General features: G+C 58.8%; 218 protein-coding genes, 4 tRNA genes and 1 pseudogene (2 of these 223 cut by a window edge). 107 read left to right on the forward strand and 116 right to left on the reverse strand.

From position 1 onward, the window contains the following. Window positions 1-548 carry the 5' portion of a bifunctional DNA-formamidopyrimidine glycosylase/DNA-(apurinic or apyrimidinic site) lyase gene (gene mutM, locus B145_RS0114760; RefSeq protein WP_018608357.1) on the reverse strand. The gene continues 268 nt to the left of window position 1, outside the view, so the window shows 548 of its 816 coding nt (coding positions 1-548); the start codon lies at window positions 546-548; its stop codon lies off the left edge, out of view. A gap of 95 nt (window positions 549-643) precedes the next feature. Here mutM and B145_RS0114765 point away from each other — a divergent pair, with 95 nt between their 5' ends. From B145_RS0114765 to B145_RS0114815, 10 genes are all read left to right on the forward strand, one after another. After that, window positions 644-2,371: a tetratricopeptide repeat protein gene (locus B145_RS0114765; RefSeq protein ID WP_018608358.1), complete on the forward strand. Its 1,728-nt coding sequence runs from the start codon at window positions 644-646 to the stop codon at window positions 2,369-2,371. Continuing rightward, window positions 2,371-2,958, forward strand: a complete 588-nt coding sequence (locus B145_RS0114770) for an outer membrane lipoprotein LolB (protein WP_018608359.1) — start codon at window positions 2,371-2,373, stop codon at window positions 2,956-2,958. Before B145_RS0114765 ends, B145_RS0114770 begins: the two co-directional genes overlap by 1 nt. Continuing rightward, the gene (gene ispE / locus B145_RS0114775; protein ID WP_018608360.1) at window positions 2,955-3,824 is read left to right on the forward strand and encodes a 4-(cytidine 5'-diphospho)-2-C-methyl-D-erythritol kinase; all 870 of its coding nucleotides are present in this window, start codon (window positions 2,955-2,957) and stop codon (window positions 3,822-3,824) included. The genes B145_RS0114770 and ispE overlap by 4 nt, the downstream gene beginning before the upstream one ends. Before the next feature lie 56 nt (window positions 3,825-3,880). After that, window positions 3,881-3,954 (forward strand) — tRNA-Gln (locus B145_RS0114780). Window positions 3,955-4,035: 81 nt separating this feature from the next. After that, a complete protein-coding gene (locus B145_RS0114785) occupies window positions 4,036-4,992 on the forward strand; it encodes a ribose-phosphate pyrophosphokinase (RefSeq protein ID WP_026259163.1) in 957 nt (318 codons plus the stop codon). 103 nt (window positions 4,993-5,095) lie between these two features. Then, a complete protein-coding gene (locus tag B145_RS0114790; protein WP_018608361.1) occupies window positions 5,096-5,719 on the forward strand; it encodes a 50S ribosomal protein L25/general stress protein Ctc in 624 nt (207 codons plus the stop codon). Continuing rightward, the gene (pth, locus tag B145_RS0114795; protein ID WP_018608362.1) at window positions 5,719-6,318 is read left to right on the forward strand and encodes an aminoacyl-tRNA hydrolase; all 600 of its coding nucleotides are present in this window, start codon (window positions 5,719-5,721) and stop codon (window positions 6,316-6,318) included. Before B145_RS0114790 ends, pth begins: the two co-directional genes overlap by 1 nt. Further along, window positions 6,315-7,406, forward strand: a complete 1,092-nt coding sequence (gene ychF / locus B145_RS0114800; RefSeq protein WP_018608363.1) for a redox-regulated ATPase YchF — start codon at window positions 6,315-6,317, stop codon at window positions 7,404-7,406. The genes pth and ychF overlap by 4 nt, the downstream gene beginning before the upstream one ends. Window positions 7,407-8,125: 719 nt before the next feature. Further along, window positions 8,126-8,272 (forward strand): hypothetical protein, encoded by a 147-nt coding sequence (locus tag B145_RS28730; RefSeq protein WP_018608365.1) that lies wholly within the window; start codon window positions 8,126-8,128, stop codon window positions 8,270-8,272. Between the two features lie 349 nt (window positions 8,273-8,621). Beyond that, on the forward strand, window positions 8,622-9,764 hold the full coding sequence (locus tag B145_RS0114815) for an acyltransferase family protein (RefSeq protein WP_018608366.1): 1,143 nt from the start codon (window positions 8,622-8,624) through the stop codon (window positions 9,762-9,764). A 1,075-nt stretch (window positions 9,765-10,839) separates the two neighbouring features. Here B145_RS0114815 and B145_RS0114825 read toward each other — a convergent pair. After that, window positions 10,840-11,310: a carboxymuconolactone decarboxylase family protein gene (locus B145_RS0114825; RefSeq protein ID WP_018608367.1), complete on the reverse strand. Its 471-nt coding sequence runs from the start codon at window positions 11,308-11,310 to the stop codon at window positions 10,840-10,842. Window positions 11,311-11,378: 68 nt separating this feature from the next. On the opposite strand from B145_RS0114825, the gene B145_RS0114830 reads away from it, so the two are divergent. Then, window positions 11,379-11,852 carry a MarR family winged helix-turn-helix transcriptional regulator gene (locus B145_RS0114830; RefSeq protein WP_018608368.1) on the forward strand — a complete coding sequence of 158 codons (474 nt, stop codon included), beginning with the start codon at window positions 11,379-11,381 and terminating at the stop codon, window positions 11,850-11,852. A gap of 239 nt (window positions 11,853-12,091) precedes the next feature. On the opposite strand, the gene B145_RS0114840 is transcribed toward B145_RS0114830, so the two are convergent. From B145_RS0114840 to tehA, 3 genes and pseudogenes are all read right to left on the reverse strand, one after another. Beyond that, window positions 12,092-12,847, reverse strand: coding sequence for a YceI family protein (locus B145_RS0114840; protein ID WP_083917763.1), 756 nt, complete (start codon window positions 12,845-12,847; stop codon window positions 12,092-12,094). Between the two features lie 682 nt (window positions 12,848-13,529). Continuing rightward, a pseudogene (locus B145_RS28170) lies at window positions 13,530-13,715 on the reverse strand (winged helix-turn-helix transcriptional regulator); the annotation flags it as partial. Between the two features lie 217 nt (window positions 13,716-13,932). Continuing rightward, window positions 13,933-14,865: a dicarboxylate transporter/tellurite-resistance protein TehA gene (gene tehA, locus B145_RS0114850; protein ID WP_018608372.1), complete on the reverse strand. Its 933-nt coding sequence runs from the start codon at window positions 14,863-14,865 to the stop codon at window positions 13,933-13,935. A 1,196-nt stretch (window positions 14,866-16,061) separates the two neighbouring features. Here tehA and B145_RS0114855 point away from each other — a divergent pair. Continuing rightward, window positions 16,062-18,299: a nitric-oxide reductase large subunit gene (locus B145_RS0114855; protein ID WP_245541877.1), complete on the forward strand. Its 2,238-nt coding sequence runs from the start codon at window positions 16,062-16,064 to the stop codon at window positions 18,297-18,299. A gap of 266 nt (window positions 18,300-18,565) precedes the next feature. Here the strand turns inward: B145_RS0114855 and B145_RS0114860 are convergent, their stop codons facing one another. After that, window positions 18,566-19,516, reverse strand: a complete 951-nt coding sequence (locus B145_RS0114860) for a LysR family transcriptional regulator (protein WP_018608374.1) — start codon at window positions 19,514-19,516, stop codon at window positions 18,566-18,568. A 101-nt stretch (window positions 19,517-19,617) separates the two neighbouring features. Here B145_RS0114860 and B145_RS0114865 point away from each other — a divergent pair, with 101 nt between their 5' ends. Continuing rightward, complete coding sequence (locus B145_RS0114865) at window positions 19,618-20,847, forward strand: MFS transporter (protein WP_026259164.1); 1,230 nt, start codon at window positions 19,618-19,620, stop codon at window positions 20,845-20,847. Here the strand turns inward: B145_RS0114865 and B145_RS0114870 are convergent. Then, a complete protein-coding gene (locus B145_RS0114870; RefSeq protein ID WP_018608376.1) occupies window positions 20,840-21,052 on the reverse strand; it encodes a hypothetical protein in 213 nt (70 codons plus the stop codon). The two genes, B145_RS0114865 and B145_RS0114870, sit on opposite strands and share 8 nt — an antisense overlap. A gap of 96 nt (window positions 21,053-21,148) precedes the next feature. Further along, entirely contained in the window at window positions 21,149-22,162 is a 1,014-nt protein-coding gene (locus tag B145_RS0114875; protein WP_018608377.1) for a GlxA family transcriptional regulator, read from the reverse strand. Window positions 22,163-22,279: 117 nt separating this feature from the next. On the opposite strand from B145_RS0114875, the gene B145_RS25795 reads away from it, so the two are divergent. From B145_RS25795 to B145_RS27010, 4 genes are all read left to right on the forward strand, one after another. After that, window positions 22,280-23,092: an alpha/beta fold hydrolase gene (locus B145_RS25795; protein ID WP_018608378.1), complete on the forward strand. Its 813-nt coding sequence runs from the start codon at window positions 22,280-22,282 to the stop codon at window positions 23,090-23,092. A gap of 44 nt (window positions 23,093-23,136) precedes the next feature. Then, a complete protein-coding gene (locus B145_RS0114885) occupies window positions 23,137-23,763 on the forward strand; it encodes an FMN-dependent NADH-azoreductase (protein WP_018608379.1) in 627 nt (208 codons plus the stop codon). A 32-nt stretch (window positions 23,764-23,795) separates the two neighbouring features. After that, window positions 23,796-24,113 (forward strand): YciI family protein, encoded by a 318-nt coding sequence (locus tag B145_RS0114890; RefSeq protein WP_018608380.1) that lies wholly within the window; start codon window positions 23,796-23,798, stop codon window positions 24,111-24,113. 201 nt (window positions 24,114-24,314) lie between these two features. Then, the gene (locus tag B145_RS27010) at window positions 24,315-24,788 is read left to right on the forward strand and encodes an MBL fold metallo-hydrolase (protein WP_018608381.1); all 474 of its coding nucleotides are present in this window, start codon (window positions 24,315-24,317) and stop codon (window positions 24,786-24,788) included. 57 nt (window positions 24,789-24,845) lie between these two features. Here the strand turns inward: B145_RS27010 and B145_RS29515 are convergent, their stop codons facing one another. Continuing rightward, complete coding sequence (locus tag B145_RS29515) at window positions 24,846-25,043, reverse strand: MFS transporter (RefSeq protein ID WP_342662019.1); 198 nt, start codon at window positions 25,041-25,043, stop codon at window positions 24,846-24,848. 124 nt (window positions 25,044-25,167) lie between these two features. Between B145_RS29515 and B145_RS0114900 the strand changes: the two genes are divergently transcribed. Then, entirely contained in the window at window positions 25,168-25,485 is a 318-nt protein-coding gene (locus tag B145_RS0114900) for a hypothetical protein (protein WP_157288445.1), read from the forward strand. Between the two features lie 181 nt (window positions 25,486-25,666). Here the strand turns inward: B145_RS0114900 and B145_RS0114905 are convergent. The 3 genes from B145_RS0114905 to mpl all read right to left on the reverse strand — a co-directional run bounded on the left by B145_RS0114905 (window position 25,667) and on the right by mpl (window position 27,880). Then, window positions 25,667-25,742: transfer RNA gene (locus tag B145_RS0114905), tRNA-Ala, on the reverse strand. Window positions 25,743-25,797: 55 nt separating this feature from the next. Next, on the reverse strand, window positions 25,798-26,382 hold the full coding sequence (locus tag B145_RS0114910; RefSeq protein ID WP_018608383.1) for an SCO family protein: 585 nt from the start codon (window positions 26,380-26,382) through the stop codon (window positions 25,798-25,800). A gap of 136 nt (window positions 26,383-26,518) precedes the next feature. Further along, a complete protein-coding gene (gene mpl, locus B145_RS0114915) occupies window positions 26,519-27,880 on the reverse strand; it encodes a UDP-N-acetylmuramate:L-alanyl-gamma-D-glutamyl-meso-diaminopimelate ligase (RefSeq protein ID WP_018608384.1) in 1,362 nt (453 codons plus the stop codon). 65 nt (window positions 27,881-27,945) lie between these two features. Here mpl and B145_RS0114920 point away from each other — a divergent pair, with 65 nt between their 5' ends. The 7 genes from B145_RS0114920 to B145_RS28735 all read left to right on the forward strand — a co-directional run bounded on the left by B145_RS0114920 (window position 27,946) and on the right by B145_RS28735 (window position 34,130). Further along, window positions 27,946-28,569 carry a hypothetical protein gene (locus B145_RS0114920; protein WP_018608385.1) on the forward strand — a complete coding sequence of 208 codons (624 nt, stop codon included), beginning with the start codon at window positions 27,946-27,948 and terminating at the stop codon, window positions 28,567-28,569. Further along, the gene (locus B145_RS25805; RefSeq protein WP_018608386.1) at window positions 28,553-29,095 is read left to right on the forward strand and encodes a TlpA disulfide reductase family protein; all 543 of its coding nucleotides are present in this window, start codon (window positions 28,553-28,555) and stop codon (window positions 29,093-29,095) included. Before B145_RS0114920 ends, B145_RS25805 begins: the two co-directional genes overlap by 17 nt. A gap of 46 nt (window positions 29,096-29,141) precedes the next feature. Beyond that, window positions 29,142-29,654: a type II 3-dehydroquinate dehydratase gene (gene aroQ / locus B145_RS0114930; protein ID WP_018608387.1), complete on the forward strand. Its 513-nt coding sequence runs from the start codon at window positions 29,142-29,144 to the stop codon at window positions 29,652-29,654. A 54-nt stretch (window positions 29,655-29,708) separates the two neighbouring features. After that, window positions 29,709-30,158 (forward strand): acetyl-CoA carboxylase biotin carboxyl carrier protein, encoded by a 450-nt coding sequence (gene accB / locus B145_RS0114935; protein ID WP_018608388.1) that lies wholly within the window; start codon window positions 29,709-29,711, stop codon window positions 30,156-30,158. An 86-nt stretch (window positions 30,159-30,244) separates the two neighbouring features. After that, the gene (accC, locus tag B145_RS0114940) at window positions 30,245-31,591 is read left to right on the forward strand and encodes an acetyl-CoA carboxylase biotin carboxylase subunit (RefSeq protein ID WP_018608389.1); all 1,347 of its coding nucleotides are present in this window, start codon (window positions 30,245-30,247) and stop codon (window positions 31,589-31,591) included. Window positions 31,592-31,593: 2 nt separating this feature from the next. Then, window positions 31,594-32,487 (forward strand): 50S ribosomal protein L11 methyltransferase, encoded by an 894-nt coding sequence (gene prmA, locus B145_RS0114945; protein WP_018608390.1) that lies wholly within the window; start codon window positions 31,594-31,596, stop codon window positions 32,485-32,487. Continuing rightward, window positions 32,481-34,130, forward strand: coding sequence for a DUF3426 domain-containing protein (locus tag B145_RS28735; RefSeq protein ID WP_018608391.1), 1,650 nt, complete (start codon window positions 32,481-32,483; stop codon window positions 34,128-34,130). The genes prmA and B145_RS28735 overlap by 7 nt, the downstream gene beginning before the upstream one ends. 49 nt (window positions 34,131-34,179) lie before the next feature. Here B145_RS28735 and B145_RS0114955 read toward each other — a convergent pair whose 3' ends face one another. The 10 genes from B145_RS0114955 to glnA all read right to left on the reverse strand — a co-directional run bounded on the left by B145_RS0114955 (window position 34,180) and on the right by glnA (window position 44,211). Further along, the gene (locus B145_RS0114955) at window positions 34,180-35,373 is read right to left on the reverse strand and encodes a class I SAM-dependent rRNA methyltransferase (RefSeq protein WP_018608392.1); all 1,194 of its coding nucleotides are present in this window, start codon (window positions 35,371-35,373) and stop codon (window positions 34,180-34,182) included. Between the two features lie 126 nt (window positions 35,374-35,499). Beyond that, window positions 35,500-36,255 (reverse strand): cell division protein ZapD, encoded by a 756-nt coding sequence (zapD, locus tag B145_RS0114960; RefSeq protein ID WP_018608393.1) that lies wholly within the window; start codon window positions 36,253-36,255, stop codon window positions 35,500-35,502. A 52-nt stretch (window positions 36,256-36,307) separates the two neighbouring features. Continuing rightward, on the reverse strand, window positions 36,308-36,946 hold the full coding sequence (gene coaE, locus B145_RS0114965) for a dephospho-CoA kinase (RefSeq protein WP_018608394.1): 639 nt from the start codon (window positions 36,944-36,946) through the stop codon (window positions 36,308-36,310). Then, the gene (locus B145_RS27600; protein WP_018608395.1) at window positions 36,943-37,716 is read right to left on the reverse strand and encodes an SPOR domain-containing protein; all 774 of its coding nucleotides are present in this window, start codon (window positions 37,714-37,716) and stop codon (window positions 36,943-36,945) included. The genes coaE and B145_RS27600 overlap by 4 nt, the downstream gene beginning before the upstream one ends. Before the next feature lie 73 nt (window positions 37,717-37,789). Continuing rightward, complete coding sequence (locus tag B145_RS0114975; RefSeq protein WP_018608396.1) at window positions 37,790-38,488, reverse strand: type III pantothenate kinase; 699 nt, start codon at window positions 38,486-38,488, stop codon at window positions 37,790-37,792. Between the two features lie 9 nt (window positions 38,489-38,497). Further along, window positions 38,498-39,310 carry a biotin--[acetyl-CoA-carboxylase] ligase gene (locus B145_RS0114980; protein ID WP_018608397.1) on the reverse strand — a complete coding sequence of 271 codons (813 nt, stop codon included), beginning with the start codon at window positions 39,308-39,310 and terminating at the stop codon, window positions 38,498-38,500. Between the two features lie 128 nt (window positions 39,311-39,438). Further along, window positions 39,439-40,872 carry a nitrogen regulation protein NR(I) gene (ntrC, locus tag B145_RS0114985; RefSeq protein WP_018608398.1) on the reverse strand — a complete coding sequence of 478 codons (1,434 nt, stop codon included), beginning with the start codon at window positions 40,870-40,872 and terminating at the stop codon, window positions 39,439-39,441. Window positions 40,873-40,922: 50 nt separating this feature from the next. Beyond that, on the reverse strand, window positions 40,923-42,002 hold the full coding sequence (glnL, locus tag B145_RS0114990; protein ID WP_033407347.1) for a nitrogen regulation protein NR(II): 1,080 nt from the start codon (window positions 42,000-42,002) through the stop codon (window positions 40,923-40,925). Between the two features lie 166 nt (window positions 42,003-42,168). Continuing rightward, window positions 42,169-42,666 (reverse strand): DUF4124 domain-containing protein, encoded by a 498-nt coding sequence (locus B145_RS0114995; protein ID WP_026259167.1) that lies wholly within the window; start codon window positions 42,664-42,666, stop codon window positions 42,169-42,171. 135 nt (window positions 42,667-42,801) lie between these two features. Continuing rightward, complete coding sequence (gene glnA, locus B145_RS0115000) at window positions 42,802-44,211, reverse strand: type I glutamate--ammonia ligase (protein WP_018608402.1); 1,410 nt, start codon at window positions 44,209-44,211, stop codon at window positions 42,802-42,804. Window positions 44,212-44,595: 384 nt separating this feature from the next. Here glnA and B145_RS0115005 point away from each other — a divergent pair, with 384 nt between their 5' ends. The 5 genes from B145_RS0115005 (at window position 44,596) to B145_RS0115025 (ending at window position 49,018) form a co-directional block, all read left to right on the forward strand. Next, on the forward strand, window positions 44,596-45,045 hold the full coding sequence (locus tag B145_RS0115005; RefSeq protein WP_018608403.1) for a rhodanese-like domain-containing protein: 450 nt from the start codon (window positions 44,596-44,598) through the stop codon (window positions 45,043-45,045). A 56-nt stretch (window positions 45,046-45,101) separates the two neighbouring features. Beyond that, window positions 45,102-46,202, forward strand: coding sequence for a quinolinate synthase NadA (gene nadA, locus B145_RS0115010; RefSeq protein WP_018608404.1), 1,101 nt, complete (start codon window positions 45,102-45,104; stop codon window positions 46,200-46,202). A gap of 65 nt (window positions 46,203-46,267) precedes the next feature. Beyond that, window positions 46,268-47,017 (forward strand): endonuclease/exonuclease/phosphatase family protein, encoded by a 750-nt coding sequence (locus B145_RS0115015; RefSeq protein WP_018608405.1) that lies wholly within the window; start codon window positions 46,268-46,270, stop codon window positions 47,015-47,017. Continuing rightward, window positions 47,014-48,174 carry a cardiolipin synthase ClsB gene (gene clsB / locus B145_RS0115020; protein ID WP_018608406.1) on the forward strand — a complete coding sequence of 387 codons (1,161 nt, stop codon included), beginning with the start codon at window positions 47,014-47,016 and terminating at the stop codon, window positions 48,172-48,174. The genes B145_RS0115015 and clsB overlap by 4 nt, the downstream gene beginning before the upstream one ends. Before the next feature lie 85 nt (window positions 48,175-48,259). After that, the gene (locus B145_RS0115025) at window positions 48,260-49,018 is read left to right on the forward strand and encodes a DUF3828 domain-containing protein (protein ID WP_018608407.1); all 759 of its coding nucleotides are present in this window, start codon (window positions 48,260-48,262) and stop codon (window positions 49,016-49,018) included. Window positions 49,019-49,079: 61 nt separating this feature from the next. Here B145_RS0115025 and B145_RS0115030 read toward each other — a convergent pair whose 3' ends face one another. Beyond that, complete coding sequence (locus B145_RS0115030) at window positions 49,080-50,093, reverse strand: glycosyltransferase family 9 protein (RefSeq protein WP_018608408.1); 1,014 nt, start codon at window positions 50,091-50,093, stop codon at window positions 49,080-49,082. Then, window positions 50,071-51,336, reverse strand: coding sequence for an O-antigen ligase family protein (locus tag B145_RS0115035; protein WP_018608409.1), 1,266 nt, complete (start codon window positions 51,334-51,336; stop codon window positions 50,071-50,073). The genes B145_RS0115030 and B145_RS0115035 overlap by 23 nt, the downstream gene beginning before the upstream one ends. Before the next feature lie 358 nt (window positions 51,337-51,694). Between B145_RS0115035 and rfaQ the strand changes: the two genes are divergently transcribed. From rfaQ to B145_RS0115055, 4 genes are all read left to right on the forward strand, one after another. Further along, window positions 51,695-52,786 (forward strand): putative lipopolysaccharide heptosyltransferase III, encoded by a 1,092-nt coding sequence (gene rfaQ, locus B145_RS0115040; protein ID WP_018608410.1) that lies wholly within the window; start codon window positions 51,695-51,697, stop codon window positions 52,784-52,786. Further along, window positions 52,764-53,936 carry a glycosyltransferase family 4 protein gene (locus tag B145_RS0115045; protein WP_018608411.1) on the forward strand — a complete coding sequence of 391 codons (1,173 nt, stop codon included), beginning with the start codon at window positions 52,764-52,766 and terminating at the stop codon, window positions 53,934-53,936. Before rfaQ ends, B145_RS0115045 begins: the two co-directional genes overlap by 23 nt. Window positions 53,937-54,053: 117 nt before the next feature. Beyond that, a complete protein-coding gene (locus B145_RS0115050; RefSeq protein ID WP_018608412.1) occupies window positions 54,054-55,184 on the forward strand; it encodes a glycosyltransferase family 4 protein in 1,131 nt (376 codons plus the stop codon). Between the two features lie 4 nt (window positions 55,185-55,188). Then, a complete protein-coding gene (locus B145_RS0115055; RefSeq protein ID WP_018608413.1) occupies window positions 55,189-56,295 on the forward strand; it encodes a glycosyltransferase family 9 protein in 1,107 nt (368 codons plus the stop codon). Here the strand turns inward: B145_RS0115055 and B145_RS0115060 are convergent. The 4 genes from B145_RS0115060 to B145_RS0115075 form a co-directional block, all read right to left on the reverse strand. After that, complete coding sequence (locus B145_RS0115060; RefSeq protein WP_211209843.1) at window positions 56,292-56,675, reverse strand: hypothetical protein; 384 nt, start codon at window positions 56,673-56,675, stop codon at window positions 56,292-56,294. The genes B145_RS0115055 and B145_RS0115060 overlap by 4 nt on opposite strands. A 224-nt stretch (window positions 56,676-56,899) precedes the next feature. Next, a complete protein-coding gene (locus tag B145_RS0115065; RefSeq protein ID WP_157288446.1) occupies window positions 56,900-57,388 on the reverse strand; it encodes a hypothetical protein in 489 nt (162 codons plus the stop codon). 69 nt (window positions 57,389-57,457) lie between these two features. Beyond that, a complete protein-coding gene (locus B145_RS25815) occupies window positions 57,458-57,922 on the reverse strand; it encodes a hypothetical protein (protein WP_018608416.1) in 465 nt (154 codons plus the stop codon). Between the two features lie 260 nt (window positions 57,923-58,182). Then, window positions 58,183-58,611: a hypothetical protein gene (locus B145_RS0115075; RefSeq protein ID WP_018608417.1), complete on the reverse strand. Its 429-nt coding sequence runs from the start codon at window positions 58,609-58,611 to the stop codon at window positions 58,183-58,185. A gap of 336 nt (window positions 58,612-58,947) precedes the next feature. Here B145_RS0115075 and B145_RS0115080 point away from each other — a divergent pair, with 336 nt between their 5' ends. The 7 genes from B145_RS0115080 (at window position 58,948) to B145_RS27605 (ending at window position 69,065) form a co-directional block, all read left to right on the forward strand. Next, on the forward strand, window positions 58,948-61,425 hold the full coding sequence (locus B145_RS0115080; protein ID WP_018608418.1) for an FAD-dependent oxidoreductase: 2,478 nt from the start codon (window positions 58,948-58,950) through the stop codon (window positions 61,423-61,425). Between the two features lie 88 nt (window positions 61,426-61,513). After that, on the forward strand, window positions 61,514-62,896 hold the full coding sequence (rsmB, locus tag B145_RS0115085; RefSeq protein ID WP_018608419.1) for a 16S rRNA (cytosine(967)-C(5))-methyltransferase RsmB: 1,383 nt from the start codon (window positions 61,514-61,516) through the stop codon (window positions 62,894-62,896). Then, a complete protein-coding gene (locus B145_RS0115090; RefSeq protein WP_245541874.1) occupies window positions 62,853-63,470 on the forward strand; it encodes a DUF4390 domain-containing protein in 618 nt (205 codons plus the stop codon). The genes rsmB and B145_RS0115090 overlap by 44 nt, the downstream gene beginning before the upstream one ends. After that, entirely contained in the window at window positions 63,467-65,581 is a 2,115-nt protein-coding gene (locus B145_RS0115095) for a sensor histidine kinase (RefSeq protein ID WP_018608421.1), read from the forward strand. Before B145_RS0115090 ends, B145_RS0115095 begins: the two co-directional genes overlap by 4 nt. Window positions 65,582-65,728: 147 nt before the next feature. Beyond that, window positions 65,729-66,964: a sigma-54-dependent transcriptional regulator gene (locus B145_RS0115100; RefSeq protein ID WP_018608422.1), complete on the forward strand. Its 1,236-nt coding sequence runs from the start codon at window positions 65,729-65,731 to the stop codon at window positions 66,962-66,964. A 167-nt stretch (window positions 66,965-67,131) separates the two neighbouring features. After that, window positions 67,132-68,067, forward strand: a complete 936-nt coding sequence (ttcA, locus tag B145_RS0115105) for a tRNA 2-thiocytidine(32) synthetase TtcA (protein WP_018608423.1) — start codon at window positions 67,132-67,134, stop codon at window positions 68,065-68,067. 50 nt (window positions 68,068-68,117) lie between these two features. After that, entirely contained in the window at window positions 68,118-69,065 is a 948-nt protein-coding gene (locus B145_RS27605) for an FHA domain-containing protein (RefSeq protein ID WP_018608424.1), read from the forward strand. A 73-nt stretch (window positions 69,066-69,138) separates the two neighbouring features. Here B145_RS27605 and hprK read toward each other — a convergent pair whose 3' ends face one another. The 7 genes from hprK to recA all read right to left on the reverse strand — a co-directional run bounded on the left by hprK (window position 69,139) and on the right by recA (window position 74,802). After that, window positions 69,139-70,089: an HPr(Ser) kinase/phosphatase gene (hprK, locus tag B145_RS0115115; RefSeq protein WP_018608425.1), complete on the reverse strand. Its 951-nt coding sequence runs from the start codon at window positions 70,087-70,089 to the stop codon at window positions 69,139-69,141. Further along, a complete protein-coding gene (locus B145_RS0115120; protein ID WP_018608426.1) occupies window positions 70,058-70,543 on the reverse strand; it encodes a PTS sugar transporter subunit IIA in 486 nt (161 codons plus the stop codon). The genes hprK and B145_RS0115120 overlap by 32 nt, the downstream gene beginning before the upstream one ends. Before the next feature lie 138 nt (window positions 70,544-70,681). After that, window positions 70,682-71,011, reverse strand: coding sequence for a ribosome hibernation-promoting factor, HPF/YfiA family (hpf, locus tag B145_RS0115125; protein WP_018608427.1), 330 nt, complete (start codon window positions 71,009-71,011; stop codon window positions 70,682-70,684). A gap of 17 nt (window positions 71,012-71,028) precedes the next feature. Continuing rightward, window positions 71,029-72,519, reverse strand: a complete 1,491-nt coding sequence (locus B145_RS0115130) for an RNA polymerase factor sigma-54 (protein WP_018608428.1) — start codon at window positions 72,517-72,519, stop codon at window positions 71,029-71,031. 27 nt (window positions 72,520-72,546) lie between these two features. Further along, window positions 72,547-73,269: an LPS export ABC transporter ATP-binding protein gene (lptB, locus tag B145_RS0115135; RefSeq protein ID WP_018608429.1), complete on the reverse strand. Its 723-nt coding sequence runs from the start codon at window positions 73,267-73,269 to the stop codon at window positions 72,547-72,549. After that, a complete protein-coding gene (gene recX, locus B145_RS0115140) occupies window positions 73,247-73,735 on the reverse strand; it encodes a recombination regulator RecX (RefSeq protein WP_018608430.1) in 489 nt (162 codons plus the stop codon). Before recX ends, lptB begins: the two co-directional genes overlap by 23 nt. A 29-nt stretch (window positions 73,736-73,764) precedes the next feature. Continuing rightward, entirely contained in the window at window positions 73,765-74,802 is a 1,038-nt protein-coding gene (recA, locus tag B145_RS0115145) for a recombinase RecA (protein WP_018608431.1), read from the reverse strand. Window positions 74,803-75,060: 258 nt separating this feature from the next. On the opposite strand from recA, the gene B145_RS25825 reads away from it, so the two are divergent. The 5 genes from B145_RS25825 (at window position 75,061) to B145_RS0115170 (ending at window position 80,946) form a co-directional block, all read left to right on the forward strand. After that, window positions 75,061-76,302, forward strand: coding sequence for an efflux RND transporter periplasmic adaptor subunit (locus tag B145_RS25825; protein WP_051082605.1), 1,242 nt, complete (start codon window positions 75,061-75,063; stop codon window positions 76,300-76,302). Beyond that, window positions 76,299-79,373 (forward strand): efflux RND transporter permease subunit, encoded by a 3,075-nt coding sequence (locus B145_RS0115155; RefSeq protein ID WP_018608432.1) that lies wholly within the window; start codon window positions 76,299-76,301, stop codon window positions 79,371-79,373. The genes B145_RS25825 and B145_RS0115155 overlap by 4 nt, the downstream gene beginning before the upstream one ends. Window positions 79,374-79,436: 63 nt before the next feature. Continuing rightward, the gene (gene ylqF, locus B145_RS0115160) at window positions 79,437-80,354 is read left to right on the forward strand and encodes a ribosome biogenesis GTPase YlqF (RefSeq protein ID WP_018608433.1); all 918 of its coding nucleotides are present in this window, start codon (window positions 79,437-79,439) and stop codon (window positions 80,352-80,354) included. Next, the gene (locus B145_RS0115165; RefSeq protein WP_018608434.1) at window positions 80,338-80,706 is read left to right on the forward strand and encodes a hypothetical protein; all 369 of its coding nucleotides are present in this window, start codon (window positions 80,338-80,340) and stop codon (window positions 80,704-80,706) included. The genes ylqF and B145_RS0115165 overlap by 17 nt, the downstream gene beginning before the upstream one ends. 33 nt (window positions 80,707-80,739) lie before the next feature. Then, on the forward strand, window positions 80,740-80,946 hold the full coding sequence (locus tag B145_RS0115170; protein WP_018608435.1) for a hypothetical protein: 207 nt from the start codon (window positions 80,740-80,742) through the stop codon (window positions 80,944-80,946). A 9-nt stretch (window positions 80,947-80,955) separates the two neighbouring features. Here B145_RS0115170 and B145_RS0115175 read toward each other — a convergent pair whose 3' ends face one another. Next, on the reverse strand, window positions 80,956-81,450 hold the full coding sequence (locus B145_RS0115175) for a CinA family protein (protein ID WP_018608436.1): 495 nt from the start codon (window positions 81,448-81,450) through the stop codon (window positions 80,956-80,958). Beyond that, entirely contained in the window at window positions 81,443-82,018 is a 576-nt protein-coding gene (locus B145_RS0115180) for an HD domain-containing protein (protein WP_026259174.1), read from the reverse strand. The genes B145_RS0115175 and B145_RS0115180 overlap by 8 nt, the downstream gene beginning before the upstream one ends. Before the next feature lie 420 nt (window positions 82,019-82,438). Here B145_RS0115180 and B145_RS0115185 point away from each other — a divergent pair, with 420 nt between their 5' ends. Continuing rightward, entirely contained in the window at window positions 82,439-83,638 is a 1,200-nt protein-coding gene (locus B145_RS0115185) for a hypothetical protein (RefSeq protein ID WP_157288447.1), read from the forward strand. Between the two features lie 44 nt (window positions 83,639-83,682). Here B145_RS0115185 and thiL read toward each other — a convergent pair whose 3' ends face one another. From thiL to ribBA, 4 genes are read right to left on the reverse strand one after another with little or no spacing between them, the layout of a single operon-like run. Then, window positions 83,683-84,639, reverse strand: a complete 957-nt coding sequence (thiL, locus tag B145_RS0115190; RefSeq protein WP_018608439.1) for a thiamine-phosphate kinase — start codon at window positions 84,637-84,639, stop codon at window positions 83,683-83,685. 24 nt (window positions 84,640-84,663) lie between these two features. Then, window positions 84,664-85,131, reverse strand: a complete 468-nt coding sequence (gene nusB / locus B145_RS0115195) for a transcription antitermination factor NusB (protein ID WP_018608440.1) — start codon at window positions 85,129-85,131, stop codon at window positions 84,664-84,666. Continuing rightward, window positions 85,128-85,601 carry a 6,7-dimethyl-8-ribityllumazine synthase gene (gene ribH, locus B145_RS0115200; protein ID WP_018608441.1) on the reverse strand — a complete coding sequence of 158 codons (474 nt, stop codon included), beginning with the start codon at window positions 85,599-85,601 and terminating at the stop codon, window positions 85,128-85,130. Before ribH ends, nusB begins: the two co-directional genes overlap by 4 nt. Before the next feature lie 28 nt (window positions 85,602-85,629). Continuing rightward, a complete protein-coding gene (ribBA, locus tag B145_RS0115205) occupies window positions 85,630-86,736 on the reverse strand; it encodes a bifunctional 3,4-dihydroxy-2-butanone-4-phosphate synthase/GTP cyclohydrolase II (protein WP_018608442.1) in 1,107 nt (368 codons plus the stop codon). Between the two features lie 342 nt (window positions 86,737-87,078). Between ribBA and gshB the strand changes: the two genes are divergently transcribed. From gshB to ptsP, 6 genes are all read left to right on the forward strand, one after another. Beyond that, the gene (gene gshB / locus B145_RS0115210) at window positions 87,079-88,017 is read left to right on the forward strand and encodes a glutathione synthase (protein WP_018608443.1); all 939 of its coding nucleotides are present in this window, start codon (window positions 87,079-87,081) and stop codon (window positions 88,015-88,017) included. 179 nt (window positions 88,018-88,196) lie between these two features. After that, window positions 88,197-89,030, forward strand: a complete 834-nt coding sequence (locus tag B145_RS0115215; protein WP_018608444.1) for a M48 family metalloprotease — start codon at window positions 88,197-88,199, stop codon at window positions 89,028-89,030. Between the two features lie 193 nt (window positions 89,031-89,223). Then, window positions 89,224-90,276 carry an FAD:protein FMN transferase gene (locus B145_RS0115220; RefSeq protein ID WP_018608445.1) on the forward strand — a complete coding sequence of 351 codons (1,053 nt, stop codon included), beginning with the start codon at window positions 89,224-89,226 and terminating at the stop codon, window positions 90,274-90,276. A 31-nt stretch (window positions 90,277-90,307) separates the two neighbouring features. Next, the gene (locus B145_RS0115225) at window positions 90,308-90,703 is read left to right on the forward strand and encodes a PTS sugar transporter subunit IIA (protein ID WP_018608446.1); all 396 of its coding nucleotides are present in this window, start codon (window positions 90,308-90,310) and stop codon (window positions 90,701-90,703) included. Window position 90,704: 1 nt separating this feature from the next. Beyond that, window positions 90,705-90,974 (forward strand): HPr family phosphocarrier protein, encoded by a 270-nt coding sequence (locus B145_RS0115230; protein ID WP_018608447.1) that lies wholly within the window; start codon window positions 90,705-90,707, stop codon window positions 90,972-90,974. Between the two features lie 15 nt (window positions 90,975-90,989). Further along, on the forward strand, window positions 90,990-92,723 hold the full coding sequence (gene ptsP, locus B145_RS0115235) for a phosphoenolpyruvate--protein phosphotransferase (RefSeq protein WP_018608448.1): 1,734 nt from the start codon (window positions 90,990-90,992) through the stop codon (window positions 92,721-92,723). A gap of 66 nt (window positions 92,724-92,789) precedes the next feature. Here the strand turns inward: ptsP and B145_RS0115240 are convergent, their stop codons facing one another. The 10 genes from B145_RS0115240 to ccmA all read right to left on the reverse strand — a co-directional run bounded on the left by B145_RS0115240 (window position 92,790) and on the right by ccmA (window position 100,224). Then, window positions 92,790-93,344, reverse strand: coding sequence for a DJ-1 family glyoxalase III (locus B145_RS0115240; RefSeq protein WP_018608449.1), 555 nt, complete (start codon window positions 93,342-93,344; stop codon window positions 92,790-92,792). 28 nt (window positions 93,345-93,372) lie between these two features. Then, window positions 93,373-94,572: a c-type cytochrome biogenesis protein CcmI gene (gene ccmI / locus B145_RS0115245; protein WP_018608450.1), complete on the reverse strand. Its 1,200-nt coding sequence runs from the start codon at window positions 94,570-94,572 to the stop codon at window positions 93,373-93,375. Beyond that, the gene (locus B145_RS0115250) at window positions 94,569-95,015 is read right to left on the reverse strand and encodes a cytochrome c-type biogenesis protein (RefSeq protein WP_018608451.1); all 447 of its coding nucleotides are present in this window, start codon (window positions 95,013-95,015) and stop codon (window positions 94,569-94,571) included. The genes ccmI and B145_RS0115250 overlap by 4 nt, the downstream gene beginning before the upstream one ends. Then, window positions 95,008-95,538: a DsbE family thiol:disulfide interchange protein gene (locus B145_RS0115255; RefSeq protein WP_018608452.1), complete on the reverse strand. Its 531-nt coding sequence runs from the start codon at window positions 95,536-95,538 to the stop codon at window positions 95,008-95,010. Before B145_RS0115255 ends, B145_RS0115250 begins: the two co-directional genes overlap by 8 nt. Then, window positions 95,535-97,478 (reverse strand): heme lyase CcmF/NrfE family subunit, encoded by a 1,944-nt coding sequence (locus tag B145_RS0115260; RefSeq protein WP_018608453.1) that lies wholly within the window; start codon window positions 97,476-97,478, stop codon window positions 95,535-95,537. The genes B145_RS0115255 and B145_RS0115260 overlap by 4 nt, the downstream gene beginning before the upstream one ends. Before the next feature lie 11 nt (window positions 97,479-97,489). Next, the gene (gene ccmE / locus B145_RS0115265) at window positions 97,490-97,933 is read right to left on the reverse strand and encodes a cytochrome c maturation protein CcmE (protein WP_018608454.1); all 444 of its coding nucleotides are present in this window, start codon (window positions 97,931-97,933) and stop codon (window positions 97,490-97,492) included. 1 nt (window position 97,934) lies between these two features. Further along, a complete protein-coding gene (ccmD, locus tag B145_RS0115270) occupies window positions 97,935-98,108 on the reverse strand; it encodes a heme exporter protein CcmD (RefSeq protein WP_018608455.1) in 174 nt (57 codons plus the stop codon). Continuing rightward, window positions 98,105-98,848, reverse strand: coding sequence for a heme ABC transporter permease CcmC (gene ccmC, locus B145_RS0115275; protein WP_026259175.1), 744 nt, complete (start codon window positions 98,846-98,848; stop codon window positions 98,105-98,107). Before ccmC ends, ccmD begins: the two co-directional genes overlap by 4 nt. An 87-nt stretch (window positions 98,849-98,935) precedes the next feature. Then, window positions 98,936-99,601: a heme exporter protein CcmB gene (ccmB, locus tag B145_RS0115280; protein WP_018608457.1), complete on the reverse strand. Its 666-nt coding sequence runs from the start codon at window positions 99,599-99,601 to the stop codon at window positions 98,936-98,938. Continuing rightward, a complete protein-coding gene (gene ccmA / locus B145_RS0115285; RefSeq protein WP_018608458.1) occupies window positions 99,598-100,224 on the reverse strand; it encodes a cytochrome c biogenesis heme-transporting ATPase CcmA in 627 nt (208 codons plus the stop codon). The genes ccmB and ccmA overlap by 4 nt, the downstream gene beginning before the upstream one ends. A 267-nt stretch (window positions 100,225-100,491) precedes the next feature. Between ccmA and B145_RS0115290 the strand changes: the two genes are divergently transcribed. From B145_RS0115290 to tpx, 6 genes are all read left to right on the forward strand, one after another. Continuing rightward, window positions 100,492-101,685: a beta-ketoacyl-[acyl-carrier-protein] synthase family protein gene (locus B145_RS0115290; RefSeq protein WP_026259176.1), complete on the forward strand. Its 1,194-nt coding sequence runs from the start codon at window positions 100,492-100,494 to the stop codon at window positions 101,683-101,685. Beyond that, window positions 101,682-102,476 carry a beta-ketoacyl synthase chain length factor gene (locus B145_RS0115295; RefSeq protein ID WP_018608460.1) on the forward strand — a complete coding sequence of 265 codons (795 nt, stop codon included), beginning with the start codon at window positions 101,682-101,684 and terminating at the stop codon, window positions 102,474-102,476. Before B145_RS0115290 ends, B145_RS0115295 begins: the two co-directional genes overlap by 4 nt. After that, window positions 102,473-102,910: a hotdog family protein gene (locus B145_RS0115300; RefSeq protein ID WP_018608461.1), complete on the forward strand. Its 438-nt coding sequence runs from the start codon at window positions 102,473-102,475 to the stop codon at window positions 102,908-102,910. The genes B145_RS0115295 and B145_RS0115300 overlap by 4 nt, the downstream gene beginning before the upstream one ends. A 4-nt stretch (window positions 102,911-102,914) precedes the next feature. Further along, a complete protein-coding gene (gene fabG / locus B145_RS0115305; RefSeq protein ID WP_018608462.1) occupies window positions 102,915-103,634 on the forward strand; it encodes a 3-oxoacyl-ACP reductase FabG in 720 nt (239 codons plus the stop codon). A 344-nt stretch (window positions 103,635-103,978) separates the two neighbouring features. Beyond that, window positions 103,979-104,560 (forward strand): outer membrane beta-barrel protein, encoded by a 582-nt coding sequence (locus tag B145_RS0115310; RefSeq protein ID WP_018608463.1) that lies wholly within the window; start codon window positions 103,979-103,981, stop codon window positions 104,558-104,560. Between the two features lie 183 nt (window positions 104,561-104,743). Continuing rightward, entirely contained in the window at window positions 104,744-105,244 is a 501-nt protein-coding gene (tpx, locus tag B145_RS0115315; protein ID WP_018608464.1) for a thiol peroxidase, read from the forward strand. A gap of 185 nt (window positions 105,245-105,429) precedes the next feature. On the opposite strand, the gene B145_RS0115320 is transcribed toward tpx, so the two are convergent. From B145_RS0115320 to B145_RS0115355, 8 genes are all read right to left on the reverse strand, one after another. Further along, window positions 105,430-106,206: a class I SAM-dependent methyltransferase gene (locus B145_RS0115320; RefSeq protein ID WP_018608465.1), complete on the reverse strand. Its 777-nt coding sequence runs from the start codon at window positions 106,204-106,206 to the stop codon at window positions 105,430-105,432. Between the two features lie 14 nt (window positions 106,207-106,220). After that, window positions 106,221-106,988: a glycosyltransferase family 2 protein gene (locus tag B145_RS0115325; protein WP_018608466.1), complete on the reverse strand. Its 768-nt coding sequence runs from the start codon at window positions 106,986-106,988 to the stop codon at window positions 106,221-106,223. Next, on the reverse strand, window positions 106,985-107,779 hold the full coding sequence (locus B145_RS0115330; RefSeq protein WP_211209844.1) for a lysophospholipid acyltransferase family protein: 795 nt from the start codon (window positions 107,777-107,779) through the stop codon (window positions 106,985-106,987). Before B145_RS0115330 ends, B145_RS0115325 begins: the two co-directional genes overlap by 4 nt. 13 nt (window positions 107,780-107,792) lie before the next feature. After that, window positions 107,793-108,635: a MipA/OmpV family protein gene (locus B145_RS0115335; RefSeq protein WP_018608468.1), complete on the reverse strand. Its 843-nt coding sequence runs from the start codon at window positions 108,633-108,635 to the stop codon at window positions 107,793-107,795. Continuing rightward, a complete protein-coding gene (locus B145_RS25830) occupies window positions 108,635-109,621 on the reverse strand; it encodes a chorismate transformation FkbO/Hyg5 family protein (RefSeq protein WP_018608469.1) in 987 nt (328 codons plus the stop codon). The genes B145_RS0115335 and B145_RS25830 overlap by 1 nt, the downstream gene beginning before the upstream one ends. Window positions 109,622-109,640: 19 nt before the next feature. Then, the gene (locus tag B145_RS0115345) at window positions 109,641-110,894 is read right to left on the reverse strand and encodes a beta-ketoacyl-[acyl-carrier-protein] synthase family protein (protein ID WP_026259179.1); all 1,254 of its coding nucleotides are present in this window, start codon (window positions 110,892-110,894) and stop codon (window positions 109,641-109,643) included. After that, entirely contained in the window at window positions 110,887-111,126 is a 240-nt protein-coding gene (locus tag B145_RS25835) for a phosphopantetheine-binding protein (protein ID WP_157288448.1), read from the reverse strand. The genes B145_RS0115345 and B145_RS25835 overlap by 8 nt, the downstream gene beginning before the upstream one ends. Window positions 111,127-111,266: 140 nt before the next feature. Further along, window positions 111,267-112,061, reverse strand: coding sequence for an exodeoxyribonuclease III (locus tag B145_RS0115355; protein ID WP_018608472.1), 795 nt, complete (start codon window positions 112,059-112,061; stop codon window positions 111,267-111,269). A gap of 32 nt (window positions 112,062-112,093) precedes the next feature. Between B145_RS0115355 and pyrE the strand changes: the two genes are divergently transcribed. From pyrE to B145_RS0115370, 3 genes are read left to right on the forward strand one after another with little or no spacing between them, the layout of a single operon-like run. Beyond that, window positions 112,094-112,738, forward strand: coding sequence for an orotate phosphoribosyltransferase (gene pyrE / locus B145_RS0115360; RefSeq protein WP_018608473.1), 645 nt, complete (start codon window positions 112,094-112,096; stop codon window positions 112,736-112,738). Next, window positions 112,735-113,373, forward strand: coding sequence for a hypothetical protein (locus B145_RS27610; protein WP_018608474.1), 639 nt, complete (start codon window positions 112,735-112,737; stop codon window positions 113,371-113,373). Before pyrE ends, B145_RS27610 begins: the two co-directional genes overlap by 4 nt. 15 nt (window positions 113,374-113,388) lie before the next feature. After that, on the forward strand, window positions 113,389-115,488 hold the full coding sequence (locus tag B145_RS0115370) for a molybdopterin-containing oxidoreductase family protein (protein ID WP_026259180.1): 2,100 nt from the start codon (window positions 113,389-113,391) through the stop codon (window positions 115,486-115,488). Between the two features lie 268 nt (window positions 115,489-115,756). On the opposite strand, the gene B145_RS0115375 is transcribed toward B145_RS0115370, so the two are convergent. Together B145_RS0115375 and B145_RS0115380 are read right to left on the reverse strand one after the other, a co-directional pair. Further along, window positions 115,757-116,518, reverse strand: a complete 762-nt coding sequence (locus tag B145_RS0115375; protein WP_018608476.1) for a LytR/AlgR family response regulator transcription factor — start codon at window positions 116,516-116,518, stop codon at window positions 115,757-115,759. Further along, the gene (locus tag B145_RS0115380; protein WP_086010499.1) at window positions 116,518-117,561 is read right to left on the reverse strand and encodes a sensor histidine kinase; all 1,044 of its coding nucleotides are present in this window, start codon (window positions 117,559-117,561) and stop codon (window positions 116,518-116,520) included. Before B145_RS0115380 ends, B145_RS0115375 begins: the two co-directional genes overlap by 1 nt. 79 nt (window positions 117,562-117,640) lie before the next feature. Between B145_RS0115380 and argH the strand changes: the two genes are divergently transcribed. Beyond that, on the forward strand, window positions 117,641-119,068 hold the full coding sequence (argH, locus tag B145_RS0115385) for an argininosuccinate lyase (protein ID WP_018608478.1): 1,428 nt from the start codon (window positions 117,641-117,643) through the stop codon (window positions 119,066-119,068). Between the two features lie 62 nt (window positions 119,069-119,130). Beyond that, window positions 119,131-120,030 carry a fructosamine kinase family protein gene (locus B145_RS0115390; RefSeq protein ID WP_018608479.1) on the forward strand — a complete coding sequence of 300 codons (900 nt, stop codon included), beginning with the start codon at window positions 119,131-119,133 and terminating at the stop codon, window positions 120,028-120,030. Between the two features lie 8 nt (window positions 120,031-120,038). Here the strand turns inward: B145_RS0115390 and B145_RS25845 are convergent, their stop codons facing one another. Next, window positions 120,039-121,316, reverse strand: a complete 1,278-nt coding sequence (locus B145_RS25845) for a glycoside hydrolase family 28 protein (RefSeq protein WP_018608480.1) — start codon at window positions 121,314-121,316, stop codon at window positions 120,039-120,041. 303 nt (window positions 121,317-121,619) lie between these two features. On the opposite strand from B145_RS25845, the gene B145_RS0115400 reads away from it, so the two are divergent. The 3 genes from B145_RS0115400 (at window position 121,620) to B145_RS0115415 (ending at window position 125,615) form a co-directional block, all read left to right on the forward strand. After that, window positions 121,620-122,570 (forward strand): HEAT repeat domain-containing protein, encoded by a 951-nt coding sequence (locus B145_RS0115400; RefSeq protein WP_083917778.1) that lies wholly within the window; start codon window positions 121,620-121,622, stop codon window positions 122,568-122,570. A 577-nt stretch (window positions 122,571-123,147) separates the two neighbouring features. Continuing rightward, complete coding sequence (locus B145_RS0115410; RefSeq protein WP_157288449.1) at window positions 123,148-124,521, forward strand: DUF4034 domain-containing protein; 1,374 nt, start codon at window positions 123,148-123,150, stop codon at window positions 124,519-124,521. A 2-nt stretch (window positions 124,522-124,523) separates the two neighbouring features. Further along, the gene (locus tag B145_RS0115415; protein ID WP_018608484.1) at window positions 124,524-125,615 is read left to right on the forward strand and encodes a hypothetical protein; all 1,092 of its coding nucleotides are present in this window, start codon (window positions 124,524-124,526) and stop codon (window positions 125,613-125,615) included. Between the two features lie 131 nt (window positions 125,616-125,746). Here B145_RS0115415 and B145_RS0115420 read toward each other — a convergent pair whose 3' ends face one another. The 7 genes from B145_RS0115420 to B145_RS0115450 form a co-directional block, all read right to left on the reverse strand. Continuing rightward, window positions 125,747-127,366, reverse strand: a complete 1,620-nt coding sequence (locus tag B145_RS0115420; RefSeq protein WP_018608485.1) for an ABC-F family ATPase — start codon at window positions 127,364-127,366, stop codon at window positions 125,747-125,749. 126 nt (window positions 127,367-127,492) lie between these two features. Beyond that, window positions 127,493-128,095, reverse strand: coding sequence for a flavin prenyltransferase UbiX (locus tag B145_RS0115425; protein ID WP_018608486.1), 603 nt, complete (start codon window positions 128,093-128,095; stop codon window positions 127,493-127,495). Next, window positions 128,092-128,619 carry a Gx transporter family protein gene (locus tag B145_RS0115430; protein WP_018608487.1) on the reverse strand — a complete coding sequence of 176 codons (528 nt, stop codon included), beginning with the start codon at window positions 128,617-128,619 and terminating at the stop codon, window positions 128,092-128,094. Before B145_RS0115430 ends, B145_RS0115425 begins: the two co-directional genes overlap by 4 nt. Then, a complete protein-coding gene (locus tag B145_RS0115435) occupies window positions 128,619-128,975 on the reverse strand; it encodes a NusG domain II-containing protein (RefSeq protein WP_051082613.1) in 357 nt (118 codons plus the stop codon). Before B145_RS0115435 ends, B145_RS0115430 begins: the two co-directional genes overlap by 1 nt. A gap of 38 nt (window positions 128,976-129,013) precedes the next feature. Continuing rightward, window positions 129,014-129,877, reverse strand: coding sequence for an RNase adapter RapZ (rapZ, locus tag B145_RS27015; RefSeq protein ID WP_018608489.1), 864 nt, complete (start codon window positions 129,875-129,877; stop codon window positions 129,014-129,016). Between the two features lie 67 nt (window positions 129,878-129,944). Further along, the gene (locus B145_RS0115445) at window positions 129,945-130,142 is read right to left on the reverse strand and encodes a DUF1289 domain-containing protein (RefSeq protein ID WP_018608490.1); all 198 of its coding nucleotides are present in this window, start codon (window positions 130,140-130,142) and stop codon (window positions 129,945-129,947) included. Between the two features lie 27 nt (window positions 130,143-130,169). Next, entirely contained in the window at window positions 130,170-130,847 is a 678-nt protein-coding gene (locus B145_RS0115450) for an SDR family oxidoreductase (protein ID WP_018608491.1), read from the reverse strand. A gap of 188 nt (window positions 130,848-131,035) precedes the next feature. Between B145_RS0115450 and B145_RS0115455 the strand changes: the two genes are divergently transcribed. The 5 genes from B145_RS0115455 to B145_RS0115480 all read left to right on the forward strand — a co-directional run bounded on the left by B145_RS0115455 (window position 131,036) and on the right by B145_RS0115480 (window position 135,966). Next, window positions 131,036-132,088, forward strand: coding sequence for an MBL fold metallo-hydrolase (locus tag B145_RS0115455; protein WP_018608492.1), 1,053 nt, complete (start codon window positions 131,036-131,038; stop codon window positions 132,086-132,088). Window positions 132,089-132,102: 14 nt separating this feature from the next. Continuing rightward, window positions 132,103-133,923, forward strand: a complete 1,821-nt coding sequence (gene phaC / locus B145_RS0115460) for a class I poly(R)-hydroxyalkanoic acid synthase (RefSeq protein ID WP_018608493.1) — start codon at window positions 132,103-132,105, stop codon at window positions 133,921-133,923. Window positions 133,924-134,088: 165 nt separating this feature from the next. After that, window positions 134,089-134,415, forward strand: coding sequence for a ribonuclease E inhibitor RraB (locus B145_RS0115465; protein ID WP_018608494.1), 327 nt, complete (start codon window positions 134,089-134,091; stop codon window positions 134,413-134,415). A 92-nt stretch (window positions 134,416-134,507) separates the two neighbouring features. Next, a complete protein-coding gene (locus B145_RS0115470; protein ID WP_157288450.1) occupies window positions 134,508-134,996 on the forward strand; it encodes a hypothetical protein in 489 nt (162 codons plus the stop codon). Window positions 134,997-135,492: 496 nt separating this feature from the next. Beyond that, window positions 135,493-135,966 (forward strand): bacteriohemerythrin, encoded by a 474-nt coding sequence (locus tag B145_RS0115480; RefSeq protein ID WP_018608497.1) that lies wholly within the window; start codon window positions 135,493-135,495, stop codon window positions 135,964-135,966. Window positions 135,967-136,307: 341 nt separating this feature from the next. Here B145_RS0115480 and B145_RS0115485 read toward each other — a convergent pair whose 3' ends face one another. Further along, window positions 136,308-137,798: a DegQ family serine endoprotease gene (locus B145_RS0115485; RefSeq protein WP_018608498.1), complete on the reverse strand. Its 1,491-nt coding sequence runs from the start codon at window positions 137,796-137,798 to the stop codon at window positions 136,308-136,310. 241 nt (window positions 137,799-138,039) lie between these two features. On the opposite strand from B145_RS0115485, the gene B145_RS0115490 reads away from it, so the two are divergent. Continuing rightward, the gene (locus tag B145_RS0115490) at window positions 138,040-138,957 is read left to right on the forward strand and encodes a hydrogen peroxide-inducible genes activator (RefSeq protein WP_026259184.1); all 918 of its coding nucleotides are present in this window, start codon (window positions 138,040-138,042) and stop codon (window positions 138,955-138,957) included. A 6-nt stretch (window positions 138,958-138,963) separates the two neighbouring features. Here B145_RS0115490 and B145_RS25855 read toward each other — a convergent pair whose 3' ends face one another. The 6 genes from B145_RS25855 to B145_RS0115520 all read right to left on the reverse strand — a co-directional run bounded on the left by B145_RS25855 (window position 138,964) and on the right by B145_RS0115520 (window position 145,925). Next, on the reverse strand, window positions 138,964-139,530 hold the full coding sequence (locus tag B145_RS25855; RefSeq protein WP_051082606.1) for a metal-dependent hydrolase: 567 nt from the start codon (window positions 139,528-139,530) through the stop codon (window positions 138,964-138,966). A 27-nt stretch (window positions 139,531-139,557) separates the two neighbouring features. Continuing rightward, entirely contained in the window at window positions 139,558-140,943 is a 1,386-nt protein-coding gene (locus tag B145_RS0115500) for a serine/threonine protein kinase (protein WP_018608501.1), read from the reverse strand. Further along, complete coding sequence (locus tag B145_RS0115505; protein WP_018608502.1) at window positions 140,940-141,686, reverse strand: metallophosphoesterase family protein; 747 nt, start codon at window positions 141,684-141,686, stop codon at window positions 140,940-140,942. The genes B145_RS0115500 and B145_RS0115505 overlap by 4 nt, the downstream gene beginning before the upstream one ends. A 152-nt stretch (window positions 141,687-141,838) precedes the next feature. Further along, window positions 141,839-143,518: an MFS transporter gene (locus B145_RS0115510; protein WP_026259186.1), complete on the reverse strand. Its 1,680-nt coding sequence runs from the start codon at window positions 143,516-143,518 to the stop codon at window positions 141,839-141,841. A 270-nt stretch (window positions 143,519-143,788) separates the two neighbouring features. After that, a complete protein-coding gene (locus B145_RS0115515) occupies window positions 143,789-145,276 on the reverse strand; it encodes a HAMP domain-containing histidine kinase (protein WP_018608504.1) in 1,488 nt (495 codons plus the stop codon). Then, window positions 145,239-145,925 carry a response regulator gene (locus B145_RS0115520; RefSeq protein WP_018608505.1) on the reverse strand — a complete coding sequence of 229 codons (687 nt, stop codon included), beginning with the start codon at window positions 145,923-145,925 and terminating at the stop codon, window positions 145,239-145,241. The genes B145_RS0115515 and B145_RS0115520 overlap by 38 nt, the downstream gene beginning before the upstream one ends. Window positions 145,926-146,164: 239 nt before the next feature. Between B145_RS0115520 and B145_RS25860 the strand changes: the two genes are divergently transcribed. The 5 genes from B145_RS25860 (at window position 146,165) to B145_RS0115545 (ending at window position 149,161) form a co-directional block, all read left to right on the forward strand. Next, window positions 146,165-146,869 (forward strand): alpha/beta hydrolase, encoded by a 705-nt coding sequence (locus tag B145_RS25860; RefSeq protein ID WP_018608506.1) that lies wholly within the window; start codon window positions 146,165-146,167, stop codon window positions 146,867-146,869. Continuing rightward, entirely contained in the window at window positions 146,866-147,351 is a 486-nt protein-coding gene (locus B145_RS25865) for a hypothetical protein (protein WP_018608507.1), read from the forward strand. Before B145_RS25860 ends, B145_RS25865 begins: the two co-directional genes overlap by 4 nt. 190 nt (window positions 147,352-147,541) lie before the next feature. Continuing rightward, on the forward strand, window positions 147,542-147,853 hold the full coding sequence (locus tag B145_RS0115535; protein ID WP_018608508.1) for a (2Fe-2S) ferredoxin domain-containing protein: 312 nt from the start codon (window positions 147,542-147,544) through the stop codon (window positions 147,851-147,853). Beyond that, entirely contained in the window at window positions 147,850-148,503 is a 654-nt protein-coding gene (locus B145_RS0115540) for an alpha/beta hydrolase (protein ID WP_018608509.1), read from the forward strand. Before B145_RS0115535 ends, B145_RS0115540 begins: the two co-directional genes overlap by 4 nt. A gap of 49 nt (window positions 148,504-148,552) precedes the next feature. Continuing rightward, window positions 148,553-149,161, forward strand: a complete 609-nt coding sequence (locus tag B145_RS0115545; RefSeq protein ID WP_018608510.1) for a glutathione S-transferase — start codon at window positions 148,553-148,555, stop codon at window positions 149,159-149,161. On the opposite strand, the gene B145_RS0115550 is transcribed toward B145_RS0115545, so the two are convergent. The 3 genes from B145_RS0115550 to B145_RS25875 all read right to left on the reverse strand — a co-directional run bounded on the left by B145_RS0115550 (window position 149,158) and on the right by B145_RS25875 (window position 152,062). Continuing rightward, window positions 149,158-150,162 carry a hypothetical protein gene (locus B145_RS0115550; protein ID WP_018608511.1) on the reverse strand — a complete coding sequence of 335 codons (1,005 nt, stop codon included), beginning with the start codon at window positions 150,160-150,162 and terminating at the stop codon, window positions 149,158-149,160. The two genes, B145_RS0115545 and B145_RS0115550, sit on opposite strands and share 4 nt — an antisense overlap. 6 nt (window positions 150,163-150,168) lie before the next feature. After that, window positions 150,169-151,656, reverse strand: coding sequence for a glutamate--cysteine ligase (locus tag B145_RS25870; protein WP_051082607.1), 1,488 nt, complete (start codon window positions 151,654-151,656; stop codon window positions 150,169-150,171). A gap of 67 nt (window positions 151,657-151,723) precedes the next feature. Further along, window positions 151,724-152,062 carry an ArsR/SmtB family transcription factor gene (locus tag B145_RS25875; protein ID WP_018608515.1) on the reverse strand — a complete coding sequence of 113 codons (339 nt, stop codon included), beginning with the start codon at window positions 152,060-152,062 and terminating at the stop codon, window positions 151,724-151,726. Window positions 152,063-152,211: 149 nt separating this feature from the next. Between B145_RS25875 and B145_RS0115565 the strand changes: the two genes are divergently transcribed. Next, window positions 152,212-153,513 carry a cyclic di-GMP phosphodiesterase gene (locus B145_RS0115565; protein ID WP_026259188.1) on the forward strand — a complete coding sequence of 434 codons (1,302 nt, stop codon included), beginning with the start codon at window positions 152,212-152,214 and terminating at the stop codon, window positions 153,511-153,513. Then, window positions 153,510-155,432 carry a PAS domain-containing hybrid sensor histidine kinase/response regulator gene (locus B145_RS27615; protein ID WP_018608519.1) on the forward strand — a complete coding sequence of 641 codons (1,923 nt, stop codon included), beginning with the start codon at window positions 153,510-153,512 and terminating at the stop codon, window positions 155,430-155,432. The genes B145_RS0115565 and B145_RS27615 overlap by 4 nt, the downstream gene beginning before the upstream one ends. On the opposite strand, the gene B145_RS27620 is transcribed toward B145_RS27615, so the two are convergent. The 12 genes from B145_RS27620 to B145_RS28185 form a co-directional block, all read right to left on the reverse strand. Further along, window positions 155,416-155,961, reverse strand: a complete 546-nt coding sequence (locus B145_RS27620; RefSeq protein WP_157288451.1) for an RDD family protein — start codon at window positions 155,959-155,961, stop codon at window positions 155,416-155,418. The genes B145_RS27615 and B145_RS27620 overlap by 17 nt on opposite strands. A gap of 73 nt (window positions 155,962-156,034) precedes the next feature. Further along, on the reverse strand, window positions 156,035-156,547 hold the full coding sequence (locus B145_RS25890) for an RDD family protein (protein WP_083917769.1): 513 nt from the start codon (window positions 156,545-156,547) through the stop codon (window positions 156,035-156,037). Between the two features lie 188 nt (window positions 156,548-156,735). Further along, on the reverse strand, window positions 156,736-158,007 hold the full coding sequence (gene purD / locus B145_RS0115585; protein ID WP_018608525.1) for a phosphoribosylamine--glycine ligase: 1,272 nt from the start codon (window positions 158,005-158,007) through the stop codon (window positions 156,736-156,738). A 21-nt stretch (window positions 158,008-158,028) separates the two neighbouring features. Continuing rightward, window positions 158,029-159,624 (reverse strand): bifunctional phosphoribosylaminoimidazolecarboxamide formyltransferase/IMP cyclohydrolase, encoded by a 1,596-nt coding sequence (gene purH, locus B145_RS0115590; RefSeq protein WP_018608527.1) that lies wholly within the window; start codon window positions 159,622-159,624, stop codon window positions 158,029-158,031. Window positions 159,625-159,660: 36 nt separating this feature from the next. After that, window positions 159,661-159,906, reverse strand: coding sequence for a helix-turn-helix domain-containing protein (locus tag B145_RS0115595; protein WP_018608529.1), 246 nt, complete (start codon window positions 159,904-159,906; stop codon window positions 159,661-159,663). Further along, window positions 159,903-160,934: a tRNA dihydrouridine synthase DusB gene (gene dusB / locus B145_RS0115600; RefSeq protein ID WP_018608530.1), complete on the reverse strand. Its 1,032-nt coding sequence runs from the start codon at window positions 160,932-160,934 to the stop codon at window positions 159,903-159,905. The genes B145_RS0115595 and dusB overlap by 4 nt, the downstream gene beginning before the upstream one ends. Before the next feature lie 161 nt (window positions 160,935-161,095). After that, entirely contained in the window at window positions 161,096-167,377 is a 6,282-nt protein-coding gene (locus B145_RS0115605; RefSeq protein WP_018608532.1) for a FimL-related protein, read from the reverse strand. A gap of 105 nt (window positions 167,378-167,482) precedes the next feature. Then, the gene (locus B145_RS0115610) at window positions 167,483-169,678 is read right to left on the reverse strand and encodes a methyl-accepting chemotaxis protein (protein ID WP_018608533.1); all 2,196 of its coding nucleotides are present in this window, start codon (window positions 169,676-169,678) and stop codon (window positions 167,483-167,485) included. A gap of 82 nt (window positions 169,679-169,760) precedes the next feature. Then, window positions 169,761-170,282 (reverse strand): chemotaxis protein CheW, encoded by a 522-nt coding sequence (locus B145_RS0115615; RefSeq protein WP_018608535.1) that lies wholly within the window; start codon window positions 170,280-170,282, stop codon window positions 169,761-169,763. Window positions 170,283-170,339: 57 nt separating this feature from the next. After that, window positions 170,340-170,705: a response regulator transcription factor gene (locus tag B145_RS0115620; protein ID WP_018608537.1), complete on the reverse strand. Its 366-nt coding sequence runs from the start codon at window positions 170,703-170,705 to the stop codon at window positions 170,340-170,342. A gap of 24 nt (window positions 170,706-170,729) precedes the next feature. Further along, window positions 170,730-171,095: a response regulator gene (locus tag B145_RS0115625; protein ID WP_051082615.1), complete on the reverse strand. Its 366-nt coding sequence runs from the start codon at window positions 171,093-171,095 to the stop codon at window positions 170,730-170,732. Window positions 171,096-171,317: 222 nt separating this feature from the next. Further along, the gene (locus tag B145_RS28185) at window positions 171,318-171,470 is read right to left on the reverse strand and encodes a rubredoxin (RefSeq protein WP_211209851.1); all 153 of its coding nucleotides are present in this window, start codon (window positions 171,468-171,470) and stop codon (window positions 171,318-171,320) included. A gap of 107 nt (window positions 171,471-171,577) precedes the next feature. Between B145_RS28185 and thiD the strand changes: the two genes are divergently transcribed. The 5 genes from thiD (at window position 171,578) to B145_RS0115650 (ending at window position 176,091) form a co-directional block, all read left to right on the forward strand. Then, a complete protein-coding gene (gene thiD / locus B145_RS0115630; RefSeq protein WP_211209845.1) occupies window positions 171,578-172,414 on the forward strand; it encodes a bifunctional hydroxymethylpyrimidine kinase/phosphomethylpyrimidine kinase in 837 nt (278 codons plus the stop codon). Next, entirely contained in the window at window positions 172,411-173,025 is a 615-nt protein-coding gene (gene thiE / locus B145_RS0115635; RefSeq protein ID WP_018608540.1) for a thiamine phosphate synthase, read from the forward strand. The genes thiD and thiE overlap by 4 nt, the downstream gene beginning before the upstream one ends. Window positions 173,026-173,054: 29 nt before the next feature. After that, a complete protein-coding gene (gene hemL, locus B145_RS0115640) occupies window positions 173,055-174,335 on the forward strand; it encodes a glutamate-1-semialdehyde 2,1-aminomutase (RefSeq protein ID WP_018608541.1) in 1,281 nt (426 codons plus the stop codon). 147 nt (window positions 174,336-174,482) lie between these two features. Next, window positions 174,483-175,655: a phosphoglycerate dehydrogenase gene (locus B145_RS0115645; protein ID WP_018608542.1), complete on the forward strand. Its 1,173-nt coding sequence runs from the start codon at window positions 174,483-174,485 to the stop codon at window positions 175,653-175,655. Window positions 175,656-175,716: 61 nt separating this feature from the next. Further along, window positions 175,717-176,091 carry a VOC family protein gene (locus tag B145_RS0115650; RefSeq protein WP_018608543.1) on the forward strand — a complete coding sequence of 125 codons (375 nt, stop codon included), beginning with the start codon at window positions 175,717-175,719 and terminating at the stop codon, window positions 176,089-176,091. Between the two features lie 62 nt (window positions 176,092-176,153). On the opposite strand, the gene B145_RS0115655 is transcribed toward B145_RS0115650, so the two are convergent. Genes B145_RS0115655 through B145_RS0115670 form a run of 4 tightly spaced genes read right to left on the reverse strand, consistent with a single transcriptional unit; the run spans window position 176,154 to window position 180,114 of the window. Then, window positions 176,154-176,585, reverse strand: a complete 432-nt coding sequence (locus B145_RS0115655) for a hypothetical protein (RefSeq protein WP_018608544.1) — start codon at window positions 176,583-176,585, stop codon at window positions 176,154-176,156. 25 nt (window positions 176,586-176,610) lie between these two features. Further along, the gene (locus B145_RS0115660) at window positions 176,611-177,945 is read right to left on the reverse strand and encodes a phenylacetate--CoA ligase family protein (protein WP_018608545.1); all 1,335 of its coding nucleotides are present in this window, start codon (window positions 177,943-177,945) and stop codon (window positions 176,611-176,613) included. 41 nt (window positions 177,946-177,986) lie between these two features. Further along, window positions 177,987-178,469: a 2-oxoacid:acceptor oxidoreductase family protein gene (locus tag B145_RS0115665; protein ID WP_018608546.1), complete on the reverse strand. Its 483-nt coding sequence runs from the start codon at window positions 178,467-178,469 to the stop codon at window positions 177,987-177,989. A 10-nt stretch (window positions 178,470-178,479) separates the two neighbouring features. Then, window positions 178,480-180,114, reverse strand: coding sequence for a thiamine pyrophosphate-dependent enzyme (locus B145_RS0115670; RefSeq protein WP_018608547.1), 1,635 nt, complete (start codon window positions 180,112-180,114; stop codon window positions 178,480-178,482). 312 nt (window positions 180,115-180,426) lie between these two features. Here B145_RS0115670 and B145_RS0115675 point away from each other — a divergent pair, with 312 nt between their 5' ends. Continuing rightward, window positions 180,427-181,887 (forward strand): hypothetical protein, encoded by a 1,461-nt coding sequence (locus tag B145_RS0115675; RefSeq protein WP_018608548.1) that lies wholly within the window; start codon window positions 180,427-180,429, stop codon window positions 181,885-181,887. Window positions 181,888-181,894: 7 nt separating this feature from the next. Here the strand turns inward: B145_RS0115675 and B145_RS0115680 are convergent, their stop codons facing one another. Continuing rightward, entirely contained in the window at window positions 181,895-183,331 is a 1,437-nt protein-coding gene (locus B145_RS0115680; RefSeq protein WP_018608549.1) for a rhomboid family intramembrane serine protease, read from the reverse strand. A gap of 136 nt (window positions 183,332-183,467) precedes the next feature. Between B145_RS0115680 and B145_RS0115685 the strand changes: the two genes are divergently transcribed. After that, window positions 183,468-184,640: an NAD(P)H-dependent flavin oxidoreductase gene (locus B145_RS0115685; protein ID WP_018608550.1), complete on the forward strand. Its 1,173-nt coding sequence runs from the start codon at window positions 183,468-183,470 to the stop codon at window positions 184,638-184,640. Window positions 184,641-184,712: 72 nt separating this feature from the next. Here the strand turns inward: B145_RS0115685 and B145_RS25895 are convergent, their stop codons facing one another. Together B145_RS25895 and B145_RS0115695 are read right to left on the reverse strand one after the other, a co-directional pair. Then, entirely contained in the window at window positions 184,713-185,417 is a 705-nt protein-coding gene (locus B145_RS25895) for a ceramidase domain-containing protein (protein ID WP_018608551.1), read from the reverse strand. Continuing rightward, a complete protein-coding gene (locus B145_RS0115695) occupies window positions 185,414-186,010 on the reverse strand; it encodes a 5-formyltetrahydrofolate cyclo-ligase (protein WP_018608552.1) in 597 nt (198 codons plus the stop codon). The genes B145_RS25895 and B145_RS0115695 overlap by 4 nt, the downstream gene beginning before the upstream one ends. 29 nt (window positions 186,011-186,039) lie before the next feature. Between B145_RS0115695 and B145_RS25900 the strand changes: the two genes are divergently transcribed. The 5 genes from B145_RS25900 to B145_RS0115720 all read left to right on the forward strand — a co-directional run bounded on the left by B145_RS25900 (window position 186,040) and on the right by B145_RS0115720 (window position 190,857). Further along, window positions 186,040-187,986, forward strand: coding sequence for a lytic transglycosylase domain-containing protein (locus B145_RS25900; RefSeq protein ID WP_018608553.1), 1,947 nt, complete (start codon window positions 186,040-186,042; stop codon window positions 187,984-187,986). A gap of 134 nt (window positions 187,987-188,120) precedes the next feature. Continuing rightward, window positions 188,121-188,768, forward strand: coding sequence for a glutathione S-transferase family protein (locus B145_RS0115705; protein ID WP_018608554.1), 648 nt, complete (start codon window positions 188,121-188,123; stop codon window positions 188,766-188,768). 1 nt (window position 188,769) lies between these two features. Next, the gene (locus B145_RS0115710) at window positions 188,770-189,168 is read left to right on the forward strand and encodes a VOC family protein (protein WP_018608555.1); all 399 of its coding nucleotides are present in this window, start codon (window positions 188,770-188,772) and stop codon (window positions 189,166-189,168) included. Continuing rightward, window positions 189,165-189,563, forward strand: coding sequence for an RNA-binding S4 domain-containing protein (locus B145_RS0115715; protein WP_018608556.1), 399 nt, complete (start codon window positions 189,165-189,167; stop codon window positions 189,561-189,563). Before B145_RS0115710 ends, B145_RS0115715 begins: the two co-directional genes overlap by 4 nt. Window positions 189,564-189,573: 10 nt before the next feature. After that, entirely contained in the window at window positions 189,574-190,857 is a 1,284-nt protein-coding gene (locus B145_RS0115720) for a BaiN/RdsA family NAD(P)/FAD-dependent oxidoreductase (protein WP_018608557.1), read from the forward strand. Here B145_RS0115720 and B145_RS0115725 read toward each other — a convergent pair. Next, window positions 190,827-193,034 (reverse strand): substrate-binding domain-containing protein, encoded by a 2,208-nt coding sequence (locus B145_RS0115725; protein ID WP_018608558.1) that lies wholly within the window; start codon window positions 193,032-193,034, stop codon window positions 190,827-190,829. The genes B145_RS0115720 and B145_RS0115725 overlap by 31 nt on opposite strands. Before the next feature lie 246 nt (window positions 193,035-193,280). On the opposite strand from B145_RS0115725, the gene B145_RS0115730 reads away from it, so the two are divergent. The 3 genes from B145_RS0115730 (at window position 193,281) to B145_RS0115740 (ending at window position 195,503) form a co-directional block, all read left to right on the forward strand. Then, window positions 193,281-195,272 carry a UvrD-helicase domain-containing protein gene (locus B145_RS0115730; protein WP_018608560.1) on the forward strand — a complete coding sequence of 664 codons (1,992 nt, stop codon included), beginning with the start codon at window positions 193,281-193,283 and terminating at the stop codon, window positions 195,270-195,272. A 55-nt stretch (window positions 195,273-195,327) separates the two neighbouring features. Then, window positions 195,328-195,403, forward strand: a tRNA-Lys gene (locus B145_RS0115735). A gap of 24 nt (window positions 195,404-195,427) precedes the next feature. Further along, window positions 195,428-195,503 (forward strand) — tRNA-Lys (locus B145_RS0115740). 84 nt (window positions 195,504-195,587) lie between these two features. On the opposite strand, the gene B145_RS0115745 is transcribed toward B145_RS0115740, so the two are convergent. Continuing rightward, on the reverse strand, window positions 195,588-196,619 hold the full coding sequence (locus tag B145_RS0115745) for a LacI family DNA-binding transcriptional regulator (protein ID WP_018608561.1): 1,032 nt from the start codon (window positions 196,617-196,619) through the stop codon (window positions 195,588-195,590). Between the two features lie 404 nt (window positions 196,620-197,023). On the opposite strand from B145_RS0115745, the gene B145_RS0115750 reads away from it, so the two are divergent. The 6 genes from B145_RS0115750 (at window position 197,024) to B145_RS0115775 (ending at window position 205,685) form a co-directional block, all read left to right on the forward strand. Continuing rightward, window positions 197,024-198,298, forward strand: coding sequence for an ABC transporter substrate-binding protein (locus B145_RS0115750; protein ID WP_018608563.1), 1,275 nt, complete (start codon window positions 197,024-197,026; stop codon window positions 198,296-198,298). A 110-nt stretch (window positions 198,299-198,408) separates the two neighbouring features. After that, window positions 198,409-199,299, forward strand: a complete 891-nt coding sequence (locus B145_RS0115755; protein WP_026259191.1) for a carbohydrate ABC transporter permease — start codon at window positions 198,409-198,411, stop codon at window positions 199,297-199,299. Continuing rightward, window positions 199,296-200,117 carry a carbohydrate ABC transporter permease gene (locus B145_RS0115760; RefSeq protein WP_018608567.1) on the forward strand — a complete coding sequence of 274 codons (822 nt, stop codon included), beginning with the start codon at window positions 199,296-199,298 and terminating at the stop codon, window positions 200,115-200,117. The genes B145_RS0115755 and B145_RS0115760 overlap by 4 nt, the downstream gene beginning before the upstream one ends. A 10-nt stretch (window positions 200,118-200,127) precedes the next feature. Further along, on the forward strand, window positions 200,128-202,374 hold the full coding sequence (locus B145_RS0115765; protein ID WP_018608569.1) for a glycoside hydrolase family 2 protein: 2,247 nt from the start codon (window positions 200,128-200,130) through the stop codon (window positions 202,372-202,374). Window positions 202,375-202,425: 51 nt separating this feature from the next. Next, window positions 202,426-203,508, forward strand: a complete 1,083-nt coding sequence (locus B145_RS0115770; protein ID WP_018608571.1) for an ABC transporter ATP-binding protein — start codon at window positions 202,426-202,428, stop codon at window positions 203,506-203,508. Window positions 203,509-203,510: 2 nt separating this feature from the next. Beyond that, window positions 203,511-205,685, forward strand: a complete 2,175-nt coding sequence (locus B145_RS0115775; RefSeq protein ID WP_018608572.1) for an alpha-galactosidase — start codon at window positions 203,511-203,513, stop codon at window positions 205,683-205,685. Here the strand turns inward: B145_RS0115775 and B145_RS0115780 are convergent. The 13 genes from B145_RS0115780 to B145_RS25905 all read right to left on the reverse strand — a co-directional run bounded on the left by B145_RS0115780 (window position 205,682) and on the right by B145_RS25905 (window position 216,824). Next, window positions 205,682-206,293, reverse strand: a complete 612-nt coding sequence (locus B145_RS0115780) for a DUF4125 family protein (RefSeq protein WP_018608574.1) — start codon at window positions 206,291-206,293, stop codon at window positions 205,682-205,684. The genes B145_RS0115775 and B145_RS0115780 overlap by 4 nt on opposite strands. Next, the gene (locus B145_RS0115785) at window positions 206,290-207,183 is read right to left on the reverse strand and encodes a DUF4037 domain-containing protein (RefSeq protein WP_018608576.1); all 894 of its coding nucleotides are present in this window, start codon (window positions 207,181-207,183) and stop codon (window positions 206,290-206,292) included. Before B145_RS0115785 ends, B145_RS0115780 begins: the two co-directional genes overlap by 4 nt. Before the next feature lie 6 nt (window positions 207,184-207,189). Next, the gene (locus tag B145_RS0115790; protein WP_018608578.1) at window positions 207,190-208,041 is read right to left on the reverse strand and encodes a tetratricopeptide repeat protein; all 852 of its coding nucleotides are present in this window, start codon (window positions 208,039-208,041) and stop codon (window positions 207,190-207,192) included. A gap of 111 nt (window positions 208,042-208,152) precedes the next feature. Then, window positions 208,153-208,572, reverse strand: coding sequence for a F0F1 ATP synthase subunit epsilon (locus tag B145_RS0115795; protein WP_018608580.1), 420 nt, complete (start codon window positions 208,570-208,572; stop codon window positions 208,153-208,155). Window positions 208,573-208,656: 84 nt separating this feature from the next. Next, window positions 208,657-210,081 (reverse strand): F0F1 ATP synthase subunit beta, encoded by a 1,425-nt coding sequence (gene atpD, locus B145_RS0115800; RefSeq protein ID WP_018608582.1) that lies wholly within the window; start codon window positions 210,079-210,081, stop codon window positions 208,657-208,659. Between the two features lie 24 nt (window positions 210,082-210,105). Further along, a complete protein-coding gene (gene atpG, locus B145_RS0115805) occupies window positions 210,106-210,975 on the reverse strand; it encodes a F0F1 ATP synthase subunit gamma (protein ID WP_018608584.1) in 870 nt (289 codons plus the stop codon). Between the two features lie 18 nt (window positions 210,976-210,993). Beyond that, on the reverse strand, window positions 210,994-212,532 hold the full coding sequence (gene atpA / locus B145_RS0115810) for a F0F1 ATP synthase subunit alpha (RefSeq protein WP_018608586.1): 1,539 nt from the start codon (window positions 212,530-212,532) through the stop codon (window positions 210,994-210,996). 11 nt (window positions 212,533-212,543) lie between these two features. Beyond that, complete coding sequence (locus tag B145_RS0115815; RefSeq protein ID WP_018608588.1) at window positions 212,544-213,077, reverse strand: F0F1 ATP synthase subunit delta; 534 nt, start codon at window positions 213,075-213,077, stop codon at window positions 212,544-212,546. Between the two features lie 3 nt (window positions 213,078-213,080). Further along, window positions 213,081-213,554, reverse strand: a complete 474-nt coding sequence (locus B145_RS0115820) for a F0F1 ATP synthase subunit B (protein ID WP_018608589.1) — start codon at window positions 213,552-213,554, stop codon at window positions 213,081-213,083. A 48-nt stretch (window positions 213,555-213,602) separates the two neighbouring features. After that, the gene (gene atpE / locus B145_RS0115825) at window positions 213,603-213,845 is read right to left on the reverse strand and encodes a F0F1 ATP synthase subunit C (RefSeq protein WP_018608590.1); all 243 of its coding nucleotides are present in this window, start codon (window positions 213,843-213,845) and stop codon (window positions 213,603-213,605) included. A 96-nt stretch (window positions 213,846-213,941) separates the two neighbouring features. Continuing rightward, window positions 213,942-214,841: a F0F1 ATP synthase subunit A gene (atpB, locus tag B145_RS0115830; RefSeq protein ID WP_018608591.1), complete on the reverse strand. Its 900-nt coding sequence runs from the start codon at window positions 214,839-214,841 to the stop codon at window positions 213,942-213,944. A 1-nt stretch (window position 214,842) separates the two neighbouring features. Then, complete coding sequence (locus B145_RS0115835; protein WP_157288454.1) at window positions 214,843-215,205, reverse strand: ATP synthase subunit I; 363 nt, start codon at window positions 215,203-215,205, stop codon at window positions 214,843-214,845. A 362-nt stretch (window positions 215,206-215,567) separates the two neighbouring features. Further along, window positions 215,568-216,824 carry a pectinesterase family protein gene (locus B145_RS25905; protein WP_018608593.1) on the reverse strand — a complete coding sequence of 419 codons (1,257 nt, stop codon included), beginning with the start codon at window positions 216,822-216,824 and terminating at the stop codon, window positions 215,568-215,570. 128 nt (window positions 216,825-216,952) lie between these two features. Here B145_RS25905 and B145_RS0115845 point away from each other — a divergent pair, with 128 nt between their 5' ends. The 4 genes from B145_RS0115845 (at window position 216,953) to B145_RS0115860 (ending at window position 222,199) form a co-directional block, all read left to right on the forward strand. After that, on the forward strand, window positions 216,953-217,264 hold the full coding sequence (locus tag B145_RS0115845; RefSeq protein WP_018608594.1) for an ArsR/SmtB family transcription factor: 312 nt from the start codon (window positions 216,953-216,955) through the stop codon (window positions 217,262-217,264). Between the two features lie 75 nt (window positions 217,265-217,339). Further along, window positions 217,340-218,077 (forward strand): YiiX/YebB-like N1pC/P60 family cysteine hydrolase, encoded by a 738-nt coding sequence (locus tag B145_RS0115850; RefSeq protein WP_018608595.1) that lies wholly within the window; start codon window positions 217,340-217,342, stop codon window positions 218,075-218,077. Window positions 218,078-218,177: 100 nt separating this feature from the next. Continuing rightward, a complete protein-coding gene (gene aas, locus B145_RS0115855) occupies window positions 218,178-220,322 on the forward strand; it encodes a bifunctional acyl-ACP--phospholipid O-acyltransferase/long-chain-fatty-acid--ACP ligase (protein WP_018608596.1) in 2,145 nt (714 codons plus the stop codon). Then, complete coding sequence (locus B145_RS0115860) at window positions 220,319-222,199, forward strand: MFS transporter (protein ID WP_018608597.1); 1,881 nt, start codon at window positions 220,319-220,321, stop codon at window positions 222,197-222,199. Before aas ends, B145_RS0115860 begins: the two co-directional genes overlap by 4 nt. A gap of 1 nt (window position 222,200) precedes the next feature. Here the strand turns inward: B145_RS0115860 and lgt are convergent, their stop codons facing one another. The 3 genes from lgt to B145_RS0115875 form a co-directional block, all read right to left on the reverse strand. Further along, window positions 222,201-222,998, reverse strand: a complete 798-nt coding sequence (gene lgt, locus B145_RS0115865; protein ID WP_018608598.1) for a prolipoprotein diacylglyceryl transferase — start codon at window positions 222,996-222,998, stop codon at window positions 222,201-222,203. Between the two features lie 161 nt (window positions 222,999-223,159). Next, window positions 223,160-224,149, reverse strand: coding sequence for a TRAP transporter substrate-binding protein DctP (gene dctP, locus B145_RS25910; RefSeq protein WP_018608599.1), 990 nt, complete (start codon window positions 224,147-224,149; stop codon window positions 223,160-223,162). 153 nt (window positions 224,150-224,302) lie between these two features. After that, window positions 224,303-226,321, reverse strand: coding sequence for a methyl-accepting chemotaxis protein (locus B145_RS0115875; RefSeq protein WP_018608600.1), 2,019 nt, complete (start codon window positions 226,319-226,321; stop codon window positions 224,303-224,305). Between the two features lie 272 nt (window positions 226,322-226,593). Between B145_RS0115875 and B145_RS25915 the strand changes: the two genes are divergently transcribed. Together B145_RS25915 and B145_RS0115885 are read left to right on the forward strand one after the other, a co-directional pair. Next, window positions 226,594-228,546, forward strand: a complete 1,953-nt coding sequence (locus B145_RS25915) for a site-specific recombinase (RefSeq protein ID WP_018608601.1) — start codon at window positions 226,594-226,596, stop codon at window positions 228,544-228,546. A gap of 290 nt (window positions 228,547-228,836) precedes the next feature. Then, window positions 228,837-229,594, forward strand: partial view of a HEAT repeat domain-containing protein gene (locus tag B145_RS0115885; protein ID WP_157288455.1) — the start only. The gene runs 2,371 nt beyond the window's last position; only the first 758 of its 3,129 coding nucleotides appear in the window; the start codon lies at window positions 228,837-228,839; the stop codon falls past the right edge of the window.

Below are 229,594 nucleotides of genomic sequence, written 5' to 3' on the forward strand. Positions count from 1 at the left end.
TGGATGCGGGCGCGAAACAGGCTCTCTGAAGCATAGATATTGCCCACCCCCACCACTTGGTGGGCATCCATGATGAAGAGTTTCACTGGCGTCTTGCGTTCCCGGCTCATCGCCCACAGCGCCTGGGCATCAAAGGAGGCGTCCAGCGGCTCCGGCCCAAGCCCGGCCAACAAGGGGTGGTCCTCCGCTGGGGGCGCCAGCAACAGGACGGCACCAAACCGCCGGGGATCACGCAGACGCAGAACTTCTGTGCCCAATACCAAGTCAAAATGGTCATGCTTGGCAGGTGCAGTGCCACGTGGCAAAACGCGCAGACTCCCGGACATGCCCAAATGCAGGAGCAACACCCATGCCCCCACATCAATCAGGATGTACTTGGCCCGCCGACGGACGGCACGAATCTCCTGCCCCTGCAGGCGCTGTGCCAAATCAGGGGGGAAGGGGTAACGCAAGCCATCGTGGCGTACCACCACGGCTTCTACCCTCTGCCCGAGCAGATGTGGTGCAATACCCCGACGGGTGATTTCAACTTCAGGTAGTTCTGGCATGGCTCATGCACAGTGGCTATTACTGATAACATGGTGCCTGATGTATGACTTCAATACCAGATAACGCTCTCCCCCAGCCTGGATTTCTACTCAGAATGCGTCCATCCCGATTACTGAAACACGCTTTGCTGCTCGCCGGTATTGGCCTGATTGCCAGCCATTCCCCCGCATTTGCCCAGTCCACGCGCAGTGAGGGTGACAAGGGCAAGCCCGCGACCAAGGCGCCTACCATTTCCAGTGCGGAGTACCTGCTCCAGTCCTTCCTGAGTGAAGTGGCCGCCCGCCGTGGTGACCCCGGCGTGGCTGTGGGCACCTACCTAGGGCTGGCACGCAAGACCAATGACCCGCGCATGGCCCGCCGCGCCACCGAGATCGCCTTGCAGGCGCAAGACCTCCCCATGGCAGCCGAAGCGGCACGGGTCTGGTTGAGCATCGAACCAGATTCACAGCTTGCCTTGCAGATGACCACCGCCATCACAGCGGAGACGAGCAAGAAGCTGGAGGACCTGGAAGCCTCGCTCAAGGTTCAAATGGAGAAGCAACCCGGTCGGCGTGCCGCCATCCTGATGCAATTGCCCCAGTTGATGGCGCGCTACCAGGACACCCAGGCCAACCGGCAGGCAATCTTCCGCCTCAGTGAGCCCTACCTGAAGCTGCCGGAAAGCCATTATGTCCGCGCCGTAGGGGCGGCCATGGCACAAGACACCCAGACAGCCACGACCGAAGTCGCCACGGCGCTCGCGCTCCGCCCGGACTGGGAAGAAGCCGCCATGCTGCGCTGGCGCATCACCCCGGCCACGGAACGCAAGGCTGGAATCGAAACCCTGCACCAGTTTGGCGAAGCCAACCCGCAGGCGGCAGATGCCCGTCTGACCTATGTGCGCTGGCTGACCGGCGAGAAACGCGATAGCGACGCCCAGGCAGCCGCAACCAAACTGCTGGCCGACATCCCGGATAACGATGAGCTGCGCTACGCGGTGGCTGGTGTGCGGGTTGAAACGGGGGACTGGGCAGGTGCCGAGGCGTTGGTGCGCGAGTTGCTCCAACGCGACTTCCGCGATGCAGACCTGCTGCGCCTGCAACTGGCGCAAATCGTGGAAGAGCAGAACCGCCCCCAGGAAGCGCTGCAACTCTATGGCGACGTGCCGCAAGGCAGCCAATACCCGGCTGCCATCGAACGTCAGGCCCGGCTCTACTTCAAGCTGGGGCAGGCAGGCGAAGCACACAACGCGCTGCAACAAGCCATTCTGGAACAGGCAGAAAACGCCAACGTCTTCCAACTTGTGGATGCCGACTTGCTCCGCCAGGAGGGCAAGAATGCAGAATCCTTCAAAGAGCTGGATCAGATCCTTGCCCGGGAACCAGACAATCTGGAAGCACTGTACATGTCTGCCTTGATTGCAGACCCACTCAAGCATTACGACGTGATGGAGCAGCGGCTACAGCGCCTGATCACGCTCAAGCCCGATTACGCACAGGCCTACAACGCCTTGGGCTACTCCTACGTGGAACGCAACACCAAGCTGGATGAAGCTGCCACCCTGCTCGAAAAAGCCGTCAAGCTTGCGCCAGAGGATGGCGCAATCCTGGACAGCATGGCTTGGCTGCGTTTCCGCCAAGGCGACTACGCCAGCGCCAAGGACTTCGCCTTGCGCTCCATGGCCTTGCTCAACGACCCGGAAGTGCAGGCCCACTACGTTGAAATCCTTTGGGTCAGCGGGCAAAAGGATGAGGCGCGCAAAGCTTTCAACGACGCACGCAAGGCCTTCCCCAACAATGCGACGTTGGAGAGCTTGAAGAAAAAATTGGGGATCAAGCCGTGATGAAAAACCTCACCCGCCCCCTGCGCTACCTGCTCCTGTTGTTGGGATTGGCCCTGCTGGCGGGCTGCGCGGAGACCCCCAAGACGCCCACAGACATTCCACCGCGCCCCGCCCGGGATTCCATCTCGAGCTTCTCGCTCAGTGGCCGCGCCATCATCAGCCGCAGCGGGCAGGCCAATACCGTCCGCATATTATGGGAACACTCGCCCGCAGCCGATAACATCGGTTTTGCCACCCAGCTCCAGGGCATGATTGCCGAGTTGCGCCGCGACGCGGGTGGGGCACGCTGGACCACTGCGGCAGGCGATTACTACGACGCCCGTAACGCGGACGTGCTGATCGCCCGTCTGACCAAGGAACCGGTGCCGATTGCCGCCTTGGCACTGTGGGTGACCGGACGCGTCACCCCGGAGGCAACCGACGCCCAGCGCGACGACAAAGGACGATTGATCAGCGCAGCTGACCACGGCTGGGTGATCAAGGTAATCAGCTACGAAACCGATCTGCCCAACGCCATGCCCAGCGTGATTGAAGTGCAAAGCCCGACGGTCCAGATCCGCATCGCCTTTGAGGAATACATCGTTTGAACGCAGCGCTGCTGAATTGCCCGGCTCCGGCCAAGCTCAATCTGTTCCTGCACGTCACCGGGCGGCGCGCCGATGGCTACCACACACTGCAAACAGCGTTCCGCATGCTGGATTACGGCGATTTGCTGGATTTCCACCTGCGCAAAGATGGCAGACTGCAGCGCACCAATGAGGTAGCGGGCGTGCCTGCCGAGCAGGATCTGGTGATCCGTGCCGCCCGCCTGCTCCAAGAAAAGACTGGTACCCGCCTGGGGGCGGATATCACCGTGACCAAACGCATCCCAATGGGCGGTGGTCTGGGTGGCGGCAGTTCGGATGCGGCCACCACGCTGATTGCACTGAACCGGCTCTGGCAAACCGGGGTCAAACGGGCCACCTTGCAGGCGTGGGCACTCAGCCTCGGCGCAGACGTGCCCTTCTTCATCTTTGGTCGCTCTGCTATGGCCGAAGGCGTAGGTGAGGCACTCACCCCTTTGAGCTTGCCAGCCGCTTGCTACGTGGTTATCGAGCCACCTGTATCGGTCCCCACCGTCGAAATTTTTCGCGCAAAAGACTTGACGAGGGACACACCTGCACTCATAATTGATGGCTCTGCGGTTGACGATCTTTTGCAGACATTTCAGCGCCGGGCGCGAAATGATTTGCAACCGATTGCCTGCAGGTTGTACCCGGAAGTCCAGCATGCGCTGGATGCTTTATCGAGATTCGGGGCGGCACGGATGAGTGGTTCCGGCTGTTGTGTGTTCTTGGAATGCGCAAGTCGGCAGCAAGCAGAAAACGTTGTAACTGCATTGCAAAGTAACCACAAAATCTGGCATGCTATAGGTCTTGATGATCATCCACTTAGAACATGGTTGGATGACTAAGAAATTGCATGTCGGGTAGGTTGTTTGCGTTGGACTTACCAGGCAGAAAAGATTGTTGGGGAGTCGCCAAGTTGGTCAAGGCACCGGATTTTGATTCCGGTATTCGAAGGTTCGAATCCTTCTTCCCCAGCCCCCTAAGTTCGGGCAGGTCACAGTCGAGACTGTCGGCCTGCCCGATTTGTTTCTACCAACGCAATCTCACGAGGTAGTCATGGCTTACCGCAGCCTGATGGTCTTCACTGGCAACGCCAATCCCAAACTCGCAGCAGACGTTGTCAAGCGTCTCGGCATCTCTATCGGTTCCGCCACAGTAGGTCGATTCTCCGACGGGGAAGTGAACGTTGAGCTTCTGGAAAACGTTCGTGGCAAGGACATCTTTGTCCTCCAGCCAACTTCCGCGCCCACGAACGACAACCTGATGGAACTGCTCATCATGGTCGACGCGCTCAAGCGCGCTTCTGCCGGGCGTATTACCGCAGCCGTGCCCTACTTCGGCTACGCCCGTCAGGATCGCCGCCCCCGCTCCGCACGCGTGCCCATCACCGCCAAGGTGGTGGCCAACATGCTGCAGGCAGTGGGTGTGCAACGCGTGCTCACCGTTGATCTGCACGCCGATCAGATCCAAGGCTTCTTCGACATCCCCGTCGACAACATCTACGCCACCCCCCTGCTGCTCTCGCACCTACGCAAGAGCGAACAGTCGGGTGACCTGATGGTCGTCTCCCCCGACGTGGGTGGCGTGGTGCGTGCGCGTGCTGTGGCCAAACAGCTTGAAACCGAGCTGGCCATTATCGACAAGCGTCGCCCCAAGGCCAACGTATCTGAAGTCATGAACATCATCGGGGACGTGCGTGACCGTACCTGTGTGATTGTGGATGACATCGTCGACACCGCCGGCACGCTGTGCAAGGCCGCCCAAGCGCTCAAGGAACACGGCGCCAAGCGCGTAGTGGCCTACATCACCCACGCAGTGCTCTCCGGCGCTGCGATTGCGCGGATCAATGACTCCGAGCTGGACCAGCTCGTCGTCACCGACACCATCGCGCTGCGCGACGAAGCCAAGGCCTGCCCCAAGATCAAGCAGGTTTCCATCGGCGCGCTGCTGGCAGACACCATGCTGCGCATCAGCAACGAGGAATCCGTTTCCTCCTTGTTCATGGACGAATAAGTTGTTGTATCATTGATGGTTTCTGGCGGTGCCACAAGGCACCGCTTTTTGTGTAGGCAAGTCCTGGTCGCGGGTTCTTGCCATTTACTTTGGAGTAATACTCATGCAATTTACCGTTAAAGCCGCCAAGCGTGATGCAAAGGGAACGGGTGCGAGCCGCCGCCTGCGTCACACTGGCACCACCCCCGGCATCATCTACGGTGCCGACAAGCCCGCCGTGCAGATCTCCCTGGATCACAACGACCTGTTCCACGCCCTGCGCAACGAAGCTTTCCACTCCTCAGTGCTGAGCATCGATGTGGATGGCGCCAAGGAAGTGGCCGTACTGCGCGACGTGCAATGGCACCCGTTCCGCCAACAAGTGCTGCACATCGATTTCCAACGCGTCGATAGCACCCACGCCATCCACCTGAAGGTGCCGGTCCACTTCATCAACACCGACATCTGCCCGGGCGTCAAGCTGCGCAAGGGTACCTTCTCGCACACCATCAATGAGCTGGATGTGAAGGGGCTGGCCAGCGACATGCCCGGATTCATCGAGATCGATGTCAAGGATCTGGACACCGCCGCCCTGCACCTGCGCGACGTGAAGCTGCCCAAGGGAATCGAACTGGCCCACAGCACCGATGGCAGCAAGGTTGTTGCCTCTATCGTCATCAGCCGCGCTGCTGAAGCCGAAGCTGCTGCTGAAGCTACAAGCGCTGGCGAAGGTGAAGCCAAGGCCTGATGGCACAGCCAGCTCCCAAGCTGATTGTCGGCCTCGGTAACCCCGGGGCCGAATATACCGAAACCCGGCACAATGCCGGGTTTTGGTTTTGTGAGCGCTTGGCACAAGACCTCGGCGTCACGCTCTCGCACGAACCCCGGTTCCATGGTTATGTTGGCCGCTCACGCGAAGCAGACGTATGGCTGCTCATGCCCCAAACCTACATGAACCGCTCCGGGCAATCCGTTCTCGCTCTGGCCCACTTCTACCGCATCCTGCCCAATGAGATCCTCGTTGTGCACGATGAACTGGATATCCCCCCTGGCCACCTGCGCCTCAAGTACGGCGGCGGTCTGGGCGGACACAACGGCCTGAAAGACATCACCGCCCGCCTGTCCTCGCAAGACTACTGGCGCTTGCGGATTGGCATCGGACACCCCGGCGACAAGAACGAAGTGGCAAACTACGTGCTGAACCGCCCCCGGCGCGAAGAGCAAGGCGAAATCGATCAGGCCATCGACCGAGCACTGACCGCCTGGCCCAAGATCGCCAAGGCGGACTGGAATTCCGCCACCCAACATATCAATGCGCGCCCTGCGGCGCCGAAGGAAAAGACATGAGCCTCAAGTGCGGCATCGTCGGCCTGCCCAACGTGGGCAAGTCCACCCTGTTCAACGCCCTGACCAAGGCAGGCATTGAAGCGGCCAACTACCCCTTCTGCACCATCGAGCCCAACGTGGGCATCGTCGAAGTGCCCGATGCGCGCATGCAGGCTCTCGCAGAGATCGTCAAGCCGCAGCGCATGCAGCCTGCCATTGTCGAATTCGTCGACATCGCCGGGCTGGTCGCAGGCGCCTCCAAGGGCGAAGGCCTGGGCAACCAGTTCCTCGCCAACATCCGCGAGACCGACGCCATCGTCAACGTGGTGCGCTGCTTCGATGACGAAAACGTGGTGCACGTCTCCGGCCGCGTCGACCCGCTCGCCGACATCGAAACCATCCTCACCGAACTGGCGCTTGCCGACATGAGCGCGGTGGAAAAGGCCATCCAGCGCGAAAACAAAAAAGCCCGTGCCGGGGACAAGGATGCCCAAAAGCTCGTCGCCCTGCTCGAGAGCATGCTGCCCCACCTCAACGAAGGCCAACCAGCACGCACCTTCAAGCTCTCCGATGACGACAAGGCCCTGCTGCGCCCGCTGTGCCTGATGACCCTCAAGCCCGCCATGTACGTCGGCAACGTGCTGGAAGACGGCTTCGAGAACAACCCCCACCTGGACCGCCTGCGTGAGCACGCCGCCAAGGAAGGCGCCCCCGTCGTCGCCCTCTGCGCCAAGATCGAAGCAGAACTCGCTGACCTGGAAGACGAAGACAAAATGGCCTTCCTCGCCGACCTCGGCCTCGAAGAACCGGGTCTGAACCGCCTGATCCGCGCCGGCTACGAACTGCTGGGGCTGCAAACCTACTTCACCGCAGGTGTCAAGGAAGTCCGCGCCTGGACCATCCACAAAGGCGACACCGCCCCCCAAGCCGCTGGCGTGATCCACACCGACTTCGAAAAAGGCTTCATCCGCGCCCAAACCATCGCCTACGAGGATTTCATCCAGTACAAGGGCGAGCAAGGCGCCAAGGAAGCAGGCAAGATGCGCTCGGAAGGCAAGGAATATGTGGTACGCGACGGCGACGTGCTGAACTTCCTGTTTAACGTCTAAACACGTTCTCTCTTCTCACGGCATGACAAGCCGGCGTAGAATCCCCGACATGGCCCCGCAGATGCGGGGTTTTTCATTTCTCCCCACTTTATCGAATACCGTCCCATCTCACACATATACGCCATTCCTTTGCCGACCCAAGCTGTGGAATTGCTGCGAGCGCTGCACGGTATCACCGGCCGCCATGTCTACGTATTCCCCAGTCGCGACAACAAGGGTAAGCCAACGGCCGTGGCATCGTTCCGGCAAATGCTCAATATCCTTGACTGGGGCAGCAAGTACAGCCCTCACACAACCCGCGCGACGGGCAGCACACGGCTGAACGAAATGGGATACACCCCACAAACTGGATAGAGCGCCAGCTAACCTACGCGCAGCCCCAACGCCGTGCGCGCCGCACCTACAACCACGCCGAACACTTGGCCGGCCGGACAAAGATGATACAGCGATGGGCGGACATGCTGGATACATGGAAGAAGGGCGACGGCGCCAAAGTTGTCCCGTTGCACGTGATCGCAGCATGAAAATCAAAGGAGTCAAATCTTGAGCCGCTGATCGAAGCGGGCGTAGCCGATAGCGATTGTGTGGACGCCGAAATTGTTGCGACCAACTTTGAACGGCTGGTTGTGAGCGCCAACAAGGGCAACCGCGCGACAGTTAAAGAATTTTTAGCGCTGGCTTCCGCCTAGGCAGGCAGCGAAACGCTCCAAGATGCGAGCATGTGGCTCGAAGAACATATTCCGGCGGGCCTCAAAGAGTACAAGGACTTCTGCGGCTTCGAGGAATCTCCCGACTGGAAGACTCTTGAGGGCGTCTACACCGAAATGCTGCCGAAACTTACCAAGCTATATTGCGTATTCGGATGAAATTCAGGAGTTATTCCAATTCCAACCCCAGCAGCCTCTCGATATTCTTCTTCAAAGCTACCGTTCATTTTAAAACTCGCTCCGAGCCAGCCTGCCACAGAATAGTTGCTCTGCATTTCCGTTCGACAGGAAACTGCAACTGTACAGTGTGAACGATCTTCATGTTTGGCAAGCTATACTGCGGCTCCTAGCCAGTGGCGGGCTAATCAAAGATGCTTATATTTCAGCCAGCTAGGCAAAATTTCATGCATACACGTATCATTTTGCGAAAGATTTTGCTAGAAGCTTCGAAAAGTATCCAAAGCATGACAAATTACCCACGTAAAGCAGCTATCTTCAGAAAAATAGAATGCTCAAACAACGTAATAAAATAAACGCATTGACCTCCTTGAGGTTCTTCGCTGCGGCGCTTGTTGCGTTTCAACACGCAGGCTCGACCGGCGCTTTTAAGTTTGGAATTCACCTTTTTGACACACGTACAGCCGTGTCCTTCTTTTTTGTTCTCTCTGGGTTCATTCTTAGCCACGTATATGATCGCCTCGATTGGCGTTCCGGTTTTGGCGACTTCATTGCTGCACGAGTAGCACGACTAGTTCCGGCTCATTTGGCTACGGCTCTGCTCGCTATGTACATGCTTGGCATTCCACGAACACTAGAAGAAATGGGGATAGCCCTGCTAAATTTGACAATGCTTCAATCATGGGTACCATTAACAAAATGGTATTACTCATTAAATGCGGTTAGCTGGAGCATTTCAACAGAAATGTTCTTTTATTTTGTTTTTCCATTTGCAATTGCTCTTGCCAACAACAAGCCCCGCAGACTAGCCGTTATAACCATTGGAATTGTTCTTGGATCAATCGCCGTTGCGACTAGTCTGCGACTATCGCCGCTTGAGGCCACTCCCGGAGTTACCGCGTGGGGATTGCTTTATATTTCGCCGCTAACTCGAGTGGCAGAGTTCTTGATCGGATTGCTGGCCTATCGTTTTGCATTTAAATTCCACAGCCGCTCGGTAGCCTGGTCCATGCGAAGGGCCTCATCCTATGAGATAGCTGCAGTAATCTTCGCTTTTTTCACAATGGTTGCTTGTACGCGTTTGGCGGAGACACTCGACGGGGTTGCTCCTCAAGCCAGCGTATGGATTCGGGTAGCAGGGCCTAGCGCTGTATTTGGGCTTTTGATTGCCATAATTTACGGCGAGAGAGGGGCTTTCTCGAAGATACTTGGTTGGCGTCCACTAGTCTACCTTGGCGAAATGAGCTTTGCGCTCTACCTTGTGCACCAGCTTATCCTTCGTTGGATTTTTTCAAATTTTAGACCTCAAGCGGAAGCACATTGGGCATTCTTCTACACGTTTTTCTGGGTGGTTTCCTTAGCTGGATCTGCGTGTATATTCCATTTTATTGAAAGGCCAATTCGTTTGCCCTTACGTGCTCTTCTGGAAACTACATGCGGCAATAGGAAACCGACGACGTCCCCCCGGAATTGAGTAGCGCCTGACTTTAGAACCCAATCCCACCCCATCAAGGAGATTGGGCATGAAGAAACGTTTTACAGAAGAGCAGATCATTGGTTTTCTCCGCTCAGGCGCCGGTTATGTTCAACGTTCCTAAGTACCAGCTTCCCGTCATAGCGAACATCTCTTTAGGGGCATTTGCAACTGATGGCCAATCCCTAATATATCAATATGGCGGAACGTCTCCGGAAACGCAGGCTGGTTTTGAACGGAATACGCACTATGTCGACCTTAGAAACCTCTTGAGGTTTCTAAGGTGTAGCGTTTCGCGCATGTCATTACGCTGCGGCCTGTACCTTTTCATAACAGGACAACACACCACACAGCACCAAGCGCAATCCCCTACGCGCTCAAAAATTTTGATGTTCTTCCAGACTCCGCCCACGTCCGCCAGCCTGTAGCATTGAACGTGGGACAACTTAGGCAAGCCTGTGCGGCACGAGGGGCGGCTGTAAGTGCGAAGCAAAGATCAATGGTTTACAAGACAGTTTCGCTCCCTTCGCGCAGCAGGGAAACAAAGCAGGCTGTCATCCGAAGGATAACGAAGGCAGCAAAGCGCGGTAATGACCCAGGGCGCCCTTTGAATTCTTCTGTGATCATGGATACCCGCCGTCGTTAATTCTGCCCCCTGAGCCGGAGTTTCCCCCGGAGTGCGTCGACATGGTTTGTGGAGGCAAGGGGCGGTGCTCCAGGGAGCCGTGCCAGAACAAGGCGCTTTATCCTAATAGGCGCTGAAAGTGGCACGGGGGCGCAAGCACCGGCCCAAGACTGCTGAGGGGAAAGCCAAGAGCGTTTATAATTTGCCGCGCCCCAAAGTTATAGGGGCCTGAGAAAAGCAGAAATTCAACCCCGCGACGACTTCGGGTACAAAACAGGAGGAAAGATTATGAAATCAAGCAACCACGGGGCTTTCAATGCCCGACTTCTTGCTTAACGTCTGCCCAACTGATGCAACACTGCGCAATGCTCTGAAACATTGCGAAACCTGCAAAACGCCCGCCAGCCTTCGGATTGACGGGCGTTTTCTCTTTTTGGGAGTCTCTCGGGCTTATCCCTTGGGGATCGGTGGCGTAAACAACAGGCCTCCGGCAATCCGGTTCCAGGCATTGATCGCCCCGATCGCGCTGGTCAGGAACAGGATTTCGCTTTGGCTGAACTGTACCTGTAGATCACGATAAACCTCATCGCCAACCGCCTGTTGATTCATCCGGGTAAGTGCTTCGGTCCACGCCAGTGCAGCCCGTTCCCGTGGCGAATATAAGCTTGTTTCCTCCCAGACGGCTACGAGATCAAGTTTGGCTGCGGCAATGTCCAGTTTGCGTGCCAAATTCAGGTGGTACTGCAAGCAAAACGCGCAACCATTGATCTGGGACGCGCGCACCTTGAGTAGCTCGGTCAGTTCCTTCTCCAGGCCCGATTGATCAACCGCCTGCCCTAATGCCCGAAGAGCGTTCAAAACTTCCGGAGCGGCTTGTTCAAGGATTGTGTAATCGCTGCGTGCGGTGGGTCCGTGCGACATCTGCTTTTCCTCTGCTGTTGGGATAATATAAGAACTCGAACAACTTCATAATATTCGAATTCTTACATATGAGCAAACCCCACCCAACCAAGATTCCTGCCATTGGTGAAGGTAAGCGTGGCGAGCAAGGGCATATCGGCTATCTGCTACGCCAAGCCCACGCAGCCCATCGCATCCGAATGGAGCAGGCCTTGGCTCCGCTTGGCCTCACACTGCCACAATTTTCGGTCCTGACCATGCTGGGGGCGTATCCCGGAATTTCCGGCGCAGATCTGGCCCGGCTTTCTTTGCTGACGCCGCAAACCATGAGCGTCATCGTAAGCAATCTGGAACGTGCAGAACTCCTCAGCCGCAAACCCCACGCACAACACGGGCGCATCCAGGTCATTGAACTCACCGAAGCAGGCAGGCAACAACTTGCGCATAGCAAGCAGGCGGTACATCAAGCAGAAGAAGCCTTGCTCAGCAAGGTATCAGTTGAAGAAGAAAGCATCATCCGGCGCTGGCTGGTTTCAGTGGCCAAAGAAAGCATACTGACCTGATAACTTGTCTATGAGTCTTCTTGGCCTGTAACCACGTAAACAGCATGGAAGCTACCCTTCTTTACTCGCTGCTCAGCATCGCAGGATGTTTAAGCATGCTTTGTCTTGTGACCTGGCTTTTCATAAAAAGGCTAAAGGCCAAGGAAAGTCGGATACGCAGCTTTCTTAAATGGATTGCAGATCTGTTTGATTGCCTGATGGGTTTGTAACCATCTCAAAATCGTGCATCAATTATCTCGTCAGGAATCCCGACTTTGCTTGCTGGCAACAATACGCATTCGGATCTTGACTGTATCTTCAACCTGCAAGGCACCACCCAGAACACTCATCGGGGTGATACCGAAATCAGACTGCTTGATTGAAAAACTCGCTGTGACAATCAACTTGTCATGATCGTATTCAACCGCTGTCGGCACAACAATTTCGCATTCAACACCATGCATTTTGATTTTCACAACCACATCCATCCCCCAACCCGGGCCAGTCAAAGCACCTGAGCGGATTTCGATGATTGGGTAATGAGCGGCATCAAGCACCTTCTCACCGAGCATATTCCTCGTTGTACCCGCGATGGCCTCTTCATCGGGTTGCGGAAGAAACTCACCGCCCTCATCCAAGCGCGCATCTGCGGTATCAACCTGAAAATCCTTTACCGGAATTTCAATCGTAAACCGGGATTGATGAACATCTGGGGTCAGAAGAATTTCTCCCCGTAGGCTTTTCGCCTGGACAACATGATTATGCCCAAGCTTCGCCAGCGGCCCCCCGCGAAAAACAAGAAACCGAACATCGGAGAGTTCGGGAAGAATGGTATAGCGATCTGCATTTTCTAGCGCCTTTTCGTCGCGCGAAGTGCGAGCCGCCTGATGCTCAATAGCAACAGGCTCAGGCAACGTCTGGCAACCCGTCTGACATAGCAAACCCAAACTCAATCCAACAAATAACCAAGGCTTCAAAGCCCGAGGCTTTGCTTCACATCGAGAATTCCCGAACATCACTGCACCTCGCCATTATCTATGGATACGTTTAAATTGACTGACGAGACTCGAAAGCTCGACGAAGAATTTCATTGCACATTTCACGCAAATTCTTCAACAGAACATAGAGTACAACACTCAAACCCAATACGGGTAGCAACCCAAATTCGGCATCAAACACCCAGAATAGAACAAACGCACCTCGCTTCCAAGCGGAAACAGTTTATAGCGCTCGGCCAGAACGTGAAAGCCACTGTTGATGGCTCTTGAGATCGAGGGCTCGCAAACCCAGCCTCATACTTTGGCTTACACATGGTCACCCCCTTACGCCCGGAATACAGCCCCCCCTCGGAGGCATCGCCCCCAAACAGAAACGGGCCCAAGCCAATTAGTTTCTACTTCTGGGCGCGCCCACAAATAGGGGGATTACCCCAAAGTCAGCCACCGGTTGCGGCGGGAAACCGCTAGAATTTTTTCTTCGCCATTTCTCGTCGGATTCGGCCAGCAAACAGTCAAGAGCGGGTGCTGACACCTTCTAAAAAGCAGCTATCTGAATGGCCCCGCGACATGCTGAAACCCGCCGGGAAGCCAATTCACACAATTCGGCCAAAACTATCATCCATTCCTTATCCATCTTGCGACAGCTTTGTGAAACCAAAGGGACGCTCGAAATCATCAATGGCAGTTCGCAAAAAGCTGCCTAGCTGCCTCGGGCTTTCCGGCCACGCGTAGCCCGTTTGACTGGTACGCTTTGTCCGTACTCTTTCCACCAAACCGTGAGCGCCTCCATCGTCGGGCCGAGCCCACGAGCCTTTTGCGTGATCTCGTATTCGACTCGCGGCGGTACTTCTGCGAACACCGTGCGCAACACCAAACCGTCCGCCTCTAACTCACAAAGTTACGCTTGAGGAAGTGGAGCCTTGTGTCCAACGCGAATTGATTTCGTCCATCAAGATCGAAAAAGCAGTTGAACTAATCAAACAGCACGAAGAGACGGCCTCGTTGTTCATGCTGTCTGCTACATCATATGCAGACACATATCGCAGAATTCATAATCGGCTTTTTGTTATGGGGTCACAGATGGTGGCTACTGGTTTGCACACTCAAGTGTCGTCCTTTAGGCGCCACAGCCATACGGTACGCAGGGTTAGATAGCCAATGAACAAATTCGCGCCGATAAAAATTGGCCAAGCCATCACTTGTGCGGCAACCACCCCAGCCAGGGCCAGTTTGAGGCAGCTCACAGTAGTGGCAGCGACCCCAAAGGTGTATGCCCAGTAACTCGGGGCAAATGGCTGCTGGCTTAACCAGCGTCCAAGGCGAAGGCCCAATAGGAGCTGGAACAGGCCATATCCCCACAGCATCAGCAACCATGGCTCGTGTCCGCCAGGCACGAGCATCAAAGCAGCCATGGCACACACCACAGGAGGGGCAAACTGAATGCCCAGCAACGGTCGCTGAGGTGCAGGCATGGAGGGGAGATGCCATAACCGCTGAATGACCAACGGCTCCAGCGCTAACCAAGAAAAAGCGCCAGCGCCCAAGAACAACCACCCCCAGTCGGCGTGGCCTAAACCGCCCAAGGCTGCAGCACAGGTAAAATTGCCTGCCACTGTAGGCAGGTACAGTGCCGGAGTGCTATCGCGCACATCGCGCCCGCCTTGCCACAAGGAGCCTGTATGCCATAAAGCAAAAGCAAGATGCCAAATGAGCGCAGCCCCTGTTAGCAGCCATGCCGCCAAACGAGAATACGGTAGCACGGCCAGAGCAATCAAGAAGGTTGCTACCGCCAGCAGCGCGGTTGCGCTGCCTTGCACGGGGTGGAGCACTTCATCGAGAAACACCAAAGGACGTCGTATCGATTGCTGCACGTAAAGCATCAACAATACAGCCCAGACCACAGCTGCCAAGAGCAATAGCAGTTCACCGTACAGGCTCGGCAGCCCCCATAACTTATTGGCCACCCGCCACGCTTGGCCAAGACCGGACAGACCCAGCACCATACCAAAGAACGAAGCAGAAAGTGGACGGCGCATGATGGAAAATTTGATTGAGAAAACGCCATTTTAATCGTTACTGCAATTCCAGCCTATCTTCGCCACCTGTTCTCATTAATACTGTACCGGTAGTTCCTGTGCAAACCCGGTCACCGATTCTGGTTCAAGGCCGGTCGGTGAAGCAAAAACAAACCCACCTGCGTGGCGGGCTCAGAGAAATTGCCCCTTATCGGCTAATAGCTGTTTGCTAGGTTTGGATTTATCTTTCTCACGTTCTATGATTTCAGGCTCAAGTGACTTGCAAGCTCAATGTGGGCAATACTGATAGACTGATTTTCGGTGCGGATTCCACCGGTACCTGTTGAAACCGCAGCATCAAGGAGTATTGATGCGGTCATAGAGAAACTAAGTTCGACAAAAAGTGGAATTGTTGTTCTTCAATAAACGACGAAGCACTAGGTGTGACCTTGCAAACGGATGAGGTTAACCACCGCCAAAGCTTGTGTTGCGATTCCATATCCAATGCTCTCCTGAGGGGTATAAGATGCAAAATAATTGGCATCTTTACGGGATTTTGGCGCTCTTTCGTTCCATGCACGAAGGAGCGGACCCAAGAAAATCTGATTTAACAGAAATGCTCGCCTGCTCCACGCAAACTCAAAATTTGTGTGAACAACTTGCACAACAGTGGAGCAATCAGTTGGAGTGAGCGTAGCAGCTTGACTCGGTAGCGCGACAGACTAGAACCCTCTTTACCTTCTATATGCCCCTGAATGGGGTGTAGGTAATCTGTCTCAAATCAGAAGTCATCAACCAGTCCTTGCAGATAGTGCGTCAACTACAAACAAGTCAGAGATCACAAGCGTTCAGCTCTGCAAACGACCGTTACGATACATTTGCAAAGTCCTGAAGCAATTAATTGCCCTTGTCATTAACATGGTCTTGAATTGAAAATATATTAAAGCCGACAATTTCCCGGTTTGCATAGTTTAAATAGTCTATGCTTGCGACAAGGGATATCTACCTAGGCTAGGTAAAGCCACGCTACCCGATATTACCCTGACGGGCCCATTGTCGCGGACCCTATTCGCGTTCGCAGATCAAGCAGAAGCACTGCACCACTATTGACCCTTACATGAACAAAGGAACTCATCATGAGTGACGCAGCGCAACCGCTGACCGATCAAGACGAAGGCCCGCTGTCTCCATGGTGGATACGCGCGATATTGATCGTGATGGTGCTTGGCTTTAGCGGGCTGATCATAATAACGACGCTTGCATACCACAATGCGCCGCCGATTCCCGCCCTGGTGGTGGACGACAAGGGGGTTACCCTCTTCAGCGGTAATGATATAGGTGAAGGCCAAGCAGTATTTCTCAAATATGGCCTGATGGACAATGGCAGCATCTGGGGCCACGGTGCCTATCTGGGGCCGGATTATTCTGCAGAAGCCTTGCATCGCATCGGCGAAGACACGGCTGAAACTATCGCACAGCAGCAATTTAATCAGCCTCTGGCTGCACTGACACGCTCGCAGCAAGCGGCAGTCCATGCCGAAACAGCTGTTGTGCTTAAAACCAACCGTTATGACGCAGCCAAGGACATCCTGCAGTTGACGGCGCCAGAAGCTATGGCTTATCGCCAACAGTTCAAATACTGGGCTGACTATTTCCGAGATCCTTCGCGCAATGGTGGCTTGAAGGATAACCTCATTAGCGATCCTGTCGAGTTGCACCAATTCACGGCCTTCGTTTCATGGGCTGCCTGGGCCTCGGTGGCGAACCGCCCCGGTGAGGAATATTCCTACACCAACAACTTTCCGTACGACCCCAGCGTTGGCAATCAATCCACGCCGGGTGCCTTGCTGTGGAGCGCTTTGAGTCTGATGGTGTTGCTGGCTGGCACCGCTGCCGTATTACTGGCGTTCGGTAAGTTCGATTATTTGGGTTGGATTTCCCGTGGCCATCACATTCACCCACAGTTGCTGCCGGGACAATCCAGCCGGGGCCAGAATGCGTTGGTAAAGTTCTTCGTGGTCGTGGCGCTTTTGTTCCTGATGCAAACCCTGGTCGGCGGCGCCGTCGCGCATTACCGCGCCGATCCGGGAAATTTCTACGGCATCAAGTTGGAAAACATCTTTCCTAGCAATCTGATGCGCATATGGCATTTGCAAACATCAATTTTCTGGATCGCAACCTCTTATGTTGCAGCTGCGCTGTTCCTTGCCCGCTCGCTTCGTACTGACGAGCCACGCTGGCTCACCGGCTGGACGCATGTGCTGTTTTCCGCGTTCGCAGTTGTGATCGCAGGCAGTCTGATCGGCGAGTGGTTGGGGATTTCGCAACTGCTCGGTCAATGGTGGTTCTGGTTCGGCAATCAGGGCTGGGAATACCTGGAACTTGGCCGCGTTTGGCAATTCTTGCTGGTAGTTGGTTTATCGGTGTGGTTCGTATTGCTATGGATATTGCTGCGCTCGCGTACACTATCGCAGAAGGCAGTGAGGCCCATTGTCAGAATGTTTCTGGTCGCTGCGCTGGCGATTCCGGTTTTCTATATTCCGGCCCTGTTTTTCGGTGCCAAGACCAATTACACCGTCGTCGATACATGGCGATTCTGGATCATTCACTTGTGGGTGGAGGGTTTCTTTGAATTCTTTGCAACGACAGTCGTAGCACTGACGTTCTATCAACTAGGCCTGACACGGCGCAATGTCGCGTTGCGCGTGATCTATCTTGATGCCATTCTCTACTTTCTGGGTGGCCTGATGGGCACTGGTCACCATTGGTACTTTACGGGCCAAACCAACGTCAACATGGCTTTCTCGGCCTTGTTTTCCGTGCTGGAAGTGGTCCCGCTGACCTTGCTTACACTCGACGCCTGGGATTTCGTGCGCACGACGCGTGGCGAGTGTGAAGTATGCGGCAAAGCAGTGGCCGTACCCCACAAGTGGACGTTTTACTTTCTGATGGCAGTAGGTTTTTGGAACTTTGTCGGAGCCGGCATTTTCGGTTTCCTGATCAACTTGCCGATTATCAGCTACTACGAGATAGGCACTCAATTGACACCGAATCACGGCCATGCCGCGTTAATGGGCGTCTTCGGTATGCTGGCGATTGCTTTGATGGTGTTTGTGTTACGTCAGACCAGCAATGACATTCGCTGGGCCGGAATCGAAAAGTACATCCAAGTTGCATTCTGGGGAACCAATGTTGGACTAGCGATGATGGTGGCATTGAGCCTGTTCCCAAGTGGGGTACTACAGGTGTGGGATGTGGTGCAACATGGCTACTGGCACGCGCGTAGCCTTGACTATACCGGCGGTGATCAGGCTCGCCTGCTCGAGTGGATGCGCATGCCAGGAGATGTGGTATTCATCTTGGGCGGCGCCGTACCACTGGTCATCGCATCAATCAAAGGCTATCTGGGCATGCGCACAGCAGCAAAGGAATCCGATCAACGCATTGCCATGTAATTAATATGGTCGATTGATTATTGATGATGGTTCGACACGGCCTAATGTTTACAGCATGTTCGGTTCAGTTGGACTGTGGTCCAACGGTTAAAATAAATGGCCGATCAATTATTAATCGATCACCCTCTGTCGTATATGTAAATATCCCCACTCTGGCGTGGGTCGGTGTGCGTGATTCCTGGGGCGGCAAGCGGGCGTCCAATGGTAATCTTGCCCTGCGTCCGGTATACACCGTCTAGCTGCCGATTTGATTCTGTCCGACCACATCAATTGAGATCGTGATGAGAACTAGGCAATCGAACTCCGGGTACTTGGGGAAGGTAATCTCGCATCACTTGGATGAACGCCATTAGGCGAGCTGGGCGAAAGCGCGCGGGGGGATATACCAGCGAGATCGGCAAGGGCGGCGCAGACCAATCAGGGGCCAGTTGAATCAATCGCCCGTCGCTCAACGCGTCGGCAACTGCCCACGCTGAAGCAATCCCCACTCCCATGCCGGCCAGTACAGCATTACAGAGTGCATGAAGATGATCTGTCGATAATCGGGGATGGATCGCTAATCGCTTTGCTTCTCCGAACTGAGTGTGGTGCAGCACCACCTCATCGCGGTAAAACGTATTCAGCGCAATCCATGGCAGTTGTGCCAACGCTACCGGATCATTGGGTAATGGTGCGTCACCCAAGATGCTAGGGGCCGCCACAACAATCCTAGGTAATTCAGCCAGGCGGATGGCAATCAATCCCGGAGCATCAACAGCGCCGATTCGGATAGCACAATCGATGCCCTCCGCGATGAAATCGGGCATACGGTCGTGTAATAGCCACTCCACAGACACATTGGGATGTCCGTTTAGAAATTCGATTAACGGGGGTATCAATTGTTGCTGTCCGAACACCGATGGCACCAAGACCCGGAGGTTGCCTCGTGGTAAATCCTGGACTCCCCGCAAATCCGATTCAATGGCATGCCAGCGCTCAAGCAACTCCTTGGCATGTTCATAGCAACGCTCGCCATCCTCAGTAAGGTTCATGGCATGCGTGGAACGCAGCAACAATCGGAGGCCCATAAGGCGTTCGAGTTGTTGCAACCGACGGCTGACAGTCGGTTGGGTCGTCCCTTGTTGCTGCGCGGCAGCAGATAGGCTGCCTGCCTCAACGATTCGGACAAATGTTTCCAGTAGATCCAGCCGATCAGCGCCAATTGACAGTTTGTTCATACTCTTAACGTATAACAGTTCTTTGTCTTAGGCTACTACAACACAATTCATGTATCAGGAGAATAAGGGTGTCCCCACGCTTACCTCTTTGGAGTTCTGTCATGTCATCTTCTTCCTTGAGCTACCCGGCATCAACAATCGCCGATAAGCCAGTGCCAGCATTCTTAGTCACCTTGTTAGCCACTGGGGCCGGATTGTCCGTAGCCTCTCTCTATTACAGTCAGCCCATGCTTGGCATTCTGGCGGTGGATATTGGTGTCAGCGCTCTGGATATCGGCTTTGTACCAACCCTGACCCAGCTGGGCTACGCTGCGGGTATTCTGCTGCTCGCCCCATTGGGTGACCGTCATGATCGCCGCTCCATCATTCTTATAAAAGCCGCCCTGCTGGTGATATCGCTTCTCGCGGCTGCTGCGGCTCCATCCCTTGGTATGTTGCTGGCTGCAAGTTTGGCGATAGGAATTACCGCCACCGTTGCTCAAGACATCGTGCCCGCAGCAGCAACCTTGGCACATGCATCCCGGCGCGGGAAAGTCGTTGGCAGTGTCATGACCGGCGTGCTCCTTGGTATCTTGCTTTCCCGGGTTATCAGCGGCTTTGTTGCAGAGCATTTCGGCTGGCGTTCAATGTTTGTCCTTGCCGCCATTGGCGTAGCTCTCAGTGGCGTTGCGCTCTGGCGAGCCTTGCCCCGCTTTTCGCCGACCACCACCATGACTTACCCGGCATTGCTGGGATCGCTGCTCAAGCTCCTGCGTCGCCATGCCACTCTGCGCCGCGCGGCCTTGTCCCAGGGATTGTTGTCCCTAGGTTTCAGTGCATTCTGGTCCACCCTGGCTGTTATGCTACATGCTGGGCCATTCCACATGGGCAGTGCAGCGGCTGGCGCTTTTGGGCTTGCCGGTGCTGTCGGTGCCTTGGCCGCACCCGTGGCAGGCCACCTGACCGATCGTCGCGGACCGGAACTTGTGACTCGCGTAGGGGCTGGGTTAACTGCGCTTTTCTTCGCGATAATGTGCCTTTCCCCGCTCCTGTCTGCGACTGCCCAACTTTGGCTACTCGGAATCGGCACCGTCGGTTTCGACCTCGGGGTACAAACGACGCTGATTGCACATCAATCCATCATCTATGGTATCGATCCGGGGGCCCGCAGCCGTCTGAATGCCGTTCTTTTCGTCAGCATGTTTATCGGCATGGCGGCAGGCGCCGCGTTAGGCAGTACCCTACTGGCTCAATGGGGATGGATTGCTGTGACCAGTATGGCTACGATCTCTGCCCTGGCCGCACTTGCCGTGCGTTTCTGGTCTGAGCCTGAAGACAAGAATCTTAGGTGAGAACGTTGCGCACGCTTCGGAAACGATATTTTTTTATCGCTAGTTCGATCGCCGCACCTTGCCGGCAGCAATCCGCAGTATTGCTGCCTTTCCCTCTCAGACTGATCAACCTCTGTTTTGCCGAGGTTCGAACGGATATCGCCCAGAAGAAAATTCGCCGGCAGACCACGGTTTTTTTGGACAGAACCTCGGCCAAAGCAGCCATTCGACACTTCCAACCTGGGCAACCGGTTTTGAAGAAATGCAGACGTCACGGTGACTACAAAATGCAGGACGATTCACCCCCGCGTACCGCGCCTTATCAAGATGGGCGGGCATTGCGGCTGTTTGACCAGCGTTTGTAGTCGACAGGAGACATCCCGATGAGTTGGAAAAAAGCGCGCCGGAATGAAGTGTCATCGTTGTAGCCACATTGGGTGGCAACCTGCTTGATACTGGCGCCGGGGTTGTCCAGCAGCATGCAGGCGGTTTCGATTCTGACGCGGGTAATGAACGCTTTGGGTGATTCATTGACCAGTTCCTTCAGCCGACGATGCAGGGTCCGCTCGCTCAGGTTGAGCGCCTTGGCCAGCCGTTCTGCAGTCATGCCGGGCTGTTCATGACGAATGATTTGCTCTGCCTGCAGCAATAAAGGGTCGGCGGTATTGACGAAACCTCGTGGTGCATAGACCAATTGCGGCAGCGACTGACTGTCGGCCACCGAAATGTCGGCAGCCAGTTTGGCCACATCGGCTCCAGCCAGCCGGCGGATCATGTGCAAGGCCAGATCGACCCAAGAGAGTGGTCCACCTGTCGTCACGACACGGTCCTGTTCTTCAATCGCCGCCCCCCACGCGACATGCGCCTTGGGAAAGCGCCGTTTGAAGGCGTGATGCAGCCACCACGTGGTGGTGCAACGTCGTCCATCAAGCAGGCCTGCTTCCCCCAACACAAAGGTACCCGCGCAGGCCGCGCCTACCCATGCACCTTGCTGATGGCTCTGCTGGAACCAGCGCGCCGCCTGCTGAATGGACGCAGACATTGGTGGCAGTCTGTCCGCCCCCAGCGCCATGCCGGTAACCAGAACGGCATCGTATGCCTCCCCGCCAGCAAAGCCCTCGTCAACCGGGATCAGGCGGCCCTGAGGATCACGTAAAGGCTGTCCATCAGCACTGACGATACGGGTTTCAAACGCCAACCCAGGCGGGATCGCCAGCCCCTGCGCCGCACCTTCGGGCGGCGCACGCAGCGCCTGATTGGTAATCCAGAACAGATCGGACAAGCCCGCTATGGCAGATAGCAGGCTGCCCTCCACTGCAACAATCGCAATCCGCATGCGGAGCTCCGAAAAATGGTTGGCGAACTTTGCATGAAGTATGGCTGATTTGCCATCTAACGCAAAACGGGCACCTTCTCTAGACTAGGAGGCATTGATTTCACAGACCTTGCTGACATGAAAACCTCCACCAGAACACCACGCCCCCGCCCATGGCTCGGCAAGCTCGCGGCTGCCCTGAGCTTCGCGCTCATGCTGGGTCATGCGCCAGCAGCCTCTGCTGCTGATGAGGCGAGAATCAAGCACATCGTGCTGGTCCACGGCGCGTTTGTGGATGGATCAAGCTGGACACCTGTCATCGCCCGGCTGCAAGCCATGGGCTATCACGTTACGGCAGTCCAGAACCACCTGAACTCGCTGGCCGATGATGTTACCAGTACTGAACAGGTCTTACGTCGCCAGCCCGGCAAGGTGCTGCTGGTTGGCCATTCCTGGGGAGGGGCTGTGATTAGCCAGGCGGGCAACGCGCCGAACGTAGCGGGCTTGGTCTATCTCTCTGCCCTGACGCCCGATAGTGGCGAATCTGTGGCCGGGCTATTACAGCGCCTGGATGTGCATATGACGGGGCTTGCGCCGGACGAAGCGGGTCTGATCTGGCTCGATCAACCCGAGCAGTTTCAGAAGATCATGGCGGGCGATCTACCGCTCGCGCGGGTACGCCAGCTCGCTGCTGTACAGCAACCCATCGCAGCCAACAGCTTTGCAGAACCTGTCACGCAGGCAGCGTGGCGCACCAAGCCCAGCTGGTATCTGGAGACCAGTCTCGATCAGGCGCTACCGCTCACCGCGCAAAAAGCCATGGCGCAACAGATAGGCGCCCGCGTGCGGAGTATTCCCGCCAGCCACCTTTCCATGATTTCACGCCCGCTTGCCGTCACAGCGTGGATTGACCGTGCCGCACGAGAGGCGGCACGTTCTGCAACACATTGAAACCTCCCCACTCCCAACCCTGCCCCCCTGACAGAGAGATAGATATGAACATCCTGCACATTGATTCGAGCATCCTGGACGGCAACTCCGTTACCCGTGAGTTGTCGGCTGCCATCGTCACACAACTGAAGGCCAGCCATCCCGATGCCAGCGTGACCTACCGCGACCTGGTCAAGCATGAGATCCGCCACCTCACCGGCGCAATTGCGGCAGGTTTCCGGCCGACCGGCTTGGACGATTTTGATGAAGCCACACGCCAGGAGCATCAGCTTTCCGCTGCGCTAGTCAGTGAATTTCTCGCTCACGATGTAATCGTCATCGGGGTGCCGATGTACAACTTTTCCGTGCCGAGCCAGTTGAAGGCTTGGCTGGACCGGCTTGCCCAGGCTGGGCGTACCTTCAAATACACCGAAACCGGGCCGGTCGGGCTGGTCAGCGGCACGCAGGTATTCATCGCTTCAGCACGTGGCGGCTTCTATGCCGAAGGCCCATTCACTCATATGGACTATCAGGAAAGCTACCTCAAGACCTTCTTCGGTTTTCTGGGAATTCGCGATGTTCACTTCATTCGCGCAGAAGGCGTATCGAAAGGCCCACAGATCAAGGAAGCAGGCATCCAGCACGCCCATTCTGCCATCGCCGCAACACTTGCGATCTTCCAGAGCAAATAACCCGCAGGCCACGCAACGAAAAGGAGCGCCATATGCTGTTCGCCATCACCCTGAATTACCTGCGTCCGCCCGAAGACATCCAGGCGCAACTGGAAGCTCACAAAGCCTGGTTGGTTCGATACATTCAGACCGGCAACATCCTGTTTGCTGGCCCGCTACACGCCAAGGCTGGCGGTTTCGTGCTCGCACATGCATCCGAGCAGGCGGAGATCCAGAACATGATCGCCGAAGACCCATTCCATATTCATAAGCTGGTCAGCTTCGATGTCCAAGCCACCGAGCCCGTAATTCGTGCTGAAAATTTTTCGGGCCACTGGGCTGCAGACGCAAAGGCAATTCCAAAGACATAGCATGTCTTGGGTATATGCCTTCAAAGAATCCAACTCAGACCATTACAAACTCTAGGTAAACGGCATGAAGCGGAGCAATTTCCTTACATCCATCACGACCATCTCGGCACTGTCTATCGTACCCTCGGCAACCTCATTTGCTCAGACCCCTTCGAATTTTGGGCTGCCGGATCTCCCTAAGAGCGATTCCATCGAGTCAAGATGGGAGAGGTTGAAATCATCGCACTACATGATGGTGCCACCCGCTTACCTCTTAATGAAAAGTATGTAACCAATGCCCCGTTCGCGGAGGTCAAAAAGCTGGCTTCTGACCTGGGGCTCAGTACCGATTATGTGGAACTTCCGTTCACCGCGTACCTCATCGTTGCCAGCTCCCGCCGCATCCTTCTTGATACTGGCTTGGGCAAGTTTGGCTCACCAACGGAAACGACTGGAAAACTCGTGAACAGTCTGGGTCTTGCTGGGTACAAGCCGGAAGACATCGATACCGTCCTCATCTCACATTTCCATGCCGACCACATCAGCGGGCTGAGAAATCGTGCTGGAGTGTTTACTTACCCAAACGCCAAGGCCTGGGTTTCTTACATGGAATATGACTATTGGACTAGCCACAAAAACACGCAGGGAGCCCCCGAACGAAAAGCAGCTTTCGATTTAGAACTTATCCGTAAATAAGTGATAACCTATCTCACACGTGTAAACATCGCGCTTGGGAGATGCTGATGGCAAAGGTCAAGTCCTGGGAAGTACGCCTACGAGAAACACCTTCTTGCGTCCATGTCGGTCTGTCAGCCCTCCAGATGGGATCAGCATCGTGGCATAAGCCACAGTATAGGCATTGAGCACCCACGAAAGATCAGCCGCAGTGGCTTGCGGAAAACCTGCGCACAAAGCACTGAAAGCTGCGAACAGTTGTTGGCGCGCGACCAATATGATCCAGTTTGCGTAAGTAGTGCGCGTTGAAAATTACCCAGGTGACTAACCTTCCTGCTCGGTTCTGGAGCGGGGCTAAAAGGAGATGATCACCATAAAAGATCTGGGAATTATTCGACGTATGTTTTTCCGTGATGGGCTGTCCTTGTCGGAGATTGAACGACGCACAGGCCTGACCCGCAAGACGATTCGACGCTGGCTCAATGAGGGTGAGAGGCGAGAGCCCAAATACAAGCGGCGAGCCGCCGAGGACACCAAGATTGGGCCCTTTGCTGCGTATCTGATCAAGGCGCTGGAAGTCGATACTCACCGCCCCAAGCGTGATCGGCGCACTGCTCTGAAGTTGTTTGCCGAAATCAAAGCCGCCGGGTTGCCGTCCGGGCTGGGTTTGGCGTTCTTGATGGTGATGTCAGTAAGGGGCATAAGGGATTCTGCCTGAGCCTTATCTGGCTTGGCTTTCCGGAGATTTGACGGTACACGGTTGGCGGTACACCGCGTGTACCGTCACGGAAGGCGCGATGTCAAGCTACGCTATGACACGCTATGAGAAACAAAAAACCCGCAAAGCGTTGTGCTGTGCGGGTTTTGTGTATGTCTTGCGACGTCTTGAAACATTCGGGTGGTGGAGAGGAGGAGGATCGAACTCCCGACCTTCGCATTGCGAACGCGACGCTCTCCCAGCTGAGCTACCCCCCCACGCGAGTGTTTTATTTTACTCATGTTTATAGATGGAGACAAGCCTTGGGGGTCGTCAGGAGGTTTCCTTGAGCAGTTGGCGCAGGTCGGCTTCGAGGCGTTCCGGGGTTTCGCCGTAGCGTTCGAGCAGGCGGGTTTTGCCTTGGGCGTCGAAGAGGTAGGTGCTGGCGGTGTGGTCCAGAGTGTAGCGCCCGCCTGCCACGTCGCCTTGTTTGGCGTAGATGACGTTGAAGGCTTTGGCGACGCGGGCGGTTTCTTCGAGGCTGCCACGCAGGGCGAGGAAGCGTGGGTCGAAGGCGCCCATGTAGGTTCTGAGCAGAATAGGGTTGTCGCGCTCGGGGTCGAGGGTGACGAAGAGGACGGCCACCCGATCGGCATCGGGGCCGAGTTTGTGGAGCAGGTCGCGGAAGGCGGCAAGATTGGTGGGGCAGACATCGGGGCATTGGGTGTAGCCGAAAAAGACGGCGACAACCTTGCCTTTGAAGTCTGCCATGCTCCGTGGCTGGCCGTTGAAGTCGGATAACCTGAGGGCGGCACCGTAGTCTTTGTTGCTGATGTCGACGCCGTTATAGCGGTAGCTGCATGCGGCAAACAGGCACAGGCTGAATGCAATCAACAAGCTGAGCAGCTGCTTGCGCATGGGAACCCTCCCGAAATAGTGGTTCAGAATCACTTGCAAGAGGACGAATCCAGTTGATGCCAGTGCACAGCGCAGTGCGCACTGGCCGCCCTCTCAATTGGCAATATGCATATCCGTTTGGATTATGCCTAGTTTTCTATTGGCCATGGCCGCTGTGGGCCAGCGCAGTGAGCAGTTTTTCATGCACACCGCCAAATCCGCCATTGCTCATGACCAGAATCTGGTCGCCGTGGTGGGCGTCTTTGGCTACGGCTGCGACCAGGACATCGAGGTTGTCAAAGGTTTGGGCCTTGCTTCCAAGCGGAATCAAGGCTTCTGCCGCATCCCAGCCGAGTTGGTGGGCATAGCAATAAACGTGGTCGGCATTTTGCAGGCTGTTGGGCAATTGCGCTTTCATCACGCCGAGCTTCATGGTGTTGGAGCGGGGTTCGAGCACGGCCAAGATGCGCCTGTCGCCCACGCGGCGGCGCAAACCGGCAACAGTGGTGGCAATGGCGGTAGGGTGATGGGCGAAGTCATCATAGACGGTGACTCCGCGCACGGTACCCCGTGGCTCCAGGCGGCGCTTGACGCCACGGAAGTGGGACAAGGCTTCGGCCGCGTGGGTGGGATTCACCCCCACATGGCGGGCGGCGGCCAGCGCGGCCAGCGCGTTCATGCGATTGTGCTGGCCGGTCAGGGGGAGTTCGCACTGGGCCAGGGCGGCTCCATTGTGGAAGAAGCCCACCCTGTCGTGTTCGTCCAGGTCACGAATCTGCCAGGAGCCTGCGCCGCCGAACCATTCCGTCTCGCTCCAGCAGCCTTGCTCGATCACACGGGCCAGACTGGCTTCGGTGCCATTGGCGATAATGCAACCGTGGCGCGGCACGGTGCGCACCAGATGATGGAATTGCGTTTCGATCGCGGCCAGATCAGGGAAGATGTCCGCGTGATCGTACTCCAGGTTGTTGAGAATCGCGGTACGCGGCCGGTAGTGGACGAACTTGGAGCGCTTGTCGCAGAAGGCAGTGTCGTATTCGTCCGCTTCCACCACAAAGAAGGGGGAGTCTGTCAGGCGTGCCGAATAACCGAAATTGCCGGGCACTCCGCCGATCAGGAAGCCCGGGTTCAACCCTGCGTGTTCAAGAATCCAGGCCAGCAACGACGAGGTGGTCGTCTTACCATGCGTTCCGGCCACAGCCAGCACCCATTTGTCGCGCAGCACGTTATCCGCCAGCCATTGGGGACCAGAGGTGTAGGGCAGCCCCTTGTCGAGAATGGCTTCGAGCAGCGGGTTGCCGCGCGAGATGGCGTTGCCGACGATAAAGACGTCTGGCGAGAGCGAGAGTTGGTCCGGCGAGTAGCCTTCGACCAGGGCGATGCCCTGCTCGGCAAGCTGAGTGCTCATCGGCGGGTAGACATTGGCGTCGCAGCCTGTCACCGTGTGACCAGCGGCGCGTGCAATCAGGGCGATGCCGCCCATGAAGGTGCCACAGATGCCCAGTATGTGAATATGCATGGTCAAATGCCTGAAGGCAGATATGTACAATAGACATGGATTCTACCCTTGTGAGCGAGCCATTGATGCCTGATCATCCGTCTTCTCCTCCCCGTCCCGATAATTTGCGCCGCAATATCGCCGCACTGGCAGCCCGATTGATTGCTGAAGAAGGTATCCATGATTATGGTTTTGCCAAGCGCAAGGCGGCCCGCCAGCTAGGTGCCCCGGAGCGGGAACTGCCCACCAACACAGAGGTGGAAGAGGCACTACGGGCTTGGCGTGATTTGTATAGCGATGACGAGGACAAAGAGCGTTTGCAGGAAATGCGCGGCGCGGCGGTTGAGGCCATGCGCTTTTTCGCACCGTTCCGCCCTTACGTCACCGGTGGCGTCCTGGAGGGCACGGCAGGCGCGTTCTCAGACGTGGAACTGGAGATCTACGCCGACAGCGCCAAGGATGTGGAAATATTTTTGCTCGGCAAGGGTCTGCCTTATGAACACAAGGAGGTCCGCCGCCGCGATCACGACGCCCCTGAGGCGGTACTGCTCTTTGACTGGGGAGAAGTACCGATGCGCCTGACCATCTTCGACCAAAAGGCCGAGCGTGCCCCGCGCCGCAGCCCGACTGGGGCGGCACGCGAAAAGATGCGCCTGGAGGCTTTCGAGCAATTGCTCACCAGAACCAGCCACGATGAACCCCAGGTTTGAGCACCGCTGGCGCCGGGGCCTTGCCCTGGTGTTGTTGCTCATGATTGCTACAGGCGGCGCCTGGCAGTGGTATCGCCGCAGCTCCTCAGCGGCTGTCGAGGCTTTGTTTGCGCAATCATTGCTTGATTTGCAGGGGCAGCCCCATACACTGGAGCAATGGCGAGGGCAGCCCATATTGGTCAATTTCTGGGCGAGTTGGTGTGCGCCTTGCCGAACGGAGATGCCGGAGCTAGACCAGCTGGCGCAGCAGACCCAGGGCAGGCTCCAGATTGTGGGCGTTGCCTGGGACGATCTGCCCGCCGTGCGCAGCTACCTGCAGCAAGCGCCCGTACACTACCCGCTACGGGTTTTGCCTCCGGGCGCCCAAACATCCGCTCTGCTGCGTAAATTGGGGAATCTGCCGGCCGGGCTACCCTTTTCGGTGCTGATTGATGCAAACTTGCAAATCCGCCTGCTTGTAGTGGGCAAGCTCAGCCCAGCACAAGTGCTGGCCAGCCTGCCGCCTCACACGGAAGGATTCAGATGATGCGAAAGATGGACAACTTGCAGCGATTTGCGGCAAACTCGCGGCCATGAAGAAACCTTCAACCAGCAACAAACGGAACTCCGAGGATGCCGCCAAGGCAGCTTCGACCACACCCAGAGCGCGAATTCTGGTGCTGCAAGGCCCGAATTTGAACATGCTGGGGGTGCGCGAGCCGGGCATCTATGGGCAGACCTCGCTTGAGGGCATCCATCTTGCGCTGGAAGCACGCGCAAGGGCTGCGGCCGTTCAGCTTGAAACCTTCCAGAGCAATCATGAAGGCGAGTTGATCGACCGTATCCAGGCCGCCTATTCGGAAGGGGTTGATTTCATCATCATCAACCCCGCCGCCTATGGGCACACCAGCATCGCCTTACGCGATGCCTTGGCTGCCGTGGCAATTCCGTTTGTAGAAGTGCACATCTCCAACGTGCACGCCCGTGAGCCTTTCCGCCATCACACCTATCTTTCTTCTCTGGCGGTAGGGGTGATCTGCGGTCTGGGCCCTGAAGGGTATCAATACGCGCTCGAATTTGCGCTGACCCGCCTGTTGGCGCGCTGACAATTGCGTGGCGCGTGCAACCGCACGCACCACGCCTCGTTTGTGGAGTAAGACATGGATCTGAGAAAACTCAAAAAACTCATCGACCTCGTGCAAGAGTCCGGCATCGCCGAACTCGAAGTGACCGAGGGCGAAGAAAAGGTGCGCATTGCCAAGCATTCCACAGCAGCACCTGCCAATTATGTGGCGCAACCCCAGGTGATGGTTGCCCCCGCCGCAGCGCCTGCGGCCCCGGCAGCCCCTGCTGAAGCGGCTAGCAGCCTACCCGCAGGTCACGTCGTCAAATCCCCGATGGTCGGCTCCTTCTACCGCGCCTCGGCCCCAGGCTCGCCTGTGTTTGCCGAAATCGGCCAGACCGTTGCTGTGGGCGACACCCTGTGCCTGATCGAAGCCATGAAGCTGATGAACGAGATTGAGGCTGACGCAGCAGGCGTGATCAAGGCCATCCTGGTCGAAAACGGCCAACCGGTCGAATACGGCCAACCCTTGTTTGTAATCGGGTAAGCGTGAAAGCCATCCGGTAGGTACGGGCCACCGGCCCACCTGCCCCCACGTTTCGCATTTCACGTTTCACTTTTCACGAGAACAACATGTTCGACAAGATCCTCATAGCCAACCGTGGTGAGATCGCCCTGCGTGTGCTGCGCGCCTGCCGCGAGCTGGGCATCCGTACGGTTGCGGTACACTCGGAGGCCGACAACGAGGCCAAGTACGTCAAGCTGGCCGATGAATCGGTCTGCATTGGCCCGGCAGCCTCCTCCCAGTCTTACCTGAACATTCCACGCATCATCGCCGCAGCGGAAGTCACCGATGCCGAGGCCATCCACCCCGGTTACGGCTTCCTGTCGGAAAACGCAGACTTTGCCGAACGCGTGGAATCCTCTGGCTTCGCCTTCATCGGCCCACGCCCTGAAACCATCGCCCTGATGGGCGACAAGGTCAGCGCCAAGGAAGCCATGAAGGCTGCTGGCGTGCCGGTGGTGCCGGGTTCGGATGGCGCATTGCCAGACGACCCCAAGGAAATCGTCAAGATGGCCCGCCAAGTCGGCTACCCGGTCATCATCAAGGCAGCAGGTGGTGGTGGCGGACGTGGCATGCGCGTGGTGCACACCGAGGCGGCGCTGATTTCTGCGGTGACCACTACCCGTACCGAAGCCGGGGCCGCCTTTGGCAACCCGACGGTGTACATGGAAAAGTACCTGGAAAATCCGCGTCACATCGAAATCCAAATGCTGGCCGACCAGTATGGTCACGCCATCTACCTGGGTGAGCGGGACTGCTCGATGCAGCGCCGCCACCAGAAGGTGCTGGAAGAGGCGCCTGCTACAGGCATCGACCGCAAGCTTATCGCCAAGGTGGGCGATTCCTGCGTGGAGGCCTGCAAGCGCATCAATTACCGTGGCGCGGGCACCTTTGAGTTCCTGTACGAAAACGGCCAGTTCTTCTTCATTGAAATGAACACCCGTGTGCAGGTTGAACACCCCGTCACCGAGTTGATCACCGGCGTCGATATCGTGCAGGAGCAGATCCGTATCGCTGCGGGCGAAAAGCTGCGCTACACGCAAAAAGACATCGTACTGCGTGGTCACGCACTGGAATGCCGGATCAACGCTGAAGATCCCTTCAAGTTCACCCCCTCTCCTGGCAAAATCCTGTCGTGGCATACACCGGGTGGCCCCGGTATCCGTGTCGATTCGCACGTCTATGCCGGTTACACCGTGCCCTCGTATTACGACTCGATGATCGGCAAGCTCATCGCCTATGGCGACACGCGTGATCAGGCCATCCGCCGGATGCGTGTGGCGTTGTCGGAAATGGTGGTAGATGGGATCAAGACCAATATCCCGCTGCATCAGGAATTGCTGATTGACACCCACTTTGTGCAGGGTGGCACCAGCATCCACTATCTGGAAAAGAAACTCGCGGGGCAAGGTTGAGCATGTGGTATTCGGTATTCCTCAAGGCAGCAGCGGATCAGGCCGACGCATTGTCAGAGGCATTGATGGAAACTGGCGCATTGTCGGTCAGCCTGGAGGATGCCGATGCCGGCACCCCTGAAGAGAAACCCCAGTTCGGTGAGCCCGGCAGTGTCAACGAACACCTGTGGGATCGAAGTGTCGTGGTGGCACTGTTCGATGCCGATGCCGATCTGGCCACCTCGCTGGCCCAGGCCGCCGCACTGGCCGGGCTGGATGCCGTACCAGACTTTCGGGTCGAAGAAGTAGCCGAGCAGAACTGGGTGCAATTGACCCAGTCGCAGTTCGAACCCATCAAGATCAACGAGCGGATGTGGATCGTCCCATCCTGGCATACCGCACCTCACCCTGAAGCCATCAATATCGAGATGGACCCAGGGATGGCCTTCGGTACCGGCTCGCATCCCACCACCTGGCTGTGTCTACAATGGCTGTGCGACGCCGTAAGCTCTGGATGTACGGTACTGGACTATGGCTGTGGTTCTGGCATCCTCGGGATTGCAGCCACCAAACTGGGGGCTTCTTCGGTACTCGGTTGCGATATTGATGCCGCAGCCGTGGAAACAAGCAAGGCCAACGCCTTGCGTAATGACGTGCACACGGCACAATGGCAGAGTAGCGCGGTGACTGTGAGTGGTGAATACGATATCGTGGTGGCAAACATCCTGACCAATCCGCTTTGCATGCTGGCCCCTACGCTGGCGGCACATGTGCGCCCAGGCGGACGCCTCACGCTGTCGGGGGTGCTCGCCCAACAGGCCGAGCAGGTGATTGCCGCCTATGCGCCCTGGATTGATCTGCACGTGGGTGCAGAACACGAAGGCTGGATTCGCCTGGAGGGCAGCAAGGCATGCTGACCACGCGTTGCCCCAACTGCGGACGGGTTTTCCGTATCCGTCCCGAGCAGCTCGGGGTCCGTGGTGGGCGCGTGCGTTGTGGAACCTGCCAAACTGCCTTTTCAGCCCTGCAAACCCTGGAAGAAATACCGGACGATGTGCCGCTATCTTCCATGCAACCCCAGGCGGGGGCTGACACCAATACGCCTCGCCCTACGGCGGCTCCGGTGCCTGCGCCCACATCGGCAGCCCCTGTCCCTACAGGCGCGGCAAGTTCTGCCCGAGTAGCACCACCCGCCAGTGCGGCCGCATCACGCCCTGTTACCCCTCCAGTGCAAGCACCGGTAGCGGCAACGCGGCCCACTGCACCGATCACACCAAGCCCCGCCACCCAAGCCCCTGCAACCGCCAAACCAGTCACCGCTGCACCTGCGCAACCCAACGTTGCCAAGCCGGTGGTGCCACCCACGCGCCCTGCGCCCGAAGCGGTACCGGCTGCACCAACAAGGCCACAAGCTGCAGCCCCGGTGGCTCCGCCTCAGGCTGCACAAACCCCATCCTCTCCGGCACCGATCAACCCGGCTGTACCCAAGGTGGAATCAGCGCCAGTCGCCGACCCCACGCCAACGGAACCTCCGATTGAGCCCGATGGCCGCAAGGAACCCTCGCTGGACGCGACGTGGTGGGAAATTGATCCGAATCTCCCCCTGGGGGGCTTCCAGGAGGTTGCCGAAACCTCGCAGCTGCGCTCTCATCCGCTGTCGGAAGAGCTTGATTTGCCCGCTATTCATGACGCGCCACCGCTGATTGATCCAGCCAAACTGAATTCTCCTACGTCAGCCTCCAAGGAAGCTGAGTCTTTCCGCATGGAGTTCGATCTGTCTGGCGTTGAAGGCGCGGCGGCGGCAGCTCCGGCCACCCCGGTTGAACCAGCGGAACCCGCTCACGCGGTCAAGACGGAACCCTACAAATCCAAGATTGCCGCCGAGTTGGGTGTCGCCCCTTTCGACCCGTCGCAGGATGATCATGGCGGCATGACCTACATGCTGGATGATTCGCTGGTCGAGCCCCCTCGCCCAGCAGCCAAAACAACGCACCCTGTGGTGGATGAGACTTCCCTGCTCTACCTGCATGAGCAGCAGCAGAAGTCCAAGAAGCGTCGCCCTGTGGAAGATCGCCGACGCACAAAACGCGCATGGCCCTGGGTGCTTGGCATCGGGCTGTTCATTTTGCTGGCGACGGTGCAGCTGGTGTATCTGTTCCGGGTGGAAATCGCCCGCGCCATGCCAGAGACCCGCACCTATCTGGAACAGGCCTGCCGCGAGGTAGGCTGCACGGTGCCCTATCCACGTGATTCGGCACAGATCATCATTGACGGCAGCAATCTGGTGGCAGACCAGACGCCGGAAGGCCGTTCGCGCCTGATCGTGACGATCCGCAACAAGGCCAACTACAGCGTGGCGTGGCCTGACCTGGAATTGACGCTGACGGACAAGTTCGACATCGCCATCAGCCGCCGGGTGCTCAAACCCAAGGAATGGTTGCCGGAAAACTACGCCCAGATGCCCGCGTTCGACGGGCATTCAGAAGTCACCACCAACGTTTTGTTGGAAACCGGTAAGCAGGAACCGGCAGGCTACCGCATTTATTCCTTCTACCCCTGAACGCAACGGGTGGCACCCGCTCACACGCAGCGCCACCCTACTCCAAAACTCATCCGCTGATCTGGCAGGCCAAACCCTTGAGGTATTCGCCTTCTGGCACGGCCAAGCCGATGGGGTGATCGGGCGCGGCGGAGAGACGATGGATGATGCGCGCATCCACTCCGGCATCAATCGAAGCGCCTGCCACAATGCTCTGGAACAGCTCCTGCCCGATCCCGCCGGAACAGGAATAGGTCATCAGCAGACCGCCCGGATTGAGCAGGCGGAACCCCAGCAGATTGATATCCTTGTAGGCGCGTGCAGCACGCTGCGCGTGGGCGGCAGAGGGTGCGAACTTGGGCGGGTCCAGAATAATGAGATCAAACTTGCGCTCCTCTGCCCGCAACTGACGCAAGGCCTCAAACACATCAGCCTCCCACCAACTGGCACGGCTGGCATCCAGTTGCGGATTGAGTTCCAGATTGCGTTGGGCGGTCGCCAAGGCCGGCCCTGAAGAATCAATGGACAGCACCGAACTGGCTCCACCGGCCAAGGCTTGCAATGAAAACCCTGCGGTGTAGCAAAAACAGTTGAGCACACTACGTCCGGCAGCCAGTTCCCCTGTTAGGCGACGGTTGTCCCGCTGGTCGAGGTAAAAGCCGGTCTTGTGGCCAAACTCGACGTCCACCTCCATGCGCACGCCATTTTCATTGATCACGATGCGCTCGGCAGGCATGCTGCCATAGGCCACCCCCACGCGGGGCTCTAAGCCTTCCAGGCCACGCACATCGGAATCCGAACGCTCGAACACACACTTGCAGTCAGTGGCTTGCGCCAAGCCTGCCACGATGGCATCGCGCCACTTCTCCGCCCCCGCACTGGTCAATTGCAGCACAACGACATCACCATAGCGGTCAGCAATCACACCGGGCAGCCCATCAGATTCACCGTGGATCAGGCGCACGCCTTCCTGGTTGCGCAGATGAGGATGCGCTTGGCGACGGGCCACGCTTTGGGCCACACGCCGCTTGAAGAAGGCGTGGTCGATGCTCTCCTGCGGGTCGAAGCTCCACATCCGCGCCCGGATCTGGGATTTGGGCGAAAAAGCGCCACGCCCAAGCATCTTGCCGTGTTCGCTCATCACCTCCACGGTATCTCCCGCATGGGCACGACCATGCAAGGTTTCCACCGAACCGGCAAAGATCCAGGGGTGGTGACGCATCACAGAGCGTTCCTTGCCCGGCTTGAGAATGAGTTCTGTCATGAAGAGGTTTCCGCTGAAACAAATTGGGGAGAAATAATGGTCCAGCCCCGGCCGCAGGGAACATGGTACAAGCCACGTCCGGCGCCCAAGGCACACAGGGGGTTGGGCGCCATCTGACAGCAGGAATCAGAGGCTGCAGAAGGTCAGATCGAACTGCACATCGGATTCATCCTGGCGTGGCCGGGAGAGTACATCCGGCAAAACGAAGCGGATGTTGAATGCGTATTTGTTGGCACTGATCTCGGGCACGGTTTGCAGGTCGCGGGGCACAAAGACCCGGATCAACTGCGCGCTGCGCCCGGTCATCATGAGCTGGAAGCTGCCGCGTCGGGCAAGCTGGTGCTCAGAACGGCCGCTTTCGCGCAGCAGGCGCAACACAATGCTCAACCCATCGCGGATCGGCAGCATGGGCGCGAGCCAGGCCTGCAGATCGCGGCGGCGGCGTTCGCAGTCCCGATGCAGCCAGAAATGGTAAGAAGGCAGGTCAAACTCACACACACCGCCGGGGATGGAGGAACGCGAGCGGATCGCCATCAGCCATTCGCTGTCACGCAGATACTGCCCGATGCGCCCGGCCATGGCCAGCAAGGCACTGCTGGCCTGCTCGATTTCATACAAGGCGCCCGAAAGGGCCTCTTCGGAAATCTGCGGGTTGTCGCGGAAGGAGATCAGGATCTGGCGTTGCCGCTCCAGCTCCTGGACCAGATCGACCTTCAGGTCGGCGCGCCCGGCTACATCCAGAATTTCGAACAGCGACAACAATGCTGTGTGATGCTCATAAGCACTGTCCGCAAGGGAAAAGTGGAGCACGCGGTCGAACAGATCCTCCAGGCGCAAAAGCGTCCGGATTCGTTCGTTCAGAGGGTATTCGTATGTAATCACCGCAAACCGCTGAAATGGAGGTCGCGCATCGAGGAAAAAACGTCTGCGCGGATCATAGCACGCTCTGCTGTGATCGTTGTGCCTGAGCACGCATGGACAGCCGTTTGTGCAGTTCATCCACCTGTATTTGGAGCGCGGCCAGCCCCCCATCATTGTCGATCAGCTCGTCAGCAATCGCCCGTCGGGCTGCCGGGCTGGCCTGGGCCTGGATAATCCGGCGGATTTCGTCCTCACCCAAACCGTTGCGCGCCTTTACGCGGGCGATCTGGACGGCTTCACTGCATTCGACTGCCACGATGCGGTTACAGCGCTTGCGAAAGTATTCGGACTCCACCAGCAGGGGGACAACCAACATGGCGTAATCCCCTTCTGCCTGGGTCAGCAGGGCCTCTGCGTGATCCCGGATCATGGGATGGAGGATCGCCTCCAGACGCTGCCTGAGTTGGGCGTCCGCAAAGGCCATCTGGCGCATGGCCGCCCGATCAAGCGCACCATTGGCCGCCACGATGACAGGCCCGAAAGCCTCGCGCAGCATCGGCATTGCAGCGCCACCGGCCCCTGTCAGTTCATGGGCCAGCACGTCAGTATCAATCACGCTTACGCCATGTGCTTCAAACAAACGGGCTACCGTACTCTTGCCGCAGCCGATCCCGCCGGTCAGCCCCACTACATACGGGCAGGGCTGGCTCATCGCCCGGCCCCGCAACTCTCCCGCGTAAACGCTTTGTCCTTGTAGCGGTGCGACTGGGTGGCCAGGAATTTGTCCAAGGCGGACACCGAGCCACTCAATTCCAGGCGCGGGGGGGTATTACCGCGTGGGGTGATGACCGGGGTGGTAAAGCCTTGCTCACGCAATGTCGCCAGACGCTTCTTGGCCAGTGCTTCATCATGGAACAGGCCCAGGGAAATGGCGTATTGGTTGTCTCCCGGATCGCGCACCATGAAGTAATCATTCACGCCATTGCGTTGCAGGACTTCAAGCCGCTTTTCTGCGGCGTCTTTGCCCCCCTCTGGCGGGATATGCACCCAGTAGGTAGTCGGTGTGCCTGAGGCACCAAGCTTGACCTGCAAATTGCCTTCCGCCTTGCGGGCACGGGCCGCAAAATTGGGCACCACATCGTCGGGCAAGCCTTTGATCAGCACGCACTTGGTCTCTTCGACCTCGACCTGGGGTTCGGCATCCTGCGCGGGGCTACTTTGCGCAACCGTGACCGATTGCACTGCCGCCACCTCGGATTGTGCCGCAGCAGCAACTGCCACGGCAGGTATTGTGGGACGTGCAACGGCAGGCGCACTGGCGCCCGCTAAAACACGGATGGAATCTGGCTCCAACTGTTTGGCGATCCGTTCCGGCTCACCCGCAGACCAACTGGGCATGATGCCAAACAAAGGCAGCGCCAGCAGAATGGCTAAAACAATATTGATGGCCACCAGGGCGTAGAAAAGCGTTCTGGGAAGCATGGATCAAGCCCGTGCAATTGCGGGCAATACTAAGTGAATCGAGGCGCAGGATAGCGTCTTTTGCACCTATGGGCTACTGCCCCCGTGCAACGGACAACAAACCTTCCAGCACCAGCCAATGGTGAACGTGCGCCTGGGGGCCCAACAAGGGGGCCAGGGTGTCCGCAACGCCGCCCGCCACAATGATCGGGCTGTGGGCGGGCAGGCACGCTGCCATCTCCTTGATGGCTCCCAGTTGGGCCAGCATACAGCCCGAATGGATGGCATTGTGCGTATTGCGGGCGGGGATCTGCATGTTGCCCTGGGCAAGCGGCAAACCTGCTGTGCCCCGCTCCAGGGATTCAAACATCATGCTCAGGCCAGGCAGGATGCAGCCGCCCGCAAACACGCCGGGCTGGCGCACCACGTCAATCGTCGTAGCCGTACCTGCCACCACCACCAGACAATCCCGCTGCAGCATCTGCCACGCTGCAATGGCTGCTGCCCAGCGATCTGGCCCAAGTGCGGCAGGATTCTCATAATCGCAACGCAGGCCACAGCGCTGCGCAGAGGCTCTGAGCCACTCCACCGGGCAAGACCAGCGCATCACGAATGCCTGCACAGCAGCCACGCGCTCAGGCCCCGCCACGCTGGCAATCACGATACGGCTGGGGCGGAAATCCGGGGCGATCTGCTCCTGGGCGTCTTCCAGAAAGCCCTTGACCAGCCACTGCTGTCCATCGTGGCAGCCATATTTGGTGCGGGTATTGCCCGCATCAATGACAAGGTACATAGGCGGCCCTCAGGAATTGAAACGGGAATCCAGGCTCAGGCTGACGTCACCACCACTGATCTTCAGGTGCGACCCATTATCAGCGAGCAGCTCCAGGGTGCCATCTTCCATCGCCCGGCCACATATGCCGTGATGCTCACCGTTCTCGGAGCTGACCCGCACCGGCAGCCCTTGCAGAGCATTGCGCCGGTTCCATTCATCTTGCAGGGCGGCAAAGCCTTCCCGCTCAAAACGCCCAAGCACATCGGCAAACCGACGCAGAATCGTGCCCAACAGCAGCTCACGCGGGGGCGGTGGATTGATAGCGACATCCATCGCGGTGTAGTCCTGGTCGATCTGGGACTGCCAGTCCGGGTGGCGATACAGGTTCAGGCCGCTACCGATGACGGCCAGCACGCTGTCTGCATCAAACACCAGTTCAATGAGTACGCCGCCGAGCTTGTGCCCGAACAACCATAGATCATTCGGCCATTTCAGGCCAACCCCTTCCACCCCCAGGTCTTCCAGCGCCTGGGCCAGCGCCACGCCAACCGCCAGACTCAGCCCCATCATGGGCGTATTGCGCTTGAAGCGCCAGAGTACGGAAAACAGGAGGCTGTGGCCGGGTGCGGAAAACCACGTCCGCCCACGTCGGCCACGTCCGGCAGTCTGCTCGTCGGCAAGCAGAGTCAAGCCGCAAGGCGCCTTGGCGGTGGCTCGCTCAAGCAGCAGGGTATTGGTGGAGGTACAGGAATCGAGGTGTTCAATGGTGAACTGCGATACCGCTTCGCCCAGGGCAGCCTGAAGCGCAGCAGCATCCAGCCCACGGTGCAGCGAAGACATACGAGGCGCCCAGGGGTAGATAGCCCTGTCAGTTTACCCTGAGCCAGCCCCCTTGACACAAAACGGCAAAAAAACCGCCTGATATCCGCACCACTTTTGCGCAAACCCCAGTCAGCGGCTTTGCGGGATCAATCTTCGCCCTTGCCTCCATCAATCCCGAGTTCCTGGATCTTGCGGGTAATGGTGTTTCGCCCGATCCCCAACAACTGGGCGGCTTCCACCCTGCGCCCGCCGGTATTGGCCAGCGCACGCAGGATCAACGCCTTTTCAAACTCGCGGTTAAGGATGTCGAACACATGGCCCGGCGATTGCGATAGCAACCTGTCGGCTTCCAGGTTCAAGGCACTGAGCCAGTCTCCCGCCACGCCTCCGACCCCACCGGCGGCGGCCCCTGCCACGGCGCTTTTCTCACGCATGTCTGAGGGCAGATCAGCCACGTCCACCATCTGACCGGGGGCCATCACGGTCAGCCAATGGCAGAGGTTTTCCAGCTGCCGGACGTTACCGGGGAATTCCAGGGTTTGCAGGTGACGCAAAGCGGCTTCGGTCAGGCGCTTGGCATCCACACTCAGTTCATGCGCACTGTGTTGTAGGAAATGCTTGGCGAGAACCGGAATGTCTTCCTTACGCTCACGCAGGGGGGGCAGACGGAGCCGGATCACATTCAGGCGGTGGAACAAGTCCTCGCGGAACAAACCGTCGCGCACCCTTTGCTCCAGATTCTGGTGGGTGGCCGCAATCACGCGCACATTGGCCTTAACCGGCGTGTGCCCGCCCACGCGATAGAAATGCCCGTCGGAGAGCACCCGCAAGAGGCGGGTCTGCAATTCGGACGGCATATCACCGATTTCATCCAGGAAGAGCGTGCCGCCTTCGGCCTGCTCAAAACGCCCACGGCGCTGGGCGGCAGCCCCGGTAAAGGCACCACGTTCGTGACCGAAGAGTTCGGACTCCAGCAGATCACGCGGGATGGCCGCCGTGTTGATGGCAATGAAAGGCCCTTCACGTCGCGGGCTATGGCGGTGCAGGGCACGCGCCACCAGCTCCTTGCCGGTGCCTGATTCACCATTGATGAGCACGGTGGCGTGCGATTGGGCCAGACGCCCGATAGCACGGAACACCTCCTGCATGGAAGCCGCGTGCCCAAGGATTTCAGGCACCGAAGTGGTGGCCTCTTCAGCACTATCCCGGTGCATGCTTTCTTCAAGTGCGCGCCGCAGGAGGTCCAGCGCCTGATCCACGTCGAAGGGTTTGGGCAGGTATTCAAACGCCCCACCCTGGAAGGCTGCCACGGCGCTATCGAGGTCGGAATAGGCCGTCATGATGATGACGGGCAACTCCGGGTAGCGTTCCTTGGCGCGTTGCAGCAGCACCAGTCCGGATTCACCGGGCATATGGATGTCTGAAATCAGCACCTGGGGCACACCTGCATTGGCATCCAGAACGCCAAGGGCTTCGGAGGCGGAGGAGAAACTGCGATATGCGATGTCTTCCCGCGCCAGCGCCTTCTCCAGCACCCAGCGGATGGAGCGGTCGTCATCAACAATCCAGACAGCATTCATGTTGGGGCTATCCATTCAATTCACTCTATTGGTTGTGGCCACTTTGCAATTCATGCCTGTGTAATTGGCAGAAGAATCGTAAAGCAGGTGCGGCCGGGTTCGCTTTCGACGTCAATGGCGCCCTGATGCTGTTCTACAAAGCTCTGCGCAATCGACAGACCAAGGCCGGTGCCACCTTCGCGCCCTGAAACCAGGGGATAAAAAATCTTGTCACGAATGTCTTCCGATATTCCCGGACCGTTGTCGATCACTTGCAATTCCAATGCCAGTTTATGCCGCCGCTTGGCGAATGTGACCTGACGGGCAGCCCGCGTGCGTAATATGACAACGCCGTCACCCTGCATCGCCTGGGCAGCGTTGCGTGAAATATTCAAAACCGATTGGATCAATTGCTCACGGTCAGCAGTCAGCTGAGGCAGGCTAACGTCATAGTCGCGCTTGACGGACACATGGGGAAATTCGGCCTGAATGAGCTTGAGCACCCGTTCGAGCACATCATGCACATTGACCACGCTGGGGTGCATGACCCGGTGCGAGTTGAGCAGCCGGTTCATCAGGTCTTGCAGACGATCCGCCTCGGCAATGATGACCTGGGTATATTCCCGGTGCGCGGGGTCTTCCAGTTCGCGCTCCAGCAACTGGGCTGAACCGCGAATGCCGCCAAGCGGGTTCTTGATTTCGTGCGCCAGACTGCGAACCAGTTCACGGTTGGCTTGTTGCTGCTGGGCAATCTGTTCTTCTCGCACAACCTTCAACTGCGCGTCCAGCAGGCGGAATTCCAGCAGCAATCGCGCCGGGGGCAGGTCCACCGGGGTCGCAGTGCAGTCCAGGTGCAAGGGAGGCTGGTTGGGGCGTTTGACCGCCAGATTCTGGCCCGTGTGGCTCCAGTTGTTGGCCAGCGCGTTATCCAGCGCCGCCCACAGATTCATGTTGTCGCCAATCAGTGCGGAAAGATGGTGTCCCAGGCACTGTCGGGCGCTCACGGAAAACAGGTGTTCGGCTGAAGGATTGACATAGCAGACCGAGCGATCGGCACTGACCATGACAACAGCGGAGGAGAGCAATTCAAGCCCGGCCGTGGAAGCGGCCAGCTTGTTGCTGGGAGAAGATGAAGAGAGGCTTGGGCTCATAGGAGCTTACCTTAGCAAGAACCAAGCCGCCCCGGGCAATCTCGCTTTCCAGCTCCCAATGGCTTCGCGCAAGCATCTGCGCCCCAGATAAAAGCCTGCCCCTATGGACTTCCGGGTAGCACCATCCCGGCCACTCAGGCAGCCGGGCAGAACCGAAGGAGGGGGATTACCTCAGATTGGCAATTTCCTTGTTGATGGCCTCGACATTACGTTCATGCAACTGTACTGCATCCTTGTAGCCCTGAACCCGGTCGAGGTACTTTTGGTAGTTCTTCTCGTCGCCATTGCGCACGGCCTCCTGCTCGGCCAGCGCCTTGCGGGCAGCATCCAGTTCCTGCTGCTCCTTGGCCTTTTCCTGCTCCAGAATCTTACGGCGATCCCCATCACGGCTCTTCTGGGTGGATTCATCCACCTTGGGGAAGCCTGCCGGAGAGGAGCTTGAACTGGCACTGTTTCCCCCGCTGCTCTTGCGCGATGCGGGTGTAGACGGCACGGTGCTGATCGGTTGCTCACGCGACATCAGCGCACAGCCTTTGACCCCCGGCGCGGGTTTGTCGTTGGTGTAGGTGGTATGCCCCATCTCATCAACGCATTTGTAGATATCGGCCTGGGCGCCTGTTGCAAATACCAGCAGCATCAGGGAGAGACAACCGAGTTTTGGCATGATCCGATTTCGACTTGTTCAACTGCCGCAGAGTGTAGGCCCGATCAGGAGAATAGCAAAGCTCACCTGTCGGTAGAACAAAGAAAAAGGGACGAGCAAGCCCGTCCCTTTTGCATATCAAATTGCCTGAGGCAATTAGATGGAGTAGTACATGTCGAATTCGATCGGATGCGTCGTCATGCGGAAGCGTTGGACTTCTTCCATCTTCAGCGCAATGTAGGCATCGATCATTTCGTTGGAGAACACGCCACCACGGGTCAGGAACTCGCGGTCCTTGTCCAGGTAGTCGAGCGCTTGTTCCAGGCTGGAGCAAACGGTCGGGATCTTGGCATCTTCTTCCGGCGGCAGATCGTACAGGTTCTTATCTGCGGGATCGCCAGGGTGGATCTTGTTCTGCACGCCATCCAGACCCGCCATCATCAGTGCGGCAAAGGCCAGGTAGGGGTTAGCACCCGGATCCGGGAAGCGGGTTTCGATACGGCGGGCCTTGTCGGATTGCACGTAAGGCACGCGGATCGAAGCGGAACGGTTACGGGCAGAGTAAGCCAGTTTCACCGGTGCTTCAAAGCCCGGGACCAGACGCTTGTAGGAGTTGGTCAGCGGGTTGGTGATGGCGTTCAGCGCGCGAGCGTGCTTGATGATCCCGCCGATGTAGTACAGGGCGAACTCGGACAGACCAGCATAGCCGTTGCCTGCGAACAGGTTCTTGCCATCCTTCCAGATGGATTGGTGCACGTGCATGCCGGAACCGTTGTCACCAACGATGGGCTTGGGCATGAAGGTGGCGGTCTTGCCGTATTGGTGGGCAACGTTGTGGACGATGTACTTCAGGGCTTGCGTCCAGTCAGCGCGCTTGACCAGGGTGGCGAACTTGGTGCCGATTTCGTTCTGACCGGCAGTGGCCACTTCGTGGTGGTGCACTTCAACGGGGATGCCCACGCCTTCGAGTGCCAGACACATGGCGGCACGGATGTCGTTGGCGGAGTCGACCGGGGGAACCGGGAAGTAGCCACCCTTGACGGTGGGACGGTGGCCGGTGTTGCCACCTTCAATCTTCTCGCCAGAAACCCAGGCTGCTTCTTCAGCAAAAATCTTGCAGAAGGAGCCGGACATATCAACCTTCCACTCCACGGAGTCGAAGATGAAGAATTCGGGTTCCGGACCAAAGTAGGCGGTGTCGCCCAGGCCGGAGGACTTCAGGTAGGCTTCAGCGCGCTTGGCGATGGAGCGCGGATCGCGGTCGTAGCCCTTGCCGTCGGACGGTTCAACCACGTCACAGGTCAGCACCAGGGTGGTTTCGTCGAAGAACGGGTCGATATAGGCGGTGTCTGCATCCGGCATCAGCAGCATGTCGGAAGCCTGGATACCCTTCCAGCCAGCGATCGAGGAGCCATCAAAGGCATGGCCTTCGGTGAACTTGTCGCCATCGAATGCACTGATGGGCACACCGACGTGCTGTTCCTTGCCACGGGTGTCGGTAAAGCGGAAGTCAACGAACTTGACGTCGTTTTCCTTGACGAGCTTGATCACGTCTTGAGGTGTCATGAAACTCTCACTCCTAGCGTATTGAATCGAGTTGGCAAACCTGTCCGCAACCAGCCACTGATGGAATGCCTGAATAGCACGTTCAGGCACTGCCTGCGATGGCAGCGCGATAACAATCAATTATCAAATGCAAGCATATACCGTGCCATGAATGAGCCTTTTTGGTGCCCACCCCAGCTGTCCGACTGGGCATGACAGCGCACGCTCTTCTAAGCCGGGCAATTCTGCCACAAGCTGACGCAAGATGGCGCACTGATACGCGATATCACCAAAACGGTGCATAACCCACGGTAGCGCACTATTACTGTGCATTCAAATGCATTCCATCCTCACGACATTCGCGGTAATAATGTTGAGAACCCCACACAAACAAGAGAACCGAACATGACCATCGATGACATTCTCGACCGTGCCAATGAGCGCGCCAAACAAGCCCAGCTCCCCTACCGGGGCGTTCTGACCCCTACCGAAGCGCACACCCTGCTCCAGCACCAGCCCAAGGCGCAGCTGGTGGATGTGCGCACCCGCGCCGAACTGGACTGGGTGGGGCGTGTCCCCGGTGCGGTGGAGGTGGAGTGGAACAGTTGGCCGGGCAGCGTGCCCAATCCGCACTTTCTGACCCAGCTTGAACAGGCGCTACCCAAGGACACCATGGTCCTGTTCCTCTGTCGCTCGGGCGCCCGTTCGCACAACGCCGCCATGCTGGCCACCCAGGCAGGCTTCACCGATTGCTTCAATGTACTCGAAGGGTTTGAAGGCGACCTGGATGCGCACGGACAGCGTGGCCACGTTGGCGGTTGGCGTCATGCCGGCTTACCCTGGCAGCAGAGCTGATCGGCACAGGTTAGAATGGATAGTGAACCTCTTATTGCCTTGATCTGAAACACACCATGCAAGTATCCCCGATCAGTTTTGACCGCTTCAACGTACTCAAGGATGCCGAAGCACACGAGCGCATCCGTGCCGCCAAAGAAAAACTCGGCAAGCGCGTCTCGCTGCTGGTGCACCACTACCAGCGCGCCGACATCTACCAGCACCATGACCTAACGGGCGATTCGCTCAAGCTCTCGCGCCTGGCCTCGCAGTCGGACGCCGAATACATCGTGTTCTGCGGCGTGCACTTCATGGCCGAGGTGGCGGATATTCTCTCCAAGCCCGAGCAGATTTCCATCCTGCCCGATCTGGCCGCAGGCTGCTCGATGGCCGACATGGCCAATCTGGCCAAGGTGGAGCGCTGCTGGCGAGATCTGCGCGACGTGCTGGGGACGCCTGATGAGCTGATCACCCCGGTGACCTACATCAATTCGGCTGCCGACCTCAAGGCTTTCTGTGGCGAGCATGGCGGCATCGTGTGCACCTCGTCGAACGCACCCAAGATTCTGGACTGGAGCTTCAAGCAGCGCGAGAAAGTGCTGTTCTTCCCGGATCAGCATCTGGGCCGCTGGACCGCCCACAAAATGGGCATCCCGCTGGATGCGATGCAGGTGTGGGACCCGGACCTGCCCAATGGTGGTCTGACGCCTGAGCAGATCAAGGGCGCCAAGATGCTGCTGTGGAAGGGACATTGCGCCGTGCATCAGATGTTCCAGCCCGCGCATATCACCAACTGGCGCAAGCAGAACCCCGATGGCATGGTGATTTCCCACCCGGAAAGCGCGTTTGAAGTCTGTACGGCCTCCGATTACGTGGGCTCGACCGAATACATCATCCAGGTAGTCAAGGATGCCAAGCCCGGCACGAAATGGTTGGTGGGGACTGAGTTGAATCTGGTCAACCGCCTCGCGGACGAGGTCAAGCACGAAGGCAAGATCGTGCAGTTCATGAGTCCCATGGTCTGCATGTGTTCAACCATGCAGCGCATCGATCCGCAGCATCTGGCCTGGACGCTAGAAAACCTAGTGGAAGGCAAGGTGGTCAACCGCATCAGCGTACCTGCCCATGAGGCTGAACTGGCAAAGCTGTCGCTGGAGCGCATGCTTGCCGTATCATGATCTCGTCATGCTAAGCGCCCCGTTGCCTCGCATGCCGGCTTGAACCTGGAACAGGAGCCAGGGACATGACAGCCAAGTCACTGAGCATCTGCACCTTCAACATCCACAAAGGCTTTTCGCAACTGAATCGCCGCATGGCGATCCATGACCTGCGCGAAGAGTTACGTGGGCTGGACCCAGATATATCGCTGCTGCAGGAGGTGCAAGGCTTGCACCTCCTGCATGCCCGGCGCCATCGGAACTGGCCCGCCCAACCCCAGCATGAATTCCTGGCCGCAGGCAGCCTACACGCGGCCTATGGGCGCAATGCGGTATATGACCACGGGCACCATGGCAACGCGGTGCTCTCGCGCTTTCCCATCGTGGCGCAGAACAACCATGATGTCAGCCTCTATCGGCTGGAGCAGCGCGGCCTGTTGCATTGCGAGGTGAAGCTCCCGGATGGCACGCATATCCACTGCATCAGTGTGCATCTGTCGCTGACCGAGCATCAGCGCCGTCGCCAACTCGCGTTGCTTGCCGAGTATGTGGAAACCCATATCCCCCGGCAGGCCCCGCTGATCGTGGCAGGCGACTTCAACGACTGGAGGCGCCATGCCAACTCATGGCTGGCGCGGCGGCTGTGCATGCATGAAGCCTTCACTATGCTCCAGGGCACCCCTGCCCGCAGCTATCCCTGCCAGTTGCCCTTGCTCAGCCTGGACCGCATCTACCTGCGGGGCTTCAAGGCAGTGCGTGTCCAGGTGCACTCGGGGCCGCCGTGGTCGGCCATATCCGACCACGCCCTGCTCCACGCCCAGGTCAGCCTGACATGAGCAACCGGGTACGCGCAGGCAACAAGGTCAGCCTTCTGCAATCGGGGACCGAGTATTTCCCGGCGCTGCTTGAGGCCATTGATGCTGCGCATACCGAAGTCTTGCTGGAAACCTATATCTTCGCCCATGACGCCACCGCAGACCGCATCGCCACTGCACTGCGCAACGCGGCCATGCGTGGCGTGACGGTGCGCCTGATGGTCGATGGCTTCGGGGGGCGTGGCTTTGTACACGACACCATGCCGGACCTAGCGGCGGATGGGGTGGAGGTGCTGATCTTCCGGCGCGAGGCCAGCCTGTTCAGTACCCGGCGCCAACGCCTGCGCCGCCTGCACCGCAAGCTGGCATGCGTCGATGGGCAGCTTGCCTTTGTGGGGGGCATCAATATCATCGACGACCTTGATACGCCCGGCCATATACCGCCGCGCTTCGACTACGCCGTGCGGATCGAGGGACCCTTGGTGGCCGATGTCCAGTACGCCATGATCCAGCTATGGCGCCGGATCTGCTGGGCGAATTTTCGCCGCCATCCGCCAATGCAGCATTGGGTTCGCCCGAGCTTCCGCCCCAAGGGCAGCGTAGTGGCCTCACTCCTGATACGGGACAACCTGCGCTACCGCGCCACTATCGAAAACGCCTACCTGGACATGCTCGCCACCGCCAGCGATGAGATCCTGATCGCCAACGCCTATTTTCTGCCTGGGCGCCGCTTCCGCCACGCCCTGATCTCCGCAGCCAAGCGCGGCGTGCGTGTCACCCTGCTGCTGCAGGGGCGGGTCGAATACTGGCTGCTGCATCATGCCACCCGGGCGCTCTACCCCTACCTGTTGAGCAACAAGATCCGCATCTTTGAGTACAAGCACGGCTTTCTGCACGCCAAAGTGGCGATTGCCGACGGCTGGTGGGCCACGGTGGGTTCCAGCAATATCGACCCCTTCAGCCTGCTGCTGGCGCGTGAGGCCAACATCGTGATCCACGACAGCCAATTTGCGCAGCAACTGGGCGCCAGCCTGAACAGAGCCATCCAAAACAACACCATCGAATTGCAGGAACAGGACTGGCAACATCAGCCCCTGCTACGGCGCCTGTTGAGCTGGTTTGCCCTGGGCGCGGTCCGCCTGATGCTGGGCCTGGCAGGCTTCAGACGGCTTCACTGACACATCAAATCGACAAAGGGATGGAATTTATACCCCGTCCTGTGGTCTGATGCCGATTGCTTTGAAGTCACCATGGACTCTACCCATGAAAAAAACCCTACTCGCCTTAACGCTTTCCGTGCTTGCAGCCGTCCCCGCCATGGCTGCGCGTGGCCCCGCCGATGTTGTTTCCGCGTTCTACCAACTGCGCGTTGAAAAAGGCAACAAAGGTGCGCCCACCGGCATGGAACTGGCCGATTACTCGACTTACCTCGCCCCTGAGCTTGTCTGCCGCTTGGGAGCCAGTCTGCGCTATACCGATCAACTGGGCAAAGCGGTGCCGGATGCCAAGTTGCCATTCACTGATCGTGACCTGTATTCCAACCAGACCGAAGGGCCCAAGCGTTTCAAGCTCGGCGCAGCAGAGGTCGGTGGGCAGAGCGGCAGCATCCGCGTGCATCTGTTCCGCGATGAAACCGACAACGCCACTTGGGAAGATACCGTGCATGTGCGCATGCAGCGCAGGCACTGGGTCATCCAGGATATCGAATACGGTGATGGCAGTGGCAGCCTGATCAAGACGCTGGATGCCACACTTGCCCACCCAGATGCCGCCTCACACTGGGACAGCCGCGAGCTGGAAGCCTGCAATGTTGGCCAGAAAAGCGAACAGACCAGTTCCCGCCACGGCAAGGCTGGGAAAGGCAAGCACGCCAAGGCCGGCAAGGGCAAGGCGGGTAAAGGTAGGGCCGCCGCACATTCGTCCCGCTCGGCCAAATCCGGCGCGAAATCCAGCCACCGCAGCAAAACCAAGGCAGGCAGCAAGACCAGCGCCAGCAAGACGACCAAAAAACATAAACGCTAAGGGAAGTCCCCCGGCTCACACCCTATAACGCGGCTGTGCGCCGGGTGGCCCTCAAGCGTGGCTAGACCTCGCTTGCCTCGGTCTGCATCTCCTCAAACGCGCTGATCACATCTTCCACCTGGATGTCTTCCACCGTCTGCGATGCGGGTTGCAGCAGACGGAAAGGCACGCCCCATGGGTGCCAGCGTTTGGCGTCCGATTTGCCGAACAGGCAGACGATGGGTTTGCCCAGGGCCGCCGCCAGATGCATGTGGCCGCCATCGGAGCAGATCACCTGGTTGCAGCAGGCCAAGCCTGCAATCAATTCGGCCAGCGCGGCGGTCGGCACCGCCACCAGCGGCAGCCCGGTACAGGCCTCTACGATTCGCGCCGCCTTGGCATCATCCCCAGGATGCAAGGGGTTGTGTTCGTCTCCTGGAGACCAGAACAGGGCGAATCGCAAATCGGGTTGGCGGGCATGCAGGGCTTTGATGAGTTCGACAAAACGCGCCTGCGGCCAGCGTTGCGAAGGCTTGCGCGAACTGATGTGGATGCCCAGCACGGGCGCTCCATCCGGGCTGATGCGTGAGAGCATCTCGTGGCGCAATGCTGGGCGGGGGCGGATCGAGGCAGGCGGCAGATTGGTGCCCGGCAGATCGAGCACCCGCAGCAACTGCCCGACACGCAGGGCCTCATGCCCATCTTGCAGCTTTTCGGCCAGATCCTTGTGACTGACGATGCGGCGGGCAGCCACCAGACGCGCCATGCGTCGGGCGCTGCACTGATCCCCTTCGGCAGGGAGCACCACCAGATCCAGCTTGCGGCGGCGCAACTGCCACAGCTGGCGCAGTCGTTCGAACATTGCCTGCCAAGCGCTTTCCCCAGGCGCCAGATGTTTGCGCTTGGTGTAGCTGAACACCGCGTTCACGTCCGGGTTCCCTTGCAGCACCTCAACGTTGTAGCGCGTCACCAGCATGCCGATCCAGGCGTCTGGATAACATTCACGCAATCGCCGAACCAGGGGCAGGGTACAAACCAGGTCGCCGATATTGTCGCGGCGGATGATCAGAATGCTATTGGGCGCTGGAAGTGTCATGTTGCAGGCGGTTTTGTAGCGATGCAAAGCCTAGCAGTATGCCGAAATATGACCAGAAGAGAACCCCCATGAGGCGATCATAGAAGTCGTCTGTCATATTTTTAAACAACATCGCAACCACCAAGGCAACCAAGGCCGCCGCCGCATGCCGTGCGCCAGGAGAGGAACGCGACAGGCGCAGCGCCGCTGTCAGCATGCCCCAGATCAGCACCAGCAGGCTCACTACGCCCGCTACCCCCATCTGTATCCAGGTACTCAGAAATACATTGTGAGGGTGGGCCTTGCCCGCAAAATCGGTTCCAGGAACAAATTTGAGATCAAGCAACTGCTTATAGGTGTTGTGCGCCACATCCTTGCCAAAACCGGTCCCTAGCCAGGGATGCTGATCCATGCCGATGGACACCCAGATATTCCAGATCGCCAGCCGGGGGTCAGCCAGCAACTTGTTCTTGATCACCCAGAACCAGGACGCGAAATCCAGATTGTTACGCATGATCGTCGCCGCCAAAAGCAAGGCAAAGCCCAGCAGCAGCGCCAACACGACCAGCACCCAGAACTTGGCCGACTTGCAATAGTGCTGCCTCTTGTGCGCATACCCCATCAACAGCGCAAAACAGCTCAGTACCAGTACCGGCCAGAAAATCCGGTTCATGCTGACCGCCCCGATGAAAACCAGCACGCCCAGCAAGGCCAGAATCCACTTGGGCAACACTCTGTCCCGAAAAACCCAGTACACGAACGGCAGCGCCAGCAGGGCAAAGGTCGAGGCCAGCCCCGGCCCCGGATACCAGCGCATCAGGAAATGTTCCCGATACCCAGGGCCAAAGCCGCCCTGAAGGATGTCCGCCCTTCGCAGCACCGCTGCTGCCAAAGCGGCACACCCTACAACGAACAAACCCAGGCAGGCGCCCGGCACCACAACCGCCAAACTTTCACGTCTGGCACCCAGCACATAGGCCAACAGAAAGAATAGCGTGGGCAGCCAGATGTTCTGTGCCACCAGGCTCAATGACAGCAGCGGCTCTTGCGACCATGCGCACGAAACTGTCGTCACCGCACACCAGATCACCAGTGGATACGCCAGGGGACGGGGGAGATTCGCAAACACCCGGTATCCTGAACGCAGCACCCAGATAACAAACAGCAGCACACAAAGCCCCATCAAACCTGTCTGCGCGGCACGCGTGTGCGCAAGGGGCAACACAAAAAGCATCAACCCAAAACACCAGGCCAAAGCGTTCATCAATCGATCTGCGTTCGCACAGCTATGGGGGGCAGCTATTTGCATCAAGAATTCAGACAGAAACAAAACAGGGGGATTCTAATCGGCGATCAGACACATCCAGCCACCGACGGTCATTTGGGTACAACAATTAGAACGCTTTTACAGCTTCACACAGAGCAGACCACTCTGACATTGCAACAAACCCTTGCTCGGATGCAGTCTGCACGACTAAGTTCCGCTCCTGTGACCGGGTAGCTTACAATCCGGTCTTTGGTCAGCCAAAACCAAGGGGCGTGGAGCCTGATGACTCCGGCAGGTTTCCCGGCAAAAAACCTTGTGCCTCCACCCGCCCCCTGCAACCACCACCCACATACGCATGAACCTCAAGTCTTATCTGCGCGATGCCATCGACCCCACCCTGGTGCGCCGCGCTCTGGTCATCAAGCTACGCCATCATGGCGATGTTTTGCTATGTTCTCCCGTGCTCTCCTCGCTCAAGGCCGCAGCACCAGATTGCGAGATTGATGCGCTGGTGTTTGCCGATACGGCTGCAATGCTGGCCGGACACCCAGCCTTGGCGCAGTTGCACACCCTGGGCCGGGACTGGAAAAAGCTGGGGCTCTGGCAACAGATTGCTCATGAATGGGCGCTCATCAAAGCCTTGCGCAGTCGTCACTACGATCTGGTCATCCACCTCACCGACCACCCGCGTGGTGCCTGGCTCACCCGCCTGCTGGGGCCGCGTTGGGCCGTTGCCCCCCATCGTACCGAGACATGGTGGAAGAATTCCTTCACCCACCAGTACCGCATCGTAGGCGGCGGCAGGCGCCATACCGTGGACACCCATCTGGATGCGCTGCGCCGCCTGGGCATCCAGCCCGCTGAAGGCGCCCGCGCCCTGCACCTGGAGCCGGGAGCCGAGGCCCAGACCCATGTGGATGCGCTGCTGGCCCAACACAAGCTGACGGACAAAGGCTTCATCCAGATTCACCCTGCTTCGCGCTGGTTCTTCAAGTGCTGGCCGGTGGCGCGCAATGCCGCACTCATCCAGACCCTGGCTGCACGGGGCGAGAAGATTGTGATCACCGGCGCCCCGGATGAGCGCGAACGCGAGATGGTGGCCGAGATCATCGCCAGCGCAGGGGTCGAGCTTGTTGATCTGAGCGGCGCCCTCAACCTCAAACAGCTTGCCGCGCTGACCCTGCGTGCCCGCCTTTTCGTGGGTGTCGACTCAGCCCCCATGCACATCGCGGCGGCGGTGGGCACGCCTTGTGTAGCGCTGTTCGGCCCCTCTGGCGACAAGGAATGGGGGCCGTGGCAGGTGCCACACCGGGTCGTAACCTCGTCCCACACCTGCCGCCCCTGCGGTCAGGATGGATGCGGTGGCGGCAAGGTCTCGGAGTGCCTGACCCAGATCGAAGTTGCCACGGTGCTGGCGGCCATCGATGCGCTGGAAGGACGCGGCTGAGATGCGCCTGGCAGTCATACGGCAAACCTATAACCCTTATGGCGGAGCAGAACGCTTTGTCGAGCGCGCGCTGAACGCCTTGCGTGACGCAGGTGAGCCCATCGACATCACCCTGGTAGCACGGCGCTGGCAGGGCGAAGTGGCCCCTGGTGTTACGCTGCTGCGCCGTAACCCCTTCAAGCTCGGGCGCCTGAGCCGCGATTTCGGCTTCGCCTGGAGCGTGCAAGGCCTGATCCGGCAGAAGCGCTTCGACCTTGTGCAAAGCCATGAACGCATTCCCGGCTGCGACATCTTTCGTGCGGGCGATGGCCTGCACTGCACCTGGCTGGAACTGCGTAGCCGCACCCTGAGTCCCGTAGAGCGCTTCCTGCAAGCCTGCTCCCCCTGGCATCGCTACACCTGTCGGGCAGAAGCCGCCATGTTGCGTGACCCGCGCCTGCGCGCAGTGATCTGCAATTCGCAGATGGTGCGGAACGACATTGCCACGCGCTTCCCAGCCATCACCGACAAGCTGCACGTGATCCACAATGGCGTGGACCTGGAACGTTTCCAGCCAGCGCTGCGCGAGCAGCACCGTGCGCAGGTACGCACCGGACTTGGCGTAACCGAGCAAACCCCGGTGGCCCTCTACGTCGGTTCAGGCTTCTCCCGCAAAGGTGTACCACAGTTGCTGGCGGCGATGGCACGCCCGGAACTGCACAACGCCGAACTCTGGGTGGTGGGCAAAGACAAGGAATCCGCAGCGCTCCAGCGCCAAGCCCAAGAGCAAGGCTTGCGGGTACGCTTTCTCGGCCCGCAGAAAGATGTGACGCCCTGGCTCGGCGCGGCGGATGTATTCGTCCTCCCCACGCTCTACGACCCGATGCCGAACGCTGCGCTTGAAGCCCTGGCAAGCGGGCTGCCGGTGCTATGCTCCAACACCTGTGGCGCGGCAGAGCTGATCCGCCCCGGCATCAATGGCGATGTAGTGGATGCACTGGACGTTGCCGGTATCACCGCTGCCCTGCTGGGCCTGCTGGTGGCTATGCAAGACCCGGCTGCCGCCGAACGCATGCGTCAGGCAGCACGTCACAGCGTCAGCAGCCTGGGGCGTGAAGCCATGGCCCAGGCACTGCTGGACTTGTACAGGCAGTTGCTCCAGAAGACATAAATGTGCATTTCCGGGCAGTTGCAACAGAATTACACCGTCTAGCGCCCTGTTGGCATCGAATAACAAGGGCTGCCGCTATAATCTGTGCCCGTAGAAATATTTTCTGATGGTTGCCGTATGGCCAAATACAACACACTGTTGTCCCACCGCTCACTCAATATCGTGCACACCGAATCCAGTTGTGGCTGGGGTGGGCAGGAGATCCGGATTCTTGAAGAATCGCGGGGCTTGATTGAGCGTGGTCACAACGTAACCATTATCTGCCCGGCGGAGGCCACCATTTTCACCCGTGCCCATGATTGGGGGGTGAAGACCGTTGCGCTACCAATCACCGAGAAGCGCTGGGCCAACTTCCGCGCTCTGCGGAGCTGGCTGATTGCAAACCGCATTGAAGTCGATGTGGTCAACACCCATAGTTCGACCGACAGCTGGCTGGTTGCGCTCGCCAATATGACCTTTGGCAGCGCCAAGATTCCCGTGGTGCGCACCCGCCACATCTCGGCCCCGGTGGCCAACACCTTTGCCAACCGCTGGCTGTATGGCAAGGCTGCCCAACATATTGTGACCACGGGCGAGAGCCTGCGCCATGAGCTGATTGATGGCCTGGGTCTGTCGCCTGACCGTGTCCAGTCCATCTTCACCGGCATCAACACCAAGCGCTACATTCCGGGTGACAAGGTCGCCGCGCGCGAGAAACTCGGGCTGGAGATGAACTGTACCTGGGTAGGGATCGTTGCCACCCTGCGTTCCTGGAAGGGACACAAGTACCTGCTCGACTCGCTCAAGGAACTCAACGACCCGAACATCCGGCTGGCCATCGTAGGCGACGGCCCGCAGCGTGAAAAGCTGCAGCAGCGGGTGATTGAGCATGGGCTGGTCAAGCAGGTTTATTTTGCAGGTAACCAGCGCGATGTGGTGCCTTGGTTGCAGGCGTTTGACATCTTCGTGCTGCCCTCCTACGCCAACGAGGGCGTCTCGCAGGCAGTGATGCAGGCCATGGCGGTGGGGCTACCGGTGATTACCACCCCGATTGGCAGCTCCGGCGACATCATCAAGCCCGGCATGACCGGCCTGATGGTCACCCCCAAGAGTTCCAAGGCCATCTCCCAATCGATCCGCAAACTGGTTGACGACCCGCGTGAGGCATCCCGCATCGGTGAACAGGCCCGCAGCTTTGCAGTCGACAACTGCGGCATCGACCGAATGCTGACCCGCATGGAAGCTGTCTTCCAGCGCGCATCCGGCTAAAAACATGGCTTCGCGCAGTGCAGCCCGGCTGTGGGTGCTGGCACGTCTGTTCCACCCCAGGGCATGGATACGACGGCAACCAGCCGCCAACCAGATCAACAAGGTATTGGTCCTCCACCATCTGCTGCTGGGCGACACGCTGATGCTCAGCCCGCTACTGGCAAAGCTGCGGGAGCACTGGCCTGCCGCGCAGATCATCCTGGCCTGCCCTAGCGCCCTGCTGCCGCTCTACGCCGCACACCCCTATGGGGTGCAGGCTGTCGGCTTCAATCCGCGTGAGCGCCAGACCCTTACAGCCCTGGCAGAACACGGGCCTTATGACCTGTGCCTGGTGCCTGCCGAAAACCGCTTCACTCCACTGGCCCGCGCCCTGGGTGCAAAGTGGGTGTGTGGATTTGCGGGCGACCGCCCCGGCTGGAAGAACTGGCTGCTGGACGAAGCCCGCGCCTTTCCCAGCCAACCCGCCTGCTTTGGCGACTTCGCCGCCACCCTGGTCGACGGCCCTGCCCCCTTACCCTATCGGGTGGAAGACTGGCCCTGGCCGAGCGGCAAACCTTTTACTCCCCCCACAAGCCGCTATGCAGTGCTGCATCTGGGCGCCAGCAGCGCTTTGAAGTTCTGGCCTGCACCACGCTGGAAGGCGCTGGCCGACTGGCTCGCCACACAAGGCATTACCCCGGTATGGAGCGCGGGCGCCAAGGAAACGGCGCTGGTCGATCTGGCCGACCCGGAACACCGCTACCCCAGCTTTGCCGGGCAACTGGATTTGTTGCAGATGGCCCACCTGCTGCGCGGCGCATGTCTGATGGTGTGCCCGGACACCGGCGTCACCCACCTCGCGCGGCTTGCGGGTACCCCCACCGTGGCCCTGTTCGGCCCCGGCTCGCCAGAGATCTGCGGCGCAGGCGAATATTGGCGTAACAGTCCCTTCACCGCGCTGGTGGCGCCAATAGCTTGCCGCGACCAGCACAACACCTTCCGCCGCGAAGAAGCCTGGATTCAGCGCTGCTCACGCAGCCTCGGCACAGGCCCGGGACAATGCCCGCAGGCACGCTGCATGGAAGCCCTCTCTCTGGCCCAGGTACAAACTGCCTGCGAACAACTGCTTTAATTGACCGCGTTCACGTCCACCACGTAGTACTGGGTTTCACCAAAGCAACTGGTCGGCACCCCCACGTGCTGCTCGTAACGGATGGCCACACGCTTACCCACCAGAGTATTGATCTTCTCAGCAACCTTGGTATCCAGCACCGAAAAAGAGAAGATTTCTGCCGGTTGCCCTGGCAGATTCACCAAAGCCAGATCGCCTTCCCAAGTCTTGCACACCCAACCCTTGCGGGAAAACTTCTGCACGTAACCCGCACGCTCACCCTCCGAATAGCTGTAACTCAAGGCCAGCCAGACATACGCAGCAAACAGCAACACCAGTGCGGCCGCCAGAACGGCCAGCACCAGGGGCCACGCCATGCCAGCCTGCGACTTTCTTGTCATTGCCAATCCCCTACAGTTGAACTGCGCGTAGTGTATCCGGGTTTTATTGCAGCGTGCGTACTGCCCATGATCGGGATCAATGAAGCGACACCCTCGATCAGTCGCTGCCAGCACAACACCTACACCAAATTGGCGAAACACATCAGCACACAAGTGCTGGGGTGGAGCCCCCACCCTGAAAGGATACAAATGTCCCGCCAGACAGAACCTACCTGAAGGCGCGTTCAGTAAGCACTTCTCAGTTTGGCCTGGATGCCGGCGCGCCAATTGAGATAGCCCTCATCATAATAGCTGCCAAGAGCTAAATAGTTGCAGTAATAAGCACCATGTGCAATTTCTCGAGGCCCTTGGTGTGAAATGAGAATAGCAACTTCATTTCGTGTTCTGTCTCTAGAAAGTTGCCCAACAAAACTCACACTCGCGGAGCGGGCCTCAGCCTCGGAAAGCTCGAACAACTCTTGCAAATGCCTTGAGGCGTCCACGATACCGTTCTCTATGACAACCTCACTTGGAGGTTCATCCAGAAATTCCTTACCCCACCACTGTATGACTGCTGAGCAAAGCTGATCTGCAACAAACGATGGCGCAGGATGGGTAATTACGAGATCACTTGAGTTTTCCAGTTTGACCAGCTCAGCGAGCAACGCATTTAACAATTCAGCCCTGCTCACAGGATTCTCCAGCATGGTTAAGCCATGCAGGGCGCGCAACACGCTGAACACCCAATAATCATAATCAAAGCATTTTGCATAACACGAAGGCGCAACAAGTTGCGCACCCTATTAGGCTGCATCACCATCAATAGTCGCCCGTAGTCTTGCGTCATTGAGCATCAAGTGCTGCAACAACTGCAATGAGCAGGCAATTAATTTTCCGCTGCGCTCTGGATCGATCCAGTTGCCGTAAAATTTGCCCCCATGGTAGAGATTGTTCCGAACCCGACGAATGTGAGAAAACAGAATTTGAGCTGAGCGCTCAGTATTCGGAACATCGACCCACTCAACTTGTCCATTAACCCACACTTGCTTCTTTGGCGGACACTCCAACAGATAAGTACGAAATTTCACGACGTCCTGATTATTCGTCTGAAGCAGTAAAACGCCTACTTCGTTTGCGAATCGATCCCAATCTGCCTCAGCCATACCGCCATTGGCTGCACGCCCGTAGCCCATCGCTTTTAATGCGTATTCGCACTGAGCAAAAAGCTTGAAGAAACGGAACGCTAGTTGGTCGAGATCAGCAGACATAGCCTAACTTGCTAGTAATCGGACAGAGAACGCTGCATACAGAGCAATAAATTCTATCACTCTAAAGTAGAACGCACGGAACGCAGCGGACTGCGCCACATACCCAAAATTACAAGGATAATCCCAAAGCATTTTGCGTCATTCACTTCGTGAATTGACGCTACGCTCATTATTTCCTGCGGCGCCCTACGAAAAGCCATTGTCGCCACGCATCATTGACCGCCCCTCTGGCCAACTTGACTAAATTATCAGTCCAATGACTACTGAAAAGCACTTTGGATATTGTCGTTCCAAAAATAGCTATTCAGCACCCAGCCCGTTGGCGTTTTGTAAAAAATAAACGCCCAGGGTAAAGCATGCCTTGCGGTTTTCTCAATATAGGTAAGGCGGAGAATTGACTCGCCAGCCTTCTTTTCAGCGATAAACTCGTAGCCCAGAGGCTTGCCGTACCGACTGCCAAATTGATCACGTTGTGACTTTGACTGAAGCAACGATCCCTGGAATTCGGATTCCGAAATGACAACATAAGGCTTCATCAGCGCGAATGCCCCCGTGAGATCTCCTTTTGCTACCTGAACCATTACTTTATCAGTGAGCTGTTTTGCCTCCAGTTCAGATTTCAGTGTTTCAGCCATTGCACTAGCTGAAACGAAGAGAAGAGCTAAATAGAGTACGGCGTTTCGGATCATGATGCTCCTAGTAATTGGATACTAGCGCGGTAGAAAAGTATTGTTGATATCCTGCAGTTTTGATAGCTGGCGACAAGGCTGTGGTCATAGGCTGTTTCCGTCATTCTAGTCCGATAGCATCAAGGTCCGCAAAGCACTAACATCTACTGGGCATGCGTAACACACTGCGCTTCAGCCAGACTCTCTAAACCCGCGCCACCACAAGCGCAGCCCGGTTTTCCAGATTTCCCCCGCACCAGCGTTTTGCCTCACTCGCCGTGGTGGCACAAAAACCTTCTTGCCTTTTAATACAACTAAATAGTAATATAGTATCAAATCATTCAAGAACGGGCTCCCATGAAAATCATCATCGTAGGCGGTGTGGCAGGTGGCGCCACCGCTGCAGCACGGTTAAGACGCGAAAGCGAAGCGGCGCAGATCATTTTGGTCGAGCGCGGCCCCTATATCAGCTTTGCCAACTGTGGTCTGCCTTATCACATCTCCGGCGCGATTGCCGAGCGCGAGCAGTTGCTGGTCAGTAGTGCCGAGGCTTTTCATGCCCGCTACCGGGTGGATGTCCGTGCCAAGACCGAGGCGCTGGGGATTGACCGTGTGGCCAAGACCTTGCGCCTGCGCAACCTTTCCACGGGTGAGGAGTATGACGAGAGCTACGACCGGCTGCTGCTCTCGCCCGGTGCGGAACCGATCCGCCCGCGCCTGCCCGGCATTGATTCGCCACGCATTTTCAGTCTGCGCAACATCCCGGACCTGGACCGGATCATGGCCCATATCAAGGAGGCACAGCCGCGCCGCGCCGTGGTGATTGGTGGCGGCTTCATCGGCATTGAGGTTGCCGAAAACCTGCTTGAGCGCGGCATGTTCGTCACTCTGGTGGAAGGGGCGGACCAGATCCTCGCCCCGCTCGACCCGGAAATGGCGGCGATTGTTCATGCCCACATGCGTGAAAAGCAGGTGGAGCTGTATCTGTCGGCCAAAGTGGAGGGTTTCGAGGACAAGACGGATTACTGCACCGTTTTTCTGGAAAACGGCAAACGCCTGCAGGCCGATCTGATCATTCTGGCCATCGGCGTGCGCCCGGAAACCACGCTTGCCCGCGCGGCCGGGCTGGAACTGGGGGCCACCGGGGGCATCCGTGTCAATGAATGGCTGCAGACCTCCGACCCGGCCATCTACGCCGTGGGTGACGCCATCGAAGTCACCCAGAAGCTTTCTGGCACACAGGCCTTGATCCCGCTGGCAGGCCCGGCCAACCGCCAGGGCCGCATCGCGGCAGACAATATGCGGGGCGGCGAGCCCACGCCTTACCGGGGCACACAGGGTACGGCGATCCTGAAAGCTTTCGACCTCGCCGCTGGTAGTACCGGCCTCAATGAAAAGCAGCTCCGCGCGGCAGGCGTGGCGTACCTGGCTAGCATCACGCATGGTGGCTCCCACGCTTCCTACTACCCTGGCGCGATGCCTTTGAGCATCAAGCTGCTCTACACACCCGAAGGGCAGATCCTGGGGGCGCAGGCGGTCGGGATGGATGGCGTGGACAAGCGCATCGACGTGATCGCCACCGCGATCCACGCCGGATTGAAGGTGGAGGAACTGGCTGATCTGGAGCTGGCCTACGCACCACCTTTCAGCTCTGCCAAAGACCCGGTCAATATCGCCGGTTACGTGGCAGGCAACGTGCTGCATGCCGGGCAGAAGATGATTGCCTGGGACGAACTCCAGCGTAGCGAGCGCGGCGGTCTGCAGCTCATCGATGTGCGTACCCGCGAGGAATACAGCCTGGGCAGCATTGCCGGGGCACACCATATCGACCTCAACACCCTGCGCGAGCACTTAGGCGAGCTTGACCCGGTCAAGCCGACAGTGGTGTTCTGCCAGGTCGGCCTGCGCGGCTATCTGGCAAGCCGCATCCTGCAACAGGCGGGCTTCAAGGATGTGCGCAACCTTTCCGGGGGTTACAAAACCTGGTCCTTCGCCGTAGAAAAGCAATCCAACCCGGATATTTTTGACTACGAAGACATCAAGCGTCGTGAGGCCACACCGACTCCCCCCAGCTACGGGATGAGCCCACAGCCCGGTCCCCGGCAGAAGCTCAATGCCATGGGCCTGCAATGCCCCGGCCCGATTCTCAAGACTTTCAAGGCCATGGAAGCCTTGGAGGTGGGTGAGGAGCTTGAAGTGCTCAGCTCCGACCCGGCTTTTGCCCGCGACATCCGCGCCTGGGCCCAGAAGACCGGGCACGCCCTGCTGGAAGTCGCTCAAGACAAAGGCACCATTACCGCCGTGCTACGCAAGGGCGCCCCGCTTGTCGCCCCCCAGGCCAGCGCAACAGCATTGCCCGCACGTGAGCAAACAACGCTTGTGGTGTTCTCTGCCGATCTCGACAAAGTAATGGCCAGCCTGATCATCGCCAACGGTGCGATGGCCATGGGCAAGCCGGTGGCGCTGTTCTTCACCTTCTGGGGGCTGAACGTGCTGCGCCGCGACGATCCGCCTGCACTAGATAAATCTTTCATGGATCGCATGTTCGGCATGATGATGCCTGCCGGAGTGAGCAAGCTGAATTCGATCTCGAAGATGAACTTTGCGGGCATGGGCGCCAAGCTCATCCGCAAGGTGATGCGTGACAAGCGGGTTGAAGAGGCTGCGCAATTGTTGCGCAATCTCCAGGAGGGTGGTGCCCAGCTCATCGCCTGCCAGATGTCGATGGATGTGATGGGCATCCGCCACGAGGAACTGATTGATGGCGTGGAGATCGGTGGTGTCGCCGCCTTCCTGGCTGAAGCGCACCAATCGGCCACCACCCTGTTCATCTGATCGGTTGATCCAAACAGCCCCGTCCGGGATGGGCGGGGCTGTTTCGTTTTTACAGTACCAAACACCTGCTGGCCTTACAATGACGGCCATGAACGCCAAACCACCCTCACGCCCCTCGTCGCGCGGCCCTTCGGCACGCCCGCATTCTTCTTCCCGCAGCCGTGCTCCGGCCCTGCCGCCCTTGCCTGCCGGTTCGCTGGCAGAAGCCTTCAGCGTGGCTTCAGATGGCCTCAAGGCGGTACTGGATGGCTACGCACTCAATGATGGTCTGTATGGGCTCTGGCAAGCCTACCCGGAGCTGACTCCGGCAGGCCGTGGCGCCGTGCAGGATCTGCTCTATGGCAGCCTGCGGGATTTTGGCCGGGGAACCGCCATTCTGGAGGTTCTGCTCTCCAGCCCGATCAGCGAGAAGCGCATCACGGCGCTGCTGCTCGTGGCCCTGTACCGCCTGGAAACCCGCCCGGATACCGCGCATACCGTGGTGGACCAGGCTGTTGAAGCTGCAGCAAGGCTGGCGGGCGGCAACTTCAAGGGGTTGGTCAATGGCGTGTTGCGCAACGCACTGCGGCGCTGGGATGAGCTTCTCCCAAAGCTGGACGCACAGGACGCCGCGCTCTGGCGCCACCCACAGTGGTGGGTGGATTCGGTGCGCCGCAACTGGCCAGAGCAATGGCAGGCTATCCTGCAGGCCAACAACAGCCATCCGCCGATGAGCCTGCGCATCAACCGGCGGCGCATTGATCCGCACGCCTACCGCAGCCGCCTTACTGAAGCCGACATTGCCTTCACCGATCTGGGGCCTTGCGCCATCCAGTTGGCCGCCCCCTGCCCGGTCGCCCAGCTCCCCGGCTATGCCGAAGGGCTGGTTTCGGTGCAAGACTGGGGCGCCCAACAGGCCGCAGGCTTGCTGGACCTGCATGACGGCCTGCGGGTGCTGGATGCCTGTGCAGCCCCCGGTGGCAAAACTGCCGCGATGCTGGAACTGGCAGACCTCCATCTGGAAGCCCTGGAACTGGAGGGCCGGCGCGCCAGCCGCATCACGGAAGCCTTGAGCCGCCTGGGCTTGAGCGCAGACGTCCACACCGTAGACTGCCGCGATACTCAAAAGTGGTGGGATGGCACACCCTTCGACCGGATTTTGGCCGATGTTCCCTGCTCCGCCTCCGGGGTGGCGCGTCGCCACCCGGACATCAAATGGTTGCGTAGACCCCACGACATTGCGCATTTCGCAACAATTCAGGCTGAAATTCTGGATGCACTGTGGATAACACTGGCGCCAGGCGGGAAAATGCTTTATCTCACATGTTCGCTCTTCCCAGAAGAGAACGGCAATCAGGTTGCGCGCTTCGCAACCCGCCATAAAGACTGTGTCCGCCTGCCGTTCGCTGACGGCGCCTTTGAGAAACAATTGACGCCTTGCCCGCAGCATGATGGCTTTTACTTTGCACTGCTGGAGAAATCTGCTCGCTAGCCTGCGCCGAGGCCTGTTTGGCCTGATGCTGCTGTGGGGCGTTGTGGCCATGCTGCCCGTGCCTGCCCATGCGGCGGGCAGCGTGGAGTTCCGCTATGCAGAGCTGGTGGCCTCTGACCAGGACTACGTGATCAATGCCGCGATCAACCTGCAAAATAAGCCACGCCTGCAGGAGATGATCGAAGCAGGCGTCTCGGTGCCTTTCCGCGCCGAAGTCATCATCACCCGGCCGCGTTGGTATTGGTTCAATGAGACCATCTCGGAACGCTCGCTGGACCTGAAGCTCTCCTACCATGCGCTGACGCGCCAGTACCGGGTGTCCGTGGGCAACCTGCACCGTAACTTCACCTCCTACGATGAAGCCATGCGGGCTTTGCTGTCGCTGCACAACTGGGCGGTGGCGGATCGCTCACGGCTCAACGAGGGGGAATCCTACCAAGTGGGGCTGCGCTTCCGGCTGGACATAAATTCGCTGGCCAAACCCTTCCAGGTGGCGGCATTGGGTTCGCATGACCTGGATCTGAACACGGGATGGGTGACCTGGGTGCTCCAGGTGCCCAAAGACGCCCGATGAAACGCCTGCTGATCATCACCTCGGCAGCCGGGGCGATCCTGCTTTTCCTGCTCGCTTCTGCTGGGGCCAACACCTCGCTGTTCTCGCACAACTACCCGGTACTGCTGGGCCTGAACCTGTGTCTGGCACTGGGGCTGGCCATCATGGTGGGCATTCAGTTGCACCGCCTGCGCGAGGAGTACCGCCACCGCCAGTTCGGCTCCCGCCTCAAGCTCAAGCTGATCGGCATGTTCGTGCTGTTGGCCGTGGTGCCAGGAGCCATCATTTATCTGGTATCGGTGCAATTTGCGGTGCGCTCCATCGAGTCCTGGTACAACGTCAAGATCGACACAACCCTCAACTCCGGGATTGAGCTGGGGCGCACAGCCTTGGACGCCCTGCTCGACCAGCTTGGCGAACGTACCCGCAATCTGGCCCTGGAGATGAGCGACGCAGCCACGCCTCCCGGCTATCCGGCGCTTGCCCGCGCACGTGACCAACTCAATGCCGATGAGGTCAGCCTGATCTCCAGCAGTGGGCGGGTACTCAGTTCCACAGGGGAGACCGATGGCAAGCTCCAGCCCGACCCCCTCCCCGCCACCTTGCTGCGGCAGGCCAGGGTGGGGCATGGGTATCGCGCCATCGAGGGGGAAGGCACCCAGCTGATGATGCGTGTGGTGGTGCCGATTTCCAGCCGCCAGTTTTCCTCCACGCCACTACTCTTGCAGGTACGCGCTCCGGTTCCCAGTGCGCTGGCCGAAAGCGCGGAAAGCATCCAGGAGTTACACCGCAACTACCAGGAGCTGCTGCTGGCGCGCCAGGGGCTCAAACGCATCTATGTGATCACCCTGACGCTGGCCCTGCTGCTGGCGGTGTTCACCGCCATCGTGCTGGCCTTTGTGTTTGCGCGCTCGCTCTCGGCGCCGCTGTCGATCATTGCCGAAGGCACCCAGGCAGTGGCCTCGGGCGACTTTTCCCCCCGGCAGGCCCTGCCTGCACGGGATGAGTTGGGGGTACTGACCCAATCCTTCAACCGCATGACCCGCCAGTTGCAAGATGCCCGCGTGCAGGCCGAGCAGCATCGCGCTGCGGTCGATGCGGCCCGTGCCTATCTGGAAAGTGTGCTGGGCAACCTCTCGGCCGGGGTGTTGGCCTTCTCGCCCGAAGGCATGCTCAAAGCCGCCAACATGGGGGCGATGACAATCCTGCGTGACGACCTGACCGATTACGAGAAGATGCCGCTGTCCGACTGGGACTCACACGCCACCTTCCGCGAGGCAGTACTGTCTGGCTTTGCCGAAAACGACAAGGACTGGCAGAAGCAGATTGAGATCCAGCGCGAAGAGGGGCAGGTGCAGACACTCCTGCTGCACGGCTCGCGCCTGCCGGAAGCGTCGGGCGGGGGCTATGTGATCGTCTGCGACGACATCACCGAGTTGCTGTCGGCCCAGCGCAATGCGGCCTGGGCCGAAGTGGCCCGCCGGCTGGCCCACGAGATCAAGAATCCGCTCACGCCAATCCAGCTCTCCGCCGAGCGCCTGGAACATAAGCTCTCGGACAAACTCAACGAGCAAGACCGCAGCATGCTGGCGCGCTCGACCCAGACCATCGTCAATCAGGTGGAGGCGATGAAGAATCTGGTCAACAGTTTCCGCGATTACGCCAAACTGCCCCCGCCGAAACTCGCCACAGTCGACCTGAACGCCTTGCTGCATGAAATCCTGGTGCTGTATGAAAGCTCGCGTGTGCCGGTGGCGGTGGAATATGGTGAGGACATTCCACAGGTCAAGGCCGACGCCAGCCAGCTGCGCCAAGTGATCCACAATCTGTTGCAGAATGCTCAGGACGCGGTGGCCGAGCGTCCCCAACCGTGGGTAGGAGTTGAGACGCGACGCGACGGGCGGCGGGTGGAACTGATCGTGCGTGACAGTGGCAGCGGTTTTCCGCCTGCGATCATCAATCGGGCGCTGGAACCCTACGTCACCACCAAACCACGCGGTTCGGGCCTGGGACTGGCGATTGTGCGCAAGATCATGGATGAACACCGTGGCGAAGTATTGATCGGCAACCACGAAAACGGGGGGGCCGAAGTCAGAATCCGCTTGCGTCTGGCTGATCCAGACAAAGCCTAAAAACCTGTTCAAGGTCTGTAATCACAGCCTCACGGCAAGATCATGAACAGGGCTTAAGACCCCCTAGGGAAGACCCTAGGCCTGCATAGAGCTGCAAACCCCTAAACGGGTGTTGCCAAATCACAACACTGTGGTAGCCTTTCCACTATGGCAAAGATATTGGTTGTTGATGACGAAATTGGCATCCGCGAGCTGTTGCGCGAGATTCTGAATGATGAAGGGCATGATGTCGTGCTGGCAGAAAACGCTGCCGTTGCACGCATTGCGCGGCAAAGCGCCCGCCCCGATCTGGTTCTGCTCGACATCTGGATGCCCGACACGGATGGGGTCACCCTGCTCAAGGAGTGGGTGGCTACCGGCATGCTGACCATGCCCGTCCTGATGATGTCAGGCCACGGCACGATTGACACGGCCGTTGAAGCCATTCGGCTCGGGGCGCTGGATTTCCTGGAAAAACCGATTGCCTTGCAAAAGCTGCTCGCCGCCGTCAAACGTGGCCTGCAACAACAACCCACCAAGGCCCAGACCCACCTGACCCTGGCGGCCTTCACCCGCTCGGCAGCCCTGCGCGATCTGCGCAAGCGGCTCGATCAGGTGGTACAGAAGTCCCGCATCGTACTGCTGCGCGTGAGTGCCGGTTCAATGGCGGAATTGTGCGCCCGCAGTCTGCAGGTGGCCGGAACTGGCTGGCTAGACCTGGGGGCACTGACCCAACCCATCGAGCTGCACCTGCTGGAAGCCAACCGGGGGGGCGTGATCTATGTGGAGAACATTGCGCTGCTGACCCGCTCACAGCAGCGTAACCTCTCCTTCGTGGTCGAACGGCTCGACAAGTATGACCTGCGCCTGGTTGCTGCCGCAGCCTGCCAGCCGGAGGACTTGCTGCAAGAATCCTGGGACCCCTTGCTGGTGCGTCGCCTGTTTGAAATCACGCTGGTGCCGCCTTCCTTGCTGGAACTCAAAGACGACGTGCCGGAGATCGCCAGTCACCTGCTCAATCATCTGATCGCAGCAGGAGAGATCAGCCCGCACAACTTCTCCACCGCCGCGTTGAACGCCCTGCGCAACATCCCTTGGATGGGCGGTTTTGCCGAACTACGGGCGGCGATCCGCTCCCTGGCTCTGGGCGCCCTCGACAATGAAATCGGCCCGGATGAGGTCAATCGTTTCGTCTCCAAATCCTCGGTCGCCTCTCTGGCTCTGCCATTGGACGAGCCCTTGCGTGTGGCGCGTGAGGCGTTTGAGCGCCTGTACTTCGAACACCACCTGAAGCTGGAGGATGGCAACATCACCCGGGTGGCCGAGAAGAGCGGGCTGGAGCGCACCCACCTGTATCGCAAACTCAAGCAACTGGGGATTCCGGTCGGGCGCAAAGCGGATTAGCCTGCCCAAAGAGGGGGAGCGCCCCCTCTTCACCTCCCACCACACATCGGAAATTGGCAAACAATCGCCTCAAGTGGCGCCTGTTTGCCCGTTTGCGTGATATTGCTCACCTTTTTGCATTGCCCTAGCCCGGTATAATCGGGGTAAATGTATAGGTGGCACATCGAATGACGGCTCAGGAAGCACAGGAAATACAAGGGCTTGCACAGGACGAACTGTCCAATACCGTGCAACGCCTGAAAAAACGCCTTTTACGCGGGGTGGGGCAGGCCATTGCCGATTTCGGCATGATCGAAGAAGGCGATATGGTGCTGGTCTGCTGCTCAGGCGGCAAAGACTCCTTTGCCCTGCTGGATATGCTGCTGGCCCTGCAAAAGCGCGCGCCTGTGAGCTTCAGAGTCGTAGCCATGAATCTGGACCAGCGCCAGCCGGGTTTCCCTGCGGAGGTGCTGCCCGCCTATTTCGAATCGCTGGGGGTGGAATACAAGATCGTCACCGAGGATACCTATTCCATCGTCAAGGAAAAGATTCCCGAGGGCAAAACCACCTGTTCGCTATGCTCACGGCTGCGTCGCGGCATCATCTATCGCACTGCTGCCGAACTGGGGGCCACCAAGATCGCCCTGGGCCACCATCGTGATGACATCATCGAGACCCTGTTCCTGAACATGTTCTTCGGCGGCAAGCTCAAGGCTATGCCGCCCAAGCTGCTCAGCGACAATGGTCAGCACATGGTCATCCGCCCGCTGGCCTACTGTGCCGAGAACGATATTGCCAAGTATGCACGGGCACGCGCCTTCCCCATCATCCCCTGCAACCTTTGCGGTTCGCAGGAGCAGGCGCAGCGCAAACAGATCAAAACCATGCTACATGAGTGGGAGCGCCAACATCCTGGGCGGACCGAATCCATTGCCACTGCCCTTAGGAACGTAGTGCCGAGCCATCTGTGCGATGGCAACCTCTTTGGATTCCGGACACTCGCTGGTAGCGATGCTTCTCCATTGGGGGACACGGTTTTTGATCCACAGGACGAAGAGATTTCTCTCCCCTCCGGTATTCCGTCTGTCTCCACAATTCAATGGCTCGCTACACAGGCGGACTGAAACCGATATCATAGAAACTTGGGAATACAATACATAAAATGAGTCCAATCATGAGCGAAACACGGAGCATCCTCATTGCGGAAGTGGCGGGAGACGGCCCTCTGTTCGGGAAAATCGGGGCAATGGAAACGAACCGCGCAGTTGAACGTTGCCGCAATCGCGCCGAGCGTTCGATCGAAAGTAACGATGGCACGCTCCTCAAGACCGAAGGACGCCAGATCGTGGCGCAATTTCAGCGTTGCGAAAATGCGGTGTTGGCCGCCTTCGACATGCGTACCCGTGTTTCGCAACTGCCCCCGGTTTCCGGGGTGAGTCTGTCGGTACGGATTGCCTTGCATATCGCCGCACCCGATGCTGGGGGTCACGTTCCGGCCGCCGCGCTGGACCTGACCAAGATGATCGTCAAGAACACCCCGACCGATCAGGTACTGGTGACCACCGAAGTTGTTGCAGCGCTGCCCGATTCGCTCCAGCCACACCTCGACCGTGAATCGGCACCGGTTGTGGCGGGTTACGACCTGCCGCTGTATCAGTTCAAGCAAGGTACGGCTGCCACGCCTCTGCGCGAAGCCTTCTCGCCGACGGCCACGTCCATCGCCCTCCATTCAGTGCTGTCTGACGGCGCTGAACACCCCGCAGCGCCCGCTCCTGTTTCCAGTGCCTCGCCCAAGGCTTCACTGATGCTGCGGCATGAGAACCACAACTTCACGGTCAGTGATCTGCGCCCTGTGCTGCTTGCCGGGCGGGAAGACGGCAATGATCTGGTGATCGCGGATAAGCGCGCATCGCGCCATCACTCACGGGTGGAATGGCGGCAGAACCGCTTCGTGCTGATTGATACCAGCACCAATGGCACCTATCTGGTCGATGAAGCAGGCAATGAGGTGATCCTGCGGCGTAGCGAAGCTGACATGCCTGCGCGCGGGCGCATCGGTTTTGGCTATTCTCCCCTGGAAACGGGCGCTGAAGTGGTGTTCTTCGATATCGGCCAGCGTTAATCCTGTTGCCCATTCACGAAAAAGCCCCGGTCATGCCGGGGCTTTTTCGTGACGCATCCTGTGGATCACCGCATCAGCCGTCGTAGGGGTCTTGGTCCCGATCCAGTAGATCGCGCTGACGATTGACGAATTCCTGGGTGGAATCAATCCCGCGCAGCTTGAGGATGGTATTACGCACCGCCGCTTCGAGCAGCACGGAGAGGTTGCGACCAGCGGCCACGGGAAGAATCACACGGCGCACCGACACCCCCAGGATGTCCTGCGTCTCCTCTTCATCCAGGGGCAGGCGCAGCGCATCCTCCGGCCCCGGATTACGGCGTTGCAGGTGGGCAATCAGCTTGAGCTTCATCTTGCGGCGGCAGGCCGTCTCACCGAAGATGGTGCGGATATTCAAAATTCCCAAGCCGCGTACTTCAAGGTAATCCTTGAGCATCTCAGGGCAACGCCCTTCGAGGACGCTGGAAGCCACGCGGGAGATTTCCACCACGTCATCGGCCACCAAGCCATGCCCCCGGCTGATGAGTTCCAGGGCCAGTTCCGACTTGCCTGCCCCAGATTCCCCGGTAATCAGCACACCGATACCGAGCACGTCCATGAATACCCCATGCAGGGAGACGCGTTCGGCAAGCTTGCGGGCCAGATAGCCGCGCAGCACATCGATGACGCGTGCAGCTTCATGGGGGGAGGCCATCACAGGCACCTTGGCCTGTTCACAGATCTGGCGCAGCACATCTGGCACGGCCGCGTCATCGGCCACGATGACCCCTGGCGGCGAGGCTGAAATGATGTCCGCAAGGTAACGCCCCAGTTTGTCGTGGGACTGGCGCCGCGCCCAGGCCAGCTCGGCTTCGCCAATGATCTGCAGGCGGTTGGGGTGGATCAGGTTGAGGTGGCCGACCAGATCGGCAGCCCAAACACGGTTGTCTGGCACCACCAGCTGGGTGTCCAGACTCCCGGCAACATGCCGCATTTGCAGGATATTGCGATTGGCCTCAAAGAGATGGGCTACGCTCGTTCGTCGCATTCGGGTTCCAGGATTCGAACAAAGACCAGGTAGCCTCGGCCCCTTCTGCCTCACACAGGCGCTCGCGGAAAGCCCGGTTGCTGAACATCTGGGCCAGTTCGGAGAGCAGCCGCAGGTGCGACTCGTTGGCCTGCTCCGGCACCAGCATCACGAAGATCATGTTGACCGGCGCGCCATCGGGCGCGGCAAACTCAATCGGTGCCGGGGTGCGGACGAAGACCCCCAGGGTCTGCTTCAAGCCCTTGATGCGCCCGTGCGGAATGGCCACCCCCTGGCCCAGACCGGTCGAGCCCATGCTCTCGCGTTGTGCGAGGGCAGAGACGACCTGTTTCTTCGCCAGGTTATAGTCGCGCGCGAAAAGATCGCCTACACAGTCAAACACGGCGTCCCGCGTGGCCAAAGGCACGTCGACGAGGATACGATTGACAGTAAGAATCTGGGAAATGAGGTTCATACAACACCAAGGCCACAATGACGGGTACTTTATACCCACCATTGCGGCCAGTCCAAAATTTCAATTGGGCGGATTATATGCGCTGCGCCACCGACTCACAGCACACGAGCAGATAAAATTATCCGCCGGGTGTCACGATCAGCCCGCGCTCTCGGCGTCCTGATGACGCGGGGAGCTGTGGTCATGATCGGCTTTCTTTTCCTTATGCTTGACGACCTGCCGGTTGAGCTTGTCAGTCATGGAATCAATCGCAGCGTACAGATCATCGTCCTCGCTTTCCACATAAATATCCTTGCCCCTGACATGAACAGTGACCTCAGCCTTCTGCTTGAGTTTCTGTACGGAGAGGATGACATGTGTAGCCGTCACATTGTCAAAGTGACGAATCACCCGATCGAGCTTGGTTGTGACGTATTCGCGCAAAGCGGGGGTCACTTCCAGATGATGGCCGGTGATGTTGAGATTCATAAACAACTCCTCTCTTGTTAGATCGATTTGCGCTGACTAACCGGCGGAATATTCAGTGACTCGCGGTATTTCGCAATCGTCCGCCGTGCCACCACGATACCCTGCTGGCCCAACAATTCGGCAATCCGGGCGTCGGATAGCGGCTTTCGCCCATCCTCGGCTGCAACCAACTGGCGAATCAGCGCGCGAATCGCCGTGGCCGAACAAGCCCCGCCTGTATCGGTGGATACGTGACTGCCGAAAAAGTATTTGAGTTCGAAAATCCCCCTCGGGGTTGCCATGTATTTCTGGGTTGTTACCCGCGACACCGTCGATTCATGCAGTTCCAGCTCTTCGGCAATCTCGCGCAAGGTCAGGGGCCGCATGGCCACCTCGCCATGATCGAAAAACTGGCGCTGGCTCTCCACAATCGCCTGGGAGACCCGCAGGATGGTGTCGAAGCGCTGCTGCACGTTCTTGATCAACCACTTGGCCTCCTGCAACTGGGCGGAGAGCGAGCCACTCACACCACGGTTGTTTTGAAGTATATCGGCATAAACGCGATGGACCCTTAACTTTGGCATCGCCTCCGGATTCAGGTTGACCACCCATACGCCCCGATGTTTCTTCACAATCACGTCAGGCACAATATAGCGCGTCTCGGCTGCCGTGTATTGTGCGCCGGGGCGCGGATTGAGGCGGCAGATCAGCTCCTGGGCCTCGCGTAGCGCATCATCACTGCACGACAGGCGCCTTTTCAGTTTGGCAAAGTCTCGGGCTGCCAGCAACTCCAGATTGTCTTCAACAATCGCCTGGGCCAAGGTGCGGGTTGCCGACTCAGGCAGGCCGCGCAATTGCAGGCGCATACATTCCTGCAAGTTGCGTGCGCCGACCCCCGTGGGGTCCAGATTCTGTACATGATGCAGGGCAATCTGCAGCTCTTCGGGTTCCACTTCCCACTCGGACGGGATCAGGGGCAGCAGCTCCTCAAAGCTCTGCTCCAGATAACCATCGTCCTCAAGGGCTTCGATCAGCAGCAGCACCAGGGCACGATCCCGGTCCCCCAGGGGCATGAGCGCGACCTGCCCGATCAGATGGTCGCGCAATGAGGTGGCGGCCGCCTGAAACTCCTGGAAATCGCTCTCATCGTCATCATTGTTACGGCTGCCGGTGCCTTCATTACGCCACTCGGCAGCTTCCCCCATGTCGTCATCCGAAGCATGGTCGTAAGCTTCGTTGATCGTATCCGGCATCTCGGTCACGCCGGGGGCTTCGTATTCCTCTTCGCCAGTACGCTCGGGCACCGGGTCTGCGGTCTGGAATTCATTGACGGCAACCGCCTCGGCAGCAGGTGCTACGCCCCCCTCTTCATCCGGTCCGTCCTGTTCGAGCATGGGGTTCTCGACCAGAATGCGCTCAATCTCCTGATTCAGCTCCAGGGTCGACAGCTGCAACAGCCGGATGGACTGCTGCAACTGGGGTGTCAGGGCCAGTTGTTGGGAGAGTCTGAGCTGCAACGACGGCTTCATGGCATACGGATTCCGGGTTTCTTTCTTTTAGAGGCGGAAGTGTTCGCCCAGATAGACCTGGCGAACCTTGTCATTGCGCACAATATCTTCCGGCGTGCCACCTGCGAGCACTTCCCCTGTATTAATGATATAGGCGTGATCACAAATCCCAAGGGTTTCCCGCACATTATGGTCGGTGATCAGCACGCCGATGCCACGGGATTTGAGAAAGGTGATGATTTTCTGGATATCGATCACGGCAATCGGATCGACCCCGGCAAAGGGCTCATCGAGCAGGATTAGGCGCGGCTCGGTCGCCAGCGCACGGGCGATTTCCACGCGCCGCCGCTCACCACCGGACAAAGACATGGCCTGAGCGTCGCGCAGGTGGGTGATGTTCAGTTCATCGAGCAGGGCATCGAGTTTGCGCACACGCCCGGCCTTGTCAAGCTTCTGCAACTCCAGCACGGCCATGATGTTCTCAACCACGGTGAGCTTGCGGAAGACTGAATTTTCCTGCGGCAGATAAGATAGACCCAGCTTGGCCCGGCGATGCATGGGCAGATGGGTGAGCGCCGTGCCATCCAGATGGATAGTGCCGCCATCGGCACGCACCAAACCGACGATCATGTAGAAACAGGTCGTCTTGCCCGCCCCGTTCGGGCCCAGCAAGCCGACCACCTCGCCACTGCCTACCTGGAATGAGACATCATGGACGACGGTACGCGCCTTATAGCGTTTTTTCAGGTTACTGACCCGCAGCAAACTCATCCGTTGATTCTTTCAATACTTGCCGGATTACTCCGGTGGAAAAACCCCGCGCTTGCAGGAAACGGGCTTGTCTGGCCCACTCTTTGGCGTCCTGTGGGATTTCGCCAAATTTCTTTGCCCACACTTCACGCGCCCGAACCACCTCGTCACCGATTCCCTCGGCGCACACCAGTTGCTCCAGTGCGGTTTCGATCAAATCCCTGGCCACCCCCCGCTGGGCCAGTTCATGCCGCAAGCGGCCAGCCCCCAGGCGCTGGCCCTTGGCACGCACATAGGCGCCAGCATAACGCTCATCCGACTGCAGGCCCAACTCGACCAGACGATCAAGTACGGCCTCCGTCACCTCAACAACCTCTTCATCGGCCCTGCCAGCGCCAAGCTTACTGCGCAACTCGGCACGCGAATGCTCGCGTGTGGCCAGCAGGCGCATGGCACGGGCCTTCAACTCGTCAAATACAGTAGCCATTGCTGCGGGCCCCGCCTGCACCCGAACGCTTACTCTGCCTCTGGCGCAGCAGCGGCACCACCTGCCGGAACGGGCACGGCCACAATGCCGATTTCAGCACGGATCTTGTTTTCAATTTCGCGGGCCATTTCCGGATGGGCGCGCAGATATTCGCGCACATTATCCTTACCCTGGCCGATCTTCTCGCCATTGTAGGCATACCAGGCGCCGCTCTTGTCGACAAATTTGTATTCCACCCCCATGTCGATGATCTCACCTTCACGCGAGATGCCTTCCCCATAGAGTATGTCGAAATTGGCTTCCCTGAACGGGGGAGCAACCTTGTTTTTCACCACTTTGACCCGCGTTTCGGAACCGATGACCTCATCGCCCTTCTTGATCGTACCGGTACGGCGGATGTCCAGGCGCACCGAGGAGTAGAACTTCAGGGCATTCCCCCCAGTGGTGGTTTCCGGGTTGCCGAACATCACACCAATCTTCATCCGGATCTGGTTGATGAAGATCACCAGGGTATTGGTACGCTTGATATTGCCAGTGAGCTTGCGCAGCGCCTGGCTCATCAGGCGGGCTTGCAGGCCGGGGAGCTGGTCGCCCATCTCGCCTTCGATTTCGGCCTTGGGCGTCAGTGCGGCCACCGAGTCGATCACCACCACATCCACGCCGCCCGAGCGCACCAGCATGTCGGCAATTTCCAGCGCCTGCTCGCCGGTATCCGGCTGCGAGATCAGCAAGTCGGAAATCTGCACGCCCAGCTTTTGCGCATAGCCCACATCCAGGGCATGCTCGGCATCAATGAACGCTGCGGTGCCACCGAGCTTTTGCATCTCGGCCACCACTTGCAAGGTCAGCGTAGTTTTACCGGACGACTCCGGGCCGTAGATCTCGACCACCCGGCCACGAGGTAGGCCGCCAATCCCCAAGGCAATATCCAGGCCCAGCGATCCGGTGGACACCGATTCGATGGCCTCCACCTTGCGATCGCCCATCCGCATGATGGAGCCTTTGCCGAACTGCTTCTCGATTTGCGACAGGGCCGCCTGGAGCGCCTTGGTCTTGTTGTCGTCCATATTCACCTCTTGGAATAGTTGAAAACATTATGGCACAGAGCTTGCTGAGCCAACGTGATCTGAGTGTTTTCCCACACAGGGAATTCAAAACTACTGTAAGCATGAACAGTATCACAGATTCCCTCAGCCGATTCGTTGATAATTCGTTACAAGCTCATGCCCTTTTGGTCTTGGCTTGGTCATACAAATCCCGCATCATCTTGCCCTGCCTCCCATTTCGCCTTTGGCGCTCAGGCGGAAACGCTCGGGTGAAGACTGATGCTGTGCCGTTCAATTGTTGTAATCACGTTGGCTGCCATGGTATTGCCAGCCTGCACCAAAACCTCTGGCGACAAGACAGACCCCGCCAGCACGGCAAGCGCCCCAGCCAAGGCGCAGGGCGCCTCGGGCGGCAAGGGGAGCAGCCGACCCCAGGCCGTGAGCACCACGCGCACACGGGTGGAAACCGTGCCACTAACGCTGGAAGCACAGGGCAATGTGCTGGCGCTTGATGAGGTGGATATCCGCCCCCAGAAAAACGGCATGATCACCCAGATCCACTTCAAGGAAGGGGATGAACTCAAGCGTGGGCAATTGATGTTCACCCTGGATAGCCGGGACGATGACGCCAACGTTGCCAAGGCAGCCGCTGCGGTCACCAGCGCCGATGCAGCACTGGCCATTGCCCAGCGTGACTTGAAACGGAACCAGGAACTCTCGGACAAGAATTTCATCTCGCCTTCCGCGCTGGACAGCTTCCGCAACAAAGTGGATTCCGCTGCGGCCAACCTCGCCCAGAACAAGGCAGCGCTGGAGCAGGCCAAAGTCTCCCAGTCCTACACCCATCTCTACGCGCCTTTCGATGGGCGCACCGGGGTGATTTCGGTGCGCCCCGGCAGTCTGGTGACGTCCACGGCTTCCTCCCCCGCCCTGGTGCACCTGACGCGCATGAACCCCATCGGGGTGAGTCTCTCGATTGCCGAACGCGACATGCCCCCGCTCCTTGAGGCCATGCGCAAGGGGCCGGTCAAACTCAGCGCACTCACCACCGGGCAGGCCCGCCTCAAAGGCGAGGTGATCTTTATCGACAGCACAGTGGATCGCACCGCTGGCACGCTCCTCATCAAAGCCCGGTTGGATAACAGCAGCCGTCTGGTATGGCCGGGGCAGTACGTCACGATCCAGCTGGATGCGGGTGAGATCCCCAACGCCGTCACCCTGCCCGCGCAGGCCGTGGTCAACGGGCCCAGTGGGCGCTTTGTTTATGTCGTGCAAGATGACCAGACCGTGCGCCCCCAGGCGGTCGAACTGGTACGCATCGTCCAACAGAAGGCCGTACTGACCGGCATTGGCAGCGACATCAAAGTGGTGCTGGAAGGCGCGCAGAATCTGCGCCCCGGCAGCAAGGTGGTGGAGAGCAAGGCCGACGCCGGTAGCGGCAAGCGTGAAGGCCGGGGCAGGCAAGGCAGTGCAGCATCCGCGCCGACAGCAGCGACCTCGACAGCGGGTGCGGGCAAATGAAGATTTCCGAACAGAGTATCCACCGCCCGGTTGCCACCACGCTGCTGTGGCTGGCGGTGATGATCAGCGGCATTGCTGCCTGGCTGCATCTGCCGATTGCCGCCCTGCCATCGTTCAACCAGCCGACCATCCAGGTCAGCGCCTCACTCCCCGGTGCCAGCCCGGAAACCATGGCCTCTTCGGTGGCGATGATTCTGGAGCGGCAGTTCTCCACCATCGCCGGGCTGAAGGTGATGACCTCCAGCAGCACGCTCGGCAGTACTTCGATCACGCTGGAATTCGACGCGGAGCGCAATATCGACTCTGCCGCCATCGACGTGCAGGCTGCACTCCTGCGGGCCAACCGGCAGTTGCCCAAGGACATGACCAACCCGCCGAGCTACCGCAAGGTCAATCCGGCGGATGATCCGATTCTGTTCATCACGCTGGATTCGCCCTCGCTGTCGCTGGATCAGCTCAACGACTATGCCGACAACCTGATCTCCCCCACCCTGGCGACCTTGAACGGCGTGGCGCAGGTCACCATCAACGGCCAGAAGCGCTACGCGGTGCGCATCAACATCGACCCGGCCAAGCTGGCCGCACGAGATCTGTCGATCAACGAGTTGGCTACCGCCCTAGCCGCCTCGAATACCAACACGCCGCTGGGCTCACTGGAAGGCAGCCGGCAAACCCTGATCGTTGACGCCAACGATCAGCTCAAGAATGCGGCCGACTACGCCCGCCTGATCGTCGCCACCAAGAACGGGCAGTCCGTGCGCCTGTCGGACGTGGCCAATGTGCAGGACAGCGTGGAAAACATCAAGACCGGCAGCTGGGTCAATGGCGAGCGCATCATCAACCTGCAGGTGCTACGCCAGCCGGACGCCAACACGGTGGCCGTGGTCGACGCGATCCGTGCGGCCATCCCGCGCCTGCAAGCCCAGTTGCCTGCCTCGGTACGCATCCAGATCCTCAACGACCGCTCGTTGTCGATCCGCGACTCGATCCACGATGTCACCCTCACCCTGCTGCTCACCATCGGGCTGGTGATGATGGTGATCCTGATGTTCCTGCGGCGCCTGTCGGCCACGCTGATCCCATCCGTATCGCTCCCGGCCTCGCTGCTGGCCACCTTCGGCCTGATGTTGTGGGGCGGCTTCAGCCTAGACAACATCTCGCTGATGGGGCTGACCATCGCGGTCGGGCTGGTCGTCGATGACGCCATCGTGGTGCTGGAAAACATCGTGCGCCACGTGGAAGACGGCATGAAGCCCTTCCAGGCGGCCGTGCGCGGGGTACGCGAAGTGGGCTTCACCGTGGTGTCGATCTCGGTATCCCTGGTGGCCGTGTTCATCCCCATCTTTTTCATGCCCGGCACCATCGGCCTGCTCTTCCACGAATTCGCGGTGGTGGTCACCCTGGCGATCATGGCCTCTGCCGTGGCTGCGCTGACGATCATCCCGATGCTCTCGGCGCGCTTCGTCAAACATCACCATGACGATCACAAACCGCCGCTGTGGAGCCGGATGTTCGAGGCCATCTTCAACGCCGTGCTCAATGGCTACGGCCGCTCACTGGCCTGGACGCTGCACCGCCGTTGGCTGATGCTGCTGATGGCACTGGCCACCTGTGTCGCCACGGTCTGGCTGTATCAGATCATGCCCAAAGGCTTCTTCCCGGAAGAAGATATTGGGCAGGTACGTGCCCCCGTGCAGGCTTCTGCCGATATTTCCTGGCCGGCAATGCGTGAGCTGCTCACCAAGATTGATGCCCGCATCCGCGCCACGCCCTATGTGTCGGACGTAGTGTCCAACTCCGGCAGCAGCAACAAGGGCTTTATCTTCATCACCCTCAAGCCGCGCAAGGACCGCCCCCCCATGGCCCAGGTGCTGGAAGGCTTGCGCAAGGCCACGAGCGACATCCCGGGGGTGCAGATTTCCTATTCGCCCATCCAAAACCTGCGGGTGGGCGGGCGCAGTTCCAGCAGCCGCTACCAGTACACGCTGCAATCGGTGGATTACGCCACGGTGGTGGAGTGGGCCTCCAAGCTGCAACGCAAGATGCGCGAATCCGCGCTGCTCAAGGATATCAACAGCGACGCAGACCAGGCGGGCCTGCAGGCCCGGTTGATCATCGACCGCGACCAGGCTCTGGCGCTGGGGGTGGATATGCAGAACCTGCGCACAGCGCTGAATTCTGCGTTTGGCGAGCGCCAGATTTCCACCATCTACGCACCACAGGACAACTTCCCGGTGTTGATGCTCTGGGAAGACCAGTTCCGAGGCGATGAGAATGGCTTCGACTTCCTCAAGGTACGCAGCAAGAACGGGCAGTTGATCCCCGTCACCAGCTTTGCCCACGTGGAGCGGGTGCCCGTCAACACCACGGTCAACCACCAGGGGCAGATTGGTGCGGTCACCCTATCGTTCAACCTTGCCCCGGGCGTGACTTTGTCGGAGGCAGTCGAGGAAGTGCTCACGCTCAAGGATTCGCTGGCCATGCCTGCCAACGTATTTGGCGACTTTGCCGGGGACGCTGCGGTGTACCGCGACTCCCAATCCAGCCAGTTGTGGCTAATCCTGATCGCCATCTCGGTCATCTACGTGGTGCTGGGCGTGCTCTACGAGAGCTGGATTCACCCCATCACCATCCTGGCCGGGATTCCTTCCGCCGCCGTGGGGGCGCTGCTCTCACTGCGCTTGGCGGGGCTGGAGCTGACCTTCATCGCCATGGTGGGCATCCTGCTCCTGATCGGGATCGTGAAAAAGAACGCGATCATGATGATCGACTTTGCCCTGGAAACGCAGCGCAAGGAACATCTCACCCCCGACAAGGCCATTCTGGAAGCCTGCCGCCTACGTTTTCGCCCGATCCTGATGACCACCCTGGCGGCGATCATGGGCTCACTGCCGATTGCGTTAGGCATGGGCGCAGGCGCCGAGCTGCGCCAACCGATGGGGGTCGCCATCGTGGGCGGGCTGATCTTCTCGCAGTTGATCACGCTCTACATCACGCCTTCGCTCTACCTGTCCTTTGACTGGCTGCAGCATCGCCTCGGTCTGGTCGCTAAACAGCCCGAAAAACACTGATCGATCCCACGCCGATGCTTCGGCGTGGGACAATCGCGTTTTACGCAGTGGATTTTTCCCCTTATGCCCATCCAGTGGTTCCCCGGACACATGACTTCGGCGCGAAAAAAAGCGCGCGAGGCCATGGAAAGCATCGATGTCGTCATCGAGGTGGTCGACGCACGCCTGCCCGAGGCCAGTTGCAACCCGCTCATCCACGAAATGCGCCTGTTCCGGCAGCGTCCCTGCCTGAAGATTCTGAACAAGGCGGATCTGGCTGATCCGGCTGTCACCGCAGCGTGGCTGGAGTATTTCAACCGCCAACCCGGCATCAAGGCCGTGGCGCTCTCGTGCAAGAAGCCCGCCGATGTGGCCCGCGTACCCGGCCTGTGCCGCCTGCTGGCGCCGCACCGCAACGACAACCTCAAGCCGCTGCGGATGATGATCATGGGGATTCCCAACGTCGGCAAATCGACCTTGATGAATGCGCTGCTCAAACGCAAGATTTCGGCTGTCGGCGATGAACCTGCAGTGACCAAAAACCAGGTGCGGGGCGACATCGACCTGCGCCACTCCCTGGTCGACACACCGGGGATGATGTGGCCGAAGATCGAATTCGACAGCGACGGCTATATGCTCGCCGCCAGCCATGCCATCGGACGCAATGCGGTGATTGATGAGGAAGTGGCCACCTTCCTGGCCGAGGTGTTGCTGGCCCGCTATGCGCCCAATCTTACCGAACGCTATGGTTTTGCCACGGCGGGCATGGATGGGGTGGCCATCGTGGAGGCCGTTGCCAAACGCCGCGCCATGCGCCTGAAAGGCGGCGGGCTGGATCTGGAAAAAGCCTCCCTAGTGCTGTTGCAAGACTATCGGGATGGCAAGCTGGGCCGCATCAGCCTGGAGACGCCCGAGACCCGTACCGTGATGATCTCGGAACATCGCGCAAAAGTGGCCGCAGCGGTGAAAGACGAAGCCACACCCGATGCCCAGGCTGACTGAAGTCTGCACTCGCACCTGCCCCCACTGTGGCGGCCAGATCAGCTTTGCCTACTGGCTGGCCTGGGTCTGTGGAATTTTTCCGCTCAGCTTTGGTCTGGTGGTGTTCCTGCTCTGGCAGGTGGCGCGCTGGCAATGGCTGCAATGGGCCGGGATCATGGCCCTGTGTGGTGGCGTTCTCATCTCGCTACTGGGCGGCCTTGCCTTGCTGGTCCACATCTGGCAGGCCCGCCGCCTGCCCATCGAAAACCGGCGCCGCTTCTGGCGTAACAACGCGGCCTGCGCCGGGCTGATCATGCTGAACTATGCCGCCGCAGCCGGAGTACTCTGGTACGTAGCCTATATCATTGATTGACAGTGTAGCCACCCGACTTCCCGGAGGAACCCCATGCCCGCCCCTGCTGCCCTGTTTGCCATGCTGCTCTTCAGCCTGATCGGCTTCGCCGCCTTCCTCTACGGCAAGCGTGCGGTGAATGTCAGCTATATGGCGATCGGGGCGGCATTGATGGGCTACACCTACTTTGTTTCGGATACCCTACTCTTGTATCTGATTGGCGCCGCCCTGTGTGGGGCGCTGTACTGGTTCAGGGGCTAGGCGCTTTATTCAGCCCTTGCGCACAGCGGCATCGGTGAGCCCTTTCAGGGCTACGCGCACAGAACTCCAACGCACTGCGGCACGATCTCCATCGAAGCAGTGCGTTACACACTCTGGCTCGGCACCACGCCACATCCAGCCAAAGCATACCGTGCCGACCGGCTTTTCCGTGGTGCCCCCCGCTGGACCGGCAATCCCCGAGATGGCTACGGCCACATGCGCCACCGAACGCGCCAGGGCACCGGCGAGCATTTCGCGTACAGTCTCTTCGCTGACTGCGCCAAAGGCATGCAGCGTCAAGGGGGAGACCCCCAGCAACTCGACCTTGGCCTCGTTGGAATAGGTCACAAAACCACGATCAAACCAGGCGCTGGACCCGGCAATCTCGGTCACCGCCGCAGCCACCAGACCCCCTGTGCAGGATTCTGCGGTAGCCAGCTGCCAGCGCCGCTGCAGCATGTAGGCGCCAACATGAGCGGCCAGTTTTTGAATGTCGTCATTCATTGTGAACTCCTGGAAAAGCGGCTTCAATCCTGGGGCGGATGATCGCCCACAGGCTAGGGAAAACCTCTGCTACACACTGGTTGCGGGCCAGCACCTGTTCAAGCTTGATCGAATACTCCTGCCAAGTGTGCCCATCGTTAGCCAGATTGTGGAGTACCGGCATGATGCGGTCGAGCGCGTTGGCGTAGCGGGCTTCAGGCGTCTGCCCTGCGGTAAATTCTTCCCACAGGCCACGCAGCTGCGTGGCATTCTGGCTGGGCAATTTGGCAAGCAGATGACCCAGCGCGACTTCTTCCGACAGATGCGCAGCATCGCGAGCAGGATCGTAGATAAAGGTATCCCCGCAGACAATCTCGGGAATATCATGCACCACCATCAGCAATGCGGCATGTTGCGCATCCACCGGAAAAGTGCAGTAATCCTTGAGCAACAAGGCGCAGATCGCCCCATGCCAGCTATGTTCGGCACTATTCTCGGGGCGGGCGATACCGCTGGGGCGGGTGCGGCGCTCAACCGCCTTGAGTCCGTCGAGCGTCAGAATAAATTCCAGGATGCTTGCTGCACTCACTTCAAATTCCTCACGGAAATCCACCCTTGCGCGGCATGTAGAAACCAGGGGAGGATACCACTGTGGGCTTGCAATCCACGTGAACCGGGCGACAATCCCCCGGCACAACCACTTTCCGACAGAACAGCACTCTGGTGCGACAACGGGCGGCCATCGCCTACCCAAAAGCGCTATGCTTTGAGCAATTTTCTCCTTGGCAATAAAATAGCCATCTGAAGCTGCTATCAAGTCGATTGTGCACATGAGCAATCTCGCCTTGCACCAAACTGGATAGTGGTACCCTCTGAAACAGCCTTGGCATTATCGAAAACAAATACGCCACCTGGAAACAATTTGATCATGCGATGCCCGCGTTGTGGACATGAAAACCCCCCATCCTCCATCTACTGCCTGCGCTGCAATTGCAATTTGCAGATGGATGTGGAGAACTACCGTCCTGACGCCCAGATGACGGTGATCCTGCCCAGCACACCTGGGAAGCTGGAACCGCTGACCCCGCCCCCGGTGCTGGATGCCGCCAATGATCCGCTTGAGACGATCATCCTGGATAAGCCCAGCCATGCTCCGGCATCCAAGCCCCCCGTTTCGCCTGCCCACGCGTTGCCCTCCACGCCACCACTGGCGCCCGCCGCGCACACGCCCAGCCCGGTTCTACCAGCCAATTCGGCCCCCGCCCAGGAAGCCCGCCCTGCTGGACAGCGTGCCACACCCAATGCGGGAACCATCCTGCCTGTTCTCCAGACAGAGGTGCTTGAACCCGGCGCCGTGGATGCAGCACTCCAGGCGCGACAAGCCGCAGCGCCCACGCCAGCAGGCGCCCCACAGAACAGGAACGCAGCCCCAAAATCTCCCCCCACCCGGAAACAGGCGACCTCGCGTGCGCCCGTAGCCGCCAAGCAGGCCGCAACATTCAGTATCGTGGTTGGCACTGCCAGCGTGGTGCTGTTGGCCGTAGCCGTGGGCTTCTATCTGTACACAACCCGCACGACAAAAGCCCCCACGGCGGACACCCTGCCCCCCGTGGCGATGTCGATACCGGTTGTGGCGGCCAGCAAACCGGCACCCCCTCCTGTGCAGAGCGAGCCTGTGGCTCCTGTGCTAGCCGTCGCGGCCGTTTCAGAAGCGCCTGCAATACAGCCCACGCCCGTGGTAGAGGTGGCAGCGTCTGCGCCCCCCAGCGTGGTCACGGTTGATCTTACCCAGGCCGCCACGCCGCATATGCTCAAGGAAGCCGAGATCACCGCCCTGCTCAAAGACCTGAAGAAGCGCCGCCCGCCGGAAGATTGCGACGGCGCGAGCCGCATGCTGGTCAGCGATCACAACGTACTGCCCAAGCAGGCAGGGCGGATCGCCAAGCGCGCCTACCCGGATCTATGCGCCCCAGCCCCCAAACCCACCACGGACATTGCCTCAACCATTCAGCGCACCCCTGTGCAGGAGTCAGCCCCGCCCCCTGCCGTCGCCAAAGCGCGAACGCTGGATGAGCAGTATGAAGAGCGCATCGGTAGCGAGTGCTCCAAGGGTGCTTTCGGCTATGTCTGCCGGGAAGCCATGCGGGTCAAGCTATGCGGGAAACTGGTCGAAAATCCGCCTGCGGGGCAGAGCATCTGCAAACAGTAGACGCGGGATGTTCCAGGCGCGGACGCGCCTGGAGTGAACCGCAGCTAGGTGGCAAAGTGATCGTAACTCGCTGGTTTGAGTTCGCGGAAGGCGCCATCCACCTGATGCAGGCGTACTCCGTGTTCGGCGGTGATGCGGCCAAGGCGGTGAATCGGCAACTCTAGACGGGCGGCTTCGCTACGGATGTAGGCAGCACGCCCCGGCGCAGCAGTGAACAACAGTTCGTAGTCGTCCCCTCCTGCAAGCAGTGCCCGTTGCGCCCGAGCCGCGTCACCGCAGGCCTGTAGAAGCGGAGCAAGCGGCAAAGCCGCCTCATCCAGTTCCGCCCCCACGCCCGAGCGCTCCAGGATATGCCCAAGATCGCCCAGAATGCCGTCGGAAACATCCAGCATGGCGTGGGCAACGCCGCGTAGCGCCAACCCCAGTTCCACGCGGGGGATGGGTTTGTGCAGATGGAGCAGACAGGGATCGCGGAAGGCGCCCAGCCCCACGCCTTCGAGCAAGGCAGCCAAGCCGAGTGCGGCCATACCCGGCTCGCCAGACACCCAGATGTCGTCACCTACCTGGGCGCCATCGCGGCGCACAGCCTCGCCCTGCGGCACTTCGCCAAAGATCGTGGCACACAGGTTGCGCGGCCCACGCGTGGTATCCCCACCAACCCAATCCACGCCATATTCCATGCAACAGGCGTGAAAGCCACGCGCCAAGGTGCCCACCCAGGCTTCGTCCGCAGCCGGCAGGGCCAGCGCCAGGGTGATCCAGCGCGGCGTGGCCGCCATGGCGGCAAGGTCCGAGATATTGACCGCCGCCGTCTTCCAGCCCAACAGGTAGGGGTTGGCATCCGGCAGAAAATGCGTGCCTTCGACCAACATGTCGGATGAGACCACCAACTGCATGCCGGGCGCTACGCGCATCAGGGCAGCATCGTCTCCCACCCCCAGATCGGTGTGATGGGTGGGCGTGGAAAAATGCCGGGCGATCAGCTCGAATTCACCGGCCACGTGCACGCCTCCACACCGCGGGGCTCACTTCTTGCCCTGAGCCTTTTGCTTGGCAGCGTGTTCCACCTCGGCAGCACGCACTTGCGGGGCGAGCTTATCGAGCACGCCATTGATGTAGCGGTGCCCATCGGTGCCGCCGAAAGCCTTGGCCAGTTCGATGGCTTCGTTGATCACCACGCGATACGGGGTTTCGATGCGGTGGGTCAGCTCATAGGCGCCCAGCAGCAAAATGGCGCGCTCAATAGGCGAGATTTCGGCAATCGGGCGATCCAGGAAAGCGGCGTAGCCGGCTTCAAGCTCATCGGCATGCTCGGCCGCACCTTGCAGCAGCACAATGGCCAGCGCCCGGTCGGCACGTGCCCATTCCTCGTTTTCTTCCTTGAGGAACTCTTCGATCATGGGCAGGGAGTTACCACTCATGCGCCACTGGTAGAGGCCCTGCATTGCAATTTCACGCGCCAGACGGCGCGGGGTTTTCTTGTTGTCGCTCATGCGTGGGAAGTCCTGAGTAGATTGGCCATTTCAATGGCGGCCAGGGCGCAATCGCGGCCCTTGTCGTGCATGCGCGCAAGCGCCTGATCATCGTCTTCGGTGGTCAGCACGCCGTTGGCAATCGGCAGCCCCAAATCGAGCTGCAAGCGCATGATACCTGCGGACATGTCGTTGGAGACGATCTCGAAGTGGTAGGTCTCGCCACGGATCACCGCGCCAAGCGCCACCAGGGCATCGAACTTGCCGCTGCGGCCCAGCTTTTGCAGGATCAGCGGAAGTTCCAAGGCACCGGGCACGGTCTGGATCAGGATGTGCTCAGGCGCCACACCGCGTTCGAGCAGTTCGGTGACGCAGGCCGAAGTCAGCCCTTCACCGATGTTCGGGTTGAAGCGTGCGCACACGATGGCCACGCGCAGGTCCTTGCCATCAAGATTGGGCAAGGTTTCCGGGATATGTTCAAAACGAGCCATGAAGTCTCAATCTTTCAAATAAAAAGCATCAGTTGGCACAGGGGGCTTCGTAGCCTGTCACGTCCAGGCCAAAACCGGTCATGCTGGGAATGCGCTTGGGCTGGGCCATCACGCGCATCTTGCCGACACCCAGGTTACGCAGGATTTGGGCGCCGATACCAAACAGACGCGGGTCCCACAAAGCGGCAGGCGGCTTGGCCTCGGGGCTAACGACTCCCATTGCGGCAAGCAGTTCGTCGCTGCGCTCAGGGCGGCGCAGCATCACCAGCACACCGTGACCATTTTCGGCAATCCGCGCCAGGGTCTTGTCGATGGGATAGGTGTGGCGGCTGGAAGCCGGATCGATGAAATCAAGTACCGAGATCGGCTCATGCACACGCACCAGGGTTTCCACCTCGGGGTTGAGCTTGCCCAGGTACATGGCCAGATGGATTTCGCCCGAAGTCTTGTCGGAGAAGGCTGCCAGACGGAATTCCCCGTGGGCGGTCTGCACCGGTTTGTCGGCCACGCGCTCCACCAGGGTTTCCACGGCAGCACGATAGTGAATCAGATCACGGATCGCGCCAAGCTTGAGGCCATGCTTCTCGGCAAACGGGATCAGGTCCGGCAGGCGGGCCATGGTACCGTCTTCGTTCATGATCTCGCAGATCACCGCAGCGGGTTCCAGCCCGGCCAGCCCGGCCAGATCGCAGCCCGCTTCCGTATGCCCGGCCCGCACCAGCACGCCGCCGGGCTTGGCCATGATCGGGAACACATGCCCCGGCTGCACCACGTCGGCAGGCTTGGCATTGCGAGCCACAGCCACCTTGATGGTGTGGGAGCGGTCCGCCGCTGAGATGCCGGTAGTGACCCCCTGAGCCGCTTCAATCGAGACGGTGAAAGCCGTGCTGAACTGGCTGCGGTTATCCCGCGCCATCTGGTTGATCCCCAACTGGCGGCAGCGGTCTTCGGTCAGCGTCAGGCAGACCAGGCCACGCGCATGGGTCGCCATGAAGTTGATGATCTCTGGCGTGATGTGCTGGGCAGCAACAACAATATCGCCTTCGTTCTCACGGTCTTCATCATCGACCAGGATCACCATTTTCCCGGCGCGGATGTCTTCAATAATGTCACGGGTGGGGGAAAGTGCTGTCATGGCAAATCCTTGCCAACGGGCTCAAGCCCGGCTGCGGTAGCGTTTGTTGGAAACATGTTGGTCTGGGTATTCTGGGTATAGGGGCAGGCGCTTGATTTTACGCGATTCCCTGGCCCGCGCCCAATTCTTGCTCAACAGTACGCCTTCGCCCCTCCCCCAACACGGCAGAGCATGTCGGGCAGAGGCGGGCGCCGCCACTCTATCTGCATGATATATAAGCAATTATTCTATTCATAGGCTGCAACACCCCCGCCACCACAACGTTTGAAGATTTTGCAGATGGAGTAAGATGCCCCATCAGAACATTTCAACCCCCAAGACTCCAATCTCCAATACCCCACCATGAAAATAGCGTTCATCGTCGACCCGCTCGACAAGCTCAAGGCCTACAAGGATTCCAGCGTCGCTATGATGCGCTCCGCCCAGGTACGTGGGCATCAGGTCTACGCCTTGAGCCGCGAACAGATTTCGGTACGCGATGGTGTGGTCAGTGCTCCGGCCAGCGCCCTCACCGTACAGGCGGACAACCACACCTGGTACACCAGCGCCCCTGCCGAACGCCATCTGCTCTCGGACTTTGATGCCGTGCTGATGCGCCAGGACCCACCGTTTGACGCCGAGTACGTCACCGCCACCTGGTTGCTGGAGCGTGCTGCTGCGCAAGGTGCCCGAATCTGGAATGACCCGCGCAGCATCCGCGACCATTCCGAAAAGGTGGCCATCACCGAATTCCCGCAATTCACCCCCACCACCTTGATCGCCCGCGACCCAGCAGAAATCCAGGCCTTTGTGGATGAATTAGGGGATGTGATCCTCAAGCCACTCGACGGTATGGGGGGCACCGGCATCTTCCGTATCCGCAGCGATGACCCGAACCGCAATTCGATTGTCGAGACGCTGGGCGAAAATGGTGCACGCACCCTGATGGTCCAGCGCTACCTGCCGCAGATTGCCGAGGGCGACAAGCGCGTGCTGGTCATCGGTGGTGAGGTGATGCCGTATAGCCTCGCACGCATCCCCAAATCCGGTGAGACACGTGGCAATCTGGCCGCCGGCGGACGCGGGGTAGCCATGCCCCTGACTGCGCGTGAGCGCGAGATCGCCGAAGCACTGGCCCCACGCTTGTGGAGCCGAGGGCTGTTGATCGTGGGCCTGGACATGATCGGCGGGCACCTGACCGAAATCAACGTCACCAGCCCGACCTGCATGGTGGAAATCCAGCAACAGACGGGCTTCGGCATTCCTGACAAAGTCATCGAAACGCTGGAACGCCAAGGCTGACCCAGCGTACATGTTGCGCTGCAACCGCGCTTTTGGGCACGGCGCCCGCCCCAAAGGGACAAGGGGCGGGGGCTGTGCCAGTCCTCGCATATGGTTGGGTATATAACAAGCTGGCAAGCGGCGGCGTCAAAATGAACGCCTCGCCCCCAAACCCAACATGAAGAGGCATTTCCGGCATTATGGCGGTTGTACCCATTCGCTTTCCGATCAGTCGCACCGAGGACTCTGGCAACGGACCACGGCTTCGGCTCGCGCCAGAAAAACGCCAGGCATGGCACCCTGAGCGCCAAACTGATCAGGTTTGGTTATCCCCCAAAAAAATCGCGCGCTGGTTGATCATCCCTTTGCTGGCACTGATCTGGATGACGGGAAGCCTGCTCCGCCCGCCCTTGGTCCAAGAGCTGGCTGAACTTTTGCCCGCAACCTGGATCAAGGCTGCAGCCATACAGGCACAGACCCGCCTGGACAATAGCCTGCTAGGCCCTTCGCTGGCTTCGCCTGAGCGCACCGAACAACTGGCCGCCCGCTTTGCAGCCTTGGAAGCCCCTGTAGGGGGAGCGCCCCCCTACCGTCTGACATTCCGCAATGCCAACCCCGGTGTCGCGCTGGTCTATGCATTGCCGGAGGGTTCGATCGTGGTCACAGACGAGTTGCTCCAAGCGCTGCCTGATGACACCCACGTCCTCGCCCTACTGTGCCAGCAACTGGGGCATCTACGCTACCAGCATATGCTCCAGTCTGCCGTGGCGGACGAGATGCTTGTCGTCAGCATCGCCATGCTGGCGGGCCAGGAGAAATGGGCTGCGCCCCGCTTGGCGCGCAGCTTCCTGGCGACCATCGACTCGGCGCAAAACCAGTTGGAGGCGGACCGGTTTGCCCAAGCCATGCTGGCCCAAAACCACATTTCCCCCAGCGCGCTGAACGCAGCCCAATCCTACCTGTCTGTGTCGCCAGCGCTTGAGACACAGCCTCTGCTGGAGAAGCTACGTTCCCGCCCCAGCATTACAAATTGACGCTTGGCTGCCATGACTCAGAACCTGTTTAGAATCTGTAACGAGGAGCCGTCAGCGAGGGCGTAGCCAGTGTGCTGTGCAAAGCACACCGTGGAGAAGAGCCGCGCATGAGCCCCGGCCACAGCCTTACAGCAAGATTATGAACAGGTTCGAAGGGATACGCGCAGCGCGGCTTCCAGCGTATCATCACACCATGCGACGACGATTTTCCACGAACGCTTGGTTTGGCTGGCTGGCGGGCCTGATCTGCCTGTGTCTGCTCGGGTGCAGCCCCCCACAACCTGTACGGCAGGAATCCTTCGTTTTCGGCACCCGCGTAGAAGTCGTCGCCCTGGGGGCGTCCGAACCCCAACTCCGCGATGCGCTGGGCGAGGTGCTCCGCGAATTTGACCGCCTGCACCGCACTTTCCACCCCTGGCAGGCATCCGATCTGACCACATTGAATGCGGCCTTTGCCAAAGGCGAAGCCCGAGAGGTCTCTGACGAGATGCTCTTCCTCATCCGGGCTTCACAGCGCTACGCCAAGCAAGGTGACTACCTGTTCGACCCGGCCATCGGCAAGCTCATCCAGCTCTGGGGCTTTCATACCGACAATTTCGTCCCTCATCTCCCCAGCCCCGAGGCAGTGGAAGCGCTACGTCTGGCACACCCCAGCATTGCCGACCTGGACATTGACGGGCACCGTGTCAGTTCCCGCAACAAAGACGTCGAGCTTGACTTTGGGGGCATCGCCAAAGGCTATGCGCTGGATCGGGCGCGTGAAATCCTGCTGCGCCGTGGCGTCAAGAACGCGCTCATCAACATCGGTGGCAACGTCATGGCTCTGGGCGACAAAAACGGGCAAGCCTGGACTGTCGGTATCCAGCACCCGCGCCGTGGGGGAGCCATGGCCACCCTGGCGCTCTACGATGGCGAAGCCATCGGCACCTCGGGCGACTACCAACGCTTTTTTGATGTGGCCGGGCAACGCTACTGCCACCTGATTGACCCACGCACAGCCGCGCCAGTGCGCCACACCCAGGCCGTCACCATCCTGATCACACCGCAGGCGAATGCGGGCATGCTCAGCGATGTGGCCAGCAAGCCGGTGTTCCTGGCTGCCGACGCGTGGCGCGCAATGGCTTCCCGGATGGGTGTAAGCCATGTCCTTCGCGTGGCAGGCGATGGCAAGATAGCGGTTACTGAAGCTTTGCGTGCAAGGCTGCGCTGGGCCGACGACATCAAACCGGACCAGGTAGTGCCTTGAGCCTCCGACAATCGCCCACCTGACCCGACGTATGATAGGCATTTTGCTCATTACCCATGGCACACTAGGCGAATCGCTCATCCAGTGCGCCTGCCATGTACTTAATCGTCGCCCCCTGCAAATCGCCCAGTTGGGCGTTTGCGCTCAGGACGATCCGCTTGATGTACTCCCCGAGGCACGACGCTTGCTGGCCATGGTCGACACCGGGGATGGCGCCATCGTCCTTACCGACATCTATGGCGCCACGCCTTCAAACATTGCCATGAAACTCTTGGACAGCGGCCAGGTCGAAGCGGTCTCCGGTGCCAACGTACCAATGCTGCTACGCGTCTTGACCTATCGGGAAAAGGGCGATATGCAGACAGTGATAACAAAAGCCGTCGCAGGGGCCTGCGACGGCGTACTCCATTTGAAAGGGGGAAGTTGATATGCCACGTGCGATTGCAGAGGTCGCGAACCGACTGGGCTTGCATGCCCGGCCTTCTGCCAAACTGACTCAATTGGCAACGCAGTACCGCTGCGATGTATGGCTGGAACGTGAAGGACGCCGTGTCAACGCCAAAAGCATCATGGGCGTGATGATGCTGGCTGCGGCACAAGGTACCAAGCTGACCATCGAAACCGAGGGTGACGATGCCGAGGCAGCCCTGACAGCCATTGTTGAACTCATCGCCAGTCGCTTTGGCGAGCGCGAATAGGACACAGCAGAGCACATGCCTTTCGTCATCCACGGCCAACCGGTCTCCAACGGCATCGCCATTGGCTATGCCCATCTGGTCTCGCACGCACTGCTGGAGGTCAACCATCTGGTGGTCGCGCCTCGGCATGTGGATGCCGAGGTTGTGCGCCTGGAAGACGCTGCTGCCAAAGTTCGTTTTGAACTGCGGGCCGTCAAGGAAAGCGCCACCGCTGCACAATCCGAAGTCAGTGCCTTCGTCGATCTGCACACCCTACTGCTCGACGACCCCTTGCTAGTAGCCACCGCCTGCAAGCTGATCCGCGAGCGGCGCTGCAACGCAGAATGGGCACTGGTGCAGCAGATGGAGTTGGTGGTCGAGCAGTTCGAGGCCATGGAAGACTCTTATCTGCGCGAGCGCAAAGCCGACGTGATCCAGGTGGTGGAGCGCGTGCTCAAGGCCCTGCTCGGGCACCCCAGCTCGGTCGCCCCCAAGCAAAGCAAGACCAAGGACGAACTGGGCTCTATCGTGGTGGCACATGATCTGTCCCCTTCGGACACGATCAATTTCAAGAGCAACAAGATCAATGGTTTCGTCACTGATGTGGGGGGTGTGACCTCACATACCGCCATTGTGGCGCGCAGTCTGGCGATCCCGGCCGTGGTCGGCCTGCGGCATATCCGCCATACCGCCCGTGAAGACGACATCATCATCATCGATGGCACACGCGGGGTGGTCATCATCGACCCCGATGAGCGTGTGCTGGAAGAATACCGCCTGCGTCGCAGCGAACTGGAGCTGGAGCGTACCAAGCTCAAGCGCCTGACCACCACCCAATCCCGCACGCTGGACGGGCAAGTGGTTTCGCTGCAGGCCAACATCGAATTGCCACGCGATGTTGCCTCGGTCAAGGAAGTCGATGCCGATGGCGTCGGTCTCTTCCGCACCGAGTTCATGTTCATGAACCGCGAGACGCTGCCAAACGAAGACGAGCAGTGCGAAGCCTATCGCAACGTACTCAAGGCCCTGCCAGGGCACCCGGTCACGATCCGCACACTCGATATCGGCGCTGACAAATACCTGGATACCAGCTCGCCACGCTCCTCGACCAACCCGGCCCTGGGCCTACGTGCCATCCGGTATTGTCTGGCCGAGCCACAGATGTTCCTGACCCAGTTGCGGGCCATGCTGCGTGCTTCCATGGTCAACCCCGGCAAGCTGCGCATCCTGATTCCGATGCTGGCGCATGCCCATGAGATTGATGCCTCACTGCGCGCGATTGAAGATGCGAAAGCACAGTTACGCGAGGAAGGCATCAAGTTCGATGAGAACATCCCGGTCGGCGGCATGATCGAGATCCCCGCAGCCGCCATGTGCCTGGGCATCTTTACCAAGCGCCTGCAATTCCTATCGATCGGTACCAACGATCTGATCCAGTACACCTTGGCAATCGACCGCGCCGACGAAGCCGTCGCCCACCTCTACGACCCGCTCCACCCGGCGATCCTGCGCCTGATCGCACAAACCATTCAGGCGGGCACCAAGGCGGGCCTGCCGGTATCGGTATGCGGTGAAATGGCAGGCGACCCGGCCTACTCTCGCCTGCTGCTGGGCATGGGGCTGCGCAACTTCTCAATGCATCCGTCCAAGATCCTGGAAGTCAAACAGGAAATCCTGCGCTCAGATACCGAAGTCCTCGCCGCCAAGGTGCAAAAGCTGCTCAAGCTCGACGAACCTGACAAGATCCGTGAGGCGCTGGAGAAACTCTAGGCAGCGGGTTTACGCTTTGTAACCGCAACAAAAAGGGGCCGTAGTAGGCCCCTTTATGCACCACGATCAGGCTGGCACCGGCAGCAGCGTCTGCGCAAATACCTCTTTGGCATGAGCTTCCAACCCAAGCGCACACAGCATTGCAAAAGCAAAGGCAGCGGCCGTACCCACCCCCCGGCTGGTGATGATCTGGCCGTCTCGTACCACGGCATCGGCGCTGAAATGACCATCCAACACCTCGCGCTCATACCCCGGGTAGCAGGTAAAGCGCCGCCCTTTCAGATAGCCCTTCGACCCCAGGACCACAGCGGCACTGGCGCAGATTGCGCACACCAGCGCATCGTGTGCAAAGGCTTGGGCCAACACCCGATCCAACACCGCGGAATCGCGCAGATTGTTGGCCCCAGGAATACCACCGGGCAGCATCAAGGCATCAAAATCATCCGTCATGGCATCCAGCACCACATCTGGCAACACGGAGATCCCTCTGGCCCCCTTGACGGGCGCAGCCGTCAAGCCAGCCAAACGCACCTGCACCCCTGCGCGACGTAGCAAATCAATCGGCAGAACAGCTTCGGTTTCCTCGAACCCCTCAGCCAACACCACCACGACAGTTTTCATTTGAATGCCTCCTACATGGGGAAACGTTTCAATTGACTTCCCCATCGATCAAGACTTTCACACCCTGCGCATCTGGCGCCACTTCAACAGATTTGCCTTGCAGATCGCCAGAGTTCGGCGTCGCATTGCCCGACTTGGAGATGCGGGCGGCAATCACGACCTTGCCTTGAGGGGATGCTCCCATCATGGATTGCGCCTTCGAGAAATCGAATTCCAGCGGTAGATCAGCCACCTTGAAGCGCATTGCAGCCAGTGGTGGCCCGCCTGCGGGGTTGCGCGCGAAAATAAAAACAGCATCTTCTGGCGCCGCCTTGGCTTTGAGGGCCGGAGCCAGACTCACCTGCCCCGTGGCGGTCAGCGCAGGGGCTACCGCAACCGGCGTGCTGTTCGCGGCTGATGGAGGCATCCCGAGCTTGGCGCGGGCATCGCTTAACATGGCCTGCACGGCCTGCCCCATTTCGCTTTGCGGATCAACCAGGGCAGCCATGCGCCCCCATAGCTCAATGGCGGCCTTGAAGTCCTGTGCGTCATACGCGGCAGAGCCGGCCAATGCCAATGCCTTGACGTTTTTGGGGTCCAGCGCCAGCGCCTTGGCAATCAGGCGATCCGGCTCACCCGCGAATTTTCCATTCTGCGCGCTGGCCGCCGCGTCTGCCCAATCTGCATATACGCTGGCGTCATCGGGAAGTTTGTCTGCCAAACCCGAGTATATCTTGATGGCATCAGCGGGTCGCCCCAGCACCATGTAAGAGCGGGCCAGCATCCGCACCCCTTCCAGATCATCTGGATTGGCTTTGACCTTGGCTTCCAGTTTGGCAACCATGCCCTCAATCTGTGCAGGCGTAACCGTCTGTTCGGCAACCAGATTGGCAGGATTAAGCGCGGCCGGATTTCCCAGCGCAAGATAAAGCGCTCCCGCACCCAGCGGCAGAATGATCGCCAGCGCCAGTGCCAATATGCGATGCGGTTTGGCTTGCGTCACCGCTTTCGATTCAACCGATTCGGCCACCAGACGGCGCTCCAGCTCAGCTACGCCATTGGCATGCTCGCTCGCATTGATCTGCCCGGCAGCCAGCTCGGCATCCAGATCCCGGCGCTGCTCCCGCAGCACATTAACGGCCAGTGCGGGCGCTGGCGCTACAGCGAGGTCACGACGCAGCATGGGCCTCAGCAGCACAAACAGGCAAGCAGCCAACAGGATCAGCACCATACTCAGGAAAGCAATCATTGTTCATCCTTGTTGGTCAGCAGGGCGCGGGCTTTTGCCAATTCAGCTTCGTCAGGTGGTGCCGCGTCCTGCTCACGCGAACGTTGCCGAAGCCGCCAGATGAAGGCCCCTATCGCAGCCAAAAACAATACGAGCGGCCCCAGCCACAGCAGCAGGGTAGAGGTTTTCATGGGCGGGTCGTAGAGCACGAAGTCCCCGTAACGCTCCACCATGAAATCCCGCACCTCGGCGTCACTCTTGCCTGCCTCAAGCATCTCGCGGACCTCTCGTTTGAGGTCCATGGCGAGGTCCGCCTGGGATTCGGCAATCGATTGATTCTGGCAGACCAGGCAGCGCAATTGTTCGGTCAGATGCGCCACGCGTGCATCCAGATCAGATCCGGTCTGCACAGCATAACAATTGGTCGCCAACATCAGGCACAACATGACAATCAGCTTATGCACCTTGCAACTCCTTGATCCGGGGCAGCAATTCGCGCTCAAGCACCTCGGGCGTGATCGGGCCGATCTGCTTATAGCGGATACGCCCCTTGCCATCGATCAGGAAAGTCTCTGGCACGCCATACACACCATAATCAATGCCCACGCGGCCATCAGCATCCACAATGCTAGTGGTATAAGGATTGCCGAATTTCTGCAGCCAATCCAAGGCATCGGCATCACGATCCTTGTAATTCAGGCCAATGATCGGCAACACGCCACGCTTGGAGAACTCCACCAATACGGGGTGTTCGTCACGGCAGGCCACACACCATGAGGCCCACACGTTGAGCAGCCAGACCTTGCCCTGCATATCGGCAAGCTTGAGCGCCTGCCCCGACGCGTTCAATTGCCGCAGGTTGAAGGCGGGCGCTGGTTTGTCGATCAGGGGAGAAGGGATCTCACGCGGATTGAGCGTCAGGCCGATCGCCAGGAAAACAGTCAATCCAATAAAGATCAGCAGGGGAATAAGGGCTTTGGCTTTCATGCGGGGGCCTTGATCTTGGCAAGTTTGCGATAACGGGCATCCAGGGCGGCACACAGGCCGCCCAGCGCCATGAGCAGGCAACCCGCCCAGATCCAACGCACCATCGGTTTGTAATACAGACGCAAGACCCAGGTGCTGGCATCAACGGGTTCGCCCAGCGAAACATACACATCGCGGAAGATGCCGGCGTCAATTGATGCCTCAGTCATAGGCATCTGGCGAGCCGTATAGATACGCTTTTCGGGATGCAGCACGTTGATCGTCTGCCCGTCATGCGAAACGCGTACCACCCCACGCATCGCGGTATAGTTCGGGCCCTGTGCTTCGACCACCTTGTCCAGCGTAAAAGTGTAGCCCCGCAGTTCTGCACTCTCCCCCAGTTTGACGGCCACATCCACGTTCGCTTCCATGGTTTTGACCAGGGACACGCCGATGATGAAAACGCCAATCCCCAGGTGGGCCAGCCACATTCCCCACCAGGAACCAGGAATCGCACCCAGGCGGGCCATCAGCGTCCCCTGCCCGGTCAAACGCCCCCACAGCAATTGGGCGCTACCCAGCAAGACCCAGGCTGCCAGGGCCAGCCCCAAGGCAGTGCGCCAGGATGGGGTACCCGTTGCCCACGCACCTGCGCCACCGATCAGCAGGCTCGCCCCCAATGCAGGCAGCAATTTTTTGACCAGCGCGGGCAATTCATGCCCACGCCAACGCACAAAGGGGGCTACGACCATGAGCAGCACAACCGGGACCATCAGCGGCACAAACACCGCCTCGAAATACGGGGGGCCGACCGAGAGCTTGCCCATGTGCAAGGCATCCGCCAACAAGGGGTAGAGGGTTCCCAGCAGCACCGTGGCGGCCACAACCGCCAGCAACACGTTGTTGATCAGCAGCATGCTCTCACGCGAGAGGTTCGCAAATTTCCCGCCCCCTGACAGTTTCGCCGCCCGCCATGCGTAGAGGCACAAGGAGCCTCCCACCACAAAGATCAACAAGGCCAGGATGAAGATGCCGCGCTTGGGGTCCGCTGCAAACGCATGCACAGAGGTCAGCACGCCGGAGCGCACCAGGAAGGTTCCCAACAGAGAGAGCGAGAAGGCGGCAATCGCCAGTAGCACCGTCCAGCTCTTGAAGGCGCCGCGTTTCTCAGTGACCGACAGGGAATGGATCAACGCAGTCCCCGCCAGCCAGGGCATGAAGCTGGCATTTTCAACCGGGTCCCAGAACCACCAGCCGCCCCAGCCCAATTCGTAATAGGCCCAGCCGGAGCCCAGGGCAATCCCCAGCGTCAGGAACAGCCATGCCACCAGCGTCCAGGGGCGGGACAGGCGCGCCCAGGCGGCATCAAACTGCCCGCCGATCAAGGCCGCAATGGAAAAGGCAAACGCGACCGAGAACCCTACGTAGCCCATGTAGAGCAGTGGCGGGTGCGCCACCATGCCAGGGTCTTGGAGCAGGGGATTCAGGTCTTCGCCTTCCAGGGCTGCGGGCAGGAGGCGCTCAAAGGGGTTCGAGGTCAACAGCAAAAAGGCGAAGAAGCCTGCCGCCACCAGCCCAAGCACGGCCAGCACCCGGGCGTTGAACACATCAGGCAGCCGACGTGAGAAAGAGACCGCTGCCGTCCAGCCGGTGAGCATCAAGCCCCACAGCAGCAGGGAGCCTTCATGGCTGCCCCACACTGCGGTGATCCGATATACCAGGGGCAGTTGCGAATGGGAGTGGCTGGCAACGTAGGTCACCGAAAAATCATTGGCCACAAAAGCCCAGGTGAGGCAGCCAAACGATACCAGTACCAGCATGAACAACAGGCGGGCCGCCGGGCGAGCCAGCGCCATCAGGGCGGCATCGTTACGCTGGGCGCCCAGCAGTGGCAGGATACCCAGCACGGTAGCAACCAGCAGGGTAAGGATGAGGGCGAAATGACCAAGTTCAGGAATCATCGGATGGGGGCTTATTTCAGAGTCTTGGCGGTGGCATGGGCACGATCGACTGCGTCCTTGGCCTCGGGGGGCATATAGTTTTCATCGTGCTTGGCAAGCACTTCCGTGGCAACAAACACGCCATCCGGCCCCAGCTTGCCTTGCGCCACGGCACCCTTGCCCTCTTTGAACAGATCGGGCAGTGCGCCGGTAAATCGCACCGGCACAATCTTGGCCGTATCGGTGATCGCAAAGCGTGAGCTCAGGCCATCGGCCTCGCGCACGAGTGAGCCTGCCACAACCATGCCGCCCAGGCGGAAAGTCCGCCCCTGTGGCACCTTGCCTGTAGCCACCTCACTGGGGGTCTGGAAGAAGACGATGTTGTCGCTGAAGGTGTTGAGCACCAGCGCAGCCGCCCCGGCCAGCAGAGCCAAGACGACGCCGATGAGGATAAAACGTTTATGCCGCGTCTTCATCTCAATCCTTCTCCAGTTGTTGCAGACGATAGAGCCGTTGCAGGCTCGTCTTGCGGCGACGGGCCAGGAGCCAAACCTCCGCCACAATCAAGACCGCGCTCACACCATACGAGCCCCAAACGTAAAAGCCGCGTCCGCCCATGGCGAAGAAATTGGCCCAGGAATTCCAGATCATAGCGCGGCCCCCTTTTCGGCAATCTCGCTCTGCGCCCAATCCGTATGGCGCTCGCGTTCCAGGATGATGCTGCGCACCCGGCTGAGCGTGACGGCAAGGCTGTAGAACCATGCAGCAAAGGCCAGGATTAGCATCCCCAACAGCATGGTGGTCGCCATGCTCGGTGCCTTGGTCATGCTCACCGAAGCGCCTTGGTGCAGGGTGTTCCACCACTTCACCGAGAAATAGATGATCGGCACATTGACCACGCCCACCAGCGCAATAATCGCCCCAGCCCGATCAGCCCGCCTCGGGTCTTCAATCGAGCGGGTCAGCCCGATAAAGCCGAAGTACAGGAATTGCAGCAGTAATTGGGAGGTCAGGCGCGCATCCCACACCCAGTACGCGCCCCAGGTCGGGCGACCCCACAAGGCGCCCGTCCATAGCGCGATGAAGCAGAACAAAGCCCCGGTGGGCGCCAGTGCCTGGGTCATGTAAAACGACAAGCGCGTTCCCAGGCCAAGGCCGATCGCCGACCAGAAAGCCATCACCACGTAAATGAACATGCTCATCCAGGCCGCAGGCACATGGATGAAGATGATCCGATACACCTCGCCCTGTACAGCATCCGTAGGCGCGGCGAAGAATGCCAGGTACAAGCCCGCCAGGGCACACAGGGCAGCCGCCACGCCAAACCAAGGCGCCATGCGCCCAGCCAAGGGGTAGAAAGTCTGCGGGGATGAATACCTGAATATATTCATAGCTATTCTGTTATGCAATCACTTTAGATTGAACATGAATCATACGAAGAAACATCATTCTATGGTGCATTATTTGCAGCATTGTTTTCACTCACAGGCCAATCGCAATGCAGCCACGCAGGCCCAGGGCACCAGCGCAACCGCCCCCAACACCCCGGCCCCCAGCAAGGAAAACTGTGCGCTGACCCCCATCCCGGCACTGGCCGCATCCACGGCACCGGCACCGAACACCAATACCGGCACAAACAATGGCAACACCAGCAGGGCCAAGAGGCTGCCCGCGCCACGCAGCCCCAAGGTCAGCGCCGCACCGATTGCACCAACCAGGGACAGGATCGGCGTTCCCAACGCCAGGGATGCCGCCAGCACGGCCAGAGAGGCGCCATCCAGACCATACATCAAGCCCAGCAAGGGAGAAATCAGCACCAAAGGCAGGCCGGTTGCCAGCCAGTGCGCCGCGATCTTGGCCGCCACCCACAGCACCGCAGGCTCGGGGGAGAGCAGCAGTTGTTCAAGCACGCCGCTGTCGTGATCCTGGCTGAACATGCGCGGCAGCGCCAGCAGGCTGGCAAGCAGCGCCGCCACCCAGACGACGCCGGGGCCGATGGCACGCAGCTGGTTGGGCTCTGCCCCCACGCCAAAGGGGAAGAGGCTTGCCACGATCACAAAGAACGCCAGCGCGATCAACAGATCTGCCCGGCTTCGCCAAGCCAACAGCAGATCACGGTGGAGGACGGCGAAAAAGCTCTTCATGAGGCGAAGTCTTCCACGTTCAACAGTTTGAGCGAAGTCTGAAAGATCACGTCCTGATGGGAGGTGAAGATCACCGCCCCACCCGCCCCGCAATGTGCATCCAGCAAGGCTGCCAAATCGGCCACGGCTGCCGCATCCAGGGCTGTAAACGGCTCATCCAGCACCCACAACGGGCGACCCGAGGCCAACAGCAACCGGGCCAACCCCACACGGCGGCGCTGCCCTTGGGAGAGCAGCTTGCACGGCAGATGCATGGGGCGGCTCAAACCCATGCGGGCCAAGGCCGCCTCACAGGCAGAACGGGAGACCTCATCCCCTGCCGCTCGGCAGGCAAAGTGCAGGTTTTCCAGCGGGGAGAGCAGTTCATTGAGGGCTGGAGCATGCCCCAGGTAGAGCAAGCCGGCATGAAAGGCATCGCGCTCATGGGCCAGGGCCTGCCCCTGCCAGAACAGGTCCCCCGCATCCAGATGGCGCAAGCCGCAGAGCTGGCGCAGCAGGCTGGTCTTACCCATGCCGTTGGCGCCGACAATACGCCACAGCTCACCCATATGGACAGTGAGGTCGAGTTGGCGGAAGAGGCGGCGCTCGCCACGCAGGCAGGCCAGTTGTCGGGCTTGGAGCATGGCAAGCATTCAAACACAAATCCCCCCACGCAGAAAATCAGAATTTGACGCTTTTGCGAGCACAACCTGCGACAATCCCGTGTTGAGGATCTATTACAAAAGGGTGCCAGCAAGGCGCGTAGCGACGTGCATCTCAATCAGAGCCTTGCTGCAAGCTTGCCGACAGGTTCTAAAAGCGACTTTATCCTGTATAAAACAAACAGACATACGGTCGGCTTGGGCTAGAATCGCCCCCGATTTCCATCACACTATTTTGCCTGGAAGAGCGTGCAAGCAATCCGTTTAAGCCATTTCACCATGAGCAGTGCGCTGGGCGCCGGACTCATGCCGACGCTGACCCGTTTGCAGACCCAAGATGGCGGGATCGTGCGCAAGCGTTGGGAAACCCTGGATTTCGACACCTGCATCGGTGAAGTTGCCGGGCTGGACGATTTCGCCATCCGTGCAGATCTGGCGCGTTTCGACTGCCGCAACAATCGTCTGGCGCAGCTTGCGCTGGAGCAGGACGGCTTTGCCCAAACGGTACGGGAAGCCATTGCCCGTTACGGCAGGCATCGGGTGGGCGTTTTTCTGGGCACCAGCACCTCCGGGATACTGACCAGCGAAATCGCCTACCGCCACCTGGACCCGGTGACTGGGCTGTTACCGCCAGGACACGATTACCGGCACACACACAACAGCTATTCGGTGGCGGACTTCGTGCGCCATTACTTCAATCTGGCAGGCCCGGCGTTTGTGATCTCCACCGCCTGCTCCTCCGGCGCCAAGGCGCTGGGCAGCGCGCAACGGCTCATCCAGGCCGGGCTGATTGACGCAGCCGTGGTGGGCGGAGTGGATACCCTGTGCCTGACCACGCTGTATGGTTTCAACTCGCTCCAACTGGTTTCCGACCAGCCCTGTCGCCCTTTCGACGCACACCGCAACGGAATCTCGATTGGCGAGGCTGCCAGCTTCATCCTGCTCGAAGGGGTGGCTGCGCCGCAGGCGGGTGACATCCTGCTCACCGGGGTCGGTGAATCGAGTGATGCACACCATATGTCCTCCCCCCACCCGGACGGGCTGGGTGCCCGGCTGGCCATGGAAGGCGCCTTGGCCCAGGCGGGCCTACAGCCGCAAGACATTGATTACATCAACCTGCACGGCACGGCCACGCCCAGCAACGATTCGGCGGAAGCCAAGGGTGTGGAGGCCGTATTCGGCAGCCAGACCCCGTGCAGCTCCACCAAGGGCCACACCGGGCATACCCTGGGTGCAGCAGGCGGGGTTGAAGCCATCATCAGTGCATTGGCCCTGCAGCATCAATTCATGCCGGGAGGCATCAACACCCAGGAGCTGGACCCCACGCTGCATTGCAACTACCTGCTGACCAACCGCAGCCAAGCGATGCACCATGTGTTGAGCAACTCCTTCGGCTTTGGCGGCAGCAACTGCAGCCTCATTCTCTCGCAGGTGCAGCCATGAACGGTCTGACTGTATTTATCGACGGCATCGGGCTCTTGGGGCCGGGCCTGCCCAACTGGGACGAGGCCCGCCCCATCCTTCGTGGTGAAGCCCCACTTGTGCTAGCGGCACCCACCCTGCCCGCCCCCATGGCCTTGCCCAGTGCAGAGCGCCGCCGTGTAGGCTTACCTGTCAAACTCTCGATGGCGGTGGGTTTTGAAGCGGCCAAACACGCAGGGATCGACCCTGCCCATCTGCCCAATGTGTTCTCTTCCACCGGAGGAGATTGCGACAACTGCCATATGATTCTGGAGGCACTGGCCTCGAATGATCGGCAGATCTCGCCTACACGTTTCCACAATTCGGTTCATAACGCGCCATCGGGCTATTGGAGCATTGCCACCGGCTGTCGTGAAGCCTCTACCAGCCTGTGCGCGTTTGACGCCACTTTTGCCGCCGCCCTGCTTGAGACTGCCAGCCAGGCCTGCGCCTACGGCAAGCCCTGCCTGCTGGTAGGCTATGACACAGCTTACCCGGACCCCCTGTACAGCATCCGCCCGATTCCCTATACATTCGGGATAGGCATGGTGCTCTCTCCTCGTCGCAGCAAGCACAGTCTGGCCCAGATCCGTTTGAACCTGAGCACCGCCTCGCCCGACTCCTGCGAGAGCCCACAGATGGAATCCTTGCGTACCAGCCTGCCCTGTGCCCGCAGCCTGCCCTTGCTGAATAGGCTGGCCGCAAAAAAACATGGCACCGTGACCCTGGATTACCTTGAAGAACTGAGCATGCAGGTGGAGTTGTCGGCATGATGCCTGATCGTGCCTGGATTGCCGCCCACATCCCCCATCACGGCTCCATGTGCCTGCTCGACAATGTGGAACACTGGGATGCGAATCACATCCGCTGCCACACCAGCAGCCATACAGATGCCGCCAATCCACTGCGCGCAGCGGGCCGGCTCGGCATTGCCAATGGCATCGAATACGCTGCCCAGGCCATGGCGATTCATGGCGCGCTGTTAGCGGATTCAGACGAAACACCCCGCGCAGGCTATCTGACCAGCGTGAGGGAAGTCACTTGGCATAGCAGCAGGCTGGATGATCTGGCAGCCCCCCTTGTGATTGATGCCGAGCGCCTCTCGGGCAGTGCCAACACCATTCTCTACAGTTTCAGCCTACAGGCAGCCGGGCATACGGTACTGTCTGGGCGTGCCAGTGTCATGCTGGACGCCAACCGGAGTTAACTGAATGAAAAGAGCCCTTGTTACCGGTGGTAGCGGCGCCATTGGCGCGGCCATCTGCAATCGCCTTGCAACAGATGGCTTTCACGTCATCATTCATGCCAATGGCAACATGGAGGCTGCCCAACAACTGGCTACCCAGCTATGCGCAGCCGGGCACAGTGCAGAAGCCACCCGATTCGATGTAACCGACGCATCGGCCACCCTCGCCGCCCTGGAAAAACTGCTGGAATCCGGGCCGATTCAGGTGGTGGTCAACAACGCCGGGATTCATGACGATGCGGTATTCCCCGGCATGAGCCATGAGCAATGGAGCCGCGTGATAGACGTTTCGCTCAACGGCTTTTTCAACGTCACCCAACCGCTGACGATGCCCATGATCCGCACCCGCTGGGGGCGCATCATCACCATCTCGTCGGTCGCGGCAATCACCGGCAACCGTGGGCAGGTCAATTACTCAGCCGCAAAAGGGGCCCTGCATTCTGCGAGCAAATCCCTCGCCCTGGAGTTGGCCAGCCGTGGCATCACCGTCAATGCGGTAGCCCCCGGCATCATCACCTCGGATATGACAAAGGACGTTTTTGACGCGGATGCCATCAGCAAGATCGTCCCCATGAAACGCGCTGGAAAACCAGAGGAAGTCGCCAATCTGGTGTGCTTCCTCGCCTCCGACCAAGCCGCCTATATCACCGGGCAGGTGATCTCAATCAACGGCGGGATGATCTAGGCCTCCGCCAGCACGACTTCGGCCCTGGCTGCACAAAGGGCCACCCAACATCTTTTTGCGTGCCTTGCGTGCAAGCTGTCGTTCTCCTGACACCGTCAGATACATGACAGGTTTGCCTCAGCCTCCGGCGCTATATTGCTTTCGTCAAATGCCAATCACCTGAAACCCTTGCGCCAAGCGCTGCTTGTTGCATTGGTCGGATAGGTGACGGAGGTACGCCATTTCTTTTTATAATCAGCAGACATGGCGACCTGAGCTGACGGGATTCGCATTTTTGTTGAGTTTAACGCTTTGCACTGAGCGAGGTATCCATTTTGAATACGACAAGCAAGCTAGCATTAATCATGGGTCTGGCCCTGACCAGTTCGGCGGCTTTCGCAGAACCCTACATTGGGGCGGCAGGAGGCATCGGTTTTACCAACGCCACCGACAAGATCGAACAGCAGACGGGCTATGACTACGTCTCCAGCAAGGATGACGGCAAGGCCGCAGTCAGCATCTACGCGGGCTACGCTTTCAACCGGCAACTGGCGGTTGAAGCCGGTTACACCGACTTTGGCAAATATTCGATCAAGGGCAGCTACGGCGGTTTCCTGGCCGAAGACTCCATCCGCGCCCAGGTCGTCAGCGCCAGCGTGGTAGGGAGTTTGCCGCTTTCCTCCGTATTCGGTCTTGAAGGCAGAGTGGGCCTGGGCGTGATGAACCAGAAGTACCACTGCGTGCGCCTGTGCTCTAACAGCATGTCGGACGCCGACGATACCAGCGCGGTCGCCCTGATCGGCGTCGGCGCGCACTGGGACCTGACCCGGAACCTGACACTACGCACCCGCTTTGACTACTATGCGGGCGCCAATTCACCGCTGGGTGGTGACAACAGCGACATCGACTATTCACTGGTGTCTGTTGGCGCGGATTGGCACTTCTAAGCCGCACAAGGACACACGCTGTGCAGTCCCAAGGCCCTTCCCTGACGGAAGGGCTTTTTTGCATAGGGACGCCCTAGCTTGGAGTACCATAAGCGGTTCAGGCTTACCGCCTGAACCCCGCGTCTGTTTTGAATGGCAGGCGCGGCACAACAACATGCAAACCCCAATCTAGGAGTCATTCCCATGACAACAGTTACACTCGACGGCACCGCAGTAGACGTGGCAGGTTCATTCCCCAGCAAGGGCCAACGTGCGCCTGCATTCACCCTGGTGGCCGCCGATCTGTCGAACCAGACCCTGGCAGGCTATGCTGGCAAGCGCAAGGTACTCAACATCGTGCCGAGCCTGGACACAGGCGTCTGCGCCGCCTCTACCCGAAAGTTCAACGAAAAGGCGTCCGGCCTGGATAACACGGTAGTGCTGGTGATTTCAGCCGATCTGCCCTTTGCCGCCAGCCGCTTCTGCGTGGCCGAAGGGCTGAAGAACGTGATCACCCTATCCACCTTCCGCAACCCGGAATTCCGTCAGGCCTATGGCGTGGATTTCGTCTCTGGCCCGCTGACGGGGCTGACTGCCCGTGCCGTGGTGGTGCTGGATGAAAACGATCAGGTCTTGCACGCCGAGCTGGTGTCGGAAGTGAAAAACGAGCCGAACTATGATGCAGCGCTGGCAGCCCTGGGCTAGACACCCCTGAGAACTGAATGAAAAAATCGCCCGGTGGCAAACAGCCATCGGGCGATTTTTTTAGAAGCTGTAACAAAATGGAGTGCAGCGGTTCTGGCTAGGCGCGCTGCCGCAGACAGTACAGGTAGTACGGCAAGGCGGCGCAACAACGCCAGAACCATTTTGTTACGGCTTCTTAAGGCAGATCAGGCGGGTTTGACAGCCTGATACTCAGACAGGATTGAAAGCCCGGCGGATTCAATATGCCGCCGCACCTCCACAAAACCGGCTGCCTGGAGTGTCAGCAACACCTGCTCAGGCGGCACACAGGCCTCGATGGTGTCCCAATAGTAGCGCCAGAGCTTGCAGGTACCCTTTTTCTGCCGACCCACCACGTAGGCCAGCAGCGGCACGATGCCCTTCATGTAGATCTTGAGCAGGAAACGCCCCCAGGCGGTCTGTGGCCGGGTGATTTCCAACAGGCAGAGCCGGGCACCGGGCTTCATGACGCGATGAAATTCGGCGAAGGCAACAGACAGGTCGCTGATGTGGCGCAGTGCGTAACCCATGGAGAGAAAATCGAAACTGGCATCCGGGTAGGGGATCGCCTCGGCACGCCCTTCAACCAGCGTGATCCCTTCCGGCAGTTTGGCATTGGCCATCATGCCGGGGCTGGGGTCGACGCCGATCACGAGTTTGGCGTCCCCGGTAATGCGGGCGGCCTCACGGGCCACCAGACCGGTGCCCGTGCCCACGTCGACAATCCGCATCCCCTCCTTGAGCCCGGCGCGCTGGAGCGCCTGCCCACGGTACCAGGGACCGGAGCCGAGGCCCAGGATGTGCTCCATACGGTCGTAATCTGCTGCGGTACTATCGAACATCTGGCGGATAAAACCTGCACGCTCCTGCTCGTTGGCGTAATACTCGGTCAACGGCACGTGAGGTTCGTGGGCAACAGACATAGGCTTGGCATCTGCGTTCATGGGAGCTTTCTGGCTCAGGCGGGTGGAGTGATCTTGTGAAAGATCAGGATAGGAAGGCGCAACACAAAGCCCACCATCAGACGGGTATGCATCCAGGCGAGCAGGCGATTGTCGCGCCAATAGTTAAAATGGGAGACCCCGCCTTCGTCGGCACGCAGATACTTCACCGGCGCAGGCAGATTGATAGGGCGCACACCGCGCCAGCACAGGCGGACAACCGCCTCGGGATCAAAATCAAAACGCCGCATCCAGCGTTGCCCGCGCATAACCTGGCGCAGCGGTTCAACGGGATAGACGCGAAAACCGTACAGTGAGTCGCCAATCCCCATCCAGAGGGTTTCGATATTGGCCAACCAGTTGGAGACTTTGCGCCCATTGACGCGCAAGGCCGGGGCGCTGGCATCAAAAACGGGCTTGCCCAGCACCATCTTGGCGGGATTTTGCTGCGAGCAGGCCATGAACTCAGGGATCAGCCCGGCCGGATGCTGCCCATCCGAATCCATTGCCAACGCGTGCGTAAAGCCCAGCCGCGCGGCCTCATCCAGCCCGTGGAGCACCGCCACCCCCTTGCCACAGTTTTGTGGCAACACCAGCACACGCAGGCCATCGTCTGCCTCGGCCATGGCCTGCAAGCCCGCCGTGGTGCCATCCGTGCTGCCGTCGACCACCACCCACACGGGGTTCCACTGCGCACGGGCGGCGCTCACTGTTTCATAGACCTTGGGCCCCGGGTTGTAGCTGGGGATGAGGACAAGATGGCTGGTGGAAGGCGTCTGAGTCATGAAGCAACGGCTTTTCTGGCCTGGGGTTGCTCCAGGCTCTGGTTGGCGCAAGTTTCTGGTGATGCGTTCCCATTCATCGCCCGGGCAAAATAGGTTTGCAACTCTGCGGTCAGGCGGATGGGGTCATCCCCCGGCTGAAAGCGCGGCCCCAGACGGACGCTGAAGTGCACAGGCAAGTTGGTGCGCTTGAACGGTGGCCAGCCTTTACCCAGAAAATTGCTGTCGGTTTCAATGATGACCGTCTGGATCGGCACCCTGGCGCGGCAGGCAATAATGGCGGTGCTGGCTTTGAAGTCCTGGAGTCTGCCGCCTTCACTGCGGGTGCCCTCGGGGAAAAGCAGCAACTGATAACCATGTTCCAGCTCAGCAATGGCGCGCCGGATCATGCCGACAAACCAGTCATTGCGGATAAAACCGGCCAGCCGCGCCCCTGCGCCCATGAAGAAGTTGTCGATCAATTCGGCCTTGAGCACGCAGGCCGTATTCGGCAGACGCGACAAGACCATCAGCGCATCAAGCAGACAGGGGTGGTTCGGGGCGATGATCAGCGGCCCTGCATCGCGCAAGGCATCCAGCTCGCGCAGATCAAAACGGCACACGCCCAATACCTCCAGCCCCCACAGGTAGAGCCGGAAGCCCTTGGAAATACCGACCCGGCCAATATGCTGCCGCATCTTGCGCGGGAGCAGAAAACGCAGCGGGATTGCCGCTGCCGACCACAGCAGGCAACCCTTGCCGAGTAAGAACCAGGCCAGGTAGATTGCAAGCTGCTCATAAAACCGTTTCAACATGCGATACATCCGTTCAGTCTGCCGACTCAATCAGTTCGGAAGAACGAGCCATCGTCCAGGTGATGGCGAAACCGGCAGACAGATAATCGCGCCGACGCACCAGGGGGCTATCCACAAAGGCTGCGCCACGCAGATTGTCGTAGCGCACATAGGCGCCCAACCATACCGATTCATATTTACGCGACAGTGACACCAGGAACTGAGTACCGGAATACCCGCCCTTGGCCTGATAGGCGGGGCGATCCGCCCGGGCATAGGCTGCGTCCACATTGTAAATGTAGGCATGCTGCTGACGGGTTGCAAACACTGGGCCTGCCACCAGCCCCACATTCCACGCTCCGCCAACCTTGGGCAGATCCAGGTTCAGACGTGGCTGAAAAACCCAGCCCGCCCACTTGGGCTGGGTCTGCACCGTAAAGGCTGCGCGCATAGGCATGAGCAGGCGCAACTTGGCCCCCTGCTCCGATTCTTTCCACAGGTTCACGTCCAGCGAGGGGCCGAATTCAAACATCGGCTTCAGGTCTGGCATTCCTTCGCGGGCGCGATTGTTCTTGCTGCGCACGGGTGGCCCTGCGCTGACACTCATGTTGAGTTCGGCGCGTTCGTTTTCCAGCACCGTGGCGCGTACCCCGCTGCGATCAGCCTTGAGCCAATCCAGGCGGTACACGAACAGTGGGAATGGCAGCAGGTAATTGGTGACCTGATCCGAACCGCGATACTCCGGCATGCTGATCCCAGCCACACCTGCGCCCAATTCCCAGCGTGGCAGCATCTCTGCCCCGGCCTGCCCGGCCCATGCCCCACAGAGTGCAGCCAAGAACAGCCGGGGGAGGATACTTGCGCGTTTTGCTTGCATCAGGTCTTGCTCCGTAAGCCAACTGCTTCGATTTCAACCAGCAATTCCACGCGGCAGATATCTGCCTGCAGGTAGAACGCGCGGGGTTCGCAGCCCAGATGCTGCCGCAGCACCGAGGCCACCAGGGCCTGGTCTGCCGGGTCACGCAGAAAAACTTTCATTTCAAGTGCCTGGGTGGAATACCCACCTACGTGGGATTTGAGATTGGCCTGGGCGATCAGGGCCTCGATGTTGCGCAAGGTCTCTTCGGTCTGCGCCTTCACGTCCCCCAGGTGGACGCTTTCGTGCCCCACGATGCTGGCCGTGCCAGAAATGAACAAGGCCTCACAACCGGGCAGCTCAAGCAGGCTCGCACGCGAGAATGTCGGGCTGCGTGGGCCGTAGCGATCAGGATAGCGGTAGGCGCTGACCTGGCGCGGGTTCTCGATAGGCCGTGGGCGGGCATGTGCCGCCATGAAGTACAGCACCAAGTCCCCCTCGCCCGTGCCCAGGGCACAGGCTGCGGGTGCGCCTTCAAGGTGGTCCCGTCGTGCGGCGATGAAGGCATCCTGCCGCCCGATGTTGAACTGGCGATAGCGCTCCAGGCCGCCGCCATCCACATTGATACCCGGCAGGTAGTTCCAGCACCGCACCAGTTGGTTGAAGCTGGTATGGCGCATTACCGCAAACAAGCGCTGATAGGCGAGCGCACTGGCCTGTTGCAAGGCGCTGGCCTGTGCGTTGGGCACAAAATCGTGCTCCGCAATGCTCATCGCTCCAAACAGCAGATGCTCAGTGTAGTGGTAGGCCACACCCTCCAGCACCCCCGTCTCACAGGGGGCGGTGCTGAGCCAGGTGGTGTATTCGTGTCCCCCGGCGGGCAGGCAAGCCATGGGAACAACAGCCAGGGTAGTCTGATGCGTGTGGGGCGTGCCATAGCAGGCGTCCCCCAGTACATGGAGGGCGTCATGTTTGGCGTCTTGACCATGCCGATACTGCAACAACATTGCGTTTCACCCGTCCGAATCAGTGTGCGGCCTTGAAGGCCAACACGGCATTGCTGCCCCCGAAAGCAAAGGAACTGCTCAGGGCTGCGCGTAGAGGCTGTCCGTACAGACCACTGCGGACATGCGCAACACCTTCACAATCCTGTGCCACTTCGTCCAAGTGCGCCGTTGGGGGGATATTGCCTGAATGCAGGGCCTTCACCGTGATCAGCGCTTCCAGGGCACCCGCAGCACCCAGGGTGTGGCCATGCATCGACTTGGTGGCGCTGACCGCCAACTGTGAGGCATGCTCACCAAACATGACCCGCAGGGCTTCGATTTCAGCCGGATCACCTTCGCGGGTGGCTGTACCGTGAGCGTTGACATAGCCCACATCGGCGGGTGCCAGCCCGGCTTCATCCAGGGCGAACGAAAGTGCGCGCGCCTGCCCGGCGACACTGGGGCGCACGAGATGGCTGTGGTCACAGCTCTGGCCGTAACCGGCAAGTTCAGCATAGATCCGCGCACCACGGGCCACGGCGTGATCCCATTCTTCTAGAATCAAGGCCGCGCCGCCTTCGCCAAGCACCAACCCGGCGCGCTTGGCCTGGAAGGGGCGGCAGGCGCGGTAAGCGGTTTCTTCTGTGCCGGGTGCCACGACACGCATGGCTTCCCAGGCGCGCATGACCGAAAACGACAAAGGCGCTTCCGACCCACCGGCAACAACCAGGTCCGACTCCCCGGACTGGATACGGCGCAGTGCCTCACCAATCGAAACAGAGGAAGACGAGCAGGCCACGGAATAGGTCAGGCACGCAGCCCCCAGGCCAAGCTGGATGGCAATGTGCGAAGCGGCCGCGTTGTTCATCGCCATCACCACCGAGAGCGGAGAGGCCCGATCTTTGCCCTGCACATAAAAATCGGTATAGCCCTGCTCAAAAGTCAGGGTGCCGCCCACACCTGTACCCCAGGAGACGCCATAGCGCTCACTCCCGGCACCGGTACGTGCCAGTCCGGCGTCGTCCCAGGCAGCAAAAGCGGCGGCCAGCCCCAGCTGCGCATAGCGGTCAGTCATGCCGGCCAGCGGACGCCCCAGCGCTTCGACCGGGTCAAAGGCGGAGCAATGAACCGCAACCTGTTCGAGCAGGGAAGGCGAAGTGGGATGCCGATACAGCCGTACTGCAGACTCGCCCTGCATCAGGCGATCAAAAAAATCCTGCAGCGACCCTCCAAATGGGCTGACCACCCCCAGCCCGGTAACGGCGACCCGGCGACTGCTCGTCGGCTTACTCATTGGGCGCAGTGGTGGGCTTGAGTTTCTCGAAGATGGCGATCAGATCACCCACGGTTTCCGGACGCGGAATATCGTCGGGCATCCGTACCTTGTACTTGTCTTCCAGATCAAACATCAGATCAAGCAGCATCAGGGAGTCCACCCCAATGGCCTCCAGCTTGGATTCCAAAGTGATGGGCTCAGCAGGAGTACCAACCCGGCGCTGAATGAATTCCTTTAACAGCTCAAGCATTTCCATGGCGAAGACGTCAAATATAAGTGATCGATTTTAATGGATTTTTACATGTAAACACACAATTGCCACGCTGTTTTCCATGCGCCGGGGCAAAACAGCCTCCCCTCCACAGTGAGTCATCATCGTAGCGGTTGTTTTCAGAACGCCATCTGATAATCCACAACGAGGGGCGCATGATCCGAGAAACGTTGCGCCTTGTACACACTGCTGGCCACCACATGCGGCACCAACGTGGGGGTGACCAGCTGGTAATCCAGACGCCATCCCACATTATTGGCCCACGCCTGACCACGGTTGCTCCACCATGTATAGCACTCGCTGGTGGTATCCGGGTAGAGTGTGCGATAAGCGTCAGTCCACTGCCCCTGGGTCAGCACTTGCGCAATCCAGGCCCGCTCTTCAGGCAGGAAGCCGGAATTCTTCTGGTTGGATTTCCAGTTTTTCAGATCAATCTCGCGTGGGGCGATGTTCCAGTCTGCGCACACAATCACCCGGCGCCCGGAATCCCGCAGGCTATCCAGGTGGGGGCGGAAGCCTGCCAGGAACCGGAATTTTGCTTCCTGCCGCTCCTCCGAACTTGAGCCGGAGGGCACATACAGCGAAACAACGGAGAGCGGCCCATCGGCCAATTCATAATCAGCCTGGAGGTAGCGCCCTTCGGCATCGAACTCGGCCACGCCCAAACCACGCACGATCCGTGCAGGCTCGCGTCTGGCATAGATCCCCACGCCACTGTAACCACGTTTTTCGGCACAGGCGAAGTAACCGGAATACCCGGCAGGATTCAACAAGGTTTCAGCCAGATCGGCTTCCTGGGCCTTGATTTCCTGCAGGCAGACAATGTCAGCCCCCGTACCTGCAAGCCAAGTGTGAAATCCTTTGCTGGAGGCTGATCGGAGGCCGTTGAGATTGAGGGTAATGACGCGTAACATCGGGAGAATTCTCCATTGTTATCAAATTTATCGTGAGCTTCAGCCAGGATTTTCTCGCACTTGCCCAACAAAAGGGTGTCCTTCGTTTTGGCGAATTCAAAACAAAGGCCGGGCGCCTGTCGCCCTATTTCTTCAATACTGCCCTATTTGACGATGGTTTGTCTTTCGGTGAGCTGTGTGGTTATTACGCGCAGGCAATCCTGGCCTCCGGCATTAAATTTGATACCCTCTTCGGCCCGGCTTACAAGGGCATTCCGCTGGCCGCAGGCACAGCCATGCACCTGGCCGCACAAGGGCACAACAAGCCGTTCTGCTTCAACCGCAAGGAAGCCAAGGATCATGGCGAAGGCGGCACCATCGTGGGGGCCCCGCTGCGTGGCCGGGTGCTGGTACTCGACGACGTGATCTCGGCAGGCACCTCGGTGCGGGAATCCGCCGACATGATCAAGGCCGCCGGAGCGGAACTTGCCGGGGTGGTCATCGCCCTGGACCGCATGGAACGTGGCACGGGCGAGAAGAGTGCAGTGCAGGAGGTGCGCGATACTTTTGGGGTGCCTGTCATTCCTGTTGCTACACTTGAAGACCTGATGCAGTTCATTGTCGGCACGCCAGCACTTACCACCTATCTGCCTGCGGTGAAGCAATACCGCGCCACTTATGGAGTTGGGCATTCATGAGCCTTGTCCGGGCCTTTTTCCTGTGCGCATTCTTCCTGCCATGGAGCGCCCATGCAGCGGAACAGTCGTTCTGCTGCAATGACGCCAGCGGACGGCGCGTCTGTGGCAACCCCTTGCCCTCGGTCTGCTATGACCGTGGCTACCGTGAGTTAAGCCGTGGCGGCAATCTCGTCAAGGAGGTCGAGCCGCCCCTGACGCCGGAGCAACGTGCCAAACGCGATGCCGAGATCAAGGCCAAGAAGGATCGGCTGGCGGCAGAGGCTGCAGCCAGCCGCCGCGATCAGGTATTGCTTGACAGCTACCCCACTCTGGCCGATCTGGACAAGCGGCGCGACCAGGAACTGGGCATCGTGGGTGAAGAATTGCGCATCAACCATGCCCGTGAGTCCCAGATACTGGCAGCGCGTGCTGAGCTGGACAAGAAGAAGGCTGCATTGGGCAACAAGAAGATTCCGCCCAGGCTGGAAGCGGACCTGGAATCCAATGACCTGGAACTCTCCAGTGTGCGCATGATCTTGGGCAGCAAGCAGAAGGAATATGATGCCCTCAAGACTCGTTTCGATAATGACAGAAAACGCTATACCGAACTGATCGGAGCGCCGCCACCACCCAGCCCCCAACCGGCAAAAAGATAAAGGTCAAAACCTACCATGCCGCCCCCAAAAGAGAATCAGCACACGGTTCATTCCGTATGCCCGCACGACTGCCCCGATACCTGCGGCATGATCACAACAGTCGAGGACGGGCGCGCCATCAGGATTCAGGGGGCGGGGCAAGTCCCCATTACCCGTGGCACGCTATGCTCGAAAGTCGCGCATTACCTGGAGCGGACCTACTCCGACCAGCGCCTGCTCTACCCGATGAAGCGCGTCGGGAAAAAGGGTGAGGGGCACTTTGAGCGCATCAGTTGGGAGCTGGCCCTGCAGACCATCGCCAGCCACTTCCACACGCTTGCCAAGGAAGACCCACGCAGCATCCTGCCCTATAGCTATGCGGGGACCATGGGGCTGGTGCAGGGTGGCTCGATGGATCAGCGCTTCTTCCACCGCCTTGGCGCATCGTTCCTGGACCGGACGATCTGTGCCGAAGCGGGTGCCCAGGGCTACAAAGCGACCGTTGGCGCCACTCTGGGAACTGACCCGGAAGCCTTTGCCAATGCGCAGTACATCATCATCTGGGGAGGCAACCCGGTCGTCTCGAATCTGCATCTATGGGCGCGCATCGTCGAAGCGCGGCGCAAGGGTGCCAAGGTGGTGTGCATTGATCCGATACGCAGCCTGACGGCGGAAAAGAGCGACTGGCACCTCGCCCCTTTGCCGGGCACCGATGGGGCCTTGGCGCTGGCGATCATGAACGTGCTGATCCGCGACAACCTGTGCGACGAAGACTACATTGCCCGCTACACCACGGGCTACGCTGCCCTCAAGCGCCGTGTGGCCGACTGGACGCCCCAACGCGCCGCCGCCGAAACAGGGCTGGAAGCCGCCGATATCGAGCAACTGGCCCGTGAATACGGCAAGGACGGGCGCCCCGCCGTCATCCGCGTCAACTATGGGCTGAACCGGTGCGCGGGGGGTGGCTCGGCCATGCGTGCCATCGCCTGTCTGCCCGCACTGACAGGCCATTGGCGCTGGGCGCACGGTGGCATCCTGCTCTCCACCTCGGGGAGCTATGGCACAGACACTGCAGCGCTGACGCGACCCGATCTATATCCACAGGATGAGCGTTTCCCGCCCCGCCATATCAACATGAGTTGTATCGGGGACGCGCTGTTGCAAGCCCACGATCCGCAGATCCGAGCGATCATGGTCTACAACTCCAACCCGGTGGCGGTCGCACCCGACTCCAACAAGGTGCGCGCCGGATTCGCCCGCGAAGACCTGTTCTGCGTGGTGCACGAACTGTTCCAGACCGACACCGCTGATTACGCCGACATCCTGCTCCCGGCCACCAGCCAGCTTGAGCACTGGGATATCCACAAGTCTTACGGCCACCTCAATGTGCTGGTGAATGAACCCGCCATTGCGCCCTTGGGCGAGGCCCGCCCGAACAGTTGGGTGTTCCGTGAGCTGGCGCATCGGATGGGCTTTACCGAACCCTGTTTCGCCGAGAGCGATGAGGAGATCGGCGCCCAGGCGTTCCGCCACGACCATCCACGCAGCAGCAACATCAATATGGCAACCCTGGCCGAAACCGGCTGGCAGCGCCTGAATGTGCCAGAACCTTATGCGCCTTTTGCCGAGGGAGGCTTCCCTACCCACTCCGGCAAGTGCGAATTTTATTCCGAAGCTCTCGGCAAACAGGGCCACGATCCGCTGCCCCATTATGTGCCACCTCGTGAGGGGCCACGCTCCAACCCTGGCTTGGCCGCCCGTTTCCCGCTGGCCTTCGTCAGCCCGCCCTCGCGGCATTTCCTGAATTCCACCTTTGCCAACCTGCCACGCTTTCTGGAAGCCGAAGGTCGGCCCTGGCTGGACATGCACCCGGCAGACGCCGCCCAACGCGGTTTGAAAGATGGTGAGCGGGTGCGCATCTTCAATGACCGTGGCGCCTTCCACGCATGGCTGCGCATTGACGAAGCCACCCCAGGTGTGCGCCAGGGCGTAGTCAGCGCCCCGTCGATCTGGTGGCAGAAGCTCTCGGGCGATGGCTGCAATGCCAATGCCGTCACCTCCCAGGCGCTTGCCGACATGGGTGGTGGGGCCACCTTCTACGATTGCCTGGTTGAGGTCGCCGCCGACCCACTTTAGAACCTGCCCATAATCTTACTGCGAGGCCGTGATCGGGGTTCATGCGCTGCTCGAAATCCTCATTTATCCACATAAACTCCGGTTTCTGCGCTGCTCTTCTTTCCACGGTGTGCTTTGCACAGCACACCGGCTACGCCAGCACAGAGCGGTGCTCTGTGAAACCCTGGCTCCGCCCACTGACAGCCTCTCGCTACAGATTCTGAACAGGTTCTTGGACAAAACAAAGGCTCCTCATGTGGGAGCCTTTGTCTGGTGCTGCTGGCTGGGATCAGTCGCCCAATACCGCCCGCACATTGGCCCATTGCCGACGGCTGATCGGCAGGAGTTCAGGCACGTTGTTCAGGCGCACGGACCAGTAACCTTCGCCACCGTCCTCACCCACCGAGCGTTCAAAACCGATCACGGCCTCACGTGCCACCAGACAATTGCGGTGGATACGCACGAAGCGGTCAGGGAATTCGCCTTCCAGCTGAACCAGAGACTCTTCCAACAGGTATTCACGGTTCAGGGTACGGGCGGTGACGTACTTGAGTTCGGCCTTCAGGTAGAGTACCTCGCCGATGGGGATCAGGTGGATCTTGCCACGCTCACTACACGTCAGATGGCGGCGCGGGGCCGCGATGGTGTCGATCACATCGCGGGTGGAGTTGCTGGACTTGCGTACCTTCTGCAAGGCATTGGCCAGGCGCTCCGCGCGAACGGGCTTGAGCAGGTAATCCAGGGCGGCCAGCTCAAAGGCCTGCACCGCGTATTCATCAAACGCGGTGATGAAGATGATCTTGGGCGGGAAAGTCAGGCGGCTGGCGTGCTGCGCGAACTCGATCCCATCCATGGCAGGCATGCGGATATCGACCAGCAATACATCAACCTTCACATCCTCCAACTGCCGCAAGGCTTCAACTCCGTTGGAGGCCATGCCGACAACCTGGGTCGGTTGTTCTGAGGCAATGTCACCCAACAAATCACGAAGTCGATCACGGGCGGGCGCCTCGTCATCAACAATCATCACGGCAAGAGGTGCCAAATCCATTACTTTTCCTCCCTTCGAAGCGGCATGCGAATCCTGACTATGAATTCCCCGTCCTTCACTTCCGTAGTCAGCGTAGCTTCCAGATCAAAAAACAAATGCAGGCGTTCGCGGATATTGCCCAACGCCATCCTATTTCCTGCTGTGCGCGACGAACCTTCTTGGTGTACCGGATTACTGAGACGGACATCAAGGAAATTCCCCTTTCGTACAATCCTGACAAGTATCAGGCCAATTTCCAAGCTTGGTTCAATGCCATGATAAACGGCATTCTCCACCAGCGGCTGCAACATCAGCGGCGGAACCAGCGCGTTCAGCGGCGCGTACTTGAGTTCCCACTTGACTTGCAGGCGATCCCCCAGCCGCAGGCGCTCCAATTCAAGGTAGCGGTTGCAGAGTTCGATTTCATCACAGAGTGTCACCAGTTGGCGGCTGTCACGCATCAGATCGCGGAACAGCTCGGCCAGAGACTCCAAGGCCTGCTCGGCTCGGCGCGGGTTGGTACGGATCACCCCGAGCACGCCATTGAGGCTGTTGAAAAAGAAGTGGGGACGAATCCGCGAGGTCAGCGCCAGGATACGGGCCTCATCCAGCGCGGGCATCTGCGCGATCTGCCGCCAATAGAAGTAACACACCATCAGGGCTGCGGCCCCCAGCCCCCATAGCATGCCCAGCACGTAACCATCGGCATTTGTCGGGCGAAAGAGCAAGGACTGGCTCAACACGGCCAGCAACATGGCGATGGCGCAGACAATCATCGTCAGCTCCCGCCAGTGCAGGCGCTGCAGCCATCCACCCAGCCCGTAGAGCAGGCAGACAAACACCAGCAGGGGCAGCTCGCTTCGCCCGGCCAGGACGACACATTCCCCCCAGAACGAAGAAAAAGTGGAAATGCGCATCAACGCGGTGATGACGATCAGCGCATTGCCCAGAAAAATAATCCGCAGCAGGGCGCCCAGGTTCCGGAAATCCGGCACCAGACACTTGATGCCTGCTTCTGCTATCGTGCGTTCAGCAGTAGGCGCCGAGGATTGTTTTATACTCATACTCTTATTGCGTGGTTGTTCCATAACCGTCCGCGACTTGTCGCCTTCCAAAACGTCATCTTTTACAAACTAACATATTATGACCGATTCTTCCCCTGGCAACGGTTCCGGCGCATGGTCCGGGCGTTTTTCTGAACCAGTTTCCGATCTCGTCAAACGCTACACGGCTTCGGTGTTCTTCGATTGCCGCATGGCCACCCAGGATATTCGTGGCTCCCTGGCTCATGCCAAGATGCTTGCCCGCCAAGGCATCATCAGCGCCCAGGACCTCACGGACATTGAGCGTGGCATGGCCCAGATCGCCGGAGAGATCGAGCGTGACGAGTTCCAGTGGAACCTGGACGCGGAAGACGTGCACCTCAATATCGAACGTCGCCTCACCTCGCTGGTGGGGGACGCGGGCAAGCGGCTGCACACGGGCCGCTCACGCAATGATCAGGTTGCCACCGACATCCGCCTGTGGCTGCGGGACGCCATCGACCAGATCCTCGCCCTGATCGGCGGCTTCCAGAAAAATCTGCTCGACATTGCCGAAACCCATGCAGCCACCCCGCTGCCGGGCCACACCCACTTGCAGATTGCCCAACCGGTGACCTTCGGGCATCACCTGCTGGCCTATTACGAGATGACCCGGCGCGACGCCGAACGGTTTGTGGATGTACGCCGCCGGACCAACCGCCTGCCCCTGGGCGCGGCGGCCCTGGCAGGGACGAGTTACCCGATCGACCGCGAGTCCGTCGCCCGCGAGCTGGGCTTTGATGAAGTCTGCGAGAACTCGCTGGATGCCGTATCCGACCGCGATTTCGCCATCGAATTCTGTGCCGCCGTGGCGCTGACCATGACACACCTGTCGCGCTTCTCGGAAGAGCTGATCCTGTGGATGAGCCCACGCTTTGGCTTCATCGATCTGGCCGACCGCTTCTGTACCGGTTCCTCGATCATGCCGCAGAAGAAGAACCCGGACGTTCCCGAACTGGTACGTGGGAAGACCGGGCGCGTCAACGGCCACCTGATCGCCCTCCTGACCCTCATGAAGGGCCAGCCGCTGGCCTATAACAAGGACAATCAGGAAGACAAGGAACCCTTGTTCGATGCTGCGGATACGCTGATCGACACCTTGCGCATCTATGCCGACATGATCACCGGCATCAAGGTCAAGCAAGACAATATGCTCGCCGCCCTGGGCCTGGGCTTTGCCACCGCCACCGATCTGGCCGATTATCTCGTCAAGAAGGGGTTGCCCTTCCGTGATGCGCATGAAGCCGTGGCACTTGCCGTGCGCGCCGCCGAACAACGCGGCTGCGATCTGCCGGACTTCAGCGTTGCCGAACTCAAGGCCTGCATGGCCCATGTGCCCGGTGCTGCCGACAAAGTCGGTGACGATGTTCACTCGGTGCTGACCGTGGAGGGGTCGCTGGCCTCGCGTAACCACATCGGCGGCACAGCGCCGGCACAGGTACGTGCAGCGATTGCCCGCGCACGGGCACGTCTGGCCGCTTCCAACTAAGCACCTCACAGGGGCGGCGCCATGCGCGCCGCCCCGCACACCGCCCCTAACACTCCCCCGACATGATCGACCTGCAACTGCAAAACACTTTGCAAGAAGCCTTGCACAACCAGCTCGGCAATGCTTTTGGTATTGACCGGATGGAAATTGTAGCGGGGGGCGACATCAACACGGCCTTGCGTCTGAGTGGGCCGCAGGGATCGGTATTCGCCAAACTGCGCCCTGCCCAGGACATGGCAATGTTCGAAGCAGAAGCGGAAGGGCTGCGCGCACTCTCCCATTGCGATGCCATCTGCGTGCCCAAGGTGCTGGCTTGCACACAAGCAGGCAACATGGCCAGTCTGCTGCTCGAATGGCTCGACATTCAGCCGATCCGCAGCGAATCGGAAGCTTGCCGCGCAGGCGAAGCCCTGGCGGCGCTGCACGGCTGCAAAGGGGAACACTTTGGCTGGATGCATGACAATTTCATCGGCAGCACACCTCAATGCAATACCGAAAGTGACAACTGGGCGCAATTTTTCGTCCGCCGGCGCCTGCAACCACAATTCGCATTGGCGGCCCAAAATGGGTTTGGGGCAACATTCAAACCCTATGCCGAGGCGATTTTCGAAAAATCCCCGGCATTCTTTATCGAATACCACCCCACGCCAAGCCTCTTACATGGCGATCTGTGGAGCGGCAATCTGGGCGCCCTGCCCGATGGCACGCCTGTACTCTTCGATCCGGCCTGCTATTACGGCGACCGTGAAACCGATGTGGCGATGAGCGAACTGTTTGGCGGCCTGCCCGTTGCATTCTACGCGGCCTACCGCAAGGCGCAGCCTTTAAGCGCTGGGCATGAGTTGCGCAAACCGCTCTACAACCTCTACCACATCCTCAACCACCTGAACCTGTTTGGGCGCAGCTATCTGGGGCAGGCAGAGCGAATGGCCAGCAGTCTGGCCCGTGCGCTCAAGTGCTAAAAACAAGGCTATTTGTTCACCGCCTCAGCCTGCGTCTCAAGGCTGATGGGCGAGGTGCCATTGCCGATCTTCACGTCATGCAGACTGACGCTGGCATTGCGCACAGGCAGCGGGCCAGAGGTCTCCAGATGGACGTTATCCAGCCGGATCGCGTTGAATGTGCGTTCAGGCAGGCCCACGATATAGCCTGGCTCCTGGCTTGAACCATGCACATTCTGCACGATCACATCATGAAAATACGGGGTACTGGGCACATAGGATTGCGCCACATCCTGCGAAGCATCGGGTATGCGGGGGTAATACCCCGTGATCAGGATGGCATCCCCCACGTTTTCAAGTGTCAGATCCCGATACACCACATTGCGGATTTCACCACTGCGCTTGCGGCTGCTTTTGATGCGAACCGCATGATCCGTTCCGATAAAACGGATGCGCTCGAACACCACGTTGCGCACGCCCCCCATTGTTTCCGTGCCAATGGAAGCACCATGCCCGGCACGGAACACGCAATCGGCCACCGTGATGTTCTCCACCGCCGCGCCGGGATGCAGCGGATCAATGCTTCCTGCCTTGATGGCGATATTGTCATCCCCGGTATCAATCATGCAGTTGTGAATCAGCATGTTGCGGGTGTTCGATGGATCAATCGCATCAGTATTGGGCGAATGCGCGGGGGCGATGATCTTGACGCGATTGACCTCGATATTCTCTGAGGCATGCGGCACGAAATGGAAACTGGGCGAATTAGTCAGGGTGACATCTTCCAGCAAGGCATTCTTCACCCGCCCGAAGTACACCAAACGCGGACGGTTGGTCGGCGTGCTTTTGCCGCTTTTCTGCAAGTAATAATCCCACCACGGCTGCCCCTGACCATCAATCACCCCCGGCCCGCTTAGCGCAATGTCATGCTCATCGACCGCGTTGAGAAAAGCAATCCAGCCTTGCATGACGGCATACTTTTCATTCTGTGGTGTGACGCGATAGATCTCCCGCTCGGATGACGCTAGCAGCTTGGCACCCGCCTCAAACTGCAGACGCATGTTGCTGCGCAGGAAAAGTGGGCCGGAAAGATACTGCCCGGCAGGAAAACGCAGCGTCCCGCCCCCTTGCTGGGCACATTGGTCGATCGCCTTCTGTATCTGATCGGTCTGCAGCGTTTTGCCGTCAGCCACCAGCTTGGGCAGGGCACACACATGATCAGGGATGTTCAATTTCAGTTCAAAAGCCAGAGCCGGATGAGACAGCGCCAGCAAAAAGCTCCCGAGCGCGCAGATTTTACCGAACATGAACCGTTTCTCCACCAAAGCATGCATAGAACAGTGCGACAGTGGAAGTCTACCGGAAAACCCCCTGCAAAAGTCTGACATATTCCAACCGTTCAACGGCTGATTCCCGTTCCATTTCTCGCCTCATCTCCTGCCCCATTTTCGTGCGTATGTTACCGTTCCATCGTATACTGCGCCCCGCTGCATGGTGCGCACCGCACATGTGCAGTTCATATATCCAAAAAATACAACCACCATTGGTTGAGAGTCATTATCAAAAGGGGAATTTTCGTGAACAAGCTGTTCAGCAAAAGCAGTCTATGCATGATTGGAACATCGCTGGCCCTACTGTCTGGTTGCGCCATCAATATGCCCGTACCCGTCAAGGACATCACACCCAGCGCTGACAAATACACCAAAGCCGAAGCCGCCGCACCGGCAAGCCTGTACTTCGTTGACGCACAAACGGCTGAAAACAAGGCCAAACTGGTGACTGGGCGCATCCCGATGAACCCGACCTACCAAGGCAAGCCGCTGGATGCAGTCTCCTGGCTGAGCCGCAATACCGTGGCCGAGCTGGCTGGCCGTGGCCTGCCCGTCAAGCTAGCCAATGAAGCGGCTGGCGCCAACACCGTGCAGGTCAAGTTCCTCCACATCGAAAATCGCCGTATCAGCGGTTTTTCGCCGTTTGAAACCTTTACCAGCCTGAACGCCGACTTGGTCACCGCCAAGGGACAACAACGCATCGCCTTCTGGGTCAAGCGCGGCAAGGTACCGGTCTGGAGCTTCGATGAAGTGATCGATCCGACCTTCAATGTGCCCCTGGCACTGATGAGCAAAGAGCTGGCTGCCCGCATCAACCAATACATGTATGGCCAATCCATCAGCGATGCGCAGGTCGATGCACTGGTCAAGAAGATTGAAGGTGCTGGCAAGGAGATCAACGCCCTGGACGTCTATGAACTGGGCTTTGGCAACAACCCGCGCGCAGTTGCTTCACTGGTGAAATGGGTCAAGGCTGAAGATGGGGATGTGGCTCGCGCTGCAACCTCAGCATTGGGTATCCTGAATGCCAATGACAAGTTGCCCGTACTGGTCGAGCTGTATGAAAAAAGCAAGTCCGATGTGGAAGACCGCGCAACCGCCTTCAAGGCCATCTGCGATCTGAATGGTGCCGAGGCCAAAGCCTATGTCGCCAAGCAAGGCTCCGCACTGGCGGGCAAGGACGACCGTGAGGCCGCTACATTCAAAGCCATCATGGCCTTGTACAAATAAGACCGGTTTGTGATGGCGCATCCCTAGCGCGCCACCCCTTGTACCCGAACGCCGCATGACCACAATTGGCATGCGGCGTTTTTTGGCGGCTCAATGCCCGAACTTCTGGCACGGTAGGCATGCACGCCCCAAAGCATCTCCAAATGTGCTCGAATAGCCCCACTTGGACTTATACGTCGTACTAGCATGAATCCGTCGTACGGTTATTGCAATGGCAATTTAACACAGAGGTATAATATCAAATATCGTAAAATTTGCACATTCACGTCATTATTGATGATTATAGGCAGGCGCCACAAAACGCTGGGGTGCAATCCTTTGGCTTTCTGATCTCGTGCAGCTTTGTTACGAAATCGAGAAATCTGAAGTGTTTTTGGATTCTGCCCATGGCTTCTATCTATCACCCTGCAGCTGTTGAATAAAACGACGTACTTTAGGCACGTAAATTTTTCTGTACAAAGCCATCACCAGGACGAACCTGTAAATGTGCTCTTGAAGATACTCAATATCTTCTGCATGAAAAACCCGATGCACCAGGCCTGTCTTGTTTACTACTATCAAACACCAGTCAAAAACCATGGAAAAACGCTTTTATGCTTTATGCTTCGCAGCAATGCTGACAGCAACTTCCGCATGGGCAGACACCCCTCACGCTTCGATTGACGCACTGACCAAAATAATCAGTAGCACGCCTGAAAAAGTTCTCGTAGAAGTGGAATGTTCATCTGACAGCTCATTTGGTAATTTAACGATTGGTGGCTATGCCAAGTCTGAGGATGGGGTGGCTCATTCCTACGGTTATGTCCCAGTGCACGTGCCTCCTGGCAATCATGTGAAAGTTATTGTTTCTTTACAGCGCCCCCCTTATCACACAGCAAAACGAACAAATCTTGTCTATCTTTTCATGTACGCCAACGGGGGAAACACCATGCTGTCTCGTGTCTTCCCTCTAGCCTACGACTGGGCATCGACCAATTCAGATACAGCCGTAGCTACAGATCTACGTCCAGAAGCAGTGGATCCGACACGTCAACAAGAGATGTACGAGGCGATCAGTAATAATTTGCTGGAAAGAGAATTCAATATCCTTGATCAGCAAATCAACACCCTGATCTCATCAAGGGAGTTTGGAGAATCAGGAAATCAACTGGCGGGTGCTTTCTTTGACGCTATTGTAGATCTATCTTCCACCCAAAGACGGCAACTGAGCGAACTCATTCGAGATTGGCGTGCTAGCAACCCGAAGTCTGTTGGCGCAGTTATTGCACAAGCAATACTTTGGCAAAAGGAGGCATGGGTGCTTCGTGGTGGCGAGCACACGCCCTACGACGACCCAGATGCGGAAAGACTATTCAAAGACCGCCTGCGAAAAGCAAAAAAATTGCTGACAAGTTCAAAACCATTTGCCGGAAATACTGCCCTATGGTACCAAGCAGCCATAGCCGTCGCAGATGCGAATGGTGAAAGCAATACAGAAATCAACAAGTTGTTCGCCGAAGGGGTAAAAAAATTCCCAGATTACCTGGGTCTGTATATACAAATGGCTTACCACTGGTCGCCAACCTACGGTCGCTCAAACTGGGTCGAAGTAGAAAAACTTGCGAGCCTCGCTGTTGAAAATACAAAAAAGCAAAACAAAACAGGAAGCTATGCCACTTTTTATAATTCTTTGGAATCTCATCAAACAACAGAATTTGATTTGTTCAGGCACAGTTATGCTACTTGGCCAAAAATGAAATTGGCAGTTGAAGATCTGATCCAACAGTATCCTAAAGGCAAGCTACAGAAAAACTGGTTGGCAATATACGCTTGTCGCAGCAATGACCAGCCTGTCTTTCTTCAGGCGTGGGGGGCGCTTACAGGCAATCTGCTCAAACGGGAATGGCCATCAAATTATTCTCCGGAAATGTGTAACACGAAATTTGCGAGAAAACTCCAGACAGGAAGATGAGAATGAACAGGTTCCGAAATTGTTTTTTAGCGTTAGTGACCATTTCTTCAATGACCACAATAAACATGGCGTTTGGAGACGACCATGTGTGCAAGTCTGGATTTCGCAATATAAACGACGGAGACAAAGGCACCTATTTTCTAGAGTCCTTTGTGGCAGAGGCATTCCTCAGCGGTGGAAAAGGTCCAACTAGGCGTCATAGCGGCTATGCGGTGGTAGAAGACCCAGACTACCAATGGTTGAATGACACTATTCATCAATTAATGCTGCCAGATTGCTACTTAAAAGATGGGCAAGCCTATCAGAATGTAATTCTTCGGGGCCTCGCTAAAGGCATTACGGATGAGAATAATTGGAATAGAGCAAGGGAGAAGGTCGAAGAGTTGCGGAGAAAACGGCCAAATGAGGCTTACCCGATAGTAGCTGAGACCGAGTATTGGTACAAATACGCTTGGGACGCCCGAGGAGGAGGCTACGCTTCATCAGTCAGCCCGGAGGGATGGAAACTTTTCGAGGAACGTTTGAGTGTTGCTGAGAAAATTCTACGTGAGAATAAGGAGCTGGGATCTTCCATGCCCGCGTGGTACGAACTGATGGTTCAGGTTCAAAGCGCTATGAATCACAAAACGGATGAACGAAACAAAAATTTCCTTGAAGGCGCAGAGCGTTACAAAACCTACCTTCCGCTGTACATCTCAATGCGAAACTATGCCGAGCCCAGGTGGGGTGGATCATGGGCGGGCGTCGATCAACTCATTAAATTCGCTGCGAATAATACCAAGAAGACAGAAGGAGATACATTCTATGCGTACCTCTATTACGGTGTGCATCTCAACATGCGCGATGAAGGCAATTTTTTCAAAGAAACCAAAGTCAATTGGCCACGGCTGAAGAGTGCTTACGAGGAACTGCTCCAGCGAAGACCAGAGAGCCTTTGGCATCTAAATAATTTTGCAGCACTTGCTTGTGAGGCTGGTGACAAAAAGACCTTTCTCCATTTGCGCAAGAAGATTGGGAACACCCCTTTTGACGAATCGTGGGGAACAAGACCCTCTTTGGATTTTTGCGATGCGAAATATGGTTACAACAACTAGTTTGGAATCATCATAGAAAAAAATATTTAGCATAAACCGAGAGTATTGCGGAGTTTTCTGCAAACTCCCCTGCACATAAAAAATAGCGCCGAAAGGCGCTATTTTTTATGCAATCCAAAACAACTAAATCATCACTCCAGCCCTTGGCTGGCGAGGTATTCATCGTAGGTGCCACGATAGTCGATGATCTGCCCGTCGCCCTTGATTTCCACGATGCGTGTGGCCAGAGAACTGACGAACTCGCGGTCGTGAGAGACGAAGAACAGGGTGCCGGTAAAAGCGGCCAGCCCGGCGTTAAGCGATTCGATGGACTCCATGTCCAGGTGGTTGGTCGGCTCATCGAGCAGCAGCACATTCTTGCGCTGGAGCATGAGCTTGCCGAAGAGCATACGCCCTTGTTCACCGCCGGAGATCACGCGCACGGATTTCTTGACATCGTCACCCTGGAAGAGCAGACGGCCCAATGTGCCACGGATCAGGGTAATGGCGTCGTCACCTTCGTAACCGCCTTCACGCACGTAACCAGAGATCCAATCGGTCAGATTGTCATCGGAATCGAAGTCGTTCGCGTGGTCCTGCGCGAAGTAGCCGGGGCGGGCTTTCTCGGCCCACTTGATCGTGCCCGCGCTCGGCGTCAGCTCACCGATCAGCAACTTGAGGAGGGTGGTCTTACCCACGCCGTTTTCACCGATGATAGCGACACGATCACCCGCATCGAAGGCCACGCTGAAGCGATTGATGATCTTGCGGCTGTCATCATAGCCAAACGTGAGGTTTTCGACCTCGACGGCCTGACGATGGAGCTTTTCCTTTTCGTCATAATCAAAGCGCATCCACGGGTACTGGCGGCTGGAGGGCTTGAAGTCTTCGATCTTGATCTTTTCGATCTGCTTGGCGCGGCTGGTGGCTTGGCGGGCCTTGGATTTGTTGGCCGAGAAGCGGCGCACGAATTCCTGCAACTCCGCAACCCGTTCCTTGGCCTTGGCATTGGCGGCCTGCTGGCGCTCGCGGGCCTGGGTAGAGGCTTCCAGATAGTCGTCCCAGTTACCGGGGTAGCTCTGGATGCGGCCATAGTCCAAATCCGCCATGTGGGTACACACTTGGTTGAGGAAGTGGCGGTCGTGGCTGATGATGATCATGGTGCTGTTGCGGTTGTTCAGCACGTTTTCCAGCCAGCGGATAGTGTTGATGTCGAGGTTGTTGGTCGGTTCGTCCAGCAACAGGATGTCCGGGTTGGCGAACAGCGCCTGACACAACAGCACACGCAGCTTCCAGCCGGGGGCGACTTCGCGCATCGGGCCGTTATGCTGTTCGGTGGGAATCCCCACGCCCAACAGCAGTTCGCCCGCACGGGCTTCGGCGGTGTAACCGTCGTACTCGGCGAAGTGGTGTTCCAGCTCGGCCGCGTGCATGTAGTCGTCTTCGGTCGCCTCGGGGTTGGCGTAGATGGCGTCCTTCTCTTGCATGCAGGCCCACATCTGCTCATGGCCCATCATCACAACATCAAGTACGCGAATGTCTTCGAAGGCAAACTGATCCTGGCGCAGAAAGGCCATGCGCTCGCCGCTATCGAGGGCGATATTGCCTGCCGAGGGTTCCAGGACGCCGGCCAGGATTTTCATGAAGGTCGATTTGCCTGCACCGTTGGCGCCGATCAAGCCATAGCGATTGCCATCGCCAAACTTGATGCTGACGTTTTCAAACAGGGGCTTGGCCCCGAACTGCATGGTGATGTTGTTGGCGATAAGCACTGCGCGAATTCCTACCTGATAAGCGACGCGCCCAAAACGAGCCACGCCCTGAAAGGGCGCGATTGTACTCTTTCAAGATTTATCTTGATAGCTCAATGGCTTGCAAGGAGGTGCCAAGCCGGTTTTTCAGGCTCCCCAGCGGGTCATCAGGGTCTGCGGAATGCCGATCTGGTCCAGAATCCGGGCCACCACGAAGTCGACCATGTCCTGCACCGTCTCGGGGTGATGGTAGAAGCCGGGGTTGGGCGGCAGGATCACCACCCCCATGCGCGACAGGCGCAGCATGTTCTCCAGGTGCAGCGTGGAGAACGGCGTCTCACGCGGCACCAGCACCAGCTTGCGCCCTTCCTTGATGCAGACGTCGGCAGCACGCTTGATAAGGTCGTCCGACAGGCCCGCCGCAATGGCCGCCAGGGTGCCCATGGTGCAGGGGCAGATCACCATGGCGTCGGGGGGATTGGAGCCGGAAGCCAGCGGCGCAAACCATTCCTCGCGCCCATAGACCTGCAAACGTGATGCATCTGTCTCAAAGCGCCGACAGAGCCAATCCTGCGCATCACGCGGGCGTGCGGGCAGCGCCAGCTCAAGTTCCTGCTTCATCACCACCTGGGCGGCTTGGGAGTAGAGGAGCTGGACCACACATCCCGCCGCCAGCACGGTTTCGATCAAGCGCAGGCCATAGGGCATGCCCGAGGCGCCGGTCAGGGCAATTGCGACGGTTTTGTTCATGTTTTTTCTTCCTCCGGCCGAGCGGCCAGCAGGCCAGCCGTAATCAGGCCGTTGACAGTACCAAAGATAGTGGCCGTGGCAGAGAACACCGGCCAGAGTGCCCATAAGCCTTCGTGCGGCACCAGCCAGAGCCGGGCGAGCAGCATCTGCCCACCGATATGCCCAAAGGCGGCCAGCAGACTCAGGCTCACCGGCCCGAACCATCGCCTCGGCAAACGCACCGCAGCCCCCAGCACGAGCAGGCTGACCAGGCTGCCCGAGAGGCTCAGGAAGAAGCCCGGTGCGAACAACTGCCCCAGCAACAGGCTGGTGGCAAACACGCGTAGCAAGGCCACCCAGGCGGCATCACTCCAGCCATGGCGCAGTAACACCAGGAGCACTACGATATTCGCCAGCCCAGGCTTGACCCCCGGCAGTGGCGTAGGAATGGCGGCTTCGGCCACTGAGAGCACAATGGCAGCGGCAGCGTAGCGGGCCACGCGGTGGTCGGAAGCATCTGCCGTCAAAATTTTGGGGGCATTCATCAGTAGGTCAGGGAATCATAAGTGCTGCTGCGGCCTTCCAGTTGCAGCGTGACCTCGTTGGGGGCACAGATGGCGGCCGCTCCACTGCGCGTCAGCCAACCTTGCTTGACGCAGTATTGACGCGGGCCGGGGTCGGAGGCCACGCGGGCACGCCCGGGCTGCACTTCGATCCAGGTCACACCGATGGGGCCGGAGACTTCGAGTCGCTTGGCCCGATCCAGCGGCAGGCGGGCGACGATCTTGCCCCCCGCACGCACCACAGCAAGCTCGGGCCGATCCCCCGTCCACAGGCTGTGCCCGGCATACAGGGTGGCCAGTACCGCGAGAAGCAGCATCAGCGCATCCCCTGGCCGCATCAGTTGCAGCCAGCCACGCAGCGCTTGCAGACGCGGACTCACCTTGGCTCGGCCTTCTGCCCTGAAGCCAGTACCCGATGTCGCACCATCACCTTGTGGGTGTCGGCAAACAGCCGACTCAGCGACTCGGCCATGTACACCGAGCGGTGCTGACCGCCGGTACAGCCAATCGCCACGGTCAGGTAGTTACGCCCATCGGCCACAAAAGAAGGCAGCCAGTTGGCCACAAAGCGACGGATATCCTCAGTCATGCGCCTGACATCATCAGAGGCTTCCAGGAAATCGATCACAGGCTGATCAAGCCCGGTAAGGCTGCGCATGGTCGGGATGTAGAAGGGGTTGGGCAGGCAGCGCACATCGAAGACCATGTCGGCATCCACCGGAATGCCATGCTTGAAGCCGAAAGACTGGAATAACAAGGTGAGGCCCGGCGCCAGATCGCTCTTTGCCAATTCGCGCATCCAGGAGCGCAACACATTCGGGTGCAACTGGCTGGTGTCGATGCGTTGCCCCAGCTCGGCCAGGGGGGAGAGCATCTCGCGCTCACGGTTGATGGCCTCCTGCACAGTCATCTGCGCATCGGCCAGCGGATGGCGGCGGCGGGTTTCCGAGTAACGGGCGATCAGGGTTGCGTCCCGCGCATCCAGGAACACAAAGCGCAGGTCTTCGACCAGTTCGCGCAGATGCTCCATCACTTCCGGCAGAGCCTTGATGCTGCTACCTGCGCGCACATCCACCGCAACCGCCACACGCTTGCTGCCTTCAGCGCGCAACTGCACGACCAGTTGCGGCAACAGGGTCACCGGCAGGTTATCGACACAATAGAATCCGGCATCTTCGAGCACATTCAAGGCAATGCTCTTGCCTGAGCCCGACAATCCACTAATCAAGATGAGTTGCATCGTTCGCTTCCACTACGCCGATGGCGAGAACCTCCTAGCATAGCGAATTCGTGCGAAGTTTCGTCAATTAACGAAACCTGGGAAACGCAATTTCGTAAGCCTGCTTGCGCTGGGTGCAACGCTCCAGGATGCGTTCACGCTCTTCGGCGTCCGCATAGCCCCAGCCGGTAATCTCGGACAGGGTGCGGAAGCACCCCAGGCAGGTGTCGGTATCATCCAGGCAACACATCCGCACACACGGGGAAGCAGGCAGGATGTCACTCATGATTCATCTCTTCCAGTCCACACGGACTCACCACGGCACAGAGCGCCCGGTATAGTCAAAGAAGCAGCCATTGCTACCTGCCGACAGCCCCCCGATCACTTCGCGCAGATCCTCCACCGCCTCGGTCACCCCCAGATGCGCATTCGGCCCGCCCATGTCGGTGCGCACCCAGCCTGGGTGCAGCGCGACCACGATGGCGCCCTTGGGGCCGAATTCGCATGCGGCCGTCTTGACGACCATGTTGAGCGCCGCCTTTGAGCACCGGTAGGTGAGCATGTTGGCCGCATCCGCCAACTCCACCGACCCCACGCGGGAAGAGAGCACGGCAATGACGCCCTGCTCCACCGCCACGGCAGAGCCAAAAGCCTGGACCAGACTCATCGGCCCCAACACATTGGTGTGCATGACCTGATCGAAGGCCTGCACCTCGGGGGCCACAAAGCCCAAGGCATCCGGCCCCGAAACACCGGCATTGATGATCAGCAGGTCCAAGGGCTTATCGTTCAGATGCCAGAGCAGCGCATCGATTGAATCAGAGTCCGTTACATCCAGCGCCTGCAAATCCACACTGGGAGGCAGCCAACTGCGGGCCTGCTCTGGATTGCGGCAACCGGCAATCACATTCCAGCCATCGGCTGCATATTGCACCGCAAACTCCAGGCCGATGCCCCGACTGGCCCCTGCCACCAGTACCGTCTTACCCATTTCACATTCTCCATCATCGAGTCCAGCAGAAACACGTCAAGACCTGTGTGGCGTATCACGGTATGCGCCTATCTATGCATTATGTGCTGTGCCCATCTGAAAATACAGCCTGCGACAGCCCCCTACTTGCAGCACACCCCTGCTCCATGCATCATCACTGCACAATACCACGACAACAAACCTACCCCATGCAGACCACCACACTGAGCCATCCCCACCCTTGCCCACCCGCGCCGGGCTGCACGCTGGAAGTCGCCCCCGGCGTCCACTGGCTGCGGCTGGCCCTGCCGTGGAGCCTGGATCACATCAACCTGTGGCTGCTGGAGGACGGGGCTGGCTTATGCCTCGTGGACACCGGCCTAGGCGATGAGCCTACACGCACTCAGCTCGATCAGGTGTTTGCCGCGCGAACCTGCCCGCTTGGGCGGATCATCGCCACGCACTACCACCCGGATCACCTGGGGAATGCCGAGTGGCTGGCGCAGCGTAGCGGTGCCGAGGTCTGGATGGCCACTGGGGAATACCTGCTCGCCCAGGCCCTGTTCCACCAGACACCGGGGCACGACGTGGCGGCCATGCTCGCGCACTTCCGCCTCCACGGGCTGGATGAGGTCCGCCTTGAGCGCCTCGCGGCACGGGGCAACGTCTTCCGGCGTGGCGTTCCCACCCTGCCCGCGCACTACAACCGGCTGGCGGATGGCGATGTCATCACCATCGGCGGACGCCGTTGGCGCTGCATCGTGGGCTACGGCCATTCACCCGAGCACATCGCCCTGTACTGCGATGAAGCACGGCTGCTGATCTCCGGCGATATGTTGCTGCCGCGCATCACCACCAATGTGGCCGTGCCCGCCAGCAGCCCCAACGAGGATGCAGTAGGGCGCTTCCTGGCCTCCATCGACCGCTTTGCAGACCTGCCCGCCGATACCCTGGTGCTGCCCGCCCACGGCCTGCCCTTTGTAGGGGTGCATGCCCGGATAGGGCAACTGCACGCACACCACCAGGAACGCGATGCGACAATGCAGACGGCGCTTGAGCAAGCATGTTGCGCTGCCGATCTGCTCAGTACCCTGTTCCGGCGCGAACTGGACCCACATCAGGTCATGTTTGCGATGAGCGAGACCATCGCCCACCTGAACCACCTCTGGCAAAACGGTGGCGCACGAAGATTTGACGATCATGGCAGGCTGCGTTTCCAGGCCTGCCAGAATGCGCTGCCACCCCCCACCCCACTTGCTTAGCAGGAGTTTGCGCCATGGCCCTTCCCCAGACCAATGCCCCCACCGCCGAGTTGCCCGACCCCGCCGAAGTCGCCAAAACCTATGCGGAAGTGGCCCAACGCACCTCAAAACTGATTGCAGAGCACATGAAGCGCCAGGCCGACACCGGCCTGCAGACGCCCAATGATGAGCTGGGGCTCACCCAGGCCTTCATGGACATGTTCGGCAAGCTGCTCGCCGACCCCTACCGCGTCGCCCAGTTGCAGATGAATCTGGTGTGGGATTACTTCTCGCTGTGGCAGCACTCCATGCTCCGGCTATGGGGCATGTCACCCGAGCCTGTGGCCTCACCGGGCAAAGATGACAAACGCTTCAAGGACGAAGGCTGGCAGGATCATTTCCTGTTTGATTTCGTCAAACAAAGCTACCTGATCGCCGCCCGCCATTTTCATGACACCGTCTCTAGCATTGAGGGACTGGACGCCGATACGCAGAAGAAAGTGAATTTCTTCACCCGCCAATATATCGACGCACTCTCCCCCTCCAACTTTGCACTCACCAATCCAGAGGTTTTCCGTGAAACCATGCGCAGCCACGGGCAAAACCTGATCAAAGGATTCAACAACCTGCTCCGCGACGTGGAAGAAGGCGACGGCAAGCTCAAGATCCGCATGACCGATCCCCATGCCTTTGAGCTGGGCAAAAACGTTGCCACCACTCCCGGCAAGGTCGTCTTCCAAAACGAGCTGATGCAATTGCTGCACTACACCCCCACCACCACGCAGGTCTGGAAGCGCCCGCTGCTGATCGTGCCACCGTGGATCAACAAATACTACATTCTCGACCTGCGCGAAAAAAACTCCTACATCAAATGGGCCGTAGACCAGGGACATACCGTCTTTGTCATCAGTTGGGTCAATCCCGATGCCAAGCTTGCCCACAAAGGCTATGAAGATTACGTCACCACAGGCGTGCTGGCAGCACTTGACGCCATTGAGGAGCAAACCGGCGAAAAAGAAGTCAACGCCATCGGTTACTGCCTGGGCGGCACCCTGCTTGCCACTACACTGGCATACATGACCGCCAAGCGTGACAAGCGAATTGCATCAGGCACCTTCTTCACCTCGCTGCTGGATTTCTCCCAACCCGGTGAGTTGGGTGTTTTCATTGATGAAGCCCAGGTTGTAAACCTGGAAAAGAAGATGCTTGAACGCGGCTATCTGGAAGGCAGCGAGATGGCCAACACCTTCAATATGCTGCGTGCAAACGACCTGATCTGGTCCTTCGTGGTCAACAACTACCTGATGGGCAAAGACCCCTTCCCCTTCGACCTGTTGTACTGGAACTCAGATTCCACTCGCATGCCCGCCAAGATGCACAGCTACTACCTGCGCAAAATGTACCTGGAAAACGCGCTACGCGAACCCGGTGGCATCGAAGTCTGCGGCGTCAAGATTGATCTGGCAAAAATCAAGGTGCCCTGCTATTTCATCTCCACCCTGGAAGACCACATCGCCCCCTGGAAAACCACCTATCTGGGCGCACTCACCCTAGGTACTCCCGCACGCTTTGTGCTGGGCGGCTCGGGGCATATCGCAGGCATCGTCAACCCGCCTGTGGCCAACAAATATGGCTACTGGACACGTACAGACGGCAAACTCCCCGAGCAGGCCGATGAATGGCTGCAGGGAACAACGCATCAAGCAGGCTCCTGGTGGACCGACTGGCAAGCCTGGGTTCAAAACCAGAACACCAACCAGGTCGCCGCACGCAACCCCCTGCAAGGCAAGCTCAAAGTGCTCGAAGACGCCCCCGGCTCCTACGTTAAAACCCGGGCAGACAAAGGCACACGATAAAACGTAGCCTTCCACCAAGCGGCCTGAGGGCCGCTTTTTTACGAGCGCCATGTAAATTGAGTATGCATGATTTTCGTGACAACGGTAAACAGAGCTACAATAGATTCAACAGATTGCCCCTTGGCACACGGATTAATCACCAACACTCAAAACAGGAATAGCTTGATGAACTGGCCAGATGATGCCGATGGTGATGTTTTTCGTCGCCTCCTTAAGCACGGGTTTAACTTCTCAAAATCATATATAGTGAATTACAACGTTGATTTTGACACTTGGCCTCCATCAAGGTCGGCACTCGACCTCTTGCGCTCCATGTATGGAACACTAGAAATATTCGAACAGGAAGAAGGGAGCGCTGGTTACGTGCAGTTCCAGATACACGGCCCTGTCACCTACGAATCGGTTACGACAATGCAGCTCCAGACCAGCTCAAGAATGGCTCCATATGGGGGAATTTGCGAATCATGGGGCGTGTTGCAAGACGAGTCCTGACTTGGTCCATACTCATGCAGCCCAGATAAAACGCAAGTTCGATCATTGGTACTTCACACATCTTGAAGCCAAATCCTTCGCCTGAGAACCTTATGCAAGAATCTCCGGAAACTTTATATGAACTCTATTTTCCAGAAATTGACTTAGGGACTGACGACCCAGTTTTGCCTGGAATCCCATGTACCTATTTGTCTGTATTTGATCACTGGCTAAATGAAAAAGAAGCAGAAACATGCCCTGTGATGAATTTTTCCGCCGCAAAAAGTTCAGGAAAAATGGAGCAATATCTTGCTGGAGAGCAAAAATTCCTTCATCTCTATCGTTTTCTATCTAGAGAGGGCGTGCTGTGCAAAGTCTCACAGGAGATCAAAAAATATGATTCTTGTGATAGCGACTTGGAATCAATATTTATTAGCAGCTTACGCGAAGCCAGATTCATGGATGTATTCTTTTTAGGTTTTGGGGCTCGTGTCATTGGTGGTTATGATCGAACAGATCTTGTTGTTGCCAAAGGCCAGAACGAACTGTCTAGCATTGTGAGCCAAGCCTCTGTATTTGGAATTCACGCTTTGCCATTTTAAGCATAAAGCATTACATTTAGCTCAAAATTATTTTCTATGAAGTGGTAGTCTCAAGTAGTATCAAAACTCTTGTTGCAACAAAACAGCAAACACAATAGAAACATCTCCACACATCTGTTTTACCGCACAATTCCTCATACGCCTTTCCAACCAACGAAATAGCTGCCAAACAGCCACGTAATCGCTCAGGTTTGAGCGGAATCACAAGAGCAAGTGCATAGAGGTGGCTCTGAGAATTTGCACCCTTCATTCAATCAACTATCTCCACAAAATATCCAGAACTGAATTTCGGAGACGAGCTCAGGTTCTTCAGTAGCCATGCCATCAATTAGTTGCTTGGGCAAACCAAGCCTCACCTGTTCATAGCAAAAGCGGTCTATCACAGACTCCCACCCGTATTTCTGCCAACCCTGATTGTCAAACACCGTAACTTGCAGTAGGGTGAGCGCAAAATACCTATAAAAAGCAAGGTTATACTTACAGAGGAGACAAGAAGGTGGCAGACATACTGTTCAAATGGTCTGACGACTACACCGTCGGCGTTGCAGAAATCGATGAGCAGCACAAGGAACTGGTGCGCCTGCTCAACGATCTGCACCAGGCTATTCATGAGCGTCACGGTTCGGACGCTTCGCGCAAGATCCTGAACGAGCTGGCCGAATACACCCGGGTGCACTTCGCGGTGGAAGAGAGCCTGATGCGGATCACGCACTACCCGGATTTTGAGAATCACAAGAAGATCCATGAGGCACTGATCCAGCAGGTGGTGGAGTTACAGAACAAGCTCGACTCCGGCACGGCCAAGATCTCGTTTGAGCTGTTGCACTTCCTCAAGCAGTGGCTGATGCATCACATTGTTGAATCAGACAAGCTCTTTGGTGCGTTTTTCACCCATTCGAAGGCTTCCGCCAACTGGATGCCCCCGCCACAGGCTGGGGAGCAGCAAAAGAGCCGCTGGAAGTTCTGGTAGTTCCAGGAGTAGCATTGGGCCGCTCTTCCTCCCCTTGGCCCAGGCAGATGTTCAACGAATTGGAAATCACCGGCAGAGTCCGCACACATGTCATTTGGTTGGCAGAGCCGCGCTTTGCCAATTTGTCATACCCCGCATCCCGGAAATCTACGAACGGCATATCCTCAATGATGTACGCCCGAATGAGCAGCGCCATGCGGCATGGATAGCACGACTAGGCATTAGCCCCGACAGCAGGGCAGAATGATCCTGGCGCAGGCCGTAAAAAAGCCGCCCGAAGGCGGCCAAGGGGGAGGGGAGGCACCCGGGAACACGTGCCTCCCTGGGAGTCGAGATAGGGTTCAGTCGAGCTTGACGACCACGTATTGCTGATTATCACCACGCTGAATCAGGAGCGGCACACGCTTGCCTGCCGCTTCGGTGAGTTTGCGTAATTGCTCGACGCTGCTCACACGCTGGTTATTCACCGCGAGTACCACGTCACCCTGGCGGATACCGGCCTTGGCGGCGGCACCGCTGGCCGATTCGATCAGCAACCCGCCATTCACGCCGAGGCGGCGTTGTTCAGCCTCGCTCAGCGGACGCACAGCCAGCCCCAGCTTGCCACCTTCGGCGATCTTGCCCCCACCAAGCTTGGCGGGTTTGTTGTCATCGGCGGCCTCGCCGAGCTTGGCGACCAGTTCGCGGCTGGATTTGTCACGCCATACTTTGAGGTGCACGGTGTCGCCGGGGGCACGTTCGCCGATCATGCTGGGTAGATCCGCCGTTTCATCCACACTCTTGCCATCCACTTGCAGGATGATGTCGCCGGACTGCACTCCCGCCTTGGCGGCTGGGCCGCTGGGGTCGACCGAGCTGACCAGGGCACCTGCGGGCTTGTCCAGACCAAAGGACTGGGCCAGTTCTGCGTCCATACCTTGAATCATGACACCGAGCTTGCCGCGCGACACTTTGCCGTGCTTGAGCAACTGGTCACGCACCTTGAGGGCCACGTCAATGGGGATCGAGAAGGAGATGCCTGCAAATTGCCCGGTGCCCGAGTAGATCTGCGAGTTGATGCCGATCACTTCACCATTCAGGTTGAACAGCGGGCCGCCGGAGTTGCCGGGGTTGATCGCCACATCGGTCTGGATAAAGGTAGTGTAGCTGTCACCTTCCAGACGGCGGGCCTTGGCAGAGATGATGCCGGAGGTCACGGTGTTCTCAAAGCCGAAGGGGGAGCCTACAGCCAGCACCCATTCGCCCACACGCGCCTTGGATGCTTCGCCGGTCTTCACCGCAGGCAGGTCATTGGCATTGATCTTGATGAGGGCCACATCGCTGCGTTTGTCTGAGCCGACAACCTTGGCCTTGAACTCACGTTTGTCAGTAAGCTTGACAGTGACTTCGCTGGCACCATCCACCACGTGAGCATTGGTCAGGATATAACCATCGCTGCTGACGATAAAGCCTGAACCCACGCCCTGGCTGATCTGGGTGTCATCATTATTGTTGCCCTGCCCTCTCGGGTCGTTCGGCATTGGCATGCCGAAGCGGCGGAAGAATTCGAAGAAGGGATCGTCTTCATTGGCAAAGGGGCTGGCACGCCGATGCTCGACGCTCTTGACGCTGATGTTGACCACGGATGGCCCCACCTGCTCGACAAGCGTTGCAAAATCCGGCATCGCCATCCGGCCAGCAGATGCAGCGGCGGCAACCGGAGCCACGGCTGCAGCCTGTGCCGCAGGGGCGCTGGCATGCGTGGAATTGATACCTATTTCCTTCAGGCATCCAGTAAAGGCAACCAGCGAGACGCCCCCTACCAGCAACGCACGAGGAAAAGACCTGAGCATGTAAAACCTCCACAAGACAATAGATATGAACGCCAGCCCCTGGCACCCAGCGCACCAGGGAATTGGTACGGAGTCAGACGCAGACCATGTGCATGCAGTTCCAACGTCTAACAAACGCTTACAAAGTGGGGGACATTTGATGCAAGTTCAAGGGGTTTACGCAACAAAAGGGCGGACTATCTGCAATGGTGCTTATAATTAACAATTGCTATTCAGTGTATTTCTCATCGGACAGATTGCCATGACACTCACCGATCTTCGCTATATCGTCGCCCTGGCGCAGGAACGCCATTTTGGACATGCGGCTGAAAAGTGCCACGTGAGCCAGCCCACGCTATCGGTCGCCGTCAAAAAGCTGGAGGAGCAACTCGGGGTACTGCTTTTCGAGCGCAGCGCTGCCGACGTGAAGGTGACTGAAATCGGCCGCCGCATCGTGGAGCAGGCCGAACGCGTGCTACGCGAAGCCAGCCAGATCCGCGACATTGCCGAGGCCGGGCGGGATACCTTCTCTGGCCCGCTGACGCTCGGGGTGATCTACACCATCGGCCCGTACCTGCTACCCTCGCTGATCCCTTTACTGGCCGAGCGTGCCCCCCGCATGCCGCTGATCATCCAGGAGAACTACACCCACCGTCTGGCCGAGCAGCTCAAGAAGGGGGAAATTGATGTCGCCATCCTGGCGCTGCCCTTCCAGGAGCCCGGCATTGTCACCCAGCCGGTCTATGACGAACCCTTCCGCATCGTGCTGCCCGCCAGCCACACCTGGGCCAAGCAGGAGAGCATCTCCACCGAGCAATTGCAGGAAGAGCCGCTCCTTCTGCTGGGTGCGGGCAACTGCTTCCGCGATCAGGTGCTGGAAGCCTGCCCACGCTGTGCACATGGCACAGGCTTGCAGAAAACCATGGAAGGCAGCTCGCTGGAAACCATCCGCCTGATGGTTGCCACCGGCCTGGGCATCACCGTACTGCCCAGCTCTGCGGCGGACCCGCAGATCAACACGCAGGATCTGATCTCCGTGCGCAAGTTCGCAGCGCCTGAACCTACGCGGCGCATTGCGATTGCCTGGCGGGTCACCTACCCGCGTACCCGCGTCATCGACCTGCTGCGTGCCGCCGTGCTGGACAGCAAGCTCCCCGGCGTGACCCAGGTTCGCGGCTAGGCCAACCTAAACCTGCCCAGGCACTTCCTGCCCCGTGACAGCCTGAGCGGGCTGCCGGGCATGCCGCCCCAGCCACAGGCATAGCGCCACGCTGGCACACGGCAGCCAGACGTAACGCAACTCGCTGAGCAGCACCTGCCAGCCCCGCGCACCCATCAGGCGTTCAACACCGATGGGGGAGACACGGATGGGGCGCCAGGGGAAAAAGAAGCGGTACTCCGACCATGGCCACAGCAGGGCAACCCCTTTGCCGCCATCGGTAAAGGCATCCAGCACAGGATGCGAAGCAATGGCGATGAACAGGAAGGCAAACCCGGCCCACATACCGCACACCCGCCTTGAGGCCAGGGCCGCCGCAAGCGTGAATGAGGCCAGCGCGGCAAACAGCAGGGAATGGCTGATGCCCCGGTGCCCCAGGCCACTACCATAGACCAGCCCCCAACGGAACAGCAGCACATCGAGGTCTGGCAACATGGCCATCCCTATTCCGCACAGGAACAAGGCGCGGGACCGGCACCCCACACCAATGCCCAGTGCAATGGGCACCGCCGCATGGGAAATAATTGTTGGCATGTATCAGATACACGATGCAATTGAGATTCAGCCACGGACAACCGTGACGCTACAAGGCGCAGCCAATACCACTTTACCCACATGCGCAGACAAGTGCCGACGCCCGGACTCCGTCGGGGCGCCAATAAGGATATGACTGACCCGATTCGTGCGCGCATAGTTGAGGATGGCTTCGCCTGGGTCATTATCTTCCAGAATCTGGTGCGTCACGCGCGCAGCCGACGCCTGGACGCCACTGGCCCAGTGCCTCAACTCCACGAGCAGGCGGATATGCTCACGGGGTGCGCTCGTCGCCTCGTCCGAAGTGCCCAGCACCGGCGGCTCCCGGGTCACGGCCACAAATGCCAGGCGGGCCTCGGGCGTCAGGCGAGCGACCCGCTCGACATCGCGTTGCAATGCCTGTTGCTGACGATCATCGCCTTCACCCAGGGCAACCACCACCAGGATGATGGGTGCATGGTCTTCCACCAACTCCGCTGCGTCAATCTGGCTGGGCTCAAACCCGCTGCCCCGAATCCAATCCCGCACACGCGCACTCAAGCTGACGCGCCGGGTGTTCAAACCAAGTTCAGTCACACTGACCTGATCCAGATGGCGCAGGTCAAAAGCAATCTGCCTGGCATTGGCATAACGGCGTGCAGGATAGACTTCCAGACAATGCAGAATGATTTCCTGCAAGGCAGGTGGCAGGTCCGCACGTAGTGCGCGTGGAGGATGGGGCGCAGTTTTCAGGCGCTTACGCATACCACTCGTGCTTTGCGGCCAGCCAAAAGGCAGCACCCCGGTCGAGAATTCATAGAGCATCACCCCCAGGGCAAACAGATCGCTACGCAGATCGGTGCGGATACCCAAGACCTGCTCCGGCGCAATATAAGGGGCGGAGCCCATGGGGCGCTGGAAGGCTTCCGCGAGCAGATCCGGCAGGTGTGCATGGCGGGCCAGCCCAAAATCAATGAGCACCACCCCACCCTGCGGGCGCATCATCACATTGGAAGGCTTCAGATCAAGATGGATGGCCCCCATCTCATGCAGAGCGGCCAGGGCGTCCGCAATCGCAGCCCCCGTTTGCAGCACCTCCTCCACCGGCCACGGGGCACGGCTCACCTCTGCCGACAGTGCGCGCCCTTCGATCTTTTCCATGACCAGATAGGGCTCGCGTTCGATGTCGCTGAATGCGTAAAGCATAGGCACCGGGCCGCCTGCCAGGGCTTCGAGCATCATCTGCTCGACCTCGAAACCAACAATGCCCGCGCTGGATTCGCCTTGCCCCAGGCGTGGCACCTTCATTACTGCGGGGCCGGGCAGTGCTTCGTGCACCACCTCGTAGATGACAGCCATACCACCCGCATACATCCGGGAGACAACACAGAACCCGTCCAGCACATCCCCCGGTGCCAGCTCGGTGGCGATCACGCCTTGCCTTCCAGATACAAGGCCAGACGGGATGGCAGACCTGCAGCGCGGATTTTCTCTGCGGCCGCATGGTGATCGTAGGGCACACGGAAGAAAGTCAGCTTCTGCTGGATCGAATCGAACACCGCATAGCGTGCGCCCACCTGACGATCCCGGGGCTGCCCACAGGAGCCGACAATGGCAAGCCAGGAACGATGGTTGGGGACAGGCACCGGGATGTTTTCCGTCGGGCGGAAGGCAAACATATGTTCATCCCGCCCGGAGTAATACAGGGTCGGGTCATGAACATGGCCACTAAATACCCAATCGGCCTGGGCTGCGCTCAAGCAGGCCTCAGCATCATGCCCGGTGCTGACGTAAGTCCAGCTTTCGGGCTCAACGGCCGACGCGTGCACACAAAACATATGCTCTTCTCGATAGCTCAAGGGCAGGCGCAACAGAAATTGCGTGTGGCGAGGCTTGAGTTGACCACGTGTCCAATCGATGGCCATTTGGGCATCTTCATTCATTTCACACGGCGCCCGCCCGCATGCCAAGGCATCGTGATTCCCTAGAATCGCCACCGCCTGCTGTGTTTCAACCAGTTGCATGCAACGCTCCAATACCGCCTGTGGGTCAGCGCCATAGCCGATCAAATCCCCCAAAAGCAGCAGGCGAGCCACTCCTTGCCCTTGGGCATGAGCCAGAACGGCCTCGAAAGCCTCGATGTTGCTGTGTATATCCGCAATCAATCCGTAACGCATACAGCCAGAATTCCTCAGGAGCAGTGGTAACAGGAGTAGCCTACTCTCCACCTTACGACACAGCTCCCAAGGCGTCCAGCCGTCACGCACACAAGAACCTGAAAAAAGAGCGGCCGGCCCCACTGCCTGGAAGGGCCAGCCGCTGGCGGCAGCTAGTTTTGATGGATATCGCGGTTTCTGGTTTCAGGCAGGAAGAACACCCCCACCACAAAGGTCAGTACCGCCACACCGATGGGATACCACAGCCCGTAGTAGATATCGCCCGTGGCCGCGACCATCGCAAATGCCGTTGTTGGCAGGAAGCCGCCAAACCAGCCGTTGCCAATGTGGTATGGCAAAGACATTGAGGTATAACGGATACGGGCGGGGAAGAGTTCCACCAGCCACGCGGCAATCGGCCCGTACACCATGGTTACATAGAGCACCAGGATGGTGAGCAGCAGGACCAACATCGGGTAATTGATCTTGTCCGGGTCTGCCTTGGCTGGGTAGCCCGCATCCTTGAGCCCGGTGTTGAGCACCTTGTCGAACTCTGCCGATTTGGCCTTGCCATCGGCAGGTGCAAGCCCGGTGCCTTCGTAGCTGGCCACCACCTTGTCACCAATCTTGATCTGTGCCAGTGCGCCAGGGGCGCCGACCTCATTGGAATAGGGAATGGCGCGCTTGGCGAGCGAACCCTTGGCTATATCGCAGGAACTGGTGAATTTGGCCTTGCCCACTGGGTCAAACTGGAAGGAGCATTGCGCCGGATCTGCAACCACCGTGACCGGATTCTTGATCTGGGCAGCAAATACATCCGGGTTGCCGTATTGGGTGATGGCCTTGAAAATTGGGAAGTAGGTCAGCGCTGCAAGCAGACAACCGATCATGACAATGGGCTTGCGGCCGATTTTGTCCGAGAGGATACCGAACAGAACAAAGAACGGCGTCCCCAGCGCCAGGGCCGCTGCAATCAGCAGGTTGGCCGTCTGGGAATCAATCTTGAGTGTCTGCTGCAAGAAAAATAGTGCATAAAATTGGCCGGTATACCACACCACAGCCTGCCCTGCGGTTGCTCCAAACAGGGCCAGCAGTACCACCTTGAGGTTGTCCCAGCGTGCAAAAGACTCGGTAATAGGTGCCTTGGAAGCCTTGCCTTCAGCTTTCATGCGCTGGAATACCGGGGATTCATGCAACTGCATACGGATGTAGACCGATACGATCAGCAATGCAATCGAGATCAGAAAAGGAATACGCCAGCCCCACTCTTCAAACGCCTCTTTACCCAGGCTTGTACGCACGCCAAGGATCACCAGCAGGGAAATGAACAGTCCCATGGTGGCGGTCGTCTGAATCCAGCTTGTGAAAAGGCCTCGTTTGCCTGCCGGAGCATGCTCGGCGACGTAAGTGGCCGCACCGCCATATTCACCGCCCAAGGCCAAGCCTTGCAGCAGGCGCAGCGAGATGAGGATAACGGGTGCCGCCACACCAATCGAAGCATATGTCGGCAACATACCCACGATGGCAGTTGACAAGCCCATGATCAGAATAGTGATCAGAAAGGTGTATTTGCGCCCGATCATATCGCCCAGGCGCCCGAACACGATGGCGCCAAAGGGGCGCACTGCAAAACCTGCCGCAAATGCCAGGAGGGCAAAAATGAAGCCGGTGGTCTCATTCACACCAGCAAAGAAGTGCTTGGCAATGATCGCCGCCAAGGAGCCGTATAGATAAAAGTCATACCATTCGAATACGGTACCGAGCGACGAGGCAAATATCACCTTGCGTTCAGCTGCGGTCATTCCTCCAGTACGCGGTGCAGCAGACGCACGCGTCAAAGTCTCTGTTGCCATGTCTCCTCCTGTTGCGGGATGGGTCTTGTCATTGCTCTGTCCAAGCCTCGCGGCTCGGCGGCAGGCTCAACTTATTCCCGGAGACTTACACTGTGCTTACACAAATCTGCTGCAGATTTTGGGGAATTTCCGCAGGATTTGTGCTGCATTGCAACAGAAACCCACTTGGTACAGCAGGGTTCTCTTAAACGCATCTGCGCGACAGATTATGCCTATAAGATAAGACGGGCCGCATCACTGGATGCGGAAATCCCCAGACATCGAATAGTGCTATTCTGGTAGCAGGGAAAGCCACACCACCATCTGCACGCCAACCCCACCAGCGTTGTCTTCAATGCGTATGCCGCCGCCATGGAGTTCGGCCACTTCGCGGGCAATCGACAGCCCCAGGCCGCTGCCTTCCGCATTGGTGCCCAGCACGCGGTAAAAGCGTTCGAATACGCGCTCCCGCACATCCACTGGAATCCCCTGGCCGTTATCCTGCACCCGCAGCAAAACCCTGTCGGCCACGGTGTCATCTGGCTCGACCACCACGGTGACATGCCCCCCCACAGGCGTGTATTTGATGGCGTTATCCACGAGGTTGGACACCATCTCGCGCAGCAACACCGCGTTGCCAGACACTAAGGGCGCTCTGGCAGGCAGCGCCTCCATCCCCAGGTCGATTTTCTTGTGGCGGGCGGCGGGAACCAGATCGGCCACAATCTCCCGCGTCAGGGAAGCGAGGTCGACAATGACAAATTCATCAAGCTTTTCCGTACTGGCTTCCACCCGCGCCAGTGCCAACAGCTGGTTGATGAGGTGGGCAGAGCGTTCCGCGCCACTGAGTACCTTATGCAGCATCAGGCGCAGTTGCTGCGGATCGGTCTCATCCAGCGCCAATTCCACCTGCATACGCAACCCGGCCAGTGGCGTGCGCATCTGATGGGCCGCATCGGCAATGAAGCGTTGCTGTGCATCCAGGGTGTGATCCAGGCGGGCCATCATATCGTTGAACGCCAGAATCAGGGGCCGCAGTTCATCCGGCACTGTCTGCACGTCCACGGGTGAAAGATCCCCTGGCCTGCGGCGGCCAATCGCATCCCGCAGGTGGTTCAAGGGTGCCACGCCACGCAGCAGACCAAACCACACAAAAATCAGGGCCAACGGCACAATTGCAAACTGTGGCAACAAAACGCCCGAGACGATCTGGGCGCTGAGCGCAGAGCGTTTGGCGCGCGTCTCGCCGATCTGGATCAAAGCGCAGGTCGCGCTGTTTGTATCATCCTGGCATACCTGTGTGGCCGCGATGCGTATGCTTTCGCCATGATACTCGCCATCGCGCAGGCGCACCTTGCCGTTATCGGGATACTCGTTGTCGTCCGGGCCGGGCATGCCGCCATCACCCGCCAAAACCGCCCCGCCACCGCCCAGCACCTGATAGTACACAGTGTCTTCGTTACTGCTGCGCACCAGCATCGCCACGGCGGGACTGGGCATGATCAGCGGGTGACTGTTGGCATCGAAACGCACCTGACGGGCCAGCGCAGATACGTTATCCACAAGCTCCTGATCATGCGGCTTGTTGGCTGCACGCGAGGCCACATCGTAGGTCACTACAATCGAGATCGGCCACAGCAGCAATAATGGCGCCAGCATCCAGTGCAGGATCTCGGAGAACAGGGAGCGCGATGAGGGCAGGCTGTCGTCATTGAGCCACGGCCCCCAGGCTGCCGTGCGGTTACGCGTGGGAAAGGGCTGCTGCTTCGGGTTTTTCAAGGCAGTACCCCAGGCCACGGACGGTGGATATGCGCAAACCGAAGGGTTCGATCTTCTTGCGCAGGCGATGGACGTAGACTTCGATAGCGTTGAGTGACACTTCTTCGCCCCAGCCACAGAGGTGGTCGACCAGACTTTCCTTGCCCACCAGGCGACCTGCCCTTAAGAGCAGGACTTCCAGCACAGCCACTTCGCGGGAAGACAACTCCACCATTTGCCCGTTGATGGTGATTGAGCGTGATGCCTGATCGTAGCAGAGCGGGCCGTACACAATCTCCCGCCCTTGCCCGGTGCCACGCCGGGTCAAGGCCCGCACCCGCGCCTCCAGCTCGGGCAGGGCGAAAGGCTTGGTCAGATAGTCGTCGGCCCCTGCATCCAGGCCGCGTACCCGGTCTTCCACGGCATCGCGGGCCGTCAGGATCAGTACGGGAACGGTAGCCTTGCGCGCACGCAGTTTTTGCAGCACCTCAATGCCATTCATGCGCGGCAGGCCCAGATCCAAAACCAATAGGTCATAAGGCTGCGACGCCAGGGCTGCATCGGCTTCCGTGCCGCTGGGCACATGGTCCACCGCATAGCCTGCCCGCTTGAGCGTGTGGATCAGCCCGTCCGCAATCAATGCATCGTCTTCTGCCAGAAGGATACGCATGGATCTTGTCTCTCTCCGATGTGTCGGAAGTGTTATCAGGTGCCGGTTGGCGGCACCTGTATGTCTTTTGTTGAATCTTAGCACGTCAGCAAGGCTTATCCCGCAAGGCAGGCAGCATGCGATTGTTTCAAACTTTGCAACGGTTGATCCCGGAATTTGCTGTTTATCCCGTTTTAACCAAGCGCTAAAGTGATCTCCACTACAAAACAAACGCCCTTCCCCTACTCTGAGGATTCATCATGACACAGCGCTTCAGCCTCTCCCCCATTCAGCTTGATGAAGCGTCGGGCTTGGCCTACCGCCTCCGCCTGCCCACCCACGACACCCCCCGCGCCCTTGCCGTGCTGCTCCACGGCCTGGGCAGCCATGAGCAGGATCTAGCTGAGCTGGCCGCCAGTTTTGCTGAAGATGTCCTGGTCGTGTTGCCGCGCGGGCCGATTCAATTGGCACCAGGGCAATATGGCTGGTTCCGGGTCGCATTCACGCCGCAAGGGCCGCAGATTGTGGTGGCCGAAGCAGAATCGAGTCGTCGCCGCCTCATCGATTTTCTGGCCCAAATGCAGGCCGACCATGGCATTACCCCGGCGCAGACCCTGCTCGCAGGCTTCAGCCAGGGTGGCATCATGAGTGCCAGCGTGGGGTTGAGCCAGCCAGAGCAGATTGGTGGATTCGGGCTGCTCTCCGGGCGCATCCTGCCGGAGCTGGAACCACAGCTGGCTTCGCCCGCCAGACTGCGCACGCTGCAAGCCTTTATCAGCCATGGTGAATTTGACAGCAAACTCCCCATCCAATGGGCACGCGCAGCCGAACAGTTACTCAACCGGCTTGGAGTACAGCACATCAGCCAGCACTACCCTGCAGACCATGAAATTACCCCGACCATGCATGCGGATTTCATAGCCTGGGCCGAACAATTACTGGATGCATCACCCCGATCATTATGATACATACACCTGACATCTCACTACTGACGATTGATGCAGACCATTCCACGCTCCATTTGAAGCATGGTGGCCTGCACACCAGTACGCATCAATTGCCGTTCGGCTATGCCTCCCTGCCCAGGCAACACCATTGGCATACACCACCACGGGAAGACGAGATCGAATATGCCATCAATACCATTGAGGACGTGTTGGCCAAGATCCCGGATGCGCGCCAGCACTCCGCCGGACTTCTGCTCAGCGGCGAGCAGCCCGCCCTGCTGCATGCCCTGATGCAGCCTTCGCCAGGGCAAGGAGCCGAAGGCGTCAAGCGCGAGGCCGTCGAACACCTCTTCGGTCGCTTGGCCAATGTCATCATGGGGCGCCCCGCTAGCGTGGAGGGCGTCCCCACGGATACGGCATTCGCCGCCACTTTGCTGATCCTGCGCGAAGTCTTGCATCACCTCGATTTTGCCTGGATCGACCAAGCCAACATGCATTAAGCATAGGTTAGTTGGTACTGAAACAGGTCCCGTCATCCAGTCGGCCAGCGGAAATTCTCACGCTTACACCCCAGGTAGACCCTATTTTAAAAAGGGTCAAAGCAGAGGGAATTTGTATCGAAAAATGCGGTCGGATACTGTAACGCGCAGCACGCGCCTATAATTGCCTCTCTTCTCAGAGAGCCTGATCATGGAACCTTACTTCAAACATCACGTTTTCTTTTGCTGCAACAAGCGTCCTGCCCCCGATACCAGTTGTGAAAACCATGCCGCCAGCGAGCTGCAAACCTATGCCAAAGAACGCGTCCGTGAGTTGGGCCTGTCTGGCAAGGGCCAGATCCGCATCAACAAGGCGGGCTGCCTGGGCCGTTGCGACGATGGCCCGGTGCTGGTGGTCTACCCTGAAGGGGTGTGGTACACCTATGTCGACCGCGAGGATATCGACGAGATCATCAGCGAACATCTGCAACACGGCCGCATTGTTAAACGCCTCAAGATATGAGCCCAAAGATCGCGGAAAAATTCGTCATCACGGGGCCCGTCGGGCAGATTGAACTGCTGGTCGACGCCCCCGAGGCCCCCAAGGGCATCGCCCTGGTGGCGCACCCCCACCCCCTGTTTGGCGGCGCCAATACCAACAAGGTGACCCACACCCTGGCCCGCACACTCAAAGACCTGGGTTATCTGGCACTGCGCCCAAACTTCCGTGGCGTGGGCCTGAGCGAAGGCAGCCACGATCATGGCGCGGGCGAGACCGAAGACATGCTGGCGGTACTGGCCTGGGCGCAGCAGCAATGGCCTGCGGCGGGCGAACCCTATGTGCTGGCGGGCTTCTCCTTTGGCGCCTTTGTGCAGACCAAAGTGGCACATCATCTGGCCGAAGCGGGGCACCCGGCCAAGCGGCTGATCCTGGTCGGCACCGCAGCAGGCTTTATTGAAGGCGCACGCCAATACGATACCGAGGCTGTGGGGCCAGACACCCTGGTGATCCACGGCTCGCAAGACCAGACAGTGCCGCTGGAAAACGTATTCCGCTGGGCTGAACCGCTGGAAGTGCCGGTGGTGGTGGTGCCCGGGGCAGATCACTTTTTCCACGGCCGCCTGAACAACATCCGCGACATTGTGAAACGTTCATGTTGCGAATGCCATTGACCTGTTGCTCCTGTTTCTTTCCTTCTCATTCAACACAAGGAACGCTGCCATGAAACTGATTGCTTCGCTAACCAGCCCCTACGTTCGGAAGATCCGCGTGGTGCTGCTGGAAAAGAATCTGCCATTTGAATTTCTGAACGATCCGCCCTGGGAAGCGGGTAGCCATGTCAGCGACTACAACCCGCTGGGCAAGGTGCCCACCCTGGTCAGCGACGCCGGGGAAGTTTTCTTCGATTCCCCCATCATCGCCGACTATATTGAAACGCTGGGTGCCCAACCCGCGTTGCTCCCTACCGACAGGCTGGAAATCGTGCGCGTCAAGCAACTGGAAGCGCTGGCCGACGGGGTGACTGATGCCGGTGTCGTGTGGTTGCAGGAAACCCGCCGCGTATCAGAGAAACAGGATGACGCAGTCATCACCCGCCAACGCAGCAAGGTTGACCGTGGCCTGGATGTGCTGGAAAAGAAGATCACCGGGCGTGAGTTCCTGTATGGCAATAGCCTGAGCCTTGCCGATATTGCCACCGGCTGCGGCCTGTTATGGCTGGATTTCCGCCTGCCGCAATACGACTGGCGCGCCACCCGCCCGAATCTGGCGGTATATGTCAAACGCCTGTCTGAGCGCCCCGCGTTCGTGCAGACGATCCCTGTCGCCTAACCCAGGTTGGTGTAGCCCAGCAGATCAAGAACCTTTCCCTCCACCTTGCGGTTCTGCCCCTCATAGGGGTAATCGTGAATGTGGAGGGCAGGGTTGAAATTCAGCTCGATAAAGGCATGATTATCGGGCCTTGGGGCAGCTTGCAGATCCTGGATGATGATATCCGCCCCGCATATCTTCGCCCCGACTGCACGGGCAGCAGCCACCGCTGCGGCCTTGTAGCCAGGATGCACAGCGTCAGTATGGTCAACGCTGTCACCACCGGTGCTGATGTTTGAATTCTCCCGCAGCAGAATGCGCTTTCCAGCCGGCACAACGCAGTCAAAATCCAATCCTTGCGCAGCAAGATAGGCCGCTTCGGTTTCTGCCAGACGAATCTGCTCCAGCGGGGTGTGATAGCCACTGCCACGCCGTGGGTCACGATTCTTTTCGGCAACCAATTCCCGGATGCTGCGCAGCCCATCGCCGCAAACATTCGCCGGAATGCGTTGCAGCACGGCCACAGTCTCATCCCCGATCACCAGGAAACGATATTCCGGCCCCTGGATAAAGGCTTCCAGCAGCACCATGCTATCCAGCCGCAGGGCCGCCGCCACAGCCTCCTCTGCCTGAAGGGGCGTCCAGTCTGCGGTCCGCAGGATATACACGCCTTCACCAAAATTGGTTGAACGTGGTTTGATCACCAGCCCCGCCCCATGCAATTGAGGCCACAAAATACGGGTTTCTTCCACGCTGCGCACTGCAAACCCATCCGGCACGGGCAATCCGGCTTCCCGCAGGAGCTGCTTGGTGACGCTCTTGTTCTCCATGAGCAGCGCGGCAATATAGGTGTCAGCCGACGTGCGCGTGGCCTGCTTGATGTATTCAACTTTTGTACCGCGACGCAGGCGCACAAAATTGTCGTCTGCATCCAGTATTTCCACCTCGATCCCGCGTAATCGTGCCTCGGCAATCAGGAGGCGGGTGGAGAGTTCCAGCGGCGGACATTCAGCCATCATCATTCACGCTCAAAGCATTGCCACTGAATCTGCTGCACAAGCAGCAGGATGCGCTACTGCGTGCAGGAAACGGGCTCCATACGCAACATGCCCCATGCCCAGCGCCTGCATTTCGCTCCAGATGCGCGCCGAGGGTAGCGCCTCGGGGTGCACCAGTTGGCCTTGCGCCCATTCGATGGCGTTTTCGAAGTCCGGGCTTGCTGCGCCTCGATCCATCAACCGGGCCAGATTACGCAGCCGGGTCAAAATATCTGTCGCCAACTCACGCATCAAGACCTTTTCATGCCCCGTGCAGAGCGGCAATTCCGGGTTACGCCCAGAGAGGGCCACGCGGTGGTGGTTTTCCTGCAGAGTGGCCCATTCTTCCGAGTGAATCGGGGTATCCGGCCCCAGCAGGCAATCAAGCATCAACACCTGGATGAAACGCAGGGTGAGCAGATCAATGGCTTCTGGCGCGAATGGATTGAGGTCCAGCACACGCACTTCGGCGTAATACACGCCATCGCGCTCCATGGCATCCAGATGCCCTTCATTGGGACGGATGCGCCCCTTGAGGCGGATGGCGGAATAGAACTCGCTTTCGGACTGCAGCACATTGCTGTTGATCTGCAAGGGCTGCCCCTGCGGATCAAGCCCGATCTGAGCGAACTTCTCGCTGGGGGTATGCATCAATGCACGAATGTCCCGGGTGTATTCGGACAGCGAGTTGAAAGACACCGGCATATCACTGAACGCCGTATCGGCGTAACCATAGCGGCTCACGCGCAGGGAGGTGGCGTGTGCCTTATGCTCATCAACAAAGGCCTTACAGCCCCGACAGCAGGCTTTGACGGTCTGCACCTGTTGGCGTACCACTCCGCCGAAGCTCGCATCGGCGGCAGGCGAAGCCCCACTGAGCCAGACCAGCAGCCAGCGGTTGCGCAGGAAATTGCGGGCAGTGCGGAAATATGCCGCATCCATGTACTCACGGGCCGTGGCGGCCACGCTTTTCTGCTGCAACAATGCCAGCAACGGTGCACCAAACGAGAAATTGAAATGGATGCCGGAGATCATCTGCATCCGCCGCCCATAGCGGTTTGCAAGCCCGACGCGATACAACTCGCGGCGGCGCCCTTCGGGCGTATCCACAAAATGGGCGATGGGGATCTGTGATTCTTCGGGCAGACTTGTGGGCATGCTCATGGGCCACAGATGCTCATCCTGCCCGCGCAGCACGCCTTCCACCTCGTCCTGGATGCTGCGCAGGTTCAGCAGCGCATCCTCTACCGTGGGGCAAGGTGGCGTGATCAGTTCCAGTTGGCTTTCGGAAAAATCCACCGTCACACGGGCGTTTTCCAGCTTGTCGCCAAACGCCTGCGGGTGCGGCGTCAGTGCCAGCGTGCCATCGGCTTTCACACGTAAGGCTTCGCGCTCAATGCCAAAGGCCCCGGCGCGCAGCATGGCTCCCGTGGTGTGCTGCGCCAACCAGTCATGATCGTGCCAAGCAGCGTGTTCCATGGTGTTCTCCTTGATTGCCATCACCCGCCGCGCTGAACCCCGCGCAGGCGAATGTATCCCCCATCCCTCAGTTGGGCTCAGCGGACACAGTATCTGGTAGTTGTTTCAGAAAATGACGAATTGCCTCAATGGCTTCCGGATTGACTGCGCACACAGAACTCTGCCCAGACCGTTTCAAAGAGATCAGCCCTGCCGCCTGAAGTTCCTTGAAGTGGTGAGAAATGGTAGAGCGTGACAGATCCAGCGAGCAACAAGCCCGCGTAAAGCCTTTGGCCACGCCGCAGCAGCCTTCTTCCAGGCGCTCAGCATCCCCCGCGCCCTGCCACTCGCAGAGCATGCGGAAGATGCGCAGGCGCTGTTCATTGGAGAGCGCCTTGAAAATTTTGGCCAAGGATTCGTCGTTCATTGTTCTAAAGTATTCGAACAATCTACCTTTGTCAAGACAGCCCTGCCCTGAAGGGACGAAGGCCGCTGCCAGGGGACATCACTTAACAAAGCGTGCAAACTGCCGTTAACGTGGACTCGTCCCCACTCATAGACTTTGACGTGTAGAACATGGAATCCGACGCTCAAGAACTCTATGTTGGAACGGAAAACCTGTGCATCGGTATGTACGTCTACATCGACCTGCCTTGGTTCAGCCATCCATTCAGTTTCAACCAATTCAAGATCCGCTCGGCCGAGCAGATCAGCGTTTTGCGCACGCTGGGCGTCAAACGCTTCCGTTACGACCCCGACAAAAGCGACCCGAACCTGGGGCCGATCTCTGCGGCCAACCAGGCTGTGCCTGCCAATGATGCAGTGTGCCCACCAACAGAGGCGCCTCCGCAAGACCCCGCCCAGGCTGAACGCCTTGAGCGCATGCAGGCGCTGAAAGAACGGCGGGAAAAAATCGGCCAGGTGGAAAAGGCCTTCATCAAGGCCGCCAATATCATGCGCAACATCAACCGCTCGCTGTTGTCGCGGCCACGGGAATGCCTGGAAGAGGTCGGCGAACTGGTCGATCAGATGACCCGTGCTTTTCTGGAGTCCCCTGAATTGACCCTGCACGTAATGGGGGAAAAGGCGGGCGGAGAAGAGGTATATTTTCACGGGCTCAACACCTCGATCCTGTCCATGATGCTCTCAAAAGAGCTGGGTATAACGTTTGAGCAAGGGCGGCTGCTTGGGCTGGGCGCCCTACTTCATGACATTGGCCTGATGGACATTCCAGACCGGGTGCTGAAGAAGTCCTCCGATGAACTCACCCATGCGGAGAGCGAGCTTCGCAAAATGCATTGCGAGTATGGGCTGAAGATCGGGCAGAAGATCGGGCTGCCAGAACCTGTGCAGGCAATCATCTATCAACACCATGAAATGGCCGATGGATCAGGTTACCCCAAGGCACTTAAGGGAAATGCCATCCATCCTCTGGCGCGGATTGTCTCGCTGGTCAATTATTATGACAACCTGTGCAACCCGACCGATCTGGCCAAGGCGATCACCCCGCATGAAGCTCTGTCGCTGATGTTCGCGCAGCGGCGCAACAAATTTGACGCCCAAGTGCTGCAACTGTTGATCCGCAGCCTGGGAGTATTCCCACCTGGCACAATCGTCATGCTGTCCAACGATGCCTTGGGTGTCGTGCAATCGGTCAATCCGAAAAAACCGCTGAGACCATGGGTACTGATATATGACGAATCAGTACCCAAGGAAGAGGCGATCATGATCGACCTGGAGGTGGAGCAGGACATCAACATCAGCAAGGCGATCCGGCCCATACAGTTGAGCGCGGCAGTCTATGATTACCTGAGCCCCCGCAAACGGGTCACCTACTATTTCGACTCGGATAGCACCAGCAAGGCGAAACCTTCATGAGCACAGCACTGGAAAGCATTCTTCTGGAACAATCAGAAGAAATTCTGCTTCTGGTGGATGCCGCCTCGCTCAAGATTTGCGAGGCCAATGCTCATGCATGTTCCGAACTGGGTTACAGCCACGGCGAGTTGGTCGGGAAACCGATCACAGATATTGAATGCGCCTTGAGCGATGTGTTTTTCTGGGAAGATGTCCGTAGCGGGGGGAACCCGGAGCTGCTCGACGCAGAAGGCATATACAGCACGGCGCGGGGAGAGCTGCTGCCGATCGTCAAAAGCGTATTGCCCATCCAGCCAAACTGGCTGGTGATTCGCGCCCACAACATCAGAGGGCAGAAACACGCCGAGGAGGAACTCGCACATGTCGCCTCCCAATTGCGCGCGACCTTGGAAGCGACAATAGACGGTATTCTGGTGATGGATTGCGATATGCATATCACCAATATGAATCGCCGTTTCGCCCTGCTCTGGCAGCTACCCGACGATCTGCTGCTCAAGGGTGAAGACAGTTATCTGCTGGATTTTCTGGCCATGCAGCTCAATGAGCCATCTCACCTGAAGGAGTTGATGCTCAAGGCCAACAGCGAAATGCACGAGGAAACCTTTGACACCCTGTATCTGGTGGATGGACGGGTGTTTGAATGCAAATCGCGCCCTGCACGGTATGCAGAACAAACCATCGGGCGGGTATTCTGCTTCACCGACATCACCGCACGCTGTCAGGCAGAAAAGGCACTCGTCGCGGCACGCGATACGGCGGATGCCGCCAACCGGGCCAAGGGTGAATTCCTGGCCATGATGTCGCATGAGATCCGCACGCCCATGAACGGCATCATCGGCATGGCCCAGTTGCTAGAAGGAACCGCGTTGCAGCCCGAGCAGCAGGAATATGTGCGCACCATGCGCAGCTCAGGCGAGGCGCTGCTGGCCATTATCAATGACATTCTGGATTATTCGAAGATTGAGGCACGCAAGCTCAGCCTGGAACACACCCGTTTCAGTCTGAAAACGCTGGTGGACGATATCTCACGCCTGTTCCAGCATTCCGCCCAGGGCAAAGGGCTGGAGTTTAAGGTGGCAATGGATGAGACGGCCCCCAATGCCCTGTATGGCGACCCGACGCGACTACGCCAAACCCTCATCAACCTGATCGGGAATGCGCTCAAATTCACTCAGAAAGGCTCCATTACGCTGGGTGTGCGAGTACTGGAGCGCAAGGCGCCAAGTGTTACGCTGCATTTTTCAGTCCGTGACACAGGCATAGGCATCGCGGCAGACAAACTGGCCCATGTTTTCAACCCGTTTGAGCAAGCCGACATGTCGACCACGCGCCGCTTTGGTGGCACCGGGCTGGGGCTATCAATCTGCCGAATGCTATGTGAATTGATGGGGGGAGAAATCGGCGTCAACAGCAAGGAAGGGGATGGCTCGGAATTCTGGTTCACCGCAAAGCTGACGCTGGCAGAGGAGGTGGCGGGAATGGAACACGAAAAAGCGGTCAGCACCGAGAGCGTGTTGCTGCTGGACAAAGACCACCAGATACTGGTGGTGGAGGACAACCAAGTCAATGTACTTGTCATCAGCAAGCTGCTGCGCAAACTGGGGGCCAGTAACATTACCGTGGCCTACCACGGCAAAGAAGCACTACAGCGCTGTGAAGCGCAGCGTTTTGACGTTATCCTGATGGATACCCACATGCCCGTTCTGGATGGCTTGGCGGCAACCCGGGCGCTACGCGAACAAGGTGTGCGCACCCACATCATCGGCGTAAGTGCTGACGCCATGGCTGATGATCGCAGTACTGCACTTGCCATTGGCATGGATGATTACATCACCAAGCCGGTTTCAATCGATGCCTTGAGTGCCGCATTGCTCAAGTGGCAGACAAGCACTCAAACAACCACTACCCCCCAGGCTTGACGAATGCAGGGTCGTTGCGTTGTACATCAATCACGGCACTGCCCGCGATCAGGTCATGCAGGCAGCGGTGATCGGTGATGAATATTGCCAACGCATCAATCAGCGCAATAACGGGGCCAAGGCCTGGAATCAGGACAACGGTATAAAGCAGGCCCTCGCGCAAAGTCACAAGCTTCCACCAAGGCAGGCGCTGATGCCTTGCATACGAAACAATGCGCGTCCCCAGCAGGCGCTTGCCGATGGTCTGCCCATATTTGACCAGCAGGTAGCCGTGGACTGCAATAAAAGTCAGCCATGACGCCAACATCGCCCCGATACGGTATCCCCAGCCGGTGCTCTCCAGCACCTGCGGCGCGGCAAGATGCACGATGGCGCCCCCTGTCAGCAGCAGGGCAGCCTGAAGAAAAGCATCAATCACGCTGCCCAGCCAGCGCCTGAACAGGCTGGTCTGCTCGCCCAGCCCTGACACATTTTCAAAATGCGGCCGAACAAATGCGCCAGGGCACAGATAAGGGTTATTGTGTACCAACAGCAACTCCATTCAGGTCGGACTGCCATTTATCATGCACGCATAATGACAAATGGCTTGTTTGGGCATGAATTTACACTTCAACCACAATTGTACCGGCAATATGGTCATGCAGGCAGCGATGGTCATCGCGGAAGATGAACAGGGCATTTGGCAATCCCAAAAAAGCACCGACAAAAGGGATCAGCCCTAGTACGGTAAATACACCATGGCGCAGCACCAGAATCTTCCACACGGGCAGGATCTGCCGATCGTTTACCGACACAATGCGCATGCCCAACAGGCGTTTGCCAATCGTCTGGCCATTTTTCGCCAGCAAATAGCCATGCAGGAGCAGGTACATCACAAAGCTGAAGGCAATGGTCAGCACGCCTGCGCCAAAACCGCGCTGCCCTGCCATCGCGGCCTGCCAGGCTCCTGTCGCAAACATAAAACCAAACAAGAATGGAACCATAAGCAGGCCATCAACCATAGACCCCGCCAAGCGCTTGCCACGACTGGCATACTTTCCTGAATCTTGTGCGGCATACGCGGCAGTGTTATCAACTTGCGTCCCAGGTGGGGCGTAGGGATTCTGACTACTCATGGCGCTTCCTTTGCAGTTTTAGGGAATAGGTGCAGTCCAAAGATCATTGTTGACCAGACTGTTGAGAATTTTGCAAAGAAACGTAACTTTTATCTACAGCCGTTGGGCAGTCTGATACACGGTTCGCAGAGAACAAAAAAGCAGGGGCATCTGCCCCTGCTTTTCAGGTGGAACGTTCTACGCCCGCTTTAGCGTTTGATGGCCCGGTGCCCGATATCATGGCGGTATTGCATGCCTTCAAATTGGATTTTGCTCGCCAATTCATAGGCACGCTGTTGCGCGGCCTTGACGGAATCCCCCAGGGCGGTGACACACAGCACCCGCCCGCCGCTCACCACCGCCTTGCCTTCTGGTGTCGTGGTAGTGCCTGCGTGAAAGACGTGTGCGTCTTCCAGCTTGGCGTCCAGGCCGGAGATGACATCCCCCTTGCGCGGCTCGTCAGGGTAGCCGCCTGCGGCCAGCACCACACCCAGGGCGACGCGACGATCCCAGTCGGCCTCGGCGGTATCGAGCTTGCCTGCCAGGGCGGCTTCAACCAGATCAACCAGATCGGTCTTCAGGCGCATCATGATCGGTTGGGTTTCCGGGTCCCCAAAGCGGCAGTTGAATTCCACCACACGCGGTGCGCCCTGCTCATCAATCATCAGCCCCGCATACAGGAAGCCGGTGTAAGGCAAGCCATCGGCAATCATCCCGGCCAAGGTCGGGTTGATGATCTCGCGCATCACACGGGCATGTACCTGGGGGGTGACCACCGGTGCGGGCGAGTAGGCGCCCATGCCACCGGTATTGGGGCCTTGGTCGCCATCCTTGAGGCGCTTGTGATCCTGGCTGGTAGCCATGGCCAACGCGTGCTTGCCGTCGGCCATGACGATGAAGCTGGCTTCCTCGCCCTGCATGAACTCTTCGATCACCACGCGGGCACCGGCGTCGCCCATCTTGTTGCCCACGAGCATCATGTCGATGGCGGCATGGGCTTCGTCCAGCGACATGGCGACGACCACGCCCTTACCCGCAGCCAGACCATCAGCCTTGATGACGATCGGTGCGCCTTCGCGGTCAATATAGGCATGGGCGGCCGCAGCGTCGCTGAATGTCTGGTACTTGGCAGTCGGGATGTTATGGCGCACCAGGAACTGCTTGGCAAAATCCTTGGAGGATTCGAGCTGTGCGCAAGCCTTGGTCGGCCCAAAGATGGGCAGGCCTTCGGCCCGGAAGGCATCCACCACGCCTGCGGCCAGCGGGGCCTCCGGCCCCACTACGGTCAGCCCGATGCTTTCCTTCTTCACCAGCTCAATCCACTCGGGGATGCTGTTGGCCGCCACGTTCTGCAAACCGGGTTCATGCGCAGTCCCCGCATTGCCGGGGGCGACATAGACCTTCTGGATGCGTTCGGACTGGGCTAGTTTCCAGGCCAGTGCGTGCTCACGACCACCCGAACCAATGACAAGAATCTTCATATTCGCCTTCTGTTGTGCAGATCAGTGACGGAAATGGCGGATGCCGGTAAAGACCATGGCAATGTTCTGCTCATCGGCAGCGGCAATCACCTCTGCGTCACGCATCGAACCACCCGGCTGGATCAATGCAGTGGCACCGGCCTGGGCCAGCACATCCAGACCATCACGGAAGGGCAGGAAGGCTTCAGACGCGGCGGCACAACCCGCCAGCGGCAGCCCTGCAGCTTCAGCCTTGATCTTGGCGATCATCGCGGAATCCACGCGCTTGACCTGACCGGAGCCGATACCCACCGTCAGCCCATCCTTGCCATACACAATGGCGTTGGATTTGACAAACTTGGCCACACGCCAGGCAAACATCATGTCACGCAGTTCGATTTCGGTCGGCGCACGACGGGTCACGACCTTGAGGTCGGCCAGTTGCACGGTGGCTTCGTCATAGGTCTGCACCAGCAGCCCACCGCCGACTCGCTTGTAGTCGGCCTGACGGATGGTGCCCAGCGGGCAGGTCAGGATGCGCAGGTTCTGCTTGGCGGCGAAAACGGCCAGCGCTTCGGCGGAATACGCCGGGGCAATGATGACCTCGGCAAACTGGCCAGCCACAGCCTTGGCCGCCGCTTCGTCAACCGTGAGGTTGAAGGCGATGATGCCGCCGAACGCTGCTTCGCGGTCAGTGGAGTAGGCACGGCGATAGGCTTCTTCTGCGGTCGCGCCCAGGGCCACGCCACAGGGGTTGGCATGCTTGACGATCACACAGGTGGGCACGTTGGCATCAAAAGCCTTGAGGCATTCCCAGGTCGCGTCAGCGTCTGCAATGTTGTTGTAGGACAGCTCCTTGCCCTGCAACTGGGTATAGCCCGCAATGCTGCCCACCGGGGCACTCAGGTCGCGGTAGAAGGCGGCGGTCTGATGGGGGTTCTCGCCATAGCGCAAGTCCTGCACCTTGTCGAAAGCCAGTTGCAGGCGGCTCGGGTACTCGGCGCGTTCCGGGGCGGCTGCGGCGTCGAGCTTGTCGGCATTCACGGCGGTCAGCCAGTTGGCAATCGCCGAATCATAGCGGGCGGTGTGGGTGAAGGCTTTGCGCGCCAGTTCAAAACGCGTCTTGTAGCCCAGCGCGCCAGCGTTCTGCTTGAGTTCATCAATGATGGCGCTGTAATCCTCGGGGTCGGTCACAATCCCCACGCCACCGGCTTCATTGCCGTGATTCTTGGCCGCAGCGCGCACCATGGTCGGGCCACCGATGTCGATGTTTTCAATCGCATCTTCGAGCGTGCAACCCGCCTTGGCCACCGTTGCCTGGAAGGGGTAGAGGTTGACCACGACCAGATCAATACGCGGAATCTGGTGGGCTTCCAGCGTGGAGAGGTGCTCGGCCAGATCACGCCGGGCCAGGATGCCGCCGTGCACCTTGGGGTGCAGGGTCTTGACGCGACCATCCAGCATTTCCGGGAAGCCGGTGTAGTCCCCCACGTCCGTCACGGCCAGCCCTGCGTCACGCAAGGATTTGGCGGTGCCACCCGTAGACAGCAGCTTGATGCCAAGCGCAGAGAGCGCCTGAGCAAATTCAACAATGCCGCGCTTATCGGAAACGCTGAGGAGGGCTTGGGTTACTTTCATGGTCGTCCTGGCCAAAGTGAGGGGTCGATTGAGGGCTTATACCAGCTGTAAGCCGTAGTCTGTAATCTTGCGTCGCAAAGTATTGCGGGTAATCCCCAGGAGTTCGGCCGCCTGGGTCTGGTTGCCGTTGGAGCGGCGCAAGGCGTATTCCAGCAAGGGGCGCTCAACCTGCCGCATCACCATGTCGTACAGGGCATCTGGCGTCTCGCCATCCAAGTCAGCGAAGTATCGGTCGAGTACGTGTGTGACACACGCGGCTAGTTCATTATTGTTTTGACTCATGCTGCCAGCGCCTTTTGTCTGGAAAGATCTGGAAAAACGTATTGTAATCGTGACGAGCGCTTGGCCATTTGAGCAAAGAAGTCGTCTACCGCATTCAACTGTGCCGCCTGATCGACAAGCTGATTGACCATCTCACGGAAAACCGCCGCACCGCTTAACCCTCTGGCATACCAGGCCAAGTGCTTGCGGGCAATTCTGACCCCGGCCTCGGCGCCATAAAACTCGTGGATATCCACCAGATGCCCACGGGCAATGGCATGGGCCTCCTCCACCGTTGGCGCAGGAAGAAGTTCCCCGCACGCAAGGTAGTGGGCAATCTCGCGGAACAGCCAGGGGCGCCCCTGGGCAGCACGCCCGATCATCAAACCATCGGCCCCGGTCTGCTCAAGCACCATTCGTGCCTTAAGTGGGGAGTCGATGTCACCATTGGCAATCACCGGGATTGCGACAACGGCCTTGACCTGGGCAATGGTCTCGTATTCGGCCTCGCCCATGTATTGATCCGCCCGTGTGCGGCCATGCACCGCCAGCAGGCGGATACCAGATGCCTCGGCAATCCGGGCGATGCGTTCCACATTGCGGTGCTGATGATCCCACCCGGTACGGCATTTGAGTGTCACCGGGATATTCGGCACCGCCTGGACGACTGACTCAAGAATCCGTGCGACCAGCAACTCGTCACGCATCAAGGCAGAGCCCGCCGCCACGTTGCAGACCTTCTTGGCAGGGCAGCCCATATTGATGTCAATGATCTGCGCACCGTTATCCACATTCAGGCGTGCCGCTTCAGCCATCATGAGCGGGTCGGCCCCCGCGATCTGTACCGATATCGGGCCAGACTCGCCAACAAAATTGGTACGCCGCCGGGTTTTGGTGCTGGCATAGAGCTGGGCGTTGGACGTCACCATCTCGGAGACGGCCAGCCCTGCGCCCATCTGCTTGCACAGTTGTCGAAAAGGCCGATCCGTCACACCCGCCATGGGTGCAACAAACAGGTTGTTTTTCAAACGGATACCAGCAAATTCCATGTGTGATACAACGGACGCAGAGGGGCGGGATTCTACTGCAAGCTCTCAGACCCGGTAAATGGCAGATTGGCTCTGGGCGAGAAAGAAGTCTCGCCCAGAGCCAATCCGGGATCTGCCAAAACTGCCCATAGGCCTGCTGGCCCTAGGCGCTCAACACAATCTTAACGCTTGCGGGCAATAAAGCCTGCAATCAGTTCCAACAACTGCTCTTCCTGATACGGTTTGCCCAGGTAGTTATTGACCCCGATCTCCATCGCATAGTTGCGGTGCTTGTCCGCCATACGCGAGGTGATCATGATGATGGGGATATCGTGCAGGCGTTGATCCGCGCGGATATTCCGGGCCAGATCGAAGCCATCCATCCGGGGCATTTCGATATCCAGCAACATCACATCGGGCTTGATGTCGACCAGTTGTTCCAGTGCATCGACACCATCCTTGGCCGTCACCACCTGGAAGCCTTCGCGTTCAAGCAGGCGGCTGGTGATCTTGCGCACGGTAAGCGAATCATCGACCACCATGATGGTCGGGATGCGGGTTTCAGCAACGGCTTCCGCCTCGGCGTATTCACCTTCCCCATCCGCGCCCACAACATTGACCACTTGGCGTGCAGACAGTGCCACCGGGTTCAGGATCAGCGAGATTTCACCATCCGGCAACACCGTTGCGCCGCTGAAACCTTGCAGACGCACAAACTGTGGCCCGGCGTTCTTGACCACGATTTCCTGGTTGCCACGCAGTTCGTCGATGTGCACCGCCAGCGTCTGGCTCCCCGCACGGGTGAGCAGCAGCCAATGGAAGCGGGCCGACACCGGGTGCGAAACCGTGTCACCCAGCAAGCGCGGCAGATAGGCAAACGGATACTGCGTGTTGTTCCACTCAACGTAGCCACGGGCACGCATTTCGTCCAGGGTGACTTCCTTGACTTCAAGGGCCTGCTCCACCATGTTCGAAGGAATCGCATACGTCCGATCCCCGGCACGTACCAACAGCGCTTGCGTCACAGCCAGCGTCAGCGGCAGGTGGACGATGAAGCGCGTACCCGTACCCTGGCCGGAGGAGACGTCAACCCGGCCGCCCACAGCCAGAGTTTCGTTCTTCACCACGTCCATCCCCACGCCACGGCCTGCCACACCGGACACGGCTTCGGCAGTGGAGAACCCTGGTTCAAAAATGAGCTGGGTGAGGCGGTTTTCGCTTGGCTGCTCGTTGTCGCCAATCAAGCCATTCTTGCGGCCACGCGCCAGGATGCGCTCGTAATTCAGGCCATAGCCATCATCCGAGAGTTCCAGCGCAATTTCATTGGAGAGCTGGTTGAGCTTGAGGGTGATCTGGCCAAACTCGGCCTTGCCTGCTGCCACACGCTCAGCCGGCATCTCGATACCGTGGGCGATGGCGTTGCGCAGCAAGTGTTCGATCGGCGCAGTCATGCGGTCCAGCACGCTGCGGTCGATTTCGATGCTGCCACCCTGGATATCCAGATTGACACGCTTGCCCAGTTCCTTCGAGGTTTGACGCACGATCCGGTACAGGCGATCCGCCAATTCATCGAACGGCACCATCCGCACACCCATCAGCGCCTGTTGCAAGTCGCGGGACAAACGGCCCTGGGCATGCAGGGCAGCGTCTGCCGCATCGAGGTTGCGCAGCAGGTTCTGCTGGATGGTAGTCACGTCACCCACCGACTCGGCCATCATCCGCGTCAATTCCTGCAAGCGGGTGAAGCGGTCGAATTCCAACGGATCGAATTCGGAGTGCAGCGACTCGGCCGCCGCAATCCGGGACTGCATCTGGGATTCGGCCTGGATTTCCACCTCGCGCAACTGGTTGCGCAGACGGATGACGTTTTCGGTCAAATCCAACAGGGAGCGGCGCAGGGTACGCAGTTCGCCTTCAATCCGGGTCCGGGCAATCGACACTTCCCCGGCTTCGTTGACGAAGCGGTCAACCAGATCGGCACGCACACGCAGCGGCGCACGCTGACCTTGAACGATTTCAAGCTCATCGAATGCGGGCTGCGGTGTTGGTACAAAGCTGGACTTGGCAACCTGCGCGGGTGTAGCAGAGGCTTGCGGCGCCACCACCGGTGCAGTGGCCTGAGCCCCTGCGGACACGGGTTCAACCGCCACCGGCGCATTGGGGTTACGCAGATTTTCGATCAGCGCACCAATGTGATCAAGCCCGGACTCCAGGTCATCGACCAGCAAGACATCTACAGTGCCACCGGTGTGTTCCTGCAAACGGCCTTCCAGACTGTGGACGTAGCCCCCCAGACGCATGGCACCTGCCATACGTGCGCTCCCCTTGAGGGTGTGGAGCATCCGCGCCACGCTTTGCAGGTGGCTTTCGTCGGAGAGGTTGGCACGCAACTCACGCAGCTCGCCGCCCAGGGCAGCGCCCAGTTCATCTGCTTCTTCAAAGAAGATCGGTAGGAGTTGATCATCCAGTTCATCATGGACGACCGAAGCCTCTTCCTCTTCTTCAGCAACCACATTCCCCAGCTCGTCGACGGGCAGCTCTTCCTCTTCGAGCGCAGGAATTTCTGCTGCAGGCAGCTCTTCAAGCGCGGCAGAGCGCACTTCGATCTCTTCCACCCCGGCCTCTGCGGGCGGAACCTCCAGCACCAGGGCGTCGGGCTCGGGCACAGGCGCCAAACGCAGATCGGGTTCCGGTTCCGGCGTAAATACACTTTCCAGCTCGGGCAGTTCGAGTTCTTCTTCTGGAACCGGCAGGGGCTCGGCAACGGGCTCCTCTTCGGCCACAGCAGCTTCAGGGTGAAGATCTTCAAGCTGGATGATCAGCTCGGGTGCAGCGACAGGCATTTCCAGCAGCACTACATCCGCCAGCATCTCATCCAGGCGTTCGATGGCAGCACCAATAATGGCTGTCTGCGCCTTGGCTGGCGGTAGGCTGACATCAGTAAAGCGGTGCAATGCGTGCTCAAGCGCCTTGCCCAAGGTATAGGCTGGATCAATCCTGGCAGTACCGGAGATACCGGCCAGGGTATGTGCCGAGCGCACCGACTCGATGACCGGCACACGCAAGGGGCTGGATTCCAGCAGACGATGTTCTTCAACCAGACGCTCGATGTACTGGCGCGCTTCCGCCACATACAAATCGTAGAGCCCGCGAGACAATGACTGGTTGCCGATCTGGACTTCGGTATCACCAACCTCTTCGGCCGCCGCCACCGGCCCAGATGGCCCGGCACCATGCAGCAAAGCTTCGATCTGGGGCAGATCAATCCCGCTGTCCGTCCCGTCGATGTCAACAATCTCCAACTCTTCGGGAGGTGAAGGCTCAACAATGAGGCGGGCAACCGGCTCAGGCTCCACGACCGGTTTCGGCGCAAGCTCTTCAGCAGGCTGCACAGGGGCGACTTCTTCGGCAACGGAAATCTCATCGACAACGATCTCGTCCGCCGCCTCGCCAAAGTCCAGTTCAATCCCTGTGGAGGTGAGGTCGACTTCCTCCTCCCCATGCACCATGGCGTCCAATTCACCCGAGATGAAGGTGCTGGTCAGGTCCAGCTCGGTAAGCTCTTCATCCTCCGACTCAATCTTGATCTCATCTTCACCACCTGCCCCCATCACGGGTTCAGGGGCGGGGATTACTTCTTCATCCAGATCGAAGGCACTGAGTTCAAAGTCCAACCCACCAGAGGCTTCAGGCACGGCTGCTGGCACCGCTGGAGCAGCGGGCGGCGCCATTTCTGCAGCCAACTCGCGCCGTTGTTCATGTTCATCCGTGGTGAACAGGCGCAGTGCATCACCATCAAAATCGGTTGCAGCCAGGTCGACTTCGTAATCGTTGTACTCGCCTGAGGGAATGGCAAACAGGTCGCTACCCAGGAGCGTGCTGGTCAAATCCAGCTCTGCGGGGACCGACTTGGCACTCGCATCTTCGGTGGCATCCGTGGGCGCAAACAGGGTGGTGGCTTCAAGCGCCTTGTCGATGCTGGGTTGCTCTGCGAACTTCTGCGGTGTGGGCACCACCGGGGCAGCGGGCACCGGCTTGATTGGCGCGGACACTTCGTCCAGGGGCATGTCCAGCGATGCCAACAGGGCCTCTGCCTGTGCAATCAACGCAGCTGCGTCATACCAGAGGCTGCCACCGGCTTCCAGCTGCACCACCCAGGCGGTAAACACGCTGTGGCCTGCATTGATCAGGGCCAACAGGTCTGCGTCAACGGCCTTTTCAAGTTGCAGCCAACGGTTCATCGCCATTTCAACATGGCGGGCGGCTTCCGAGAAGTCCTGCAATCCGACCATGCGGCTGGAACCCTTGAGGGTGTGGTAGCCACGCCGGATTGTGACTTGGGCTTCAGCATCCTGCCGCCCATTGCTGATCCGGGCCGTGTTTTCGGCCATGGTATCGAGCACTTCGTGGGCTTCCTCCAGGAAGATGCCCAACAGTTCGGCGTCCAGCTCTTCATTGCTGGCCGTCATCAGACGAGCAGCTTCTTCAGACGGCGCAGCCGCCACCGCGACAGGCGCCACACTGGCAAGCGTTTCAGCCAGCTGGACCTGATCGGGTTTATCAGACTTGAGGTTGGCCAGCGCATCCTTGGCCTTTTGCTCCAGGCCTGTATCTGCAACAAGCTGGGCGTCTTCGCGGATCGCCTCCAGGTTGTTCACCAACTGTTGGCGGATTTCCTTATTCTGCGGTGTTTCCTTGAGCGCTTCGACCAATTGTTGCGTGGTCTGGGTTTCACGCTGGAGCTGCGACTCGATGCTTTGTGCGGCTTCGGCAGCCTCTTCCTGCTGTGCGTTGGCACGCAGGGGGTTCAGATAGTCAGCCAGCTTGGCATGACCATTCTTCAGCGCTTCAACATAGAAACCGAGCGCTGAGAGCTGGTGGGCCACCCCATCAAGTTCGTCCTGCGAGGGGGCATGGTCACGGGTCACAAAGCTGGCAATCAGTTCAGCATTGGTTTTGACCAGATCAACCGCCTGGGAATCCCCCAGCACCACGAAGGCGCCTTCAATCTGCTTGAGCGGCCCGGCAAGGCTTGCCAGAGAATCGCGCAGACCAGGATTGCGGAAATAGCTGTCCAGCCCCTGCTCGATGTGCCCCAGGTTGGTGAGGATTTCACGTGCCAGCTGAATAAAGAACAACCGTTCCTGCGCATGGCGTGCGGTGGCGCCAAAGGCCTGATCGTCCAGTTGCCCCGGCTTTTCACCACGGATACGTGCGGCAAACTGTGTGCACAGCAGGCTAACCTGACGTGTCAACAGGTCCAGATCCGCATTCGGGGCGTCACAAGCCTGTTCCACCACCAACAGGGCAGTCGCCACTTCCATCGACAGGTCTTCGTTGACCTGCTGCGGATTTTTACCCAGCCAATCAACCAGTTGCCCCAAACCGACCATCAGGCGGTCAACCAAGGGCAGACGCAGGGCCTGAACACGTTTGACCAGCTCGGTAAACTGCTCACGGAACTGCGGTAGGGCTGTTGCCGCCCCTGCCGAGAAGCGGTTCCAGTATTCCTTGCACTGCTCAATCGTCTCGCGCACCCGCAAAACCAGCGGCTGGCGATAGGTATCGGAAAGCTCTGCGTCCGCAGAAGGCAGCATCCGGTCGAGCTTGAAAACTTGGCGGACCAGCTCACCGTGCGGAGTGGACACCTTGTGGGCTACAACGAAATACAGCACGTCGCGCACCAGGCGCTCAGCGACTACCGTGGAGCCTTCCAGCAGGCGACGCACCTGCGCATCAATGCGCCGACATACGCGTTGTGCTTGACGGTCAGTCGGAATGTCCTGCGTGACCAGCCCTTCAAAGAAGGCGATGGAAATCCACCAGAACATTCGCGCAGCAGGCGGTTGCTGGAACTGCTCGATGCGGCGCACCACGCGCAGCATCTCCTGCGGGCCAGCGGCTTCCTTTGGCTTGCGCAGCCATGTGAGCGAACCTTTTTCAAAGTGCGCACGCAGGCCACGCATCTCTTGCCCCAAGCGCTCCAAGGTCGCGTTGGCAGGCGGATTCGCCAGATGAGGCCGGATGTTCAGATCAGGGAAAAACAGCTCGCTGGGCAGTGGCGCTTCTACTCCACGGGCCAGCGCCAGTTCCTGATAGGTCGGGAACAGGCGCAAGGGCTGGTGCGGTGCACCGGCGGCAATTTCATTGATGTAGTTGCCCAGGATGCCGATACTGCGTTGTGCAAGCGCAAGACGATCCGCCCCTGGCGCCTCGCTGGACGCGGAGAAAGATGACAGAAACTTGTCAATGGCATCGGCAAACTGGGACACCCCGTCCAATCCTACGATGGACAATGCCCCGGCTGCCTGGTGAATGTGGTTTTGCGCAAAACGCAAGGGTTCGCGCTGCTCAGGGTTACGCAGTACCTCGCCCAGCTTTTCGCGGGCAGCATTCAAGGCAGAATCGATCTCGTTTTTCACCCACGTCAGTGGGCCGATATCCAATTCATCGTTTTGGCTCATCTAATGCCTTTCGAGACCTCGCACCCAGAGATGACCCGATCAGACATCGGGCCACCACCTTCAGGTGTCTTCGTGCAGGTCAAGCGCTATGTCGAGTGGTTGGAATCAGACCTTGAAGCCCGAGACCGAACCCTTGAGTTCAACAGCGAGATCGGCCAACTGCCCGATAGACAACGCCGATTGTTGCGTACCTTGTGTGGTCGAGTCGTTAATCGACAGAATGGTCTTCATGGCCTCGGACACTTCGGTAGCCACGTTTGCCTGACGCTGCGTATCTGCCGAAATCCGTTCAACGAGGGTCGCCATTTCCACCGACACATCACCGATCTCTGCCAAGGCCTGACCTGCAGCGTCAGACAGCTTGGCCCCATCAACCACACCACGGGTCGAGTTTTCCATAGCGGCCACGGCGTCCCCCGTATCCGTCTGAATGGTCTTCACAATCGCCGCAATCTGTTTGGTTGCTTCAGCGGAGCGTTCGGCAAGTCGTTGCACTTCTTCAGCAACCACCGTAAAGCCGCGCCCTGCTTCCCCTGCGGATGCTGCCTGAATTGCTGCGTTCAAGGCCAGCACGTTCGTCTGCTCGGTAATGTCGGAAATCAGCTCCACGATTTCACCGATCTCCTGGGAAGATTCACCCAAGCGCTTGATCCGCTTGGAGGTTTCCTGAATCTGCTCACGAATTTCGTTCATACCCTTGATCGAGTTCTGCACCGCGTCCGTACCCTTCCGTGCAGCTTCCAGCGAGCGGCGTGCCACCTGTGCGGTCTGCAAGGCGCTGGCGGATACGGAAGTCATTGAACGGGCCATTTCCTGAACTTGTTGGCCTGCGTGCTGAATCTCGCGGGACTGGCGCTCGGAAGCATCCAGCAGTTCGCCTGAAATCCGTTGGGCGGACTGCGTGGCGATGGTCACGCGACCTGCCGCATCGTTAATCCGTCGCACCAACACGGCGAGTTCTTCAATCGTGTAGTTCACCGAGTCGGCGATGGCCCCCGTCACGTCTTCGGTCACAGTTGCCCGCACGGTCAAGTCACCGTCAGCCAAGTCGCCCATTTCGTTCATCAATCGCAAAATGGCCTGCTGGGTACCGTTTCTTTCGTTTTCAGCCACAGTCTTTTGGTTTTCAGCTTCGATCCGGCGATTCCCTTGATCGACGTTATAAACCAGCACCAGACCCGCCAAGGTGATCAAGGCCAACAGACCGAAGACCGAGATGAGCACGATGGTGACGTTCATCCCCGTGTAGTAGCCGTTGTAGCCTTCTGCCAGATCGTTAATCTGATTGAGCAGGGTGGTGGAATCTTGGAAGATCGAGATACCCGAACGCTTGGCCTGCACCAGCAGCTGGATGTTGGCCAGGATGCCGCCCACGGCCAACTGGTGGCGTTGTGCGAACAAGGACAACTGCTCCAGCTTTTGCGTGGTGTCCTCGTCGTTGTTCATCTTGCCGAGCTGTTCGAGCAGATCACCGAAGGTATTCGAGTCACGCCCCAGGAGGAAGATCACTTCCGGGTCAGCGGATTCACCGGCCAACAGAGCGTTGGCGTTCTTGGCCATCCGCTGGGTCAGCATCACGACCTGGTGGGCGATGTCGATATCCTTGGCCGAGGCATTGCGTTCGAGCTTGGCACGCGCCACCTGTTCGGCAAAGTCGAGCAGCTGGGCGTTGTTACCGTTAATGGTTGCGACCGCAGTGCTCAAACGCGTCAGGTTGACCTGCTGTTCAACCAGGGTCTTGGCATCTTTGTCGATCTTGTCCCAGGTCCCCTGCACGTCCTTGAGCTTGGTCAGCACAGAAGCAGGGCTCTCAGGCACGCTCACCCCGTCAACCACGCCGCCCTTGGTCACGGATGTCAGCAGTTCGGCAAATTTTTCGCGCGACTCTTTCAATTCGGTAAAGCCGGTTCCCCCGATATTGGAGGAAGTTGCACCGCTGGAAGCGCTGGAACGCGAACGCGCGCCCCCCGTCACAGCGAGCTGCGCGGCTTTTGCCAGCGTTTGCGAGAGCGTACCCATCTGCCGGGCTGCCGACACGAAGGCCGTCCCTTGCGAAGCCGAACGGATCTGGAAGAAGGTCAGCACCACGGTGATTGCAAGCAGCACACCGAAGGCCCAGCCGAGTATCCGCAACTGTTCGGCAATGGGCTTGTTGCCAATGATGGGCAGAGCAAAGCGCGAGGCCACACCACCCACTGAAGCGTTGGAGGGATCAACAGCAGTTGCCTGGTTGCTGTCCATGATCGTGCTATCCGAGTCGCTAGAGCGGCCCTTGCGGCGGAGGAATGTCATCAGTGCCATGCGAATGCTCCGGTAGAAACGGGCGTTGAATCTGGGGGTAGTTCAAAAAACGGGGGAAGCGCAGATGTGTTGATCATGGTCTTCAGCGCACATCGGCACTTGCATCAAGAAAACGGGGATCGGCCAACAACGGGCGCACGATCAGGTGTTTCCAAAGACGATTCTGGTGATCGCGCAAGGCGTGCCCAACCCAGGGGCGGGGATCGGAAAAGCTCTCATCCACCTCGAAGTCATCCGGGTTGCGCAAACCCAGCGCACGGTTGACCAGCAGCGCTGTGTTCAGCCCGTGGCGCGTGCCGATGAGCATCATCCGGGATTCGTTCGACAAGGGCGACGCGGCTTCGCCACAAAATGCGGAGAGATCCACCACACTGTAGAGATTACCACGGACGTTGGCCAGGCCCCGGAACCAGTTCCGGGTCAATGGCACTTCAGTCAACGCATTGATGGCGATAATCTCACCGGCGTCGGTCAGATCAATGAGCCAATTCTCAGATCCTGCGACCACGGCCAGCAAAGCCGAGCGCCGACCGCTGCTGCCAACTTCTTGCAGACGGCGGGTAAGATCTTGTTGAAACTCGCGCAAACTGATGCGCTTGGCCATGCCAGCCTCCTTTATGTTATTGCTCTGGCGAACAACCCCCCGGAAGAGGCAAACTTTTTAGCCGATGGCCTGAATCTTCTTGAGCAGTTCTTCCAAGTCCAGCGGCTTGGTCATGTAGTCAAACGCCCCCTGGCGCATTCCCCAGATCTTGTCAGTTTCCTGATCTTTGCTGGTGGTCATGATGATGGGGATGTTGCGCGTTTCTTCATCGCGCGAAATCGTGCGGGTAGCCTGGTAGCCGTTGATGCCGGGCATCACCACGTCCATCAGGATCAGGTCGGGCTTTTCGGCCTTGGATTTGACCACGCCATCTTCGCCGTTTTCTGCGGTCACAACCGAGAAACCTTGTTTGCTCAAAAACTCAATCAGGGCAAAACGTTCTGTAGGGGAGTCATCCACGACCAGGATTTTCTTGATTGGCATAGTTCATCAACCTTAAATAAACGATCAGCGCTGTTCGCGCAGCAAAATATATTCAGAAACAGCCTTGAGCAGACTGTCCTTGGTAAAAGGCTTGGTCAAGTATTCATCAGAGCCCACCATGCGGCCACGCGCCCGGTCGAACAAGCCATCCTTGGATGAAAGCATGATCACCGGGGTTACGGCAAACTTGGGGTTCTTCTTGATGAGCGCACAGGTCTGGTAACCATCCAGGCGCGGCATCATGATGTCCACAAAGATCAGGTCCGGGTGGTGGTCCGCGATTTTTGCCAATGCATCAAATCCATCTTCGGCCAACAATACCTGATAGCCCGCCTGCGCAAGAAAAATCTCCGCGCTCCGGCGAATAGTATTGCTGTCATCGATCACCATGACCTTGATGCCCGAGACATCAGTTTTGTCTGCCAACGTCTGCTCCTCTCTACCGCCACAACATTCGTGTTGCCACGGCCTGTGCCAAAGCGCGACTCGACGCATGGCCATATGCCCACTACACATGGCTCCATTGTACGCCGAGGCAGTAATTATCTGCCACACCGCGCGAAATATATCAAATATTGTGGTATATCGGACTGACGCGACACACCACGTTACTTAGAGCGACACGGATTCGAAGTCTTCTTTCCTTGCTCCACACTCAGGACAGCTCCAGTTCGGAGGCAAATCGCCCCATGGCGTACCCGGAGCGATCCCGTCTTCTGGTAGACCAGCCGCTTCATCGTAGATAAAGCCACAGGTCAGACACATCCATGTAGTATGGGGATCAGGCAGTACGGGCATGATATCGCAGAGCTTGGGTTACACTGCTGCTGATATTAGCGCATTTTTTCCCGTTAATTCACCGGGACCGCCCAATGATGAAGCCTTCTGCCGCACAATCCAGCTCAAAGGAGCGGATTATCCCATCTATATTGAGTTTTGCCCCCACCGATCCGACCTGTGGTACGGGTCTGCACGCTGACGTGCTCACTGCCGCAGCACTAGGCGTGATGCCACTTGCCGTCACAACCGGGGTGGTGGTCCAGAACACCTCCATGTTCGAAGGCTTTCTGCCCGTGGATGATGACTGGATCGTCGATCAAGCCCGCGCTGTACTAGAGGACATGCCCGTCCATGCCATCAAGGTGGGCACCCTGGGCAGCGCCGAGGCGGTTGCAGCGGTCGCCGAGATCCTGGCGGACTACCCCGACATTCCGGTGGTCTACGACCCGGCCTTTCTCCTCACCGGGGACGACCCGATGGCCGAGGAGGATTTCTTTGCCACCGTTGGCGGCATGATCCTGCCCCTGGTTGAAATCGTCACCCCGAGCCTGAGTGAAGCACGTCGGCTAGTGCAGGACGAGGATGAAGAGGACACCCTGAGCGCGGCAGATTGCGCCCGCCGCCTGCTCGAACTTGAATGCGGCCATGTGTTGATCAGCGGGCGCCACGAGCAGGCCGCGCAAGTGGTCAATACGCTTTATGGCACCCAGGGCATCTTGCGCACCGATGTATGGGAACGCCTGCCGGGCACCTTCCACGGTGCGGGCTGCACCCTGTCTGCCGCCCTGACAGCCTTCATGGCGCTGGGGCATCCGGTATTCGAAGCCGCCTATCTGGCTCAGCAATACACCTGGAACACCCTGGCCCAGGGCGCCCGTCCGGGGATGGGCAAGTCGCTGCCCAAACGGTTTCTGGAACCCCGATCATGATGCAACGCGGACTCTATCTGGTCACCCCGGACTGGAACGACACCGCCCGCCTGCTGGCCACCAGCCATGCAGCCATGCGGGGGGGCGCGCAGGTGTTGCAATATCGCCACAAAACCGCCAACCCCACCCTGCGGCGTGAGCAGGCCAGGGCGCTGCGTGAGCTGACCCGCGAACAGGATGTCGCCTTGATCATCAACGACGATTTGGAGCTTGCGGTCGCCGTGGAGGCGGACGGCGTGCATATCGGCCGCGATGATGGCGAGGTAGCCCTACTGCGCGAGGCAGCGGGTAGCGGGCTCTGCATCGGCGTGTCGTGCTACAACGATTTTGAACGCGCCCGCTTGGCCATGGAGGCGGGGGCGAGTTACGTGGCCTTTGGCGCAATGTTCGCCTCGCCCACCAAGCCGGAGGCAGTGGCCGCATCGCCCACGCTGATCACCCGTGCCAAAACCGAACTGGGTGCGCGGGTGGCCTGCATCGGCGGGATCACGGCGGATAATGCAGCCCCCCTGGTTGCTGCGGGTGCGGACTGGCTGGCCGTGATCACAGACATGTACCATGCTACCGACCCGCAAGCGCAGGCCATGCGTTTTGCGCGTCTTTATTCCTGATACCCCATTGTTTCCCAGAGAATCCAACCATGTCTCGCAACCAAGAATTGTTTGAACGCGCCCAGCGCACCATCCCTGGCGGCGTCAATTCTCCTGTCCGCGCTTTCCGTTCAGTAGGCGGCACACCACGCTTCCTCGCCCGCGCCGAAGGCGCCTATGTATGGGATGCCGATGGCAAGCGCTACACCGATTACGTGGGTTCCTGGGGCCCGGCCATCCTCGGCCACGCCCACCCGGAGGTCATCGAGGCCGTGCAACGTGCCGCCGCCGATGGGCTGTCCTTTGGCGCCCCGACCGAACGGGAAGTGGAGATGGCCGAACTCCTCACCGAGATGCTCCCCAGCATTGAGATGGTGCGCCTGGTCTCCTCCGGCACCGAGGCGACAATGAGCGCGATCCGCCTGGCGCGTGGCTTTACCGGGCGGGATGCCATCGTCAAGTTTGAAGGCTGTTACCACGGCCATGCCGATAGCCTGCTCGTCAAGGCAGGCTCCGGGTTGCTCACCTTCGGCAACCCTTCTTCAGGCGGCGTGCCTGCGGATTTCGCCCGCCATACCATCGTGCTGGACTACAACAACGTCGCCGCGCTGGAAGAATGCTTTGCCACGCGCGGGCATGAGATCGCCTGCGTGATCATCGAACCGGTAGCGGGCAACATGAATCTGGTACGCCCCTCGCAAGCCTATATGGATCGCCTGCGCGCACTGTGCACCGAACACGGCACGGTATTGATCTTCGATGAGGTGATGACAGGCTTTCGCGTCGGCCTGGGCTGCGCCCAGGGACTGTATGGCATCACCCCGGATCTGACCACGCTGGGCAAGATCATCGGTGGCGGCATGCCGGTAGGTGCCTTTGGCGGCAAACGCGAAATCATGGAGAAGATCGCCCCGCTTGGCTCGGTCTATCAGGCTGGCACCTTGTCGGGCAGCCCGGTTGCCGTTGCCGCCGGACTCGCCACCCTGCGCCTGATCCGCCGCCCTGGCTTCTACGATGCCCTCGTCGCCCAGACCAGTGCCCTGGTGAGCGGCCTGTCAGATGCAGCAGCCAAGCATGGCGTGGCGTTTTCGGCGCAATCGGTCGGCGCGATGTTTGGCCTGTACTTCAGCGCCCAGGTGCCGACGAACTTTGCCGAGGTCATGGCTTCCGACCGCGAACGCTTCAACCACTTCTTCCATGCCATGCTGGAAGCGGGGCACTATCTTGCCCCGTCGGCCTTTGAGGCAGGTTTTGTATCCGCCGCGCATGATCAGGCCGTGATCGCCACCACGGTTGCAGCCGCAAAGGCGGCTTTCGCGCAACTGAAATAAGGAGAATCATCGGCGGAGCCCTCCGCAACATTTGGGACTTTGTGCAGATTTCAGCACAAGAGAATATTTCAGCCATACAATCAAGGATTGTGCATTGTATTGGTCATGAAGATTCCCGATAACCACTCTTGTGAGAGGAAGTCCCAAATGTTCAAGATTCAAACGCTGAACAAGATCGCCACCTGTGGCCTCGACCGCCTGCCCCGCGACAATTTCGAATCCGCCACCGAAATCGTCAATCCAGATGGCATCCTTGTTCGCTCCGCCGACATGCACAAACTGGACCTCCCCTCGTCGGTACTCGCCATTGCCCGCGCCGGCGCGGGCGTCAACAATATTCCGCTACCTACCTGTACCGAACGGGGCATCGTGGTCTTCAACACCCCCGGCGCCAATGCCAATGGGGTGAAAGAGATGGTGATTGCAGCCATGCTACTGTCCTCACGCAAGCTCTTTGAAGGCATCACCTGGGCACAAGGGCTGAAAGGGCAGGACGCTATCCCAGAACAGGTGGAAAAAGGCAAGGCCCAATTCGTGGGGCCGGAAATCCAGGGCAAAACACTGGGCGTGATTGGCCTGGGCGCCATCGGCGTATTGGTGGCCAATGCAGCCAGTGCGCTGGGCATGCGGGTCTTGGGGCTTGACCCCTTCATCAGCGTAGAGGCTGCCTGGAGGCTCTCGCATAACGTGATCAAGGCACCGGGGCTGGATACCCTGGTTGCCGAGGCCGATTACATCACCATCCACGTGCCACTGACGGCTGACACCAAGAACCTCTTCAATGCCGAACGCATTGCCCGGATGAAAAAAGGCGCGCGGATACTCAATTTCAGCCGCTCCGGTCTGGTCGACAATGCTGCTGTCAAAGCGGCACTGGCCAGCGGGCATCTGGATGGCTATGTGTGTGACTTCCCGGAAGAGGAATTGCTGGGCGTTCCCAAGGTTTTGCCGACCCCCCACCTGGGCGCCTCCACCCCTGAATCGGAAGACAACTGTGCCATCATGGCCGCCGAACAGTTGCGCGAATACCTGGAACGCGGCAACATCAGCAATTCAGTGAACTTCCCGACCTGTGAAATGGCGCCTACCGGCAAGACCCGCATCACGGTTGCCAACAGAAATGTTCCCAATGTCATCAGCAGCCTGACTTCACTCCTGGGCAGCATCGGGCTTAATATAGAAGACATGCTCAACAAAAACAGGGGAGAAGTCGCCTATAACATCATCGATGTATCCGGGGATGTCACCCCTGAGACGATCGCCCACCTCAAGAGCGTGGAAGGCGTGATCGCAGTACGCGTGATTCCCAACTGCAACTAGATCCGCCCCTTACACGATTCGCATAGACATAGTTTTTCCCCACACTGTAAAAGGACACCACATGATCGGTTATGTCACCTTTGGCACCAATGACCTTCAACGTGCAGCCGCTTTCTATGACGCACTGTTTACCGTAACCGGTGCCAAGCGCTATATAAATTCCGAGCGTTTCGTCAGTTGGAGCGCTGCGCCCAACACCCCCACCCTGGGCGTAATCAAGCCCTTTGACGGCCAGCCTGCCACCGTGGGCAATGGCACCATGGTTTCCCTCTACCTGCCCAGCACCGCCTTGGTTGATGCCCTGCACAAGAAGGCACTGGAACTGGGCGGCAAGGACGAAGGCGCACCGGGTCCGCGTGGCGAAGGTGGCTTCTATGGCGCCTATTTCCGCGATCTGGATGGCAACAAGCTGGCTGCCTTCACCATGACAAAGTAATTCGTCCAGGGTTGGTCTGCACAATCCGGCTCATCCAAGAACCGGGTTGTGCCGCTATGTGCCTACGCAGCAAACAGCGTGACAGGGGCGATCACACTGATCCCGCGCTGCTGCAATTCAGACACGGCACGGTCTGGCTCCGCAAAGCGGATAATGACCACTGCATGCTGACCCACGGCGGTGCTGAACGCGTACATGTATTCGATGTTGAGCCCTGCTGCATCGGCCTCGACCAGAATACGGGCGAGCCCACCGGCATCGTCCGGCACTTCAACCGCCACCACTTCGGTCAGACGGGTGACATAACCTGCTGCGTCCAGCGCAACCTTGCCCGCAGCGGGGTCCGCCACAATCAGGCGCAGAATACCGAATTCGGCGGTGTCCGCAAGCATCAGGGTATGGATATTCACGCCCTTGGCCGCCAGAGCGGTACAGGCTGCATGCAGGCGGCCGGGGCGGTTTTCGATGAAGGTGGAAAGCTGGGTGACTTTCATGACTGGGGTCCAATACTAGTATCGATCAGGCTTTGCGCTCATCCCACACACGGCGGGCCTTGCCCTCGCTGCGCGGAATGCTGTGCGGCTCGACCAGACGCACCGCTGCGCGGATGCCGGTAATGCGCTCGATGGAATGTGCCAGCCGCTTGTGCAGAGATTCCATCGCGCTGACCTGATCGCTGAACACTTCGGCCCCCACCTCGACCTCGACCCCCATCTGGTCCAGCCCGTGCTCGCGGGTGAGCACAATGCGGTAATGCGGCAGGGCACCTTCGACAGCCAGCAGGGCGGTTTCGATCTGCGAGGGGAAGACGTTGACGCCCCGAATAATGAACATGTCATCCGAACGACGGGCCACGCGGGCAATGCGCCGCACGGTACGGCCACAACTGCACGGCTCAGTGATGATATGGGTGATGTCCCGCGTGCGATAACGGATCATAGGCATGGCCCGTTTGGATAGCGTGGTCAGCACCAGTTCGCCTTCCTCGCCATCCGGCAGTACCTTGCAGGTTTCCGGGTCAATGATCTCGGGATAGAAATGGTCCTCGAAAATATGCAATCCAGCTTGCTCGCAGCATTCTGCCCCTACGCCGGGGCCGATGATTTCAGACAGGCCATAAATGTCATAGGCTTTGATCCCGCCGCCTTTCTCGATGCATTCACGCATGCCTTCCGACCAGGGTTCGGCGCCAAACACCCCGGCACGCAGGGGCAGCTCGCGCATATCCACACCCAGTTCGTTGGCACGCTCAATCATGTGCAAGAAGTAGCTTGGGGTACAGCACACCGCCGTCACGCCAAAATCACGCATCAGCATGATCTGCCGGTCTGTGTTGCCCCCAGAGGTTGGCACCACGGTAGCGCCGATGGCTTCCAGCCCGTAGTGTGCGCCCAACCCCCCGGTAAACAAGCCATAGCCATATGCATTCTGCACAATATCGCCACGGTGGATACCTGCCGAGGCGAAGGTCCGCAACATTACCGAGGCCCATACCTGCAGGTCTTCCTGCGTGTAGGCCACCACAATAGGCTTGCCGGTGGTGCCACTGGAAGCGTGCAGGCGCACGATCTCGGACATCGGGCTGGCGAACAGGCCAAATGGATAGGTATCGCGCAGATCGGTCTTGATGGTAAAGGGCAGTTGCGCCAGATCGGCAAGTGACCCGATGCAGGCGGGGGTGAGGCCGCGTTCCTGCATCCGCTCCCGAAACAGGGATACATGCTCGTAGGCACGATTGACCACAGCTTTCAGGCGCCGTAACTGCAAATCACGCAGTTGCGCTGCGGGCAAGTAGTCCGGCGCGCTGACCGGATGAAAGCCCTGCCCCTGGTCGTTCCAGTTCTCGCGCATCATCATGTCTCCTCCCCCTCGGCCCTTCGGGCTCTATGACTTATTCATGCAGTGGCCTGTCGGCCTTGGTGGAATGCTTCCAGATTCAAACGGTGGTGTTTTTCAGCCAGGTTGGCACAAATGGCCGCTTCCCAGGTTTCAAGCGGAATTTCCAGCACATTGCTCAACACGCCAAGCAGGGCGACATTCACCGATTTCGCCTGTATCTTGCCCGGCACGGTGGCCAGGGATTCCGGTGAAACCAATATGCCACTGGCTTTGAGCACATGCCGATTGACTTCTACCTGATCAGGGGCCACCACGATCAGGCAATCGGCCTGCCCGGCAGGAATCATCGGGCTATACACATGGGGGCCGAAACGCACATCGCTGGCGACCGATCCGCCGCGCTGGCTCATGCCGTGGATTTCGCTTTTCTTCACGTCCAGACCACAGCGGAAGGCTGCATCGGCCAGAATGTCCGAGGCCTTGACCACACCCTGCCCACCCAGCCCGGCAACGACTACATTGATGACTTTGCTTGCCATGTGATCCTCCTTACTGGGCTGCGCAGGCCGTCGCGCAGGTGTTTTTCTTTTCGGCAGCAGCCTTTTCGTACTGGCGGATCTTGGGAGCGGCCAATATGCAGGGGCGACGCGCCACAATGACCGCAAGCTGGCCGCTGGCCAGCGCGGCCTCAAGTGCCTGATCCAAGGCATTGTCATGCGCCAGTGGATCAATGCTGACCACATAATCGATGCCCATGGCCCGCACCACATCTTCAAACACGATCTTGCCGGTGGGCTGGTGCGCAAGATCACGGCCCGTGCCGGGGTGTTCCTGTTGGCCGGTCATCGCGGTGGTGCCGTTGTCCAGAATCAGCAGCACATGCCCACCGGGTGGCGGGTTGTAGACCATCTCGGCCAGACCGGTGAGCCCGCTGTGGACAAAGGTGGAATCCCCGATCACGCTGACCACGCGGCGGGCCTGCTCAGGCGGCAGCACATGGCGCAGACCGAGACCGACGCCCATGGAAGCGCCCATGCACACACAGGTATCCATAGCGGTAAACGGCGGCAGCACCCCAAGGGTATAACAGCCGATGTCGCCTGCCACAATGCAATCCAGACGGCGCAGGGCTTCAAAGACCGGGCGATGCGAGCAGCCTTCGCATAATGCAGGCGGCTTGCCCGGTGCAACGACAGGTTCGGCCAGCTCTTCCCGCGCTATGATCTGGCGCACGCGTTCTACATTCAGTTCGCCAAAGCGGAAACGCTCGGGCTTGCCTTCTACAGCCAAGCCCTCGGCACGCAATTCAGTCACCAGGATAGGGTCGCCCTCCTCGATCACGATGCAGCGCTCGACCGAGGCGACAAAATCGCGGATTGCCTGCATCGGCAGCGGGTAGGACAGGCCCAACTGCAGGATGCTGGCTTCTGGCGCCACTTCCCGTGCATGCATCACCGCCACACCGGAGGCAATGATGCCCAATGCAGCGTCCTTGCGCTCCACAATGGTCTGGGCGCAGGTTTCTGCATAGGTGGCGGCGCGGGCGAGTTTGTCGCGCATGTGCCGATGCGCCGGGCGGGCGTGCGCGGGGATCATCACCCGGCCAGGGATATCGCGCTTGAAGTCCGGCGCGGCGGCAGGCTGTGGCAAGGGGGCCACGGTAACAATGCTCTTGGAATGGCAGACGCGGGTCGTCATGCGCAGCATCACCGGCTGGGCGAATTGCTCGGAAATCGCAAAGGCTGCGCCGGTAAATTCGTAGGCCTGCTGGGAGTCGGCCGGTTCAAGCATGATGACCCCGGCGGCGCGGGCATACTGGCGGTTATCCTGCTCATTCTGACTGGAAGCCATGCCCGGGTCGTCGGCAGACACCAGTACCAGGCCGCCGCTCACACCGGTGTAGGCAGCGGTAAACAACACGTCTGCGGCTACATTGACGCCCACGTGCTTCATGGTAACCAAGGCACGGGCGCCACCAAAGGCAGCCCCCAACCCGACTTCGAGTGCCACCTTCTCGTTGGGCGCCCACTGGGCCTTGCCCCCCAGCACGGCAAACGCTTCGAGGATTTCGGTAGAAGGGGTGCCGGGATAGCCGGTACCCAATGCCACACCTGCATTCAAGGCAGCCAGGGCAACCGCTTCGTCCCCTGACAGGAGCATACGCTCGGAAAGCTTAGCGACCATTGTGGAACCCAAGGAGATGGACAATGCCTTTGAATTCTAGGCGCCCCCCAGGAGGAACGCTTGTCGCACGTCAAGACCCGCTCGGCATGCGCACAGATTGTGCATGGTTGCGAAGCCTCACCTCTTACCCCGATAATGGATGTAAAGAATTGTTCAGGCGGCAGCCCGACTGAAAGGTTTCGTGGCGGCTGCTCGGGCTTACGGGCAAACCACCCTCCCTGCACAGCAAGCGCAGTTAGGCTCTTGAACCAAGCTTTCCAGCACTAGGCAGAAGCCCCTGTCATTGTTTTTTTATTCCTCGTGGAGATGCCTGTGTCGGCCAACCCCCAGATCACCATTCACGAAGCACACGAAGTCCAGGCCTTCTGGCACCGGATTCCCCGCTTCTTTCTCTTCCCCCTGCAACCGGGAGCCTTGTTGCGGGTACTGGGGTTTGCCGCCCTGTGCGGCTTGGGGGCGTTTGCCAGCAGCCTACCCGCTATCATCGTCGCCACGGCGGGCATCTCGCTCATCGTGATGATTTTCTTCCTGCGCTTTGCCTGCCGGGTTTTGTCGGAGACTTCGCTGGGTCGCCTGTCCATGGCCGATTATTCGACCGAACCGGACGAAACCCTGACCTACCTGCCGTTCAAGATTTTCGGCCTGTTTCTGATTCCAGGGTTTTTCGTCGGCCTGATCATGGGGCTGTTTGGCAGCACGGTGGGGGCCATTGCCAACATCCTGGTATCGCTGGCCACGCCTGCGGCCCTGATGGTGCTGGTGATCTCCCGCAGCCTGAGTTCGGGCTTGAACCCCAGTGCAGCGTGGTCGGTCATCACGGCCATGGGTAAGCCCTATCTGCTGCTGTGCATATGCCTATATTTTCTGATGACGGCGGAAACCATCCTGGTCACACAGGTGCTGGCACATATGATTATGCCTCTGATAAGCAAGTTCACAGCCCTGTCCATGGAGCTGCGTCAGCTCAATCCCGCCAACGGTGAGGCGCGGGCAGTCGAGATCATGCAGGAGATCGCCCGCCTGCAGCATCAGATGCATTCGCGCGCATTTGGTGCAATCTTCCTGGTGCAGGCGGTGATGATGTACTTCATGCTGATCTGCTTCAACATGCTGGGCTATGTGCTCTACCAGTTCCATCACGCGCTGGGGCTGGATATTGATGAAACCGTCACGAACCGGGGCAGTGAGAGCAGCCAGCCCAAGGACCCGCAGGCGGCGCAGATTGCCTCACTGCTGACCGAGGGCAAGATCACCGAAGCGCTGGATATTGCCTACGAAGCGCAACGCCTGGAGCCGGGCGACATTGCCGCGCAGGAGCGCTACAACAAGCTGCTGCATCTGGCGGGCAAGGATGATCGCCTGCTCAACCACACCCAGAAACTCATCCCGATGCTGCTGGCAAACGAACAGAAAAACGCTGCACTGGAAGCGTGGCGGCGTTGCCGTGAGCGCCACGCGACTTTTCTGCCAGAAAACGCGGATCAGATCGTGCAGCTTGCACAAATTGCGCGTTCAATCCGGGAACCCCGCGTGGCGCTGGATCTGCTCAACGGCTTTGACCGCAATTTCCGCAACCATCCGCTGGTGCCGGACGTGTATTTTCTGTGCGGCTCCATCCTGTGTGACGATCTGCGCAAGGATGAGCTGGCCGACCGCTTTTTTGCCGCCCTGTGCGCACGTTACCCCGAGCACCTCCTGGTGCCGGATGCCCAGCGCCTGCGTGATGTGATCGCCAAAATGCGGCGGATGGGCCAACCCAAGGCGCAAAACTGAGCCAAACTCAGGCACGCCCCGGCAGGCTGCTGCGCAAGGATTGTGCAGCCATCGGCTCTCCAGCCTCCGCCCAGGCCTGGGCGGTTTGCTCGGTCAGCCCCGGCAGGCTCGGGTGCGCGGGCGCCAGTTTGTACAGCAGGCGCAGCGCACGCTCGGCATCCGCGTGCGCACGCAGTTGCAGGAAGCGCGTTACCAGCTCAAGCAGCATATCAGCGCTCAGGCGTGGTACGGGCTTGGCCTGTTGCAGGTAATCCCGAAAGGTTTCCAGGGCAAAGCTGCCCTCGATCCGTCTGGTCATCAGGATACGGCTGGCAACACGATGGTATTCCTCGCTGGCGGGAACGAGTTTGCAGACGTTCAGGCATTCCCGCAGCATCGGCTGATCGACACCCGACAGCATGGCGAGCCGCCCGTAGGCGCACCGGGCTTCGTCAAAACGCTGGGCCGTCATCAGGCGGCGTGCTTCTTTCAGCCCCGCCATGCGGGCGACAGACTGTTCATCCTGCGCAGCTTCCTGCGGAGCAGCGGGTTCAGCTTCCAGACGCGCCAGTGCGCGCCGCCGCAAGGGCCAGGCCAGCAAGGCGCCGGTAAGCAGACCACCAAAGTGCGCCCCATACGCCACATGACTCCCCCCCAGCCAGAAGAACTGGAGCAACTCATTGGCCAGCCACAAAGGCAAGGCCAGCAGTGCGGGGGCACGGATGACATCGAAATATACGAAAATGAAGTAGAAGAAAGGTATCCGGCGCCGCCCCAGCAACACCGCAAACGCGCCCATGGCACCGGAAATGGCCCCAGAGGCCCCGACCAATCCCCCTGGCATCCCTTGGGTGAACAGCATGTGCGAACCTGCCGCAGCCATCCCGCATACGAGATAGAGCGCCAGGAAGCTGCCGGTGCCGATCAGCGCTTCGACCGCAGGGGCGATGAGCGCCAGCACCACCATGTTGCCAAAGATATGCCCGTTATCGCCATGCAGAAACTGGTGGCTCAGCGCAGTCAGCCAGCTCGGGTGACTGGTATCGAACTGGAAACGCTCGGTAAACAGCGTGTGACGCATCTCCTCATAGCGCTGGCGCATGCGGTGCCAATCGTCATACGCCGGATTGTCTGGCGTAATCACCTGATTCTCATGCAGACGACGCATGAACGCCGCATCGTGCTCCATCTCGTTGAGCGCAACGAACCAATTCTCCTGCTCCAGGATCGCATCAAAGCGCTTGGCGGCCTCCGTCTTGCCCTGGTCGCGCAGATAGCGGGCAAACGCGGGCAGCTCCGTCTTGGGCAAGACACTCTCAGCATAATATTCAGCCACACGCTGACCACGCGTGTGATCCATCGCCTGCGGTCCGAAAAAGACCAGGACATTGAGGATGACAAGCAGGATCACCCCGAACGGGAAGCTGCTGCGAGTCAGGCGCGAGACGTAGGGCATCATGAACATGGTGAGCCGATGCTACCAGAGCATGTCACAGCTGCCTATTACGCTGATTACCCACCAGTCTCTTGCGCAATATCAAGACGACTCCGGCTTATACTAGGGACTATCCTGCGGTTAACTATCTTCATCTGGAACTTACATGATTGCCCATTCCTTGCCCTCGCTTCTGATCCGTGGCAAAACCCTCCTGCCGGTTGTCCAGGGAGGCATGGGCGTGGGCATCTCCGCCCATAAACTGGCTGGCGCGGTGGCCGCTGAAGGCGGCGTTGGCACCATTGCCAGCGTTGACCTGCGCCGCCTGCACCAGGATTTGATGGAACGCACCCAGAATGCCACCCGCGAACTGATTGAACACGCCAACCTTGAGGCGCTGGACCGCGAAATCAAGGCGGCGCTGGAAACCGCCAAGGGCGCAGGCGTGGTGGCCGTCAATGTGATGCGCGCAGTCAGTCAGTATGCCGACCATGTACGTCAGGCCTGCAAATCCGGCGCCCAGGCCATTGTGGTGGGCGCAGGGCTCCCGCTGGACCTGCCGGATCTGGTAGCGGAATTCAAGGATGTGGCGCTGATCCCGATCCTGTCGGATGCCCGTGGCGTATCACTGGTGGTCAAGCGCTGGATGCGCAAGAACCGCTTGCCGGACGCCATTGTGCTGGAACACCCGGGCTGGGCCGGTGGTCACCTGGGGGCGGCGAATATCACAGAATCCAGCAATCCGCGTTTTGACATGGAAACTGTGTTGCCCGAATGCGTGGAGGCCTTGGACAAACTGGGGCTCAAGCGTGGCGAGATTCCCCTGATCCCCGCCGGTGGCATCAACACCATGGACCGGATCAAGGAGCTGATTGGCCTGGGCGCCTCTGGCGTGCAGATTGGTACCGCGTTTGCCGTGACGCAGGAAGGCGACGCGGACATGGCCTTCAAGCACGTGCTGGCTGACGCCAAGCCCGAAGACGTGATCGAATTCATGAGTGCCGCCGGGCTGCCTGCCCGTGCCGTGCGCACCACCTGGCTGGAACGCTACCTGAGCCGTGAGGACAAGCTGCAAAAGGCCGCTGCCTGCGCCGCCGAAGGGCGCACCTGCTCGCAACGCTTTGACTGCCTGCTGCAATGCGGTCTGCGTGACAAACTCGCCAAGTTCGGCCAATTCTGCATCGACAAGCAACTCGCCGCAGCCCACGCCGGAGACGTTGCCCAGGGGCTGTTCTTCCGTGGCAAGGGCATGCTGCCCTTTGGCAATGAAATCCGCCCTGTGCGCGAGCTGCTGGAAATGCTGCTGACCGGGCACGTCATCGGCAAAGCGAACACCTGATCAGAAGCAAAAGGGCGTTAGCAGCGTGAAAACACTGCAACGCCCTCAATTACAGCACTCTGACACTTCTCCTCAGCGCCGCCGGTCCTGTTCCATCACGGTGTCTGAAGTCAGCAAGCCATGGTAGCGCCCTGAGCGCTCATGGCAGCCTGCAGCAAGCCCCCGCACACTCAGATACAGCACCGCAGCCGACAGCAGGTGCCAGCAGAAATGCGTGCCCGCAGGCCACACGGCACACAAGCCTCGGTCAAGACTGCGCACGGCCAGGGCGACCGGGAACAGAGCGGCGGCGGCGAGCATCCACGGCGCACTGGCCGTGGATTTGCGCATCGCCCAGCGGGCCAGGAAAATCAGGCAGATGGCAGGCCCCAGGTAGAATTCCGAATCATTCAGCCCCAGTCCGCCAATGCGCCGGAGCGTCTCACCCACCAACAGCATGCCTGCTACGCACAGCATCAGGGTTCCGCTATGGGTGCGCACCACCTGACTGAGGTAGCGCTGCAAAAAAACCCCGATGAACAACACGATACAACCCATGTTGAACCAATGTGCCCACAGTTGCGCAGTCAGGTGAAACAGCAAGCTCCCCGTCCCCAACACTCCCAGCATGACGGCCATCCGCCGAGCCTCACGGCGGGCTTCGCTGGGGAGTTGCCGCAGCCACAGACGCCAGGCCACGGCGAAAAAGGCCAGGCTGGAGAGCACATTCAGCGGCTCCCCCCAGAAGGCCCCGTTGCTACGCTCGCAATAAATACCAAGTACATCGAATAAGTTCATGTTTCCTTCCGCATCCAATACCCCGCTTCGGTCACCAACCAGTCCAAGGGACGGTCGTGCGCCTGCGGCTCGATGCTCTCCAGCCTCGACAGTTCAAACCCCACCCCAACCGTGACCGGCTGCGGGGTCAGACTTGCCAGGGTACGATCAAAATATCCCCCACCATAACCGATTCGGTAGCCTTTGGCGTCGAACCCGTTCACAGGAACGAGCAAAAGATCTGTGTCGAGTGTGACGTGTTCCACCGGTTGAGGGATGCCGAAGCGGTCTTGCTGCATGGCCGCCCCGGGTTGCCAGCGATAAAAGCGCAGCGGCCCCGGCTGCTCTGGCACAATGGGCAGCGCAGCCTGCCTGCCAGAATCTGCGGCAAGCCAGGTGGTCACGGCGGGCAGGATGTCGGCCTCGCCCCGATAGGGCCAGCAAAAGCCCAGGGTACGCGGCTGCAGGCGCGCCAGCAGCTCAAGCAGATGAGTATTGAGGGTAACGGTCAACTGTAACCGCTCGTCTGCCGTTAACGCTTCACGGCGTGCAATCAATGCCTGGCGGAGTGCTTTGCGTTCAGGATTATTCGATATCACGTGGTATGCTGCCATGCAGTAGGAATTTGAAGGGATGTTACGTCATGAAGTTCAGGTTGTGCGCGGCACTGGCGGCGCTGTTGTGGCTGACGGGGCCGGTGCGGGCTGATTCCGGCGACGAGCGGATACTCGCTGCACGCGACGCGGCCAGCCGTGGAGACACCCAGCGCCTGAGCGCCTTGGCCAGCACGACCACCGATCACGCCCTGGAACCCTATCTTCAGTACTGGATACTCTCTGCCCGTGTGGCGCGCACCAGCGATGCGGTACCTGTCGACACCATCAACGACTTCCTGCAACGCAACAACAATTCCTGGCTGGCAGAGAAGTTACGCCAGGAATGGCTCAAACGCCTTGCCCGTGAGGGCAATTGGCCGCAGTTTGAAGCCGAGTACCTGATGCTTGCCCAGCCGGACCAGGATCTGCAATGCAATGCCATCATCGGTGGCGGTGCTGCTGCCATTGATGCCCAGCGTGCGCTGGAAGCGCAATGGCTGACCCTGGTGGACACCCCCGATAGCTGCGCCCAGGTGTTCCGAACCCTGGTCAGCAACGGCCGGTTCAGCACTGAAGATGTGTGGCAACGTTTCCGTCGTCAGGTGGAAGCCAAGCGCCATACGGGTGCCCGCCAAACCTTGGGCTGGCTCCCCGATGAACAGGCACCTTCCACCGCTGCGCTCACCCTGGCGCTGGAAAATCCGGTACGTTATCTCGCCACTGCCGCCGCCCAATCGCCTGCTGGCCGGCCCGGACGGGAACTCGGCATGGCCGCCGTCACCCGGTTGGCCCGTAATGACGCACGTGATGCGCTGGCACGCTGGCGCAACATCGACTCGGCCTATCGTGACGAAGACCGCGCCTATGTCGCCGGGCAACTGGGCTGGATGGCGGCGGTAGCTCAGTTGGGCGAAGCGCTCCCGCTCTACACCCAGGCCAAGGGAGTTGCCATGAGTGACGAGCAACGGGCGTGGTATGCCCGTGCGGCATTGCGTGCCGGGGATTGGGCCGCTGTGCGGCTGGCCATCGAAGCCATGCCACAGGCCCTGCGCGAACAGCCGGAGTGGAGCTACTGGTTCGGGCGTGCGCTCAGCCAGTCAGGGCGCGCCCAGGATGCGCGTAATCTCTTCAGCCGCTATGCGGGGCAGCCCAATTTCTACGGCATCCTCTCTGCCGAGGCTTTGGGGCAGAATCTGCGCTGGCCTTCAACTGCTGCCCCCGCCAGCGCACAGGAACTGGCCCGCGTGCGCGCCAACGCCAGCATCCGCCGGGCAGAAGCCTTGTTGCGGCTGGACATGCGGACTGAAAGTGTGCGCGAATGGAACTGGGCCATGCGAGGGGCCGACGACCGCTTCCTGCTCGCCTCCGCCGAATATGCGCGCCGCATCGGCCTGTATGACCGAGCCATCAACGCCGCCGATCGCACCCGCGACCAGCATGATTACGCCTTGCGCTACCTTGCGCCGTATTACGACACTTTTGCCCGGCAAGCGAATGAGCGTGACCTGAACCTGTCATGGGTATACGGTCTGGTCCGCCAGGAAAGCCGCTTCCTGCCCGTAGCCCGTTCCGGGCCCGGTGCGCAGGGGCTGATGCAGGTGATGCCCGCCACGGGGCGCTGGATCGCCAAGCGGGAAGGGTGGCGCGACTATGATAGTAGCTGGCTGACCCAAATCGAGACCAACGTGCAGCTGGGCTGCGCCTATCTGCGCCATGTGATGGATACGCTGGGCAACCAGATGGTGGTGGCTTCCGCTGCCTACAACGCCGGGCCAGGGCGCGCCAGACGCTGGCGCGACAGCCGCCCGATGGAAGGCGCCATCTATGCAGAAACCATCCCGATCCCGGAGACGCGTGACTACGTGAAGAAGGTGATGGCCAACTCCGTGCTCTACGAAACCCTGCTCAGCGGGCGCTCCACCTCGCTCATCAAGCGTTTGGGCAAAGTGATAACCAGCAGCGGGGAAATCGCACTCAGCCCGGACGAACCCTGAATCGAACCCGGCCCCCCGGGCGGGGAAGTGCCAAGACTCTTTCGCACCGGCCCCACAGTCAGGGATAATGCACGGCATCATCCCTTGAAAACAGGCGCCGTCTCTCTTTCAGACGCCTTCGGCTGGAGAAATGCATGCAACTGGTCATCGGTACAAAGAACTACTCCTCCTGGTCTTTGCGCGGCTGGCTGGCCGTCAAGGCCAGCGGCCTGCCTTTTGAGGAAATCCTCATCCCCTTGTGCAAACCGGATACCCGGGAACGTATCCTGGCCCTCAGCCCCTCGGGCAAAGTACCTTGCCTGATTGAGCATGGCCTGGAAATCTGGGATTCCCTGGCGATTGCCGAATATCTGGCCGAAGTGGTGCCTACACTCTGGCCGCAAGACGCCGCAGCACGCGCACGCGCACGCTCGGTGGCGGCCGAGATGCACAGCGGTTTCCAGGCGCTGCGTAACACTATGCCGATGAACATCCGGGGCCATTTCCCTGGCCAGGGCCAGACACCGGAAGTGCTGGCAGACATCAAGCGCATCGAAGCCATCTGGAATGACTGCCGAGCCCATTACAGTTCGGGCGGGCGTTACCTGTTCGGCCACTACAGCATTGCCGACATCATGTTTGCACCGATCTGTCTGCGGTTTGAAACCTATGGTGTCGAATTGAGCGGCTTGGCGCACGACTACGTGCAATCCATGCTCGCCCACCCCGATATGCTGGAGTGGAAGGCCGCCGCCTTGCTCGAAAACGACATCATCCCCGAATACGAATTCCGGAGTGCCTGACATGCAAGCACGCATCAGTCTCATCACCCTGGGTGTGGCAGATCTGGAGCGCGCCCGTGATTTCTACAAGAAACTGGGCTTTCCGGTGATGCCGGAGAGTAATGACAAAGTAGTATTCATGGGACTCAACGGCCTGTGGCTTTCGCTCTATCCACGCGAGGCCCTGGCCGAAGATGTCGGCTGCAGTGCTACAGGCAGCGGCTTTCGGGGCATCACCCTGGCGCATAATGTGCGCAGCAAGGAAGAGGTCGGCCACGTGCTGGCTCAGGCCGAAGCAGCAGGTGGGCGCATCGTCAAACCCGCGCAGGACGTATTCTGGGGTGGCTTTTCAGGTTACTTTGCCGACCCGGATGATTTCCTCTGGGAAGTCGCCTGGAACCCACACTTCTGGATTGAATGATTGACATGCCAACAGTATTGAATGCAGTACGCATCGACAAATGGCTGTGGGCGGCACGTTTCTTCAAAACCCGCAGTCTGGCAACCGACGCCGTCGACGGTGGGCGGGTGCAGATCAACGGACTGCGCATCAAACCCGCCAAAGAGGTGAAGGTGGGAGACCGCGTCGAGCTGTCCATCGGCGATATACATTGGGAGTTACTCGTCGAGGGTTTGTCCGAAAAGCGCGGCCCCGCCCCCGAAGCACGCAAACTGTACGCGGAAACCGAAGCCAGTCAGGCGCGTCGCCAAAAAGCACAGGAAGAACGCCATCTGCGCGTAGAACCTGCCTCCGATTTGCACGGCCGCCCCACCAAACGCGACCGCCGCAATATCGATCGCTGGCGCCAGGGTTAAAGCGTACCTTATGTCTTCAGCATCCCCCTCTTTGACGCCTCGCGTCGCCATCATCGGGGCAGGCCCTGCGGGACTCATGGCGGCCGAAGTCCTGAGCGGGCAGGGGCTGGGCGTTGACATCTATGACGCAATGCCCTCGCCGGGGCGCAAACTCCTGCTGGCGGGTAAAGGCGGATTGAACATTACCCACTCTGAACCGCTGGAATCCTTTCTGGATCGCTATGGCGCGCATCGGGCATTCCTCGAAGCCCACATCCGTAGCTTTGATCCGCAGGCGCTACGCGCCTGGGTTCATGCTTTGGGCATTGAAACTTTCGTGGGCACATCAGGACGAGTCTTTCCGGAAGGCATGAAAGCAGCCCCTTTGCTGCGCAACTGGCTGCACAGATTACGCAGCCAGCATGTAAAGATCTATGTGCGTCATCGCTGGCAGAGCCTGGAAGCCAGTACAACAGGTTGGCGCCTGCAACTGGCTGGCCCGGAAGGAATCAGACAGGCCGACCATGCCGCAGTCATTTTTGCGATGGGTGGTGCAAGCTGGGCCAGACTGGGTTCCGATGGCGCCTGGGTGATACCCCTGGAAGCACTGGGGCTTCCTGTCGCCCCACTATTACCCAGTAACTGTGGATTCGAGACGCACTGGAGCGAGCATTTCCGCAGCCGTTTTGCGGGAGAGGCACTCAAGAATATTGCCGCCAGTGTCCGCACCGCAGGCGGCACAACGCCCTATCGACGGGGTGAATGCCTAGTCTGCGAGAGTGGCCTGGAGGGCAGCCTTATCTATGCCTTGGGCGCCTCATTACGGCATGAGCTGCTGGAGGCTGGAGAGGCCGTTCTCCTGCTGGACCTGATGCCGGACCGCAGCCTGGAGTGGTTGCGCGAACAGATTGCTGCACCACGCGGGGCACGCTCGATGGCGTCTCACCTGCAAAGCAGGCTGGGTTTGAAAGGGGTCAAGGCCGGTATGCTTCGGGAATTTTGCGATACCGCCACCTATGCGGACCCGGCGGCACTGGCCCAGGCGATCAAGGCCCTAGCTGTACCACTGCATGCACAGCGCCCAATTGACGAAGCCATCAGCAGCGCAGGCGGCCTGCGTTTTGAGGCGCTGGACGCACAACTCATGCTGAATGAATTACCCGGCATTTTCTGCGCGGGGGAAATGCTTGATTGGGATGCCCCCACCGGCGGCTATCTACTGACGGCCTGCATGGCGACGGGGCGCGCTGCCGGGCTGGGCGCAGCCCGCTGGCTCAGGCAGTATCAGACCACCACCGAAATTGCCCCCGCCTGATTCAGCACGGATTCGATCATGGCGCTTTCGCGGCTCTCCACATTCCGGAAAGATAGCTGACAGCCCACCTGATAAGACTTGTCTGTCATCTGGTTCAGATGCGCAAAAGCCTGCGCCAGACGATTATGCAATTCGCTGGAGAAATTGGCATCCGTGTCCGAGCACAGCGCCACAAAGCGGTGGGGTTCGATGCGGCCAAGGATATCGGAAGCACGCAAGGCATTCATGAATACCCGTGCTGCTCCCTCAAAGGCGACATCGGCCTCCTTTTGCCCCAACTGGATCTGCTCTGGCTCGATATTCTTGACATCGACATAGACCATCATATGCTTGCTGGCCGTCTGGGCAACCAAGCGGGCATGGGCTGCGTGCAAAAAACCACTCAGGTTGAGCAGGCCAGATTGCAGGTCATACTGCCCCATCTGCTCAATGCTGGAACGGGTGCGGGTACGCCGCCACGACTCTTTGCTCAGATAATCGCGCACACGCCCCACCTCTTCTACCAGCAAGGCGCCAATCAAGGCGCTGGCAATGGCTTCGCGCACCGCTTCAAGACTCACACCCACAGGCAATTCGGGGCCGAAAACAATGTATCCATAATGCCCGACCTGCTGGAAGGCTGGCACCACCGTCAGCGGATGGGCGCCGGTCATCTCCCACACGGCTTCGGGCAACAGCGTCTGCGTATCAAATGAACGCCAGAGATGCTCACTGTAGGTCTTGCCCTCAAACACACAGGCCACCAGGCGCGCCCGTTTGGGCAGAAGATAGTCGTTGGAGGTATTGAAATAGCCTTGCTCTTCATAGAAGGCAATCATGCAGGTTTTGATCCCGAACTGCCCCAGCACATCCGGCAAAGCTTCCATCTGCTGATGGATTTCGAACGACAGCAATTGGCGCTTGACGTGGTTGACCGACCCTGAGGCCAAGCCCAGGCGTTCGCCCTGCGCTACCGTGTGCATGGCCTTGGCCTTGAGCAACACCATCTGGGCCTTGTTCAGCCGGATGCCATATTCCCAGAGCTGCTCGGCACTACAGGTTTGCGGGTCCAGCATGAGGGTCTGGATACCCAACAACAAGGTCTGCAAAGCCACAATATCGGTGTTATGCGCCAGGCATTCCATCGCCATCGGCCAGAGTGCATCCTCCAGGGCATGGGGCTGCTCCGCTGCCAAGGCCGCCATGCAGCCTTGCAGATAGGTGAGAAACCGCACCTTTTCCTGATCAGACAGACACAGGCTATCCAGCAGTTGTTGGCTGCGAGCGGAGAAGTCCCCCTCCCCAGGCACCCCACGATTCTGCTCAATGTTGCAACCGCAGCCGCAACTGCGTCGGCGTACAAAATGCGATGGCACGGTTTCATGGGGTGGGTCCTCATCCATGCCCTGTGCCTGGAGCAAGGCCAAGGAGCGGGCGACCTGCTCCTCGGTGGATTGATTCACCGAACTCAGCCCCATTTCAGTGACATGGGGATGCAAGTCATCCATCCCGACCACTGCAATATCTTCCGGCACCCGCAGCCCCCGTTCAGTGACCACGGCAATCGCCGCCAGTGCCATCTCATCGTTGGCGGCAACGACAACGCGTACCGGCAGGCCGCTTGCGAGCATCTGCTCGGCCGCTTGGCGGGCACCAAAATAATAGAATTCGCCGCTTTGAATGAGGCGCGGATCAACATGAATGCCAGATTCGGCCATGACTGCACGAAAAGTCTTGAGCCGTTGCGCAGCATCGTGGCTACCCGAGGGACCACTCAAAAAGGCGAAATCCCGATAGCCATGGTCCTGGATCAGATGTTCGAGCATCTGCCGCAAGCCCGTCGTGTTGTCGAGCAGCACACAAGGAACGCCGGGGATCTCTGCCGTCAGGCTCACACAGGGCAGCCCTTTGAAGTGTTCAAGCAGCTTGTGCACAATCGGCTCTGAACCCACGCGCATGAAGGTGGAGGTCACCAGCAACAAGCCCCCCAGATGCTGTGCATGCGCCAGGTGGTAGACCAGATTCATCTGCCGTTCAAACCAGGTCGGCGTACCGATGATCGAACCCGAATAGAAGACGAGCCTGATCCCCAGCCGACCGGCCTGCTTGCACAATTCGGCGCACAGATGCTTCTGATACGTGCTTTCCACGTCATTGATCAGAACACCGATGGTGGGTGCTACACCAGCCTGTCTCAAAGGATCGCCTATCTGAACACCCGCCGTTTTCAGGACACCGGACGGAAAACCTTCACACTACTGCGGACGCTATCATCCTGCTTTTTCAATAATCTCTCTACGACCATAGGGGTATATTGCAAACGTCGGGCAGGTGTGCTAAATCGTTTAATCTGAGACACAAAATCATTCCCCAGTCTCGCCACCCCCTCGGGTAAAATACTTGGGCTGACCTTGATAGCCCCTCCGCTTCACACCTGCTGCCGCATGCTCTCCCACCTGAATCCCCCTCAACGCGAAGCCGTAAAGTATCTCGATGGCCCCTGTCTTGTACTGGCGGGCGCAGGGAGCGGCAAGACGCGTGTCATCACCCAAAAAATCGCCTGGATGGTGCAACAATGTGGGTTGGAAGCACGCAACATTGCCGCCATCACCTTCACCAACAAGGCCGCGCGCGAGATGCACGAACGGGTGAGCAAGCTGCTCGACAGCAGCCAGGCCAACAAGCTCACCGTGTGCACCTTCCATGCCCTGGGGGTGCGCATCGTGCGTCAGGAAGCCAAGCTGGTGGGGTTGAAGCCGCAATTTTCGATTCTGGACACCAGCGATCTGCACCAGATTCTCGCCGAACTGGCAGGCAGCACCGACAAGGCCACACTCAAGGCCCTGCAATGGACCATCTCCAGCTGGAAGAACGCGCTGATTCCCCCTTCGGAAGCCGAAAAGCTCATCACCGACGAGATCACCCAGGCCGCCGCCAAGCTCTACCCGGCCTATGAAAAAACCTTGCGCGCCTACCAGGGTGTTGATTTTGATGACCTGATTGGGCTGCCCGTCAAACTGTTTGACGAGCACCCGGAAGCGCAGGAACGCTGGCAAAACAAGCTGCGCTACCTGCTCATCGACGAATACCAGGATACCAACCGCGCCCAGTACCGCCTGCTGCGCCAACTCGCCGGGGTGCGCGGCGCCTTTACCGCCGTGGGTGACGACGATCAGGCCATTTACGCCTGGCGAGGTGCAGACGTGGAAAATCTGCATCTGCTGCAACGCGACTACCCCAAGCTCAAGGTCATCAAGCTGGAACAGAACTACCGTTCCTCCAACCGCATCCTCAATGCGGCCAACACCCTGATCGCCAACAACGAAAAGCTCTTCGACAAAAAACTCTGGTCCGATCACGGCCTGGGTGAGCCGATTCACGTGGTGGCCGCCCGCGACCCCGATCAGGAAGCCGAAATGGTGGCTATGCGCATCTCCACCCACCGCTTCGAGAACCGCTGCCAATTTGGCGACTACGCCATTCTCTATCGGGGCAACCATCAGGCCCGGCTGATTGAGCAGCAACTGCGCAACCACAAGATCCCCTACATCATGTCCGGCGGGCAGAGCTTCTTTGACCGGGCCGAAATCCGCGACATCCTCAGCTACCTGCGCCTGATTGCCAATGGTGACGACGATCTGGCCTTCATCCGCGCCATCACCACCCCACGCCGAGGCGTTGGCGCCGCCACACTGGAAGCACTGGGTAGCTACGCTGCCAGTCGCCACATCAGCCTGTTTGCGGCAACGTTTGAAGAAGGCGTCACCGAACACCTCTCTGCCCGCCAGCTTGAAACCGTGCAGGGCTTCGCCAACTTCATCAACAAGCTTGAATACCGCGCCACGCGCGAGCCTGCCGGGCGCCTACTTGAAGAACTGCTGGCCACCATCGGCTACGAAGCCTGGTTGCTGGAAAGCTGCGACGTGCGCGAAGCCGAAATGAAATCCAACAATGTGCGTGATTTCATCAGCTGGCTCTCCCGCAAAGGCGAGGAAGACAACAAGAACCTGCTGGAACTTACCCAGACCATCGCGCTGATCAACATGCTCGACAAAGGGGAAGACGAAGAAGTCGACGCCGTGCAGCTTGCGACCCTGCACGCCTCCAAGGGGCTGGAATTTCCCCATGTCTTCCTCGTCGGCGTGGAAGAGGGCATGCTCCCCCATCAGAGCAGTATTGATGAAGACAAGATCGAAGAAGAGCGCCGCCTCATGTACGTAGGCGTCACCCGCGCACAGCGCAGCCTCACGATTACGTGGTGCGAACGGCGCAAGTCTGCTGGCGAAATGCTCACGATTGAGCCCTCACGCTTCATTGAGGAACTCGGTGACGGACTCCGCCGCAGCGGCAAGGATGCCCCGCCAGTCACCCAGGCAGAAGGCCGGGCGCGGCTCGCCAACCTTGCTGCAATGCTCTCTGCGCCAAAAAAACCGTAAGCGCATACTTGACACCACATAAATCGGAAGATATATTAAGCGACTCAGTTTCTGGGGGTCGTTAGCTCAGTTGGTAGAGCAGCGGACTTTTAATCCGTTGGTCGCAGGTTCGAATCCCGCACGGCCTACCAAATAACAGAAACAGACAGATTTCCGGGGGTATAGCTCAGTTGGTAGAGCAGTTGACTCTTAATCAATTGGTCGTAGGTTCGAATCCTACTGCCCCCACCAGATAGTAGAAAGCCCAGTCGACTGACTGGGCTTTTTGCATTTCTGCGCAATGAAAACCGGGGTTTGAAGCACCCTCATCGCCTGCTACCCCCTATGCAGATGACCCCTGCGCAAACTACTGGTTGATGCGCGCACCACCAATTCAGGCTCCGGAGCTCGCACCAGGATTGGCTGGTGGCCGGGGTTTTCAATCAGATCCAACAGCAAATTGATGGAAATCTTGGCGATCTCCTGGATGTGCAGCGCCACCGTCGTCAATGCCGGACGCATTTGTTGGGCCAGTTGGATATCAGTGATGCCGATCAGCGAGATATCCCCCGGAATGCGGATACCCCGGTCAGCCAAGGCCTGAGAGGCACCAAAAGCCAGCAAGTCATTCGTGGCGAAAATGGCTGTCATATCCGGATGAGTGGAGAGCAGGCTGCTGGTGGCCTGATAGCCCCCAGGCACGGTATCCAGAACGCATTGCACGCAGCTTTCATCAAACGCCACACCCGCGTCCAGCAAAGCATGTTTGAAGCCTTCCAGACGCAGATGCTGCATACCTTCCAGCCCGCGCCCCACGATCACGCCAATCTTGCGGTGCCCCAGCTTGAGCAGGTGCTCCGCAGCCACCTGACCAGCGCGACGAAAATTGACAATGACATGCGGCAGGCCATCGGAAAAATCCTCAAACTCTTCGGAGGCGAGCACGATAGGCGCATGACGCCCGCGTAACTCCTCGATCACCTCGGTCGCCATCCCCATATGCAGTACCAGCACCCCATCGGCCAGTGTGCCTGCAATCTGGTTGAGGTAGGCGTGGCCAATTTCCGGGTCTTCGTCAGTATTGCAGACCATCAGAAAATACTTGCGCTGACGCGCCACCCGCTCGGCAACACGCACCAGCTCAGGATAAAACGGGTTGGTGATGCTGGGCAGCACCAAGGCGACCATACAGGATTTGCCCCGCGCCAAGGCACGCGCCATCAGGTTGGGGCGGTAGCCAAGCTGCGCAATCGCCGCCTCCACGCGTGCAACGGTGGCGGGCCTGACCTTGCCGGGATTGCGCAAGACGTTCGAGACGGTGGCGGTGGTCACGCCCGCAAGGCGTGCAACTTCGCTTAGGGTGGCCATATGTAGTTTTCTATGAGGAATCCACCAGCATGGGGTGAAAAAGAAATTCTCAGCCAGGCTTGCAACTCGGATTTGCGGGAAGTATATTCCAAAAACACCAGATTTAAACGCTTAAATGCGGGCAAACACTGGGGTTTACCATAATCATCAAGTACATTTTCTCGCTTCAGCAGGAATCGCAACAGCGCTTAGACCGTCAAAAATTTAACCGCTTAAATTTTAACCACAGGGAGTCATCTGAACGATTTGGGCGGTCAAGCATGCAGTAGCCCGTAGCACCATAACAAGGCAGAGCCATCTTGCGCAGAGGGCCACCCCCGCACGGCAAGAGGCCCAGGAGACAACAGGCGGCCTGTACAGCATCAGTTGGCCAGCCGCTTGAGCCATTCACAGAAAGGAACATCATGAACTTTGCAAAGCGCACCACTCTCAAGGCAATCGCTGGTCTTGCATTCGCTTCCACTGGTATGTTCTCGGCTGCTGCGGCTTCGGCCAAAGAAGTCACCGTCTGGGCATGGGACCCCAACTTCAACATCGCCATCATGAAGGAAGCGGGCGCGCGCTACACGGCCAAGCACCCGGATGTCACCTTCAAGATTGTCGATATGGCCAAGGCCGATCTCGAACAAAAGCTGCAGACCACACTGGCTTCCGGCGTGACGAAGACCCTGCCGGATATTGTGCTGATTGAGGATTACAACGCACCGAAGTATCTGCGCTCCTTCCCCGGCGCCTTTGCCCCGATGTCTGGCGTGGTGGATTACAAACAGTTCGCCAAATACAAAGTTGATCTGATGAGCATGGGCGGCAAGGTCTACGGGCTGCCTTTCGATGCGGGTGTCACCGGGATGTACTACCGGCGTGACATGATTGCCAAGGCGGGCTTCAGCGACAAGGACATGCAGAACATCACCTGGGATCGCTTCATCGAAATTGCCAAAAAGGTGGAAGCCGCCACCGGCAAGAAGATGATGGCGATGGACCCGCAGGATATCGCGCTGATCCGCATCATGATGCAATCAACAGGGCGCTGGTATTTTGATGCCAATGGCAAGCTGGACATCAAGAACAACCCGGCCCTGAAAGCTGCACTGGAAGTGGAAGCCAAACTGATCACCCAAAACGTATTCAAACCCACCGCAGGTTGGGGTGAATGGGTCGGCGCCTTCAACAAGGGCGATGTCGCCAGTGTGCTCAGTGGCGTGTGGATCACCGGTTCCATCAAGGCCGAAGCCAGCCAGTCCGGCAAATGGGGGGTAGCGCCGATTCCGGCCCTGAACATCAAGGGCAGCGTCAACGCCTCCAACCTCGGAGGCTCCAGCTGGTACGTGTTGGCCGGCGGCAAGGAGAAGAATACGGCAATCGATTTCCTGAATGCCATTTATGCCAAAGACGTGGATTTCTATCAAGTCATCCTGCAATCGCGTGGCGCGGTCGGCACCATGCTCGCCTCGCGTAACGGCAAGGCATACTCGGAAGCCGACCCCTTCTTTGGTGGCGCCAAGGTGTGGCAAAGCTTTAGCGACTGGCTCGTCAAGGTGCCCAGCGTGAACTACGGCATCTACACCGCCGAAGGCGATGCCGCCGTTGCCGCGCAATTGCCGAACCTTGCTCAAGGCATGCCGGTCGACAAGGTGCTGGATAACATCCAGCAGCAACTTGCCAGCCAGATGAAGTAATTCCACCTGTTGGCGTGGGCGCAAACGCCCACGCCAAACACAGCAGCACACCCTCCTTGCGCCAGGGCATTGGCATAGCCTTGCCCTCCATCACCTTGGGAGACATTGTCATGGGGCAAGCAGCTCGGCCCGCTTCACGTCGTTTCTACGACATCAACGGCTGGTGTTTCGTATCGGCCGCGCTGGCGTTGATCGCCGCATTCATGGTCTACCCCATCTGCCAGTCGCTCTGGATGTCACTGCATTCCGGGCAAGGCACCGTGACCGAATTCGTTGGTCTGGGCAATATCGGGCGCTTGACCAGTGATCCGATCTTCATCAAGGCGCTCTCCAATACCTTCGTCTTCCTGATTGTGCAGGTGCCCATCATGATCGTGCTGGCACTGGTGATGGCCTCCTGCCTGAACATGCCCAATCTCAAAGCCAAGGGGATCATCCGCACCATCATCTTTCTGCCTTGCGTCACCTCTCTTGTAGCGTACTCGGTGCTGTTCAAGAGCATGTTCTCCTATGACGGGGTAATCAACTCCACACTTGCATACCTGGGGCTGATCAGCGAACCCATCCCTTGGCTCTCAGACCCATTCTGGGCCAAGGTAGTCATCATCATCGCTGTCACTTGGCGGTGGACCGGCTACAACATGATCTTCTATCTGGCCGCCATGCAGAATATCGACAAGTCGATCTACGAAGCCGCCCGCATTGATGGCATCAGCGCATTCCGCCGCTTTATCTCGATCACCATCCCGATGCTCAAACCGGTGATCCTGTTTACCACGGTCACCTCCACCATCGGCACCTTGCAGTTGTTTGACGAGGCAATGAACATCACCAGCGGCGGGCCTTCGGACAGTACGCTCACGCTCTCACTGTATATCTACAACCTGTCATTCAAGTTTGTCCCGAACTTCGGCTACGCCGCCACGGTGTCTTACGTCATCGTCATTCTCGTGGCCATCCTCGCCTTCATCCAGTTCTATGCAGCACGGGAGCGTGAATGATGATCAACTGGGTTGAAAAAATCCGCAATGCGCTGACCTACACCTTCCTGGGGGTCATGGCGTTCCTGTCACTCTTCCCTTTTGGCTGGATGGTAATCAGCGCGACCAACACCAGCACCGATGTCACCAAGGGCAAACTCAGCTTTGGTTCGGCACTGTTCTCAAACATCGGGAAATTTGCCGAGCAATTCAACATCGGATTGATTTTCTGGAACTCGGCCAAGGTCGCCATTCTCGGCACGCTCTTTACCTTACTAGTGTCTTCACTGGCCGGATATGGCTTTGAAGTGTTCCGCTCCAGGGCCCGCGAGCGCCTCTATCAAGGCTTGCTGCTCACGATGATGATTCCGTTTGCCGCCCTGATGATTCCACTTTTCATCCTGATGGCCTCCGCAGACATGCTCGACACCCACGCGGGGGTGATTCTGCCGCTGATCTCATCGGCCTATATCATTTTCTACTTCCGCCAGAGCACCAAGGCATTTCCTGGCGAACTGCGCGATGCAGCCCGCGTGGACGGCCTCAAAGAATGGCAGATCTTCCTTTTCGTTTATGTTCCAGTCATGCGCTCCACTTACGCAGCGGCGTTCATCATTGTTTTCATGATGTTCTGGAACAGTTTCCTGTGGCCACTGATCGTACTACAGTCGCCGGAAATGAAGACCATTACACTGGTGCTGTCCTCGATGGGGTCAGCCTACTTCCCTGACTTTGGCGTCATCATGGTTGCCACCGTCATGGCAACACTGCCCACCCTGGTGGTGTTCTTTGCCATGCAACGCCAGTTCGTCCAAGGGATGCTCGGATCAATCAAATAAGGAAATAGTGATGCGAAAAATCACCAAACTCAACGCTGGCTGGACCTTTCACAACAACTTTTCAAGCGAGTTGGTCGCCCAAGCAAGCCCAGGGGAAACTGTGCGCCTGCCGCACAATGCGGTTGACCTGGAAATGAACTACTTCGATGAGCGCTGTTATCAGAAGGAGTTCGGCTATCAAAAAATCCTGCCCTGGAGCGAAGAATTTGCAGATCGTGAAATCTCGCTGGTCTTCGATGGCGCCATGGCCAACAGCATGGTCTGGCTCAATGGCCAGGAAGTTGCCCACCACAAAGATGGTTACACCCCTTTCGAGGCCCGCCTGACCGGGCTGCTCAAGCACGGGGACAACCTCATCACCGTCAAGATCGACGGCAGTGAGAATCCGGAAATCCCCCCCTTTGGCGGGCAGATTGATTACCTCACCTACGCGGGTATCTACCGCGATGTGTGGCTCAAACTCACCGACGCAGTAGCAATCCGTCATATCAAGATCGAAACAGCGCACGAACTGAGCGATGCCAAATCAGTCAGCATTGTCGGGGTGCTGGGCAATCCACAAGGCTTGCTCATGGCAGGGCAGGTGCAGGCTGATTTGTGCGACATGGGCGGTGCAGTGTTGCACAGCAAGGCCCAGGAGCTGACTGGCGAGCACTTCCGCATCGACTTTGATGCCTTGAGCGGCCTAGCCTTGTGGGAGCTTGAGCACCCGCAACTCTATCGCGTGGTCGTACGCATCCAGACGACACAGGGCCGTGACGAAATCTCCAGCCGTTTTGGCTTTCGCACCGCACAGTTCACGCCCGATGGTTTCCGGCTCAATGGCAAGGCACTCAAGATCCGTGGGCTCAACCGCCATCAGTCCTACCCCTATGTGGGCTATGCCATGGGCAAACGTGCGCAGGAAAAAGATGCAGATATCCTCAAGTACGAACTCAAGTGCAATCTGGCCCGCACCTCGCACTATCCGCAGTCGCCCTACTTTCTGGATCGCTGCGATGAAATCGGCCTGCTCGTGTTCGAAGAGATCCCCGGCTGGCAGCACATCGGCGGGCAAGCCTGGCAGGATGAATCGGTGGAAAACGTGCGGCGCATGATCGAGCGTGACTGGAACCATCCCTCCATTGTTCTATGGGGCGTGCGCATTAACGAGTCACAAGACAGTCACGATTTCTACACCCGCACCAACGCCTTGGCTCATGCGCTGGACAGCACACGCCAGACGGGTGGGGTGCGCTTCCTGCAAAACAGCGAACTGCTCGAAGACGTCTACACCATTAACGATTTTGCCAACGGCGCACCCACAGAGTTTTTTGAAGGGCAGCCGGTTGCCCCCTTGCGCGCACCACGCCACATTACGGGGCTGGATCGTGATGTGCCTTACTTCGTCACAGAATGCAATGGGCATATGTATCCCACCAAGCGGATTGATGCCGAACACCGCCAATCCGAACATGTGACGCGTCACCTGCAAATCCTGGATGCCGCGTATGCCAACCCGAATATTTCAGGCGTGCTCGGCTGGTGCATGAATGACTACAACACCCACAAGGATTTCGGCGCAGGCGACCGCATCTGCCACCACGGTGTCATGGACATCCTCCGCGAACCCAAATTCGCGGCCTATGCCTATACCAGCCAGTGCGAACCGGATGAACAGATTGTGCTGGAACCCGTTACCTACTGGGCGCGCGGCGAAAAAGACCGCTGTGAGGTGCTGCCACTGATCGTGCTGACCAACTGCGATTACGTGGAACTGAAGTTCGGTGACTTCATGGCCAAGCGTGCCGAACCGGATCGCACAGCCTATCCGCATCTACCGCATGCCCCAGTCATTATCGACAGTCGCCACGTCAATATCAACGATCTGGGCGCCTGGGGCATGCTCTGGCAGGATGGAGTGATCACCGGCTTCATCGATGGCAAACCGGTTGCGCAGGTACGTCTGAGCGGCAATCCTGTCCCCACCACGCTGGAAGTGAAAGCGGATGACCTGGAACTGATCGCTAACGATAAAGATGCCACCCGCATCATCATCCGCGCCCTGGATCAAGCCGGGAGGCTGTTGCCCTTCCTGGACGACGTCGTCAACATCAAGCTCACTGGCCAGGCACGGGTATTGGGGCCGGATGTCTTGTTGTTCAGGGGGGGGATTGCCGCCTGCTGGATTGAGACCACTGGAGAAACAGGGCCAATCGACGTGCAGGTCACGACCCGACGACTCGGTGAAAAGCATTTGAAATTGGCCGCCCGATAAACCCGGGACAGACAGTTTGCGCAAGGGCGGATGGCCCACGGAGAATTGACAATGGCGGATGTAAAGCTGAACGATGTTCGTAAATCTTTTGGCAACGTAGATATCATCAAGGGCGTCAGTCTGGACATCCAGGATGGCGAATTCGTTGTATTCGTCGGCCCTTCCGGCTGTGGCAAATCGACGCTTTTACGGATGATCTCCGGGCTGGAAGATATCACCAGCGGGCAGTTGCAGATTGGCGGGCAATTGATGAATGCGGTCGATCCATCCAAGCGCGGGGTGGCGATGGTGTTCCAGTCATACGCGCTTTACCCGCATATGACGGTGCGCGAAAATATGGGCTTTGCCCTGCGCTTCGCCGGAGTTGCCAAGGAGGTGGTGGCCGCCAAGGTCGACGCCGCCGCAAAAATCCTCGGCCTGGAAGCACTGATGGAGCGCAAGCCCAAAGCCTTGTCCGGCGGGCAGCGCCAACGGGTCGCCATTGGCCGCGCCATCGTGCGTGACCCCAAGGTGTTTTTGTTTGACGAGCCGCTCTCGAATCTTGATGCAGAATTACGTGTGCATATGCGTATCGAGATTGCCCGCCTGCACCGCGAATTGGGGACCACCACGATCTATGTCACCCACGATCAGGTGGAAGCCATGACCCTGGCCGACAAGATCGTGGTGCTACGTGCAGGGCTGGTCGAGCAGGTGGGCGCGCCGCTGGAACTCTACGACAACCCGGCAAATACCTTTGTGGCAGGCTTTATCGGCTCACCACGCATGAACTTCTTCAATGGCCGCGTCAAAGACAATGATGGCACGCATTGTCAGGTGGAGCTTGCTGACTTTGGCGGTGCCGCCGTCACGATCCCGCTCAAAGGCACCATGCCGGAAGAGGGCAAGGAGGTATCCCTTGGCATCCGCCCTGAACACTTCCATGACGATGGGGATGGCCTTCTGAATCTCAAGCTGGATATGCTGGAACACTTGGGCGGGGAGACGTTTGCCTACGCACGCTCACAATCCGGCGCGATGGTCGTGATCGAAACCAAGCACGGGCGAGACCTCGCAATCGGCCAGCAATATGAAGCACGTTTCCGCACCCAATGTGCGTTGCTCTTTGACAAAGCCGGGGCCCGTATCTATTGATCATGTATACCCACGCACCCGAATCAGGTACAGACTATCTCATCCTGCACGGCTGCCATACGACGGTTGTGCTCGAGTATCGCCCGCATGAAGCCCCTTTGTGGCGTTATTGGGGGCCACGGCTGCCAGAAGGCTGCGCGCCCTTGGCACCTTTGCGCGATGGCAGGGCTTTTCCGCCTGCCACCATGGATGTGGACCAGCCACTGAGCATTGCCCCCTGTTTTGGGGGTGCGTGGTTCGGGCAAAGTGCCCTGCTGGCGCACCGCGCGGGCCAGCAATTCGAACAGGCTTTCGATCAATGCCGTATCGAATGGGCACAGCCCGGGCGTAGCCTGATTCTGCACCTGGAGGATACCGTGGCGCAGTTGGGGCTGGATATCCATCTGGCCCTGGATGAACACGACGTGCTGCGTCTCCACTCCAGCCTGCACAACAGGGGCGTGGATGTGCTGGATGTGCAGTGGCTGGCGGCAGGCACCCTGGTGTTACCCGGGCACGCTCAGCAGGTTCGCTCCTTCTTCGGGCAATGGGCCAACGAATTCCAGGTACAGCATGATCCGCTCTCGCATGACATATGGTTGCGCGAGAATCGTCGGGGGCGTACTTCTCACGATACGTTCCCCGGTGCGGTGGTCATGCTCCCCGGTGCAACAGAGCATGCAGGCACAGCATTTGGCGCCCATCTGGCATGGTCTGGGAACCATCGACAGTTGATTGAGCGCCTGCATGACGCCCTATTCCAATGGCAACTGGGTGAGTGGCTGGCGCCGGGCGAAGTACGCCTGGAACCGGGAGAAACACTGGATACCCCTGTGCTGGTGGCGTCCTGCTCTACAGCGGGATTGAACGGGCTGGCGGCAAATTTTCATGCAGCGGTGCGTGCTGCACTTCCTTGGCCCGGTGGCACCATGCGCCCCCGGCCCATCCATATCAACACTTGGGAGGCGATGTATTTCGATCATCGCCCAGATGAACTTCGGGCGCTTGCCGAAGCGGCGTCAGAGATTGGGGTAGAACGTTTCGTGCTGGATGACGGCTGGTTTCATGGGCGCCATCATGACCGTGCAGCCTTGGGTGACTGGTGGCCGGATGAGGGAAAGTATCCCGATGGCCTGCTTCCTTTGGCGCAGTACGTGCAAAGCCTGGGCATGGAATTCGGCTTGTGGCTGGAGCCGGAAATGGTTAATCCCGACAGTGAGCTGTTCCGCACCCACCCGGACTGGGCCTTGCAGATTGAAGGCCGCCCTCTGCACACCATGCGCAATCAGTTGGTGCTGGATGTTTCGCGCGGCGAAGTAGCGGACTATCTCTTTGAACGCATCGACGCACTGCTCAACGAAATTCCCATAGCATATATCAAGTGGGACATGAATCGTGATCTTGCTCACGCCGGTGATGCAAATGCCCGCCCGGCCTACCGGCGCTTTGTGCAGGCCGTCTACGCCTTGCTTGATCGTGTGCGCGCCAGCCATCCTGCAGTAGAGATTGAGAGTTGTGCTTCAGGGGGTGGGCGTATCGACATGGGGATTCTTGCCCACACCCATCGCGTGTGGACCAGTGACTGCAATGATGCACTCTCGCGCGTAGGTATTCAGCGCGGCGCCCTGCAATTCATACCGCCAGAAATCATGGGCGCCCACATTGGCCCGGCGCCTGCGCATACCACCGGACGCAGCCAGAATCTGGACTTTCGCGCTGCGGTCGCCTTGCCAGGACATCTGGGTATCGAGATGGATGTGCGCCATCTTGATAGAACGCAGCGAAACGCTCTCAAGTGCTGGCTTGATCTTTACAAGTGCTGGCGTGAGAGGCTCCATCACGGTCAGGTCTGGCTTGGGGAGCTTGGCGACAATGTCGTATGGCAGGCGCATGGCGGCACGCGTGACCTCATCGTGTTTGTCTATCGCACGGCACCAACCACTTGCCGCTATACGCCACCGCTACGCCTGCCCATGCTGGAGCATGACCTGGAATACCGCATACAGCGCCTGGACCCACCTGCGCCGGAATGGACCAGTTCGCCGCTCAACAATACCTTGCTTGCTGCAGGCAGGGGCGAAACACCTCCGCTCCAAGGGCACGGCGCATGGCTTGCAGAAGCAGGGTTACCACTGCCGCGCATGCTAGCGGAATCCTGTGCAATCTATCGCATTGAAGCGATGCATTCAGCGAGCTAAGATGTCTCCCGCAGCATGCGTTCTGCGGTATCCAGATCGGGGTAGCCATAGAGCTTCGCTGTCTGGTTCATCGTTTCTGTGGTGATATTCTTGCCCGCCTTGGCGTAGTCCAGAATCATATTCTGATAGGCCCTTAGGGTCTGTTCGGAATAGGTGCCCAATTCACCACGAAGGTAAGTCTCGAATGATGTTTCGTAGGGTGTGTCTTCCGCTGTATGGATCAGGCGGGCTTGGCTCGACATTTGCGGATGGCTCACCGCAAAGGCTTCCCGCCACATCAGTTGCTGGGTGATGACAGCTTCGATGGAGGCGAGCTGCCAGGGGCTTAATGCCGGCAGGGTATGAACGAATATGGCATATTGGCTAGGCGCGGTGGATGCCATCATGCGGGCATACTTTTCCTGGATCAGATTCCGGCCAAGTTCTTTGGCATCGCGTAGGTCTGCGAGATAGCTTTCAGTCGTGGCGTCGTCCCAGCACAGGAATTGGCTTTTGCGCATGATCTGGAAGGTTTCAAAATCATCCTGGCAGTTTGCACGCCCGCCTTCGTTTTGCACCTTATCGAAAAAGCCCCATTCGAGCGCAATGATTTCATCAATACGGGTCATGGTGTTACATCCTGTTTGTGGGCCAGGATCGCGTCCACGTGCGCCTCCAGGAACGCGTCCCCTGGTGTGGTGTAGCCCTGGGTGATCAACTCAATCAATACATCAGCACAGATATCTTCAATCATGTTCTGCACTGCTACGCAGGGGGTCTGTGCCAGCAAGCCGATTTTGGCATGCAGCCTGCCCAGCCGTGGTAAATCCCGCATACCGCGATGCAGCCATTTGTAGAAGGGGGCATAGCGGTTGTTGAGCGCATAGACAAACTGACAGGCGTAAGTGATGAATTCAGCCTGCGCCAGAAGTGCTGCCGTCATATCCCCTCTGCGCACCGCACGCGGCAGGTTGTACTGGCCGCTTTGCGCCATTTTGGCCGCCGCAGTCGCCAGCTTCAGGCGTTTGACCGAATCTGGGTAGTAGCTTTGCAGGGCGCTACGAATTTCTGTGAAAATGCCAAGCGGATCTTCAAAGACCTCGCCATTCACCGCTGTAGCAAGCAAGGGCTCGGGAATCTGCAGCCAATCGGCATCGCTGACGGGCAATTGCGGCGCGCCTAGGAATTGACTATAAAACCCGGAGATTGAGAACACCCCAACCCGCTTGCCACTACGCGCATTGCTGCTGCGGGCTGAAAAACCCGCGTATTCCTGGGGTAGTTTGTCGTAATCGGCCTGGAGGGCCTGCCCGATGGTGGCAAAATCCTGGTCGCTCAACCAGAGGCAGAAACCAGGGCCAAAGTCGTGATCACGCGAATATTCGTCATCAAACCCCAAACACTCTGATCCTGGCCCAACCAGACCACAGGCGATCCGTTGACGATAGGCCCCGTAGGGTGTCAGCAGTTGTTCCTTGCTGGCAGCATAGTAGGCTCTGGCGAGTTCCAGCCCTTTCATGGCGTTTTACTGCAAAGCAGCCTGGATCTGGCGGGCTTCTTCTGCCAGCGCCTGGCTCTTGACCTGATCCACGTCTTCATACACCACGGCAAGGCTCCCCAGGGTGATAGCGTAGTAGAGATTTTTGCCATAGTGCGGCAGGAGTTCTGACAAAGCCCGCTCGTATCGGGTGATGGCTTCCTGCGTATTGCCTTCACGGTAGGCAATTTCGCCCAGCCCGGCCAAGGCTGCACCGTAATGGGAATTTAGGGGCGTATGCGCTTCAAATAAGCCTGCTGCTTGCAGCAGATCGGCTTTGGCTTCGGGCAGGCGGGCGCATTTTATTTTTGACAATGCCATATTGGTGTAGGTCACCGCCACTTCTACATCGCTATCGGGCAGGCTTTTGATTAGGGGAAGCGCCTGTTCCAGGAACTGAATGGCCTTGGCATGGTCATCCAGTTCCTGATAGGCCAGACTCAGGTTGTTGTACAGGCTGGCCATCAAATAGACATCGGTCTGGCGCTGGGAATTGTAGATGCGGATGACTTCTTCATACAATTCGATGGCTTTGCCAATCTGCCCGTCTGCCCGATAGGCCGTGGCTACGTTCAGTAGGGTAGTAGCGTAGGGAATCGTGCCTTTGTAGCCCATCTCTTCCAGCAGGGCGACCGCCTTATTGGCGATGGTAATGGATTCCTGGAAGCGGCTCATGCCACGGTAATAGCCCATCAATTCGTTGAGCAACGTGAGGGCTGTTGCCTTGTCGTTCGCAGCCTGCGCTTTGTCGATGTTTTCAAGCAGGAAGGGCTCAATCCGGGTGTGTTCGTCCTGTTGGTAGTAGCGATCCAGTTGCTGGAGGATGGTCTGTACGTTCATGAGGCCCCCTTTTGATTTGTATGGGCATGATAACCGCTACCAAAGCAAAACAGGGTACCCGTAGGCACCCTGTTTTATTTTGATCAACGCTGGACCTGATAGGTGCGCGTCTTAATGTCGCCGCAGGCGATCAATGGTATGCAGCTGGGCGATAGCTTCCGCCAGTTCGACCTGCATCTTCGCGTAGTCCATATCGGCCTTGCGATTGGCCAGCGCTTCTTCGGCATGACGCTTGGCTTCCAACGCCTTGGCTTCGTCCAGATCGCGGCCACGGATGGCGGTATCCGCCAGCACGGTCACGAGGTTGGGCTGAACTTCGAGCAGGCCACCGGCAACAAACACGATTTCTTCTTCGGCCTGATTCGGAACCTTGATCCGCACCATGCCCGGACGAATGCGCGTAAGGAGCGGGGTGTGGCCGGGCAGCACGCCCAGCTCACCAGATTCACCCGGCAGGGAGACGAGTTCGGCCAAGCCGGAGAAGATCTGCTCTTCTGCGCTGACGACATCGACTTGTACGGTCATTGCCATAGCAATTCCTTTTCTGATACGCAATCAGCATGACGTTTCGCGGGTGGCAGGTGCAAGCCCGTCACCCACGCATACGCCGGTGCTTTATTGCAGCGTCTTGGCCTTTTCAACCGCTTCTTCGATGGTTCCCACCATGTAGAAGGCTTGTTCGGGCAGGTTGTCGTATTCACCGTCAACAATACCCTTGAAGCCACGGATGGTGTCCTTGAGCGTGACGTACTTGCCGGGCGAGCCGGTAAACACTTCAGCCACGTGGAAGGGTTGCGACAGGAAGCGTTGGATCTTCCGGGCACGTGCCACAGCCAGCTTGTCTTCAGCGGCCAGTTCGTCCATCCCCAGAATGGCGATGATGTCGCGCAGTTCCTTGTAGCGTTGCAGCGTTTGCTGCACGGCACGGGCAACGTTGTAATGCTCTTCGCCCACCACCAGCGGGTCAAGCTGGCGGGAGGTGGAATCCAGCGGGTCCACTGCGGGGTAGATACCCAGCGCGGCGATGTCACGGGAGAGCACCACGGTGGAGTCCAAGTGCAGGAAGGTGGTGGCGGGCGACGGGTCGGTCAAGTCATCGGCAGGCACATACACGGCCTGGATGGAGGTGATCGAGCCGACCTTGGTGGAGGTGATCCGCTCTTGCAGCTTGCCCATTTCTTCGGCCAGGGTCGGTTGGTAACCCACGGCGGAAGGCATACGGCCCAGCAGTGCGGACACTTCAGTACCGGCCAGCGTGTAGCGGTAGATGTTATCCACGAAGAACAGGATGTCACGGCCTTCGTCACGGAACTTCTCGGCCATCGTCAGGCCGGTCAATGCCACGCGCAGACGGTTACCCGGGGGTTCGTTCATCTGCCCGAACACCATGGCGACCTTGGATTCGGCCATGTTGTCGAGCTTGATAACGCCCGCATCCGCCATTTCGTGGTAGAAGTCATTCCCTTCACGAGTACGCTCACCCACGCCGGCGAACACCGACAAACCGCTGTGCTGCTTGGCGATGTTGTTGATGAGTTCCAGCATGTTCACGGTCTTGCCCACACCGGCACCACCGAACAGACCGACCTTACCACCCTTGGCAAACGGGCAGATCAAATCGATCACCTTGATGCCGGTTTCCAGCAGCTCGACAGAAGGCGACAGCTCGTCGAACTTCGGTGCAGGCTGGTGGATGGCACGCTTTTCTTCGCAGGCGATCGGGCCCAGCTCGTCAATCGGGCGGCCCAATACGTCCATGATGCGGCCCAGGGTGCCGTGGCCGACCGGCACGGAAATCCCGGCGCCGGTGTTGTTGATCTTCATGCCACGACGGATACCGTCGGACGAGCCCATGGCAATGGTACGCACCACGCCATCGCCGAGCTGTTGTTGCACTTCGAAAGTCAGGCCAGCTTCAACAAGGCCGTTCTCTTCGGAAGCGTCCAACATCAGGGCATCATATACCTTAGGCATCGCCTCGCGCGGGAACTGAATGTCCACCACAGCGCCGATGCACTGAACTACGGAACCTTGACTCATAGTCATATCCCCAAAATCCTAAAATTAAACCGCCGCGGCACCGCTGACGATCTCGGTAATTTCTGTCGTGATCGCAGCTTGACGAGTCTTGTTGTAGACCAGTTGCAATTCCTTGATGACGTTGCCGGCATTGTCGGATGCAGATTTCATGGCCACCATCCGGGCACTCTGTTCGGAAGCCATATTCTCAGCCACCGCCTGGTACACCAGCGTTTCAACGTATCGCACCAACAAGTCGTCGATCACCTGCTGCGGGCCCGGCTCGTAGATATAGTCCCAGGCATGGCCTGGCGTCCCCAGCGCATCACCACTCAGCGGCAGGAGCTGTTCCAGCGTTGCCTCTTGCTTCATGGTGTTGACGAACTGGTTGAAGGCTATATAAACCGTGTCGACTTCGCCTGCCAGATAGGCATCGATCATGACTTTGACCGGGCCGATCAACTGCTCAAGGTGGGGCGTATCACCGAGCTGGACAGCGTGGGAAACAACCTTCCCGCCCATCCGGCTCATGAAGCCGAAACCTTTGTTGCCGATACAGGTGAAGACAGGATGGGCTAAGCCTTGGTCCTGCCAGCCACGCATGCGGTTGACCAGCACGCGCAACAGGTTGGTGTTCAAACCACCGCACAGGCCTTTGTCTGTGGAGATGAGGATGACACCGATCTTTTTCGGGTTATCCACCTTGGTCAGGAAAGGATGCCGGTAGTCGACCACATTGGCTCGCGCCAGGTGGGCAGCCAAGCGTTGCAGCTTTTCGGCATATGGGCGGCCCGCATGCATGCGCTCTTGAGCGCGACGCATCTTCGAGGCCGCCACCATTTCCATGGCCTTGGTGATCTTGCGAGTGTTCTGCACACTCTTGATCTTGGTTCGGATTTCCTTACCGCCAGCCATGTTCAGCCCCTCCGCCGCTTAGGCCCAGGTCTTCTTGAACTCTTCGATGGCGGCAGCGAGTTGCTTCTCGCCTTCGGCATCGAGGTCCTTGGAAGATTCGATCTTGTCGAGCAGGGCGGCGTACTTGCTGCCAACGTATTGGTGCAGGGCGGCTTCGAATTCCAGCGCACGCTTAACTTCAACGTCGTCGAAGTAGCCCTTGTTGACGCAGAACAGCGTCACGGCCATCTTCGGCACGGACAGCGGTGCGTACTGAGCCTGCTTCATCAGCTCGGTCACCATACGGCCACGTTCCAACTGCTTGCGGGTAGCTTCGTCCAAGTCGGAGGCAAACTGCGCAAACGCAGCCAGCTCACGGTACTGGGCCAGGGCCAGACGCACACCGCCGCCGAGCTTCTTGATCACCTTGGTCTGTGCTGCACCACCGACGCGGGACACCGAGATACCGGCGTTGATCGCGGGGCGGATACCGGCGTTGAACAAGTCGGTTTCCAGGAAGATCTGGCCGTCGGTAATCGAGATCACGTTGGTCGGCACGAAGGCAGACACGTCACCGGCCTGGGTTTCAATCACCGGCAGCGCGGTCAGCGAACCGGTCTTGCCCTTGACTTCACCCTTGGTGAACTTCTCGACGTACTCTTCGTTGACGCGGGCAGCGCGCTCGAGCAGACGGGAGTGCAGGTAGAACACGTCACCCGGATAGGCTTCACGGCCCGGCGGACGGCGCAGCAGCAGGGAGATCTGACGATAGGCCCAGGCTTGCTTGGTCAAATCGTCATAGATCACCAGGGCGTCTTGGCCACGGTCACGGAAGTATTCGCCCATCGTGCAACCGGCATACGGTGCAATGAATTGCATTGCAGCGGATTCGGAGGCGGTGGCGGCCACGACGATGGTGTATTCCATGGCGCCGTGTTCGGTCAGCTTGCGTACCACGTTGGCAACCGTCGAAGCCTTTTGGCCGACTGCCACGTAGATACAGATCATGTTCTGACCCTTTTGGTTGATGATCGCATCAACCGCAACGGCAGTCTTACCGGTCTGACGGTCACCAATGATCAGCTCGCGCTGGCCACGGCCAATCGGCACCATGGAGTCGATGGACTTCAGACCCGTCTGCACCGGCTGCGAAACGGAACGACGGGCGATCACCCCCGGCGCCACCTTTTCGATCTTGTCAGTCAGCTTGGCATTGATCGGGCCTTTGCCGTCAATGGGCTGGCCCAGGGAGTTGACCACGCGGCCCACCAGTTCAGGGCCAACCGGCACTTCCAGAATGCGGCCAGTGGTCTTGACGGTGTCGCCTTCGGTGATGTGTTCGTATTCACCCAGCACCACCGCGCCCACGGAGTCACGCTCCAGGTTCAGCGCGAGGCCGAAGGTGTTGTCGGGGAATTCCAGCATTTCACCCTGCATGACGTCGGTCAGGCCGTGCACGCGGCAGATGCCGTCGGTCACCGAAACAACGGTGCCTTCGTTACGCGCCGTCGCCGCCAGTTGCAGGTTCTGAATGCGACTCTTGATGAGATCGCTGATTTCAGAGGGATTCAGTTGCATATTGGATGCTCCTAGTTCTTCAGGGCAGCGGCCATCGTGGCAAGCTTGCCACGCACCGAGGCGTCAATCACTTCGTCGCCGACAGCAACACGAATGCCACCGATCAACTCGGGGTCGATCTGCACAGTGACACGCAGGCGGCCAAACCGGGCTTCGAGATCTGCGGTCAGTTGCTTTTGCAGGCTCTCTTCAATGGCAAAGGCAGAGGTCACCAATGCGTCCTTGACTCCCTCGGTCTCGTTTTTACGCAAGACGAAAAGGGAGTGGATCTCTGGCAAGAGTGCTGCACGGCCATTTTCAACCAAGAGCTGGACAAAGCCTTGTTGTTCGGCACTCAAAGGAATGCCGGCAGACTCGATGAGCAGCTTGGCGATCTGGTCATTTTGCAGGCGTGGATTTTCCATGCAGTCACGCACAGAATCATCCGCAGCCACAAGTGCGAGACGCGACAGTACCTCAGCCCACGCCGTCAGGCTTGCGCCCTCTTGCGCGAGCGCAAAGACGGCCTCGGCATAGGGGCGCGCAAGGGTGAGATTCTCGGCCATGGCTTACTTGAGTTCCTGTTTCAGGTTGGCCAGCAAATCGGCATGGACTTGGGCATTGATCTCACGACGCAGGATGCGTTCGGCACCAGCAACCGCCAGTGCAGCCACCTGGTCCCGCAGCGCCTCTTTGGCGTGCTGGGCAGCAGAACCGGCTTCCTGTTCGGCAGCTTCACGTGCCAGCGCCACGATACGGACGGCTTCAGCACGGGCTTCGTCGATGATCTGGGCAGACTGCCGATCGGCACCGCTGCGCAGTTCTGCAGCCGATTCACGCGCTTGGCGCAGCAACTCGGTTGCCTTCTTCTCAGCCAGTGCCTGATCAGTCTTCGCCTTGTCTGCTGCCGCAAGCCCGTCGGAAATCTTGGTCGCGCGCTCGTCAAGTGCCTTCACAATCGGTGGCCACACGAATTTCATCGTGAAGACGACCAGTGCGAAGAACACAACGAGCTGGGCTATGAGCGTTGCATTCAGATTCACGGCAATTACCTTTCTTGATGATGGGATGCGTTGTCGCTCAAGAAAGACTTATTTCAGGAACGTGGAAGTCGCAAACCACAGAGCGATACCCGTACCGATAATGAAGGCCGCGTCGATCAGACCCACCAACAGGAACATCTTGACTTGCAGCGCGTTCATCAGTTCAGGCTGACGTGCCGAGGATTCGAGGTACTTGCCACCCATCAGGGCGATGCCCACACAGGCACCAAGAGCCCCCAGGCCGATGATCAGACCGCAGGCCAGGGCGACGAGACCGTAAACTTGTTCCATGACAGCTCCTAATTACAAAATGATAAGTAAATAAAACAGCAAACCTGCTGGGTTGGATAAAACGGGTACAGCAAAAACCAGACAAACCCTATGCGCTTAGTGCCCTTCGTGCGCCTGCCCCACATACACCAGGGTCAGCATCATGAAGATGAAGGCCTGCAGCACAACCACCAGGATGTGGAACACGGCCCAGGCAAAGCCTGCAACAAAATGCCCGGCAAACAGCAGGATGCTGGAGACATTCCAGCCGGTCCAGGCAGCGCCCATCAGGGCGATCAGCATGAAAATCAGTTCGCCGGCGAACATGTTGCCGAACAACCGCATGCCATGCGAGAGGGTTTTGGAGACGAACTCGATGATCTGCATGGCGAAGTTGATGACGCCCAACACCAGGGCAAATACGGGGTTCTTGCTGGTGCCAAACGGTGCGCTCACCAGTTCATGCGCCCAGCCACCAATGCCCTTGATCTTGATGTTGTAGTACAGGCAGATCAACAGCACCGTGATCGACATACCCAGAGCGGCATTGATGTCGGCAGTGGGCACCACGCGCATGAAGGCTTGGTGGGCATCGTGCCCCATGCCACCATAGACGCCGCGCCACAGATCGGGCAGCACGTCGAGCGGCAGGAAGTCCATGGCGTTCATGAGGAACACCCAGACAAAGACCGTCAGCGCCAGCGGGGCGACAAACTTGCGGGATTCTGCGCTGTGGATCAGCCCCTTGGCCTGATCGGCCACCAGTTCGACCAGCAGCTCGACTGCGGCCTGGAAACGCCCCGGCACCCCGGAGGTGGCACGCCGCGCAGCCAGCCACAAAACCAGACAGGTCAGCACGCCAAGTGCGGTGGAGTAGAACAGGGTGTCGTAGTTCAGGACAGACCAGTCAATGAGGGCTTGCTGCTTGGCACCCGTGCCATTGAAAAAGGTCAGGTGGTGGCTAATGTATTCGCCCGCTGTCACACCTTGTTGCGCGGTTTCGTGTTCTGCTGACATCTCAGGGTTTCACCAAAAAAGCCAAAAAATTCGCTTGCAGCGTGATGATCAACCCCATCACCACTGCCCCCCATAGCACGCCGGGATATACCCAGGCGATTCCCACCAGGACGAGTACCACCAAGAGTATCTTGATGAACTCACCCAGCAGAAGCGTGATCCCATATACCGCATTCATCTGCCTTGCCAGGGCTTGCAGCCCCCAGGCAAACAATGCGCTGGGCAGCACATAGGCCAAACCGGCCAGACCGGCAGAGATTGCGCCTGCCAAACCATACATTGCAGCGCCGCACGCAACCCCCAGTGATGCACACAAAAGCTGCAATACAACGGCTTTATACATCTGGCCAATACGCACAGGCACCACGGCTCCCTCAATAACCGCCCAATGGTAGGAGCGGTTTTAGATCAAGTCAATCGTTGCTGCAACGCACCAAACCAGCCCCAAACATGTCGCACCAAAGCGAGGCAAGACTGGCACAGGCTTGGTGCGCAATTCACACGCGCGTAGCATAGAAGATTTTTCTATAATTTGATGCTTCGCAAAAGCATAACGATCTCACATTTAAGGAAAATCAAGCAACCAAGGGAAAACACCTACTCTCAACCTGGACTTTATCTTTGGTTTATGCACAAAGGGCTGTTCATGCCATTTGTAACGTTACGCCTTGTTACAAAGCATGAAGGGGCTTTTGCCCCTTCGTATTTATATTTCCTTAAGCTTGTTCAGTCGCGGGGCTTGGCTGCCCCTGGGCCGATGTTACGGTATTCAGCCAGATATTGCTCAGGCGGGTTGTGAGGGTCCGCCCCAGGTGCGTAGTAATTCGAGGAGTCGTAGAGCACCAGCGTCTTGCTGCTGCACGCCTCGCCTTGTGCACTACAGGCCGGGCTGGTACGCGTCCCCCACGGTGCCCAGGGAGCCTCACGCTGGATATGGCCCCCCAGTTCAGAGTCCCGCACAATCATCTTGCCAACATTGGTGGGGATATTCCCTTCAAACCATTGGCGCAACAGGAATACGCTCTGCGCGGGCGTCTTGGCGTCTGCGGTAAAACGGCTGTGCTGGAAGAGGAAACCATAGGGATTTTCCAGGTAGGTGCTGGGCGCGCCGATAAACGACTCCTTCGCGCTACGCCCACCGAGGAAGCGTACTTCGCAGCCTTCAAACACCGCCGTGGCGCGGCCGAAGATGAAATCCACATCGCCTTCCACATAGCTGTTCTTGAAGTACACCCGCTGCACGACATCCGGGGCTGCCGTCTTGGGGTACAGGGTGTCCTGATGCCCAAGGAAACGCACATTCTCAAAGATCAGGCGGTCTGCCATGGTCATCAGGGCCACAGCGGACTGGTTGCCACTGAGATAGGTGCCCGGCACGTAGTCATTCCCGATACTCAGGTTCTTGGCCTGGAAATCGTCGGAATACACTGCAAAGCTCGCGCTCCCGCTGGTGCCAAAACTCAGGTTGCCCTTGGCACTGCCCATATTCGGATTGCAGGAGTTGGCACTCTGGTCGCCCGCCTTGGGTGTGGGGTTGGCATTGTTGAATACAATCAGGGTCTTGGAGGCATCGGCCTCTGTGCTGTAGAGCGTGATGGGGGGCGCACCCTTGGTGCACACCAGCTCACGATAGGTACCAGGTTTGACCTCAATGTAGTAACGCGGCTTGGCTACGCCCGCCTTGGTAGCGGCATCAATGGCGGCCTGCACGCTGCGGTAGCCGCTACTACCATCCGGGCTCACCACGTAATCTGCCTTGAAGCTCGCTACATCGCCAATGGGCGCCTTTTCCGGGTTCCAGTTGTCCGTCACCAGATTCTTGATGCTGCCCGCCTTGGCGAAATACGTCGCCATGGTGAAGTTCTCGGCTTGGGCCGCCGTCAGTTGTGGCCGACTCGGTGTCGAGGCAACCGGGGGGTTGCTGCTACATGCCGCCAACACCAGGGCCAGCCCGGCGGTAGTCAGAGTAATTCTTTTTTTCATGCGTCTGTCTCCTTCCTTTGTGGCATGCCAATGCACGCTTGGGGGAAGATTCTACGCCAGCAGACCAAAATTGGTCAGACCACATTTTGTGCTTGACTCAGCTTTGCAACATATCGATAATCATCGACATGAACAAGGATTACTCACGCACCATTCCTGCCGCCTGGGTCAGCATGGCCAAGGTTTTTGAGGCGCTGGGCGACGAACACCGCCAGCGCATCATGCTGACCTTTGAGCCTGCCGAGCGGCTGAACGTGGGGCAGATTGCCGAGGTTTCCACCCTGGCGCGTTCCACGGTCTCCCACCACCTCAAGGTGTTGCGTGAAGCAAAAGTGTTATGCAGCGAAAAAATTGGTAAGGAAGTCTACTTCTGGGTCAATAAGTCGTTTCTGCACGAAGTGTTTGGCAACGTCAGCGACTATCTGAAGCTCTATATGTAGGCCATTCCAATTTTTGTGTGTTTTTTTACCCAATATATCGACATGCGTAGTTATATCGACATAAAGGAGCCGCCCATGTCTCGATTCATCCGCCGTAGTAAAGGGCTTGGCCTTAGCCTATTAGCCACCCTGTTGTTGGGGGTCGCCACACTGGTTATCCCCGGCACCGTAGGTGTTGCCCAAAGCATCCCGGTGGAGGCCACCACCCTGGAGCGCCTGGCGCCACAACTGCAAGTGGGCGATGTGGTCTTCATCCGCATCCCCTATCTGCTGACCCGCAAGATTGCGGAGGCAGAGGAAATCTGGACCAATCACGTTGGCGTCGTCATCGACACCTCTGGCCCGGAGCCAACGATTGCCGAGAGCCGCATCCCGTTGTCCGGTGCGAGCACCCTGTCGCAGTTTGTGGCGCGCTCCGAAAATGGTCGCGTGGCGGTGCGCCGCCTGCCGCGCCCATTGAGCACCGAGGAAGCGGAAAAACTCGCCATCGCGGCACAAGAGCGTTTTGGCCGCCTGTACGACCTGGGCTTCAATCTGCATTCTTCGCGTGAATTCTGTTCCAAATACGTGCGCGAAGTCATGCTCCAGGCCACAGGCGAACCCATCGGTGAAGTCGAGACTTTTGCTACATTACTGGCCAGGCATCCACGTGCCGACCAAAGCTTTTGGAAGTGGTGGTATTTTGGTGCCATTCCCTGGCAACGGCAGACGGTCACACCAGGCAGCCAACTGACCAGCCCACGTCTGAGCACCTTATTCGATGGCCGGGTGGTGACGAAACCTGAACACAGCGGTAACAATAGAGGCGCTTGAACGCGCACGAAGAAACAAGGCAGCACAGCAGTCATTCAATGTAACCGGGGGGGCTTGGCGCGAAGGCGCAAACATCCCTATTTTGAAGGCATCCATATCCATGAAGCAGCTGATCAAGCATATCTTTCGCATCCTGGCCCGCGTGTTCTTCCGGGTTCGTGTCACAGGACAGGTGGAAGGGCTGGACCAACACAAGCGCCTGCTGGTGATTGCCAACCATGAATCCTTTCTGGACGGGGCGCTGCTGGGCCTGTTCCTGCCGCTGGACCCGGTATTCGTTGTGCATACATCGATCACCCACCGCCCGATCCTGCGCCAATACCTCAAGCTGGTCGACTACCTCGCCGTGGACCCGACCAGCCCGATGGCCATGAAAAGCGTCATCCGCCTGATCGAATCCGGCCGCCCGGTGGTGGTCTTTCCAGAAGGACGGATCACCCTGACCGGCAGCCTGATGAAAGTGTACGACGGCCCGGCCTTCGTGGCTGCCAAAACCGGCGCCACCTTGCTGCCGGTGCGCCTGGATGGCGCGGCACGCAGCTACTTCTCGCGTCTATCGGGCAACCACCCGCGCCGCATGCTGCCGGAAATCACCCTGTCGATCCAGCCGCTGACCCAACTGCCCATGCCCGAGGGGGAAACCGCCCACGAGCGCCGCCGCAAGGCAGGTGACGGTATGCGCCGACTGATGCAGGAAATGATCTTCGCCTCCAGCCCCCGCCAGACTCTGTTTGAAGCCCTGTGTGATGCCGCCAGCATCAACGGCAAACACCGCAAGCTCGTCGAGGATGTCAAGCAGATCGAATACTCCTATCAGGACATCCTCAAGATGGCACTGCTGCTGGGCCGTCTGGCCGCCCGCCACAGCCAGCCGCATGAGCGCATCGGGGTGCTGCTGCCCAATCTGGCGCCCACCCTATCCTTGATTTTCGGCATGAATGCCAACGCCCGTGTGCCTGCCATGCTCAACTACACGGCCGGGCTGGAGGCGATGCAAGCCTCCTGCACCGCTGCACAGATCCGCACCATCATCAGTTCCAAGGCATTCATCACCCAGGCCCACCTTGAAGACAAGGTTGCTGCTTTGCAAGGCGTGCGCATCCTCTACCTGGAAGACCTGCGCGAGCAGGCTACGCTGGCCGACAAACTCTGGCTGATGCTGTGGGCATTGCGCTTCCCGCGCTGGGCCATGCACCGCACCGGCCCGGAAGATGCCGCCGTGGTGCTGTTTACCTCTGGCTCCGAAGGCGTGCCCAAAGGCGTGGTGCTCTCCAACCGGGCGCTGCTGGCCAACGTGGCGCAAGTGCGCGCAATTGTGGATTTCTCGGTGTATGACAAAATCCTCAACGCCCTGCCGCTGTTTCACTCCTTTGGCCTCATGGCAGGTGGGTTGTTACCCCTGATCAGTGGCGCCAGCGTCTTTCTCTACCCCTCGCCACTACATTACCGTGTCATTCCCGAGTTGGCCTATGACCGCAACTGTACCGTGTTGCTGGGCACCAGCACCTTCCTGGGCAACTACGCCAAAAATGCCCACCCGTATGACTTCTACCGTCTGCGCTATGTGATTGCAGGCGCCGAAAAACTCTCTGAAGCCGTGCGCAATACCTGGTTCGAGAAGTTCGGTCTGCGGATCTTCGAAGGCTACGGTGCAACCGAGACGGCGCCGGTGATTGCCGTCAATACACCCATGGCATATAAATCGGGCACGGTCGGCCAGCTGCTGCCGGGGCTGCGCGGCAAGCTCTTCCCGGTGCCGGGCATCGACCGGGGCGGCGTGCTGCACGTCAGCGGCCCGAATGTGATGAGTGGTTACCTGCGCGTTGAAAAACCCGGTGTCATCCAACCGCCGGAATCCGAAGCCGGGGAAGGGTGGTACAACACCGGGGATGTGGTCGATATCGATGCGGATGGTTTCGTGCGCATCATGGCCCGCGTGAAGCGCTTCGCCAAGATCGCCGGGGAGATGATCTCGCTGGAATCGGTGGAAAAGCTCGTCACCCACGCTTCCCCCGCAGCCCAACACGCTGCCAGCACCCAGGTCGACGAAGCACGCGGCGAGAACATCGTGCTCTTCACCACCGATACCGCACTCACCCGTGAGGCGCTGCAAACGGCGGCCCGTGCTGGCAGCTGGTCCGAGATTGCTGTGCCGCGCAAGATCAAGGTGGTGGAGGAACTCCCGCTGCTGGGCACAGGGAAAATCGACTATGTCACCCTCAAAAAATGGGCGGAATCCGTATGAGCAACCAATTCGGCCTTCTCAAACAGCGCCGTTTCCTGCCTTTCTTCGGTACCCAGTTCCTGGGTGCATTCAATGACAATGTCTTCAAGACAGCATTGATCACGATGGTCAGTTTTCACGCCGTGTCCCTGGCTGGGTTCAACGGCAAGCAACTAGCCACGATTCTGCCAGGCTTGTTCATCCTGCCGTATTTCCTGTTTTCTGCCACGGCGGGGCAACTGGCCGACAAATATGATAAAGGCAAGATGATCCGCGCCATCAAGGTGCTGGAGATTCTCATCATGGGTGTGGCGGCCTGGGGCTTCATGGCAGACATCCTGTGGCTGCTGGTCTTCGTGCTCTTCATGATGGGGGTGCATTCCACCCTGTTCGGTCCGGTCAAATACTCCTACCTGCCGCAACACCTGGGCGAGCATGAACTGGTGGGGGGCAATGGCGTGGTGGAAATGGGGACTTTTGTCGCCATTTTGCTGGGCGAAGTGGTGGGGGCCGCCATCATGGCGGGCAACAGTGCCACCCACCCGGCCGCGCTCCTGGTGCTGGCGCTGGCCGTGATGGGCTGGCTGACCAGTTGGGGCATTCCGCTCTCGCCGGCGCCCGAACCCAAACTCAAGGTAGGCTGGAACCCGATTACGGAAACTTTCCGCAATATCGGCTTTGCCCACCGCAACCATGCCGTATGGTTATCCTTGCTGGGCATCTCCTGGTTCTGGTTCTATGGGGCCACACTGCTGTCACAGTTCCCCAACCTTGCGGTCGAAGTGCTGGCCAGCAGTGAGAACGTCTTCATTCTGCTACTCGCCGTATTTTCCATAGGCATCGGTTTTGGATCACTGTTGTGCGAAAAGCTCTCGCGTGGGCACGTGGAAATCGGCCTCGTACCCTTTGCAGCCATTGGCCTGACGGCGTTTGGCGTTGACCTGTATTACGCCATCCCCGTGGTGCCACTAGCCCCCCACGCCCACATCAAAGAATTTCTTTCGCATATCGCGCATTGGCGCATGCTGCTCGATATCGCCTTTATCGGCATTTCCGGCGGCCTGTATATCGTGCCCCTGTATTCAATGGTGCAGACGCGCGCCGAAAAGAGCCATCAGGCGCGTATCATGGCGGCCAACAACATCCTGAATTCAGCATTCATGGTGGCCTCTGCGGGGATGAGTCTGGTGATGTTCCATTTCAATTTGAACATCCCCCAGATCTTCCTGGCCACGGCCCTCATCAATGCGCTGGTCGCACTCTATATCTACACTTTGCTGCCTGAATTCCTGATGCGCTTTCTGGTGTGGATCGCGGTGAGCATCATGTACCGTGTGCAACGCACCGGCATCCAGCACTTGCCCAAGGATGGTGCAGCGCTCCTGGTCAGCAACCACGTCAGCTATATTGATGCATTGGTCATTCTGGCCTGCAGCCCGCGCCCGGTGCGTTTTGTGCTCGATACACACAGCTTCCGCATACCACTGCTGAGCTTCATCTTCCGCCACAACCAAGCCATTGTCATTCCCCTGGCAGATCGCAAAAATCCGGAGATGATGGCCAAAGCCCGCCGTGAGATCAACATCGCTTTGGCCGAAGGGGATCTGGTGGCGCTCTTCCCGGAAGTGCGCATCACCACCGATGGCGAACTGGAGCCTTTCCGTGACTCGATCATGGAGATTCTCGCCCACGCCCATGTACCGGTCATCCCAATGGCATTGAGCGGCCTATGGGGAAGCTTCTTCTCGCGCAAGGATGGGCGAACCCTGCGCGATCCCTTGCGGCGCGGTTTTGCCAACGCGGTGGAATTGGCGGTGGATGCCGCCATCCCGGCTGAAGACATCACCAGGGAAGCGCTCACCGAGCGCTTGCGCACCCTGCGCGGGGATCGCAAGTAGATCAGCGCATCTGCGGCGGGCCATTGCTCGTGATGGCGCGGACCACCAGCACCACGCCTGCCAACATAAAGGGCAGGCTCAGGTATTGGCCCACCGAAATCGCCAAGCCTTCGTCATAACTGGCTTGGGCGGTCTTGAAGAATTCGAGGAAAAAGCGCGCGCCAAACACCATGACCATATACCAGCCGACCAGCATGCCCTGCGGCGTCTGGCGGCGTTTGCGCCAGTAGGTCGCCCCCAGGATGGCGAAAATGATGAGGTAGGCAAGCGCCTCGTACAACTGCACCGGATGGCGTGGCAGGGCATCGACCGCGTCGAACACCACCCCCCAATTGCCTGCGGTGGGCACCCCGATGATTTCGGAATTGAGAAAATTGGCTACGCGGATAAACACGCCTCCGAGCGTAGCAGGGATGGCAACCCGGTCCAACAGCCAGAGAAACGAGAGACGCGGTTGAGCGTGCCGGGCATACCACCACAACACCAGCAGCATACCGACTGCGCCACCGTGGCTGGCCAAGCCACCCTTCCAGACCTCGATGATTTCCAACGGATGTGCCAGATAATAGGCGGGATCATAGGCAAAACAATGCGTCAGCCTCGCCCCTACAATCGTCCCGATCAGAACGTTGAACAGCAGGGTATCCAGCTCGGCGACCGGCAAGCCTTCTTCCCTGAAAATGCGGGCCATGATGAATTGCCCGAAAAAGAAAGCGCCTACGAAAAGCAGGCCGTACCAGCGGATGGCCAGCGGCCCCAGGTGCACCAGCACGGGATCAAATGACCAGTGAAACAACATTCCATCCATATTCTGAGCTTTGAGTGATGCACGCAATGTGTGGCGCTACCCCATGTAGCGCCACCTTCGTCAGCATTTACCAGACGCTGGCTGTATTCCATTTCCCAATCAATACGATCACGAAGACAAGGCACAGAGCGGATTGGTTGGGCGTCATGGAATTACTTCGTCCGCATGATAGACAAGACAGTATTCAAATCGTTCGCATCCGTGATGTACTTGGAGTAGAGGCGTACCGCAAATTCCTCAATCCCAGTCATGTTGATCTGGCGCTTGTCCACGATGGTCACGCCTTCCTTCTTGGCTGTGGCTAGCGCCTGCGCCTCGTAGTCGACCCATTGCTTCTTCATGTACTCGGCAGAATCATTGGCCGCTGCAAGAATCGCCTTGCGCTGTTCGGCAGAAAGCGTGTTCCAGGTCTTCTTGGACATCAGCAGCACTTCGGGGACGGAGGAGTGCTCATCAAGGTTGAAGTAACGGGCGTATTTATAGTGCTCGCTCGATACGTAGGAGGGCAGATTGTTCTCGGCAGCGTCAATCTCGCCTTTCTTGAAGGCATCCACCACCTTGTCATAACCGATGACCACTGGCGTGCCGCCCAACTCGGTAATCAGATCCTTATAGACGGGGGAGTCCTGAATCCGGATACGCATGCCGCTAAAATCGGAACGGTTGCGGATCGGCTTTTTGCTTGTGTAAAAGGATCGTGTGCCGCTGTCATAGTAGGCCAGCACAACCGCCCCGGCCTTGTCGATATCCGCAGCAGTGCGCTTGCCAAAGTCCCCTCCCAGCACCCGCCACATATGGTCACGGGAGCGGAACAGGTAGGGCAGGCTCATGTACTTGGCGGCCAGCACATCGTTGACCAGCACGCCCATGTTGACGCGGACGATGTCGATTGAGCCGTCGCGCACCTTGCTCCAATACTGCGTTTCATTCCCGAGCTGGCCGCCGCTCTTCAGATCGATCTTCAGCTCGCCATGCGTAGCTGCGGCCAAGCGGTTGCCAAACAATTCCTCGGATTTGACGATGACATGCCCTGCCGGGTGCACCTCGGCCAATACAAGATCTTTGGCCACAGCAAGATTCACCCAAAAACCCAGGGTAAAGCCCCCCACCATGACCCCAAAACGGATCAAACCAGACTTCATACTTCTCTCCTTGAATACCACCAACGGATTTGGCACTACTTTAAAAAACCCCCGATAAAACTGGGGAAACGAAAAACTTTATGCTCCTGCCAACAGCTTGTTATAAGAATGACAACCATTCCGTAGTGGTTTCATGCTTCACGGAGGTCCATATCAAACGTCAGTGAGTTGTTTCAGCGAGTCAGCCACCGTCTTGGTACGGTGCGCTGTCTCTGAAGTCTGCTTGGTCAAGCCCTGAATATCATCCAGCATATGCGTAATGGCTTTCACGTCCCCAGACTGCTTTTCGATTTCTGCGGCCACCTGACTAATGCTCGCAGCCAGTGCGGCAATATCGGCGCCGATTTCACCTGCGCTCTTGCGGGATTTTTCCGCCAGTTTGCGCACCTCATCGGCCACCACGGCAAACCCACGCCCCATGTCGCCCGCCCGTGCCGCCTCAATGGCAGCATTCAGGGCCAGCAGATTGGTCTGGTCGGAAATCTGCTGGATGACTTCCACCACGCTGCGGATGCGGTCGCTGGCATCGGCCAGGCTACGCGCATTCGTGGCGACCTGTTCGGCGTCCGAAGTCAGGGCACCTGCCGTCTCACTGGCGCCCTGCACCAGTTCTTCCTGCTTGACGACATACCCCGCCAGGCCATCCATCGACTCGTAGAGATCCTGCGCGCACACCTCAATCTGCTGCGAAGTCTGTGCCTGTGAGGTGTGCACCTGCTCAAGCGTTGTGCCCAGCGCATTCAACCCGTTGGCGACAAAGGCCATGCTTTCGTCAAAATCACTCGCATCAAGCTTGGCCGAGTAGTCCTCACGCTTGTAGTCGTCAATCACCCGCCCCATCAGGCGCGACAGGCCAGAGAGCTTGCCAATCTGGCGGCGCAGGAAGAAGGCTTTGAATTCACCGTAATGGGCGACGAAATGATCCACGTATTCGTCATGGAAGCTTTGGCCCTTGCCCACACGGAAAAAGAAGATCGCGGTGAGCGTCTGGTTGAGATTCAGCCCGAGGATTTCGCCAAAAGTGGAAAAGCCTGCCAACTGGGCGCAATCGAAAACCTTGCCGACACCCGACAATTCGCGCTCATTATACAGGCGGCGCAGAATGCAGTCGTTGAGTATCCCGGCAACGGGGGCACTGGGTTTGCCCCGCATGAACTCGCGGAAATCCCGCTCGGTATTGGCGACCAGCCCGGTACGCTTGACCAGCAGCAATTCTTCGCCCGGTGCGATATCGCAGTAGAAGTAAATCCGGTTGGCATCCAGGTCGATCTTGCTGATGGAGCGCACAAACAATTCTTTCCCCACCCGAATGGCAAACGAATACTCCGCCAGCTTGCCCTCAAGCTCCCCCCCCTTGCATTTGAACATTTCGCACAGGGATTCAACCAGGGTGATCAGGCGCCCGTCATGGGTGATGACGTGGCTAACATAGCGCAACTCGGTGGAGGCGTGGATGATGTGGAAACTGCTGCCGGTTGCCTCAAAATTCTGGCTCTTGAATACACCAAAACGCGTATCCCGGGCCATCTTCACAAAGGCGATCAGGGCATGGTTTTCATATTTGCGGCGCCCGTCATGCAGCCATGTGTTCTTGAAATCAAACTTGCCGCCCGCCGATCCACCTACAAACAAGCAGGGGAAACGCCCTGCCTCGTACAGTGCTTCCATGAAGAAGGACTCAGAGGCGGAAATCCCATCAAAAAGAATATAGGCAAACGTGTCATTATGATCAATGGGCATATTGACGCGAATGTTTTCAATCGAGCGGGTGAGCTGTGCAACCCGTTCATGTGAATTGAGTTTGGCCTGCCCAACCCGAAGGTCTTCGCTCCCTAGTGGCACAGCCACCATCTCCACCGACTCGATCAGGCTGCTGTCAAAACACTGCAGCACCACCCGGTCCCAACGCTCGCCGGTCTTGCAGTAGAGATTGCCACCTTCATGGGGGCACAACTCACCGGCTGTTGAACACAGCATCATAGGCACACCTGGAAAGCGCTTGCCCAGGGTGCGCGCCACACCATCAATATCTACGTGAGGAGAAACATAACCCGTCACCAGCACAGGCTTGCACACTACGCCCGCCAGCAAGGATTCCAGTTCGCCTGAAGAACCACTCAGCGTAAAAACGCCTGCCGCAGCGGACTCACGCATTCTGCCGAACAATTTCATCATTTTTCTCCTCCTCTTCGCCAGAACCGAACTGACATCCGCTTATTGATAGTTCTCACTTCAGGGGCGGGTCAATCCACACTTGCACATCTTTTTATTCATGCATCAGGCTGGCGCTACAAGCCACACCTGTAATGATACGACGATCAGGCATTTTATTTGCATTGCAACATGACAAGTGTTGCGATAGCACCGCAGGCATGAGACAACGGCAAGCACGATGGCCCGCCTCGCACCAAGGAACCGATGCCGCTTTTACAGGTCGTAAGTTCATGAGCAAACAACGCCTTGATTCCCTCCGTGAGCTGCAGGCATTGGCGGACCACCTGCGCCCCAACCACCCCGAGGCCATTGCCGACGCCGCCCGGTACATTCGGGCAGAGGCCGCCCGGCTGCGCGCCAACCGCGCCGAAGCAGCACGCCTGGCCCATGCCCTGGACAGCAGCCTTGCGCTGCCACGGCAAACCGCCTTCTATGCCGAAACGGGGGTGCGCTCCGCCCTGGGCTTCTGGCTGGAACTCAACCAACGGCTCAGTCACCGTATTCTGCCCCCGGCAGATACGAATGAGGAGCTGGGCCAGCTCCTGGAAACAATCTTCCATGATCCAGACGACCATCTCTGGGTGAATGCGGTTGATGATGAGGTATGGGCGGAGCTTTTTCTGGCGATCGGCCTGGGGCAACGTGGCCCTGGCGGGAATGCCAACACACTGGGCAATCTTCTGGATGCGGCGCGGGTTGTCTCCTATCGGCTGGCGGGTGCGGCGCTCGACCAGGAACTGCTGCATGCCGACCCCGCGCTGGAAGAGCATGAATCCCCCTTCCTGGCCCAGAACGCACAGGCTATCCCCATGCTGGATCGTGCCCGTGAAGGGGGTGCCTATCCCAGCCTGGATGAAATCCGTGATGTCGAGGTGCTGCTCGACCAATGCGCCAAGGCAGTGGACCGCGTGCGGCGACGAGCGCGCGAGAACGGCATCAGCATCCGCCTGACTTATCAACTGGCGCGCATGCGCCAGTTGATTGGCCGCCTGCGCGAATTGCTTGATCTCCTCGCCCCCGATGACCGCCTGTTGCGGGCCATCCGCCTGATGAAGACCCTGCTAACGGCAGTCCAGACCCGCCATCGCGTGCTGCCCTTCATTGGGGAGAACATCGCGCTGCTGGCGCGCAATGTCACCGATTGCGCCAGCCGCCACGGCGAGCATTACATTGCCGCCGACCGGCAGGCCTGGTGGGGCATGCTACGCAGTGCCGCCGGGGGTGGGGTGATCATCGCCATCATGGCTTTACTCAAGATTCGCATTTCCCTGCTGCATCTACCACCGCTGACCGAGGCCATTGCCTTCAGCCTGAACTATGGGCTGGGCTTTGTACTTATCCACATGCTGGGCCTGACCGTGGCCACCAAGCAGCCCGCCATGACGGCCGCATCGATTGCCGCCACCGTGGAAGAAGCCCACCCGCGTGAGCTGGACCGGCTCTGTGCGCTGGTGCAGAGCGTTACCCGCACCCAGTTCATCGCCGTCATCGGCAATGTTTTGCTGGCTGTGCCCATTGCCTGCCTGCTGGCGTTTTTATGGTATTACCTGACTGGCGTGCCCCTGGCACCCAGCGAAAAAGCCATGCATCTGCTTGCCGATGTACATCCCTGGCAGAGCGGCGCCCTGCTGTATGCGGCGGTGGCAGGGCTGGGGCTATTCCTCTCTGGGCTGGTGTCCGGCTTTTTTGACAACAAGGCACGCTACCACTCGCTGGCCCTGCGCATCCGCCATGCCCCCTTGTTGCGCAGGCTGTCAGCAACACGGGCCACGCGGATCGGCCATTATGTTGACGAACACCTGGGTGCCATCCTGGGGAATCTGTTTTTTGGCTTTTACCTGGGCATGACCGGGGCATTGAGCGTTCTCACCGGCCTGCCTGTGGATATCCGCCACGTGGCCTTTTCCAGCGCCAATCTGGGGACGGCACTGACCACACAGGGCTGGGCTGCCACGCACACCCTGCTGCCCTGGGCGATTGCGGGTGTCATCGGGGTCGCCCTGGTCAACCTCCTGGTCAGCTTCTCCCTGGCCTTGTACGTGGCCATGAAGTCCCGCCAGTTGGGGGCAGAGCATATGCTGAGCCTGGGGCAGATCGTGCTGCGGCGCTTTTTGCGCCACCCCTTGAGTTTCGTCCTGCCACCTCCGCCAGCCAAGGTGGAAGCACTCCCTCCACCGGCCTAGCTTAAGAAGCCATAACAAAATGGTTCTGGCGTTGTTGCGCCGCCTTGCCGTACTCCTTGTACTGTCTGCGTCAGCACGCCTAGCCAGAACCGTTGCACTCCATTTTGTTACGGCTTCTAAGGCTCGCCAGGGCCCCTCGCACCCTTTGTCGGCATGGTCGTGCTGCGCCCCCCAGCCGGGCGGCCATATCCTGTATGATTTCCGGCGATCCGGGCTGGATGCTGGGGATGTCTGATCCGGCACAGGCCCGCATGTTTTCACGCATGACCCAATTTCAACGGAGAATCTGCATGACGGCGACGCGTGCCATCCGGGAGCGACAACTCTACCGCCCCGGCCGCCCTGCTCAGAGTATCTGGCTGCAAGTCTTCCGGCTTGATGCCACGACAGCCAGCCTGCATATCCGCTCGCGCACGGGCACAGCGGAGTGGGATACGGCAGTGCAGCGGCAATTCTCCGCACCTGATGATGCGGCCATTGATGCCCGCCTGCTGCAAGAAGAATCCCGCTGGCTGGCCGAAGGCTATCAGGCTGAGGGTCTGGCGCTGCCTGTCTGCAGGAGCACCGCACAAGCTGCGCCCGCCGCCATCGCCCGCCTGAGTGCACTGCTTGACCCCAACCAGTGGCGCCTGCTCTCCCCCAGCCGACGCGCCCGCGTGGCTTGGCGCCTGGGTGAATTGCGGGCACGTGAAGCGGCCCCCGCCCTGGCAGAACTGCTGGGCAGCGGCGACAATCTGCTCGACTACTGTCTGGTATGGGCGCTGGGGCGTTGTGGCACGCAGGCTCAGGCTGACGCGCTCATCAAACTTGCCCAGCAGGATGCCCAGCGCAAGGGCGAACGTGGCGAAGCACTGACCCGTCTGCTGCGGCTGGCGTGGCTGGAACTGGCCTCGGAATCCTCCCGCCAGCAGTACCTCGACAGTCTGGTTGAAGACTGGCCCGCCGCCTTGCGCAAGGCCTGGCAGGAAGGTGATGACGCCAACATCACCGCCGCCGTGGCCGACCCGGCAAGTTTCCAGCGCCTGGGTTTTGGCGAATGGCTGGAGCA

Source organism: Uliginosibacterium gangwonense DSM 18521 (genome assembly GCF_000373965.1).
Lineage (GTDB): Bacteria > Pseudomonadota > Gammaproteobacteria > Burkholderiales > Rhodocyclaceae > Uliginosibacterium > Uliginosibacterium gangwonense.

Coding starts and splice junctions, on each gene's coding strand:
- B145_RS0114765 (WP_018608358.1), top strand. CDS start 644: ATGCGTCCATCCCGATTACTGAAACACGCTTTGCTGCTCGCCGGTATT.
- B145_RS0114770 (WP_018608359.1), top strand. CDS start 2,371: ATGAAAAACCTCACCCGCCCCCTGCGCTACCTGCTCCTGTTGTTGGGA.
- B145_RS0114785 (WP_026259163.1), top strand. CDS start 4,036: ATGGCTTACCGCAGCCTGATGGTCTTCACTGGCAACGCCAATCCCAAA.
- B145_RS0114790 (WP_018608361.1), top strand. CDS start 5,096: ATGCAATTTACCGTTAAAGCCGCCAAGCGTGATGCAAAGGGAACGGGT.
- pth (WP_018608362.1), top strand. CDS start 5,719: ATGGCACAGCCAGCTCCCAAGCTGATTGTCGGCCTCGGTAACCCCGGG.
- ychF (WP_018608363.1), top strand. CDS start 6,315: ATGAGCCTCAAGTGCGGCATCGTCGGCCTGCCCAACGTGGGCAAGTCC.
- B145_RS28730 (WP_018608365.1), top strand. CDS start 8,126: ATGTGGCTCGAAGAACATATTCCGGCGGGCCTCAAAGAGTACAAGGAC.
- B145_RS0114815 (WP_018608366.1), top strand. CDS start 8,622: ATGCTCAAACAACGTAATAAAATAAACGCATTGACCTCCTTGAGGTTC.
- B145_RS0114825 (WP_018608367.1), bottom strand. CDS start 11,310: ATGTCGCACGGACCCACCGCACGCAGCGATTACACAATCCTTGAACAA.
- B145_RS0114830 (WP_018608368.1), top strand. CDS start 11,379: ATGAGCAAACCCCACCCAACCAAGATTCCTGCCATTGGTGAAGGTAAG.
- B145_RS0114840 (WP_083917763.1), bottom strand. CDS start 12,847: ATGTTCGGGAATTCTCGATGTGAAGCAAAGCCTCGGGCTTTGAAGCCT.
- tehA (WP_018608372.1), bottom strand. CDS start 14,865: ATGCGCCGTCCACTTTCTGCTTCGTTCTTTGGTATGGTGCTGGGTCTG.
- B145_RS0114855 (WP_245541877.1), top strand. CDS start 16,062: ATGGTGCTTGGCTTTAGCGGGCTGATCATAATAACGACGCTTGCATAC.
- B145_RS0114860 (WP_018608374.1), bottom strand. CDS start 19,516: ATGAACAAACTGTCAATTGGCGCTGATCGGCTGGATCTACTGGAAACA.
- B145_RS0114865 (WP_026259164.1), top strand. CDS start 19,618: ATGTCATCTTCTTCCTTGAGCTACCCGGCATCAACAATCGCCGATAAG.
- B145_RS0114870 (WP_018608376.1), bottom strand. CDS start 21,052: ATGGCTGCTTTGGCCGAGGTTCTGTCCAAAAAAACCGTGGTCTGCCGG.
- B145_RS0114875 (WP_018608377.1), bottom strand. CDS start 22,162: ATGCGGATTGCGATTGTTGCAGTGGAGGGCAGCCTGCTATCTGCCATA.
- B145_RS25795 (WP_018608378.1), top strand. CDS start 22,280: ATGAAAACCTCCACCAGAACACCACGCCCCCGCCCATGGCTCGGCAAG.
- B145_RS0114885 (WP_018608379.1), top strand. CDS start 23,137: ATGAACATCCTGCACATTGATTCGAGCATCCTGGACGGCAACTCCGTT.
- B145_RS0114890 (WP_018608380.1), top strand. CDS start 23,796: ATGCTGTTCGCCATCACCCTGAATTACCTGCGTCCGCCCGAAGACATC.
- B145_RS27010 (WP_018608381.1), top strand. CDS start 24,315: ATGGGAGAGGTTGAAATCATCGCACTACATGATGGTGCCACCCGCTTA.
- B145_RS0114900 (WP_157288445.1), top strand. CDS start 25,168: ATGTTTTTCCGTGATGGGCTGTCCTTGTCGGAGATTGAACGACGCACA.
- B145_RS0114910 (WP_018608383.1), bottom strand. CDS start 26,382: ATGCGCAAGCAGCTGCTCAGCTTGTTGATTGCATTCAGCCTGTGCCTG.
- mpl (WP_018608384.1), bottom strand. CDS start 27,880: ATGCATATTCACATACTGGGCATCTGTGGCACCTTCATGGGCGGCATC.
- B145_RS0114920 (WP_018608385.1), top strand. CDS start 27,946: ATGCCTGATCATCCGTCTTCTCCTCCCCGTCCCGATAATTTGCGCCGC.
- B145_RS25805 (WP_018608386.1), top strand. CDS start 28,553: ATGAACCCCAGGTTTGAGCACCGCTGGCGCCGGGGCCTTGCCCTGGTG.
- aroQ (WP_018608387.1), top strand. CDS start 29,142: ATGAAGAAACCTTCAACCAGCAACAAACGGAACTCCGAGGATGCCGCC.
- accB (WP_018608388.1), top strand. CDS start 29,709: ATGGATCTGAGAAAACTCAAAAAACTCATCGACCTCGTGCAAGAGTCC.
- accC (WP_018608389.1), top strand. CDS start 30,245: ATGTTCGACAAGATCCTCATAGCCAACCGTGGTGAGATCGCCCTGCGT.
- prmA (WP_018608390.1), top strand. CDS start 31,594: ATGTGGTATTCGGTATTCCTCAAGGCAGCAGCGGATCAGGCCGACGCA.
- B145_RS28735 (WP_018608391.1), top strand. CDS start 32,481: ATGCTGACCACGCGTTGCCCCAACTGCGGACGGGTTTTCCGTATCCGT.
- B145_RS0114955 (WP_018608392.1), bottom strand. CDS start 35,373: ATGACAGAACTCATTCTCAAGCCGGGCAAGGAACGCTCTGTGATGCGT.
- coaE (WP_018608394.1), bottom strand. CDS start 36,946: ATGAGCCAGCCCTGCCCGTATGTAGTGGGGCTGACCGGCGGGATCGGC.
- B145_RS27600 (WP_018608395.1), bottom strand. CDS start 37,716: ATGCTTCCCAGAACGCTTTTCTACGCCCTGGTGGCCATCAATATTGTT.
- B145_RS0114975 (WP_018608396.1), bottom strand. CDS start 38,488: ATGTACCTTGTCATTGATGCGGGCAATACCCGCACCAAATATGGCTGC.
- B145_RS0114980 (WP_018608397.1), bottom strand. CDS start 39,310: ATGTCTTCGCTGCACCGTGGGCTGGATGCTGCTGCGCTTCAGGCTGCC.
- ntrC (WP_018608398.1), bottom strand. CDS start 40,872: ATGAATGCTGTCTGGATTGTTGATGACGACCGCTCCATCCGCTGGGTG.
- glnL (WP_033407347.1), bottom strand. CDS start 42,002: ATGAGCCCAAGCCTCTCTTCATCTTCTCCCAGCAACAAGCTGGCCGCT.
- B145_RS0114995 (WP_026259167.1), bottom strand. CDS start 42,666: ATGCCAAAACTCGGTTGTCTCTCCCTGATGCTGCTGGTATTTGCAACA.
- glnA (WP_018608402.1), bottom strand. CDS start 44,211: ATGACACCTCAAGACGTGATCAAGCTCGTCAAGGAAAACGACGTCAAG.
- B145_RS0115005 (WP_018608403.1), top strand. CDS start 44,596: ATGACCATCGATGACATTCTCGACCGTGCCAATGAGCGCGCCAAACAA.
- nadA (WP_018608404.1), top strand. CDS start 45,102: ATGCAAGTATCCCCGATCAGTTTTGACCGCTTCAACGTACTCAAGGAT.
- B145_RS0115015 (WP_018608405.1), top strand. CDS start 46,268: ATGACAGCCAAGTCACTGAGCATCTGCACCTTCAACATCCACAAAGGC.
- clsB (WP_018608406.1), top strand. CDS start 47,014: ATGAGCAACCGGGTACGCGCAGGCAACAAGGTCAGCCTTCTGCAATCG.
- B145_RS0115025 (WP_018608407.1), top strand. CDS start 48,260: ATGAAAAAAACCCTACTCGCCTTAACGCTTTCCGTGCTTGCAGCCGTC.
- B145_RS0115030 (WP_018608408.1), bottom strand. CDS start 50,093: ATGACACTTCCAGCGCCCAATAGCATTCTGATCATCCGCCGCGACAAT.
- B145_RS0115035 (WP_018608409.1), bottom strand. CDS start 51,336: ATGAACGCTTTGGCCTGGTGTTTTGGGTTGATGCTTTTTGTGTTGCCC.
- rfaQ (WP_018608410.1), top strand. CDS start 51,695: ATGAACCTCAAGTCTTATCTGCGCGATGCCATCGACCCCACCCTGGTG.
- B145_RS0115045 (WP_018608411.1), top strand. CDS start 52,764: ATGCGCTGGAAGGACGCGGCTGAGATGCGCCTGGCAGTCATACGGCAA.
- B145_RS0115050 (WP_018608412.1), top strand. CDS start 54,054: ATGGCCAAATACAACACACTGTTGTCCCACCGCTCACTCAATATCGTG.
- B145_RS0115055 (WP_018608413.1), top strand. CDS start 55,189: ATGGCTTCGCGCAGTGCAGCCCGGCTGTGGGTGCTGGCACGTCTGTTC.
- B145_RS0115060 (WP_211209843.1), bottom strand. CDS start 56,675: ATGACAAGAAAGTCGCAGGCTGGCATGGCGTGGCCCCTGGTGCTGGCC.
- B145_RS25815 (WP_018608416.1), bottom strand. CDS start 57,922: ATGTCTGCTGATCTCGACCAACTAGCGTTCCGTTTCTTCAAGCTTTTT.
- B145_RS0115075 (WP_018608417.1), bottom strand. CDS start 58,611: ATGATCCGAAACGCCGTACTCTATTTAGCTCTTCTCTTCGTTTCAGCT.
- B145_RS0115080 (WP_018608418.1), top strand. CDS start 58,948: ATGAAAATCATCATCGTAGGCGGTGTGGCAGGTGGCGCCACCGCTGCA.
- rsmB (WP_018608419.1), top strand. CDS start 61,514: ATGAACGCCAAACCACCCTCACGCCCCTCGTCGCGCGGCCCTTCGGCA.
- B145_RS0115090 (WP_245541874.1), top strand. CDS start 62,853: ATGATGGCTTTTACTTTGCACTGCTGGAGAAATCTGCTCGCTAGCCTG.
- B145_RS0115095 (WP_018608421.1), top strand. CDS start 63,467: ATGAAACGCCTGCTGATCATCACCTCGGCAGCCGGGGCGATCCTGCTT.
- B145_RS0115100 (WP_018608422.1), top strand. CDS start 65,729: ATGGCAAAGATATTGGTTGTTGATGACGAAATTGGCATCCGCGAGCTG.
- ttcA (WP_018608423.1), top strand. CDS start 67,132: ATGACGGCTCAGGAAGCACAGGAAATACAAGGGCTTGCACAGGACGAA.
- B145_RS27605 (WP_018608424.1), top strand. CDS start 68,118: ATGAGCGAAACACGGAGCATCCTCATTGCGGAAGTGGCGGGAGACGGC.
- hprK (WP_018608425.1), bottom strand. CDS start 70,089: ATGCGACGAACGAGCGTAGCCCATCTCTTTGAGGCCAATCGCAATATC.
- B145_RS0115120 (WP_018608426.1), bottom strand. CDS start 70,543: ATGAACCTCATTTCCCAGATTCTTACTGTCAATCGTATCCTCGTCGAC.
- hpf (WP_018608427.1), bottom strand. CDS start 71,011: ATGAATCTCAACATCACCGGCCATCATCTGGAAGTGACCCCCGCTTTG.
- B145_RS0115130 (WP_018608428.1), bottom strand. CDS start 72,519: ATGAAGCCGTCGTTGCAGCTCAGACTCTCCCAACAACTGGCCCTGACA.
- lptB (WP_018608429.1), bottom strand. CDS start 73,269: ATGAGTTTGCTGCGGGTCAGTAACCTGAAAAAACGCTATAAGGCGCGT.
- recX (WP_018608430.1), bottom strand. CDS start 73,735: ATGGCTACTGTATTTGACGAGTTGAAGGCCCGTGCCATGCGCCTGCTG.
- recA (WP_018608431.1), bottom strand. CDS start 74,802: ATGGACGACAACAAGACCAAGGCGCTCCAGGCGGCCCTGTCGCAAATC.
- B145_RS25825 (WP_051082605.1), top strand. CDS start 75,061: ATGCTGTGCCGTTCAATTGTTGTAATCACGTTGGCTGCCATGGTATTG.
- B145_RS0115155 (WP_018608432.1), top strand. CDS start 76,299: ATGAAGATTTCCGAACAGAGTATCCACCGCCCGGTTGCCACCACGCTG.
- ylqF (WP_018608433.1), top strand. CDS start 79,437: ATGCCCATCCAGTGGTTCCCCGGACACATGACTTCGGCGCGAAAAAAA.
- B145_RS0115165 (WP_018608434.1), top strand. CDS start 80,338: ATGCCCAGGCTGACTGAAGTCTGCACTCGCACCTGCCCCCACTGTGGC.
- B145_RS0115170 (WP_018608435.1), top strand. CDS start 80,740: ATGCCCGCCCCTGCTGCCCTGTTTGCCATGCTGCTCTTCAGCCTGATC.
- B145_RS0115175 (WP_018608436.1), bottom strand. CDS start 81,450: ATGAATGACGACATTCAAAAACTGGCCGCTCATGTTGGCGCCTACATG.
- nusB (WP_018608440.1), bottom strand. CDS start 85,131: ATGAGCGACAACAAGAAAACCCCGCGCCGTCTGGCGCGTGAAATTGCA.
- ribH (WP_018608441.1), bottom strand. CDS start 85,601: ATGGCTCGTTTTGAACATATCCCGGAAACCTTGCCCAATCTTGATGGC.
- ribBA (WP_018608442.1), bottom strand. CDS start 86,736: ATGACAGCACTTTCCCCCACCCGTGACATTATTGAAGACATCCGCGCC.
- gshB (WP_018608443.1), top strand. CDS start 87,079: ATGAAAATAGCGTTCATCGTCGACCCGCTCGACAAGCTCAAGGCCTAC.
- B145_RS0115215 (WP_018608444.1), top strand. CDS start 88,197: ATGGCGGTTGTACCCATTCGCTTTCCGATCAGTCGCACCGAGGACTCT.
- B145_RS0115220 (WP_018608445.1), top strand. CDS start 89,224: ATGCGACGACGATTTTCCACGAACGCTTGGTTTGGCTGGCTGGCGGGC.
- B145_RS0115225 (WP_018608446.1), top strand. CDS start 90,308: ATGATAGGCATTTTGCTCATTACCCATGGCACACTAGGCGAATCGCTC.
- B145_RS0115230 (WP_018608447.1), top strand. CDS start 90,705: ATGCCACGTGCGATTGCAGAGGTCGCGAACCGACTGGGCTTGCATGCC.
- ptsP (WP_018608448.1), top strand. CDS start 90,990: ATGCCTTTCGTCATCCACGGCCAACCGGTCTCCAACGGCATCGCCATT.
- B145_RS0115240 (WP_018608449.1), bottom strand. CDS start 93,344: ATGAAAACTGTCGTGGTGGTGTTGGCTGAGGGGTTCGAGGAAACCGAA.
- ccmI (WP_018608450.1), bottom strand. CDS start 94,572: ATGATTGCTTTCCTGAGTATGGTGCTGATCCTGTTGGCTGCTTGCCTG.
- B145_RS0115255 (WP_018608452.1), bottom strand. CDS start 95,538: ATGAAAGCCAAAGCCCTTATTCCCCTGCTGATCTTTATTGGATTGACT.
- B145_RS0115260 (WP_018608453.1), bottom strand. CDS start 97,478: ATGATTCCTGAACTTGGTCATTTCGCCCTCATCCTTACCCTGCTGGTT.
- ccmE (WP_018608454.1), bottom strand. CDS start 97,933: ATGAAGACGCGGCATAAACGTTTTATCCTCATCGGCGTCGTCTTGGCT.
- ccmD (WP_018608455.1), bottom strand. CDS start 98,108: ATGATCTGGAATTCCTGGGCCAATTTCTTCGCCATGGGCGGACGCGGC.
- ccmC (WP_026259175.1), bottom strand. CDS start 98,848: ATGAATATATTCAGGTATTCATCCCCGCAGACTTTCTACCCCTTGGCT.
- ccmB (WP_018608457.1), bottom strand. CDS start 99,601: ATGAAGAGCTTTTTCGCCGTCCTCCACCGTGATCTGCTGTTGGCTTGG.
- ccmA (WP_018608458.1), bottom strand. CDS start 100,224: ATGCTCCAAGCCCGACAACTGGCCTGCCTGCGTGGCGAGCGCCGCCTC.
- B145_RS0115295 (WP_018608460.1), top strand. CDS start 101,682: ATGAACGGTCTGACTGTATTTATCGACGGCATCGGGCTCTTGGGGCCG.
- B145_RS0115300 (WP_018608461.1), top strand. CDS start 102,473: ATGATGCCTGATCGTGCCTGGATTGCCGCCCACATCCCCCATCACGGC.
- fabG (WP_018608462.1), top strand. CDS start 102,915: ATGAAAAGAGCCCTTGTTACCGGTGGTAGCGGCGCCATTGGCGCGGCC.
- B145_RS0115310 (WP_018608463.1), top strand. CDS start 103,979: ATGGGTCTGGCCCTGACCAGTTCGGCGGCTTTCGCAGAACCCTACATT.
- tpx (WP_018608464.1), top strand. CDS start 104,744: ATGACAACAGTTACACTCGACGGCACCGCAGTAGACGTGGCAGGTTCA.
- B145_RS0115320 (WP_018608465.1), bottom strand. CDS start 106,206: ATGAACGCAGATGCCAAGCCTATGTCTGTTGCCCACGAACCTCACGTG.
- B145_RS0115325 (WP_018608466.1), bottom strand. CDS start 106,988: ATGACTCAGACGCCTTCCACCAGCCATCTTGTCCTCATCCCCAGCTAC.
- B145_RS0115330 (WP_211209844.1), bottom strand. CDS start 107,779: ATGTTGAAACGGTTTTATGAGCAGCTTGCAATCTACCTGGCCTGGTTC.
- B145_RS0115335 (WP_018608468.1), bottom strand. CDS start 108,635: ATGCAAGCAAAACGCGCAAGTATCCTCCCCCGGCTGTTCTTGGCTGCA.
- B145_RS25830 (WP_018608469.1), bottom strand. CDS start 109,621: ATGTTGTTGCAGTATCGGCATGGTCAAGACGCCAAACATGACGCCCTC.
- B145_RS0115345 (WP_026259179.1), bottom strand. CDS start 110,894: ATGAGTAAGCCGACGAGCAGTCGCCGGGTCGCCGTTACCGGGCTGGGG.
- B145_RS25835 (WP_157288448.1), bottom strand. CDS start 111,126: ATGCTTGAGCTGTTAAAGGAATTCATTCAGCGCCGGGTTGGTACTCCT.
- B145_RS0115355 (WP_018608472.1), bottom strand. CDS start 112,061: ATGTTACGCGTCATTACCCTCAATCTCAACGGCCTCCGATCAGCCTCC.
- B145_RS27610 (WP_018608474.1), top strand. CDS start 112,735: ATGAGCCTTGTCCGGGCCTTTTTCCTGTGCGCATTCTTCCTGCCATGG.
- B145_RS0115370 (WP_026259180.1), top strand. CDS start 113,389: ATGCCGCCCCCAAAAGAGAATCAGCACACGGTTCATTCCGTATGCCCG.
- B145_RS0115375 (WP_018608476.1), bottom strand. CDS start 116,518: ATGGATTTGGCACCTCTTGCCGTGATGATTGTTGATGACGAGGCGCCC.
- B145_RS0115380 (WP_086010499.1), bottom strand. CDS start 117,561: ATGAGTATAAAACAATCCTCGGCGCCTACTGCTGAACGCACGATAGCA.
- argH (WP_018608478.1), top strand. CDS start 117,641: ATGACCGATTCTTCCCCTGGCAACGGTTCCGGCGCATGGTCCGGGCGT.
- B145_RS0115390 (WP_018608479.1), top strand. CDS start 119,131: ATGATCGACCTGCAACTGCAAAACACTTTGCAAGAAGCCTTGCACAAC.
- B145_RS25845 (WP_018608480.1), bottom strand. CDS start 121,316: ATGTTCGGTAAAATCTGCGCGCTCGGGAGCTTTTTGCTGGCGCTGTCT.
- B145_RS0115400 (WP_083917778.1), top strand. CDS start 121,620: ATGATTGGAACATCGCTGGCCCTACTGTCTGGTTGCGCCATCAATATG.
- B145_RS0115410 (WP_157288449.1), top strand. CDS start 123,148: ATGGAAAAACGCTTTTATGCTTTATGCTTCGCAGCAATGCTGACAGCA.
- B145_RS0115415 (WP_018608484.1), top strand. CDS start 124,524: ATGAACAGGTTCCGAAATTGTTTTTTAGCGTTAGTGACCATTTCTTCA.
- B145_RS0115425 (WP_018608486.1), bottom strand. CDS start 128,095: ATGAACAAAACCGTCGCAATTGCCCTGACCGGCGCCTCGGGCATGCCC.
- B145_RS0115430 (WP_018608487.1), bottom strand. CDS start 128,619: ATGAATGCCCCCAAAATTTTGACGGCAGATGCTTCCGACCACCGCGTG.
- B145_RS0115435 (WP_051082613.1), bottom strand. CDS start 128,975: ATGCGGCCAGGGGATGCGCTGATGCTGCTTCTCGCGGTACTGGCCACC.
- rapZ (WP_018608489.1), bottom strand. CDS start 129,877: ATGCAACTCATCTTGATTAGTGGATTGTCGGGCTCAGGCAAGAGCATT.
- B145_RS0115445 (WP_018608490.1), bottom strand. CDS start 130,142: ATGAGTGACATCCTGCCTGCTTCCCCGTGTGTGCGGATGTGTTGCCTG.
- B145_RS0115450 (WP_018608491.1), bottom strand. CDS start 130,847: ATGGGTAAGACGGTACTGGTGGCAGGGGCCAGTCGGGGCATCGGCCTG.
- B145_RS0115455 (WP_018608492.1), top strand. CDS start 131,036: ATGCAGACCACCACACTGAGCCATCCCCACCCTTGCCCACCCGCGCCG.
- phaC (WP_018608493.1), top strand. CDS start 132,103: ATGGCCCTTCCCCAGACCAATGCCCCCACCGCCGAGTTGCCCGACCCC.
- B145_RS0115465 (WP_018608494.1), top strand. CDS start 134,089: ATGAACTGGCCAGATGATGCCGATGGTGATGTTTTTCGTCGCCTCCTT.
- B145_RS0115470 (WP_157288450.1), top strand. CDS start 134,508: ATGCAAGAATCTCCGGAAACTTTATATGAACTCTATTTTCCAGAAATT.
- B145_RS0115485 (WP_018608498.1), bottom strand. CDS start 137,798: ATGCTCAGGTCTTTTCCTCGTGCGTTGCTGGTAGGGGGCGTCTCGCTG.
- B145_RS0115490 (WP_026259184.1), top strand. CDS start 138,040: ATGACACTCACCGATCTTCGCTATATCGTCGCCCTGGCGCAGGAACGC.
- B145_RS25855 (WP_051082606.1), bottom strand. CDS start 139,530: ATGCCAACAATTATTTCCCATGCGGCGGTGCCCATTGCACTGGGCATT.
- B145_RS0115505 (WP_018608502.1), bottom strand. CDS start 141,686: ATGCGTTACGGATTGATTGCGGATATACACAGCAACATCGAGGCTTTC.
- B145_RS0115510 (WP_026259186.1), bottom strand. CDS start 143,518: ATGGCAACAGAGACTTTGACGCGTGCGTCTGCTGCACCGCGTACTGGA.
- B145_RS0115520 (WP_018608505.1), bottom strand. CDS start 145,925: ATGCGTATCCTTCTGGCAGAAGACGATGCATTGATTGCGGACGGGCTG.
- B145_RS25860 (WP_018608506.1), top strand. CDS start 146,165: ATGACACAGCGCTTCAGCCTCTCCCCCATTCAGCTTGATGAAGCGTCG.
- B145_RS25865 (WP_018608507.1), top strand. CDS start 146,866: ATGATACATACACCTGACATCTCACTACTGACGATTGATGCAGACCAT.
- B145_RS0115535 (WP_018608508.1), top strand. CDS start 147,542: ATGGAACCTTACTTCAAACATCACGTTTTCTTTTGCTGCAACAAGCGT.
- B145_RS0115540 (WP_018608509.1), top strand. CDS start 147,850: ATGAGCCCAAAGATCGCGGAAAAATTCGTCATCACGGGGCCCGTCGGG.
- B145_RS0115545 (WP_018608510.1), top strand. CDS start 148,553: ATGAAACTGATTGCTTCGCTAACCAGCCCCTACGTTCGGAAGATCCGC.
- B145_RS0115550 (WP_018608511.1), bottom strand. CDS start 150,162: ATGATGATGGCTGAATGTCCGCCGCTGGAACTCTCCACCCGCCTCCTG.
- B145_RS25870 (WP_051082607.1), bottom strand. CDS start 151,656: ATGGAACACGCTGCTTGGCACGATCATGACTGGTTGGCGCAGCACACC.
- B145_RS25875 (WP_018608515.1), bottom strand. CDS start 152,062: ATGAACGACGAATCCTTGGCCAAAATTTTCAAGGCGCTCTCCAATGAA.
- B145_RS0115565 (WP_026259188.1), top strand. CDS start 152,212: ATGGAATCCGACGCTCAAGAACTCTATGTTGGAACGGAAAACCTGTGC.
- B145_RS27615 (WP_018608519.1), top strand. CDS start 153,510: ATGAGCACAGCACTGGAAAGCATTCTTCTGGAACAATCAGAAGAAATT.
- B145_RS25890 (WP_083917769.1), bottom strand. CDS start 156,547: ATGAGTAGTCAGAATCCCTACGCCCCACCTGGGACGCAAGTTGATAAC.
- purD (WP_018608525.1), bottom strand. CDS start 158,007: ATGAAGATTCTTGTCATTGGTTCGGGTGGTCGTGAGCACGCACTGGCC.
- purH (WP_018608527.1), bottom strand. CDS start 159,624: ATGAAAGTAACCCAAGCCCTCCTCAGCGTTTCCGATAAGCGCGGCATT.
- B145_RS0115595 (WP_018608529.1), bottom strand. CDS start 159,906: ATGAGTCAAAACAATAATGAACTAGCCGCGTGTGTCACACACGTACTC.
- dusB (WP_018608530.1), bottom strand. CDS start 160,934: ATGGAATTTGCTGGTATCCGTTTGAAAAACAACCTGTTTGTTGCACCC.
- B145_RS0115605 (WP_018608532.1), bottom strand. CDS start 167,377: ATGAGCCAAAACGATGAATTGGATATCGGCCCACTGACGTGGGTGAAA.
- B145_RS0115610 (WP_018608533.1), bottom strand. CDS start 169,678: ATGGCACTGATGACATTCCTCCGCCGCAAGGGCCGCTCTAGCGACTCG.
- B145_RS0115615 (WP_018608535.1), bottom strand. CDS start 170,282: ATGGCCAAGCGCATCAGTTTGCGCGAGTTTCAACAAGATCTTACCCGC.
- B145_RS0115620 (WP_018608537.1), bottom strand. CDS start 170,705: ATGCCAATCAAGAAAATCCTGGTCGTGGATGACTCCCCTACAGAACGT.
- B145_RS0115625 (WP_051082615.1), bottom strand. CDS start 171,095: ATGGTGATCGATGACAGCAATACTATTCGCCGGAGCGCGGAGATTTTT.
- B145_RS28185 (WP_211209851.1), bottom strand. CDS start 171,470: ATGTGTCTGACCTGTGGCTTTATCTACGATGAAGCGGCTGGTCTACCA.
- thiD (WP_211209845.1), top strand. CDS start 171,578: ATGATGAAGCCTTCTGCCGCACAATCCAGCTCAAAGGAGCGGATTATC.
- thiE (WP_018608540.1), top strand. CDS start 172,411: ATGATGCAACGCGGACTCTATCTGGTCACCCCGGACTGGAACGACACC.
- hemL (WP_018608541.1), top strand. CDS start 173,055: ATGTCTCGCAACCAAGAATTGTTTGAACGCGCCCAGCGCACCATCCCT.
- B145_RS0115645 (WP_018608542.1), top strand. CDS start 174,483: ATGTTCAAGATTCAAACGCTGAACAAGATCGCCACCTGTGGCCTCGAC.
- B145_RS0115650 (WP_018608543.1), top strand. CDS start 175,717: ATGATCGGTTATGTCACCTTTGGCACCAATGACCTTCAACGTGCAGCC.
- B145_RS0115655 (WP_018608544.1), bottom strand. CDS start 176,585: ATGAAAGTCACCCAGCTTTCCACCTTCATCGAAAACCGCCCCGGCCGC.
- B145_RS0115660 (WP_018608545.1), bottom strand. CDS start 177,945: ATGATGCGCGAGAACTGGAACGACCAGGGGCAGGGCTTTCATCCGGTC.
- B145_RS0115665 (WP_018608546.1), bottom strand. CDS start 178,469: ATGGCAAGCAAAGTCATCAATGTAGTCGTTGCCGGGCTGGGTGGGCAG.
- B145_RS0115670 (WP_018608547.1), bottom strand. CDS start 180,114: ATGGTCGCTAAGCTTTCCGAGCGTATGCTCCTGTCAGGGGACGAAGCG.
- B145_RS0115680 (WP_018608549.1), bottom strand. CDS start 183,331: ATGTTCATGATGCCCTACGTCTCGCGCCTGACTCGCAGCAGCTTCCCG.
- B145_RS0115685 (WP_018608550.1), top strand. CDS start 183,468: ATGATTGCCCATTCCTTGCCCTCGCTTCTGATCCGTGGCAAAACCCTC.
- B145_RS25895 (WP_018608551.1), bottom strand. CDS start 185,417: ATGAACTTATTCGATGTACTTGGTATTTATTGCGAGCGTAGCAACGGG.
- B145_RS0115695 (WP_018608552.1), bottom strand. CDS start 186,010: ATGGCAGCATACCACGTGATATCGAATAATCCTGAACGCAAAGCACTC.
- B145_RS25900 (WP_018608553.1), top strand. CDS start 186,040: ATGAAGTTCAGGTTGTGCGCGGCACTGGCGGCGCTGTTGTGGCTGACG.
- B145_RS0115705 (WP_018608554.1), top strand. CDS start 188,121: ATGCAACTGGTCATCGGTACAAAGAACTACTCCTCCTGGTCTTTGCGC.
- B145_RS0115710 (WP_018608555.1), top strand. CDS start 188,770: ATGCAAGCACGCATCAGTCTCATCACCCTGGGTGTGGCAGATCTGGAG.
- B145_RS0115715 (WP_018608556.1), top strand. CDS start 189,165: ATGATTGACATGCCAACAGTATTGAATGCAGTACGCATCGACAAATGG.
- B145_RS0115720 (WP_018608557.1), top strand. CDS start 189,574: ATGTCTTCAGCATCCCCCTCTTTGACGCCTCGCGTCGCCATCATCGGG.
- B145_RS0115730 (WP_018608560.1), top strand. CDS start 193,281: ATGCTCTCCCACCTGAATCCCCCTCAACGCGAAGCCGTAAAGTATCTC.
- B145_RS0115745 (WP_018608561.1), bottom strand. CDS start 196,619: ATGGCCACCCTAAGCGAAGTTGCACGCCTTGCGGGCGTGACCACCGCC.
- B145_RS0115750 (WP_018608563.1), top strand. CDS start 197,024: ATGAACTTTGCAAAGCGCACCACTCTCAAGGCAATCGCTGGTCTTGCA.
- B145_RS0115755 (WP_026259191.1), top strand. CDS start 198,409: ATGGGGCAAGCAGCTCGGCCCGCTTCACGTCGTTTCTACGACATCAAC.
- B145_RS0115760 (WP_018608567.1), top strand. CDS start 199,296: ATGATGATCAACTGGGTTGAAAAAATCCGCAATGCGCTGACCTACACC.
- B145_RS0115765 (WP_018608569.1), top strand. CDS start 200,128: ATGCGAAAAATCACCAAACTCAACGCTGGCTGGACCTTTCACAACAAC.
- B145_RS0115770 (WP_018608571.1), top strand. CDS start 202,426: ATGGCGGATGTAAAGCTGAACGATGTTCGTAAATCTTTTGGCAACGTA.
- B145_RS0115775 (WP_018608572.1), top strand. CDS start 203,511: ATGTATACCCACGCACCCGAATCAGGTACAGACTATCTCATCCTGCAC.
- B145_RS0115780 (WP_018608574.1), bottom strand. CDS start 206,293: ATGACCCGTATTGATGAAATCATTGCGCTCGAATGGGGCTTTTTCGAT.
- B145_RS0115785 (WP_018608576.1), bottom strand. CDS start 207,183: ATGAAAGGGCTGGAACTCGCCAGAGCCTACTATGCTGCCAGCAAGGAA.
- B145_RS0115790 (WP_018608578.1), bottom strand. CDS start 208,041: ATGAACGTACAGACCATCCTCCAGCAACTGGATCGCTACTACCAACAG.
- B145_RS0115795 (WP_018608580.1), bottom strand. CDS start 208,572: ATGGCAATGACCGTACAAGTCGATGTCGTCAGCGCAGAAGAGCAGATC.
- atpD (WP_018608582.1), bottom strand. CDS start 210,081: ATGAGTCAAGGTTCCGTAGTTCAGTGCATCGGCGCTGTGGTGGACATT.
- atpG (WP_018608584.1), bottom strand. CDS start 210,975: ATGGCTGGCGGTAAGGAAATCCGAACCAAGATCAAGAGTGTGCAGAAC.
- atpA (WP_018608586.1), bottom strand. CDS start 212,532: ATGCAACTGAATCCCTCTGAAATCAGCGATCTCATCAAGAGTCGCATT.
- B145_RS0115815 (WP_018608588.1), bottom strand. CDS start 213,077: ATGGCCGAGAATCTCACCCTTGCGCGCCCCTATGCCGAGGCCGTCTTT.
- atpE (WP_018608590.1), bottom strand. CDS start 213,845: ATGGAACAAGTTTACGGTCTCGTCGCCCTGGCCTGCGGTCTGATCATC.
- atpB (WP_018608591.1), bottom strand. CDS start 214,841: ATGTCAGCAGAACACGAAACCGCGCAACAAGGTGTGACAGCGGGCGAA.
- B145_RS25905 (WP_018608593.1), bottom strand. CDS start 216,824: ATGAAAAAAAGAATTACTCTGACTACCGCCGGGCTGGCCCTGGTGTTG.
- B145_RS0115845 (WP_018608594.1), top strand. CDS start 216,953: ATGAACAAGGATTACTCACGCACCATTCCTGCCGCCTGGGTCAGCATG.
- B145_RS0115850 (WP_018608595.1), top strand. CDS start 217,340: ATGTCTCGATTCATCCGCCGTAGTAAAGGGCTTGGCCTTAGCCTATTA.
- aas (WP_018608596.1), top strand. CDS start 218,178: ATGAAGCAGCTGATCAAGCATATCTTTCGCATCCTGGCCCGCGTGTTC.
- B145_RS0115860 (WP_018608597.1), top strand. CDS start 220,319: ATGAGCAACCAATTCGGCCTTCTCAAACAGCGCCGTTTCCTGCCTTTC.
- lgt (WP_018608598.1), bottom strand. CDS start 222,998: ATGTTGTTTCACTGGTCATTTGATCCCGTGCTGGTGCACCTGGGGCCG.
- dctP (WP_018608599.1), bottom strand. CDS start 224,149: ATGAAGTCTGGTTTGATCCGTTTTGGGGTCATGGTGGGGGGCTTTACC.
- B145_RS0115875 (WP_018608600.1), bottom strand. CDS start 226,321: ATGAAATTGTTCGGCAGAATGCGTGAGTCCGCTGCGGCAGGCGTTTTT.
- B145_RS25915 (WP_018608601.1), top strand. CDS start 226,594: ATGAGCAAACAACGCCTTGATTCCCTCCGTGAGCTGCAGGCATTGGCG.